Source organism: Bradyrhizobium sp. DN3, from assembly GCF_041357655.1.
In the GTDB taxonomy this organism is placed as follows: Bacteria; Pseudomonadota; Alphaproteobacteria; order Rhizobiales; family Xanthobacteraceae; genus Bradyrhizobium.
This window is the reverse complement of sequence record NZ_JAULLN010000002.1, coordinates 224,391-407,045: the sequence shown is the minus strand read 5'-3', so window position 1 is coordinate 407,045 and position 182,655 is coordinate 224,391. Positions and strand designations below refer to the sequence as shown.

General features: G+C 63.4%; 175 protein-coding genes, 2 tRNA genes and 4 pseudogenes. 71 read left to right on the top strand and 110 right to left on the bottom strand.

Annotated elements, in window-relative coordinates:
- Positions 1-425: 425 nt before the first annotated feature.
- The 4 genes from AAE027_RS05325 to mgtE all read right to left on the bottom strand — a co-directional run bounded on the left by AAE027_RS05325 (position 426) and on the right by mgtE (position 4,363).
- Positions 426-1,376, bottom strand: coding sequence for a hypothetical protein (locus AAE027_RS05325; RefSeq protein WP_370985807.1), 951 nt, complete (start codon positions 1,374-1,376; stop codon positions 426-428).
- Positions 1,377-1,424: 48 nt separating this feature from the next.
- Positions 1,425-2,243: an aldo/keto reductase gene (locus AAE027_RS05320; protein ID WP_128933273.1), complete on the bottom strand. Its 819-nt coding sequence runs from the start codon at positions 2,241-2,243 to the stop codon at positions 1,425-1,427.
- A 158-nt stretch (positions 2,244-2,401) separates the two neighbouring features.
- Positions 2,402-2,704, bottom strand: coding sequence for a helix-turn-helix domain-containing protein (locus tag AAE027_RS05315; RefSeq protein WP_091889582.1), 303 nt, complete (start codon positions 2,702-2,704; stop codon positions 2,402-2,404).
- A 237-nt stretch (positions 2,705-2,941) separates the two neighbouring features.
- A complete protein-coding gene (gene mgtE / locus AAE027_RS05310) occupies positions 2,942-4,363 on the bottom strand; it encodes a magnesium transporter (protein WP_091889584.1) in 1,422 nt (473 codons plus the stop codon).
- A 116-nt stretch (positions 4,364-4,479) separates the two neighbouring features.
- Here mgtE and AAE027_RS05305 point away from each other — a divergent pair, with 116 nt between their 5' ends.
- Positions 4,480-5,253, top strand: coding sequence for a polysaccharide deacetylase family protein (locus tag AAE027_RS05305; protein WP_370986050.1), 774 nt, complete (start codon positions 4,480-4,482; stop codon positions 5,251-5,253).
- A 182-nt stretch (positions 5,254-5,435) separates the two neighbouring features.
- A complete protein-coding gene (locus AAE027_RS05300) occupies positions 5,436-6,707 on the top strand; it encodes a polysaccharide deacetylase family protein (RefSeq protein WP_370985806.1) in 1,272 nt (423 codons plus the stop codon).
- A gap of 4 nt (positions 6,708-6,711) precedes the next feature.
- Here the strand turns inward: AAE027_RS05300 and AAE027_RS05295 are convergent, their stop codons facing one another.
- Positions 6,712-7,086: a hypothetical protein gene (locus AAE027_RS05295; RefSeq protein WP_091889588.1), complete on the bottom strand. Its 375-nt coding sequence runs from the start codon at positions 7,084-7,086 to the stop codon at positions 6,712-6,714.
- A gap of 287 nt (positions 7,087-7,373) precedes the next feature.
- Between AAE027_RS05295 and AAE027_RS05290 the strand changes: the two genes are divergently transcribed.
- Entirely contained in the window at positions 7,374-7,631 is a 258-nt protein-coding gene (locus AAE027_RS05290) for a hypothetical protein (RefSeq protein ID WP_212092892.1), read from the top strand.
- A gap of 20 nt (positions 7,632-7,651) precedes the next feature.
- Here AAE027_RS05290 and AAE027_RS05285 read toward each other — a convergent pair whose 3' ends face one another.
- The 6 genes from AAE027_RS05285 to AAE027_RS05260 form a co-directional block, all read right to left on the bottom strand.
- The gene (locus tag AAE027_RS05285) at positions 7,652-7,840 is read right to left on the bottom strand and encodes a hypothetical protein (RefSeq protein ID WP_091889590.1); all 189 of its coding nucleotides are present in this window, start codon (positions 7,838-7,840) and stop codon (positions 7,652-7,654) included.
- A 13-nt stretch (positions 7,841-7,853) separates the two neighbouring features.
- Positions 7,854-8,162 carry a four-helix bundle copper-binding protein gene (locus AAE027_RS05280; RefSeq protein WP_370985805.1) on the bottom strand — a complete coding sequence of 103 codons (309 nt, stop codon included), beginning with the start codon at positions 8,160-8,162 and terminating at the stop codon, positions 7,854-7,856.
- An 83-nt stretch (positions 8,163-8,245) separates the two neighbouring features.
- A complete protein-coding gene (locus tag AAE027_RS05275; protein ID WP_370985804.1) occupies positions 8,246-9,322 on the bottom strand; it encodes a flavodoxin family protein in 1,077 nt (358 codons plus the stop codon).
- A 65-nt stretch (positions 9,323-9,387) separates the two neighbouring features.
- A complete protein-coding gene (locus tag AAE027_RS05270) occupies positions 9,388-9,579 on the bottom strand; it encodes a hypothetical protein (RefSeq protein ID WP_370985803.1) in 192 nt (63 codons plus the stop codon).
- Between the two features lie 11 nt (positions 9,580-9,590).
- Positions 9,591-9,797 carry a hypothetical protein gene (locus tag AAE027_RS05265; protein WP_370985802.1) on the bottom strand — a complete coding sequence of 69 codons (207 nt, stop codon included), beginning with the start codon at positions 9,795-9,797 and terminating at the stop codon, positions 9,591-9,593.
- 215 nt (positions 9,798-10,012) lie between these two features.
- Positions 10,013-10,213: a hypothetical protein gene (locus AAE027_RS05260; RefSeq protein WP_370986049.1), complete on the bottom strand. Its 201-nt coding sequence runs from the start codon at positions 10,211-10,213 to the stop codon at positions 10,013-10,015.
- Between the two features lie 315 nt (positions 10,214-10,528).
- On the opposite strand from AAE027_RS05260, the gene AAE027_RS05255 reads away from it, so the two are divergent.
- Positions 10,529-10,732, top strand: coding sequence for a hypothetical protein (locus AAE027_RS05255; RefSeq protein WP_370985801.1), 204 nt, complete (start codon positions 10,529-10,531; stop codon positions 10,730-10,732).
- A 73-nt stretch (positions 10,733-10,805) separates the two neighbouring features.
- Here AAE027_RS05255 and AAE027_RS05250 read toward each other — a convergent pair whose 3' ends face one another.
- Together AAE027_RS05250 and AAE027_RS05245 are read right to left on the bottom strand one after the other, a co-directional pair.
- Complete coding sequence (locus AAE027_RS05250; RefSeq protein ID WP_370985800.1) at positions 10,806-11,552, bottom strand: Crp/Fnr family transcriptional regulator; 747 nt, start codon at positions 11,550-11,552, stop codon at positions 10,806-10,808.
- Positions 11,552-14,722, bottom strand: coding sequence for a CheR family methyltransferase (locus AAE027_RS05245; RefSeq protein WP_370985799.1), 3,171 nt, complete (start codon positions 14,720-14,722; stop codon positions 11,552-11,554). The genes AAE027_RS05250 and AAE027_RS05245 overlap by 1 nt, the downstream gene beginning before the upstream one ends.
- Positions 14,723-14,908: 186 nt before the next feature.
- Here AAE027_RS05245 and AAE027_RS05240 point away from each other — a divergent pair, with 186 nt between their 5' ends.
- Positions 14,909-15,118 carry a hypothetical protein gene (locus tag AAE027_RS05240; RefSeq protein WP_370985798.1) on the top strand — a complete coding sequence of 70 codons (210 nt, stop codon included), beginning with the start codon at positions 14,909-14,911 and terminating at the stop codon, positions 15,116-15,118.
- Here AAE027_RS05240 and AAE027_RS05235 read toward each other — a convergent pair.
- Positions 15,084-15,350, bottom strand: a complete 267-nt coding sequence (locus AAE027_RS05235) for a hypothetical protein (protein ID WP_370985797.1) — start codon at positions 15,348-15,350, stop codon at positions 15,084-15,086. The genes AAE027_RS05240 and AAE027_RS05235 overlap by 35 nt on opposite strands.
- Positions 15,351-15,360: 10 nt before the next feature.
- Entirely contained in the window at positions 15,361-16,368 is a 1,008-nt protein-coding gene (locus AAE027_RS05230) for a chemotaxis protein CheB (protein WP_370985796.1), read from the bottom strand.
- An 88-nt stretch (positions 16,369-16,456) separates the two neighbouring features.
- Between AAE027_RS05230 and AAE027_RS05225 the strand changes: the two genes are divergently transcribed.
- Together AAE027_RS05225 and AAE027_RS05220 are read left to right on the top strand one after the other, a co-directional pair.
- Entirely contained in the window at positions 16,457-16,861 is a 405-nt protein-coding gene (locus AAE027_RS05225; RefSeq protein ID WP_370985795.1) for a response regulator, read from the top strand.
- A gap of 54 nt (positions 16,862-16,915) precedes the next feature.
- On the top strand, positions 16,916-17,200 hold the full coding sequence (locus tag AAE027_RS05220; RefSeq protein WP_370985794.1) for a hypothetical protein: 285 nt from the start codon (positions 16,916-16,918) through the stop codon (positions 17,198-17,200).
- Positions 17,201-17,429: 229 nt separating this feature from the next.
- Here the strand turns inward: AAE027_RS05220 and AAE027_RS05215 are convergent, their stop codons facing one another.
- Entirely contained in the window at positions 17,430-18,038 is a 609-nt protein-coding gene (locus AAE027_RS05215) for a cysteine hydrolase family protein (protein ID WP_370985793.1), read from the bottom strand.
- Between the two features lie 462 nt (positions 18,039-18,500).
- Here AAE027_RS05215 and chrA (AAE027_RS05210) point away from each other — a divergent pair, with 462 nt between their 5' ends.
- Positions 18,501-19,724 carry a chromate efflux transporter gene (chrA, locus tag AAE027_RS05210; RefSeq protein WP_370986048.1) on the top strand — a complete coding sequence of 408 codons (1,224 nt, stop codon included), beginning with the start codon at positions 18,501-18,503 and terminating at the stop codon, positions 19,722-19,724.
- Positions 19,725-19,736: 12 nt separating this feature from the next.
- Here chrA (AAE027_RS05210) and AAE027_RS05205 read toward each other — a convergent pair whose 3' ends face one another.
- The 5 genes from AAE027_RS05205 to AAE027_RS05185 form a co-directional block, all read right to left on the bottom strand.
- A complete protein-coding gene (locus AAE027_RS05205; RefSeq protein WP_370985792.1) occupies positions 19,737-21,641 on the bottom strand; it encodes a sensor domain-containing diguanylate cyclase in 1,905 nt (634 codons plus the stop codon).
- A 212-nt stretch (positions 21,642-21,853) separates the two neighbouring features.
- Positions 21,854-23,962, bottom strand: coding sequence for a glycosyltransferase (locus AAE027_RS05200; RefSeq protein ID WP_370985791.1), 2,109 nt, complete (start codon positions 23,960-23,962; stop codon positions 21,854-21,856).
- 54 nt (positions 23,963-24,016) lie between these two features.
- On the bottom strand, positions 24,017-25,297 hold the full coding sequence (locus AAE027_RS05195) for an HlyD family secretion protein (RefSeq protein ID WP_370985790.1): 1,281 nt from the start codon (positions 25,295-25,297) through the stop codon (positions 24,017-24,019).
- 526 nt (positions 25,298-25,823) lie between these two features.
- Positions 25,824-27,191, bottom strand: coding sequence for a phenylacetate--CoA ligase family protein (locus tag AAE027_RS05190; protein WP_370985789.1), 1,368 nt, complete (start codon positions 27,189-27,191; stop codon positions 25,824-25,826).
- A gap of 811 nt (positions 27,192-28,002) precedes the next feature.
- Positions 28,003-29,103 carry a cytochrome-c peroxidase gene (locus AAE027_RS05185; protein WP_244551176.1) on the bottom strand — a complete coding sequence of 367 codons (1,101 nt, stop codon included), beginning with the start codon at positions 29,101-29,103 and terminating at the stop codon, positions 28,003-28,005.
- 279 nt (positions 29,104-29,382) lie between these two features.
- On the opposite strand from AAE027_RS05185, the gene AAE027_RS05180 reads away from it, so the two are divergent.
- Complete coding sequence (locus AAE027_RS05180; protein WP_370985787.1) at positions 29,383-30,450, top strand: glutamate-cysteine ligase family protein; 1,068 nt, start codon at positions 29,383-29,385, stop codon at positions 30,448-30,450.
- A 5-nt stretch (positions 30,451-30,455) separates the two neighbouring features.
- Here AAE027_RS05180 and AAE027_RS05175 read toward each other — a convergent pair whose 3' ends face one another.
- Positions 30,456-31,256 (bottom strand): ABC transporter permease, encoded by an 801-nt coding sequence (locus AAE027_RS05175; protein WP_370985786.1) that lies wholly within the window; start codon positions 31,254-31,256, stop codon positions 30,456-30,458.
- Complete coding sequence (locus AAE027_RS05170; RefSeq protein ID WP_370985785.1) at positions 31,253-31,849, bottom strand: ABC transporter ATP-binding protein; 597 nt, start codon at positions 31,847-31,849, stop codon at positions 31,253-31,255. The genes AAE027_RS05175 and AAE027_RS05170 overlap by 4 nt, the downstream gene beginning before the upstream one ends.
- 183 nt (positions 31,850-32,032) lie before the next feature.
- On the opposite strand from AAE027_RS05170, the gene AAE027_RS05165 reads away from it, so the two are divergent.
- Positions 32,033-33,169: a DUF3182 family protein gene (locus tag AAE027_RS05165; protein WP_479714204.1), complete on the top strand. Its 1,137-nt coding sequence runs from the start codon at positions 32,033-32,035 to the stop codon at positions 33,167-33,169.
- A 27-nt stretch (positions 33,170-33,196) separates the two neighbouring features.
- Here the strand turns inward: AAE027_RS05165 and AAE027_RS05160 are convergent, their stop codons facing one another.
- Entirely contained in the window at positions 33,197-34,474 is a 1,278-nt protein-coding gene (locus tag AAE027_RS05160; RefSeq protein WP_370985781.1) for an APC family permease, read from the bottom strand.
- Positions 34,475-34,894: 420 nt separating this feature from the next.
- Between AAE027_RS05160 and AAE027_RS05155 the strand changes: the two genes are divergently transcribed.
- Together AAE027_RS05155 and AAE027_RS05150 are read left to right on the top strand one after the other, a co-directional pair.
- Entirely contained in the window at positions 34,895-35,191 is a 297-nt protein-coding gene (locus AAE027_RS05155; RefSeq protein ID WP_370985780.1) for a copper-binding protein, read from the top strand.
- Positions 35,192-35,464: 273 nt separating this feature from the next.
- Entirely contained in the window at positions 35,465-36,367 is a 903-nt protein-coding gene (locus AAE027_RS05150; RefSeq protein WP_370985779.1) for a sulfite exporter TauE/SafE family protein, read from the top strand.
- Positions 36,368-36,712: 345 nt separating this feature from the next.
- On the opposite strand, the gene AAE027_RS05145 is transcribed toward AAE027_RS05150, so the two are convergent.
- From AAE027_RS05145 to AAE027_RS05125, 5 genes and pseudogenes are all read right to left on the bottom strand, one after another.
- Entirely contained in the window at positions 36,713-37,075 is a 363-nt protein-coding gene (locus AAE027_RS05145; protein ID WP_244551177.1) for a hypothetical protein, read from the bottom strand.
- A gap of 71 nt (positions 37,076-37,146) precedes the next feature.
- Positions 37,147-37,368 carry a hypothetical protein gene (locus AAE027_RS05140; RefSeq protein ID WP_370985778.1) on the bottom strand — a complete coding sequence of 74 codons (222 nt, stop codon included), beginning with the start codon at positions 37,366-37,368 and terminating at the stop codon, positions 37,147-37,149.
- 50 nt (positions 37,369-37,418) lie between these two features.
- Positions 37,419-38,594: a chromate efflux transporter gene (gene chrA, locus AAE027_RS05135; RefSeq protein ID WP_370985777.1), complete on the bottom strand. Its 1,176-nt coding sequence runs from the start codon at positions 38,592-38,594 to the stop codon at positions 37,419-37,421.
- Positions 38,595-38,656: 62 nt separating this feature from the next.
- Positions 38,657-39,901: pseudogene (locus AAE027_RS05130) on the bottom strand (cytochrome b); the annotation flags it as partial.
- A gap of 10 nt (positions 39,902-39,911) precedes the next feature.
- Positions 39,912-40,382, bottom strand: coding sequence for a hypothetical protein (locus tag AAE027_RS05125; RefSeq protein WP_370985776.1), 471 nt, complete (start codon positions 40,380-40,382; stop codon positions 39,912-39,914).
- 485 nt (positions 40,383-40,867) lie between these two features.
- Here AAE027_RS05125 and AAE027_RS05120 point away from each other — a divergent pair, with 485 nt between their 5' ends.
- On the top strand, positions 40,868-41,008 hold the full coding sequence (locus tag AAE027_RS05120; RefSeq protein WP_370985775.1) for a hypothetical protein: 141 nt from the start codon (positions 40,868-40,870) through the stop codon (positions 41,006-41,008).
- Positions 41,009-41,016: 8 nt separating this feature from the next.
- Here the strand turns inward: AAE027_RS05120 and AAE027_RS05115 are convergent, their stop codons facing one another.
- From AAE027_RS05115 to AAE027_RS05075, 9 genes and pseudogenes are all read right to left on the bottom strand, one after another.
- Entirely contained in the window at positions 41,017-41,607 is a 591-nt protein-coding gene (locus tag AAE027_RS05115) for a superoxide dismutase (protein ID WP_370985774.1), read from the bottom strand.
- Positions 41,608-41,964: 357 nt separating this feature from the next.
- Positions 41,965-42,261: a hypothetical protein gene (locus AAE027_RS05110; protein ID WP_370985773.1), complete on the bottom strand. Its 297-nt coding sequence runs from the start codon at positions 42,259-42,261 to the stop codon at positions 41,965-41,967.
- A 42-nt stretch (positions 42,262-42,303) separates the two neighbouring features.
- Positions 42,304-43,008 carry a LamG domain-containing protein gene (locus AAE027_RS05105; protein ID WP_370985772.1) on the bottom strand — a complete coding sequence of 235 codons (705 nt, stop codon included), beginning with the start codon at positions 43,006-43,008 and terminating at the stop codon, positions 42,304-42,306.
- Between the two features lie 20 nt (positions 43,009-43,028).
- The gene (locus AAE027_RS05100) at positions 43,029-44,405 is read right to left on the bottom strand and encodes an ABC transporter permease (RefSeq protein ID WP_479714203.1); all 1,377 of its coding nucleotides are present in this window, start codon (positions 44,403-44,405) and stop codon (positions 43,029-43,031) included.
- Entirely contained in the window at positions 44,392-45,138 is a 747-nt protein-coding gene (locus AAE027_RS05095; RefSeq protein WP_370985770.1) for an ABC transporter ATP-binding protein, read from the bottom strand. The genes AAE027_RS05100 and AAE027_RS05095 overlap by 14 nt, the downstream gene beginning before the upstream one ends.
- Before the next feature lie 240 nt (positions 45,139-45,378).
- Positions 45,379-45,596: pseudogene (locus AAE027_RS05090) on the bottom strand (MFS transporter); the annotation flags it as partial.
- Between the two features lie 51 nt (positions 45,597-45,647).
- Entirely contained in the window at positions 45,648-48,887 is a 3,240-nt protein-coding gene (locus AAE027_RS05085; RefSeq protein ID WP_370985769.1) for an efflux RND transporter permease subunit, read from the bottom strand.
- Between the two features lie 3 nt (positions 48,888-48,890).
- A complete protein-coding gene (locus AAE027_RS05080) occupies positions 48,891-50,099 on the bottom strand; it encodes an efflux RND transporter periplasmic adaptor subunit (RefSeq protein WP_370985767.1) in 1,209 nt (402 codons plus the stop codon).
- 36 nt (positions 50,100-50,135) lie between these two features.
- Positions 50,136-50,417 carry a metal-sensing transcriptional repressor gene (locus AAE027_RS05075; RefSeq protein WP_091889643.1) on the bottom strand — a complete coding sequence of 94 codons (282 nt, stop codon included), beginning with the start codon at positions 50,415-50,417 and terminating at the stop codon, positions 50,136-50,138.
- A gap of 190 nt (positions 50,418-50,607) precedes the next feature.
- Between AAE027_RS05075 and AAE027_RS05070 the strand changes: the two genes are divergently transcribed.
- The 3 genes from AAE027_RS05070 (at position 50,608) to AAE027_RS05060 (ending at position 55,461) form a co-directional block, all read left to right on the top strand.
- Positions 50,608-51,375 (top strand): sulfite exporter TauE/SafE family protein, encoded by a 768-nt coding sequence (locus AAE027_RS05070; RefSeq protein ID WP_370985765.1) that lies wholly within the window; start codon positions 50,608-50,610, stop codon positions 51,373-51,375.
- 78 nt (positions 51,376-51,453) lie between these two features.
- A complete protein-coding gene (locus AAE027_RS05065) occupies positions 51,454-52,491 on the top strand; it encodes a Cj0069 family protein (RefSeq protein ID WP_370985764.1) in 1,038 nt (345 codons plus the stop codon).
- Between the two features lie 567 nt (positions 52,492-53,058).
- On the top strand, positions 53,059-55,461 hold the full coding sequence (locus AAE027_RS05060) for a 3-keto-alpha-glucoside-1,2-lyase-like domain-containing protein (RefSeq protein WP_370985762.1): 2,403 nt from the start codon (positions 53,059-53,061) through the stop codon (positions 55,459-55,461).
- Between the two features lie 509 nt (positions 55,462-55,970).
- Here AAE027_RS05060 and AAE027_RS05055 read toward each other — a convergent pair.
- Positions 55,971-57,860, bottom strand: coding sequence for an FTR1 family protein (locus tag AAE027_RS05055; protein WP_370985760.1), 1,890 nt, complete (start codon positions 57,858-57,860; stop codon positions 55,971-55,973).
- A gap of 381 nt (positions 57,861-58,241) precedes the next feature.
- On the opposite strand from AAE027_RS05055, the gene AAE027_RS05050 reads away from it, so the two are divergent.
- The gene (locus AAE027_RS05050) at positions 58,242-58,724 is read left to right on the top strand and encodes a Vgb family protein (RefSeq protein WP_370985759.1); all 483 of its coding nucleotides are present in this window, start codon (positions 58,242-58,244) and stop codon (positions 58,722-58,724) included.
- On the opposite strand, the gene AAE027_RS05045 is transcribed toward AAE027_RS05050, so the two are convergent.
- The 7 genes from AAE027_RS05045 to AAE027_RS05015 form a co-directional block, all read right to left on the bottom strand.
- Positions 58,700-59,209: a copper chaperone PCu(A)C gene (locus tag AAE027_RS05045; RefSeq protein ID WP_370985758.1), complete on the bottom strand. Its 510-nt coding sequence runs from the start codon at positions 59,207-59,209 to the stop codon at positions 58,700-58,702. The two genes, AAE027_RS05050 and AAE027_RS05045, sit on opposite strands and share 25 nt — an antisense overlap.
- 8 nt (positions 59,210-59,217) lie before the next feature.
- Positions 59,218-59,838 carry an SCO family protein gene (locus tag AAE027_RS05040; RefSeq protein ID WP_370985757.1) on the bottom strand — a complete coding sequence of 207 codons (621 nt, stop codon included), beginning with the start codon at positions 59,836-59,838 and terminating at the stop codon, positions 59,218-59,220.
- 6 nt (positions 59,839-59,844) lie between these two features.
- Positions 59,845-60,114, bottom strand: coding sequence for a hypothetical protein (locus AAE027_RS05035; protein ID WP_370985755.1), 270 nt, complete (start codon positions 60,112-60,114; stop codon positions 59,845-59,847).
- A 395-nt stretch (positions 60,115-60,509) separates the two neighbouring features.
- Positions 60,510-61,214, bottom strand: coding sequence for a TlpA family protein disulfide reductase (locus tag AAE027_RS05030; protein ID WP_370985753.1), 705 nt, complete (start codon positions 61,212-61,214; stop codon positions 60,510-60,512).
- A 112-nt stretch (positions 61,215-61,326) separates the two neighbouring features.
- Complete coding sequence (locus tag AAE027_RS05025; protein WP_370985752.1) at positions 61,327-61,770, bottom strand: DUF411 domain-containing protein; 444 nt, start codon at positions 61,768-61,770, stop codon at positions 61,327-61,329.
- Positions 61,771-61,800: 30 nt separating this feature from the next.
- Positions 61,801-63,231 carry a multicopper oxidase family protein gene (locus AAE027_RS05020; RefSeq protein ID WP_370985750.1) on the bottom strand — a complete coding sequence of 477 codons (1,431 nt, stop codon included), beginning with the start codon at positions 63,229-63,231 and terminating at the stop codon, positions 61,801-61,803.
- 126 nt (positions 63,232-63,357) lie between these two features.
- Positions 63,358-63,681, bottom strand: a complete 324-nt coding sequence (locus AAE027_RS05015) for a hypothetical protein (RefSeq protein WP_130213043.1) — start codon at positions 63,679-63,681, stop codon at positions 63,358-63,360.
- A 469-nt stretch (positions 63,682-64,150) separates the two neighbouring features.
- On the opposite strand from AAE027_RS05015, the gene AAE027_RS05010 reads away from it, so the two are divergent.
- Both AAE027_RS05010 and AAE027_RS05005 read left to right on the top strand, forming a co-directional pair.
- Positions 64,151-64,807 (top strand): DoxX family protein, encoded by a 657-nt coding sequence (locus AAE027_RS05010; protein WP_370985749.1) that lies wholly within the window; start codon positions 64,151-64,153, stop codon positions 64,805-64,807.
- Between the two features lie 76 nt (positions 64,808-64,883).
- Positions 64,884-65,642 (top strand): class I SAM-dependent methyltransferase, encoded by a 759-nt coding sequence (locus tag AAE027_RS05005; RefSeq protein WP_370986047.1) that lies wholly within the window; start codon positions 64,884-64,886, stop codon positions 65,640-65,642.
- Here AAE027_RS05005 and AAE027_RS05000 read toward each other — a convergent pair whose 3' ends face one another.
- From AAE027_RS05000 to AAE027_RS04985, 4 genes are read right to left on the bottom strand one after another with little or no spacing between them, the layout of a single operon-like run.
- The gene (locus AAE027_RS05000) at positions 65,643-66,425 is read right to left on the bottom strand and encodes a glycosyltransferase family 2 protein (RefSeq protein ID WP_370985747.1); all 783 of its coding nucleotides are present in this window, start codon (positions 66,423-66,425) and stop codon (positions 65,643-65,645) included.
- Positions 66,389-67,468, bottom strand: a complete 1,080-nt coding sequence (locus AAE027_RS04995) for a radical SAM/SPASM domain-containing protein (protein WP_370985746.1) — start codon at positions 67,466-67,468, stop codon at positions 66,389-66,391. The genes AAE027_RS05000 and AAE027_RS04995 overlap by 37 nt, the downstream gene beginning before the upstream one ends.
- Complete coding sequence (locus AAE027_RS04990) at positions 67,465-68,838, bottom strand: MptA/MptB family glycosyltransferase (protein WP_370985745.1); 1,374 nt, start codon at positions 68,836-68,838, stop codon at positions 67,465-67,467. The genes AAE027_RS04995 and AAE027_RS04990 overlap by 4 nt, the downstream gene beginning before the upstream one ends.
- Complete coding sequence (locus AAE027_RS04985) at positions 68,835-69,590, bottom strand: TIGR04282 family arsenosugar biosynthesis glycosyltransferase (protein ID WP_370985743.1); 756 nt, start codon at positions 69,588-69,590, stop codon at positions 68,835-68,837. Before AAE027_RS04985 ends, AAE027_RS04990 begins: the two co-directional genes overlap by 4 nt.
- A 339-nt stretch (positions 69,591-69,929) precedes the next feature.
- Between AAE027_RS04985 and AAE027_RS04980 the strand changes: the two genes are divergently transcribed.
- Positions 69,930-71,075, top strand: a complete 1,146-nt coding sequence (locus AAE027_RS04980) for an acyl-CoA dehydrogenase family protein (RefSeq protein ID WP_370985742.1) — start codon at positions 69,930-69,932, stop codon at positions 71,073-71,075.
- 82 nt (positions 71,076-71,157) lie between these two features.
- Positions 71,158-72,003, top strand: a complete 846-nt coding sequence (locus tag AAE027_RS04975) for a phosphate/phosphite/phosphonate ABC transporter substrate-binding protein (protein WP_370985741.1) — start codon at positions 71,158-71,160, stop codon at positions 72,001-72,003.
- 21 nt (positions 72,004-72,024) lie between these two features.
- Here AAE027_RS04975 and AAE027_RS04970 read toward each other — a convergent pair whose 3' ends face one another.
- The 3 genes from AAE027_RS04970 to AAE027_RS04960 form a co-directional block, all read right to left on the bottom strand.
- A complete protein-coding gene (locus tag AAE027_RS04970) occupies positions 72,025-73,050 on the bottom strand; it encodes an Rv1681 family radical SAM protein (RefSeq protein ID WP_370985740.1) in 1,026 nt (341 codons plus the stop codon).
- A 564-nt stretch (positions 73,051-73,614) separates the two neighbouring features.
- Positions 73,615-73,842 carry a nitrate/nitrite transporter NrtS gene (gene nrtS / locus AAE027_RS04965; RefSeq protein WP_091889860.1) on the bottom strand — a complete coding sequence of 76 codons (228 nt, stop codon included), beginning with the start codon at positions 73,840-73,842 and terminating at the stop codon, positions 73,615-73,617.
- Positions 73,843-73,978: 136 nt separating this feature from the next.
- On the bottom strand, positions 73,979-74,197 hold the full coding sequence (locus tag AAE027_RS04960; RefSeq protein WP_091889683.1) for a hypothetical protein: 219 nt from the start codon (positions 74,195-74,197) through the stop codon (positions 73,979-73,981).
- A gap of 670 nt (positions 74,198-74,867) precedes the next feature.
- Between AAE027_RS04960 and AAE027_RS04955 the strand changes: the two genes are divergently transcribed.
- Complete coding sequence (locus tag AAE027_RS04955; protein ID WP_370985739.1) at positions 74,868-76,703, top strand: glycoside hydrolase family 15 protein; 1,836 nt, start codon at positions 74,868-74,870, stop codon at positions 76,701-76,703.
- Between the two features lie 14 nt (positions 76,704-76,717).
- Positions 76,718-77,194, top strand: coding sequence for a hypothetical protein (locus AAE027_RS04950; protein WP_370985738.1), 477 nt, complete (start codon positions 76,718-76,720; stop codon positions 77,192-77,194).
- Positions 77,195-77,986: 792 nt separating this feature from the next.
- On the opposite strand, the gene AAE027_RS04945 is transcribed toward AAE027_RS04950, so the two are convergent.
- Together AAE027_RS04945 and AAE027_RS04940 are read right to left on the bottom strand one after the other, a co-directional pair.
- Positions 77,987-78,071: transfer RNA gene (locus AAE027_RS04945), tRNA-Leu, on the bottom strand.
- Between the two features lie 164 nt (positions 78,072-78,235).
- The gene (locus AAE027_RS04940; protein WP_011088012.1) at positions 78,236-78,478 is read right to left on the bottom strand and encodes a FliM/FliN family flagellar motor switch protein; all 243 of its coding nucleotides are present in this window, start codon (positions 78,476-78,478) and stop codon (positions 78,236-78,238) included.
- An 83-nt stretch (positions 78,479-78,561) separates the two neighbouring features.
- Here AAE027_RS04940 and lipB point away from each other — a divergent pair, with 83 nt between their 5' ends.
- Together lipB and AAE027_RS04930 are read left to right on the top strand one after the other, a co-directional pair.
- The gene (gene lipB, locus AAE027_RS04935) at positions 78,562-79,311 is read left to right on the top strand and encodes a lipoyl(octanoyl) transferase LipB (protein ID WP_370985737.1); all 750 of its coding nucleotides are present in this window, start codon (positions 78,562-78,564) and stop codon (positions 79,309-79,311) included.
- Positions 79,312-79,509: 198 nt separating this feature from the next.
- The gene (locus AAE027_RS04930; RefSeq protein ID WP_370985736.1) at positions 79,510-80,223 is read left to right on the top strand and encodes a DNA helicase; all 714 of its coding nucleotides are present in this window, start codon (positions 79,510-79,512) and stop codon (positions 80,221-80,223) included.
- A gap of 42 nt (positions 80,224-80,265) precedes the next feature.
- On the opposite strand, the gene AAE027_RS04925 is transcribed toward AAE027_RS04930, so the two are convergent.
- Positions 80,266-80,688 carry a tautomerase family protein gene (locus AAE027_RS04925; RefSeq protein ID WP_370985735.1) on the bottom strand — a complete coding sequence of 141 codons (423 nt, stop codon included), beginning with the start codon at positions 80,686-80,688 and terminating at the stop codon, positions 80,266-80,268.
- 112 nt (positions 80,689-80,800) lie between these two features.
- On the opposite strand from AAE027_RS04925, the gene AAE027_RS04920 reads away from it, so the two are divergent.
- Both AAE027_RS04920 and AAE027_RS04915 read left to right on the top strand, forming a co-directional pair.
- Positions 80,801-81,652: a LysR family transcriptional regulator gene (locus AAE027_RS04920; RefSeq protein ID WP_370985734.1), complete on the top strand. Its 852-nt coding sequence runs from the start codon at positions 80,801-80,803 to the stop codon at positions 81,650-81,652.
- Between the two features lie 160 nt (positions 81,653-81,812).
- The gene (locus tag AAE027_RS04915; RefSeq protein WP_370985733.1) at positions 81,813-83,333 is read left to right on the top strand and encodes a PAS domain-containing sensor histidine kinase; all 1,521 of its coding nucleotides are present in this window, start codon (positions 81,813-81,815) and stop codon (positions 83,331-83,333) included.
- A gap of 141 nt (positions 83,334-83,474) precedes the next feature.
- Here AAE027_RS04915 and AAE027_RS04910 read toward each other — a convergent pair whose 3' ends face one another.
- From AAE027_RS04910 to AAE027_RS04895, 4 genes are all read right to left on the bottom strand, one after another.
- Entirely contained in the window at positions 83,475-83,774 is a 300-nt protein-coding gene (locus AAE027_RS04910; RefSeq protein ID WP_091889695.1) for an acylphosphatase, read from the bottom strand.
- The gene (locus AAE027_RS04905) at positions 83,771-84,637 is read right to left on the bottom strand and encodes an isocitrate lyase/PEP mutase family protein (RefSeq protein ID WP_370985731.1); all 867 of its coding nucleotides are present in this window, start codon (positions 84,635-84,637) and stop codon (positions 83,771-83,773) included. The genes AAE027_RS04910 and AAE027_RS04905 overlap by 4 nt, the downstream gene beginning before the upstream one ends.
- A gap of 193 nt (positions 84,638-84,830) precedes the next feature.
- Positions 84,831-86,846 (bottom strand): acetyl-CoA carboxylase biotin carboxylase subunit, encoded by a 2,016-nt coding sequence (locus tag AAE027_RS04900; RefSeq protein WP_370985730.1) that lies wholly within the window; start codon positions 86,844-86,846, stop codon positions 84,831-84,833.
- A 189-nt stretch (positions 86,847-87,035) separates the two neighbouring features.
- Positions 87,036-88,106 (bottom strand): zinc-binding metallopeptidase family protein, encoded by a 1,071-nt coding sequence (locus AAE027_RS04895; protein WP_370985728.1) that lies wholly within the window; start codon positions 88,104-88,106, stop codon positions 87,036-87,038.
- 207 nt (positions 88,107-88,313) lie between these two features.
- On the opposite strand from AAE027_RS04895, the gene AAE027_RS04890 reads away from it, so the two are divergent.
- The 8 genes from AAE027_RS04890 (at position 88,314) to AAE027_RS04855 (ending at position 98,276) form a co-directional block, all read left to right on the top strand.
- Entirely contained in the window at positions 88,314-90,791 is a 2,478-nt protein-coding gene (locus AAE027_RS04890; RefSeq protein WP_370985727.1) for a hybrid sensor histidine kinase/response regulator, read from the top strand.
- Positions 90,792-91,069: 278 nt separating this feature from the next.
- Positions 91,070-92,524, top strand: a complete 1,455-nt coding sequence (locus AAE027_RS04885; protein WP_370985726.1) for a sensor histidine kinase — start codon at positions 91,070-91,072, stop codon at positions 92,522-92,524.
- Positions 92,509-93,870 carry a sigma-54-dependent transcriptional regulator gene (locus AAE027_RS04880; RefSeq protein WP_370985725.1) on the top strand — a complete coding sequence of 454 codons (1,362 nt, stop codon included), beginning with the start codon at positions 92,509-92,511 and terminating at the stop codon, positions 93,868-93,870. Before AAE027_RS04885 ends, AAE027_RS04880 begins: the two co-directional genes overlap by 16 nt.
- Positions 93,871-93,979: 109 nt before the next feature.
- Positions 93,980-94,696 carry a hypothetical protein gene (locus tag AAE027_RS04875; RefSeq protein WP_370985724.1) on the top strand — a complete coding sequence of 239 codons (717 nt, stop codon included), beginning with the start codon at positions 93,980-93,982 and terminating at the stop codon, positions 94,694-94,696.
- 33 nt (positions 94,697-94,729) lie between these two features.
- On the top strand, positions 94,730-95,320 hold the full coding sequence (locus tag AAE027_RS04870) for a hypothetical protein (protein WP_370985723.1): 591 nt from the start codon (positions 94,730-94,732) through the stop codon (positions 95,318-95,320).
- Between the two features lie 46 nt (positions 95,321-95,366).
- Positions 95,367-96,644 (top strand): MFS transporter, encoded by a 1,278-nt coding sequence (locus AAE027_RS04865; RefSeq protein ID WP_370985722.1) that lies wholly within the window; start codon positions 95,367-95,369, stop codon positions 96,642-96,644.
- Between the two features lie 25 nt (positions 96,645-96,669).
- On the top strand, positions 96,670-97,920 hold the full coding sequence (locus AAE027_RS04860) for an arsenic transporter (RefSeq protein ID WP_370985720.1): 1,251 nt from the start codon (positions 96,670-96,672) through the stop codon (positions 97,918-97,920).
- A 131-nt stretch (positions 97,921-98,051) separates the two neighbouring features.
- Positions 98,052-98,276, top strand: a complete 225-nt coding sequence (locus tag AAE027_RS04855; protein WP_164939115.1) for a hypothetical protein — start codon at positions 98,052-98,054, stop codon at positions 98,274-98,276.
- Positions 98,277-98,345: 69 nt separating this feature from the next.
- Here AAE027_RS04855 and AAE027_RS04850 read toward each other — a convergent pair whose 3' ends face one another.
- On the bottom strand, positions 98,346-99,710 hold the full coding sequence (locus tag AAE027_RS04850; protein ID WP_370985719.1) for an MFS transporter: 1,365 nt from the start codon (positions 99,708-99,710) through the stop codon (positions 98,346-98,348).
- A 24-nt stretch (positions 99,711-99,734) separates the two neighbouring features.
- Positions 99,735-100,502: a GntR family transcriptional regulator gene (locus tag AAE027_RS04845; protein WP_128941237.1), complete on the bottom strand. Its 768-nt coding sequence runs from the start codon at positions 100,500-100,502 to the stop codon at positions 99,735-99,737.
- A 177-nt stretch (positions 100,503-100,679) separates the two neighbouring features.
- Here AAE027_RS04845 and AAE027_RS04840 point away from each other — a divergent pair, with 177 nt between their 5' ends.
- Genes AAE027_RS04840 through AAE027_RS04830 form a run of 3 tightly spaced genes read left to right on the top strand, consistent with a single transcriptional unit; the run spans position 100,680 to position 103,717 of the window.
- Positions 100,680-101,879, top strand: coding sequence for a mandelate racemase/muconate lactonizing enzyme family protein (locus tag AAE027_RS04840; RefSeq protein ID WP_370985718.1), 1,200 nt, complete (start codon positions 100,680-100,682; stop codon positions 101,877-101,879).
- An 11-nt stretch (positions 101,880-101,890) separates the two neighbouring features.
- Positions 101,891-102,658: an SDR family oxidoreductase gene (locus AAE027_RS04835; protein WP_370985717.1), complete on the top strand. Its 768-nt coding sequence runs from the start codon at positions 101,891-101,893 to the stop codon at positions 102,656-102,658.
- A gap of 27 nt (positions 102,659-102,685) precedes the next feature.
- Complete coding sequence (locus tag AAE027_RS04830; protein ID WP_370985716.1) at positions 102,686-103,717, top strand: L-idonate 5-dehydrogenase; 1,032 nt, start codon at positions 102,686-102,688, stop codon at positions 103,715-103,717.
- 238 nt (positions 103,718-103,955) lie between these two features.
- Here AAE027_RS04830 and AAE027_RS04825 read toward each other — a convergent pair whose 3' ends face one another.
- Positions 103,956-104,813, bottom strand: coding sequence for a DUF3280 domain-containing protein (locus AAE027_RS04825; RefSeq protein ID WP_370985715.1), 858 nt, complete (start codon positions 104,811-104,813; stop codon positions 103,956-103,958).
- Between the two features lie 194 nt (positions 104,814-105,007).
- Between AAE027_RS04825 and AAE027_RS04820 the strand changes: the two genes are divergently transcribed.
- Both AAE027_RS04820 and AAE027_RS04815 read left to right on the top strand, forming a co-directional pair.
- The gene (locus tag AAE027_RS04820; RefSeq protein ID WP_370985714.1) at positions 105,008-106,390 is read left to right on the top strand and encodes a sensor histidine kinase; all 1,383 of its coding nucleotides are present in this window, start codon (positions 105,008-105,010) and stop codon (positions 106,388-106,390) included.
- Complete coding sequence (locus AAE027_RS04815) at positions 106,387-107,049, top strand: response regulator (protein ID WP_091889722.1); 663 nt, start codon at positions 106,387-106,389, stop codon at positions 107,047-107,049. Before AAE027_RS04820 ends, AAE027_RS04815 begins: the two co-directional genes overlap by 4 nt.
- A gap of 12 nt (positions 107,050-107,061) precedes the next feature.
- On the opposite strand, the gene AAE027_RS04810 is transcribed toward AAE027_RS04815, so the two are convergent.
- On the bottom strand, positions 107,062-108,024 hold the full coding sequence (locus tag AAE027_RS04810; protein ID WP_370985713.1) for an MBL fold metallo-hydrolase: 963 nt from the start codon (positions 108,022-108,024) through the stop codon (positions 107,062-107,064).
- Positions 108,025-108,066: 42 nt separating this feature from the next.
- Positions 108,067-109,050 carry a VOC family protein gene (locus AAE027_RS04805; protein ID WP_370985712.1) on the bottom strand — a complete coding sequence of 328 codons (984 nt, stop codon included), beginning with the start codon at positions 109,048-109,050 and terminating at the stop codon, positions 108,067-108,069.
- Positions 109,051-109,197: 147 nt separating this feature from the next.
- Here AAE027_RS04805 and AAE027_RS04800 point away from each other — a divergent pair, with 147 nt between their 5' ends.
- Positions 109,198-109,989: a DNA-binding transcriptional regulator gene (locus AAE027_RS04800; RefSeq protein WP_370985710.1), complete on the top strand. Its 792-nt coding sequence runs from the start codon at positions 109,198-109,200 to the stop codon at positions 109,987-109,989.
- Between the two features lie 316 nt (positions 109,990-110,305).
- On the opposite strand, the gene AAE027_RS04795 is transcribed toward AAE027_RS04800, so the two are convergent.
- A complete protein-coding gene (locus AAE027_RS04795) occupies positions 110,306-110,968 on the bottom strand; it encodes a TetR/AcrR family transcriptional regulator (protein WP_370985709.1) in 663 nt (220 codons plus the stop codon).
- Positions 110,969-111,146: 178 nt separating this feature from the next.
- Between AAE027_RS04795 and mhpA the strand changes: the two genes are divergently transcribed.
- The 3 genes from mhpA to AAE027_RS04780 are packed head-to-tail and all read left to right on the top strand — an operon-like array spanning position 111,147 to position 114,787.
- Positions 111,147-112,655, top strand: a complete 1,509-nt coding sequence (gene mhpA, locus AAE027_RS04790) for a bifunctional 3-(3-hydroxy-phenyl)propionate/3-hydroxycinnamic acid hydroxylase MhpA (protein ID WP_370985707.1) — start codon at positions 111,147-111,149, stop codon at positions 112,653-112,655.
- Positions 112,656-112,677: 22 nt separating this feature from the next.
- Complete coding sequence (locus AAE027_RS04785; RefSeq protein ID WP_370985706.1) at positions 112,678-113,535, top strand: fumarylacetoacetate hydrolase family protein; 858 nt, start codon at positions 112,678-112,680, stop codon at positions 113,533-113,535.
- A gap of 40 nt (positions 113,536-113,575) precedes the next feature.
- Positions 113,576-114,787 (top strand): ABC transporter substrate-binding protein, encoded by a 1,212-nt coding sequence (locus tag AAE027_RS04780; protein WP_370985705.1) that lies wholly within the window; start codon positions 113,576-113,578, stop codon positions 114,785-114,787.
- A gap of 3 nt (positions 114,788-114,790) precedes the next feature.
- Here AAE027_RS04780 and AAE027_RS04775 read toward each other — a convergent pair whose 3' ends face one another.
- Complete coding sequence (locus tag AAE027_RS04775) at positions 114,791-115,633, bottom strand: hypothetical protein (RefSeq protein WP_165405791.1); 843 nt, start codon at positions 115,631-115,633, stop codon at positions 114,791-114,793.
- Between the two features lie 200 nt (positions 115,634-115,833).
- Here AAE027_RS04775 and AAE027_RS04770 point away from each other — a divergent pair, with 200 nt between their 5' ends.
- Both AAE027_RS04770 and AAE027_RS04765 read left to right on the top strand, forming a co-directional pair.
- Complete coding sequence (locus AAE027_RS04770; protein WP_370985704.1) at positions 115,834-116,715, top strand: IclR family transcriptional regulator; 882 nt, start codon at positions 115,834-115,836, stop codon at positions 116,713-116,715.
- Between the two features lie 36 nt (positions 116,716-116,751).
- Complete coding sequence (locus AAE027_RS04765; protein WP_370985702.1) at positions 116,752-117,726, top strand: Bug family tripartite tricarboxylate transporter substrate binding protein; 975 nt, start codon at positions 116,752-116,754, stop codon at positions 117,724-117,726.
- A 15-nt stretch (positions 117,727-117,741) separates the two neighbouring features.
- On the opposite strand, the gene AAE027_RS04760 is transcribed toward AAE027_RS04765, so the two are convergent.
- From AAE027_RS04760 to AAE027_RS04750, 3 genes are all read right to left on the bottom strand, one after another.
- Complete coding sequence (locus AAE027_RS04760; protein WP_370986046.1) at positions 117,742-118,008, bottom strand: hypothetical protein; 267 nt, start codon at positions 118,006-118,008, stop codon at positions 117,742-117,744.
- Positions 118,009-118,271: 263 nt separating this feature from the next.
- On the bottom strand, positions 118,272-118,763 hold the full coding sequence (locus tag AAE027_RS04755; RefSeq protein WP_164940578.1) for an SRPBCC family protein: 492 nt from the start codon (positions 118,761-118,763) through the stop codon (positions 118,272-118,274).
- Positions 118,763-119,152, bottom strand: coding sequence for an ArsR/SmtB family transcription factor (locus AAE027_RS04750; protein ID WP_370985701.1), 390 nt, complete (start codon positions 119,150-119,152; stop codon positions 118,763-118,765). The genes AAE027_RS04755 and AAE027_RS04750 overlap by 1 nt, the downstream gene beginning before the upstream one ends.
- A 282-nt stretch (positions 119,153-119,434) precedes the next feature.
- Between AAE027_RS04750 and AAE027_RS04745 the strand changes: the two genes are divergently transcribed.
- Positions 119,435-120,490 carry a serine hydrolase gene (locus AAE027_RS04745; RefSeq protein ID WP_370985700.1) on the top strand — a complete coding sequence of 352 codons (1,056 nt, stop codon included), beginning with the start codon at positions 119,435-119,437 and terminating at the stop codon, positions 120,488-120,490.
- 113 nt (positions 120,491-120,603) lie between these two features.
- On the opposite strand, the gene AAE027_RS04740 is transcribed toward AAE027_RS04745, so the two are convergent.
- Positions 120,604-121,305, bottom strand: a complete 702-nt coding sequence (locus AAE027_RS04740) for an SDR family oxidoreductase (RefSeq protein ID WP_370985699.1) — start codon at positions 121,303-121,305, stop codon at positions 120,604-120,606.
- Positions 121,306-121,413: 108 nt separating this feature from the next.
- Here AAE027_RS04740 and AAE027_RS04735 point away from each other — a divergent pair, with 108 nt between their 5' ends.
- A complete protein-coding gene (locus AAE027_RS04735; protein WP_370985698.1) occupies positions 121,414-122,256 on the top strand; it encodes a GNAT family N-acetyltransferase in 843 nt (280 codons plus the stop codon).
- 1 nt (position 122,257) lies between these two features.
- Here the strand turns inward: AAE027_RS04735 and AAE027_RS04730 are convergent, their stop codons facing one another.
- Positions 122,258-122,704: a hypothetical protein gene (locus tag AAE027_RS04730; protein ID WP_370985697.1), complete on the bottom strand. Its 447-nt coding sequence runs from the start codon at positions 122,702-122,704 to the stop codon at positions 122,258-122,260.
- Between the two features lie 283 nt (positions 122,705-122,987).
- On the opposite strand from AAE027_RS04730, the gene AAE027_RS04725 reads away from it, so the two are divergent.
- A complete protein-coding gene (locus AAE027_RS04725; RefSeq protein ID WP_370985695.1) occupies positions 122,988-123,266 on the top strand; it encodes a hypothetical protein in 279 nt (92 codons plus the stop codon).
- A 1,508-nt stretch (positions 123,267-124,774) separates the two neighbouring features.
- A complete protein-coding gene (locus AAE027_RS04720; RefSeq protein ID WP_370985694.1) occupies positions 124,775-126,628 on the top strand; it encodes an alkaline phosphatase family protein in 1,854 nt (617 codons plus the stop codon).
- Between the two features lie 40 nt (positions 126,629-126,668).
- On the opposite strand, the gene AAE027_RS04715 is transcribed toward AAE027_RS04720, so the two are convergent.
- Positions 126,669-127,241, bottom strand: a complete 573-nt coding sequence (locus AAE027_RS04715; protein WP_370985693.1) for a hypothetical protein — start codon at positions 127,239-127,241, stop codon at positions 126,669-126,671.
- Between the two features lie 381 nt (positions 127,242-127,622).
- Between AAE027_RS04715 and AAE027_RS04710 the strand changes: the two genes are divergently transcribed.
- Positions 127,623-128,282, top strand: coding sequence for a peroxiredoxin (locus tag AAE027_RS04710; RefSeq protein ID WP_130218030.1), 660 nt, complete (start codon positions 127,623-127,625; stop codon positions 128,280-128,282).
- Between the two features lie 114 nt (positions 128,283-128,396).
- Here AAE027_RS04710 and AAE027_RS04705 read toward each other — a convergent pair whose 3' ends face one another.
- Positions 128,397-130,127 (bottom strand): methyl-accepting chemotaxis protein, encoded by a 1,731-nt coding sequence (locus AAE027_RS04705; RefSeq protein WP_370985692.1) that lies wholly within the window; start codon positions 130,125-130,127, stop codon positions 128,397-128,399.
- A gap of 445 nt (positions 130,128-130,572) precedes the next feature.
- Here AAE027_RS04705 and AAE027_RS04700 point away from each other — a divergent pair, with 445 nt between their 5' ends.
- The gene (locus AAE027_RS04700) at positions 130,573-130,890 is read left to right on the top strand and encodes a histone (RefSeq protein WP_370985691.1); all 318 of its coding nucleotides are present in this window, start codon (positions 130,573-130,575) and stop codon (positions 130,888-130,890) included.
- A gap of 142 nt (positions 130,891-131,032) precedes the next feature.
- Here AAE027_RS04700 and AAE027_RS04695 read toward each other — a convergent pair whose 3' ends face one another.
- Entirely contained in the window at positions 131,033-131,905 is an 873-nt protein-coding gene (locus AAE027_RS04695) for a DMT family transporter (protein WP_370985690.1), read from the bottom strand.
- A 99-nt stretch (positions 131,906-132,004) separates the two neighbouring features.
- Positions 132,005-132,451, bottom strand: coding sequence for a hypothetical protein (locus tag AAE027_RS04690; RefSeq protein WP_091889766.1), 447 nt, complete (start codon positions 132,449-132,451; stop codon positions 132,005-132,007).
- Between the two features lie 294 nt (positions 132,452-132,745).
- Here AAE027_RS04690 and AAE027_RS04685 point away from each other — a divergent pair, with 294 nt between their 5' ends.
- Positions 132,746-133,009, top strand: coding sequence for a hypothetical protein (locus AAE027_RS04685; protein ID WP_370985689.1), 264 nt, complete (start codon positions 132,746-132,748; stop codon positions 133,007-133,009).
- A gap of 30 nt (positions 133,010-133,039) precedes the next feature.
- Here the strand turns inward: AAE027_RS04685 and AAE027_RS04680 are convergent, their stop codons facing one another.
- Positions 133,040-133,501 (bottom strand): host attachment protein, encoded by a 462-nt coding sequence (locus AAE027_RS04680; RefSeq protein WP_370985688.1) that lies wholly within the window; start codon positions 133,499-133,501, stop codon positions 133,040-133,042.
- A 307-nt stretch (positions 133,502-133,808) separates the two neighbouring features.
- On the opposite strand from AAE027_RS04680, the gene AAE027_RS04675 reads away from it, so the two are divergent.
- Positions 133,809-134,081, top strand: coding sequence for a hypothetical protein (locus AAE027_RS04675; protein WP_091889772.1), 273 nt, complete (start codon positions 133,809-133,811; stop codon positions 134,079-134,081).
- A 460-nt stretch (positions 134,082-134,541) separates the two neighbouring features.
- The gene (locus tag AAE027_RS04670) at positions 134,542-135,507 is read left to right on the top strand and encodes an AraC family transcriptional regulator (RefSeq protein WP_370985687.1); all 966 of its coding nucleotides are present in this window, start codon (positions 134,542-134,544) and stop codon (positions 135,505-135,507) included.
- Positions 135,508-135,577: 70 nt separating this feature from the next.
- On the opposite strand, the gene AAE027_RS04665 is transcribed toward AAE027_RS04670, so the two are convergent.
- From AAE027_RS04665 to AAE027_RS04655, 3 genes are all read right to left on the bottom strand, one after another.
- Positions 135,578-135,654: transfer RNA gene (locus AAE027_RS04665), tRNA-Arg, on the bottom strand.
- Between the two features lie 151 nt (positions 135,655-135,805).
- Positions 135,806-136,294, bottom strand: coding sequence for a hypothetical protein (locus tag AAE027_RS04660; RefSeq protein ID WP_370985685.1), 489 nt, complete (start codon positions 136,292-136,294; stop codon positions 135,806-135,808).
- 164 nt (positions 136,295-136,458) lie between these two features.
- Positions 136,459-137,031: a hypothetical protein gene (locus tag AAE027_RS04655; protein WP_370985683.1), complete on the bottom strand. Its 573-nt coding sequence runs from the start codon at positions 137,029-137,031 to the stop codon at positions 136,459-136,461.
- 183 nt (positions 137,032-137,214) lie between these two features.
- Between AAE027_RS04655 and AAE027_RS04650 the strand changes: the two genes are divergently transcribed.
- Entirely contained in the window at positions 137,215-137,598 is a 384-nt protein-coding gene (locus AAE027_RS04650; protein WP_370985682.1) for a VOC family protein, read from the top strand.
- Between the two features lie 56 nt (positions 137,599-137,654).
- On the opposite strand, the gene AAE027_RS04645 is transcribed toward AAE027_RS04650, so the two are convergent.
- Positions 137,655-138,152 carry a hypothetical protein gene (locus AAE027_RS04645; RefSeq protein WP_370985681.1) on the bottom strand — a complete coding sequence of 166 codons (498 nt, stop codon included), beginning with the start codon at positions 138,150-138,152 and terminating at the stop codon, positions 137,655-137,657.
- Between the two features lie 258 nt (positions 138,153-138,410).
- Between AAE027_RS04645 and AAE027_RS04640 the strand changes: the two genes are divergently transcribed.
- The 3 genes from AAE027_RS04640 (at position 138,411) to AAE027_RS04630 (ending at position 140,072) form a co-directional block, all read left to right on the top strand.
- Positions 138,411-138,764: a GrlR family regulatory protein gene (locus AAE027_RS04640; protein WP_176945705.1), complete on the top strand. Its 354-nt coding sequence runs from the start codon at positions 138,411-138,413 to the stop codon at positions 138,762-138,764.
- A gap of 88 nt (positions 138,765-138,852) precedes the next feature.
- On the top strand, positions 138,853-139,551 hold the full coding sequence (locus AAE027_RS04635; protein WP_479714202.1) for a helix-turn-helix domain-containing protein: 699 nt from the start codon (positions 138,853-138,855) through the stop codon (positions 139,549-139,551).
- An 80-nt stretch (positions 139,552-139,631) separates the two neighbouring features.
- Positions 139,632-140,072, top strand: coding sequence for a DMT family transporter (locus AAE027_RS04630; protein ID WP_370985678.1), 441 nt, complete (start codon positions 139,632-139,634; stop codon positions 140,070-140,072).
- Between the two features lie 41 nt (positions 140,073-140,113).
- Here the strand turns inward: AAE027_RS04630 and AAE027_RS04625 are convergent, their stop codons facing one another.
- The 9 genes from AAE027_RS04625 to AAE027_RS04585 all read right to left on the bottom strand — a co-directional run bounded on the left by AAE027_RS04625 (position 140,114) and on the right by AAE027_RS04585 (position 153,942).
- Entirely contained in the window at positions 140,114-142,801 is a 2,688-nt protein-coding gene (locus AAE027_RS04625) for a PAS domain S-box protein (RefSeq protein ID WP_128941205.1), read from the bottom strand.
- A gap of 122 nt (positions 142,802-142,923) precedes the next feature.
- Positions 142,924-143,838, bottom strand: coding sequence for a DMT family transporter (locus AAE027_RS04620; protein WP_370985677.1), 915 nt, complete (start codon positions 143,836-143,838; stop codon positions 142,924-142,926).
- Between the two features lie 81 nt (positions 143,839-143,919).
- On the bottom strand, positions 143,920-144,735 hold the full coding sequence (locus AAE027_RS04615; RefSeq protein ID WP_370985676.1) for an NUDIX hydrolase: 816 nt from the start codon (positions 144,733-144,735) through the stop codon (positions 143,920-143,922).
- 4 nt (positions 144,736-144,739) lie between these two features.
- Positions 144,740-145,693: a dihydrodipicolinate synthase family protein gene (locus tag AAE027_RS04610; protein ID WP_370985675.1), complete on the bottom strand. Its 954-nt coding sequence runs from the start codon at positions 145,691-145,693 to the stop codon at positions 144,740-144,742.
- 26 nt (positions 145,694-145,719) lie between these two features.
- Positions 145,720-146,598: an SDR family oxidoreductase gene (locus AAE027_RS04605; protein WP_370985674.1), complete on the bottom strand. Its 879-nt coding sequence runs from the start codon at positions 146,596-146,598 to the stop codon at positions 145,720-145,722.
- Positions 146,599-146,776: 178 nt separating this feature from the next.
- A complete protein-coding gene (locus tag AAE027_RS04600; RefSeq protein ID WP_370985673.1) occupies positions 146,777-147,637 on the bottom strand; it encodes a MaoC family dehydratase in 861 nt (286 codons plus the stop codon).
- Between the two features lie 214 nt (positions 147,638-147,851).
- Complete coding sequence (locus AAE027_RS04595; protein ID WP_370985672.1) at positions 147,852-148,241, bottom strand: Zn-ribbon domain-containing OB-fold protein; 390 nt, start codon at positions 148,239-148,241, stop codon at positions 147,852-147,854.
- Positions 148,241-149,398 (bottom strand): thiolase domain-containing protein, encoded by a 1,158-nt coding sequence (locus tag AAE027_RS04590; protein ID WP_370985670.1) that lies wholly within the window; start codon positions 149,396-149,398, stop codon positions 148,241-148,243. The genes AAE027_RS04595 and AAE027_RS04590 overlap by 1 nt, the downstream gene beginning before the upstream one ends.
- Before the next feature lie 1,052 nt (positions 149,399-150,450).
- Positions 150,451-153,942, bottom strand: coding sequence for an indolepyruvate ferredoxin oxidoreductase family protein (locus AAE027_RS04585; RefSeq protein ID WP_370985669.1), 3,492 nt, complete (start codon positions 153,940-153,942; stop codon positions 150,451-150,453).
- A gap of 279 nt (positions 153,943-154,221) precedes the next feature.
- On the opposite strand from AAE027_RS04585, the gene AAE027_RS04580 reads away from it, so the two are divergent.
- Positions 154,222-155,448 (top strand): c-type cytochrome, encoded by a 1,227-nt coding sequence (locus tag AAE027_RS04580; RefSeq protein WP_370985668.1) that lies wholly within the window; start codon positions 154,222-154,224, stop codon positions 155,446-155,448.
- 213 nt (positions 155,449-155,661) lie between these two features.
- On the opposite strand, the gene AAE027_RS04575 is transcribed toward AAE027_RS04580, so the two are convergent.
- A complete protein-coding gene (locus AAE027_RS04575; protein ID WP_370985667.1) occupies positions 155,662-156,306 on the bottom strand; it encodes a trimeric intracellular cation channel family protein in 645 nt (214 codons plus the stop codon).
- Positions 156,307-156,466: 160 nt separating this feature from the next.
- Between AAE027_RS04575 and AAE027_RS04570 the strand changes: the two genes are divergently transcribed.
- Entirely contained in the window at positions 156,467-156,856 is a 390-nt protein-coding gene (locus AAE027_RS04570) for a hypothetical protein (RefSeq protein ID WP_370985666.1), read from the top strand.
- Between the two features lie 190 nt (positions 156,857-157,046).
- Here the strand turns inward: AAE027_RS04570 and AAE027_RS04565 are convergent, their stop codons facing one another.
- From AAE027_RS04565 to AAE027_RS04555, 3 genes are all read right to left on the bottom strand, one after another.
- A complete protein-coding gene (locus tag AAE027_RS04565) occupies positions 157,047-157,856 on the bottom strand; it encodes an isocitrate lyase/PEP mutase family protein (RefSeq protein ID WP_091894690.1) in 810 nt (269 codons plus the stop codon).
- Positions 157,857-157,929: 73 nt separating this feature from the next.
- Entirely contained in the window at positions 157,930-158,280 is a 351-nt protein-coding gene (locus AAE027_RS04560; protein WP_091894692.1) for an antibiotic biosynthesis monooxygenase family protein, read from the bottom strand.
- 28 nt (positions 158,281-158,308) lie between these two features.
- A complete protein-coding gene (locus AAE027_RS04555; protein WP_128941192.1) occupies positions 158,309-158,617 on the bottom strand; it encodes an NIPSNAP family protein in 309 nt (102 codons plus the stop codon).
- A 161-nt stretch (positions 158,618-158,778) separates the two neighbouring features.
- Between AAE027_RS04555 and AAE027_RS04550 the strand changes: the two genes are divergently transcribed.
- From AAE027_RS04550 to AAE027_RS04540, 3 genes and pseudogenes are all read left to right on the top strand, one after another.
- Positions 158,779-159,477 (top strand): ArsR/SmtB family transcription factor, encoded by a 699-nt coding sequence (locus AAE027_RS04550; RefSeq protein ID WP_370985665.1) that lies wholly within the window; start codon positions 158,779-158,781, stop codon positions 159,475-159,477.
- A 166-nt stretch (positions 159,478-159,643) separates the two neighbouring features.
- Entirely contained in the window at positions 159,644-160,651 is a 1,008-nt protein-coding gene (locus AAE027_RS04545; RefSeq protein ID WP_370985664.1) for an alpha/beta fold hydrolase, read from the top strand.
- A gap of 251 nt (positions 160,652-160,902) precedes the next feature.
- A pseudogene (locus AAE027_RS04540) lies at positions 160,903-161,153 on the top strand (GCG_CRPN prefix-to-repeats domain-containing protein).
- A 161-nt stretch (positions 161,154-161,314) separates the two neighbouring features.
- Here the strand turns inward: AAE027_RS04540 and AAE027_RS04535 are convergent.
- Together AAE027_RS04535 and AAE027_RS04530 are read right to left on the bottom strand one after the other, a co-directional pair.
- The gene (locus tag AAE027_RS04535; protein ID WP_370985663.1) at positions 161,315-161,599 is read right to left on the bottom strand and encodes a twin-arginine translocation signal domain-containing protein; all 285 of its coding nucleotides are present in this window, start codon (positions 161,597-161,599) and stop codon (positions 161,315-161,317) included.
- A gap of 205 nt (positions 161,600-161,804) precedes the next feature.
- The gene (locus tag AAE027_RS04530) at positions 161,805-162,119 is read right to left on the bottom strand and encodes a hypothetical protein (protein ID WP_370985662.1); all 315 of its coding nucleotides are present in this window, start codon (positions 162,117-162,119) and stop codon (positions 161,805-161,807) included.
- 129 nt (positions 162,120-162,248) lie between these two features.
- On the opposite strand from AAE027_RS04530, the gene AAE027_RS04525 reads away from it, so the two are divergent.
- On the top strand, positions 162,249-162,905 hold the full coding sequence (locus AAE027_RS04525; RefSeq protein WP_370985661.1) for a glutathione S-transferase family protein: 657 nt from the start codon (positions 162,249-162,251) through the stop codon (positions 162,903-162,905).
- Between the two features lie 154 nt (positions 162,906-163,059).
- Here the strand turns inward: AAE027_RS04525 and AAE027_RS04520 are convergent, their stop codons facing one another.
- Both AAE027_RS04520 and AAE027_RS04515 read right to left on the bottom strand, forming a co-directional pair.
- The gene (locus tag AAE027_RS04520) at positions 163,060-163,407 is read right to left on the bottom strand and encodes a hypothetical protein (RefSeq protein ID WP_370985660.1); all 348 of its coding nucleotides are present in this window, start codon (positions 163,405-163,407) and stop codon (positions 163,060-163,062) included.
- A gap of 111 nt (positions 163,408-163,518) precedes the next feature.
- The gene (locus AAE027_RS04515) at positions 163,519-165,051 is read right to left on the bottom strand and encodes an acyl-CoA carboxylase subunit beta (protein WP_370985659.1); all 1,533 of its coding nucleotides are present in this window, start codon (positions 165,049-165,051) and stop codon (positions 163,519-163,521) included.
- 138 nt (positions 165,052-165,189) lie between these two features.
- Between AAE027_RS04515 and AAE027_RS04510 the strand changes: the two genes are divergently transcribed.
- The 3 genes from AAE027_RS04510 (at position 165,190) to AAE027_RS04500 (ending at position 167,422) form a co-directional block, all read left to right on the top strand.
- The gene (locus tag AAE027_RS04510) at positions 165,190-165,594 is read left to right on the top strand and encodes a DUF4260 domain-containing protein (protein WP_091894706.1); all 405 of its coding nucleotides are present in this window, start codon (positions 165,190-165,192) and stop codon (positions 165,592-165,594) included.
- A gap of 162 nt (positions 165,595-165,756) precedes the next feature.
- On the top strand, positions 165,757-166,353 hold the full coding sequence (locus AAE027_RS04505; protein WP_370985658.1) for a hypothetical protein: 597 nt from the start codon (positions 165,757-165,759) through the stop codon (positions 166,351-166,353).
- Between the two features lie 73 nt (positions 166,354-166,426).
- Positions 166,427-167,422, top strand: a complete 996-nt coding sequence (locus tag AAE027_RS04500) for a dienelactone hydrolase family protein (RefSeq protein ID WP_370985657.1) — start codon at positions 166,427-166,429, stop codon at positions 167,420-167,422.
- A 157-nt stretch (positions 167,423-167,579) separates the two neighbouring features.
- On the opposite strand, the gene AAE027_RS04495 is transcribed toward AAE027_RS04500, so the two are convergent.
- From AAE027_RS04495 to AAE027_RS04460, 8 genes are all read right to left on the bottom strand, one after another.
- On the bottom strand, positions 167,580-168,236 hold the full coding sequence (locus AAE027_RS04495; RefSeq protein WP_091894712.1) for a carboxymuconolactone decarboxylase family protein: 657 nt from the start codon (positions 168,234-168,236) through the stop codon (positions 167,580-167,582).
- Positions 168,237-168,299: 63 nt separating this feature from the next.
- Positions 168,300-169,118, bottom strand: coding sequence for a class D beta-lactamase (gene blaOXA, locus AAE027_RS04490; protein ID WP_370985656.1), 819 nt, complete (start codon positions 169,116-169,118; stop codon positions 168,300-168,302).
- Between the two features lie 74 nt (positions 169,119-169,192).
- A complete protein-coding gene (locus AAE027_RS04485; RefSeq protein WP_370985655.1) occupies positions 169,193-169,456 on the bottom strand; it encodes an EscU/YscU/HrcU family type III secretion system export apparatus switch protein in 264 nt (87 codons plus the stop codon).
- Entirely contained in the window at positions 169,453-171,075 is a 1,623-nt protein-coding gene (fliK, locus tag AAE027_RS04480; RefSeq protein ID WP_370985654.1) for a flagellar hook-length control protein FliK, read from the bottom strand. The genes AAE027_RS04485 and fliK overlap by 4 nt, the downstream gene beginning before the upstream one ends.
- A 56-nt stretch (positions 171,076-171,131) precedes the next feature.
- Positions 171,132-171,926, bottom strand: a complete 795-nt coding sequence (locus AAE027_RS04475) for an ATP12 family chaperone protein (protein WP_370985652.1) — start codon at positions 171,924-171,926, stop codon at positions 171,132-171,134.
- A 140-nt stretch (positions 171,927-172,066) separates the two neighbouring features.
- A complete protein-coding gene (locus tag AAE027_RS04470) occupies positions 172,067-173,293 on the bottom strand; it encodes an RluA family pseudouridine synthase (RefSeq protein ID WP_370985650.1) in 1,227 nt (408 codons plus the stop codon).
- 56 nt (positions 173,294-173,349) lie between these two features.
- On the bottom strand, positions 173,350-174,681 hold the full coding sequence (locus AAE027_RS04465) for a replication-associated recombination protein A (RefSeq protein ID WP_370985649.1): 1,332 nt from the start codon (positions 174,679-174,681) through the stop codon (positions 173,350-173,352).
- Positions 174,678-176,084, bottom strand: coding sequence for a DegQ family serine endoprotease (locus tag AAE027_RS04460; RefSeq protein WP_370985648.1), 1,407 nt, complete (start codon positions 176,082-176,084; stop codon positions 174,678-174,680). Before AAE027_RS04460 ends, AAE027_RS04465 begins: the two co-directional genes overlap by 4 nt.
- A gap of 312 nt (positions 176,085-176,396) precedes the next feature.
- On the opposite strand from AAE027_RS04460, the gene AAE027_RS04455 reads away from it, so the two are divergent.
- Positions 176,397-178,010 (top strand): OprO/OprP family phosphate-selective porin, encoded by a 1,614-nt coding sequence (locus tag AAE027_RS04455; protein ID WP_370985647.1) that lies wholly within the window; start codon positions 176,397-176,399, stop codon positions 178,008-178,010.
- Between the two features lie 192 nt (positions 178,011-178,202).
- On the opposite strand, the pseudogene AAE027_RS04450 reads toward AAE027_RS04455, so the two are convergent.
- Positions 178,203-178,572: pseudogene (locus AAE027_RS04450) on the bottom strand (winged helix-turn-helix transcriptional regulator).
- A gap of 123 nt (positions 178,573-178,695) precedes the next feature.
- On the opposite strand from AAE027_RS04450, the gene AAE027_RS04445 reads away from it, so the two are divergent.
- Positions 178,696-179,709, top strand: coding sequence for a zinc-binding alcohol dehydrogenase family protein (locus tag AAE027_RS04445; protein ID WP_370985646.1), 1,014 nt, complete (start codon positions 178,696-178,698; stop codon positions 179,707-179,709).
- A 138-nt stretch (positions 179,710-179,847) separates the two neighbouring features.
- Here the strand turns inward: AAE027_RS04445 and AAE027_RS04440 are convergent, their stop codons facing one another.
- Both AAE027_RS04440 and AAE027_RS04435 read right to left on the bottom strand, forming a co-directional pair.
- Positions 179,848-180,144 carry a DUF1330 domain-containing protein gene (locus AAE027_RS04440; RefSeq protein WP_370985645.1) on the bottom strand — a complete coding sequence of 99 codons (297 nt, stop codon included), beginning with the start codon at positions 180,142-180,144 and terminating at the stop codon, positions 179,848-179,850.
- Positions 180,145-180,152: 8 nt separating this feature from the next.
- Positions 180,153-180,941: an SDR family NAD(P)-dependent oxidoreductase gene (locus AAE027_RS04435; RefSeq protein WP_370985644.1), complete on the bottom strand. Its 789-nt coding sequence runs from the start codon at positions 180,939-180,941 to the stop codon at positions 180,153-180,155.
- A 196-nt stretch (positions 180,942-181,137) separates the two neighbouring features.
- Between AAE027_RS04435 and AAE027_RS04430 the strand changes: the two genes are divergently transcribed.
- Complete coding sequence (locus tag AAE027_RS04430; RefSeq protein WP_370985643.1) at positions 181,138-182,115, top strand: Bug family tripartite tricarboxylate transporter substrate binding protein; 978 nt, start codon at positions 181,138-181,140, stop codon at positions 182,113-182,115.
- Positions 182,116-182,196: 81 nt separating this feature from the next.
- Here the strand turns inward: AAE027_RS04430 and rplQ are convergent, their stop codons facing one another.
- Positions 182,197-182,613 carry a 50S ribosomal protein L17 gene (gene rplQ, locus AAE027_RS04425; protein ID WP_080137232.1) on the bottom strand — a complete coding sequence of 139 codons (417 nt, stop codon included), beginning with the start codon at positions 182,611-182,613 and terminating at the stop codon, positions 182,197-182,199.
- Between the last annotated feature and the right edge of the window lie 42 nt (positions 182,614-182,655).

The window sequence follows — 182,655 nt, the reverse complement described above, 5'->3', positions numbered from 1 at the left end:
GGTTTTGCCGTACGCGCGGTTCGCCTGCGCCACAGGGTTCGACGGCGTTGTGCACATTGCCATCGAAATGCTGGCACGACGAACCTGACAGCGCCGTCCGTCCGCGCGAAGCCTTAAGGGCTCACGGAGAGCAATCCGCCCTGCCCCTGGCTCTCGCGCCCGACGCTGCCGCGTCCACCGCAAGCCCGACTCTGCGATCATCACGACACATGATCGCCCCTCTCGGATGAGCCGGGATGGGGCGACACATACGCCAATTCCGAATTTCGGTAAAGTGGAATATTTTCGCGAGCTAGGATTGACAGAGGAGCGACACAGCAAAATTCCGTAGCCCGACTGGAGCGGAAGCGTATCCGGGAAAGTGTCGACGTCGAGCGATCACCCAAGATTACGCTGCGCTCCATCCAGGCTACAAAAACTACACACTACCCACCAAAATCCTTTGGGCTGAACGGCAAATCCAACACCTTCCATTCCCCGTACAAGGCGGCCGGCAGCATCTTGTAGGGCTGGCAGTTCTGGAGCGCGCTCATTGCGGACTTCACCAGGGCGACGCCCTTCGCGGATGGCGGGGCCGCCATCAGGATCGGCTCGCGCGCCAGCGTGCCGTCGGTGGCGAGCACCGTACGCAGCTTGATGTGGACGTTGTCGGTCGGCGCGACCCCGGCCGGCAGCTTGGCGCAGCTTTTCAGGTGACGGCGCAGCTCGGCGATGACCTCGGGTGGCAGCTTGGCGGCGATCGAATCCTTGGCGTCGCCGCCGTCGTCCTTGGGAGTGTCCTTGGGCAGCTCCGTCGGCAATGCAGGCGGCAGGCCCAGCATGACGCCGTATTTGACGGTGACGTCAGGCTCCGGCGCCTGGTAGGCCGGTGGCGGCGCGGCCTGGGGCTGCTGCATCGCCTGTGACGGCGGCGGCTGCATCGGCGGCTGCGGCATCGCCTGTGGCGGCGATTGCGGCATCGGTTGAGGCTGGGCTTGCGGCGGAGGCTGTTGCGGCTGTGCGTTGGCCTCGCGCGCCTTCGGTGACGGCGAAGGCTGCTGGTGCGGGGAACGTTGCGGCTCGGGCGAAGCCTGCGGTGATGGCGATGGCGCGGCCTGCTGCTTGGCCGCCGCATCCGACTTGTCGGTGAAATCCAGCTTCGGCAGTTTCAGGTCGGGCGTCGGCTCCGGCGGTTTCTCCTTTGCCGTCTCTTTCGTCTCCTGCTCCTTGATCTCTTCCTTGACCTGCTCCGGCGTGACGATGTCGACCGAAACAGTCTCGGGCGCCGCGGCGTGGAACGGATGGACCTCGCTGATCAGGATGATCAGCGCCACCAGCGTCAGATGCGCGATCGCCGACGCCGCGACGTCCGTCCGTATGATCTTCCGCAGTTCCATCGACTGACTTCGGGTTGCCGCGCTGGTCCTAGCATACCCTAGGCCCCCTCAATCCCATTTCGGCGCGAAGCCGAAATCGGTCAGGCGGCCCTTGGGGTGGGCCAGCGCGGCGATCCGGCTCATCTCGTCCTCCGACAGCTCGAAATCGAAGATCTCGATGTTTTCCGACAGGCGCTCGACGCGCGAGGTGCGCGGGATCGCAGCGACATTCTGCTGCACCAGCCAGCGCAGGCACACCTGTGCCGGCGTCTTGCGATGGGCGCGGCCGATCTCCGCGAGCGTCTGGTCGGTCTTGATGCGACCCTTGGCGATGGGACTGTAGGCGACGAGGGCAAGACCATGCTGGTCGCAAGCCGCCCTCACCTTCGCCTGGTCGAGATAAGGGTGATATTCGACCTGGTTGCAGGCGAGCGGCTCGGGCGATAACGCCACCGCCTGCTCGATCAGCGCCACCGTGAAATTGGAAACGCCGATGTGGCGGGTCAGGCCCATCGTCTTCGCATGCGAGAGCGCTCCAAGCGTCTCCGCCAGCGGCACGTGCGAATTCGGCCAGTGCAGCAGCAACAGGTCGACGGAGGGAAGCCGCAGGCGGGCGAGGCTCTCCTTGACCGAGCGTTCGAGATCGTGGGGCGCGAAATGGTTGGTCCAGACTTTCGTGGTGAGGAAGATGTCGTCGCGGCGCACGCCCGAGGACCGCAAGCCGTCGCCAACCTCGCGCTCGTTGTCATAGACCTGCGCGGTGTCGATGTGGCGATAGCCAAGCCGCAGCGCCTGCTCGACCACGCGCGCGGCCGGCCGGCCGTCCAATTCCCAGGTGCCGAGCCCGATCGCCGGAATCCTTGCACCATTGGCCTCGACGAACAGCATGAGGAATCCTCTCTGTTGCGGCAGCCCCAAATCATCCAGGCGTCATTATGGACCCGGCCCATGTCACTGCCAACGCAAGCCCGCGGCAGTTCGGCCGGATATTCAGGGCAATGCTAACGTGAGGTTCGCATCGAGCTCTTGGCGTCAGGCCTTGGTCATCAGACCTTGGCGAGCGCCTGGAACACCGTATCCGGTGCATGCGCGATCACGGCGAGCAGCGCGCGGGCCGGTCCCCGCGGGGCGCGCTTGCCCTGCTCCCAATTGCGGATGGTCTCGACGGGGACGCCGAGTTTTGCGGCGAACTCCATCTGGGTGAGACGGGCGCGGCGGCGCAAATCGCGCACCGCGAGCGGGCCGGTGTCGCCCGACGCGGCATTGGCCGCCGGCCGGACCGGAAATTCCTGCCCGTCCCGCAATTCGACGATCCGCCCGTCCGCCTTCAGCCGCAACCGCATGCTCATTCCCCCAAGCGCGGACGATGATGCGGCAGGTCGCTTAAGTTCGGATTAAAGATACCGAGGTCTCGTGCCCCGGACGCGGCGCGCCCGGGACAGGGAGTGAGGAGCCCCCCGTGCCCACCCCGTCATTGCGAGGAGCTCTTGCGACGAAGCAATCCAGACTGCCACCGCGGAGGGTTTCTGGATTGCTTCGCTGCGCTCGCAATGACGGGGAGAGAGCGCGGCGCCTCAAACTACCTCCTATTTCAACCCAAACCACAGCGTCGCAATGCCGAGGAAGGAGAAGAAGCCGACGACGTCGGTCACGGTGGTGACGAAGGTGCCCGACGCCACCGCCGGGTCTGCCCTGACACGGTCGAGCGCCATCGGGATCAGGATGCCGCCGAGCGCGCCGGCAACGAGGTTGCAGATGATGGCAAGCCCGATGACGATGCCAAGGCCGGGGATCTTGAACCAGGCCACGGCCGCGATCCCCGTGATCACGGCGAAGGCGAGACCGTTGACGAGGCCAACCAAGCTCTCGCGGATTACGACGCGCCAGGCGTTGAAGGAGCCGAGCTCGCGGGTCGCGAGCGCCCGCACCGCGACCGTCATGGTCTGGGTCGCGGCATTGCCGCCCTGGCTCGCCACAATCGGTGCCAGCACGGCGAGCGCGACCATCTTCTCGAGTTGTCCTTCGAACAGGCCGAGCACGGAGGACGCCAGGAACGCGGTGGCGAGGTTGACCAGCAGCCAGTTGAAGCGGCCGCGGGCGATGGTGAGAAACGTGTCCGACAGCTCTTCGTCGCTGGTGACGCCGCCGAGCGCCTTGAGGTCCTCGTCAGCCTCCTCCTCGATGACGTCGACGACGTCGTCGACGGTGATGACGCCGACCAGGCGGTCCTGGGTGTCGAGCACGGGCGCTGCGACGAGATTGTACTTGCCGAACATTCGCGCCACCTCCTCCTGGTCCTCCAGGACGGAGACGCGGCGGCGGTCCTCGTCGGTCAGCTCGGTGAGCGGCACCGGGCGGCGTGCGCGCAGCAGCACGTCGAGCGGCACCGCGCCCTGCCAGTGCTGGTCCTTGTCGACGACGTAGATCTCGTAGAAGCGGTCGGGCAGGTCCGGCGTCTCGCGCATGTAGTCGATGGCCTGGCCCACGGTGAAGTCCTGGGGCACCGCGATGAACTCGGTCTGCATCCGGCGGCCGGCAGAATTTTCCGGATACAGCAGGCTGCGCTCGAGCGCGACGCGCTCGCGCAGCGGCAGCTTCTCGAGAATTTCCTCCTGATCCTCGGCGTCGAGGGTCTCCAGCAGCTCAACCGCGTCGTCGGATTCGAGCTCGCGGACACCTTCTGCGACCGTCTCCGGCGGCAGTTCCTCGAGGATCTCCTCGCGCACGGCCTCGTCGACCTCGTTCAGCGCGGAGAAGTCGAAGTCGCGCCCGGTCAGCTCGACCAGGCGGACCCGGTCGTCGGGCTGCAATGCGCCGATCAGGTCGCCGAGGTCGGCCTCGTGCAGCTCGGCGACGATCGCGCGCAGCTGTGCGGAGTCTGCGGCCTCGATCGCATGCGCGATCTCCTCGACGAATTCGTGCCGAATTTCGCCGTCTTCATTGCGCATCGGCACGTGCTCGAGTACCGAATCCGCAGCGGGAGGGGCAACGTCCATTTGTTCATCCATGGCGCGCCTCGCCGTTTGACAGGTTGGATCAGATGGTCTGGGCTGACGGCTCAGGCAATACCCACAAGCGAACTGCGAGCGCAATGACAAAGATGCATCGGCCGGAATGGACCTCGATGGCGCTGGGAGCGGTGCTGGCCGGCCTCGTCGGCGCAACCTCGCTTAAAGCCGCCGAGTGCCCGCGCAAGGACGCGCTCGGCACCGCGCGCGTTCTGAGCGTCGACGCCAAGACCACCCCGCGCGTGGGCCTGAAGAGCTTTCCGCAGACGCTGCCGCTCGCCGACCGCGAGGTCGTGCTGACCTTCGATGACGGCCCAAATCCGCCGACCACCTCGAAGGTGCTGGCGGCGCTGGCGCAGGAATGCGTGCGTGCGACCTTCTTCCTGATCGGCCTGCACGCCTCCCAGCATCCAGACATGGTCAAGCGCATCGCGCGCGAGGGCCACACCATCGGCCATCACACCTTCTCGCACCCGTTCATGGCGCGGCTTCCACTCGACAGGGCGAAGAGCGAGATCGACCGCGGCATCGCGGCCGACGAGATGGCGCTGCACGGGGTGTCGACCACGACGCCCTCGACGCCGTTCTTCCGCTTCCCCTATTTCGAGGCAACGCCAGGACAGCTCGACCTGCTCCAGGCGCGCGGCATCGTCGTGTTCGGGGCTGACCTCTGGGCCAGCGACTGGAACGAGATGACGCCGGAGCAGGAATTGAAGCTCGTCACCGAGCGCCTTGCCGCCAGCGGCAAGGGCATCATCCTCTTCCACGACCCCAAGGCGCGCACTGCCGCGATCATGCCGGCCTTCCTGCGGTATCTGAGGGAGAACGGCTATCGGGTGGTTCACATCGCGCCGGCCGGCCCCGCGCAGAAGCATGCCGACGCGCATTGATGCCGGAATGTCACGCCGGCGCAAAATGGGGTGATTTAGGCCCTGTTAACACTCTGTTCATGCTAGCCCATGCAAATGGTCGGGGGACCTGTCATGGGAAAGGGTTCTTTGCGCCTGAACCGGTTTCCAGACGTCTCCGACCTATTAAGGCGGCCATCGCATATGGGGGCAGACGAAGGTTCATGATCGAAAGTAGCGTTGTTTCGCGGACGCGATCGTGGAGCGCCCTTGGCCTGTTGTTGGGATTGCTGACCACCGCTTCGCCGGCGGCGCTCGCGGCCGACTGTCCCGGCCATCCCGACGCGCTCGGGACCTCCCGCACCCTCGTGGTCGATCCGCGCGAGCATCCGCTGATCGGCACCATGCAATATCGCGAAACGCTGCCGCTGAAGGACCATGAGGTGGTCCTGACCTTCGACGACGGTCCGCTGCCGAAATATTCCAACCAGGTGCTCCAGATCCTCGCCGACGAGTGCATCAAGGCGACCTTCTTCATCATCGGCAACCAGGCCAAGGCCAATCCGGAAGGGGTGCGCAAGCTGGTGGCGGCGGGCCACACCGTCGGCACCCATAGCATGGACCATCCACTGACGTTCGACCGGATGCCGATCGAGAAGGCCGAGGCCGAGATCAACGGCGGCATCGCATGGACCTCGGCAGCGATGACCGATCCGTCCAAGCTCGCGCCATTCTTCCGCATTCCCGGCCTGATGCGCGCCGAAGGCGTCGAGAACCACCTGATCTCGCGCGGCATCCAGGTCTGGAGCGCCGATTTCCCGGCCGACGATTGGCGCCATGTCTCGTCCGACCGGGTCTATCAGCTCGCGATCCAGCGGCTGGAGGCCAAGGGCAAGGGCATCCTGCTGCTGCACGACATCCAGGCCCGCACGGTGGCGGCGCTGCCGAAGATCATCCGCGACCTCAAGGCGCGCGGCTATCGCATCGTCCATGTGGTGCCTGTGACCGCCGACCGGCCGGCCACACCGACGACGCCAGTGGAATGGCTGCTGCATCCGCCGACCGAGACGACGCCGATCGCGCGCTGGCCGCGCGTGCCGAATTTCGTGTTCGCGCAGGCCGGGACGCTGCCGGCGCCCGCTGTTGCCGATCTCAATGCGCAGGCCGAGCATCAGCCGCTGCTGCCGCGCCGGACCATGGCGCTGGCGAATGTCGCGGCCACCCTGCCCGTGCCGGACCGCGACCTGTTTGCAATTCCCGAGGGCTCGGTCGAGGTGCTGTTGTCGACGACCGCGTCACGGCGCGCCGCGACGCGGCTGGCCATGGCAGCCGAGAGGCCTCATCCGGCCAAGGGCAAGGCAGCCAAATCGCCGGGACGGCGGACGGCGCATGCCGCGCATGGCACACCGAAGCACGCTGCGCAGGCCAACACCACGGCGCCCAAGCCCGCCGCGCCGCGTCCGACCGGGGTCGCCAGCCTGAAGAAGCGCGCTTAAAGCCCTACTGCCGCATGATCGCGGCCACGCAGAGCAGCACGATCAGCGCCAGGAAGAACAGGTCCATATAGGACTTGAGCTCGCCGTCGCGCCGCAGCCGCGCAACGTCGGCGACGACCTGCTTGCGCGCCGAGGTTCCGCCCGAACCATCATTGATCGGCGCCTGAAGCCGCCGCGTCTCGGCCTCCAGCTTTTCGATCTTCTGGAAGAAATAGAACGCGCGCAGCGTCGAGGCTGCGCGCATGGCGGCATAGACCAGCACCAGGATCGCCAGGATCGCCCGGTTCGGGTACTTCTCCATGAAGTTCAGGCTGAAATAGACCACCGCCATGAACGCGAAATTGGTGATGAAGCGGTAGACGAAGCTAAGAAAAACCATGCTGGCTCGAGCCTTGAAGGGGTAGCGCAACCGGATCGTCGCGCCTACGGGATCAGGGGCCAGACCGGAGCAGCCGGCCTGGATGCCGTGCAGGCCCGTCTACGCCAAGTTTGTTTCAACAAAGATACTTTCGCCCCGCAACTCGCCGCCTTTTAGCCACACGCGGCCATATTGCAAGCCGGAGCACACCGTCGCCCATTCCCGCGCCGCTTGCCCGCAACGGCTCAATGGCGATTTGGCGAAAGTCGCGATAGACTATCGACCGCCGCCACATGTGGGGTCTGCCGATGCCGAAGAAGGGAATCACGGGCCACGACGATTGGGTTCTGACCGAGGCGCTTGCGACCGCGCTGGTCGCGCTGGAGCAGCTCGAGCCAAAGCACCGGCCGAACGCGCATATGGACGACATCCGCAAGATGCTCTCGAACGGCAAGGAGCCGGCGGCGGTGAGTTTGCACCTAGCCCAGGCCAAATGCCGCCTGTTTCCCGACCTCGATCCGCTGGAGATCTACCGGGAATACGGTATCGGCGAGGAATACGGCTAAACGGCCGGTCGACGACCGAGCTAAGGGCCGCCGGCCACTGATCCCGCGATCACCATGACCAGGGCGCCAAGGTCGACCTTGCCGTTGACGGTCAGCTCCTCCGAGCGTTTCACATCGTCCGAGCCTTGAACCTTGAGCGCTTGCGGCCGGTCGGCGGCTTGTCTTTGCAGCTCGCCGATGATGGCTTCCTTGAGTTTCTCTTCCAGCATGGGCTTTGTCCTTTCAGGCCGCCATCGCGCGGCAGGATTGGGCGCACGAGCGGCACATCGCGACGCATTCGTCCATGCCGCCGATCCGCTCGCAATCCTCGACGCATTCGCCGCAGGTGTGCTTGTGATGTGGCGTGTTGATCAGCATGAAATGCGCGGCCGTCCGGCACATCTCGGCGCAGGCCATCATCAGGCGGAAGTGCTTCGGCTCGACGTGCTTGCCGGCGGTCTCGAGGCAGTGGTTCATCGCGGTGCCGAGGCAAATCTGGTAGCAGCTCATGCAGAGCCCGATGCAGCGGGTCATGTCTTCGGACTGAGCCATCCGTTCTCTCCAATCGCGCGCCCCACTCCGCTCGACCAAAGCGGGGCAACGCGCTTCGTTCCAGGTTCCGGTCGCCGCGCTGGTCATTTGGGGTTTGGGTCCGCAAGACCGGCACCGGGCTCCTCGAGCCGCCCGCCCCGCGCCAGCCGGACCGCGTTGCCGAGCGCGCGCGCTGCATTCTGCACCTGCTGCTGGAATTCGTCGTCTTCGTCGAGCTCGCGGTGCGAGGTGGCGTATGGCTCCATGTAGCCGACATAGCCGTCGAGTTCGGCGAAGCGGCCCGCCGAGACCAGCTGCATGTCGGTCAGCCAGTCGGACAAGGCGCGGCGCACGCCCTCAGCGCCGACCGCATCGCCGTGAACCACGATGCCGAAATGACGGCCGGCGAGATGACGCGGATAAGACCAGCCCTTCAGCTCCATCGCCTTGGCTTCGGCGGCCTTCTTGCCGTGGGTCGAGGTCGGATCGGGATTGCCACCGTCGGCGCAGACCAAGCGGTCCATCATCGCCTTGAGGCCGGCCGGCACGTGATACCAGTTCACCGGCGCCACGATCAGGATGCCGTGCGCGGCAACCCACAGCGGGTAGATCTCGTTCATCCAATCGCCGGTCTGCCCCAGCGAATAGTTCGGATAGCAGCTGCACGGCCAGTGACAGAGCGGCATCGCGGTCGCAACGCAGGATTTGCAGGGATGGATATTCTTGCCGAATTCCGAGGCGAGCCGTGACAGATCGAGAATGTCGACGGCAAATCCCATCTCGATGAAGACCGGCTCGGCCAGCTTGACCAGGCGCCAGGTCTTGGACATCTCGCCGGGACAGGTGTGCTCGCTGCGGGCCGAGCCGTTGATAATCAGGATCCGCGGCGTCTCGGCGGCATCGTCATGCCGACGCTGCGCCGCAAGCACGGCGGCGCGCGCCTCCAGCCAATCGACGGCGATATCGTAATCGGGATCGGCGAAGCCCACGCCCGCCTTGCGCGTCAGCGGCGCCTTGCGCGAATGGCTGTAGGCGTCCCAGGCGGCAGCGACGATGGCATCGAGCTCGCGTTGCAGCAGGGCGAAGGCGGGATCGACGAACTGGCTCCGGTAACGCCGCTCGAACTCCTCGCGCGACAGCCTGACGGGCGGCATCCCCTTGCGAATGTCGGCGTCCATCATGCTGGCTCCTGGCGAAGTCGGTACCGTCCGACCAACCCGGGGCACTGCGTGCGGTTCCCATAACTCTACTGGCGCACCACCTCCTGGGGCAGATCGAAGCGCGCGATGCGCTGGTCGAGCCGCCACAGCTCGATGCGATGCAGCAGCACGAGCGCGGCGGCTTCGCGCTTGGCCTGCTCGTCATTGTCGCAGACGAGATTGACGCATCCGAACACACGCCCGTCCGGCTCGATCTGGAACGCGCGATAGTGCTTCATGCTTCCCATCTTCATTGTCCTCGTCGTGGGTAGACGGGTGCGCTCAGCCAGTCAGTCAAGTTCGAGGTCACTTCGTTCTGCTTGGCGAGGCGCAGCAACATGTCGCGCTCGTTGCCGGGCGGCAGGCTACGCGCGCGCTCGCGGGCGTTTTCGGCGAATGTCGTCAACCGCTGCTGGAGCGATTGGGTCTGTTTCCTGCGGTTGCGTTTGGCGGTCATCGTATTTTCACGAACAATTCGGATGGACGGAAATTGCCGGCTGAGGGCGGCCCAGCCCGCCAGATTGTAGATTCCGCCGCATCAGCCGGTTCCGGCATTTCAATAAGTTAAGTGCGTGATTTTACGCGCCGCCAGGATGCGCAGCGGGTCGCCAGCGCCCTTTCGATTGCGCCGGAACCGAAATGCTGATGCTGCACGCTCCAACCGCGGCTGCATTAGTCCGGTGGCTGCAAGCCCGGCGACCTCAGCCACTCACTCATCTGAGACCCTGTTTCCGCCTGCCGCGCCTTGCGCAACATCTCGTCGCGTGCAGCGCCGGGCGGAAGCGATTTGGCCTCTTCGCGCAGCCGCTCCGCCTCGGCCGCCAACCGGATTTCCAGAGGATCCGTATGCTTGAATCGATGCCGCATCGACATCAGGCGTTCTCCTTGTTTCTGGGCGGAGCGCGCCATTGCGTTCTCGTCACTGCTCTTCACTGCAGTGGGAGACCAACGTGCCCGATCGGGAGCGGTTGCGTCGCTGACATGGAAAGTTGACGCGTTTCCAGCCGCCCTCAACACAAGCGCACCGCCAGAGAGACGTGCCGGTCTTGGTCAGTACGACTTACATATGCCGTCGGTTCGCTCTGGTGGGAAGAGCTACGAGCTTTTCCCCCGGAGAGAAAACGAAGATTAAAACGAAGATTAACCTGGTTGGTGGTCGAAAGCGGAGGGATCGATCATGATCCAGAAATGACAGACACCCTGTTCGCACGCGCTCAACTGGCACTCGAAGAAAACGGCGAAATTCGAAAGCAGCGCCATCTTCTTCGGACGCAGTTCGACGATGTGCGCGAGAAGCTTCGACTGTCGATCTACGAAAGCGCAAGCGTCCGCTCCGAGATCAAGGCACGTCAGGACAATGAGGGGCGATGCTCGCCCCCGCGGACAACGTAGCGAGCTCTCGCCTCCCACCTCACCAGCGCCGCTGCCGCCGGCACCCGAAGCAGCACCTGACGCCAATCTCTGGTCATCCACGCCGATACAGGTGCAGATAGCTCGGCGAGAACAGGGCCGCGTCCTTGAGCGCGCCGAGATCGTTGATGGTGAGCGTCCGCTCGCGCAGCACGATCAGGCCGGACGCGCGCAGCTCCTGCACGGTTCGATTGAGATGAACCACGGACAGGCCGGTGGCATCGGCGAGATCCATCTGCGTCACCGGCATGATGCAGGAATTGCCCTCGATCATGCCGACAGGACGAAGCCGCTCGAAAATCTCGCAGAACAGATGCGCGACGCGCTCCAGCGCGACGCGGCGGCCGAGATTGATCGCCCATTCGCGCTGGATCGCGTTGTTGACGAGACTCTCGCACCAGAATGCTTCCGCAAGCGACCGGTCGCCTGCGATCAGGCTCTCGAAACGCGCGCGCTTGATTTCAGCGTAGACCACCGGCGTCAGCGTCGCGATGGAATGGTCCATGACCGCGAGCAGATACGCATGCGCGTCGCAGCTCTCGCCCGGGAAGATGAAGTTGACGATTTGGCGCCTTCCGTCCTCGAGCGTCTTGTAGCGGCAGAGCCAGCCCGACAGCACGACGCGGACGCTGTCGACGGGGTCCCCTTCCGAGATCAGGTCCTCGCCGGAGCCGGCGCGCTGCAACCCTTCGAGCATCGCATAGTCAAGCGCGGCGCGTGCCTCTGCCGACAACGGCCTCAACGCGTTCAGCCGGCGAGCGGCCGGCTCCAACAGGCTGCGATCGGCGATCGACAAGGACATCAGTCAGCCAATGACGGCGTGTGGAAAGTGCGCTTGCTCAAGGGAATGATGATCGTGCATTGCAGCCCCCCGGGATTGAATGCCATCGTGGTCTGGCCCTTGAACTCGAAGGCCAGCGTGCGCTCGAGAAGCTCGGTGCCAAAACCTTTTCGCGGCGGCGGCGCCACTTGCGGCCCACCCCGCTCCCGCCATTCGAACACCAGCCGCGTGGGTTCGGTGCTTTCATCGACGCGCCATGAGACCTCGATACGGCCTGTCGGCTGGCTCAACGCGCCATATTTCAGCGCATTCGTCGCAAGCTCGTGGAGCGCGAGCGCGAAAGTCTCCGCGGCCTTGGGCTGGAAGCGCACCTTGGGACCGGACACCCGCATCTGCTCGCCTTCCCGGGCGTTATAAGCGAGGAGCTCCTCCACCACGAGAAACTCGAGGTCGACGCCGCCCTCGGGATCGCGTGTCACCAGCCCCTGGGTGCGGGCGAAGGCGTTCAGCCGTCCGTCGAGATGGGAGGCATATTCTTCGACGGTCGTGCTGGTTTCGGCCGAGCGGCGGGCGATCGAGCGCACCACGCCGAGCGTGTTGCGAACGCGATGCTGAAGCTCGGCCAGCAGCAGGCGCTGCCGCTCCTCCGCTCGGGTGATCGCGGTGACATCGATGAAGGTGATGACGACGCCAGCGATGAAATTGTCGATGCTGCGATAGGGCAGGATGCGGACGATGTAGCGTGTGCTGCTGTCGGGCGCGCTCAGCTCGCGCTCGAGGCTCGCCAGCGTCCGCAGCACGCGGCGAATGTCGTCGTAGAGCTCTTCGATCGGGATGCGCGCCTTGATGTGGGCGATCGGGCGGCCCGTATCGGTCTCGACCAGATGCAGGACCTGCGTGATCGCCGGCGTGAAGTTCATCACGCGCAGATCGTTGTCGAGGAATACGGTCGCGATCTGCGTGCTCTCGAGGAAATTCTTGAGGTCGCTGGTGGCGCGCGTCAACTCCTGAACGCGATGCGCCAGCTCGCCATTGACGGTGGTCAGCTCCTCGTTGACCGACTGCAATTCCTCGCGCGAGGTTTCGAGCTCCTCGTTGGCGGACTGAAGCTCCTCGTTGAGCGACTGGTATTCCTCGTTGGAGGATTTCAGCTCCTCGTTGGTGCTTTCGAGCTCCTCGATGGTCGCCTGAAGGCGCTCACGCGTCGCGCGCAGCTCGCTTTCCAGACGCTCGACATGCTCGGTGCGTACCAGCGAATTGGGATTGTTCTGGTTGGTCTCGATCGCGCGGATGGGGCCGTCCTTGAACAGAACGACGAAATTACGGTGGCCGCCGGCGCCCTCCTGGATCGGCTCGACGGTGACGTCGACCAGAACGCGATGGCCGTTCACGCCGAGCGGCACTTGCTCGGCATGGGCAGGCTCGTTGGTCTCCGCCGCACGGCTCAGCGCGGTGCGGAGCTCCAGGCGGAGATCGCGGTGCACGAGCTGGAGCAGGTCGAGCGTGGCGGTGCCCGCCGTCGGATCGATGTAGCGGCCGGTTCGCCCGGAGAAGTGCAGGATCTGGAAATTGTCATCGGTGATGACATAGGCCGGCGCATACCGCTCCGCGATGCGCTGGGCGCGGCGCTCCAGGCCGACGTCGGGGCCGAAGGAGCGCACCGGCGGCAACTCGACCGGCGCCCTGCCCGCCGCGGTCGTGATCGGAAATTCCGGCGGCAGCCGCGTTCCGGTCTCCAGCTTCTTAAAGATGCGGGCGCGGCGATCGATCGGCGCAAACAGTTTCGGATGCCGCGTCACGTTCTCGGAATTGCCAAGGAACAGATAGCGGTCCGGCAGCAACGCGAAATGAAAGAGCGGGATCACGCGGTTCTGCAATTCGGCATTGAGATAGATCAGCAGATTGCGGCAGGAGACGAGGTCGAGCTTGGAGAACGGCGCGTCCTTGATGACGTTGTGCTGCGAGAAGATGCACATCTCGCGCAGCTCCTTGACCACGCAATAGGTGTCGCCCTCGCGCACGAACCAGCGCGCCAGGCGCTCGCTGGTCATGTCGGCCTCGATGCTGGTGCGATAACGGCCGACGCGCGCGGCCGCCAGCGCGCGGCCGTCGATGTCGGTGGCGAATATCTGCACCTGCGGCGCCGAGTCCATCCGCGCCATGTATTCGCGCAGGAGAATACCGATCGAGTAAGCCTCCTCGCCGGTGGCGCAGCCGAGCACCCAGACCCGAACCTGCTGACCCGCGCCCTTGCCCTCGAATATCTTCGGAATGATCTGGGTCTCCAGCACCTCGAATTCGCGCTTGTCGCGGAAGAACTCGGTGACGCCGATCAGGAGGTCGTTGAAGAGGTGCTGCGCCTCATCCTTGTCGTTGCGCAGCAAATCGACATAGGCCGGAATATCGTCGATCTGGACCACCTGCATGCGGCGCTGCACGCGGCGCAGGAAGGTGTTCTGCTTGTAACCGTGGAAATCATTGCCGGTCTTGTTGCGCAGGATGTCGGCGATGCGCGACAGCGAGGTCGCGGCCGCGGCCAGCACCTCGTCGAAGCCCTGCTTCTCATCCAGGCGCCTGAGATGACGGGCGTAGACCTGGATGTGCTCGGGGATCTCCTCCGGCGGCAGTACATAGTCGGCAATCGCGGCAGGCGTGTTGCCGTCGAGCAGGTGCTCGGCCGCGTCCGGGCCCGCGGCTTTCTCTGCGATGGCGAGACCACCGTGGTCCTTCAGCGTCGCGGCGCCGAGCGTGCCGTCTCCGCCGGTGCCGGCGAGAATGACGCCGATGGATTGCTCGGCGCGTTCTTCGGCCAGCGACACCAGGAAGCTGTCGATCGTGGCGCGCTCGCCGGGCGCCTGCTCGGCTTTGCGGATCGCGAACCGGTCGCCCTGAATCGTGGTGATCATCGCCAGCGGGCACAGATAGATCGTGCCGCCCTCGATCGCATGACCGTCACGGATGTCGGCGACCTTGGCGCCGTTGGATCCCTGCACGATCCGGCGCAGCCGTGGCTGGTCGAACGACTCGTGATGCTGAAGTGCCAGCACGATCGCCTGATCGGCACCGATGATCAGCTTGCCAAAGAAGCGCTCGATGCTGTCCAGGGCGCCGGGTGAGGCGCCGACGCCGATGATCAGCGGGGCCTTGATCTGGCGCTCTCCATCGACCGGCCGGTCGCCGACTTCCTTCATGGCTCTGGTAGCTCTCTTTCGCTGACCGGGACCAATGGGCGCCCGGCTCCTGCAAATAGCAGAAATCGATATTACCCCAACAGATCAAAGGCAAAAATGTCCCGAAGCCCCTTTTCGATTCCTGGCCCGATCGTTGTCAGCCCCGGCCGGAAGGTCCATACTTGGCGGGTAGCGCAGGAACGCGCGATGCAAATCTCCGAGGAACTCGCGACCCTGATCGGGCGCGCCGAGCGCGCCGCCGCGACCACACGCCGCCTGCTCGCCGAGAACGACCGCTGGCGCCGCCGCGTGGAGCGACAGCTCGACTACATGTTCGAGCTCAGCGCAGAATTCAGGAGGCCGGCAATCAGCCACCCGCCGGCTAACCCGCCTCGACCTGCTGCCGGAGGTAAGTGACGCGCTGCTCGATCAAGACGCGGTGGCGCTCCCATTCGACCAGGGTCTCCTTGAGCAGATCAACCAGCCGTTCTGCCTGCCGCGTGTCGTGGCCTTCCGCCGTCAGCTCACGCACGCGATCTTCCTGATCGCGGATGCGCTGCGAGCCCTGCTCGATATCCCGATCGGCCTTCACCAGCAGGCGCTGTTCGGTACGGAGCTGCTCGGTCCATTCGGCAAGGGAGGTGGCCATGGCAGAGCCCTCAAGCCTCCCGCTTATGAACCGGAGGTTCGAGCGACTTTAGCACGACGCGCCGGATCATGTCGGCATATTCGCGGTATTCGGCCGCCCTGGCTTCATACATCTCGGCGACCGCAGGCCGGCCGCTACGCCGGCCGTCGGCGGCCATGCGGTGCACCAGTTCCGCCCGTTCCTCGATGATGCGGAGCGCAACCCGCAAGGCTTCATCGACCCGCCCTTCCTGCTCCTTGGCGAGAACATCCGCGGTGAAGGCGTGACCAACCTGGCAGCGGAAACGCATTGGGCGACCTTCCTTGACCTCGGAAAGCACTCCCCCGCAGGCCGGGCATGTGAGGGCAACGGGATCGGCAACCGACACGAGATTGTCGCTGCCGATCCGCTCACCGGCCGCAATCTCGACCTCGAGCCTGATCTCGGGCGGGATCGGCAGCGGGACTCCGGCCTGCTCCTTGACCAACTCGGAGAGAACGTCGCCCATGGTTGCGCCGGGAACGCAGAGATCGATGGTGGTCGCCTCCATGGCGCGCCGCGGCATTTCATCGGAAATGGCGTCCATGGGGTCCTGCACCACCGTCATCCCGCCGCAGCGCTTGATGGCGTTGAGGCCGGCGGCGCCGTCCGACAAGAGGCCGCTCAGGAGCACGCCGATCACGCGCGGGCCGTGATAGAGGGCGGCGGAGCGGAACAGGGCATCGATCGCCGGCCGCACCAGGTTCTCGCGCGGCCCCCGCCCAAGGAAAATGTGATCCCCGGACAGCAGCAGGTGGTGGTCGGGCGCGGCGAGATAGATCTGGCCCGGTTCGATCTTCATGCCGTTTTCGGCCTGCCGCACCGGAAGCGGGCCGGCACTGCTGGCGACCGTGGATAGGATCCCGATGCCCTGCGCAGGAATGTGCAGGACGACAAAGATCGCGGCCGGCAAGTCTGCCGGCAGGCGGCCCAGAATCTGCTTCAAGGGCTGGGTGGCGCCGGCCGAGCCCCCGATGACGATGATGTCGCGGTTGCTCATGGAACCCGCCTCGGATTGCATCGTTTGGACCAAGGCGGTCCTCCGCCTTATGTTCCAATCGTATCGATGGGCTCCCGGGAGGGGATCAATGTCAGTTTCGCCCGCGTCGTCTCTCGCAGGTACGCCGCTGACGGGACGCCGCATTCTGGTGGTCGAGGACGAATATTTTCTCGCCGACGACATCGGCAATGCGCTGCGCATGCTCGGCGCAGAGATTGCCGGTCCGGTCGGTCACATCGAGGATGCAGTGGCGATGCTGCACAATGGCGGCGTTCTGGATGCCGCGGTGCTCGACGTCAACATCCGGACCCAGATGATCTTTCCGATCGCCAGGGAGCTCAGGGCGCGCGATGTGCCCTTCGTGTTCACGACGGGGTACGAGAAGATCAGCATCGAGCCGGAATTCCAGGACGTGCCGCTCTGGGAGAAGCCGATCGATATCGTGGCCATGGCACGGAATCTGGCTGGGCTCGTCGGCGACCGGCGGGCATGACGCGCAGCGCGGCGCGTCTTCCTAACCACTTCTCGCAACAGAGAGCGACGTTCAATGATCTATGCACCTGATCCCGCCGTCGACAAGCAACTCCTGAGCCATTCGCAGGAGCTGGTGCGCGAGGCCCTGGCACTGCTGCGCAGCAGCGATCATCTCGTGAGCGCTCAGCGCCTGCGCGATGAGCTGGAGCAAGAGCGCCGCAAGCCGCCCCGCCGGGACAGGCAGCATCCGGACAAGACCGCTGCCTCGGAAGATCGCAGCCGACAACGATCAGAACAAATGCGCGAAGGCGATCCAGGCGGTCACCGCCAGGCACAGGATAGCTCCGGCGTAAGGTAGCGCGACGCGCAAGACAGGACCCTTCCCGGCCGTTAGCCCATCATCATCCAGATGATCGCTCCCATCATCACCAGGAAACCCGTAATCGCGGTCGCGACAAAGGCTTGTTCAATGCGATCCATCGTCATCGCAGCCCCCTTTCCAGCCGGCATAGTCTGGCCGCTCCGGATGACCCGTGCATTAGGCTATGTGAATCGGCCGACGCGCTGCGTCGGAATGTCCAGCGAATCTACTCCCGCCAGAATTCCGCCAGCTCCTCCGCGGTGACGAGGTCGACCTGGCCGTGAAAGCGGGTGCGGTACATCGTCATGAGCGCATCGTGCCCGACGTCGGACGAGCTGCACAGCGCATCCTCGACAATGACAACCCTGAAGCCGAGATCGACGGCGCTCAGAACCGTCGACAGCACGCAGACATCCGTCTCGGCCCCGGTGATGACCACCGTGCCGACGTTCTTTCCGATCAGCAGGCTTGCAAGACCCGAATTGCTGAACGCGGAATAGGCAGGCTTGTCGATGACGGCAGCCGGCGGAACGAACCCGGCCAAGGCCGGCACGAGTTCGAGACCGGATGGCGGAAGATGTTTTCGGGTCGCCTGGTGCCAACGCTGGAAATAGCTCTGCCACTGGCCCGGACGGTCTTCCGGATCCTGCGGCGTGATGAAGCGCGTGAAGATCGTCCTGGCCGGATAGCGCGACGCAATCGAGGCGATCGTCGGCAGGACGCGCTCCATCCAGGGTGTCGCCCAGAGCCCGCCGGGGGCGAAAATGTTCTGCATGTCGATGCAGAGGTGAACGCCATCCCTGATCTCGGCAATCTCCGACGCACTGTCCCTCATCGTCCTCCACCGTCAGGCGCTCGGCCACACGCCGCCAGTCGGGCATTTCCGCGGCGAGTTCAGCGACGGCAATGCGAACGCAAAGGCTTTGGTTCCGCGACTATGCCGCCGTCGACTTTTGTAGGTGATAGCGCCGAATAGGCGACGCCTGGCGTCGTCACGAAAGACGACACGGCATATTGCAGGTTACCGCGGCGTGAATCGGTTCAGAGGTGGCGTGACCTTCTCATCCTTCTTTCCCGTGATCGCTTTCCTTCAGCTTCTCGCCGACGCCCTTCTCATTGGCGAAGGCTCGCTTGGCGAGACCGGCGGGCGCTGCAACGGCCGCCAACGTCCCTCCGAGCAGAAGCAAACGGCGCTTGCTTGGCATGACTGGTCCCATGATGCACACTGCCGATCAGCGCCATGCCTTCTCGTTCTTACAGTGTGCAGCCGGAATCGGATCAAACGTCCGTGACCAATCTGAATTCATCAACCGATACCTCTACCGGAGTCCGGTCCAGCGCCGGCTCGCCGCTGGAGGTCCTGCGGATCTTCCTGAAGCTCGGATTGACCTGCTTCGGCGGTCCGATTGCGCACATCGGCTACTTCCGCGACGAGTTCGTCGTGCGACGGAAGTGGATCGACGAGCACGCCTACGCCGATCTGGTCGGGCTGTGCCAATTCCTGCCGGGCCCGGCCAGCAGCCAAGTCGGCTTCTCGATCGGCCTGATGCGAGCCGGATATCTCGGGGCGCTCGCCGCCTGGACCGGCTTCACGCTGCCTTCCGCCGCGGCGCTCATCCTGTTCGCCTACGGCGCCGGCGTGTTGAGCGGACCGCTTGGCGGCGGCCTGCTGCACGGATTGAAGTTGACGGCCGTCGCCATCGTGGCGCAGGCGGTCTGGGGCATGGCGCGCAACCTCTGTCCCGACCGCGAGCGCGCCTCGATCGCGGTGGTGGCGGCGCTCATCATCCTCTTCAGCACGTCGTCGGTCGCGCAGATCGGAGCGATCGTCCTCGGCGGGCTGATCGGACTGTGGCTGTGCCGCAGCGAGGCGCCGGCCCCGTCCGGACATGTCGAGATGCCAGTGTCGCGGACCGTGGGCCTGATCACGCTCGGGATGTTCATCGTTCTGCTGGTGGGGCTTCCCGCGCTGCGCGGCCTGACGGGATCCTCGGGCATCGCCCTATTCGATGCCTTCTATCGTTCGGGCGCGCTCGTCTTCGGCGGCGGCCATGTCGTGCTCCCGCTGCTGCGCGAAGCATTCGTCGCACCGGGCTGGTTGAGCGACGACGCATTCCTCGCCGGCTATGGCGCCGCCCAGGCCGTCCCCGGCCCGCTCTTCACCTTCGCGGGCTATCTGGGCACGGTGGTTTCTGCAGAGCCGCAGGGGCTCGCGGGCGCGGCGCTCGGCCTCGTCGGCATCTTCCTGCCCGGGATGCTGGTGCTGCTCGGAGCCTTGCCGTTCTGGGATTCGTTCCGCAAGCGCGCCGGCGCCCAGGCCATGATGCGGGGTGTCAACGCCGCGGTCGTCGGCGTCTTGGGGGCAGCACTCTACGATCCGGTATGGACCGCGACCGTGCATTCGCCACGGGATTTCGGCATCGCGCTCGTTGGCTTCGTCCTGCTGGTCGCCTGGCGCGCTCCTCCGCTCATCGTCGTCGCGTTCAGCGCCGCTGCTGGTGCAGCGATGGCGCTGGTCTGATTGCTCTCCCCTTCAAGCCCGTATCGAGCTAGGCCACGCGATGATTTGCCCTGACATCACAAGGCCGTTGCGCCCACTCTCCTTGGCGGCATAGAGCGCCTTATCCGCAGCCGCTATCAATGACGCGCAATCCGCCTTGTCGGTCAGCGCCACATGCGTTGCGCCGCCAATACTGACAGTGACCTGCTTGGACGGCGGGTTGAACGCGTGCAGGATGCCGAGTTCCTGGATCGCTTGCCGAATTTGCTCGCCGACCTGCTTGCACCCTCCTGCATCAGTATTCGGTAACAGCAAGGCGAATTCCTCACCACCATACCGGGCCGCCACGTCTGCCGGGCGTCTGGCCTGCTCGGCCAGAACCCTGGCGATTGAGCGAAGACACGCGTCGCCGGCCTGATGCCCGTACTGATCGTTGAAGCTCTTGAAATGATCGACGTCGATCAGCAACAGCGATAAAGGCGCTCCTTCGCGTCTGGCCCGATCCCATTCCGCCGCCAGCCGCTCGTCGAAGTGCCTGCGGTTTGCCAATGACGTCAGGCCATCCGAAATCGCGAGAGCCGACAGCTTATCCTCGAGATCCTTATGTTCGGTCATGTCGCGCGAGATCGCCACCACGCCGTTGATGTCCCCGCTCTGCGCGCTCCTGGTGACGCGCAGCGCAGTTTCGATCCAGACCTCGATCTTTTCGCGATGACGGGTGCGATATGCAATTCTCGCCTCTTCGGCCTCGCCGTTCATCAACGCGGAGATCGTTTGCTCAACCCGTGCCAGGTCCGCGGGATTTATCCCGGCGAGAGCTGACGTATTCACCAACTCGTTCGGAGCCCAGCCAAGAACCTGGGCGCTGGACGGCGACGCATAGAGGATCTGCCTATCGATCGCGATGCGCATCACCATATCGCCCGACTGCTCTGCAAGGAGGCGAAAATCCGCCTCCTTGGCGACCAGAGCTGCGGCCATCTTTTGCCGCTGGTGCAGCTGATGCACCAGCAAGAGTCCCGCAACCGCCAGCCCTCCTGCCAGTCCCAGGACTGCAGCCATGCGCCCCAGAGCGGCTCTGCGCCAGGGGGCCAAGACGTCGTCTTCGGATTCGGTAGCAACCACGAGAACCGGATAGCGACTGCTCCGTTGATAAAAGCTCAGACGCCGAACCCCGTCGAGAGGCGACGTGAAGTAGTAGGCGCCCGCAACCGGCCGCTCGCGGAGATTTCTAAAAAGCGGGGCGCCAGACAGATCGCGACCTGTGTATCCGTTGTCCGGGCTACGTGCGAGGACAATGCCGTCTGCGGCCGCCAGCGCAACTGAACCATTCTGGCCAACGTCGAACCCGCTATAAAACTGCAGAAAGTAGTCAACGTTGATTGTCGTGAGGGCGACGCCGGCAAAACTGCCGTCAGGGTGATTGAAGCGTCTCGACGCGGTGATGATCCATTGCCCGCCCGATCGACTCCTCACCGGATGTCCAATGAAGGTTCCCAGGTCAGCCACGGCACGATGATGCTGAAAGTACTCGCGGTCGCTGTTGTTGAGGCCGGCGAACTCCACGGGCTCGCTGGTAGCGAGCCAGCGTCCGGTCTCGTCATAGATGAACACTGCCCGGATTCGATTCGCGGCCTTGCGCCGGGAAAGGAAGGTCTGAATCTTGGCAATTGCCGCAGGGCCAGTTCCCTCCAGCTCGAGCTGGCCAACCAGCACATTGAGAACGGTGTCCGTGAGCTCGAAGGTGTCGTCCGCGTGTTGCGTCAGCGATCGGGCCAGGTTGGCCATGTCCGTTTCGGAGCTCTTCAACGTCGCCTGCCGCGAGGACCACTCCCGCCAGCCGCTGACTGCGATGATCGCCACGCAGGCGACCGCCACAAATATGGATGCCCAGAACGTCAGACGCCCTTGGCGAAAATCGCTGCGATGATCGGACAAGAGATGTTTCCTCTACCCCTGAAACCCCAGGACGATTCGGGCTATGACAGGCTTGCCCATTTCCGGTTGAGGTTTGTGGCAGAACATGGAAGTTGACTGACTGCATCGAGAGCCGGCTTGTGTCGATCGACAGCTCGCGGACCGGTCGTCGAGCACAGAGATCGACACCATCAGCTCAGTCGATGGTCTGGAGCACCGAGCCCGGCGACCGGCTAAGGAAAGGTACTGGTGAAACTAGTCGGATGCAGGCTTCGAGCTCCGGCGAGATGTGCCAAATCGCCGATCCGCGGTTGAGGCCGGATGACCAGGCTCTCGGCCGGCAGATGCTCAGCCGGCGAAGGCGCTGCGGGTTTCGCGCCACTTGTCTCAACCTGAGGCAACGGCGCGGCCATTGACCAGATGCTCTTGAGCATCGTCCTGTTCACCGACCAGGCGACAACACTGTTCTCCTTCAGGCGGGCGACGGTAAAGAGCTTGCGGATCAGCAGGTCTCGTTCGAGCGACTGCGGCAATTTGAACTGCACCCCCACGAGCTGACCTCTTTGCTGCGCGATCATCGCGTCGACCCAGCCCACCTGCATGATGTGTACGCGCAGCGGTTCTCCGCTACGAGGACAGTCGATGCCGGAATCGAGCAGGACGCCGGCGCCGGAAAGAGAGATGTTGCTCATGCGCCCGGAAAGCAGCTCACCGGTCTCAGTATGGATCAAGACTGATTCGTCGACATCGAAGCGTTCCTCGGAACGCCCCATCCGCGCCTGTAGCGAGGTCATGCAGACGAAGAACAGCACGACGATGTTCACGACCGACCAGAAGGCGACCATCGGCAAAGCGGCCGGATGATCGATGATCCGCCATTCCGGGATGGTGTTCAGAACGAGGCCGACAACCGTCAACGCCATCATGGCCGCCGACGGCCAGAAGATCTCCGTGGCATAGCTTGCGCACCGCGCGGCGGCTCCCTTGGGCGTCACCCTGAACGCATGTCCCTTCGGCCTGACGAGAGTGCCGAGCACCGTCGGTAGAATCTTGAAGCTCTGGATGGTCGCCGACACCTGAGCAGCGAGTGGAAAATGCGCGTGCGGCGCGAACCAGGAGATACCGCCGTTGAGCGCCAGGATCGCCGGGAACAAGTAATAGAAGACCGACTCAGGGGTGACGTCGACCACAGGCGCGAGGCCGGTCCACATGAACACGATCGGAACCACCACGACCATGAGCGCGCGCAAGCCCAGTGAGAGCCAATGCGTCGGAAAGAACAGGAGCCGATGCATCAAGCTCAGCCCGGGGCCGAGCGGGCCGGCGGCGAGATACAGGGTCTGGATCGCACCACGCGCCCAGCGTTGCCGTTGCACAAAAAAGGCGCCAAGGCTTTCCGGTGCCAATCCAATTGCCAGCGGTTCGCAAAGATAACGGGTGACGTATCCTTTGCGCAGCAGGACCAGCGTCAGCAGGATGTCTTCCGTAATGGACTGGGTCGGCAAGGAATCGCCTACCGCGCGGAGTGCTGCACGACGCGTGACGGAGTTGGATCCACAACAAAACGCACCATCCCAGCCGTCGCGCGCGGGCATGATGGAATCGAAGAAGAACCGTTGTTCGTCCGGCAGTCCCCTGTGCAGGCCGAGATTCGCCTGCATCGGGTCCTCATTGTAGAAGGCGTGCGGGATCTGAACGATTCCGATCTTTGGATCGGCGAAGAAGCCCATTGTGCGCATCAGGAAATTGCGCTGCGGCACGAAGTCCGCGTCGAAGATCGCGAAGAACTCGCCATGCGTCATCGTCAGCGCATGATTGATATTGCCGGCTTTCGCATTCACATTGTCGGAACGAGTGAGATACCCGGCGCCCTTGCGCTCGCAGAGTTCCTTGAGCCAGGGCCTGCGACCATCATCCAGGACCCAGACCTGGAAGTTTGAATAATCCAGACATAGTGCGCCCGTGATCGTCTTTTCCAGCACCTCGAACGGCTCGTCATAGGTTGGAATGAAGACGTCGACCGAGGCCAGCTCATCATCCGGCAGGCCGCGAAGCCGACGTTCGTGCTGATCTGCCTCGCTGCGGCGATCGGTCCTGCGAAGGAAGGTCAGATAGAGAATGAACTGATCCGTGAAAGTCAGGAGCTCAACGAAGAGACAGAGCCAGATCCAGCCGACCTGATACCAGGTCCCGCTTGCCGGCAGCACCGTGGTGAAGATCCGCCATTCGAGATAGCGGGCAACGACAAGCCAAACCGCGACGAAAATCGCGACACGCGCCCAAAGGCGCGCGACTGCAAACGTCGGCGCCAACAGGTACATCGCCGCAAAGACGCCCAGCATTGGCGCGAACAGCTGAGCGAAAGACAGAGTCATGACCTGCACGGAATTTCTCGCTCACAGCGATGACTGGTCGAGGTCCAGCCGAGCGGTCAGCCATTTCAGCTTCGAGCTGACCAATCGAAGCAGGCCGTCGGAACTGCGCTCGAAGCGCACTTCGGCCAGCCGTCCGATGTCGCAGGAGCCGTTGTGGTCGGCCGCCGTCTCGTTAGGCGGCAACGAGATCTCAACAGTAATGTTGCCCGGATCAGGTCGCGGCACCCGAGCCGCGAGCAGTCGATCATCGGCGTACGCTGCCGAGCCGCGAACTTGCCGGATTTGGCCGGTCTTCCACTCTCGACTCCCGATCAGGCGGACAGTCGCGGCATCTCCGGGCTTGATCTTCTCGAAATCGCGCTCGGGCAGTTCAACAACGATGAATCGGCGTTCGCAATCTGCAAAGTCGAAGACCGATTGCCCTTCCGTGACCATCGAGCCCGGGCTGGCCGCGACCGACCAGACCACATGGGCTGCAGGCAACGACAGATCGTAGTGTTGAAGGCGATCAAGTCGAGCGCGCTCCTCTGCAATTTCCGCGGCCAGCTGCGCGGAACGTGAGCTGTTCTGCAACAGGTCCGTCTCGAGCTCCTGGCGACGGAGAACAAGCCGCTCGCGCTGTTGCTGAGAATAGGGCACGTCATTGGCATCGCCACGAAGATAAATGCCCTTCTCAGCCGCCGCCAACTCGGTCTTGAAGCGCTGCAGGCGTTCATCGGCCATCTGGCACCGCGTTGCGGTTGCCTCCTGGGAAGCCTGGGCTTCGGAAGAACGGATCTGTGAACTGATGCCGAGCTTGACGAGCTTCTCCATCCGGCCCGCGACATCGTTCCGCTGTCGCGCCTCGGCGAGACAGCCGCCTCTTTCAGCCTCCGTTTCTCCGATCTCGTGGCTCAGGCGCGCGACCGCTCCCAAACGATAGTCCTCACTGCGCTCGCGGAGCTTGCGATCGAGCTCGGCGATCTCCTCGAGTTGCCGACCTGCGAGCTCTGCGCGCTTGCTGGACACGGCAAGCTGCTGATCGAGGTCCATGAGGTGCCGGCGATCCGGCGAACGCGCCTCGACCAGCGACACCACCCGGTTGCGCTGGAAATATTCACCTTTGCGCGGAAGATCAGGCGCGAGCTGCCCCGCGATCGGTGCAGTGACGCGCATGAGCTCGGCGTTGACGAAGGCGGAGGGAGCGATTCTGTAGGTCACATACGGCAGCAGGGCCCATCCGCTCAGAGCGATGATGCCGAGCGCCAGGGATCGTCGGACAGTTCGGCTACGAATGAAGCGTTCGACATGCAAGCGGACCACGACTGGATCTCCAATGGGCTTTGGTCGCTGCGCCTGCCTCAGCAAAGGCAGGCCAATCGACGCGGCCCGCCCAGCATTGTCATGAAGTCTGCGTGTGAGGCACTGAGCATTCCGGCAGCATTGCTGCCAGCCGAAGTCAGCTTCATCGCAATCGCAGACTCGTCTTCGCAACCAAGAGAAGTGTATCTAGCTTTCACCACACCAGGTTAATTTGTGTCAAAACCGGAAGACTACGGCCCGAACAGAAATCAAGATGCCGCTTGAAGTCGGCGCGCCATTGGCGGCGAGCTCGTTCGCTTGAACGCGCGAAGCTGTCTTGCCTAGATGGGCAAAGATTAGGTGCAGTTCGGGGCCTATAGGTGCTTTTTAAGCCGGGTGCCAGCGCGCCGAAATTCCCGGTTCACGCCAGCCGGCCCTGACAAGGCCATCGCCAACCGTTCACCTACAGGGAGCAGTTCGTTGCTTTGCGTTGAATGGAGACGCGGGTGTACGCAGCAGCGCGATCCGCCCGAAGCTTTCACAATTTTCAAGCGCTCAGAACCAGTGGGATGACGGTGCGGTATTTTCCGGCGGAAGATGGCATTGGTGGTTCGGCGGCCAACTCAACAGACACCTGACTAAGCCCATAATCATTCAATAGCTTGGTCAATTCGGAATGCACCGCCCGCCAAACCCGGTTTGGGTCAGCGTCGGCTGCGGGATGGAGCCGAACGCGCAATTGTGCTGGCGCAGTCTGCACGATCTGAAGCAACTCCACGCCGGGTACATGATCGATCTCAAGCGCGAGCGATGGCACTGCGACTTTCTCGCCGCGTTCGGTTGGAAACGTGAGGATATCGGCAGCGCGGCCCCGCACGCGGATCGCCGGAAGCGGGTTGCCGCAAGGACAAGGATCAGGTCGTTGCAGGATGCGGTCGCCGAGATCGTAGCGGAGGATCGGCTGCACCCGATTGGCGAGGTTGCTCACGAGGACCGTATGCGACTCCTCGCCGGGCGGAACCGGCCGATAGCTCGCATCGACGGGTTCGAGGATCGCCCAATCGCTGTTGACGTGGTGCCAACCGTGTTCGCAGCCGATGGCCATGAACAGGCATTCCGTCGCGACGTAGATGGTCCGGACCTTGGCGTGGAATGCCCATGCGATCCGGTCGTATCCGTCCGGCGAAAGTCCTTCTGAAGTCGGAAGAACCAGCACCGGCCGAATATGCAGGCGACCGGCATCCTGCTCGGCGGCCAATAGTGCCATGACGCTGGCGTATCCGATGAGCAGAACCGGGCGGAGCCGATTGAGTTCTGCGACCAGATCGTGCAACGGGGCCTGTGCCGGGAGTGCCCGGAATCGTCGGGCCGGCCATTTTGTGCGGATCGCAGCGAAGCTGGTTGCGCCGATGTAATGGCCCCCCATCGCCAGCACCGACGCCGCGCCACCGCCGCGAACGAGGAGACGAAACATGTCGCTGGCGCCAAGCGCGCCGATCATCATGCGCAGCGAAAACGCGAGTGTGACCGTCCAATTGTGCTTGTCCAACAGGAATATTCCAGGTGTCCCGGTAGTGCCCGAGGTGGTTGCCACCGAATATTTGCCAAGGAGACGTTGCCCGATCAGCTCAGGGTTATCGACGAACGCTCGCACTGCCGCGAAACTAACCTCGCGGTCGGTGACCCAGTCGTCGAAATAACGCATCAGCTCTTGCTTATTGGTCACCGGCAGCACGGACGAACTCTCAATCCGCTCCGGTAGACCCTGATAGAGCTCGCGATAATAAGGCGAGTTGGCGCGAGCGAAGGCGACGGCCTCGCCGAGCCGCGCGCGTTGTCGCTGCGCGACGGCATTGAGACCTTGCCTTCTTGCGCGGTGCGCATCGAGCAATACCGATGAGATGCTTTCGCTCATAACGAGTGAACCCACAGCAGGCGAGCGCGTGGCGATAGTATTTCACTTCAAACAAACCGCGCCCGCCGTCGAGACATTGGCCTTTAGTGACCTCGCGCTGCTGGGTGCTCATGGCTGGCTATTACAGCGGCCTCTGCGATGTCAGGCAAATGCACCTACCAATGCGGACCCGAACGCGCGCTAGTCTAGCCCAACAGGTCGCCCCTGCGTAACTTGTATTCGATCACCACCAACCAGCGGCCATCATCGCGCCTTCCGCGTGATCAGCGGCCATGTCGGCTAACCCACCGGCGGTGCCGGGCGTGCTATCCGGCCCCAGGTTCATCCGAGACACAGACGCCGGGCGCGAGATTTCGCTGATGCGCTAGTGCATGCGGCCATCGCCACGCACAGGCGGCCGGTCCGGTGCGTGATGCGGACTTCACCTCTGGGCCTCACATGCCGCCAAACTTGGACGGATCATTGTAGCTAGGCATGTCGTCATCATGGATCGGAGGCCGAGGCGCTGCGTAGGCCCGGCCCGGAACCGCGGGACGTAAGGTCAAGCCTTGGCTGGGGCGAACGATAACATGTCGCGGCTTAGAGCGATGCACCGTTGCAGCGTCAGCAGAAACACACAGGGCGATCAATAGTCCCAAGGCCAAAACAGAACGCATCACTTTTGCTCCAATCGACCTGCCGCCGCTCCCATGTGATGTGCGGGCCGACACCGCTGCAATCTGTAGCGGCTTCCCTTCCTTCCCGGCCTGATCGGCGGGATCATGGGGCATGCATGCCTGCCCCCTGCGGCAAGACTCCTTGGCCGTCACGCTTACCGCCTCTCTCTAGTCGTTTGATCCGTTGCTGATTGAAAGGCGCTGGCAGGCAGCACAGGTACGTTGCGAAAGTCATCAGGCAATTCCCCCGTTAGACTTCCCAGGAAGGCTACGACGTCCGCAATCTCTTGATCGGCGAGATCCTTGCCCAACTGCAACTTGGCCATAATGCGCACGGCCTCGGGCAGCGTATTAACCGATCCGTCGTGGAAGTAAGGCGGCGTCATCTTCACATTGCGCAGAATTGGCACTTTGAAGATGTACATGTCCGCCTCATCATGGGTCACATCGAAGCGACCTTTGTCGATCTCGGCGCTTTTCGTCTCATTCCCATAGTCTTCGACAACTCCGAACTTCTGGAACGTGCCTCCTCCGACGCCAGGACCATTGTGGCAGGCCGCGCAGCCGATCTCGAGGAAGGTTCTCAATCCGCGCTGTTCCGCTGTTGAAAGCACCTGACTGTCGCCGGAAAGAAATTGATCGAAGCGGGAGGGTGTAACCAGGGTACGCTCATAGCTACCGATTGCCTTACCCCAGTTCTCCGGTGTCACAGGATCCTGTTCGCCGGGGAATGCTTTCTCGAACATCTCCGAATAGCCGGAGACCGTCTTCATTCTCTCCATTGCGGACGCATAGTCGGGATTGCCAAAGCTTGTTGGACTGATCAATGCCTGGGTCGCCTGATCCTCCACGTTCTTCCGATCACCACGCCAATGTGCATTGAACTGCAGGGCTGCGTTGAGAATGGTCGGCGCGTTGCGTGGATTGATCTTGTCGTGGGCGCCGTGAGGCTTCCTCAGGCCATCCGTTCCGTAAAGGGAAGGCAAATGACAGCGAGCGCAGCTCGTGGTGCCGTCCACTGAGACGCGGGGATCAAAGAACAACGTGCGACCGAGTTCAACACGCTCGGGCGTGATCGGGAACTCCGGTGTCGCCATATCCTTGGGCAGTGGCTGGAACACTTGCTGCGCTTGGGCCAACAAGTCGTCCGTGGCACCCCTTACGTCAAAGGTCGCAGCGACGAGGCCGCCCACCGCAACGGCTGCAATTAGCGCAGCCAGGCGGAAACGAGAGCACCACATTGAACTTGCTCCCATCGTACCTCTCCTACTCTGCCAGAACTCCAATGCGCCGTTCCGAAGGGCGGTTCCTCCGTAACCCAGGCCATGTAATTCCAAAGGCCTAATCGAATGACCCGGGGTAGTGCCGAAAATTCCCTCATGCAGGTGCGTGCATTCCGAGAGGGCCCTCACCCTTCACAACGAGTTGATCGCAGCATGCGGAAGGCCGGCCTGTAACGACCGTTATCGAACAGCAGTTTCCGCAGGAGTGGCTCCGGCATCGATGGTGCGTGATGGCTTCAGAGCCAAGAGCAAATGACCCGCCACCGTTCAGGTTTTCATTTTGGCTTGGAAACGGAGTTTCTTCTGGTCGATGCAGCATCATGCCGTCCCCTATGGCATCCCGCACTTCGGTTTGAAGAACTCAATGCAATTCTGGAGGCAATTGAGGTCCGAGACTTTGATCAAAAGGGACTTGATCTCATCCCCCTTCACCGCAAGAGAATGCCATTCGTTGTCGAGGGCTATCAGCTTCCTGGCCCGGATTTGAAGCCGACCGCATTGTTGCCGAAGGGGCTCGAGATTCGTACTCCGGTGTGCAACTCAATCGAAGAGTGCATCGACACATTCGTCACGCTTCACGGCCGGATGCAGCGGTCATTATCTGAGCATGGATACCGTGCGGCAATCCTCTCCTTCCATCCGATCGAGGACCATTTCGAAGGTCCGCAGAACAAGCGCCGTTACGACCATTGGCAATGGGCCATGGAGGCGATGACAACTTACGGCCCGGACATCAATGTCAGCGTTCCCCCTGACGTGGCGGCACAACTGGACCTGCACGAACTCCATGGCAAGGTGAATTATTACGCCCCTGCCCTCACCGCCCTCACGGTTGCCTCGCCGTTATATCGCGGGGATCTTTGGCGCATTCGCGGCTCCATTGGAAAATCCGTACGCACCTATCACCGCAGCACCATCGCGCCGGCGATTTCCATTCACCCGAAGGAACACCTGCGTCTCGAATTCAAGCCGCTCGAAATGACTCCGTACCTTGTCGACTATCAAGCCTATTTTCTGCTGTGGCTCGCACTGATCCTCGACGAGAGATTGTTGGGACGCGCGACCGAGCAAAGCCGGATCTACGACATGGGACAGGTTGTCCGATTTGGCCTCCATGCAGAAGGCGCCCGCGATCGCGCTCATGAAGTCCTGTCAAAGGCGCCGAGTGCGCTGAGCCATTGGGGTTTCGATTGCCAGCCGCTCGATCATTTTCGCGCAAGGCTGGAGACCGGTCGAGTCCCCGCCGATGACATCATCGATCTCTTCACGCGCGAGCAATCCATACCGAACGTGTTGCGTGATCTCCTCGATCTACGATGACTGCTTCACTGTTCGGAGGCGATCCGGTCCAGGCGCAATCGGTGTCGATGATCAGTTAGCAAACGTCCGCCGCCGATGACTGCCGCAAGCGTGCCCAAACCCGTTCCGCCTGCAATCAGAAACATGATCAGTAGCTGGTATTTGACGGCATCGACGGGCTCGACGCCCGCGAGGATCTGGCCGGTCATCATCCCTGGTAGAGAGACCAGGCCAATTGCAGCCATGCCGTTGATGGTCGGCATGAAGCCGCTTCGCAGTGCATCGCGGATCACCGGGAGGAGCGCCTGATAGCGGGTACCTCCCAGCGCGAGGCAGGATTCCACCGCAGCACGTTCGCGCACCACGCCATTGACGAGCACATCCAGACCCAGGCTCACTCCAGTCATGGTGTTGCCCAGGATCATTCCCAACAGCGGCAGAGCGTAGCGCGGATGATACCAGGGCTCGGGGCGGAGCTGCGAGAGCAGCGAAAACGTCGTGACGGTACCGGCGGCGAGCAAGGTGCAGCCTGCCCCCAAGCCGTAGGTCCAAAGACCTTCCAGCCGTCGCTTCTGACGGGCGACGATCTCTCGCGATGCGAACAAGACCATGATGAAGGCAGCGAGTGCCGTCCAGAACGGAGAGACCGCGGCAAACAGAAACGTCAGCACATATCCAACGAGTACGAGCTGGATCACCATTCGCATGCTCGCAAGGGCAAGCTGTCGTTCAAGCTTCAGGTGCAGCGCGAGCGAGAGCGCGCCATTCATGACAACAAGGAGCGCAGGCAATATGAGGTCGCTGTAAGCGAGCTGGATGTAACTCAAAGCGAGTGCTCCTCGAGGTGGCCGCCGCTCGCCATCACGAACAGACGAGATCCGACGCGACGAGCCTGGCCACTGTTGTGAGTGCTCCATAGGACGCTTGTTCCGGCCGAGACACGCGCGGCAACCAGGGCTTCCACGGATGCGGTCGATGCCGCGTCAAGCGCTGACGTGGGCTCGTCCAACAGAAGCACCCGCGAATGCAGCAACAGAGCCCGTACGAGGCCAAGGCGCTGCTTTTCGCCGGTAGAAAGTCTCCGGATCGGCCAGGTTCCGCAACTCGCTGGCAGCCCCAACTGATCCACCAACGGAGTGGCCAGATCCCAGTCGGTAAAATGCTCCTGCACCGTGTCAGCCCACCAGCCAGGTTCGGCAGCTACATAGGTCACCTGCCTGCGCCAAACAGGGGCCGACATCGTTTCCCGCGGCACCCCGTCCAGCTCGACGGAGCCCTCATTCGGATCGAGATCGGCAATGGCGCGGAGCAGCAAACTCTTGCCGACGCCCGACGGGCCCTGCAGCGCAATACATTCTCCATCCGCGAGTTCGAACGAGACCACGAGATGCAAGCGCTTCAGCGCGCTGACAGTGAGCATATTACCTTTTACCCTTGGCACATCTTGCAGTGATCTACGTTATCTGAATGGGGATGTGCAGTCTCCCCGTCAGACGGTTCCGTCCAAGCACTGACCAATGCTCGTTTGTCGAGGTGGTTGCGCATGGACCGACCCACATTCCCTCATCTGCTTCAGCATCGATCGCGCCAAACGCGGCCACCCGTGGCTCGTGAGTTCGCGCGCGAACCGCACGGGATCGACGCGGTCGCTTTCCATTTCTCCAGGCTAGGCGCTCCGATGTACACCCACGAGAAAATCACACTCTCGGTGGTGGCTGAGAGCATCGCCCGGCTAAAAGGCTGTCGATTTATAGGTGAATACGGCCCGAAGACGCATGTGGCCGCTGGTCTTTTCTTCGTTCCCAGCGACACGCTCATGCTCGACGAGGCGCGGGATCTCGGAATTCAGTCTCCGCATCAGCTCTACGGCGCCGTGGTGCCACATCCCTTCGTCAAGACGAAAGCCATCACGCATCCCCTTGTCGCCAAGCATGTGGCCCGGCCACGCGGCTGGTCATTTGCCTTCGGAGATGGCGTCCGTGATGCGGTTCTGCCGGGCTACACCGCGTTTGGCGCTGACGATGCTAGATTGGCAGCTAAGCGGCTATTGGCGCTGGGGCCGGTTCGCGTGAAGGAGCCGCTGGGCGACGGCGGTCATGGACAGACGGTCATCACGAACATTGATGAACTGGAAGCTTACTTGGAGAAATTCCCGACAGATAAACTGGCCTCTCACGGCCTGTCGCTCGAGGTCAACCTGCGTCAAGTCGTAACCCGAAGCGTCGGTTGCACGATGATCGGCGACCGGTCGATCGCCTATCACGGCACGCAACGGTCGGTTACCAACAATCATGGACTTCGGGTCTATGGCGGCTCGCATCTGATCTGCGCTCGGGGCGGCTGGTCGGCCCTCGACAGTCTTCCCATAGAGACAGAGGCGAGGCTGGCTGTAGATCAAGCTCGAATATACGATCGGAGCGCCACCAGATATCGGGGCTTCCTGGCCTCACGCCGAAATTATGATGTTGGACAAGGCATTGATGGAACCGGAAAATGGCGATCTGGAGTGTTCGAGGCGTCCTGGCGCTCCGGCGGCGCGAGCACTGCCGAACTCGCCGCTCTGACCGCGTTCGCAGAGGACTCCCGTTTACAAGTGGTCGAAACCGCTTCCGTGAAGCACTACGGAAAGCCACGCAAAATCCCGGCTGGCGCAGCGATTCATTTCCAAGGTGATGATCCGGAGGAAGGTCCGCTGCTCAGGTACACGACGGCCGCGCGAGCCCTGCGCCAACTGGCGTAAGCACCTTGCGTCCCAGCCGACGACGCGTCAGGCAGACCGCCATTGCGGGTGCATGCGATGCAGGACCAGACGGGCCAGCGTTAATATGGTCAGCGTTCCTACTGCAACGAGGACCGCGACGCGAGGCATTGCGATGGTCAATCCGATGCAACCCATGATCCCGTACCAGGAAAAGATCGCCGGATAGTGGCGCTTCCGGACCGGCAGATTCAGCGCAGCATAGTGCGTGATGAAATACCAGACGAGCATAAAGGAGCCACCAACTTCGATGAGTGGCCGAAGATCAAAGATGAGAGCGGCGCTTGCACTGAGCAGGCCAAGGCCGATGACTGCACGACGAGGCGTCCGTGATCGTTGATGAATTTTTCCCAACCAGCTGGGAAGCTCATGGGCCTCGGCCATCGGCAGAACGACACGCGAAGCACTCAGCATATCGCCCAGGATCTCCGCAAGCGCAGCGACGATCGCGCCTGCCAGGATGACCCATTTGCCCCACGGGCCGATTGCCTTCAAGGCGGCACCAAGCAGAGGGGTATCCTGCGCGCCGACCTCGTCTGCCCCGAGCACGCCGAGAGTGATCGCGGCCGCGCCGACAAACATGACTGCCGCGATTGTTACACCTCCAATGATGGCGATTGGAATGGTACGACGTGGTTCCTTGACCTCCCCGGCCATGATGGCCATCCGCATAAACCCATCCCAGGTCCAAAAAAAGATAGCCGCGCCACTGGCGACGCCCATAAGCCCATTAGCACCTAAGACTGGTACAAAATGGCCCTGCTCGATCGCGTGTAGCGAGAATGCCCCGTAGATCGAGAGCACAGCGATGACCAACAGCAGAAGGCTGATGAGCACCCGCGACGTCAGCTGGATTCCAAACAGGTTCAGAATGGTGATGGCCACCACCCCAGCAGCCGCGACGAAGTGAACAGGAATCCCCGGAATGACCTGTCCCAGGTAGGTGGCGAAGGCAAGCGCGATCACACTCATCGAGATGAGGTTCTTCCCGAGATACCCGCAGCCTGCGATGAAGCCAAGCGTAGGCTGGTGGACATCGCGCGCCCATGTAAAAGCGCCCCCTTCAGTCGGATTGTTCACACCCAATTGTGTGGCGCTGATACCGGTGGCAAGGGCAACGCTGCCACCGAGGAGTATGGCAATCGGGATGCCGCTCCCTGCGGCTGCCGTGGCAGCACCGATCGTGGCAAAGATACCGATGCCAACCATCATGCCGGCGGTGAAGAGGGTTGCCGTTATCGGCCCGAGCTCCCGTCTTAAGCTCTGTTGTTGTCCATTCTTCGCCATCCGAGCGCACTCACGGCTCAATGCGAGAGGTTGTCACCGGGTGCGAACGTAGCCTTCTGGACCCAGGTGCGGCCGCTTACCTCTACCATCCTCTATACTCGCCATTCGATTCTGTCGGTCAGCGTTAGACTGCATTGCGAAGATCAGCGGCCCATCTCACGCAGAATGTAAAGACAATGGATCTCGGTTAGTTCCGCCCCCATCCTAGCCGCAGGAACCTTTACAATCCGATCCAGTTGGCTCACGGGGACGCAGTCTCCCCATTAGACGGCCCTACCCGTCCAAGCTCTGCGGGCTCGCTCCACAGGCTATTGCGCATGGACGGAAAGCCCTCAACTCCTTCCACTCCCAACGCCAGCTGCTGGCATCTCGCCAGCGTGAGTTACGAGACGATTCATTTCTCTAGTCACGGAGACTACATTGAGAGCAGCACGGGTCACCTTGGCAGTCGCCACGCTCATCATCACAATCAGCTCCCAGGCCTTTGCCGACCGAACCGTTAGGGGCGTCGTCGTAAAGGTAGACGGGATAGCTGGCATTGTTTCAGTTCGCGAAATGCAAACAGGTGCAGCCGGGGCGATCTCTTACGGTGCGGCCGAAGAGTTCAAAGTGCAGGATCCACTCCTGTTTGATGCGGTGCGACTGGGAGATGAAGTCATCTTTTCCGCCTCTGATAGGAATGGAGCCATGACCATCACAAAGCTTAGTGAGCAGTGACGCGACTCGTCGAATTTCAGTTTCAGCTCCTCCCCAAGCTACGCTCTAGGCGGTGAGTGCAAATAATCGGAGGAATTCGTCTCTCTGACCGAAGTGGCCACCTTCTCACCGGCTTTGTCCAACCCACGCGCGGCGAACAATGTCCTGTTCAGCTTTAAGTCGAGAGCTGATCCAGCGTGCAACTCCACGCACGCTTCTTTTCTGCAACGCGATCTCTTGAGTTGCGCTATACTGGTACTCAAGTGCCCACCGCTTCCGCTTGGAACACCTAGAATGCCATCCTTCGACACCGCGATGATTGTTCTTGTCGGGATCGCTTTTTTTGCGGCCTTTGTAAATGGCGCGCTTGGCTATGGGTTTTCGTCACTTACGGTACCGCTCGCGCTCGTTTTCTACACGAACCGGATCCTGAACCCAGCGATCGTAGTGATCGAAGTCTTCGTCAACTTGTACGTTCTCTTCATCAACTTGAAAGGTGTTCCAGCTGTATGGAAGAGGGTGCTGCCGATTCTCATCGGGCTGCTACCCGGCATTGGAATCGGCGCCCTTGCTCTTGCCTCGCTCGAATCTGGCTGGATCAAACTCGCCACTTACGCGGTGATCTTGCCCCTCATCCTGGTCCAGGCAGCCGGTTGGCGCCGGCCGATACAGTCACGGTGGCTAGTCGGACTCCCCTTTGGGACGACCCTGGGTATCCTGTACTCGGTCACGACCATCTCTGGCCCTCCGCTGGCGATCCTGTTCAATAATCAAGGCCTGGTCAAAGACGAATTCCGGGCCGGTCTTGCATTGGTTCGCGTTGCGGAGTCGAGCGTGACCGCGCTCGTGTATTACAAGCTTGGTCTGTTTATCGCCGAAAGCGGAAGTCTTTTACTGGTGTTCGTTCCCTGTGCCCTTTTTGGCATACCGCTCGGCGCCTTCGCTATCCGTCGGCTCGACCCCGAGGCATTTCGCCGGATATGCATGAGTTTTGACGCATGGGTCGTCGGCTTTGGACTTTCCCGAGTATTGATCGAGTTGAAGCTGATGGACAGCCCGTGGGCCTACACCGTTATGGTGGTTACCATCCTGCTAGATGGCTATCTGTTGTACATCTTTTTCAGGGTGCGGAGAGCGAATTCAGGGAGATATCGACCCTTCTGGGGGTTACCAAGAACCGGTAGCGGGGCTGAGTGACCGCATGCCTTCCAGGAAAACAGAGCCTCCACAAGAGCCGCCCGAAGCCCTGAACCGGTGGCTAGGCTACGCTATTGGTATCCTCGCTGTTTTGATGCTGGTGCACACATTCTTCCCGGCGGCTCGCCTGTTTCCGTAATGTAAACAAGGATTGGCGGCTGGCCGCTGTACGCTCTTTTTAGAAGATTACCGACTGTAAGCGCCCTCGAAGCGAAGGGGCACAGCAAACGTCAGGCCGGTTCGTATCTCGTCGACGGAATGGCGGGTGGTGACCGCGTGGCGATACGCGAGGTCAAAGGAGAGCTTTTCGCTGACCTGCCAGATAAGTCCGACTGCACGGGGCCATCAGGCCCACGACTGCGCCAGACCGACGCGCCTCACTACCGGCGCCACTCGATGCGCCACGGCTAGCGCTGCAAGTTCATCCGTCTCCAAGGCAATCTTCTGAGCAAGCATGACGTCGCCCGGGACGAGATAACCCTCGGGAGCAAAGCACAAGATGGCTCCGGATTGCCCTTCGAAATCCATTTCCTGCACGTTGGCAATAGACCCGTATTGCACTCGGTACCGCCTTCGAGTCGCGCACCCGACGACATCGAAGTAACCCTGCTCCTCAAACTGCCTTCTCTGAACTGGCGTTAGCCACTGGCGCAGAAGCGTCCGTCCCTTCGCTTCAGGTGAATTTTCGCTGACATAGTTATGATACATCTGCCGCAGCGCACGAAGTCGCGAAATCTGAGGTCCACATCTGCTGATCAGAGACACGGCAACCGCCCTTCTTATCCACCCCTGAGCCGCCGGAAGAACAGCGTTTCTTTCGCGGTCGGGTCAAACGCAAAAACTCGGCACGACTCGCCTTCCGCGGTCCGCACCGCGGCTGTAAACCCTTCACCGATCAATGCCCGGAAACGCCTCTCCGCCTTGGCCAGCGCTTCAGCATCGCCGGCGTCGAATTCGTGGCGGGAGTGGCCGGTGTGATCCATTACAATTTGCATTGCCATAACATGCTCCTGGACTAAGCAACGGATCCCCTGCCTTTTCAGCTAAGCTGCTATTTCACCATTACCCATGCGGGCTGCAGTAGCGGATGAGCGATAAGCCCAACCACCGCGGTTGCCGCGATCAGCGTCGGATTGTTGACCTTCCAGCGGAACAACACGGCAAGAGATACGATGCCGATCGCCGCCGTCAGCCAATCGCCGATCGCAATCTTTCCGAGTAGGACACAAGCACCCAGGATCGTGCCGATCGCTGCAGCGTAAGCGCCCTTCACAAAGCCCTGGACATTGGCATTTCCACGATGCCGCGCCAGGATCGGTGCCACGATGAGCACCAACAGGAACGACGGCAGGAAGATGCCCACCGTGGACACCAGCGAGCCCCAAAATCCAGCTACCAGATAACCAACGAAGGTCGCCGTGATCACGACCGGTCCCGGACTGATCATGCCGATCGCGACCGCGATCAGGAATTGGCGTTCGTCGAGCCAGCCATATTGCTGCACAAGCCCTTGTTCTAGGAATGGCACGATGACGAGCCCACTGCCGAAGGTCAGGGAGCCGGCCTTCAAGAAGAACAGCATGAGCTTGCCGAGCGTCGAGCCTGTCGCAACTGGTGCCATCGGAGCGGCCGCCGGCACCACGACCACCGGCAACACAGCGGGCGTACGTTTGAACAGGCTGCCATAATAGACGATGCCGACACTACCTGCGCCGATGAACAACAGCGCGACCTCGGCCTGCAGAATGATCGTCACTACGAAACAGACAGCCGCGATCGCCCATTGCAGCCAGTCTTCCATGCCGAGTTTCGCCAGGCGGTAGCAGGAATGCAGGATGAGGGCGATCACGGCCGGGCTCACGCCGTAGAAGATGGCAGTGACCGGCTGAAGATCGCCGAGATGGACGTAGAGCGCTCCTAACGCCGCGACGATAACAAAATTGGGCAGGATGAAGCACCATCCGCCAAGCCAGGCTCCCCAGAAGCCGCAACGGAGCCAGGCGATGTAGACGCCGACCTGGATCGCCAGCGGACCCGGGAGCGATTGGCAGATGGCAATGGACTCGCGCATCTGCTCCTTGCTGAGCCACTTCTTGTCGTTGACCAGTTCGCGTTCCATCTGGCCCACGAGCGCAACCGGACCGCCGAAGCCGAGAAAGCCGAGACGCAAGAAGTAGAGTGCAAGCTCGGCCATACGGCTACGCTCGGGGATAGTGGTTGCTGTCATTTCAAAGTCCTTCGAAAGATTGGTTATCGGTGACAACGAAGAGTCTGTTAGGGCCTGTCTGAACCAGGCGCTGCTAACACTCCTTGGCTGATGCTGTTCGGGAGCGGATGTGGGCTTTCGATCCGCGCTACGAGAGGGAGAACGAGGAAGAAGTGCGCGAAATAGTACGCGGCTCCGATCCGGCTCATGATCAGCCATGTGCCCTCAGGCGGCTCCCCGCCGGCATAAGTGAGCAACACGCAATCGGCGACCAGAAACCAATAGAACACCTTGAACATGGGCCTGAATCGCCCTGAGCGAACCGGACTGGTGTCCAGCCATGGCAACGCGAACAGGACAAGGATCGATGTCAGCATGGCGATAACGCCGACGAGCTTGTTCGGGATCGATCGCAGAATTGCGTAGAACGGCAGCAGGTACCACTCGGGCACGATGTGCGGCGGTGTAACCCCAGGATTCGCAGGAATGTAGTTATCGGAGTTGAGAAGAGCATTCGGTTCGTAGAACGCGAACCACGCAAACACCAGGAAAAGGACCATGAGCCCGAGCAGATCCTTCACCGTATAATAGGGATGGAATGGGATTGTATCGCCCGGCTCCTTCGTATCGATCCCCGTCGGATTGTTCGAGCCGAATCGGTGCAGTGCGATAAGATGAAGTCCGGCAACTGCGACGATCACAAAAGGCAAGAGATAGTGCAGAGAGTAGAACCGGTTGAGCGTCGGATCTCCTACCGTGAAACCGCCCCACAACCAGGTGACGATACTGTCGCCAACCACGGGAATGGCTGAGAACAGATTCGTGATGACGGTCGCGCCCCAAAAGCTCATCTGCCCCCACGGCAAGGTGTACCCAAAGAACGCAGTTGCCATCATCAACAACAGGATGAGGACTCCTAGGCACCAAAGCAGCTCTCGTGGCTCCTTGTAGGATCCGTAGTAGAGCCCGCGAAAGATGTGGATGTAGACCACGGCAAAGAACATCGAAGCGCCGGTGGTGTGGATATATCGCAAGAGCCAGCCGTAGTTCACGTCACGCATAATGTGCTCGACGGACCGGAACGCGCCGCCTCCCGTCGGGACATAGTGCATCGCAAGCACAATGCCGGTCGCAATCATGATCAGGAGCGTGATGCCTGCCAGCGACCCAAAATTCCAGAGATAATTCAGGTTTCGTGGCGTTGGATACGAGTTCAGCTCGTGATCCAGGAACGTGAAAATCGGAAGCCGATAGTCGATCCAGCGAATGACGGGATTCGAGAACTCCGTCTTCGGTTGAGACACTCCTTCGATGATCTGCGATGACATCTTTGGCCTCCTACTTTGGATCGGAGATCGCCTGGACTATCCCGTCCGACGGCGAGCCAAGTCCTTTCGGCGTTAGGACGACGTTCTTTCCCGCCGCGGTCACCTCGAAACAGCCGCCGTCGGGTTCCGGCAGGTCGATGCACAGGTCATCCCCTTGAATGGTCCACTTGCCGCGCTTCTTGCTGCCCATCGAATAGCTTCGGAGGGTCCCGTCGTGTTCATAGACATCACGATAATGGACCTCGTCGGTCACTTCCTTGCCCGACAACTTTGCTCGTATTTGCGCGCCAGATAATTTCTTGAGATTTTCCGCGGCAACAAATCCAGCATCGAGAGCAACGAGGCTCCCGATGCCGGCAAGTACCGCGATGAAGCGCTTTATTCCTAGCTTGACCAACCTAACCTCTTTCACTTCTTGCAGGCTTTGAGACACATCTGGTACTCGGTTTTGCAGGCCGGTCCGGCGTAGTTCTTCATGCACGCCTTTTGCTGCTCCGCGCATATCTTGCAGGATGTTTGGGCCTGCGCCGTAGCATTCAGTGCAAAGAGACCAGTGAGTACAGACAACATAAGAGCCGCATTTCGCATTCGATCTTCCTTTCCTGAGGGCACGATCACGTGGGCCAACCGCCTGGCCGATGGGATCGATCAGTTCTGCGACTTCTTGGTGCTGGCCGACTTGTCCAAGGCAGCTCGAAGACCCTTGGCCAGCTTCAGAGCATCGCGAGTCCGCACTGTTCATTGTTTGGCTTGGTGCGCCATAACCCTTGCGTCGAATGTCTCCTCAGCCTTGTTGGCGCGCATCCTGATGTGCGTCCCTGACATCCAGACTTCATTGCACACAAGCGATGGGCTGCTTGGCGTCGTCATACACAGCTTGTCGTTCCGAATTTTCCAGTTCCCGGTCCAAGAGCTTCCCGATTCTGAACCGACGAGAGCGCCATCCAGCCGGAGATACATGAACCAATGGGCCCCATCCGTGATGTCCTGGCCGACAACGCGAGCGCGGATTTGCTTTCCGTCCAGCATCTTGAACTGATCTTCGGCGCGAGCGTCAGCTATGAAAGCCAGCGCGGCCGAACAGAGAATCCACCGAACGCATCGTAGGCCGTGCCTCATTTCTGTATCCCGTCAAAGGCACGTTGCACGGCCGGCCAATTAATCGCCGCCATGAACACGTCCACGTAGTTCGCAGCCTTGGCGCCGTAGTCGATGTGGTACGAGTGTTCGTACATATCGAGCGCGAGTATCGGCGTGCCACCAGCCAGCGTATGGCAGTGATCCGACGCCCACTGATTCACGAGCTTGCGATCGCGGGGTGACCAAGTCAGCAGCACCCACCCGGAGCCACCGCCAAGTGCCTTGCCCATGGCAATGAATTCGGCCCGCCACCGGTCATACGAACCAAAGTCGCGAGCAAGGTCTTCCTTCAGATTTGCGCCCGGTTCGCTCTCATCGCCAAGACCATCAAAGAACACTTCATGCAGGATCATCGAGTTGGTCGCGATAAGCTGCTCGCGCTTCAACCCATTGATCAGGAAGCCTGGCGCGTTCGCATAGTCGAGCTCGGCAAGCTTTTCGTCGATTAGATTCAGACGTTTGACCGCGCCGCCATAGTTGTTCTCGTAATGGCTGATAATCATCCGCTCCGACATCCCACGGATGCGGCTCGGGTCGCAGGACAACGGCTTCACGACATAGGTCATGGCAACCTCCCGACGCATGGCCTGGGTGGCATCCGGGCGCACAGAGTGCCAACAGGCGGCAGCGCGCTAGTAATATCTGGGAATTTGTTGGATGTGATTGGGATAACGGCAGACATGATGCGCCCTTGGTGAAATCGGACGCGATTCTTGGGCATGTCGCCTCATGGGGAGATCGCTTCCCCATACTCCAGAAATAGAGCCGGCTGCGACAACTTGTCAATGCCGATAAACATTCATTTCGAAGCAGCGGAATCGCTCGCAGGGGAGCTGCGGACGCAACGCCTCAACATCGCGCGGAGGGGTCGCACGCGAAACCAGCCCGCCCCGATTCCATTCATCCCGACGGGAGCTATCTACTCAATCCTCGTCGTCGTCATCGCCGGTACGTAGTCGGCCGTTCTGCGAATTGACGGCAACATTCGCGGTTTGGCCGTCTTTCGAGCCAATCGCCTCGAAGTACCATCCGTTGCGCACGATCTGGACATTCGACCAGCCGTCCGACTGCAGCTTTTGACGGATCTGATCCTCGCTGACCGGCTTGTCTCCCGCGATGAAGATCGCACCCCTGCCCTCCGGTTCGGCGGTAACAATGGCGACACCCACGAGGCCCAGCAACAGCGCGCCGCTGCCTGCCAGAACCCATTTCCTGTTCATCGTCCATCTCCTTTTCTGACGAATCTCCCCGTTGTCATCCTTTCAGTTGCCGCCGGCGGCTACTGTGTAGTCCGCGAAATACATGTGGCTATCGGCCTTCGACCAGAGCCCGATCCGGCCCGCGACCGGTTGGGTCAGCGTGTGCTCCAGATAGAGCTTGCCATCGAGATAGCCTTCCACCTTCGTGCCTTTGACGCGGACCTTGAGGTCATGCCACTGCCGTGTCGCGGTCGGCGTATTGCGAACCCATTTGACGGAAGAGCGCTTGCCGTTCTCGAACTTCCACAGCACGATGTTATTCTCCAGACAGTTCGCGCGGACTGTCAGGTAGTCCCCGTTTGGCTTGAGATTGAATAGGATGCCGGCGCCCTGGTCGATACGACCGGACAACCCTTCAAAGCGCACCGAAATCTCGCCATCGCTGAAATTTTCGATTTTTGGCGCGACCGCGTAGGGATAGTAGGCGTAGGCCTGCACGCGATCGAGAAACTCAGCGTAGCGTTCACCGTAGAGAGCCCGTGCCTTGTCGGCGATACCTGCCGACGATTGCCCCTCCTTCCACTGCCGGCCATCGACAGTGAGCACCTTCTTGCCGCCGTCCTGCTCGATCCTCCAGAAGCCCACCACTGGCACCAGCGACTTTGGTTCCCCACCGACGGTTTCATTCGAGAGGTCAATCTTGATTGGCTCCGCGGCTAAACAGGGCAATGCCGGCACCGCAAAGCCGATTGCCGCGAGGATGATCATTCCGAGTTTCTTGCAGGATCTCATGGCTTAACTCCTTGATGAACGAGAGAGCCTTTGTCTGGAGGGAGCCGGCGAATCCATCGCCACGCGAGCACGATCAGGAGCGGCAATCCGCCGAAGAACCACAGCAGCACCGCGTCTGCGCTGACGACCAGGGGATAACCGGGGTACTCTTCGCCGAGGCTAGGCGCCGGCGGCTGCGTGCCCGCGAGCGCATATAGTAGCGGCAGTATCTCCCGCGGACTGGTGGAACGGCTTACGTCGGTTCGATCACCGTAGACATATTCGATCTGGCCATAGGCGTCTGATCGATTGGGAACGTTCGACCGCTCGCTCGCGAGAACGACGGTGACATCAGGCAGGACGCGCTCGAGCTTCGCTAGAACGTTCCGCCGGAGATCGACGTAGCGGGGGTCTTCTGCCGCGAGATTGACCTTGATGAGTAAGGGACGCCGAAGCGATGCGAGCAAACGTTCATCTGCAGAAGTAAACGAGTTGCGACGATCTTCGCTGAGATCCCCGGATGCCCTGATCTGCGCCGCGACGGTGAGCGCAACGGCAATCACAAGCACACAAGACACAGAGCGAATGACTTTCGTCCGCACCGGTGTACCGGGAGGGAGCCAGACAACTGTCAGCGCAGCGAGCCCGCCAATGACGGCCGCTATGCCTAGCACGAGGCCGGCCGAAAGAAGCCCCTGCTCAAAGGGACGCAGCGTTTGGGTTAGCGACAATTGCAAAAGCCAGGCCGACGGACCAGAGCGGCCCGCGAGCGTGAAATCCAGCACCCATGATCCTATCGTGACGGCGAGCGCGATGATGGCTGCAGTAGCCGAATTGTCGGCGATAACCGCGGCGAGCAGCCCAATGACGCCGGCCAGAAGACCGTAGAGCAAATGACCCAACATAAGATTCAGGGTCTCGGGCGCAGCCAGATGGCCACCCAACATAGCCCACACGGCCAGCGCGGAAAGCGCAGGAATGCTCACCATGAACCAGGCTGCCAGCACGGCGCAGAATTTTGCAGCGATCAGCGTCGAGGGTCGGTACGGCAATTGGACCAGCAGGCGCAAAGCGCCACTTTCCTTCTCTTGGCCCAGCACGCGGATCGCCACGAAAGGAAACAATAGCGTGACCGCCACATAGAATGAGCCGAATGTCGGAACGAGGATCCCATCGAGGGGAGACAGGCTCCTGGCCAGGACTGGCGACTGGAGGGCCGCGGCGCTTGACTCGCTGTAGAGCGAGACTGCCTGGACGAAAGAGTATCCGACGAGCGGACAGACCAGCAGCAACATGGTCCAAAGTGCCCGCCCGGCCGTAACCTCGCGGAGCTCCTTTGCGAGCAGCGGAACGATCGGTGCGGTCGGCCGCAGGTATGCCTCACGTGAGTGCAAGGAAGATATCCTCCAGTGAGCCGTTCGGCAGTCCGGTCTGCGCACGCAATTCGGCAAGTCCTCCAGATCCGCGCACCTGCCCTGCCGAGAGTAGGATGAAACGGTCACAGACCCGTTCCGCGTCCGGCAATTGATGGATGGAGAGGATCAGCGTGCGTCCGCGCGCCGTCTGGTCACGCAATAGACCCATCACCTCGCGCGTTTGCCGCAGGTCAAATCCGTCAAATGGTTCGTCCATCAGTAACAGGTCATGCGGCGCAAGCAGCCCGATGGTCAGCATCAGGCGTCGGGCATAACCTTTTGACAGGGCGTGCACGCGCTTTCGAAGCACCGGCTGTAACCCGAGCGCTTCGATGGTCGACTTGATGTCTGCTTCTGACCGTCGAAAGACGCTGCCGACAAACCACACGACCTGCAGGGCCGATTGGTCCTGGTACGGACGGACGCCATCAGGCAGGTAGAACAGGACGTTCCGCCGGCGGCTTGCGTGCAACGGCTCTCCGCGCCAAAAGACGTCGCCCGAATTCACCGGGAGAAGTCCGGCAACGGCTTCCAGCAACGTCGTCTTGCCGGCGCCATTTGGACCGATGATGCCGAGGATTTCGCCCGCGACAGCAGAGAACGTCACACCGTCGATCGCGGTGCCATCGCTTCCATAGCGCTTGGTCAGGTTTCTCACGCCCAGCAAAGGCGCTGAACGGTCTGGCGAAAACCCGTCGTTGACGGTTGACATGCAGCGTCCTTCTCAGGAATCCGGACGCGATGCTTGGGCATGTCGCCTCATGGGGAGATCGCCGTCCCCATAGCGGCGACCTTGCCAAAGCGGAATTGCTTGTCAATTAGGAACCAGCGGAAGCGAGGCTCGCCAACTTGCCGGTTTGTTCACTTCAGCTTGATCGGGTTCCCGCTCACAGCTCTCTGTAGCGGCAACATGCGGCCAATCACGTTTCGCTCTCACAGCCTGATTTCAGCGCGCGCGCATAAGTTCCATCGCGATCAGGAACGGCCGGCGCGGCAGATGGCTTGCCAGGCTACCGGCGATTGGCGCGATGCCGACACATATGATCTTGATCGCAAGTGCAGTGCCAAGCACGGCCCCGCCTTGTCACCGGCGATCTTGAACGCCAGCAAGCCGAGCGAGACGGTCATCAAACCCGTGCCAATCAGGGCGATCACCTGAGCAGCAAACAGGTGGCGTTAGGTTCGGTTGGCAAGGACTGAAAGCACGATAGGCCCTCTGGTCTATTCGGCTGCGCGTCGCGAGAGGAACTGATCGGATCTCTTCAATCGCAATGACCGTCGCGCGAAATAGGCATAGAGCGCCGGCAGAACGATGAGCGTCAACAGCGTCGCCGTGAGCAATCCACCAATCACCACAGTGGCCAGCGGCCGCTGCACCTCGGCGCCCGTTCCCGTGGCGAGCGCCATGGGGACGAAGCCGAGCGAAGCGACCAAAGCAGTCATGATCACCGGTCGGAAGCGTATTAACGCCCCCTCTTCGATCGCTGACCGAAGTTCGGCACCGTCCTCGACCAGTTTGCGGATCTGGCTCAACATCACGAGCCCGTTCAGGACGGCGACACCCGACAACGCGATGAAGCCAACCGCAGCCGAGATCGAGAACGGCATGCCACGCAGCCATAGCGTGACAATACCGCCGGTCAGAGCGAGCGGAACGGCGCTGAAGACCAGAAGCGCATCGCGCGCGGAACCCAAGGCGCCGAACAGCAACAGGAAGATGAGAAGGAAGCAGCCGGGCACCACGACCATCAGCCGCTGCCGCGCGACGGAGAAGTTCTCGAACTGTCCTCCCCAGGCCAGATAAGTCCCAGGGGGAAGCTGGACCTGTTCTGCGACCTTGGCCTGTGCTTCGGCGACAAGCGAACCGATGTCCCGGCCGCGAACCTCAGCCGTCGTCACCACCCGGCGCTTGCCGTTTTCGCGGCTGATCTGGTTGGGCCCCTCGGTCTGCTCGAAAGATGCCAGTGTGCGCAGCGGAACGGATGCGGCAGGCGCATTCGGATCGGCGTGCGGCAACGGCACCGGAAGAGCCTCCAGAGCGGCAATGTCAGAACGCAGCTTGTCGTCGAGCCGAACCACGATCTGGAAGCGGCGGTCACCTTCGAAGACAAGCCCGGCCACCCGGCCTCCAACAGCCGTCTCGATCAAGTCCTGGATGGTCGCGAGGTTAAGGCCGCGGCGGGCGATCTCGGCCTTGTCGATGCGGATTTCAAGGAATGGAAGGCCGGTCGTTTCCTCGACCTTGACACTTTCGGCGCCCTCGATGCGACGCAGCACATTGGCGATCTCCTGCGCGGTCCGCTGCATTTCGCTGAAATCGTCGCCGAACACCTTGACGGCAAGATCTTCCCGGACACCCGCGATCAGCTCGTTGAACCGCATTTCGATGGGTTGGGAGAAGCCGACCTTGTTGCCCGGCAACTTGGTAGCTTCTGCCTCGATCTGCCTTATCAGGTCGTCCTTCGACAGTGACGGATCCGGCCATTCGCTCTGCGGCTTGACGATGATGTAGGTGTCGGAGGCGCTCGGGGGCATCGGATCGGCGGCGAGATCGGGCGTTCCTGTGCGCGAGAACACGAAGGAGACCTGCGGAAATTTGCTGATCGTCCGCTCGATCAGGAGCTGCATCGCTTGAGCCTGCGACAGCGCCGTGCTGGGCACGCGCTTGACCTCCATGACGATGTTCTTTTCGTCGAGCGTCGGTGTGAACTCTTGACCAAGTCGACCAAAGAGAATCACCGCACCGACGAAGAGAACCACCGCCGTGGCCATGATCGGCCGCGGCGACACCACTGCCCTCGCCAGGACTGGCGCATAGAGTTGCTTAAGCCAATGGACAATTGCGTTTTCCTGTTCGCGCACCGGCTTGGTCATCGCGATCGCAATCGCCGCAGGCACGAAGGTCAGTGACAGAACGAAGGCCGCAACAAGCGCGATCATCACAGTCAACGCCATCGGCTCGAACGTCTTGCCTTCGACGCCGGTGAAGGTCAGCAGCGGCACATAGACCAGGATGATGATGAGCTGGCCGTAGACCGTGGGTCTGATCATCTCGATCGCTGATACCGTCACGGTGTTGAGCCGCTCGGCAGGCCTAAGGGTCCGGCCGAGCTCGCGCTGGCGTTCTGCCAGATGGCGCAGGCTGTTCTCCGTGATGATGACGGCACCATCGACGATCAGGCCGAAGTCGAGCGCGCCAAGGCTCATCAGGTTCGCGCTGAGCTTGGTCCCCAGCATGCCAGTTACCGTCAACAGCATCGCGACTGGGATGACGCCAGCGGTAATCAGCGCCGCACGGAAATTGCCGAGCATCAGGAAGAGCACTGCGATCACCAGCAGCGCACCTTCGGCGAGGTTGGTTGCAACAGTCCGAATGGTGGCGTCAACCAACTGCGTGCGATTAAGCACGGTCCGCGCCTTGATGCCCGGCGGCAGCGTGCGGCTAATCTGCTTGATCTTGGCGTCGGCAGCGGCTGCCACCGTGCGGCTATTGCCGCCGATCAGCATAAGAGCGGTTCCGAGCACGACTTCTTGCCCATCGACGCTGGCACTGCCGGTCCGCAGCTCGCGCCCGATCTCGACATCGGCGACGTCCTGGATGCGCACGGGAATTCCTCCCCGCGTCGTCACGACAATCTGCCTGATGTCCTCGAGGTTCTCGACCCGACCGCTGGCGCGGACCACGACGCCCTCGCCGTTCTGCTCGATGAAGTTGGCGCCGCGGCTGACGTTGTTGGCCTCGATCGCGGCGATCATCTGGCTGAACGATAGCCCATAGGCGTTCAGCCTGAGCGGATCGGGGTGCACCTGAAACTGTTTAACGAACCCGCCGATCGCATCCGCTCCGGCCACGCCGGGCACTGTCTTCATTTGCGGGCGGATGGTCCAGTCCTGCACGGTACGGAGATAGACGGTACGCTGAAAGTCATCCGTCAACCGCTCGCCTTCGGGCGTGAGATAGCTGCCATCGCTCTGCCACCCGGGCTTGCCGTCCTCGGTCGGTCCCATCTCGCCCGGCTTGGCGTATTCGACAGCCCACCAATAGATCTCACCGAGGCCGGTGGAGATCGGCCCCATGCGAACGTCGACAGCGGGAGGAAGATTGCTTTTCGCTTCGTTCAGCCGTTCGGAAACCTGCTGACGCGCGAAGTAGATGTCGGTGCGATCAGCGAATACAGCCGTGATCTGCGCAAAGCCGTTACGCGAGAAGGATCGCGTCGATTCCAGGCCGGGCGTACCCGCCAGCGCCGTCTCCAGCGCGACTGTTACCTGCTTTTCGATTTCAGTTGGCGTCAACGCCGGGGCGGTCGCGTTGACCTGCACCTGTACGTTCGTGACGTCGGGAACGGCATCGATCGGTAGTTTCGTCATCGACCAAAAGCCGGCTCCAGCGGTAACCAGCGTCACCAGCACCACGAGCCAGCGCCGACGAACTGAGAAGTCGACGATCCAGGCAATCATTACTCAGTCCTCGTCGCGGGGCTTCGAGAGCTCTGCCTTCAGCGAGAACGTATTTGACGCGGCGATGGTCTCACCAGCAGCAAGACCAGAGGCGATCTCAATGACCTCACCGTCGCGCTCGCCGGGCATCACGCCGCGCACTTCGAACCCATCCTTGCTGCGAATGAAGACCACCCTCCGTCCATCCACGGTCTGAAGCGCGCCGATCGGCACCACGACATCTGCCCGGTGCTCATTCAGTGCAATCGCCGCAGTAACGAAGGACCCTGGCCGCCAGCGGCCGTCCGGATTGTCCATCGCTGCGACGACGCGCGCGCTGCGGGTCTCCTTTTCAAGCAGCGGCGACACGAACACGATTTTGCCAAAAGCGGTTTCCGGCATTCCCCGCCCCGTGATCCGGACAGTTTGGCCCTCTTTTATCAAAGGCAGGTCGCTGGACGAGACAGCCAATTCCACCCATACGCGGCTCAGATCGACGATGACAAAGAGCTCGGTTTCAAGATTGTCGCGGCCGACTGCCGTTCCGAGTTCGACTCTGCGTGCGGCAACCCGGCCCGAGATCGGCGCGCGAACGTTTTGGCTCCGCAGCGAGATCTCTGGCGCCTGCGGTAGACCGGCGATTTCATTTTCCTGCACGCCCAACGCCAGCAGCTTTTGGCGGGCGATGTCCAGGCGCATGGCGGTCTGCGCTGCCGCATTGCGGGAACGAATATATTGCAGCTCCGGCGCTGCGCGGCCTTCCCACAATAGCTTGTCTCGTCCTGCGAGATCTTGTTGCAGTTCGTTCGCAAGTCGAGCGGCCAGATATTCGCTCTTGGCGTCCGCAACTTCGCGGCTCTCAAGCGAAGCCAGGATTTCGCCCTGTGCGACGACATCGCCGATGTTCTTGCGAAGCTCGGCAACGGTGCCGGACAGCTTCACTGAGACGTGCGCAACCCGGTCCGCGTCTGGAGCAACGGTTCCGGGCACCAAAAGTCGCCTAGCGATGCTGCCCGGTCCAACCTGCACTTGCTCGATTTTGGCGAGACCAATTCGCTCGTCATCCATCCGAACGACCGGCGGACGTTGGGCCTCGGGTGTTTTGGCCTCCTGCCGCGGCTGCTCGGCGGCAACTCCCACGGCCTTCCGCAGGGCCGGCACGCCTGGTGCCCAAAGGGCAGATGCGACGCCCGCTGCGAACACCGCGACCAGGATAATCGGTCGGAAGGACATACGTTTCTCTTCAATATCGGCGCAGTGCGCCGCCGCTCAGAGGTAACGCGAGATCGCCTTGAATTCGGCGAGCACGGTCTTCGTGGATTTCGACGAGCCCCCGTTCGCTGCCGCGTCGAGGCAATTGTCCACGTGATCGTGGATGAGCGCCCTCTTCGCCTCGCCGATGGCCTTCTCGACCGCATGAAGCTGCTGAGCGAGATCGAGACAGCCGCGCCCCTCGCCGAACATCTCGATGACCCTGTGGAGGTGCCCCTCGGCGCGCTTCAGCCGCTTGACGATCTCCGGATGACTTTCGTGAACGTGTTCTTTCGCCATGCCGTATCCTATCCCCCCCGAAGGGATATGTCGAGACGTGAACTCTGGTGCTATCTTGTAGGTAGATCAAGCAATTGACCCTTCAGACAAAAAAGTCGCTCACCGCATACAACGTCAATTGAGCTTTCTCGGCGTTCGGACTAGTGTGTCTCTGGGGATGTAGCAGCCTCCCCGTCAAGTGGGTCATCCCATGCAAGAGCTGTTCGCTTTGTTTTGGAGCGAACACATGGATGGGATGTCTTTTGAACTTCCGCTTTTCATCGTTGCGACCTTCGCCGGTGCGCTCGTTGCCGGCATGTCCGGGTTTGCATTTGGCCTGATCGCCGCCTCGATCTGGCTCTACATCCTTACTCCCGTGCAAACCGCCAGCTTGATCATCGCCTTTGGGCTGATCGTGCAGGGGTACTCCGTATGGAAATTGCGTGGCGCTCTGGACTGGAGACGGCTCTGGCCGTTCATCTTTGGCGCGGCACTCGGCGTACCGGTTGGGGTAACAATGTTGACCTGGGGCGATCCTGGCCACGTCCGCGCGGGTGTCGGCGTGTTTCTCGTTCTCTATAGCCTTTATGCCCTGTTTCGTCCTGCGATCGAGCCCTTGAAATCACAGGGCACCGCAGTCGATGCCGTTGTCGGATTCCTCAACGGGGCGCTGGGCGGCATTACTGGGCTCGCCGGAATCCTCGTCACGATCTGGTGCGGACTGCGCGGGTGGCCCAAGGATGTGCAGCGTGCAGTGTTTCAACCCGTTGCGGTGGCGACGTTCCTGGTGAGTGCGCTTTGGATCGGCGCCAAAGGTGCGTTGAGCGCGGAGACGATCAAGCTCTTTCTGATCGGATTGCCGGCCCTGTTCGCCGGCACTTGGCTTGGTCTCAAGTTGTTCGGCCGTGTCAGCGAGGCCGCATTCCGCAAGATTGTATTGGTGCTGCTGTTGGCTTCGGGCGCGGTCCTGATCGTCTAGCGTTGCGCTGGCCTGGCCCTTGTTCTGTGCAGAACCAAAACACCATCATATGGATCAATGAATCAGGAGCCGCTTTCCATGCTTGAACCCACAGCTCGCCTCGGCCGCATCGCTATCCTGTGGCGCGGAGATGAAGCAGCGCGCCACAGCGCCTCACCAGAGACCAGCCGGTTCAGTGCCGTATTCGCGGCGCTCGCCGATGTCGGCGTTGATGCGGAACCGGTGGTCTATGAGGACGATGTCCTCGACGCCGTCCGAACGCAGCTCGCCACGTTCGATGGCGTGCTCGTCTGGGTCAATCCGATTCACGAGGGGCGCAACCGCGCCAATCTTGACGCGCTGCTGCGCGAGGTCGCGGCGCGCGGCGTCTGGGTGAGCGCCCATCCCGATGTGATCCTCAAAATGGGCACCAAAGAGGTGCTCCATCGCACCCGCATGATGAGCTGGGGCTGTGACACGGCCCTCTATCGAACGCTCGGGCAAATGAGTGCGGAATTGCCCTTGCGACTCGCCGCCGGTCCGCGCGTGATCAAGCGCAACCGCGGTAATGGCGGCCAGGGTGTCTGGAAAGTCGAGGCGCTGGCAAGCCCACCCGACGGGCTGATGGTACGCGTGCTTGATGCCACCAAGGAAGGATCGGAGGACATCGCATTGGACGAGTTTCTTAAGCGGTGCATCGAGTATTTCGAAGACGGTTCTGTGATCGATCAGCCGTTCCAGCCACGCCTGAGCGAAGGGGTGGTCCGCTGTTATATGGCAGGCGATCGCTGCGCCGGCTTCGGCTATCATAAGGTCAAGGCGCTGGTTGACGAACCGACCGCGCGCGCGAAAGCCGGACCGCGGCTCTATGCCAACAAGGCCGACCCGCGCTTCCAGGGCCTGCGCCGGTTGATGGAAGACGAGTGGACGCCGCAGCTGACTTCCTTGCTGGACATCCCGATGAGCGATCTCCCGATGATCTGGGATGCAGACTTCATGCTCGGCCCGCCTTGTTCCGACGGGAGCGACAGTTACGTGCTCGGCGAGATCAACGTCAGTTCAGTCTTCCCGATCCCGGATGACGCGCCGGCAGAGATCGCCCGCCGCGTCGCGGATAGACTGCAGGCGAAGCTCTGAAGAGCCGACTATTTATAGTTTGGGAAGCTGACCACATCACGCTGCTCGGCTCCGGCGTGCAGCCAGCGCAGGCGCTGAGTGTCTCTTTGTTCGCTCGCGCTGACGATGCGATCGAGCGGCAATGCATTTCGGTCTGGCTCTCGGTTGACCGGCGGCTCACTCACAAGGCCGCTATGCGCCCAAGCGGCCCTCCCGGCCAAGTCGCAGCTTCACCCGCAGACGACTGGCAGCATTTCTGTCGTTCTGGCGCTTAGGTCTGCTTCTGTGGAGCAGCTCACTGCAACCGCCGCGAAGTCTATCAGCCCTGCGAGATCACCCGCGGGGTCACGGAGCTGAAATCGCACTCATGTGTGAACCGGCTCACCAATCGTGTCGGCAATTTGTCGTATCATTTCTCCCCGATCGCGCTCCAAGCGTGTGGCAGGTCTTCGTCGCGTGTCTCGCTTGACCCCTGAGGCGCCTCCTCTGCCTTGCTGCGGAGGCGCGGCCTAACGATCGAAAGCGACACGGCCGGACCAAACCGTCTCGCGCACCGCGGCGATCTCAACGCTTCGAAAGGAACTCTCCATGCTCACCTTTCTGCGGCAAGACCCTTCCATTCCGGTCGATATCCAAGACACCGAGCTCACGCGGGATCTGCTCGGCCGATACGTGTGCAGCACCTATGACGAAGCAGCGAATAACGGCGGCAAGCCGTTTGATGTAGTTGTCATCGGCGCAGGCATGTTCGGCGCCTATGTCGCCGACAAGATCTATCGCGGCAGCGCCGACCAGAACCTCCGGGTGCTCCTGCTCGACGCGGGAGGCTATTTTGCTTCAACGCACGTGCAGAACATGCCGCATCTCGGGCTGAATGCGCCGGATACCGCGCTGGTCACACGTAACGATCAAGATCCGGGTGGGCGCAATGGCGTCTGGGGCATTCCTTGGCACAGCAACGAGCCGTTCACCGGGCTGGCCTACTGCCCGGGAGGCCGATCGCTGTTCTGGGGAGGCTGGTCGCCGCGGCTCACGCCGGCTGATCTGGCTGCGTGGCCCAAAGGCGCGCGCGACTTTCTGACAGCGAACTACCCGGACGTCGAGTTCGAAATTGGCGTTCAGGACAAGGCGGACTACCTCTCGGGTCCGCTCAATGCGGCGGTCAATGCAGCGCTCCAAAGCGTGGCGGGCGGCGCGAACATTCCCAATGTGACCGTCGATGTCGTCGAAGAGGCCCCGATCGCGGTGCAGGCAGGCTCACCGGGGCCCGGCCTCTTTTCCTTCGACAAATTCAGCAGCGGACCCATGCTGCTGGAGAGCATCCGCGACGATATCGCGAAACGTTGGACGTTGAACGATAATTCGCGGCGGCGATTCTTCCTCGTTCCGCGGTGCCACGTGATCCGGTTGCAGAACAGCGGGGGCAAGGTCACGGGCATCGATCTCACCTACAATGGTCAGTTTCGATCGCTCTCCGTTCCGACAAACCTCAGTCCCGATTGCCAGGTCATTCTGGCGGCGGGGACGATCGAGTCGACACGGCTGGCGATCGAGTCGTTCCCGATCAATCGTGGTGCGTACAACATGGGCGCCAACTTCATGGCGCATCTGCGCACGAATCTGACCGTGCGCGTCAAGCGCAGCGCGCTCGGGCTCGGAGCGGTCACCACACTTGAGCAGGGCGGAGCCATCGTGCGCGGCGAGATCACGAATCCGGACGGCAGCAAACGCCGCTATCATTTCCAGGTGCTCGCATCGGCCGAGAAAGGACAGAACCCGGAAGCAACGATGTGGACCATGGTGCCCGACATCGACCTGTTGCGGAACCTGCTTTCGAACGAGGACCCGGATTGGGTGGCGATCGTTTTTCGCGGTCTCGGTGAAATGGACGGCGACAAGAGCGCAGGCCCGGGCGGCGTCACGAGCTTCGTGAATCTCACCAATGCGGCCGATCCGCTTCAAAACGACGGCATGAGCGCGCGCGCGTGGGTCAATTTCACGCCGACGCCAAATGACTACGCGGCCTGGAGCAAACTCGCCAGCGCGGCGGTCAGCCTGGCCGGACGCCTCGGCAAGAACGCCGGCGACGTTCAGTACCTGTACAATGGCGGCTGGCAAAGCACCCCACCCGCCGATCCGTTTGGTGCCACCAAGGACAAGTTGGGCAATACGCATCACGAAGCGGGCACGTTGTGGATGGGCGAGGATCCGGCCACATCGATCACCGACTCCAACGGACGATTCCATCACATCTCCAACGCCTATGTTGCTGGCCCTGCTGTGTTCCCCACCGTCGGCTCGGCGAATCCGTCTTTGACCGGCCTTACGCTCGCGCGTCGGACGAGCGCGGCCGTCGTTGCGGCATCGACGCCGACGCCTTTGGCGCGTTTCAAGCCGCTCTACGCAGGAAGCTTGGCAGACTGGCAGATGTCGGGGTCCGGAAGCTTCCTGCAGGTGTTCGACATTCTCGAGTCCGTCGGCGGGCCCGGATTGCTCTGGTACACGCGCGAGAGCTTCTCCGACTTCGTGCTCGAGCTGGAATGGCAATACGCCAACCGCACGGACAACTCCGGCGTTTTCATCCGCGTGCCCAACCTGAACAGTTCGAATCCGAACGATTGGACGGCCGCAATCGACCAAAGCTACGAGATCCAAATCGATCCCCGTGGATACAACTCCGAAAAGAATATGGAGAACGATCCGCTGCGAAGCACGGGCGCCATTTACAACATCAGTGCCGCGACCCGCAGCGATGTTGCGAAAGGCCCGTGGCAATGGAACAGGTTCCTGATCGAGGCGGTCGGAAACCGCATCAAAGTGACGCTTAACGATGTGCTCGTGAACGACTTCACGGATCCCACGTCCCGGTCTCTTCGCGGCCACATCGCGCTACAAAACCATCACGATGGATCGAAGGTGCAATTCCGCAACATCCGCATCAAGACGGTGTTGCCGGGAGTCACCGAGCTGCCTGTCCCAAGGGTCGCCTAGTCTTCGCCGTTCTGCACAAGATGGGGCGCTCCGCTGGAGCGCCCTTGGCAGTTGCGCGATCTGCGTCGGAGGGCGGTCGCATTTGCTGTGATTTCAATGGCTTATCGAAATGGGCAAACGCGTAAGTGCATTTTCGGGCCTATAGGCGCTTTTCAGGCACAGCTCCAAAGCTCTGAACTAGGTCGGGGTTTCGGGATGCCACGCCTCGCCATCGACCCGCCGACACACCGCTGGACTCTGCCCGTTATTTGGACAGATGCCACGGCGAAGCCACGTGTTCACGCCACCCGCCACTGAGATTTCGGCCAATAACCGCCGTCAAACTGGCGGGGCTGGCACGGCGTTCTGTGGGCGTCTGCGGAGAAGCCGTATGATCGGAGCCTGCGGCTGCGCGGTCAGAGCTCCGTTCCCCGTCCCCGTGGCCGAGCAACTCTTTGCGTTCGCCGGTCAGTTGCTGCAGCGCTGACCGACTTTCGTCATCCTGGTCACTGCCACCGCCAGGCCTCATCCTATGCGACCTTTCGACGATTGAGGCCGAAGCCTATCGCCAGAGCCGCAATCATGAGTAGCTGGGCCGCGACCGTTTGCGTGGTTGGGAACAGACCAACCAACGAGATGCGTGGCACCAAGCGTAACGGCGCGATGCTAACGATGCCGGCCTCTTGCAGGGCTGCGATGCCCTTGCCAGCCAGCACGACCGTCAAAACCGCCATGAGCCATGAACTATAGGTGAAGAACTTGCCGATTGGCAGCCGGCGGCTATAGCGCAGCATCGCCCACGCGATAAGCGCCAGCGCCGCGCACGCGCTCAGCGCGCCCGCGAGTATCGTGCCGCCGTTTCCCTGGGTCCATAGCGCCGCATAGAAGAGGATCGTCTCGAATACCTCGCGGTAAACCACGATGAAAGCGAGCCCGAACAGAAACCAGGCCGAACCACCGGACAATGCCTTCGCCATCTTTTCGCGAATGTAGCGCTGCCATTGATCGGCGTGCGCCTTGCCGTGCATCCAGATGCCAACCGAGAGCAGGACAACGGCGGCGATCACCGACCCGAATCCCTCCGTCAGCTCCCGGCTCGCGCCGCTGATTCCGATCACCCAGGTCGCGATGACCCAGGTTGCGAAGCCGGCGACGAGCGCGCCCACCCAACCCGCATGGACGTAGGGCATGACCTCTATCCGCTCAGCCTTGCGGAGGAAGGCGATCATCGCAACGACGATCAGCAGCGCTTCCAGTCCTTCGCGCAGTAGGATCGTTGCCGCTCCGAGAAACGTTGAGAGGCCGCTTGCCGCATTGGGGGAAAGCGACGCCTCTGCATCGTCAAAAAGATCGTCGAGGACCTGTACGCGATCGGCGAGCGCATCGGCATTTTCTCCGCTCTGGATGGCGGCACGGTAGTCGCCCATCGCGCCCTCGATCCGCTCCAGAAGCGCACGATTGCGCGCCCCCAGCGCCGGTTCGACCGGCTCAAACCCATCGAGATAGGCAGACAAAGCCAGTTCGCCCGCATGCTGGCGGTCCCCCGCACGATAGGCGGCAAGGCTCGCGGTCAAGCGGCCGCGCACCAGCGACAGGGATCCGGTCTGCTGCTGCGTGACGGTTTCTGGATGGCGACGCAAATAAGCCATGAGAGCGTCGGCCTTGTCCTGTCCGATCTTGCTCGCGAGCGCTGCGGGCGTCGTCCCGACGAGCGTCTTCAGATCGGGAACGAGCCTATGAAGCGAGGCGTCCTGCTTCCACAGCCGCTCGCCTTCGGCCGCAGCGACATCGTGGAAGGCGAAATGACCGGCGTAGAGGGCCAAAGCCCAACGATCATCAGTCGGAAGACCCTCGAAGCTCGGCATCGCCGTACCATCAAGACCCTGGGTGATCACCTGGTAGAGCGCGAACACGCTGCGCTGGCGAGCGCGCTCGGCGTCCGTGAACGCGATGGGCGGCGTATCAAGCTTGACGGCATCTGGTCCATGGCCGTCGCCCGCGTCTCCATGGCAGGCGGCGCAGTTCTGACCGAACAACGCTGCGCCGCGTGCGAAGTCCGGAACCTTGTTCGGCGCCAGCGGCACGGGGTAGGCCGCCAGCAACGCAGCCGCCAGGCCATGCGCTATAGCTGCTACTTGCTCGGCGTCAGACTTGTCTGCGATGGCGCCCTGCAGGCGGGCAGCTTCCGTCGCAAGCGCTTGCCGTTCCGGCTTAGGTGGGAGTGCAGCGATCTTTGCGGCAACGGTCGCCGCGAACTCATTCTGCTCGGCATATTCGGAAGGGCTTAAGACCGAGCCATGTGATACGGCGCCGGCGTAATCCACCGCAATGTAATCCAGCAGTCGCCACGTGGTTTCGACATCGCTCGTCTCGGCCCTCGCTGCGCCGCAGAATACCAGAGCGACCAGCGTGGCAAGCACTGCGAGACGCGGCGGTAAAGATAGCATGCTCACCGGGATGCCAAATTGAAGGTTGGGTCCGAGGACGGTCGTACCGCCGGTTTCGGATCGGTGCAATTTGAGACGTTCTAATTCAGCTCCAGGTCAACTTCTTTTGAGGCATGTGCGCCGGCCTTCTCGCCGCGGTAAGCGCTCCGGCTAACCGCGCCGGGCGAGTAGCGGCGACGACAGCAAGCGTCGCCTTTGCGCCATCGGCTCCGCCCTTCTCCGGGGCGCCAGCAAGTAACGCGATACGGCGTCCGAAAGACTGCTAGACTTAAGTTTTGGAGTTCGTGAGATCGTGCTTCGGCGCAAGGCCCACCCTACGTGGAGAAGGCCATGAGATTTGCGGTCGCTTCATTGTTGCTGGCAATTGCGCTCGGATTGGGTGCGGCCGTGGGAATTATGCCTGCTGCTGCCCAGACCTTCACTGAATTCATGCTGCCTACCGCCAGCCGTCCGTCCGCAATCACCACTGGGCCAGACGGTGCGCTCTGGTTCACCGAGGCAGCGGGCAAGATCGGGCGAATGACCATCGATGGCAGCATCACCGAATTCCCGATCAAGGGCGGCGGCGTTTTGCATTCCATCACGACGGGGCCTGACGGCGCGCTGTGGCTCACCGAGTTCACGGCGAAGAAGATCGGGCGCATTCCGACGACCGCCACCGTCGAAAACCTAAAGCTGACCGAATTCGCAATCCCTGGATCGACGGGACCACTTGGCATCACGACCGGGCCAGATGGTGCCTTGTGGTTCACCGGGCGACAGATTGCCGGTTCGGCTGGAGGCCGCATCATCAGGCTCAAGCTCAACCAACCTCATTCCTTCATCGTGTCGTCGTGATGATGCATCATGGGAGCCATGTCACTGGGCCGCATGGCGCCGACCTTCGCAACCGGAACCGTGACGTCGACTTTGCCCGCCTTGGCAAACGTCAAACTTAGAGAGAAAGTCTGACCTTCTTTGAGCGGCTGCTTCAAGTCGACGAGCATAATGTGCATGCCGCCCGGATCGAATGTGGTCTTTGCATGAGGTACCAGATCGACGACGGGCATTTCGCGCATACGGGACATGCAATTCTCTTCTGTGGTGCTGTGAAATTGAATCTTGTCCGCGACGGGTGTTGTCGCCCCCAACAACTGGTCTGGAGATTCGCCGTTATTGATCAATGTAAGGTATGTTGCGCCGGTCTTGGCTCCACCGGGCGTCGCTCGCGCCCAAGGTCGCTCGACTACGATTGAGCTCGAACCTGACATTTGCGCGTTAACCTGAACGCTGGCTGCCAAAACGAGTGCGATGCTCAAGATCAGCTTGAATGGTCGTTTCATCAATCGTCCTATCCGTTCTTGTGGGTCATTTGCTTGCGCAGCCAAGCAGCAATCTCTTCGCCGCCTTCGCTGCTCTGGATCACATTCGCGAATCGCCCCTGTGGATCCATCAGATAGAGGTACGCGCTGTGCGAGACCGGATAATCGGCGTTATCCACTTCGGATTTCTGCGCTTCGGCGTACACGCGATATGCCCTCAGCACGCCGTCGATCTGCGCCTGGTTTCCAGTCAGGCCGACAATGCGAGAATCAAAGGACTTCAGGTAATCAGTCATGACGACAGGGGTGTCGCGCTGGGGGTCGACCGTGACAAAGAGCGGTTGGAGCTCGCTGGCATTTGGGCCAAGCTTTTCCAAGGCCGCGCTCATGTTGGTGAGCGCGGTCGGACACGCATCCGGGCAGAAGGTGTAGCCGAAGTAGATCAGAAGCCACTTGCCGCGGTAGGTCTCATCGCTCACTGTCTTGCCGTCGGTCGTTACCAGCGTGAACGGCCCGCCAATCGCTGCCGTGCCAGACGTGACGACCTTCGGATGCGGAGTCACCACAAACCATGCCTCTGCCAGAGCGATCGCACCGGCCGCCGCGAGCACAAGAGCGATAATGGTGAGGCGCCTGGTTCGTGTCTTCATCGGCAGCTACTTCCGGCCATCGGCATCTGGCGATCGAGGAGCGCGCCACTGGTCGTTGGGTCGGCCGCTGGCGCCGTCGCTGCGCATCATCGCGCCGCAATGGCCCATCATGTGCATCCGCTCCATCAATCCGCTCATATTCCCGCGACTCATCATTCCTACCATCGTGGAGCTGGACGGCAGGTAATCGTCGCCGGCAAAGAGAGCCGAAGCCGTGACCACAGGGGCGACCGAGAACACGGCGAATGCAAGCAGGATTCTAGTCGTTGATTGCATGTTCCGTCTCCCTTCCTGGCTTTGTGATTTGCGCGATCTCGTCTTGCGGCCTTTCGGTGGCGTCCCCAGGATTGCTGTCCGTGGGCCGAGCCTGAGCGACCTCGGCCATTGTCTGATCGAGGACCGGAAAACTTGTTGCCTGGGAGCTGGGATTCACTGCGTGTTGGGAGGACGTGCTTCCGCAAGAGCGGCCGATCAGGCGGTTCATGCACAGACCGAGCCCGCACATCACCAAGCATGGCAGTACGCTCAGCAGGACGGGCGCAATACCGGCAGCCACGAGCCAGTTCCATCCGAACGCGGTGCCGGCGATCACGGCGATAACCGCGAGGATAACCAGTGCGCGCCGCTGTCCAAGATAACGCCAGGGCCGCCACGCGCGTACAGCAGAGATATCATCTGCTCTTATTTTCGTCTGAGGAGTCATCAGCTGTTTCTCTATTGAGGATCACTTCGTTGATGGGCGACATCAGCCAATCGAACACACGCCGGAGCAGGCCGGGCGACGCTTGCAATCGATCGAGGTCTTGCCGCTGAGCGAAGCGATCACCAGTATTGGTCATGACGGCTCGGAGCGTGTCAGCGATTTCTGGAGAATCCCACTCGGCTGGGCCAAGCGCGCGCCCGACCTCCTGGCCCGCACGATCGATGATGAGCGTGGTCGGCAAGCCGATCGCGCCTACTGCACGCAAGGCCTGCCCGGAGGGGTCGGTGTAAACGGCAAGATTGCGAATGTTGATCTCGGAGTAGAACTTGCGGACGGTTTCGAGCCCGCCGCGATCGACCGAGAGGGGCACGACTTCGAGCTCGGCGCCGCCCAAGGCCGCTTGCAGCCGATCGAGCGCGGGCATTTCCTTTCGGCAGGGCACGCACCAGGTGGCCCAGATATTGAGGACCACGACCTTTCCTTTGAAGTCAGCCACACTTCGCGGTCGGCCTTCCTCATCAGCTAACTGAACAGCGGCGACAGGTTTTGGGCTGTTATGCAGGATCACCTTTTTCGTTGGGTCTTGAGCCACGGCGAATTGAGTGGCCGCCACGAGTGCGATTGCGGCAGCGATCGCGGTCTGGATCCGGCCGATACAGGGGACAAGCATCATTGCTGCTCACCTTTCTGATCAATGGCAGGATCGCATCCACAAGCCCTTGGTCAACGATGGCGGGCCAACGTGCTTGTGTGCGATGCGGGCCGACCCGCCCGCTAACGACTGGCTACACGGTGGCGTAGACGGTCGGTGCCTTGCCATCCTTGGTCACGGCGTAGATGACGAATTTCTGCGTCTTGGGGCCGGTCATGCCGGGGGAGCCGGTCGGCATGCCAGGAAGCGTGACCCCCGCGATCGGCGGGCGCTCGGACAGGAGTTTACGGACCACATCGACCGGGACATGCCCATCGACCACGTAGCCGCCAACGAACATCGTGTGACAGCCCTGATATTTCGTCGGCACGCCAGCGTCTTGGCTGATCTCGGCGAGGTCGTTAGTGGGCTTCACATCAACGGTAAAGCCGCTCTGCCGAAGATACGCGGCATAGTCCTCGCAGCAGCTGCATTGCGGATTCTTGTACAAGGTCGCCTGGGTCGGAGCGGCAAACACTGGCAGCGGCAGCACGAGCGTCGTTAGCGCAGTGCCAAGGCAGAATGTCCGTCTATTCATCTCGTTTCTCCTTTGCAAAGATCGGGTTGCTCATGCAACGCGTAGCACCGTCATCATTCCTGACACTTGGTGGTCGGTGACATGGCAATGCAGCATCCAGTCGCCGGGATTGTCGGCGACAAAAGCGATCTCGACCGTCTCTTTCGGCCGTACGAGAACGGTATCGGCCCACTGCCGGTGCGGCACCGGTGCGCCGTTGCGGCTCAGGACGCGGAAGCTATGGCCGTGGAGATGCATAGGATGCCACCAGGCGGTCTCGTTGCGCATCGACAGCACGCAGCTTCGTCCGCGCCGGAGCGTAAACAGCGGCGGCATCCCGGCGTGACCGTCGCCTGTCATGGAATGACCGTTGATGGCCCAGCTGGCTTGGTTGCCCATGCCCATCATTCCGCCCATCCCCATCATGCCGCCGCCACCCATCATGCCGCCCTGCAGCCGGAGTTCGCGCCGTTCGGCGGCGGTCAAGTCCGGCTCTGGCAAAGGATTGCGTGGCAAACACAGCGGTGAATCGAGAGGATGCGCGCGGAGCGGCGGCTCATCTTTGTAGGCGAGTTGAGTGAGCCAATAAGACAGGTTGTCGTAGAAGTCGTCCATCACGCGGTATCGCCGTCCCGGTTCACCCTGCATATCGAGGATGAGGTCGACGCGCATTGCGGGAGCAAGAAGCAGACGCCCATTGTCCGGCTCATGCGGTTCGCAGGGCTGGCCGTCGATCGCGACGATTGTCGGACGGTGGCCCTCGAACCGCAGGGACATGATGCGAGCGAGCGAGGTGTTGATGAGACGCAGGCGAATGCGCTCCCCTGCCCGTACTGACTCCTCTTCGGACACCACACCGTTCACCGTGACGGTGTTGCCGACGCGGCCGGACATGGCGGCTTCCATGCCGTTGCCGAATCCGGGCGCGATCTGCGCGTTGGATCTAAGCCGCCAGTCGCTCAACACCCAAACAAGGTCGCGGTCGACCGGAACGGGTTCCGGCTCTTCAATAATCAGAGCACCGGCCAGGCCACGGCCGAGTTGCTGCAGACTGTCGGCATGCGGATGGTACCAGAACGTGCCGGCGTCGGGCGGCGTGAATTCGTAGGTGAAGGCTTCGCCAGGCTTGATCGGCGGCTGCGTGAGGCCGGGAACGCCGTCCATGGCATTCGGCAGACGTATGCCGTGCCAGTGGACGGTCGTATCTTCCGGCAACTGGTTTCGCACGACCAACCGAACGGGCTCGCCTTGTCGGAGCCGGATGTCGGGACCAGGGATGCGATTCCCGTAACACCAGACATTTGTTTCCGTGTCAGGCGAGCCAACGAGGGACACGCGACCGGGCGCCGCGGAGAGCTCAATAACCTTGGGTTCTACCGGTACGGCTCGCGGTATTCCCGGGAACAGGGCGGAGGCCGCAACTGCGGTACCGCCTAGCAGCAGTGCGCGGCGACTGATCGTCGGACTCAAATCGGAATGCATGAAAGCCGATCCTGGACGTTGATCTGATGCCCGTGGCCAAGAGCCCACGTGCGTCATCACGATGCGCTGTCGATGCGGTGGGCATCGTTGCGCGCCAAAGGTCACATCGCGACCAGCGATGCGCCTTTAGTTCAGGACGGCAGGTCTGGGAGGATACGGGTCAGGCGGGATCGTATGCCCCGCAAGAATTGGGCTGAAGCAATCTCGCGCCGTCTCGACCGAGGACAGCTCAAACAGCGGTCCAAAGACGGGCAAGGCCACGAAACTTCCGCAAAAGGCGGAGCATGCCGCGGCCGTCATGGCCTTCTGATCGTCGCCGCAGCCGTGACATTTGCCTTTCATCGGCATGTCGGTCGCGGCAGCCATGACCATGCTCACGTCAGCATGCGCAGCACGTATGCCATGCGGAACCAGCCCCACGATGAATGTGAGGGCAAGCGCCAGTCTCATGACGCGGCCAAGCTTCTCCGACATGCAACTAAGATAACGACCAGCGCCGAGAATAGCTAGGCCATTGGCAGGAGCCGCAAGATCAACCGGCGCTGCGGTTCACGGGTTTGTGAGCCCGATATCCTGCCAGCAACAGGCTGGCTTTCAATCTCCATCTGCGCGCGATCCTTGGAGCAACAACGTCTCCCAGCGAAAGGTACAAACGCAGACGATAGCGTGAGGTGTCCGCTCAACGCGTCGCGCAGCGAATTCAGACCGTGTCTCCGCTCTCGCCATGCACCGCTGAGGCTGGAAGCTGACTACGCGGATCGCCACCTTGGTCTCGGCTTCGCGGATGAGGCGTTTCAGGCGCTGGCTACAGCCAGTTGCCCCGACAGACAGAGCGCAGCGAAGTGAACCCGCGCACGCCGATGGAGTTGCGGACGCGGATACTGTGGAGTTACTGTGCACTGCTCCGGAGCATGCGCCTATGCCCACAAATCCCTTCATCGATATCGGTCATTTCCTGAGTGCGATGACGGGCGACTATCTCAGTCTCGGAAACTGGCGCTATCTGATCCTGGCGCTGTTCTGGGCGCTGCTGTTCGCCAGCATTGCAGTGGCCTTGCGGAATTGGCAGGAGGATTCGGAGCAACGTACCGGCCGACATCTCGGAATCTGGCTGGTTCGGGTGCTGGTCGGCTGTATGTGGTTTCAGGGCATGTTATGGAAGCTGCCGCTACCTCTGTCGGGCGGTCTGCAATACTGGACCGAACAGGAATCGACCAACGCGGCGTTCGAGTTTCACCGCAGCTTCATGAAGGATGTCGTGCTCCCGAACATGTCCATCTTTGGGCCAATCGTCTTTGTTGCCGAGCTGGCATTCGCTGGGTCGATGATGCTCGGGCTTGCGGTGCGATTGCTGGGCGTGCTGGCCATCGCCTATGTGCTGCAGCTCTGGCTCGGCCTGTATGGCAATTCGTCCGAGTGGCCGTGGACGTACATGTTTTTGGCCATGCTGATGTTCCTGTTCACACTCGATGGCGCCGGCCGCAGTCTTGGCCTTGATGCCTGGTTGCGCCGCCAAATCCCTGCGGTTCGCGACGGGAAGGGATTAATCGGCGGGTTTTTCCACATGGCGGGCTAGTTGCGATCGTGTGAGTGAGAGAGTGACGACGTTGAGCCAACCTCGTGAACTCACAAGAGCCGAATGGCCGCACGAGATGCTTGGCGGGCATTTGATCGCTCTATTTCGCGCAGCCTCGCTTCTTGCGGTGCTGGGCCCAACTTGCGCGTACGCGGCCGATATCGGTTATCTGGCCCCATCAGGCGTCTCGGCATCGGAGTTCCCCTCGCCCCAGCGCCCGGTTGCGCCGATTGTCAGCCCAGGCCGCTCCGACGAGAGGCACCGTGACTCCCTGGATGAGACCGGCGAGATTGCTCGGCGTCTTGTGTTGAAGCCCGGCATGACGGTCGGTGATATCGGCGCCGGCCGTGGCTACCACACGGTTCGGCTCTCGCCCCTCCTCGCCTCCAAAGGCTCCGTCATTGCTGAGGACGTCACCCGAGATTACCTCATCGAGCTCGCCAAGCGCATCGAACGTCTTCGACTGACAAACGTCACATTAGCGCTGGGCGAACCGCACGACCCACGCCTGCCCGCCTCCTCGCTGGATGCCGCCATCCTCGTGCACATGTATCACGAGATCGCCCAACCCTACGCCTTTCTCTATAATCTCGCGCCTGCCTTGAAACCGGGCGCGCGGATCGGAATTGTCGACCTTGAGCGTCCGACCTCCGAACATGGCACGCCAATTGAGCAGTTGCGTTGCGAAGCGAGCGCCGTCGGTTATCGCGAGATCGCCACATATCAGCTCGCAGGCGATGGCGGATACCTCGCTGTCTTTTCCCCGCCGAATAAGGAAAATCGAAAGTCTCCCCGGGATATCGTTGCCTGTGAAGATCCTGCCGGCACGCGCTGACTAGCTCCTCTTGCCGTGGTCTCGCAGCTCGAACGCGAGACGAACAAACGTCGCCGAAATCGACCAGGCCGCCTTGATGCCGGCGATGAGATTGCCGGAGACCTTCGACACTCCGCCGATTCGGCGCCGCTGTCCGACAGCGATCTCAAGCATCGGTACACGCGCCGCGGCGACCCGCATCAACATCTCCAGATTCCAGCCAAATGTCTCTTCCTTCATATCGAGACGTATGAGCGCATCCCGCCGGATAGCGCGAAACGGCGACAGATCCGTGAAGTTTGCGCCATAGACGAAGCGCAGCAGAAGCCTGCCGACGTGGGCAGCGATGACCTGCTGTGGTGCCAGGCTGCCGGGCTCACGTGGGCCGCGAACACGCGAGCCGAGTACGAAGTCGGCTTGCCCAGCAATGATCGGCGACACCAGATCAGGAATGAATTCCGCAGGATCGCTGCCGTCGCCGTCGAGGAAAACCAGAATGTCGGCGTTATCACGCACAGCGGCGATGCCAGCCTGGATGGCGCGCCCGTAGCCGCGTCGCGGCTCGACAATTACGCGCGCTCCGGCGGCCTCAGCGCGCTCGACCGTACGATCTCGCGAGACCCCGTCGACCACGATGACCTCGCTTACATTCTGGCCGAGCACCGCCGTCACGACCCAGCCGATGGCCGCTTCCTCATCAATGCAGGGAATGATCGCCGAAACCACCGGCCGGCGCTCGCTCTGTTCGCTCTCCTTGATCACCTGGCTCACAGGCTCCAGCGCAGGCCGCAATTGGCGCAGCACTTGGGTGGCTCGTCTGACAAGAGCGCTGCCCGAAAGTTCTGGTAGGCGGGCCCATTCCAGATGTCCCGCAGGGCCTGCTGCCGGGCATGACCAAGGGTGTAGTTATCATAGCCATGCTGCGAAAACGGCGCGATACAGCATGGCAGCGCACGGCCATTGGCCGTAAAGTACATCAACGACCATGGCCGCCGGCAGAGCGACCATGGCGAAAGGTCTCCGCCACCCTTGAGGCTTAAGCTGGGCTCGCTCGTTGCGCCCGATGCGCTGAAGGTCATGCCAAGGGAGCGCGCGAGCTCCTCAGCCTGCTTCAGGTACGCCGCTTCCTCCTCCGTCAGGCGCTCGAACAGCGCCTGATCCGGCCGCGCCTTGCCAATGGCGGATTCATCGAAGAATACGAGCCGTTGCAGATAGACTTCCTTGACGCTGATCTCCGCCGCAATTTGCACAAAGGCCGGAAGCTGCTCGACAGTCTCTCTCAGACCGGTCAGCCAGAAGGATACCAGCGGCTTAGAGTGGCCCTCCCGCTCCTGCAGTTCGCGAAATGCTCGCACGTTGCGGATGATGCGGCCGAAATAATCTCTGCCGCGGATCGCCTTGAAGCTCTCGCGATTTGACGCGTCGAGAGAGACGCGCAGTTCATCAAGGCAGGCGTCGATCAGCGCACGGCCGTTGCGCTCACTGAGAACCGTTCCATTTGTGTTGAAGACGACATAAACGCCACGATCCTTCAGGTATCCGACCATGCGGGGCAGATCAGCGACCAGCATCGGCTCGCCGACGCCGTGCAGAACCGCCCGCGCAAGACCGGGGACCTGATCGACAATCGATACGAACAAGTCCCAGCTCATGTCCGCCGGCGGCTCGAGCTGCTCGTAGGTGCGCGGGCAAGTGGTGCACAAAAGATTGCAGCGGTTGGTGACCTCCAGATAAAGGCAGACTGGCGGGCGCTGGGCAACCTCGGTGCGCTCGCCCGCGACCGACTCGTGGTAGCGGCGCGGGTCGAACGGCGCGTGAGGGTTTTGCGCTTCGCGGGAAAGGCTCATTGCAACAGCCTTGCCTCTATGGTCCGCGGCATGCGGGTCCTCCAGACGACGAAGGCCCAAGCCAGCAAAAGACCTCCAAACAGGATTGATTTGCTTACCACCCTTGGAATGTAGAAGTCCCAGTCGAGTTGTTCGGACAGCAGCAGCGCTCCGATCGAAACGACCCAGGTGGGCGCGGAGCCGCACAAGGCGGCAAACGGCGCAACAATCAGAAAATACCAGGGGTAGTTCGGCGACCACAACAGGAAAGCAAGAAGCAACAGCATGTTAATGTCGGCAACACGCGACGCGATGCTGTGATCAGAGCTGCGGGCAACCGTGAGCCCCTTGAGCATGAGGACCAGCCCGGCCAGTGCCACGTAGACGGCAACGTCGTGCTCATGCTCGCCGAACACAAGCCGCCAGAGCGACAACAGCCAGATATCGTTGCCGGCAACGATCCCCTCTTGGTTGAAATAGCCCTTGGTCAGGAACCCGAGAACGCCCCAGCCGACCGACAGATAAGGAAGGTAACAAAGCGCGATGACGGCGATCACAACGAACGGCATTTTAGGGTCCCACGGCCGCCAGATCCCGGCGAGCACCGGCGCCGCATACGGTTTCACCAGCGTCGATAACGCGATCACGGCGGCCCCGCGCAGAGCGGAGCCGGTCAGGGCAATCCATAGGCCCAGCAGCACCAGCGCGACCATGAGCGCGTCGACGTGGCCGCTGTTGGCGATCTCCCACAGCGGCAGCGGATGCCAGAGATAGGCGATCACGCGCGTCACCGGGCGGTGCATGCGCCGCAGCAGCAGCATGATCATCGTGACGGTGACGGCCTCGCACCCCAACAGTGCGAGGCGCATCGTCGTCACGCTTTCACCAATCCGCGTGACAACGAGGAAGAAAAACTGCGCCACGGGAGGATAGATGGTGACGGCAGAGTCGGCCCGGTTGATGTGCGGCAAGATCGCCCCGTCGCGCAGAGATGCCAATGCCTCATGAGCCGGGAAATAGCGGTACGGATTGATACCTGCGGCCTGAACCCTGCCATCCCAGACATAGCGATAGATGTCATTGGACAGAAGGGGATCGAACGCCAGCACATAGGCTCTCAGAACGATCGCCAAGCCAAAAATGAGCCATAGCGCGCGATCGGGTGGAGCCTGTTCGGCCATACTTGTCGCTAAGATCGTCAGCAGACCTGCAAGAATGGTCAGAGCAATGAAGGCATTATCACCGGCTGCCTCGAAGGCAAAGGGGGTCACCAGAGTGAGACCAAGCAGGACAACGCCAATACCGGCCAGCCGATGAAGCGGAGGCATTGTGGTGACCGAGCGCGCCAGTCCGCCGAATTGACTCGCAATGGTTCCCGCAATCGGCTTCATGGGTCTATCCGCTGCGCAGCCTTGAGAAAAACTCGGCTCGCCCGCGCCAGACCACCGCCGAGAAAGCGCGCCGAATTGCCGGCCAATTCGTCCTTAAGCCAAGTTAGCCCTTCAATGTCGTCGATATCGTACCATTCCGGCAGCAGTATCGTGGCAAGTCCGATCTCGGCGGCGCGATCGCATGTGCTGCGAGCTACGGTCTCCGTCCCCCATGCGATGCGCGTGAATAGCTGCCGATGTGGGCGCTTTAACCCAATGAGGTAATAACCGCCATCGCTTGCTGGCCCGAGCACCATTCTGTCGCCGGGCTCGCGAAGAGCTTCGATAGCCCGGACCAGGAAACGGGCAGGAAGGGTTGGGCTGTCGCCATTGACGAGCAAAACGCAGTCGTGTCCGTCGAGGAGGTCGCGCGCGGCACCGAACAGCACATCTCCGAGATCGTCACCGACTTGCAGCAGAAGCCCGAACGTTGCGGGAAGCAGCTCCCGCATGATGTGCTCGACCCCCGCGGGCGCATAGACACCATAGCCGCGCCTGCCGAGGCTCTCCGGGACCGTCTCGATGGCGTCGGCGACGTCACGCAGAAAGCAGGCCGAGAGCTCCGAGGCGGCAACCGCGCCAATAGCCGTCGCAAGCCTGGTCTTTGCGCGGCCCGGCTGCGGCGCCTTACAGATGATCCCGATCGCCGCAACGCTCATAGCAGGAGCCGGAGCCGCGGGCGATCGGCCGCGATCGCGATCAATGGCCGCCACGCCAGGCAAACCTCCTTACGCAATCGCCGGTCGCTCGCAGCGCTTTTCGCGACAGCGGACCAGCGCCCGCCCCCCTGCTGCGATGATTGTCTCCGCCGGCCGCAGCCGGAACAAGCAAAAGGTGCGACCGACGTCTAAAAAAATATCCTCCGGGTGACGTAACCAGATCGCTTTGAGCGGCGTATTAATTTGGGGGTAGTTTGGCGTGGAGAAACCAACAGCGAGTATACGGAAGCGGTTGTGCCGCACGCTGGGCGTTCAGACCCGACAACATCCGCTGCAGTGCAATACAGCCGCCTGCACCTAGTTCAATTCGACCGAGCACGACGGAGGGCTGTTATGGACCACGAGACTGCAGTTTCGCAGGCCAGGGAGATCGCCGACCGCATACTGGCGCCGGCGGCACGGCAAAACGACAAGGATTCTCGATTTTCATCCGAGGCAGTCGCGGCGCTCGGCTCGGCCGGACTGCTGGGGATGATGCTGCCCACCGGAGTCGGCGGCTCGGCTCTCGGACCAAGGACCCTCGCTGCCATCATTGCGACGCTTGCGGAAGCGGACGCGTCGGCCGCGATGGTCTATTTGATGCACATGTGCGCCACCGCGACGATCGCCGCGGCCCGTCCCGTTGCAGCCGTCGTGCAGACGTTGAAAGATATTGCAGCCGGTCAGCACCTCACCACGCTGGCATTCAGCGAAGCCGGATCCCGCAGCCATTTCTGGGCGCCTGTGTCGCGAGCGATCCGTAGTGGCACCAATGTGCGCATCACGGCCAAGAAATCGTGGGTGACGAGCGCCGGTCACGCGCAAAGCTATGTTGTCTCGGCGCTGGCTCCTGAAGGGAAGAGTCCAACCGATTCAACCCTTTACCTTTTCGCCGCTGGTGCGCCTGGACTGTCGGTCGCCGGCCCTTGGGATGGTCTCGGGATGCGCGCCAACGCTTCCGCGCCGATGATCCTTGAGGACGCCGAGGTCGGATCGAGTCTTCAGCTGACCGACGACGGAGCGGGCTTCAAAGCCATGCTGGAAATCGTGCTTCCGCTGTTCAACCTCGGGACATCGGCGGTCGCGCTAGGCCTTTGCCGGGCCGCCGTGGCGGGGACCGCAGCTCACCTCAAGAGCGCTCGTTTCGAGCATCTGGGCCAGACCCTCGGCGAGAGCCTGCCGACGCTTCGCGCGCAACTTGCGACAATGCAAATCGACACTGATGGGCTCGCCGCGCGCGTCGACGATCTCGTCGATCACCTCGAGCGCCCCCGAGATACCACCATGCTGCGCGTGCTCGAGTGCAAAGCGTCGGCGGGTGATGTTGCTATCGCCGTCACTTCAGCGGCGATGCGGGTGTGCGGAGGTGCTGCGTTTTCCAAGCATCTGGCCATCGAGCGATTGTTCCGCGATGCCCATGCGGGCGCGGTCATGGCGCCGACGGGCGATGTTCTGCGTGAATTCATCGGCAAGGCTGTGTTGGGAATACCGCTGTTCTGAGCGCGGCAGGGTTGCCCTGCTGGCCGCGCTCGGATCGCGATTGATCGCATTTGAAATCAGGCGTGACAGGCGAGGAGTAATCATGAGCCAGACGATCTGGGTAGGTGCCGTCGCATACGATCCGAAGGTGGTCAGTATCTGGGAGGGCATGCGACGCTACTTTCACGAGGAGGCGCATCTCGCCGTCGAGGTCGTATTGTTTCAGAGCTACGAGGCCCAGGTCGCAGCGCTGCTGGCTTTGCCGGGCGAGCGGCTGCCGCGGATCGACATCGCATGGAACACGAACCTCGCCTATATCCAGGCCGATGCCTGGAGCGACAAGCGCTGCCGCCCGATCGCGATGCGCGACACCGACGTCGGCTGGATGACCAAGATCGTTGCGGTCACCGGTGGGCCGGTCGCTACGCTTGGCGATCTCAAGAACCGGACCCTGGCGCTCGGCAGCCGCGACAGCGGCCATGCGGCAATCCTCCCGGTTTATTTTCTAGAGCGCGAGGGACTGATTGAGGGGGAAGACTACCGAACGCTGCGCTTCAACACGGACCTCGGTAAGCACGGTGACACGGGGACGAGCGAGTCCGACGTCGTTCGCGCGGTGCTCGACGGCCGCGCCGATGCCGGCGCAATCGGCAGCCCATTCTGGAACGCGGTGCGAACGGAGCGTCTGGTGCCGGAAGGTGCGCTGACCGAAATCTGGACCTCGCCGCCATATAATCACTGCATGTTCACTGCCCGATCCGATCTGGACCCCGCGTTGGAGCAGCACTTTGCCAAAGCACTATTCGCCATGAGCTACGACAACCCGACGCATCGTGCTGTGCTCGAGGCCGAAGGGCTGCGCCAGTGGATAGCGCCGCAGCTTGCAGCCTACGCCGAATTGCGGGAAGCATCGGCGCAACAAGGCTTCTTAACGCGCCCCTCGGCTTAGCGATAGAGAGCTCCGCCCCTATCAGGCGCAATTGAAGATCATTGCCAACCGGCGCTGATGCTCATTTTCGCGATCAAAGGCACGGCGCACGGCTGCAAAGGATTCGGCGAGCGGAAAGATGTCGTGGCTGACCAGCAGGTCATTATCCTCTGCTCCGACCGGATGCCAAAACACGCCTTCGGCGGTAATCGTTACTTCCGGGACCAAATCCGCCCTAGCCAACGCAATGCCCTGTGTGGCGGAGCCTCGCAGGACAATTCGCCGGATCACCCGGTTCTCCTCGCTGACGTGACGAGCATCCAGGAAGCTGCGGAATTCCTCGGCTTCCGCGTCACTTGATACCGTCGCCGCCAATCGCACCCGGAATCCTTCGGCGCGCGCCAGCTCAACTCCTCTCCAGGCGCGTGCCCAGGTTCCCTTTCCACGGTGGCCGTCGTGGCGCTCCGGCGTCGGACTATCCAGGCTGATCTGAAATGTTACGCGCTCACGCGGCAATGAGCGCAGCGTTGCGAGCCGACGTCCGGCAAACAGCATGCCGTTGGTGAGGACCGTGGTCGGCGCCGCCGCTGCGCATGCGGCAAGGATCTCGCCGATATCTGGCAACATGAATGGCTCGCCGCCGGTCACAAAGATTTCCCCCACACTGAGCTCGGCCGCCTCGACAGCGATACGTCGCACGCGCTCGATACCAAGAGCCCGCCGTGGAGCTTTGGGTGAGGAGCGCACGCAGCAATAATCGCAGCTTAGGTTGCAGTCGAAGTTCGTATAAAGCCATAGACGAGAGCCGACTGGCCGATCTTCGACGCTTTCAGGAGCCTCTCCGTACCGAACTACCCAGCGGGTGCGACCTTGTTCGACCGCCACGTCAACCAAACTGTTACGGGTGAAGCGACACCATGCCTCAAGGTCGGGGCCGATGCTTGGATCGCCGCTGATCAAGGCCACCAGATCGCCCTTACGGCTGCGGCGCAGCGCGTCTATCAAATCAGCCAGGAGGCCCGAGGCAAATGTCTTGGTGCCGGCATCGAATTCGAGCTTAGCGGCCATTCTCATAAGGCGATACTATAGGTTTTGCCCCTTGAAAATCCAAGACGGTCTTGGGTGGTCCCCCCAGACGTTCGCGTCTACAGCGCTAATTTCGCACCAGAACCGATCTCATCAGAAGGCAAATGAACAGCCTCAATCTCCAACGAAAATCCAAGAGGATCAACGGAAGCCCCCGCTCATAACGGTCTGGTTGCAGGTCGAGCGCTTCTGGATCGACTAAATCAATCGTGTTTCGGCTCCGAACATTGACCCCACAGATGCGAGGTCCATCAAGCATTTAGGATGCCGATCGGCCCCGGACCCACGCCGATTCACAGTTGCTAGTCAACCTCTCGGCAAAGGAGTGCGATTCGTCCGATTTGTACGCCACAGCTACCCAGCAGCCATATCTGCGCTCTCGATTTCTCCGAAGGCAGAGATCACACGTTCGAATCGTGTCGGGCGCGCCATTTCAACTAGTACGAAATCCTTGCCGGATGCGCGCCCAAAAGCTCACCCGTCTAAGAAGACTGAAATCGCCGAGAGCGACCGCGTCTAGCAGCGTTAACGCCCACCAAAGCATCACTATTCTTGGCTCATCTTGCGAATTTGGAACGAGACCGCGCCATATGTGCAAACAGCATACGGCACGAAGTAAGTCAGAATTATCTTGATCCAATTGATTGGCGCTGCGCCAAAGAGGGCGTCCCCCTGATTGATGACGTTCAATACCGTTCCAACAACAAGGGCGACGAGAAATGAACGGCGAGGCACGCCATCAGAGAACGCACAACGACAGGCGAGCCTCAGCATCAACTTTCTATCTCCAAGGCTCTGGCCATGGTCCATCCTGGAGACGTACTAACGACTCACGGGACTTGCTGCCGGGGTTGAGGCCGGCAGCAAGAGATCTTACCCCACCATCTTCACCGATGCCCATGAGGCGGCGCTAGCGGTGCCTGAAGTGCCGCTTCGCGTAGCTCTTGCCGGGCGGCAGATATGCCAGTGCGCCCAGACTGTACGTCGGGCTGTGCACGCCTGCATTTGGATGCGTCGACGCGAATGCTGCCGGCTCCTGTTGGGCATATTGTGCAGATTGTGCGAACACCGGAATCGCCGCCATCGTCGAAAGAATGGCCGTCGCACCGAGAATTGTAAGTTTAGTCATGGCTTTCCTCCAGTGTATCGATCAATGACGAAGTTGACAAATCCTGAGAACAGCGCGCGCAAATTCGTCCGAGCGTCAATGATGCGCGGCCTTTTTTTGGCTGCGTGCCTCAACGCTCCCTGGCGAGAATGATTCGAAAATCGCCTGAAGCGCGTGATGCACTTCTAATGATAAGTTCGGGGAGACCTCTACGAAGGTTACGCTCTCACAGCGACGTGAAGCCGCCTGTACCATCTCTTGCCTCCACGATAGCCGCGGCCCAACCGGGCCCATGCAAAGCGTGGCTCCGTGTGGTGCGCCGCCGCCGGCCCTCGCTTTCGTCAGTCTGGTGTGGAATCTCTCAGGTGATCTGGTAACCTTTTCTATCTTGCGAGCGAACTGCTGCGGCGGGAGTGCCCAAGACGGTCTCGGCGGAACGCGTGCATCGCGCCGTCGGTTCGCGCCTCACGGAATGTGACGGCGAACATACTTTGCCCAGCGCGGGCGAGAGTCACGACGTCCATCGAGCCGGCTCGAGTCCGTTGCTGACATGACTTGCCGAGCGCCTACGCAATTGTCCCGTCAGGATGGGCCGCGGATTATATGCTGAGGGCGGCCAATTGGAGTTCTGAAACGGCTGATTGAGGTCTTTGGTTACACATCGTTTTAGGCAATAGGGCGTACCACAATCATGACCACTCATTGGCATGCAATTGGTGACTATGGCCTCATCGGCGACTGCCGAATTGCTGCGCTTGTCAACCGGAATGGCTCGATCGACTGGCTGTGTCTTCCGCACTACGCGGGCCCTGCCTTCTTCGCGGCGATTCTCGACCGGTCCAAAGGTGGACGTTTCAGTGTCAAGCCGGCTGTCCCATACCAGATTGAGCGTCATTACGTCGGCAACAGCAACGTCCTCCAGACCACATTCAAGGTTGATGGCGGTGAGCTGCGGCTGACGGACGCTATTTGCATCCCCGGCTTGCTGGAGGGACAACAACTTCAGCCACAGCGGGAGCTTCTCCGCGAGATCGAGGCGGTGGGTACTGGAATTCCTGTCGAGGTTGTCTATGAGCCGCGTCCCAATTACGGGCGCGCCAACGCCAATCTCATCACACTTGGCAAGCTCGGCTGGCGCTGTGCCTGGCGCGATCACTTGCTCCTCTTGCAAAGCGATCTTCCGCTCGGGCTTGCGACCGATGGTACGAGCATTGGCGCGGAGGTGCGCCTCAGTCCCGGCGAACGTCACTTCCTGTCGGCGACCTATGTGCGCAACGATATCGGCGTCATCCTGCCGCTGGGCAGCGCTGCGGCGGCCCGTATCGATGCAACCGCACGCTGGTGGCAACGCTGGCTCGGTCTCTGCACCTACGAGGGGCCCTATTCTGGCCCGGTACGGCGCAGCGCTCTTGTCTTGAAGTTGATGACGTTCAGTCTTTCGGGCGCGGTGATCGCGGCGCCGACTACGTCTTTGCCGGAGGTGATTGGGGGCGTTCGCAACTGGGATTATCGCTATTGCTGGCTGCGCGATGCGTCGCTAACACTGGAAGCCTTCAACGGGCTCGGCTTCGAATCGGAAGGCGCGGCCTTCCTAAACTGGCTGCTTCACGCCACCCGGCTTACGTGGCCGAGGCTGCAGGTCCTGTATGACGTCTATGGGGAAGCGCGAATAAACGAGGAGACGCTCGATCATTTGGAAGGCTACCACGGTTCCCGCCCCGTGCGCATTGGCAACGGCGCCTGGGATCAATTGCAACTTGACGTATACGGCTCCGTGATCATGGCCGCGGCAATGCACGTCAGTCGTGGCGGTCAGCTCGGCCGGGGCGAGCGTCGACTGCTGGTAGGACTCGGACGCCGCGTTTGTCAGGTTTGGCGCTACACCGACCACGGGATCTGGGAGATCAGAGGTGAGCGGCGCCAGCATACCTACTCCAAAGTGACCTGCTGGGCTGCGCTTGACTGCCTCATCGAGCTTGCGAAACAGGGTGTTCTGTCCGCGCCAGCAGACGATTTCCGGCGAGAGCGCGATGCGATTCGCGCAGCTATCGAAGAGCAGGGCTACAGTCGAGTTTGCAGCAGCTACACTGCCGCTTTCGATTCCGTCGAACCCGACGCCAGCCTGCTGCTTTTGCCCCGATATCGCTATTGCAAGGCAAACGATCCGCGGATGGTCAGCACCTTCGCGTTTGTCGATTCTGAGCTCGGTGTAGGCCCGCTCCTCTACCGCTACCGTGCAAACTGCGATGGCCTGGAAGGGAAGGAATCCACGTTTGCCGCGTGCAGCTTCTGGGCCGTCGACTATCTCGCTCGGGTCGGAAGAGTGGCCGAGGCGCGGGACCGATTCGAGCGGCTGCTCGATTATGCCAATGATTTGGGGCTTTACGGTGAGGAAATTGATGCCGAAACGGGCGCGGCCGTCGGAAATTTCCCACAGGCCTTTACACATATCGGCCTCATCAACGCAGCCTTGTCGCTGGCCGAAGCTGAAAGGCGCGACGACGGAAATCGAAGGTCATCGGCGTGAGGTGGATCGCCGACTTGCCGAACGTGCTCTCGCTGCTTCTGTGGGGCTTCGCGGCAACGGTCGTCATGACCACGATCATGTATGGCAGCCAGGTCGCGGGTCTATCACGGCTGAGCCTGCCCTTCCTTGTCGGGACTTGCCTGACGGCGAACCGCGACAGGGCGAATGTCCTCGGATTCGTAGTATATCTTATAGGCGGCTGGGTTTTTGCCGTCGTCTATGCGGCCCTCTTCGCAGCTCTTGGCGACGCTAACGGATGGGAAGGGGCGCTTATCGGCCTGATCCACGGCCTATTCCTACTGGTTGTGGTGCTCCCGGTCATGCCGCACTTTCATCCGCGCATGGCCTCCGAATACGAGGGGCCCGACGATGATAAGCGATTGGAACCACCGGGCTTCCTAGGCCTGAACTACGGCTACCGCACTCCGTTCACGACCTTGTTGGCGCAAACCGCATACGGATTCATTCTTGGTGCTTTTTTGCCGAGGTGAGCGGCTCGTCCGCCGTATGCGAAGACTGAAGGCCGCAGCAGTACGTTGATCTGGCGACTGGAGTGCCTGCACCGGGAGGAGTTAGCCATGTATCGCGTTCTTGCTGTTATCGCTTTGTCAATCGCAATGCTCACGGCGAACGCAGGCACGATCAACACTGTCCGTCGCGTGGTAAAGGATGTGCACGATGCTCATCGTGGTGACGCATCGTAGTCGGGCGAGTTCCCGGAGATGGGGCAGGAATTGGCCGCCAGCGCACCGGACTGATCGAGTCACTACTGCCCGAGAATGGCGAGAAGCCGGTGCTAATCGAGTTCGCCGAGAGCCTCAGGGCGGCTCGCGCGGCAAACATCGTCGGCGTTGAGGTACTCACCGGCAAACTGGTGCGCGGCCGGGTCCTACCGATGAACAAGAAGGCGTGGGCCGCTAAATTCAAGAAATATGCCGTCTTGGCCGGCATCAACGAGCCGAAGAAAAGCTGCCACGGCGTGCGCAAGGCCCGTGCAGAAGTGGCCGCCTACGCCGACTGCACCGAGAGCCAGATGATGGCCATGTTAGGCTGGACCAACCCAAAAATGCCCGCGCACTACATCGCGCAGGCGAATCGAGAAAGGCTCGGGATCCGCGGGATGGAGAAGATCGTCACGTTCGATCAGAGCCAATCACTCGAAGACTTTGTGCCGGCGGCAGAGGCGAACAACGCGCGAACACAGCGCAGGAACGGAGTGGTAATTATTCCCGGGCAACACCCGAAAAAAAAGTCTAGCGATTTCAATGCTAAACGTGGGTTTATGGTGCGCTCGGAGGGACTCGAACCCCCACGGTGTTACCCACTGCCACCTCAAGGCAGCGCGTCTACCAGTTCCGCCACGAGCGCTAGGAGATGCCGGCCTGAGGTCGTTAGGCTGGCCGGATCAGCGGCCGCCGATCTAACAAATCCATCAGGGGGATACAAGCCTGCAAGGGCCCCGAATTCCACAAGCTTGGCAGGAAAGTTTCCGGCCCCTTCCCCTGGGATCGGCCTATCGGGCGCCCAGGGCGCTACCGCGTCCCCGGCGTGCGCGGCAGCATCTGCTTGACCTCGACCGCGATCCGGTTGCGGTCGACCAGCACGACGCCGGAGGCGACCGGCAAATTGTTGGCCAAGACCTTGACCTCGTCGGCCTCGGTTGCGTCCAGCTCGATGATGGCGCCGCGCGAAAGGCGTAATACCTGATGAATCGGCATGGTAGTCGTGCCGAGGACGACCATGAGATCCACGGTGACTTTATCGAGTGTGGGCACTGTCAGGACCGCCGCAACTTGGGACTTCGAACCAAAGGACTTGGTATTTGCTCCCGTGATGATCACCACGTTATGGTTAGCCAATGGTTAATTCGCCTGAAAGCCCCCGCCAAAACCAGCGTCAAGAGCTGGATTTGACGTCATTTTCCGCCGCCAGCGGCGAGCCCGTCGCGTGGCTCATCTCGGACGCTCCGGTGCCCTATCCGGACGCGGTGGCCGCCATGGAGGCCCGCGTCGCGGCGATCGCCGCGGGCGAGGCTCCCGAGCTGGTCTGGCTGCTCGAACATCCCCCGCTCTACACCTCCGGCACCTCGGGCAAGGAATCCGACCTGCTCGATCCCCGATTCCCGACCTTTGCGACCGGACGCGGCGGCCAGCTCACCTACCACGGCCCCGGCCAGCGGGTGGCCTATGTCATGCTCGATCTCAAGCGCCGCCGACCGGACGTCCGGGCCTATGTCGCGAGCCTGGAGGAGCTGATTCTGCGCACGCTCGCCGCCTTCAACGTCCGCGGCGAGCGGCGCGAGGACCGGGTCGGCGTCTGGGTGAAGCGGCCCGACAAGGGGCCGGAGCACGAGGACAAGATTGCGGCGATCGGCGTCCGGCTGAAGCGCTGGGTGTCATTCCATGGCATTGCAATCAACGTCGAGCCGGAGCTGTCGCACTTCGACGGCATCGTGCCCTGCGGCGTCGCCGATCCCCGCTACGGTGTCACCTCGCTGGTCGATCTCGGCCAGCTCGTGACCATGGCCGATGTCGATATCGCGCTCCGGCAGGCGTTCGAGGAGCTGTTCGGGCCGACCCGCGCGCTGCTGCCGGAAGCGGCGGTCTAACATTTTTGTTCGAGGCCGATCGCGCGTGTTCTCCGCTCGCCGCGGAATCGGCTATGTTTATTTCCGGTGCCGCCCACGCCTCCCCCCTCCGCCGGGAAAGCAGACGTCATGCCGGGCGATTTGATCATCGGACCGACTGTTCGAGCGCCAGGCATAAGGAGGGATTGCGCTTTCTGCTCGCAATGGGAGGTTCTCTCGGTGAAGTTGTCTGCACCCATCTATCGTCTGAAGCGAAACGCAAGACGCCTGTCGCACGAGGAAGGCATTCCGCTCCACGCCGCGCTTGATCGCGTTGCTGCAGCGGAAGGCTTTTCCGCCTGGAGCATGCTGGCGGCGAAAGCTGCCGCGGTGACGCCGGCCAACAGGCTGTTTCCGCAATTCCGGCCGGGCGACCTCGTGCTGGTCGGCGCGCGCCCCGGGCAAGGTAAGACACTGATGAGCCTCGAGCTTGCCGTCGTAGCCATGCGGTCGGGCCATCGCGCTGCGTTCTTCTCGCTCGAATATACCGAGAAAGACGTTCTGGACCGCCTCCGCGCGATCGGCGTGGACCCCGTGCAGTTCGACAAACTGTTCGAAATCGATTGCTCGGACGCCATCAGCGCCGACTACGTCGTGAAGCAAATGGCCGCAGCTCCCCGCGGCACAGTCGTGGTGATCGACTATCTGCAACTGCTCGACCAGAGGCGGGACAACCCCGACCTCTCCGTTCAGGTGCGCGCGCTGAAATCGTTCGCACGCGACGGGGGATTGATCGTCGTCTTCATCGCACAGATCGATCGATCCTATGATCCCTCAGTCAAGCGCTGCCCCGATCTCAGCGATGTCAGGCTGCCGAATCCGCTGGACCTGAAACTGTTCGACAAGACGTGCTTCCTGAACAATTCAGAGGTTCAGTTCCGCGCCGCGAGCTGAAATTCAGGCCGCGGGTGAGATCATCACCCGCGGCTTCCTGTCTCACGCCGCCTTGAGCGAAACCGCGAGCTTGCCGGCGATGTAGCGCCGCTCCTGAGTCAGGCCGCCAAAGCCATAAGCATCGCCCTTGACCTCGTCGACGTGCAGATAGGTCTCGGGATGCAGCGGGCCCAAAAGCTCGGCCATGCGCTTGAACATGGCAGCGAGATAGGCCGCCTTCTCGTCCTTGGTGTTGGTGCCTTCGCTGACGTGGATGTCGATCCAGTAGCTCGCAAGCTTCTGCTCGGCGAGCGACTTGCCGCCGGCGAACCAGTCGCTTGCATCGACCGATTTCACGATGATGGCGGTCACCTCGGGATCTTTGTGCAGGATCTTTGCGGTGAGCTCGGACACGGCGTTCGCGATGTCGGCCTTCAGCGACGGCGACTGACGGGACGTGGTGTAGGATACGGTGATCAGAGGCATGATGGTTCTCCCCAAAATGTCGCGCGATTTGCGCGGCGTCGGTCCGGAAGCTAGACCTCCCCTCGTCATTTTGATGTCTTATCTCTATTGATACCAGTGATAAAGATTGATAATGGCATCCACACTCGACATCGCGACCGTCCAGGCCTTCCTGCTGGTTGCCGACCTCCAGAGCTTTACCCGTGCCGCCGAAGTGCTCGGCACGACCCAGGCTGCGGTCAGCCTCAAGCTGCAACGGCTGGAGACATTGCTGGCAAAACGTCTTGTCGAGCGTTCACCGCGCGCGGTCCGGCTCACCGCCGACGGCGCCGCGTTCCTCGATCGCGCCCGCGCGCTGATCGCAGCGCATGACCGCGCGCTCTCGGGCGAGGCATCGGTCGCGCAGTCGCTTTCGCTCGGCATCTCCGACCACGCAGCGGGCCCTGAGCTGGTGCCGCTGCTCGAACGGCTGCATGCGATGTCTGCTAATCTCACCCTCGCCGTCACCATCGGCTTCTCGCGCGAAATGCAGGATGCTTACGACGCGGGAGAACTCGATGCCGTGATCGTCCGCCAGGAAGGCAGCCGCCGCGGCGGCGAAAAGCTGACCGAGGACGAGTTCGGCTGGTTCGCCGCGCGCCGCCTCACGCTGCCGAAGGGCGAGCCGCTGCCGCTCGCAACGCTCTCCCCGCCCTGCGGCGTCCGCGCCATCGCCGTGCGTGCGCTGGACAAAGCCGGCATCGCCTGGCGCGAACGCTTTGTCGGCGGCGGCGTCACGGCGGTGGTCGCAGCTGCGCTTGCCAGACTTGCCATCGCGCCGCTGGCGCGGCGGATCGCACCTCCCGGATTGGTCGACATCGGGCCGGCGCACAAGCTGCCGAAACTCGGCAGCTCGAAGGTGATGCTGCATTCGAAGGTCAGCGATCCCGCCAAGCTGGCGGCGCTGCGCGCGGTGGCCGCGACCTTCCGGAGCGTACCGGCTTGAGACCGCGAGCGCTCACAGGATCGCCTCGAACGCGCTGCGCAGCGTCTCATGGGGGTGGCCGATCTGCATACGGCCCCCTGATGTTTGCCTAAAAATGTCCCAGATCCCAGGAACCAATCCGGCGCCCCCAGCGTTTGTCCCCGTCGAGGCGGGGTCCGGAATGGTAAAAAAGTCTAATCAACAGAGAGACTTGTTCGAGAGCGAACGCAGTTTCCGGCTGTTGGTCGAAGGCGTTGCGGACTACGCCCTCTATATGCTCGATCCCGCCGGGATCATCACGAGCTGGAACATCGGCGGCGAGCGCATCAAGGGCTACGCGCCCGAAGAGATCCTCGGCCAGCATTTTTCCCGCTTCTACACCGAGACCGACCGTGCCAACGGCAAGCCCGCGCGCGCTCTGGGCCTCGCGCGGGAAAAGGGTCGCTTCGAGGAGGAAGGCTGGCGCGTCCGCAAGGACGGCACGTTCTTCTGGGCCAGCGTCGTGATCGATCCGATCTACGAGGACGGCGAGCTGGTCGGCTTCGCCAAGATCACGCGCGACATCACCGAACGCCGCAATACGCAGATCAAGCTCGAGGCGATGCAGAAGCAGCTCGCCGAATCCCAGAAGTTCGATGCGCTCGGCCAGCTCACCGGCGGGGTCGCCCACGACTTCAACAATCTCCTGATGATCATCAGCGGCAGCCTCCATATGCTGAAGAGAGGGGCCAAGGACGAGGCAAAGCTTCAGCGCGCGATCTCGGCCATCGAGACCGCCGCCAAGCGCGGCGCGGCGCTGACCAACCAGCTGCTCACCTTCGCGCGGCGGCAGAGCGTCAATCCGCAGGCGATCGACTTCGCCGAGCGTATCGCCGCGATCCGCGAGGTGCTCGATGCCGGCGTCGGCAGCTCGGTGCGCCTCGCCTTCGACATCAGCCCCGATCTCTGGCCGATCAAGACCGACGTCTCCGAACTCGAGACCGCGCTGCTCAACCTCGTCATCAATGCCCGCGATGCGCTGCCCGACGGGGGCACGGTGACGATCGGTGCGCACAACGTCGTGCTGCATGAGGACCCCTTCGCCGGCAGGTTCGTCGCGATCAACGTCACCGATACCGGGCTTGGCATTCCCGATGACGTCCTCGACAAGATCTTCGAGCCGTTCTTCACGACCAAGCCGATCGGAAAAGGCACTGGCCTTGGCCTCTCCCAGGTGCACGGCTTTGCTCATCAGGCGGGGGGAACGATCAAAGTCGCAAGCGAGCTCGGCAAAGGGACCACCTTCACCATCCTCCTGCCGCGCGCAGACGACGCGCCATCGCGTCAGACGGCGGGAGCATCACCGTTCCGCGGCAGCGGCACGGTGCTGCTGGTCGAGGACAATCCCGAGGTCGCATCCGTCAGCGTCGGCCTGCTGGAACAGCTCGGCTACAGCGTGCGCAGGGTCGCGGATGCCGAAGCCGCGTTGCGCGAGATCGAGACGAACGGCGTCGACTTCGTCTTCTCGGACATCGTCATGCCCGGCAAGATGGACGGGCTCAGCCTCGCCCAGCATCTGCGCCAGATCCGCCCCGGCCTGCCGATCCTGCTCGCCACCGGCTATAGCGAGGTCGCCGCCGGCGTGCGCGGCGATTTCCCGATCCTGCGCAAGCCCTATGAGATCCACGAGCTGAGCGAGGCGATTGCCAAGCTGCCGCGGTGATTGTTCTGTTCGAGAGCTTGAGGCACCGAAGCCTCCTCGCCGTCATGGCCGGGCTTGTCCCGGCCATCCACGTCTAGCCCCGTCGCACGAAGAACGTGGATGCCCGGGACTAGCCCGGGCATGACGACCTGTTGCGAGCGTTCACACCGTCGGCAACACCGAAAACGCCTCCCCTGCCCGGCGCAGGTTTAGTTCATCCGCACCGGCGGTCTCGCTGGTGACACTGTCGACGCGTGAGGACGGCGGGCCGTGGCGGCACAGTGCCACCATGTCGGCGACGTGCTTGGGCGCGCCCGCGAACAGTGCCTCGACGCTGCCGTCGCGGCGGTTACGGACCCACCCTTCGAGACCGCTGGTGGTCGCCTGGTACTCGACCCAGGCGCGGTAGCCGACGCCCTGGACGCGACCGCGGATCATGACCTGGAGGATCGCCCTGCTCATTTTTTCAGCCCAAGAAAGTTGGCGCTGCGCGCCCTCACGTCGGCCTCGCGCATGACGCGGTTGGTCAGTTCCGCTGCGGGCAATCCCTTCAGCGCTTTCGGCGCTGTGCCGTCACGCAACGCTTTCTGAACCTCGTACACGGCCTGCGTTGCGGCCGCGATCGGGGCATGCCCCTGGAGGGCGATGCGCACGCGTTGGCTCTCGAGATAGTCGGTCGCGTTCAATTCCTCCGGCGCGCCGCCGAGCACGAGCGGCAGGTGCGTGGCGGATGCGATGGCCGCAAGCTCCGCGCGCGACTTGATCCCGGTGAAGAACAGCGCGTCCACACCGGCGGCCTCATAGGCCACGGCGCGCCGGATCGCATCTTCGATCGAAGTGATCGAGGCAGCTCCAGTGCGGCCCATGATCACGAGCGAGGGATCGCTGCGGCCATCGAGCGCCGCCTTCATCTTGCCGACGCCTTCCTCGAGCGGGATCAGCTGCGTCTTCGCCTCGGCGAACGCCGCCGGCAGCAGCGTGTCCTCGATGGTGAGCCCGGCAGCCCCCGCTGTCTCCACCTCCTGCACCGTTCGGCGCACGTTCAGAGCATTGCCATAGCCGTGATCGGCATCGACGAGGACGGGGAGCGCGGAGGCGCGCGACATCCGCCGTATCTGCTCGGCAAGCTCGGTGAGCGTGATCAGCGTGACGTCGGGATCGCCGAGCACGGCGAGCGCGGCCACCGAACCGCCGAACATGCCGAGCGGAAAGCCGAGGTCCTCGGCAATGCGGATCGAGATGGCGTCGTAGACCGAGCCGGGACGGACGCAAGTCCCGCCCGACAGGATCGATCGCAGTTTCTCGCGGCGGGAACGAAAGGCCATGGTGCTGTCTCGGTTGGATCACGGAGGCCGCAGCATACTCCGTCATTGCGAGCGAAGCGAAGCAATCCAGAATGGGCCCGCGGGGACAGACTGGATTGCTTCGTCGCTTCAGCGCAAAATTGCTTCGCAATTTTGTCGCCCGCTCCTCGCAATGACGGTGGTTGCGGCAGACCGCCCGCCTGACTCACACTCTTTACGCAAACTCCAAGATCAGCGCGTCCACCGCGAGCGTCGCGCCGGCGCTGGCGTGGATCTTCTTCACGGTGCCGTCCTGCTCGGCGCGCAGCACGTTCTGCATCTTCATGGCTTCGACCACCGCGAGCGTCTCGCCGGCCTTGACCTCCTGCCCTTCGTTCACGGCGATCGAGACCACGAGGCCCGGCATCGGACAGAGCAGCTTCTTGCCGGTATCGGAGGCCGTCGTCACCGGCATCAAGCGTGCCGAGGCCGCTTCCGCCTCGGTCCAGACATAGACCGGTACCTCGACGCCCTGATGCGCGAGGCGGATGCCATTGGCAATCGGCCGCGCCTGCACCGCGATGAACTGGCCGTCGATGGTGCCCTGCCAGACGGGATCGCCGGGCTTCCACGGTGACTGCAACAGATGCGCATTGCCGGCCTTGCCCTCGGCATCGATGAAGCGCACCGCGATCGCCTCGCTCTCGCGTCCGACCTCGAGCAGGATCTCCTGGTGATCGAGCCAGACCGCGCGACGACGCTCGCGCTGTACGATGCGGCCGCCTAACTGGCCCGAGATCTGCCGCTTGCGCTCGCCAAGTACATGATCGATGGCGGCGCCGACCGCAGCGATCCGCCGCGCGACCTCGCCTTCGGGCACGCGCACCGCAAAGCCCTTCGGGAATTCCTCAGCGATGAAGCCGGTCGAGAGCCGGCCTTCGCGCCAGCGCGGATGATGCATCAGCGCGGACAGGAACGGGATGTTGTGACGGATGCCGTCGACATAGAACGAGTCCAGCGCGGTGGCCTGCGCTTCGATCGCGGCGGCGCGCGAAGGCGCATGCGTGACCAGCTTCGCAATCATCGGATCATAATGGATCGAGATCTCGCCGCCCTCCTGCACGCCGGTGTCGTTCCGCACGGTGATGCCATCCTTGCTGGCTTCCGCCGGCGGACGGTATTTCACCAGGCGTCCGATCGAGGGGAGGAAGTTGCGGAACGGATCTTCGGCATAGAGGCGCGATTCCACCGCCCAGCCGGTGAGCGTGACGTCCCTCTGCGCGATCGCGAGCTTCTCGCCGGCGGCAACGCGGATCATCTGCTCGACGAGATCGATGCCGGTGACGAGCTCGGTGACGGGATGCTCGACCTGGAGACGCGTGTTCATCTCCAGGAAGTAGAAGCTCTTGTCTTGCCCCGCGACGAACTCGACGGTGCCGGCGGAATCGTAGTTCACGGCCTTGGCCAGCGCGACGGCCTGCTCGCCCATCTTGCGGCGGGTTTCCTCGTCGAGCAGCGGCGACGGCGCCTCCTCGATGACCTTCTGGTTGCGGCGCTGGATCGAGCATTCGCGCTCGCCGAGATGGATCACGTTGCCGTGCTTGTCGCCCAGCACCTGAATCTCGATGTGGCGGGGATCGACGATGAATTTTTCGACGAAGACGCGGTCGTCGCCGAACGAGGCCTTGGCCTCGGCCTTGGCGAGGTTGAAGCCTTCGGCGACCTCGGCCTTGGAGTGCGCGATGCGCATGCCCTTGCCGCCGCCGCCGGCGGAGGCCTTGATCATCACGGGGTAGCCGATCTCGTCGGCGATCCGCACCGCGTGCTTGTCGTCCTCGATGACGCCGAGATAGCCGGGCACGGTCGAGACCTTGGCCTTGGCGGCCGCCTTCTTGGATTCGATCTTGTCGCCCATCGCCGCGATCGCGCCCGGGTTCGGGCCAATGAAGACGAGGCCGGCCGCCTCCAGCGCGCGCGGAAACGCCTCGCGCTCGGACAGGAAGCCGTAGCCGGGATGCACGGCCTCGGCGCCGGTCTTGCGGCAGGCGTCCACGATCTTCTCGATCACCAGATAGCTCTCGGCCGCAGCCGGCGGGCCGATCAGCACGGCCTCGTCGGCCATCTCGACATGGAGGGCATCGCGGTCGGCCTCGGAATAGACCGCAACCGTCTGAACTCCCATCCGGCGGGCAGTCTTGATGACCCGGCAGGCGATTTCGCCGCGATTGGCGATCAGGATGCGTTTGAACATGCTTTTCTTGAGTCTCGACCTTGGGCGGGGACCCTTTCCTGGCCGTTGGGACCTGTGGGGAAATGGGCCGTGTGGCCCCGTGGTACATCAAAATGGGCCGGAGGCAACGGTCTAAATCCCTCCCCTCTGGCGTACCAGCGCAAGACCGGAACGGGCTTGCGGAGCGGGGCCGGCGGGCCCTGGCACCGCCTACGGCTTCCCGGCCTTGGCTACGTCCCGCACGAGGCTGTGAACAAAGCCCAGTTTGGCGATCACTGCGGGCGACAGGATGAAAGGATAGAGGTCGCGCAGGCCCATGGCGCGGTTGACGCTGTTCATGGCGAAGGTAAAGGGCAGCCATGCGCTGACCAGCGCCTCCACATCCCGGGCCTCGTAGGGGTTGAAACGAATGCGCGTCGTCAGCTCCCCGTCGCGGTCGACCTTGGGGCGTACCTCCATGCCGAACTCGGCGGCCATCTCCAGCGTGTCGACGATGTGGAGATAGTGCGCCCAGGTCTCGGCGAAGTCTTCCCACGGATGCGTCGTCGCGTAGGCCGAGACGTAGTTCTGCTGCCAGTCCGGCGGCGCGCCTTCGGCATAATGGCGCTGCAAGGCCTGGCCGTAATCGGCCGAATCGTCGCCGAACATGGCGCGGCATTGGTCGAGCTTGCCGCCGTCCCGCACCAGCACGTCCCAGAAATAGTGTCCGACCTCGTGGCGGAAATGCCCGAGCAGCGTCCGGTAGGGCTCGCCCATCTCGAGCCTGCGCCGCTCGCGCTCGATGTCGTCGGCCTCGGTGAGCGCGATCGTGATCAGGCCGTTGTCATGACCGGTCATGACCTTCTCCCCGCTGTGCGGATCGTCGGCAAGGAAATTGAAGATCAGCCCATGCTTAGGGTTGTCCTGCCGGGTCTGGAGCGGCAGCTTCCAACGGATCAGGGAATAAAACAGGCGGTGCTTTGCCACCTCCAGCCCGCGCCAGCCGGCGAGCTGCGCCGGATCGGACAGATCCGGTACGATGCCGTTGTGACGACAGGCGCGGCAATAGCCCGTGCCGTCGACCGTATCCGTCAGCCAGTTGCAGGAATCGTATTCGGCATTGCGGCACAGCATGCGGATTTCGCCCGTGTCAGCCAGCGTCTTCCAGGCCTCGCCGTCGGGCTCGACGGCCGACATTGTCTCCTTCTCCGGCAGGAAGGCCACGCGGTGACCGCAGCGTTCGCAGGCGCGGTTCTCGAAATAGAGGACGTTGCCGCAGGCCTGGCAGACAAAGAGCTTCAAGATTTGGCCTCTTCGCAAAGGGAGTCTTGTGGAATCAGAGTTGTCGCGCCTCGCAGATACGCGCGCAGAGGGCGCATCGTTCCAACGTCAGGAACAAATAGCCGGTGGAGGCATTCGTTCATACCCGCCGGAATCCGCGCCTTCCCTGCATATTCCCTTCTAAGCGATGGCCATCACGCTCCGTCTGTGTGAATATCGGTCCGGCACGTGCGCACCCGCATGACAACGGCCCATGCCTTGAACAAACCCTTGCCCGAGACAATCGCTGCCGAAAGGCTGCGCCAGCACCTCGAAGACGTCGCGCGCGAGCGTGACAACGCCTATCGCGCGCTTCAGGAGCGCGAGGCCGAGCTCGCGCGCATCCAGCGCATCGGCAAGGTCGGCGGCGTCGAGGTCGACTTCCGTGAGGGCTTCAAGAACCGTCGCTCGCCCGAATATCTGATGATCCATGGGTTGCCCCCGGAGGCCGCGGACGAGACGCACGAGGACTGGGTCAACCGCATCCATCCCGAGGATCGCGACGCGACCGTCAAACATTTCTTCGAGGCTCTCGCCGGAACGAGCGAAGACTACACCGCCGAATACCGCATTATCCGCCCCAATGACGGCGAGATCCGCTGGATTCGGGTCGTTGCCAAGATCGAGCGCGACAAGGACGGCCGCGCCATCCGCCTCGTCGGCGCCCACATCGACATCACCGCCCAGGCGCTCGCGCGCGAGACGCTGCGCGAGAGCGAGGAACGCTTCCGGCTGATCGCCGACAGCGCGCCCGTGCCGATCTGGGTGACCAAGCTCGACCGCAAGCGCTCCTTCGCCAACCAGGCCTATGTCGATTTCGTCGGCCTGCCCTACGATCAGGCCATCGACTTCGACTGGCGCAAGGTCTTGCATCCGGACGACCTGCCGCATGTGCTCCAGCAATCCGTCCAGGGCGAAGCGTCGCTAAAGCCGTTCGTGCTGGAAGCACGTTACAAGAATGCCAAGGGGGAATGGCGCTGGCTGCGCTCGGAGTCGCAGCCGCGCTGGGACCCGACCGGCAAGCATATCGGCTTCATCGGCGTCGCTCACGACATCACCGCGGCCAAGCAGGCCGAGATCGAGCTCCGACAGCTCAACGAGACGCTGGAAGAGCGCATCACCCAGCGCACCGCCGAACTCGAATCCAACGAGGCGCGGCTGCGTGCGATCCTGGAGACCAGCAACCAGTATCAGGGCCTCGTCAATCTCAGGGGCGAGCTGCTTTACGCCAACAAGACTGCGCTTGACGGCATCAAGGCGAACCCTTCGGACGTCATCGGAAAGCCGTTCTGGGAGACTCCCTGGTTCAGCGCAACGGAGGGCATGAGCGCGCTGGTGCGCGATGCCTTCGATGCCGTGCTCAAGGGCGAAGCCGTGCGGCTGGAGATGCGGCTGCGCCTTCCCATCGGCGAGCGCGATTTCGACTTCGGCATGCGCCCCGTGCTCGACCGCCACGGCAACATCACCGGCGCCGTGCCCGAGGCCGTCGACATCACCGAGCGCCGGCGCGGCGAGGAAGCGCTGCGACAGTCGCAGAAGATGGAGGCGATCGGCCAGCTCACCGGCGGCGTCGCGCACGACTTCAACAATCTCCTCACCATCATCCGTTCGGCGACCGACTTCCTGCGCCGCCGTGAGCTGCCGGAGGAGCGCCGCCGCCGCTATGTCGACGCCATCTCCGAGACGGTCGAGCGGGCCTCCAAGCTGACTGCACAGCTGCTGGCGTTCGCGCGGCGGCAGCCGCTCAAGCCGCAGATCTTCAATGTCGGCAGCCAGGTCGAGGGCGTCGCGCAACTGATCCGCCCGCTGGTCGGAGGCCGCATCGAGATCGCGGTCGAGATCGAGGATGCCGGCTGCTTCACCGTGGCCGACATCGCGCAGTTCGAAAGCGCGCTGATCAATCTCGCCGTCAACGCCCGTGACGCCATGAACGGCGAAGGCGGCCTCACCATCGCCGTCCGCAAGGTCTTTGGGATTCCGAGCCTGCGCGCACAATCGGCGCGCGGCGGCGACTATGTCGCCATCTCGGTCACCGACACCGGCTGCGGCATCGCGCAGGAGCATCTCGACCTGATCTTTGAGCCTTTCTTCACCACCAAGGAGGTCGGCAAGGGCACCGGGCTCGGCCTCAGCCAGGCCTTCGGCTTCGCAAAACAGTCCGAGGGCGACATTGCGGTGACGAGCAGGCAAGGCAAAGGCGCGACCTTCACCATCTATCTGCCGCGGGCGCAAAGCCCTGCGACGGACAAGGAAGCCGCGGCACTGACCCATGAGGCCGCGGCCACCGGGCGCGGCTACCGCGTGCTCGTGGTCGAGGACAATGACGAGGTCGGCCGCTTCTCCACCGAGCTGCTGGAGGATCTCGGCTATGTCGTCCGCCGCGTCGCCAGCGCCGATGCGGCGCTCGCGATCCTCGGCGAGAACGAATTCGCCGTCGATCTCGTCTTCTCCGACGTCATCATGCCCGGCATGAACGGCGTCGAGCTCGCCGGCATCATCCGCGAGCGCTATCCGGGCCTGCCCGTCGTGCTCACCTCTGGCTACAGCAACGTGCTCGCCGAGAATGCGCATCGCGGTTTCGAGCTGATCCAGAAGCCCTATTCGGTGGAATCGCTCTCGCGCATCCTGCGCAAGGCGATCACGGAGAAGCTGTCGGTGGTAAGGTGAACGTGATTGGGCGTTGTGAGCGTTCTGACAACAGGAATTTGCCACAAACTCCGTCATTGCGAGCGCAGCGAAGCAATCCAGACTGTCGCAGCGGAAAGATTCTGGATTGCTTCGTCGCTTCGCTCCTCGCAATGACGGCGCTACGCGCCGTCATAAAGCAACGGATATCGATGACATGAAATCCGCCTTCCTCTCCGCCTGGCAGACCTGGGCGACCCTCTCCGCCTGCTTTGCGGCGCTAACCGCCCACTTATTCCGGAGAGACGAGTCGTAAGTGCATGCGTTCGCTCCGTTCTCGATTGCTGGCCCTGTGGATCATGCTGGTCGTCTCCGGCGTCGCCACCGGCTATCTGCTGTTCGAGTCGTTTCGGCAGACGGCAAACGCCCGCCTGGCCCGGTCCGAAGAGCTGGTCGCGCGCGGCTGCCGTGATCTCGCGGACCGCTATCAGTTCTTCGTCGCGGGCCGGAGCGGCGGACCGATCGACGGTCAACTGAAGCAGCAGCTGACGGCAGTCACCCAGACGGCGCTGGCGACCGCGCCCGGCGTCGAAGGCGGCATCTGGTGGGCCGACGAAGGCTCGCTCGCCTATGCGTTCCCGACTTATGAAGGCACCGGACCGAAGACGGACCTTCCGGCCGCCGAGCTCAATACCATCCGCGAGGTCAATGCCGAGGCGCTGCGATCGGGGCGGCCTGCTTCGATCCGGCAACCCGGCCGGTCGCAGGTGCTCATCGTGCACGCCTGCCCGTTGCGCGGCCCGTTGCCGGGAGTGACCGGATGGACCATGATACGGGCCTTCACGGCGGAAGGCCCCGCCTACAATCAGCTTCTTGCCGGCCTCGTCGTGCTTGCACTGACGATTTTCGGTTCGGCAGCATGGCTCGCACGCGTGCTCTATGTCTGGTCTCGCAAGATCAATCAGATCGAGAAAGCCCTGGGCTACCGTCGCGAAGGCACGGTTGATCTGCCGAAGCTGTCGCAGACCGGAGCGCCGGAGCTCGATCGGCTGGTCGATGCCCTCAACAGCACCGGCGAACGTCTGTCGCTGGAGCGGCGTCGTGCCACTGCTGCCGAACGGCTGGCAGCACTCGGCCGCATGTCGGCGGGCCTTGCCCACGAAATCCGCAACCCCATCGCTGCAATGCGCCTGAAGGGCGAGAACGCACTGGCCGTTGCCGACGGCTCACGCCATGAAGCGGCCCTGCACGCGATCCTTCGTCAGGTCGATCGGCTCGACGTCCTGCTGCGCGATCTCCTGGAGATGACCCACGCCCGCGACCCGAAGCTCGTGCAGGTCGATCTGTCGGCTTTTCTCGCCCGGACCATCGAAAGCCATCGCGACCTGGCCTCTGCAAGAGGCGTGGTCCTGGTCGCGGGAACCGCGCCCACAGCTTCGCCGTTACCCCAGCTGGATCCCTCCCAGATGCAGCGGGCTCTGGACAATTTGATCATCAACGCCATTCAGAACACGCCGGCCGGCGGCACCATCACGGTCGACGCGGACCGGCGCGACGGCATGTTGCTGTTACGGGTGACGGATACCGGCCCGGGCGTCGCCGATGATATCCGCGAGCGCCTGTTCGAGCCGTTCGTCACGGGGCGTGCCGAAGGCACTGGTCTTGGGCTGGCCATCGTGCGTGAGATCGCGCGAAATCATCATGGCCATGTTCGCCTGATTCAGAATCCCGGAGGCGCCATTTTCGAGATCGAGGTGCCATGGCAACCGTCCTGATCGTCGATGACGATGCGGCTCTGCGTGAGGGTCTCGCCGAGGCACTGACTGATCTCGGGCACACGCCGCGCCTTGCCGCCTCCGGCCGCGAAGGTCTCGCCGCGCTGGATGGCGATGTCGATGTCGTGCTGCTCGACCTGCGCATGCCCGGCGGCATGGACGGCATCGAGGTGCTTCGCCGGATGCGGGCGAACGATGCAGCTCCACCGGTGGTCGTGCTGACGGCGTTCGCCAGCGCCGCGAACACTATCGAGGCGATGCGGCTCGGCGCGTTCGACCACCTCACCAAGCCGATCGGGCGCGAGGAGCTGAAAGCCCTGCTGCACCGCTTGCCCCAGCGCGCCTGCATCGCCACAAGCCCCAATGAGGATGCCGAGGACACGCTGATCGGCTCGAGTGAACCCATGCGCCACGTGCAGAAGGCGATCGGGCTTGCGGCCGACAGCGACGCCATCGTGCTGATCCTGGGTGAGACCGGGACCGGCAAGGAGCTGGTCGCTCGCGCGCTCCACGTCCACGGTAAGCGGAGCAAGGGCCCCTTCATCGCCGTGAATTGTGCGGCGATCCCCGAGGACCTGCTCGAGAGCGAACTGTTCGGCCACGTCAAGGGATCCTTCACCGGCGCGACCGGCGACCGCGCCGGCGCCTTTCGCGACGCCGCCGACGGCACGCTTTTCCTCGACGAGATCGGCGACATGCCGCTCGCCATGCAGGCGAAAATCCTGCGCGCCCTGCAAGAGCAAGTCGTCACGCCGGTCGGCGGCAAGCGGGTCCGCAGCAATGCCCGCGTCATCGCCGCGACCCATCGCGATCTCGCCAAGCTGGTCGCGGCGGGTGAATTCCGCGAGGACCTCTATTACCGCCTCAATGTGGTGCAGATCGCGATTCCGCCGTTGCGCGATCGTGTCGCCGACATCGTTCCGCTCGCCCGGCACTTCCTCGCGCGTGCCGCTGCGACAGGCGGCAGGGCCAAGCATCTCAACGAGGCCGGGATCGCCAAATTGCAGCGTCATCCCTGGCCGGGCAACGTCCGCGAGTTGCGCAATGCGATCGAGCGCGCCTGCGTCATGACGCGCGGGGAAATCATCGGATCCGACGACATCGATACCAGCGGGAACGAGACGCGGGCGCACGCAGCGCCGCCGGATCAAGACCTTCCTGCGGCCGTGGCGCGGCTGGAGGCGACGATGATCAAGCGTGCGCTGGAAGCCTGCGGCGGCAATCGCACCGAGGCCGCACGACGTCTCAACATCAACCGCCAGCTTCTCTATACCAAGATGCAGCGCTACGGCCTCGCCGAACCGTCGGAAAATCTGACGGCCCGTGTCGCGAAAGACGACGGCTGATCTCCGCACGGCAGATTAATCCCTTTCGAATCAACGATTCCGCGGCTGGCACATCGCTTGCTGAACCGGATGCAAGCGACGATGTCGCGAAATCGAAGGGAGTTATTCCATGGAGATCACACGCATGCGCGTGCTGTTCTGCGCGCTGCTCGCAACGACCACGATCGGCGGCAGTGCGGCGGCCTATTCCCAGGCGATGGGGACGATATGGGATTCATCGCAGCTTCCGGAATGGCGCGGCACGGTCAAGCAGTACACGCTGACGCCGCGCGGGGATGTCGATGGCATCATTCTCACCGACGGCATCGAAGTGAAGCTGCCGCCGCATCTGTCGGCACAGACCGTGTTCGCGATCCGCCCCGGCGACCAGGTTTCGGTGCGCGGCTTGCGCGCCAGGGCATTACCGTTGGTCGATGCGGCCTCCATCACCAACGTCGTGACCGGCAAAAGCATTATCGACAATGGGCCGTCGGACCCGCGGCGAACAGGCGATCAGGTCGTAAGCGGCAGAATCTCGGTGCAGCTGCACGGCAAGCGCGGCGAGGTCAATGGTGCGCTGCTCGATGACGGCACGACCCTTCGCCTTCCGCCGCCCGAAGCCGAGCGCCTTCAGGACTTGCTGCGCCCCGGACAAACCGTGTCGGTGCGGGGCGACGTGCTCGACACCGCGCTTGGCAGGATCGTCGACGTGCGCGCCATCGGCGCTTCACCGGAGCAGATGACAGAGCTTCGTGGCCCCCGTCCGCCGGGGCCGAAGGACGGCCCTGACCGCCGCGGTCCGCCGCCGCCTCCCGGCATTGCTCCGCCCCCGCCGCCACGCGGCTGATCCCCTGGTTGCAACAGACAATAGGACAACACCATGCACTGGATCGATCCCGACAGCCTGCCGGAAGTTGCCGGCATCATCGAGCGCTTCGTGCTCAATCCGCACGGCGAGGTCGACGGCTTCGTCATGAGGGACGGGCACAACGCCATTCTGGTTCACACGCCGCCGCAGATGGATGGCGAGCTGACCCGCCACCTCAAGCCGGGCGACAAGGTCGGCGTGCACGGCGTGCGCCCGCGGGGCGCGAAGCTGCTGGCCGCAATCTCGGTCAGCACAGCTGGTGGACGAGAGATTGTCGATCAAGGTCCGGACCACGACCGCAAGCATCCGAAGGTGACGCGCGCAGCGATGTCGGCCGACGGCGTCGTTGCACTTTCGTTGTTCGGCCCGAAGGGCGAGCTGCGGGGCGCCCTGCTCTCCGACGGCACCGTCCTGCGCGTCGGCCCGAAGGAGGCCAAGCACGTCGCAGCTCTGCTTGCGCCCGGCGCGAAGGTGGCCGCCCGCGGCGATGGCCTTGAAACCAGGCTCGGCCGCGTGATCCAGGTGCGCGAGATTGGCTCCGGTCCCGAAAGGCTGAAGGCCGTGAAAACGCCAAAGCCCAGGGAAGGCGCTCGCGCGGCCTGAGGCGCCGCAGGCGCGAAAGAAAGCAGCTCACGCCCGGAGGCCATTCATGTCTGACAAGGATGACAGGGTGCACGCCGGCCGCGCGCTGGATGCGGCCAACTTCTTCCTCGCAGATGTCCGCGATGGGCTGGGGCCCTATCTCGCGGTCTATCTGCTCACCGAGCAGCGCTGGGATGAGGCGCGCATCGGCCTCGTGATGTCGATCGCGACGATCGCCGGCATCGCGGCGCAGACGCCGGCCGGCGCGCTGGTCGACGCCACGCGGGCGAAGCGGCTCGCGATGGTGGTTGCCGCCATTTTGGTGACGCTTGCCTCGCTATCGCTGCCGTTGTTTCCGACCTTCGGGCCGGTCGCGATCTCGCAGGGGATCGCCCAGGCGGCCGCTGGCATCTTCCCGCCCGCAATCGCCGCCGTCTCGCTTGGCATCTTCGGTCATGCCGCCTTCACCCGGCGGATCGGACGCAACGAGACCTTCAACCATGCCGGCAACGCTGTCGCGGCGGGTCTGGCAGGCGTCTTCGCCTATTGGTTCGGCCCGACCGTCGTGTTCTACCTGCTCGGCGCCATGGCGATTGCGAGCCTCGCCAGCATTGTCGCGATCCCCGAACGGGCCATCGACCACGATCTCGCTCGCGGTCTGCACGACAGCGACGCCAGCACGGAGCTCGAACAGCCCACGGGCCTCAGCGTGCTCCTGACCTGCCGCCCCCTGCTCGTCTTCGCAATTTGCGTGATCCTGTTTCACCTCTCCAACGCGGCCATGCTGCCGCTGGTCGGGCAGAAGCTCGCGCTGCAGGACAAGAACATCGGCACCAGCCTGATGTCGGCCTGCATCGTCGCCGCGCAAGTCGTGATGGTGCCGTTCGCAATGCTGGTAGGCGCCAAGGCCGACCGCTGGGGCCACAAGCGCTTCTTCCTCGCCGCGCTGCTGATCCTTCCGATCCGCGGCGTCCTCTATACTCTCTCGGACAATCCGTTCTGGCTGGTCGGCGTGCAGCTTCTGGACGGCGTCGGCGCCGGCATTTTCGGCGCAATCTTTCCCGTCATCGTCGCCGACCTCATGCGCAATACCGGCCGCTTCAACGTCGCGCAGGGCGCGGTCATCACCGCCCAGAGCATCGGCGCGGCGCTATCGACGACGCTTGCCGGCCTGGTCGCGGTCGGCGTCGGTTACAGCGCAGCGTTCATCTCGCTCGGCATCGTGGCGGCGATCGGGGCCGTGGTCTGCTTCTTCGCTCTACCGGAGACGCGGCAAGGCGCAGATGGCGATCTGTGCCTGCGGGGGAAGACAGCGGCGTCCGCATCAGCTATCGCTGCCGAATAGATCTGGTTCACCTTGAGGACTGACCGTGCCGTCTGACGCCATCTGGGCCTGGAGCACCATCGCCGCCGCGACCGCAGGCGTCATCATCCGGCCCTTTCGCCTGCCGGAGGCGATCTGGGCCCTGATCGGCGCCGTTGCACTGGTGCTGCTCGGCTTCCTGCCTTGGCAGGATGCGCTCACCGGTATCGAGAAGGGTGTCGACGTCTATCTCTTCCTGATCGGCATGATGCTGATCGCCGAACTCGCCCGCCTCGAAGGCCTGTTCGACTATCTGGCCGCCTTTGCGGTCGAGCATGCGCGCGGCTCTCCGCAGCGGTTGTTCCTGCTGATCTACCTCGTCGGCACGCTGGTGACGGTGCTGCTCTCCAACGACGCCACCGCGATCGTGCTGACGCCCGCCGTCTACGCCGCCACCCGCGCGGCCGGCGCCAAGCCGCTGCCTTATCTGTTCGTCTGCGCCTTCATCGCCAATGCCGCGAGCTTCGTGCTGCCGATCTCCAATCCGGCCAATCTCGTGGTGTTCGGCAAGCACATGCCGCATCTCGGAACGTGGCTGCGTCAGTTCGCGCTGCCGTCACTTGCCTCGATCGGATTCACCTATGTCGCCTTGCGCCTTGCGCTGCACCGCGAGCTGAAGGACGAAACGATCGAAAAGAGTGTCCCTCACCCGAAACTCGGTCGCGGCGGCCGTTTGACTGCCTATGGCATCGGCGCCATCGGCATCGTGCTGATCTGGGCCTCTGCGCTCGATCTGCAATTGGGCTTGCCGACATTCGTCTGCGGGACCGCGACGGCGGCCGCCGTGCTGCTGATCAACCGTCAATCGCCTATGCCTGTGCTGCGCGGCGTGTCCTGGAGCGTGCTGCCGCTGGTCGGCGGGCTCTTTGTCATGGTGGAAGCGCTGGTGAAGACCGGCGTGATCGCGCAGCTCAGCGGGCTGCTGCACCAAGCGGTGGCACAATCCGTCCCGCAGGCCGCCTGGAGCGTCGGCATTGCTACCGCGCTCGCCGACAACATCGCCAACAACCTTCCGGTCGGCCTTGTCGCCGGCTCGGTCGCCGCCAGCGATCATCTGCCCGTGCCTGTTGTCAGCGCCATCCTGATCGGCGTCGACCTCGGCCCCAATCTGTCGGTGACCGGCTCGCTCGCCACCATCCTCTGGCTGGTCGCGCTCCGGCGCGAGAAGATCGAGGTCGGCGCCTGGCTGTTCCTCAAGCTCGGCCTGCTGGTGACGCCACCCGCACTGATCGCGGCGTTGGCGGCGGCAATCTGGTAAGGGATACCGAACCCAGCTTTCGAAATCGAGTGCGAGCTATTTGCGGTGTATCAATGCCGGCGGCGACGCCGTGGCTAGAATTCCATTGTCGCGCAGATCAGATGGATATGGCGCGGCAAGGAAGGTTCATCATGCAGATTCGATCGAAAGCATTGCCGCAGAGTTCCTCCCTGCGTCGCCCGATTCGCGGCGACGAGAGCCGGGCCGAGACGGCCCATCCGCTGCTGGTCTTCTCCGCAGTGGTGTTGTTTACCCTGTTCGCCATCGTGGAAATCGACCTCCACTCCGCCCAGCTTCAGGCGATCGGCCTGCTCGGCCATGGAGTCGGGATCGACCCGGTCTTCTTGAGCCCGTAGCCGCCGGCGCGCGACATCCCGAAATAGGCCCCGATCGCGGCGATGACGCCGCGACCAGGTCGCGCTTCGTCAGTCGTTCTCGTAGCCGTAGACCTCCGGCAGGATGACGGTTGCAGCGAGCAATCCGATCACCGGGAAGATCGCCACGAACAGGGTGGCGTTGGCTTGTCCGATCGCCGCGAACAGCGTCGGGAACAGGAAGATCGCCAGGAAGGACGGCAGCTTCACGAACATGTAGGCGAAGCCGCTGGCTGTGCCGCGGTATCGCGGCCGCGCGACCATCGTCGGGATGGTCATGCAGTTCGACGCGTCCCAATAATGGCCCCAGAGCATGCCAGCCGCGGCGAACGGCAGCAGCATCTTGTTGTCCGTGTATAGCGCAAACGCAGCGACCAGCAGTGACACCAGCACGATGGAGAAGCCCGCGATCGCGATGCCGCGATGGCCGATCTTCGGCGTCAGCAGTGGCCCGACCCACCCCGACAGGGCTGCGAAGGCAAACAGCGCCATCGTCACCAGATTGTTGCCGAGGATCGACGACACGCCGACCATTGCAAACAGCACCGGCAGGTAGAACGCAAAGGTCGAGAATTCGCTCGCCTGCGCGAAACATGCGATCCAGCCATACAGCGTGGCACGCCAGCGGATCGGATCCTTCTTGAGATCGGCGAGGAACGCGCGGGTCGAGACCTTCGGCATCTCGACGTCCCGGTCCGGCAGCATGTCGAGATTGTCGTTGAACATCTCGCGCGCGACCTGCTTGGCCTCGCGGTAGCGTCCCTTCTGCACCAGCCACACCGCCGTCTCTGGCACGTCGTGGCGCATGATCAGGATGATCAGCGCCGGCACCGCGCCGAGGCCGAGCGTCACGCGCCACAGCATCTCGTGGTTCATGTCGGTCAAGAGGAAGATCACGATGACGCCGATGGTCATGACCTCGCCGACCGCGAACATGAACTGCCAGCGGTTGCCCATGACCTCGCGCTTACCCTTGGCCATGGATTCCATGATGTAGGTGTAGCCGGTCGAGATGTCCGAGCCGAGCGGAATGCCGAGCAGGAAGCGGATCACCACGAGCCAGGTAACGTTGGGCACGAAGGCCTGCGCCAGCGCCAGCACGATGAACATCACCATCGTCACCAGGAACATGACGCGGCGGCCGATCTTGTCGGACAGCCAGCCGCCGAGCAGCGCGCCGATCAGGGCTCCTCCTTGCGTGCCGGCCGCGGCAAGGCCCAGCATCAGCGGATCGGGATTGTATTGCTCCTTGATGAAGATCAGCACGAAGGCGATCGAATAGAGATCCCAGGCTTCGACCAGGATCGAGGCCATCATCAGCCAGCCGACCTTGTTGCCTTTGGGACTGTAGTTCGTGATGAGGTAGCGGACCGCGGCTTCGCTCGCGGTCGGATGTGGCATCGCCATCGTTGACATGCTTGGTCCTCTCTTCAAAACTCTCTACGTGCCGAGCAGCGGCTCGATGCTGCAATCGAGCAGGCGCGGATCGATGCCCGCCTCCATGCCGGTGAATATCGCGTCCATGTAGTCGATCAGTGCATCGCTCGCCTTCACGGCATCCTCGACGCGGCGATTGGCGACCGCAGCGAGAATGGCGAGATGGCAATCGATCGTGCCCGACAGTTCGGTCTGTCCCGGCATGAAACGATGGTGGATGAAGCCGATGCGGCGATACAGGGTGTGCAGGGGCCGCAGCGTGTGGGCGAGGAAAGGCTCGCCGGCGGCTTCCAGCACCAGCGCGTCGATGCGGCGATCGATGCTGTTGAATTCGTCGAGGGTCAGGCTGGCGCGACGCTCGCGCAGCAGGCGCTCGATGTGCAGCGCCTGATTGCGATGCGACAGGCTGGCGCGATCGGCCGCAAGGCGGATCACGAAGCGCTCCATGTCGCGGCGCAAGCCCAGCAGCATGCGCTCACGCGCCAGATCAATCGGCGCGATGTGCAGGCCGTGCCGCGGGCGAATGATGATGAGCGTGTCGGCCGAGAGACGATTGACGGCATGATGCACCGGCGTGCGGCCGAAGCCGGTGATCTGCTGCAATTCCAGCATGGTCATGAACTGGCCGGGCTTGAGCTCGCAGTGAACGAGGAGTTCTTCGATCTTCTGATAGGCCAGCTCGAAGAAGTTGAGGCGATTGCGCCGGGAGGGCCTGCCCTCGCCGTCATCGTCATTTCTCACCACCTCGAGCGCGCGCTTGCGCCGTGCCATGTCGTCCTCCCGTCAGCCCGCGCCCGCGTTGCGAAGCGGCGCCTTGTTTGTGATATCCTTAAAACATGTTGTGATATATTACAAGCGAGAGTAAGACTGGCACCGGCCCGCCGGCAATGGTGGCGCAGAAATGACAAACAAAACGGGCGCTATGGGCCCGACGGGAGGATTGTTGCCGTGAAGATCACGTCGATCGAGACCCTGCGCACCGAGGAGTTCTCCAATGTCATCTGGGTGCGCATCCACACCGATACGGGCATGATCGGGCTCGGCGAGACCTTCTACGGCGCGGGCGCGGTCGAAGCACAGATCCACGATACCTTTGCCGGCCGGCTGCTCGGCCGCAATCCCCTGCACATCGAAGCCATCCACCGCGACATGCTGAACCTGCCGATGGCGCAGTCATCCACCGGCGTCGAATATCGCGCAGCCTCCGCGATCGACATCGCGCTGTGGGACCTGTTCGGCAAGGTCTGCGGCCAGCCGGTGCACCAGATGCTCGGCGGTCTCTGCCGCGACAAGCAGCGCATCTACAACACCTGCGCCGGCACGCAATATGTCCGCTCGACCAATATCAGCCCGGTCGCCAACTGGAATCTCGGCGCCTCCAAGGGGCCTTACGAGGATCTCGACGGCTTCATGCATCGCGCCGATGCGCTCGCCGAAAGCCTTCTGGAAAGCGGCATCTCCGCGATGAAGATCTGGCCGTTCGATCCAGCGGCCCAGGAAAACAAGGGTCTCTACATCACCGCCGCCCAGATGAAGCAGGCGATCGAACCGTTCGAGAAGATCCGCAAAGCGGTCGGCGACAAGATGGAGATCATGGTCGAGCTCCACTCGCTGTGGAATCTGCCGACAGCCAAGCAGATCGCGCGCGCGCTCGAACCTTACAAGCCGACCTGGTACGAAGACCCGATCCGCATGAACTCGCCGCAGGCGCTGGCCGAATATGCGCGCTCGACCGACGTCTGGGTCTGCGCCAGCGAGACGCTCGGCTCGCGCTTCCCCTACAAGGACATGCTCGACCGCGATGCCATGCACGTGGTGATGGCGGATTTGTGCTGGACCGGCGGCCTCACCGAAGGTCGCAAGATCGCCGCGATGGCCGAGACCTATCACCGGCCCTTTGCACCGCATGACTGCATCGGCCCGATCGGCTTCGTCGCCGCCATCCACATGTCGTTCAGCCAGCCCAACACGCTGATCCAGGAATCGGTGCGCGCCTTCTACAAGGGCTGGTACAATGAGCTCGTCACCACCATGCCCACGATCAAGGACGGTTTTGTCTATCCGATGGAAGGCCCCGGCCTCGGCGTCGATCTTCTGCCCGCCGTATTCGACCGCTCCGATCTGATCGTACGCCGCTCCAACGTCTAAGGATTCCTAAGATGAGCACCGCCCTCTTCGACCTTTCCGGCCGCACCGCGCTGGTGACCGGCTCCTCCCGCGGCCTCGGCCGCGCCATTGCCGAAGGCATGGCCAACGCCGGCGCCAAAATCATCGTCAACGGCGTCGATCCCAAGCGTGTCGAGCAGGCCGTCGCCGAGTTTCGCGCCGCCGGTCACCAGGCTGAAGGCGCGGCGTTCAACGTCACCGACGAGCCCGCGATCGTCGCCGCGTTCAACGACTTCGACAAAAAGGGCCTCGCCGTCGACATCGTCGTCAACAATGCCGGCATCCAGCACCGCAAGCCGCTGGTCGAATTCACCACCGACGAATGGCGCAAGGTGATCGAGACCAACCTCACCAGCGCCTTCGTGATCGGCCGCGAGGCGGCCAAGCGCATGATCCCGCGCAAGCACGGCAAGATCATCAATATCGGCTCGCTCGGCAGCGAGCTCGCGCGCCCGACCATCGCGCCCTACACCGCCGCCAAGGGCGGCATCAAGAATCTAACCCGCTCGATGGCGGTGGAATGGGCCCAGCACGGCATTCAGGCCAACGCGATCGGCCCCGGCTACATGCTGACCGACATGAACGAGGCGCTGGTCAACAACACCGATTTCAACACTTGGCTGATGGGCCGCATCCCGTCGAAACGTTGGGGCAAGCCGGATGAGCTGGTCGGCGCGGCGATCTTCCTGGCCTCCGACGCTTCGACTTACGTCAATGGCCAGATCATCTATGTCGACGGCGGCATGATCGCCGCGATGTGATCCGCGAACCGCCGAAGGAACAAGCCCATGCGCGCCGTCGTCATCCACGCCCCGAAAGACCTGCGGATCGATAGCTATCCGGATGCGGAGCCCGGCCCGGGCGAGGTCCGCATCAAGATCGCCAATGGCGGCATCTGCGGCTCCGATCTGCACTACTACCATCACGGTGGCTTCGGCGTGGTCCGCATCCAGCAGCCGATGGCGCTCGGGCATGAGATCGCCGGCCTGGTCGCGTCCGTCGGTGACGGCGTCACCAGCGTCAAGCCGGGCTCGCGCGTCGCGGTCAATCCGAGCAAGCCGTGCGGCCAGTGCCTGCATTGCCAAGAAGGCATGCGCAACCAGTGCCTCGACATGCGCTTCCTCGGCAGCGCGATGCGCTTTCCCCATGTGCAAGGCGGCTTTCGCGAATTCATCACGGTCGATGCCACGCAGGCCGTGCCGATCGCCGACAAGCTGTCGCTGGCGGAAGCTGCAGTGGCCGAACCGCTCGCGGTGTGCCTGCACGCCGGCAAGCAGGCCGGCCCCCTGCTCGGCAAGCGCGCGCTGATCACCGGCTGCGGCCCGATCGGCGCGCTGATGATCCTGGTCGCGCGCTTCGGCGGTGCCGCCGAGATCGTGGTGACCGATGTCGCGGACGCGCCGCTCGCGGTCGCAAAGAAGCTCGGCGCCACCCACGCCATCAATGTCGCGACCAACGCCACAGCGCTCGATCCGTGGCGCGCCGGCAAGGGCGTGTTCGATACGCTGTTCGAAGCCTCGGGCAACCAGGCTGCACTCCGCACCGCGCTCGACGTGCTGCGGCCAGGCGCAACGCTGGTGCAGCTCGGCCTCGGCGGTGAGATGACACTGCCGATCAACAGCATCGTGGCCAAGGAACTGCAGCTCCGCGGCACCTTCCGCTTCGATCCCGAGTTCGAGCTCGCGGTGCGGCTGATGGGTGAAGGCCTGATCGACGTCAAGCCGCTGATCACGGCCACCATGCCGTTCGAGAACGCGGTCGCCGCCTTCGAGCTCGCCAGCGACCGCGCACAGTCGATGAAGGTGCAGCTGACGTTCTGAAGCGCGATGAGGCTTAAGTGAATCAAGGCGGGCCCCAGAGCTCAGATCACCTCTCCCGTAGGGAGAGGTCGGATCGCATCGTCAGATGCGATCCGGGTGAGGGGTTACAACCTCACTGAACGCTGCGGCCCCTCACCCGGATTGCTCTGGACGATGCTTCGCATCGCCAGGCGCAATCCGACCTCTCCCCGTTGGGGAGAGGTGAAGCAAGCACCGCCGATCGACTACAACGAGCGCGCTAGTGGCTCTCGATCAGTTGGTCGCTGACCAGCCGCACGGCGCCGCGCTTCCAGGAATAGTCCGCGCCGAGGCGCAAGCCGCTGTCACCGCGCGCTAGCACCGCGCCGGTCCTGGCATCGCGAACCTGGAAGCCGAGCGTGTATTCGGTGCGGCTGACACGCCGCACCACGCCGATCAGAGACTGATCCGCGCCGAGCCCTTGGGCGATCGCCGCCTCGCAGCCGCCGCAGTCGCGCAAGGCGCGCGCCTTCGCCGCCTCGCCGCCGACATCGACGATGCGATAGCGACCGGATTGGCCGAGCGCCTCTCGCACACCGCCGGTGACCTCGGCGAGGTACGACGCGTCCGACGCAGCTGACGCGCCGACCGAGGCTGCGGTCGTGTCCTCGAGCTCGAACTCGAACACCGCCAGCGCGACCGGCGCAGGTGTTGCGAGCGCAGCCATGACCTCGCGGGACACGAAGATCTCGGCGCGCTGCCATGATTCATCATTGTCGCCGCGGAAGGTGTAGAGCTTGTCCATCACGAGCTTCTTGGCGCCGACATCGATCACGGCGACCTTGGCCCATTGCACCAGCGTGCTGGTCTTCTGGATGCCGCCGATGACCTTGAGCGCCGCATCATCCTGGGCGGACGGCACCAGCCGATAGCGCCGGTCCGCGCCGATATCCCGTCTGAGCGCGGCCATGAACGCCGATAGCCGCCGCTCGTGGGCGGCGGTCTGGTTGGCCGGCTCAGCCGACGTATCGGTATAGCTGAAATCGTCCATGGCAACGCCAATGGCGGGCTCGGCATCGGCCCGCGAAGAAAGGACGAAGAGGAGAAAAGCGGACAGAATCAACCGGGAGCGGTGCATGAACGGGCCTCGTGGGATGGAGCGGCCCCGCAAATCTGGACGGGTCGCCTGAGACCATGCAGCCGTGGCTGTCCCGACGAGCGCCGGGAAAATTTCACGACGTTGCACTGCGGCAGAGCGGGAACGCTTCCCGCCGCTTGCGTTCTGCCGTTTAATGCGGGGGCGACAAACCCGTTCGCACCAGGTACCCGCCGATGTGGAATCGCCCGAGGTTCGATCTCAAGGTCCGTCTGACGTTGCGCGTGGCCGCCGTATCGGCCGCCTGCTTCGCCGCGATCTCCGCCTATTTCCTTGTTACCGCCGACAGCGCCGCGCATGCACGCATCGACGGTATTGCCGCCATCGTGGCGAAGACATTGGAGCTGCAACAGGGCAAGATCCAGTGGGTGGCCAGTCCGCGCTCCGACTTTCCGAACCTTGACCCGGTTTCGGCCCATGTGATGACGCCCGGCCTGTGTCTTGGATTCCGCAGCGCGAGCGGCGACATGCTTCAGCGTTTCTGTAGTGGCGCGCCTGCTCCGGCGAGCCCGCCGCCGCAAGCCTTCGCCGCCTTCTATCGCAGCCTGTTTGACCCCGGCCGCGAGGCGGCGCGGCCCGTGATCGTGCGCGGAACGAAGCTTGGCGAGACCGTGGTTTCGGTCGACCCGGCCGTGCAGACGGCAGAGGCCTGGCACGAGGCCGGCCGCCTGATGATCGCGCTTGCGATCGCGCTGCCGCTGCTCTGCGCGTTGGTCTATGCCGCACTCGCCCGCGCCCTGCGTCCCACCCGCATGATCGGCAACGGCCTCGAGCGGATTGCCGCTGGCGACCTCACCACACGGCTGCCGCCGTTCGACCTCGCCGAGCTCTCCGCCATCCGCGACGTCTTCAACCATCTCGCCGAAAGCCTCGACATCGCGCTCGCCGAGCGCAGCGAGCTGACGCGGAAGCTGATCGCGCTCCAGGACGAGGAGCGGCGCCATCTCGCGCGCGAGCTGCATGACGAGTTCGGCCAGTCGCTCGCCGCAATCCGCGCGCTTGCCGCGTCCGCCCGCCAGACTGCGGCGCAGGACTGCCCCGATTTGCTGGGAGAGTGCGACAGCATCGCCCGCACCGCGACCGGCATGATGGAGACGCTGCGCGGCGCACTTTTCCGGTTGCGGCCGCCCGATGTCGACGAGCTCGGCCTTGTCGCGAGCCTCGAAGGCTTGGTGTCGGGGTGGAACGGCCGCAGCCGCGGCCAGACCCGCTTCGATATCCGGTTCGAGGGCACCTTCGAGAGCGTGCCCGCCTTCGTCAGTGCCAATCTCTATCGCATCGTGCAGGAGGCGCTCACCAACGCGGCCAAGCACGCCGGCGCAACGAAGGTCAGCCTGCATCTGACGATGGCCGAAGGTGAGATCGCGCTCGCGATCGAGGACGACGGCCGGCCGAACGAGGCGGCCGTCAAATCGGGCATGGGCCTGCTCGGAATGCGCGAGCGCGTCGCCGCGCTTCGCGGCCGGCTGAGCTTTGAGACCGGTCCCCATGGCTCGGCATTGCGCGTGTTCATTCCGCTCGCGGCCGCCGAGCGGCAGGCGCTGGGGCACGCGGCATGAGCGCGGCTGACGCGACCATCTTGCTGGTCGACGACCATTCCGTCGTCCGCGAGGGCTATCGCTCCGTGCTCCAGAAGCAGCCGGGCTTGCGCGTCGTCGCCGAGGCGGCCGACGGTGCGGAAGCCTACCGGCTGTACAAATCCGAGGCGCCCGACCTCGTCATCATGGACCTCAGCATGCCCGGCATCGGCGGCATCGAGGCCGTCAGGCGGATCAGGCAATGGGACAAGGGCGCACGGATCCTGGTCTTTACCATGCACGAGAATGCCGGCTTTGCCGTGCAGGCGATCCGCGCCGGTGCGAGGGGTTACGTCACCAAGACCAATCCGCCCGAGACGCTGGTGCGCGCGGTGAAGGACGTGCTCGCCGGCAAGATCGCGATCAGCCCCGACATCGACCACGAACTTGCTCTCAGCCGTATCAGCGGCGAGAGTTCGGCCGCCGATGTGCTCACACCGCGCGAATTCGAGGTGCTGCGGCTGCTGCTCGCCGAGAACACGACGGAGGAGATCGCCGAGACGCTGCATGTCAGCCCGAAGACGGTGGCGAACCTGCATTCGCTGATCAAGGACAAGCTCGGCGTCGGCTCCGACATCGAGCTGGTCCGGCTGGCACTCCGCCAGGGACTCTTGACGGAGGTCGATCTCGGCGAGGCCTGAGCGCCCTACCCGTTACGGATCGAGTTTCGCGCCATCCGGCCCATAGGCTTCGACGCTGTCGCCGATCCTGAACGACATCATGTCACGGCCGACGAGCAACGGCCCCTTGTAAGCCGTGCGGGTGCGCAGGATCAGCGTCTCCTCCGGAATATCGGGCACCGGCTTTACTGTGCCGAACACGATATGGGAGTAGACGGCAAGCTTCGGCTTGGCCGAGGCAAAGATGCGGCCGGCCTCTTCGGGCGAGGTGTGGTGCGCTTGGATGTCTTTATAGACGGGATTCTTGAACAGCACCTCCGGCTCAATCACCGCGACCTCGTGGATCAGGAGGTCGGCGCCATCGGCCGCCGTCGCGATGCGCTCGTCATATTTCGTATCGCCCGACAGCACGATCTTGTGGCCACCGTATTCGACGACATAGCCGAACGATGGCTTGATCTTCTCGCCGTGATTGACCTCGATCGCGGTGACCTTGACGCCGTTGTTGTCGTAGATGACTCCGGCCTCGATGTCCTTTGCGGCAAATGTGACCGCCACGGGATCGAGGTGCTCGTCATCGATGCGAATGCGGATGTCGTCGGCGAATGCCTTTGTCAGGTTCTCCGTCATCGCGACGGTGCCCTTGGGCCCGTAGAGCTTCATCGGTCCTTTGCGGGACGCCCAGGGCGTGGCGAGCCAGCCGGTCAACCACATGTCGGGAAGGCCGACGAGGTGGTCGGAATGCAGATGGGTGATGAAGTTCGCGGAGACCGCGCCGAGCGGAATCTTCAGCTTGTAGAGCTGCATGGTCGAGCCGCGGCCGAGATCGAACAGCAGTTTTTCGTTCCCTGCCTCCACCAGCGTCGACGCGCTGAAACTGGTCGGTCGCGGCGTCGGCACGCCGGTGCCGAGCAGCGTGACCTTCATCGGTTCGGCCGGGGCAGAAATGCTGAGCGCCAGCAGCACAAGGCCAGCCCTCACGAGGGTCTTGATCATAGTTTGGTTTCCTTGGGTGTTAGATTGCTGCGTGGCCGCGGATCATTCGCGTGCGATCACCGAATCCAGCCACACGCAGTTGAGCGGCGGCACGCGCGGGTCGGCGACGCGCACGCCGCGCGCCGCCGCATCGAGTCGCATGTCGCGCAGCCGCTTGCGCTGCTCTTCCGGCATATGGAGCCGCTCGTGACCCCACAGCGACGGGCCGTCAAAGGTCTCGTGCGGCTGCCAGGTCTCGGGATCGATCACGCGCCCGCCCCAGCCATATTCGATGAAGAAGCCGGACGGGGTGTTCACATAAAACGAGGTCATGTGGTCGTTGGTGTGCCGTCCCAGCGTATAGGCGATGCGGCCGTCGTCCATCTGCGCGAGGTCATAGCCTTGCCCGACATCGTCGAGACTGCCGAGCTCGACCATGAAATGGTGCAGCGCGTTGCGCCCGGAGCCGACCATCGCAAAGGAGTGGTGGCGGCCGTTGACGTGGAAGAAATAGAGCCCGTAGGGCTTGAGGCCGAAGTCCGAGACATGGAAGCCGAGCACGTCGCGATAGAACGGCAACAGCGGCTCGACGTCCTCGACATTGAGCACGACGTGTCCCATGCCGAGCGCGCCGGTGCGGAAACCCGAGATCGGTCGGCCCGGCCTGAACGGTTCGGTCGCAAGCTCCGGCTTGTAGAACGCCTCCAACCGGTTGCCGGCGGGATCGGCGAACGTGATCAGCTCGGTGACATGACGTTCGTCAGCCAGTGCGCGCGACCCGCGGACGACCTTGACGCCCTGTCCTTCAAGCCTGCCAGCGAGCTGGTCCAGTTCGGCGGCCGAGTGAACTTCCCAGCCCATCACCGCAAGTCCGGCATCGCTGCTGCCATCGACGATCAGGCGCTGCTTGCGGTCGTCCATGCGGAAGGCGCGCATCTTGCCGCCGCGGTCGACCTGCTGCATGCCGAGCAGCCTGGTCGCCATCCGGCTCCACGAGTCGAGTTGGGATGAATTGATCCCGATATAGCCGAGCGCGGTGATTTCCATCGACGTCCTCCCGAAGGCATCGCATGTGCCGCAGTGCGGCAAACTTGATACCGGCCGCGCGCGATCCTACGGTGGAGTCCCGCAATCGCTTCGCGTTCGCAACGACGATAATCGCGAGACCGTGCGCCACAAGGGAGGAAATACGAAGTGTCCAAGGAGCGGACGCGGAACGGCCAGCCCCGTCAGTCGGAAGGCGTTCGTGCCTTCAAGCGCGGACTGGACGTGCTGCAGGAGGTCAACCGCTCCGGCGGCATCCGCGCCGGCGACGTTGCGCGCGCGCTCGACCTGCCCCGCCCCACCGTCTATCGCCTGCTCGAAACGCTGGAGGAACTCGGCTACGTCGCGCGCAGCGCCAGCGACGACCGTTTTCGTGTGACCCGGCGGGCGCTGAGCCTCGGCGACGGCTATGATCCCGGCGTGGTGATCTGCCAGGCGGCAGCGCCTTATCTCGCCGAACTCAGCAAGACGCTGGTCTGGCCGGTCGATCTCTCCACCTACGAGAACGCCGCGATGGTGGTGCAGGAAACGACCCATTCGCGCAGTCCCCTCTCGATCGACCGCGGCATGATCGGTAAGCGCCTGCCGATGCTGCGCACCTCAGCCGGCCGCGCCTATCTCGCCGCCTGCGCGTCGCGCGAACGTGATCTGATCGTCAGTCATCTCCGCCGCATCGACGAAGCCGACGACCGCCCGTTCCTCGATGAGTGTCGCTTCACCCGCATGATCGCGGAGACTGCAAAGCGCGGCTATGCCGTTCGCAACGAGGGCGAGTTCAAACCCAAGACCGCCTCGATTGCGGTGCCGATCGTCCGCGGCGACATCGTGTTCGGCTGCATCTCGATCATCTGGATCCGGTCAGCGCTTTCACTCGACGAAGCCATCGCAAGATTTGTTGCGCCCCTTCGCGAAGCGGCGGCGGCCATTCCGGTCGAATCCTAGCGCGGCCGGGATCCGACGTGCCTTTGCGGAGCCGAAGCCTCAGCGGATGCATCAAAGACGGCGCGGCATTGCGGGCTGAGCTGACCTCGCTGAGCAGCCATGCAATCCCTGATCTGGGCGCGGTCGGGAACATAGGCGGCGCAAAGCCGAAGGGCGTCCCCCATGCAAGCTTGCCGCTGGACGGCCTCGCTCGGTCCGGACTGGGCAAGGGCCGGCGTGATCGTTGCACTCAGCAAAGCAAGAACAAGACGAAATTGCATGGGGGACTCTCACTCTCAGGTTGGACATTTGGCGAGGCTGGCGATGTCATCCAGCGTCATTGCGGAAGATGAAGAAACGTCGCGATGGTCGTCTCGATCAGCAGATCGCGAGAGGCTACCGGGTCGATCTCGGGCGCAATCCGATTGAGCAGCATCGGAAAAGCAGGCGGCTGGTTCAGCGCAGCATTGAGAAGAGCAAAAAACAACGCCGGATGACGACTGCGAATGATACCTGCTTCAATGCCGGCGGAAAAAAGCTCACGAACCGTCGCATAGGCCGGATGTAGAAGTCGATCCGACACCAGCATGGCCCGCTCCGGCACTTCTGTGGCATGCCGGACAACGAAATCCCTGACGTCTGGATGCGCCGCATAGAAGGCGGCGATCTCACGGATCACCCCGCAAAGCCGTTCACCCAGCGAGCGCGTGGAATCACAAGCAATCTCCCGAACCCCGGCCATGGCAGGCAGTCCGATCGCCACGACTTGATCAAGGCAAGCCTCCCAGAGCGCGGCCTTGTTGCCGAAGTGAACGCGAACCAGGTTGGCACTGACATTGGCAGCCGCAGCGACGCTGCGCAGATCGGCGCCATCGAAACCGTGACGGGCAAAGGCACGTGTGGCAGCGCCCAAGAGCGCTTGGCGGCCATCCGGCATATCCCTGCTCCGCCGCCCCCGCGGGCGGGACAGCGCAGCGGTCTTCTTCCTGGTCTTCGCCATGCCTCACCCTCATATATGTTCAAATGTACATATACGTGATTGCCGCCTGTTGCAAGGGCCTATCCGCGCGCGGTTCACCCCAGTCGTTATGTCGGGACCTGAACGCGTGTGTCCGCTGGATGGACACTCGGCGCGGGGACGTTGAAGCGGTCACCCGCCAGAGGACAAAGATCGCCCCATGCAAAATAACTCCGCCCCCGAAGAGTTTGACGTCGTCATCGTCGGTCGTGGTCCGGTCGGCGCCACGCTCGCCAACCTCCTCGGCCTGTGCGGCCTGCGCACGCTGGTGCTGGAGCGCGAGGCACGAACTTATCATTTGCCGCGCGCGGTACATTTCGACGACGAATGCATGCGCGTGTTCCAGACCATCGGCCTTGCCGAGGCCATCCTGCCGCAAACCATCCTCAGCCCCGGGATGCTCTTCCTCGACGCCGATGGCCGCATGCTGCTGGACTGGTCGCGGCCGCAGACGCTCACCCCAATGGGCTGGAATCTGAGCTATCGCTTCCATCAGCCCGATCTGGAGGACGCGCTGATCGGCGGCCTCGCGCGATGGCCGCACGTGACCTTGCGCAATCGTTGCGATGTATTCGCACTGGACCAGGATCAGCATGGCGTGCGCATCCGCTACGAGGACCTCTCCAACGGGAGGCTCAGCGAGGTCCGCGCCGGCTACGTGATCGGCTGCGACGGCGCCCGCTCCTTGGTGCGACGCTTCATCGGCTCGGGGATGGACGACCTCGGCTTCCACGAGCGCTGGCTGGTGATCGACGTCCTGCTCAAGCGCGAGCGCGACGACCTCGGCGACTACAGCCTCCAGCATTGCGATCCCCGTCGGCCCGCAACTTACGTGCGCGGCACCGGCACGCGGCGGCGCTGGGAGATCACAGTTCTTCCGAACGAGGATTCTCACGAGATCGCGCAACCAGCCAAGGTCTGGGAGCTGCTGTCGCGCTGGATCACGCCGGATGATGCCGCGATCGAGCGCGCCGCGGTCTACACGTTTCATTCCGTCATCGCGCAACGATGGCGCAGCGCTCGACTGCTGCTCGCCGGCGATTCCGCGCACCAGACCCCACCCTTCCTGGGCCAGGGCATGTGCGCCGGAATCCGCGATGCTGCAAACCTTGCCTGGAAGCTCAGCGCGATCATCCGCGGCGGCGCTGCAGCTGATCTCCTCGACACCTATAAGAGCGAACGCCAGCCGCATGTGCGCGAGTTCATCGAGCTCGCCATTCGCCTCGGCGGGGTCATCAACACCAAGGCGATCGAAGCCGGCCTTGCCGCAGGCAAAGCGCGCGAGAATGCGCCGGTCAGGCTGGAGGTGAAGAAGCCCCTGCTCGGCCCCGGCTTTGCGCTCGACGACCTGCCTCTCGCCGGACATCTCGCGCCGCAATTCACCTTGAGCGACGGTGGCCGCAGTGACGACCAGGTCGGCTACAGCCATGTGCTCCTCGTCGCGAGCGCGGCCACGTTGTCGTCATCTCTCAATCCTTCACAGGCGGGGATCAAAATCCTGTCCAGCGACGATGCCGAGGACATCGGACCATGGCTTCGCGAGCACGGCATCACGGCCGCGCTCGTTCGGCCCGACCGTTATGTGCGCGGCACCGCCCGCAACGATGCCGAGCTCAACCGACTTGTCGCCGCCATCACGCCTCCACCCCACGTGCCATCCGCGGCCTGACCGAACTCTTCAAGGACACCTCATGAAGCTGCTTTCATTCTTCGCCAACGGTTGCGCCTCCTTCGGCGCCGTCAAGGACGGCGGCGTCGTCGATCTCGGTGCGCGCATGGCCGGCGACGGCTGCACCACGCTGCGCCGGCTGCTGGAAAAGGGCCATCTCGCCGAGGCCGCGAATCTCGCCGGCTCCGCTACGCCGGATCATGCGCTCGATAAGATCAGCTTCGCACCCGTCATCCCCGATCCCGGCAAGATCATCTGCGTCGGCCTGAACTATCGTGACCACGTCGCCGAGACCGGCCGCACCGTCACCGAGAAGCCGGCACTATTCGTCCGATTTCCCTGCAGCCAGGTCGGCCATCTCCAGCCCATTGTGAAGCCGAAGGTCAGCGACGATTTCGACTATGAAGGTGAGCTCGCGCTCGTCATCGGCAAAAAAGGCCGCCACATCCGGGCGAGCAGCGCGCTCGACCATATCGCGGGCTATTCCTGCTACAACGAAGGCAGCGTGCGCGACTGGCAGCGCCACACCAGCCAGTTCCTTTCTGGCAAGACCTTTGCCGAGAGCGGCAGTTTTGGGCCTTGGCTGGTGACTGCGGACGAGATCCCCGATCCGTCAAAGCTCTCCTTGCAGACGCGGCTGAACGGTAATGTCGTGCAGGACACCACCACCGATCTTCTGATCACCGCCATCCCCGAGCTGATCGCCTACATCTCGACGATCTGCCCACTCGTGCCCGGCGACGTCATCGTCACGGGCACGCCCGGTGGCGTCGGCGCCAAGCGCACGCCGCCACTGTGGATGCGCCCCGGCGACACCGTCGAGGTCGAGATCTCCGGCATCGGAATCTTGCGCAACACGGTCATCGCCGAACCGGCCTGACCGCCAGCACCATCGATCAACGATAAAATCAGGAAACGCCATGACCACAATCCGCACGACGTCCACCGCCATCCTGCTGTCCGCGCTGGCGCTTGCAGGCGCCACCGCGCACGCCGAGATCAAAGGCGATGCGATCCGCATCGGCGTCCTCACCGACATGAACGGCGTCTTCGCAACCGCCATGGGTCCCGGCTCGGTCGAGGCGGCACGGATGGCCGCGGAGGAGTTCGGTGGCAAGATCAACGGCAAACCGATCGAGATCTTGCAGGCCGATCACCAGAACAAGCCGGACCTCGCCGCCTCTCTCGCGCGAAAGTGGTTCAGCGACGGCGTGCAGGCGATCGCCGACGGTGGCAGCTCCGGCGCCGCACTCGCAGTGCAGGAGCTGGTGCGCGGCAACGGCAAGATCTTTCTCGTCTCCGGCGCCGGCGCCAACCAGCTGACCGATGAAGCCTGCGCGCCGACCAGCGTGCAATGGACCCAGGACGCCTATTCCACGGCGACCGCGGTCGTCTCCGGTATCATGCAGACCAGCAAGGAGCCGTGGTTCTTCATCACCGGCGACTACGCTTTTGGCCATTCGATCGAGGCAACCGCGCGCGAGCGCATTGCTGCGCTTGGCGGCAAGGTCGCCGGCAGCGTCAAGGCGCAGCTCGGCACGCCCGACTACAGCTCGTTCCTGCTACAGGCGCAGTCGTCGGGCGCAAAGATTCTCGCGATCAACGTCGCCGGCGACAACGCCACCGCGATCAAGCAGGCCGAGGAATTCGGGCTCGCCAGCCAAGGCATGAAAATCGTGCCGATGTCGTTTCAGAACGTCGACATCGAGGCGGTCGGGCTGAAGGCCACACGCGGCGATCTCATCGTCACCTCCTTCTTCGAGGACGTCTCGCCCGCCGCCCGGAAGTTCTCCGATGCGTTCTATGCGCGCAGGAAAGCAATGCCCTCGCAGATCCAGGCCGGCGTCTATTCTGCCGTACGCCACTATCTGCAAGCCGTGAAAGATACCGGCTCGGACCACAGCGCCGCCGTGATGGCCAAGATGAAGGCGACGCCGGTGTCGGATGCCTACACCCCCAACGGCCGTATCCGCGAGGACCAGCGCATGGTGCACGATCTCTATCTGGTGCAGGTCAAGACGCCGGAGGAATCCAGGGGTCCCTGGGATTTCGTCAAGGTGGTGGCAACGATCCCGCCAGACCAGGCCTTCCGTCCGCTCGACCGCAGCAAGTGCGGCCTGGTCGGCAAGTAACCGTCAGGCGAGATAGCGCGTGAGATAGCCTTCCATGGCGTAGAGCGCGCAAAGCGCGAGGCTCGACCACACCGCGGCGCTGAAATACAGGAACATCCAGGTCAGCTCGCCCTTCCAGTGCGCGATGTCGTGGGTCACGACCCAGCGCGTCGCGACGTCGTGCAGGCCTTCGAGGAAGCCCAAGAACCTGCCGCCCTCGGCGTGCCCTGCCCGCCAGCGGCTGAGATACATCGGCACGTCGACGGTGACGAGGAAGGCGAGGAAGCAGGCGATGCCGACGATTCCCGCGATCAGCGCCCAGCGCACCGGCCCCTGGAATTCCGGCATCAGCCGGCACAGCGCAATGCCGGCGAGGAAGAAGGTCACCGCCCACAGCGAGTTCTCGATCGCATTGTAGAGGAAGTTGGTGGTCACCACTGCGTACCAGGAGAAGCACTCCGCGATGATGATGATCGGCACGATCACGAGCGCGATGTTCACCGCGGTCTCCGCACCGGTCATGTTCCCGAGCTGGTGCAGGATGATCGCCCATTGCGCGGCAAAGCAGACTTCGGCCACGGTCGCGACCGTACGGCCGACGAACACGCTCGACAGCCAGGTATCGAACAGGCAGATGCGCTGCACATCGGCGCGCGGCAGCACCGAGCGGAAGGCGCAGCCGAACACATAGGCCGCGCACAGCAGGAACATCAGGCCGATATCCGAGCCGCCACTGACGCTGCCCGCAACGGTCGGATAGAACTCGCGGTACAGCATGAACCAGACGAGGATGTTGGCAGCGCTGACCAGCGTCAGGGACCCCCACCACCACGCGAGGGGATTTGACCGTGCCTGCCACTGCAACATGAATCGCTCCGCTGTAATCGACCTGACATGTGTTCGTAATAATCTTGTCACGAGACACCAGGGAATCACGACAAAAATCTGTGTGCGGGGTCGCTTTCCGCGCATCTTCGGCCTGGGTCAGGGCGTCCGCATAGTGGACGATACCCGCACATTCTCTAAATTTATTGGACAACAGGCCTCTTCGGGTTCATGAAACCCGAATGGCCCGAGCCGTCTCCAAACCGTCCCTCGCCTCCTCGACCGCCGCCGCGGTGCTGGCTTCGAGCACCGATGACGCCGCGTTCGCGACGACACTCGCGAAAGGCCTCGTGGTGCTCGAGGCCTTCAAGGCCGGGACGACGCTGCTCGGCAACATGGAGCTGTCGACGCTGACCGGGATTCCGCGGCCGACGGTGGCGCGGTTGACGCACACGCTGGCCGAACTCGGCTATCTCCGCTACGACGCCGAGCGCGCGAAATATCGCGTCGGTGCGCGGGCGCTGCGCATGGTGCATCCGCTGCTCGCCGACATGCAATTTCGCCAGGTGGCGCGGCCCATGATGCAGGAGCTCGCGCAGAGTGTCCGCGGCACGGTGTCGATCGGCCTGCTCGATGCGACCTCGATGATCTATGTCGAGACCGCGCGCTCCGGCGACGTCGGCCCGCACGTCCCCGACATCGGCATGCCCATTCCCGTCGTGATGACCGCGATGGGCCGCGCCGCGGCGGCAACCTTGCCGCCGGCGGATGCGGACCGGCTCGAACGGCAGATCGCAGCCGAAGACGCCGCGCTGTGGTCCGCCTTCCGCGACAAATACCGGGCCGGAATCGCGCAATGCGCAAGCCGCGGCTTCTGCACCTGCTGGGGCGAGTACATCGCCTCGATCCACGCGGTCGCCGCGCCGCTGTTTCACGCGCGCGAAGCGAAGCAGTCGTTCTCGATCAATTGCGGCATCCCCGCGTTCCGGCTCCAACCGGGCCAGCTGGAGGGCGAGATCGGACCACGCATCACCGCGCTCGCCGACAGCATCCGCGCCATCGTCAAGGCGGCGGAGCCGGCAACCGAGACACGCAAGCAAAACAAGAAGGGCGCCAGGACATGAACAAGCAAGCTGGCGCCCCACGTCCGGGAGGCCATCATGACCATCACACGCCGAACATTGCTGGGCGCCCTTGCCGCATCCCTGTCGAGCCCGCCATTTTGCGCACGCGCTGAGGAGGCCTGGCCGTCACGCCTGGTGCGGCTGATCTCACCCTATGGACCCGGCGGCTCTAACGACATCTCGCTGCGTCTCCTGGCGGAGGAGTTCGGCCGCAGCCTGCATCAGCAGTTCGTCGTCGAGAACAAGCCGGGCGCCGGCACGCGCATCGCCAACGATATGGTCGCGCATGCGCCGGGCGACGGCTACACACTGCTCTATGTCGCAGCCCCCTATGCCACCGCCGAAGCGCTGTTCGGCAAGCTGACCTACGAGCGAAAGGATCTGCAACCCGTGGCGATGGCGGTGATCGCGCCGCTGTTCTTGATCATCAGCGCGGACGCGCCGTTCAAGACGCTCCCCGAAATGATCGCCTATGGCAAATCGAAGCCCGATGGCCTCACCTTCGCTTCGCCCGGCGCCGGCTCGCAGCCCCACCTTGCCGGCGAGCTCCTGTTCCGGGATGCTGGCGTCGAGGGCCTCAACATCCCGTTCCGCGGTGACGCTGCATCCTACACCGAGCTGCTCGCCGGCCGCGTCGACGGCACGCTCACAGCGCTACCGACGGCCCTGCCCTACGTCCAGAGCGGCAAGTTCATCGTGCTCGGCGTCGCTTCGCCCGAGCGCAGCGCGCTCTACCCGCAGGCGCCGACCTTGCGCGAGCAAGGTTGTCCGAACGTGGCCGCCGCCGGCTGGTACGGCTTCATGGCGCCATCGCCGACACCACGCATGATTGTCGACAAGCTCCAGGCCGAGGTGCTGCGCGCACTCGCCGAACCCGCAATCAAGGACAAGCTGACCGCGCAGGGCCTCGAAGTGCGGCCCGGCACCGCGGCCGAGTTTGGCCAATTCATCGACAACGAAACGCAGAAATGGACCAAGCTGATCCGCGACGCCGGCCTCAAGGGCGAATGACGATCGATGCGGCGCTCAGCGCCCTCCGGCACGGCGGCCGCCGCTGCGGATGAAATCGTCGCGCTCGTTGACGTGATGTTGATATTCGGAGATCGCGCGATTGGCCATGCGGATCCGGTTCGTCTGCCCCTCCTCCACCATCACGGCAATGCGCTGCGCCAGGAACACGCAGGCCTCGAATTCGTCGCGGATGGTGTCCGTGCGCGCGAGAAAGTCCCAGGCAATGTCGTAGGCTTGCTCGGCGGCAGGGTTGCGGTAGTCGCTGAAGATAATGTACGTCATCATCGGCAAAGCCGGAGGGCCATTATCGTTCCTACCGGGCGGGCGCACGACCTGCTCCGGGGCCGGTGTTCCGATTTGCGGACCGGGCGATTCGACGAGATCGCCGCGCCTTCACATCCACGAGCGTAGGAACGGTTGGCGACGCGCATGAGTGCGACCTCGGCGCGTCCTCTGCGCCGGAGCCGCACTCGTTTTTTCAAACGGCTGAGGGATGAACTTAGAACGCGTTCAAGTGGCCGCGAGACATCTTTGCGAACGCGATCTCACCGCTTCATCCCCGCCACATACGCCGCCAGCTTGTCCAGCGTCTGGTAACCGTATTCGACGGCGCCGAATCCGATCATGCCATCGCGCTGCTCGGTGCTCGAGGCCAGTTGCCGCATCATCAACACGGTCTTGCCGTTGCTCTGCTCGGCAAAAGTGACGGTGAAGCGGAACATACCGGGATCCTCGTCCTGGTCGACGCCGTGATCCATTTCCATCAGAGACGGCCGCTCGATGCGGCGGAAGCGCATGCGGTTCGGATAGACCGTGCCGTCGGGGCCGATCATGTTGAAGCGCCAGACGCCGCCGACGCGAACGTCGATCTCGAAGGTCTCGATCTTGAACCCTTTCGGCCCGAACCATTGCGGCAGATGCTTCGGGTCGGACCAGGCCTCGAACACCAGATCGCGCGGCGCGTCGATCACGCGCGACATCACGATCTCGCGGTCGAGGGACCATTGTGACAAGGCAGCATTGGCAGAATTCGTCATCACTCGGAACCTTTCCGTTTGGTTGTTCGGGACGGACGCTTGGCGGCCGCCCTCTCCTTCTCTTTCTTGAGCTTCATCACGTAGGCTTCGAACCGATCGAGCCGCGCCTCCCAGATCGCACGCTGCTGCTGGAACCAGTCTTCCGCGCTGAGAAGCGCATTCGGGCTGAGACGGCAGGTGCGCACGCGGCCGGATTTCTCCGACAGCACGAGCCCGCTCGTCTCCAGCACATGGATGTGTTTCATGAAGCTCGGCAGCGCCATGTCGAAGGGACCGGCGAGATCGCCGACCGACGCCTCGCCCGCGCAAAGCCGCATCACGATCGCCCGCCGCGTGGGATCGGCGAGCGCGGAAAAAACCTGGTCGAGCCGGGACAATTGGTTAGCCATGAAGCTAACTATAGGGCTGCCACCACCCGGCGTCAATCATTGTTAGCTCATAGGCTAAGTGATTTTGTCGCGAGCCCCACACGGGGGAACCCACAACGCGCAATCGTGAATTGGGGCGCGCGCTCGTTCACGTTAAGAGGGGCTCGGGGGCACATCACATCTTGCGTCAGAGCCGTGCCGTCTGTTGTCAACTCATCGCACCTCACCCGGCGAGCGGTTTGCCGGGCAGCGCTCGTTCCGCTCGCACTTGCCTGGCCCCGCCGCGCCTTGGCGGATTCCGACATGATCGCGCAGATGCGCGACATCGTCGCGAACGAGCTGGCGCCGACCGCGACGACGGACTATTCGGGCGGGCTTGCCGCCGCCCTTTATGCCGGCCGCCATGTCGAGTTCTTCACTTACGGTCTTGCCGATGACGCCGCCAAACGGCCGGTGACGCCGGACACGCTGTTCAATCTCGCCTCCTTGCGCAAACCCTTCGAGGCGACCCTCGTGGCGCTCGGCGCGCTACGCGGCGAGCTGCGGCTCGACGACCATTTGCCGAAATACCTGCCGGAGCTGAGCGGCGACTACATCCGCGGCGTCACCGTCGGTGAGCTCGCCACGCACACCTCCGGGCTATTGCTGCCGACCGATCATCCGCCCTGGCCGGACGAGCAGTTTACGCGCGACCAGTTCATCGCCATGCTAAACACCTTCGCGCCGCCGCCCGGCGTCGCACCCGGCCGGCAGCGCATCTACACCCATGCCGGCTACGTGCTGCTTCAGCTCGTGCTCGAGCGCCGCTACGGCGCTCCGATCGCGACCCTGTTCGAACAGCGCATCCTTGCGTCGCTCGGCATGGCCGCCACCTGCGTCCCCGAGCGCGGCGAAGACAACCGCGCCGTCATGGACGAGGCCTGGATGCGGCGCGTGGTCCAGGGCTATTCGGATCAGGGCATGGCGATCGGCCCGATTGGCAGCGAGCAGAGCTATTTTGACTTTTCCGGCACGGGCCAGATGTTCTCCTCGGTGCGGGATCTCGCGAGCTTCGTTGCTGCCTGCGTCGACGGCCGCTCGATCGATCCGCATTTGCGCGAGGCGTTGCGGATGACGCAGCATGAGGCCTTCCGCGTCGATGAGAAGTTCGGACAGGGCATGGCCTGGGAGAGCGTGCATCTTCCCGGAGTCACCGTCGTGGACAAGCCGGGCGGCCTCAACAACGCCTCCGGCTATATCGGCCTCGTGCCGGCGCGGCGGCTCGGCATCGTCCTGCTCGCCAATCGCGGCGAATATCCGCACGAGATCGCGCGCTACAAGATCCTGCCGGAACTGGCGCGGCTCGTCGCCTCACATTGAGGCGCCGCCTTTAGAGCGTTTTCGAGCGAAGTGGATACCGGTTCGCGTGAAGAAAACGCGTCAAAACAAGAATCTAGAGCTTCGGTTCTGATCCAATCAGAACCGATCATGCTCTAGACCGAGCGCGTCAGCCCGCCGTCGACGCGGATGTTCTGGCCGGTGATGTAGGCAGCGCCGTCGGAGGCCAGGAACGAGACCGTCGCGGCGATTTCCTCGACCTTGCCATAGCGCTTCATCGGCACGTTGTCGCGGCGCGCGTCTAGCTGCGGCAGGCTGTCGATCCAGCCCGGCAGCACGTTGTTCATGCGGACATTGTCCGCAGCGTAGGTGTCGGTGAAGATTTTCGTGAAGGCGGCAAGGCCCGCCCGGAACACCGCCGAGGTCGGAAACATCGCGCTCGGCTCGAACGCCCAGGCGGTCGAGATGTTGATGATGGCGCCACCCTTCTGCGCCTGCATCACCGGCGTCACCAGCCGGGTGGGACGGATCACGTTGAGCAGATACGTATCGAGGCCGGCATGCCATTGCTCGTCGGTGATCTCGATGATCGGCGCGCGCGGCCCGTGGCCGGCGCTGTTGACGAGCACGTCGATGCGTCCCCACTTGGCCAGCGCACCGTCGACGAGACGCTTCAGATCGTCATTGGATTTGTTCGAACCGGTGACGCCGAAGCCGCCGAGCTCGGCAGCCAGAGCCTCGCCTTTGCCGGAGGACGACAGGATCGCGACGCGAAACCCGTCCGCTGCCAGCCGCCGCGCGGCCCCTGCCCCCATGCCGCTGCCGCCCGCAGTGACGAGTGCAACCTTCTCCGCCATGAGCGATTCATCCTCTGTGATATCGTTGAGGCGAGCCACAGGCCCAGCCTATCATGAGGCCTTCTACCGCCGGACCCGCTGTCAGGTCCACCGTCGAGAGCATCCGTCATGAGCGATTTGCAGATCCGCAATTTGCGGCCCGAGGAGATCGCCGTCGCCATCGACTGGGCCGCGGCGGAGGGTTGGAATCCGGGCCTGGCCGATGCTGCCTGCTTCGCGATCCCTGACGCGCAAGGTTTCTTAGTCGGCGAGATCGACGGCGAGCCGGTCGCGACCGTCTCCTGCGTGAATTACGATGACCGCTTCGCCTTCCTGGGCTTCTACATCGTGCGCACAGACTTTCGCGGCAGCGGCCACGGCCTGCGCATCTGGAACGCGGCGATCGCGCATGCGGGCGCCCGCGTGATCGGGCTCGATGGCGTGGTCGCACAGCAGGACAATTACAGGAAATCGGGCTTCCAGCTCGCCTACGCCAATATCCGCTATGGCGGCATCGTGACCGCACCACCGAAACCACCTGCCGAAGTCGTCGCCCTCGATAAGATCCCGTTTGCGCGTGTCGAAGCCGATGACGCCACCGTCTTCCCTGCCCCGCGCAGCGCCTTCCTGCGCGCCTGGATCAACGCATCGGGCCATGTCGGCCGCGCGCTGCTGCGCGACGACAAGCTCGCCGCCTGGGGCGTGATCCGGCCGTGCCGGACGGGCCACAAGATCGGCCCGCTCGTCGCCGACGATCGCGCCGCGGCGGAAGCAATCGTGCAAGCTTTGCTGGCGAGCGCAGACGGCGGCGAAGTCTTTCTCGATGTCCCCGCCGTCAATCGCGAGGCCATCGCGCTCGCGGGCGAGCTCGGGCTCAAGCCGGTATTCGAGACGGCGCGGATGTACACCGGGCCGATCCCGCCGCTGCGCATCGATCGCGTCTTCGGCGTGACCAGCTTCGAACTGGGTTAGTTCAGTAACAGCGCATGATGTTGACGGTGTGCTCGCCGCCGCCGCGCCCGGGCACCGTCACCTGCTCGGTCGGGCAGCTCGGCACATAGGGCCGGTCGGAGGGCACGACGTTCGGCGGGAAGCGATGCACCCAATCCCAGGGAACGTCATACGTATAGGTGTAGCGCACGTCACTGGAGAGCGGCTGCGCCGCCTCGCCGAAAGGCTGGCTGTACGTCGCGCCGTCGTAGAAGAATCCGCCCCCGCCTGGCCAGTAGACCCAGGGATTGCTGCGCCGGTGGAACCGGGCTCCCGGCCCGATCGGCGCACGCGCCATTGCGCCTGACGGAGCGGCGGTGACACCATGCGGCGCGGCGCCGCCGGGTCTGGCAAAACTGTCGCTGGGGCTAAGGAGCAGCGCGGCTGCGCTGAGCGAGGCGAATAGCGCCCCTTGTGATCTCGACATCATGATACGCACCAACTCGTTTGGCTTCGCAGGTAGCGGCTCCCCACCGCAGGCTAGGCCGGGCTCTCGCCCGCCCGCAAACCTATAATTAATTATTGGTTAAGACACGGGATTAACGGGGAACATGGTGCGGCAGAACGCCCGGATTCCCGTCCCGTTTGAGCGACTTCGTTCCGCAACACGCGATTCATAACCAGTTGATCGGAGTTGATCGCTCCTGGCCAATACGTCCGGAACGCTCCCGCATTGCAACCGTTGGCCCCCGACACAAGCAAGGAGCACTCGAATGCAGAACAAGTCAAAACTCCTCTGCCTGGTCACGGCATCGCTCGTCGCAGGCGCTACAGCCGCGTCGGCGCAGGGCTACTACGATTGGAACGGACCGCGCGTGGGTTGGGACACGCCCGCCTACGAACCGGTTCAGCCGGGCGCGTACTATCCTGACGTCGCCGGACCGTATGGCGCATACTACCGCACTCGCCATCCGACCCCGAGCTCGACGCAGGGCGATGTCGGCCCCGACGGCAACAACAACGGCACGCTGACCGGCGGCTATCGCTGGTAGCGACCGGGCTTCATTTGCACGACCCGCCGCCTTCATCGAGCGGCGGGTTGTTCTTTTGCGACCTACGTATTGTGAGCTGAATAAGCGCCGTTGCCGCCGGCTGCGCGATAATGGCCGTAGCCCGGATGGAGCGCAGCGCAATCCGGGACCGCTGTGCCCGCACTGATGGAATCCCGGATTACGCTGCGCTCCATCCGGGCTACAAGATGTCGCGTTGCCTGTCGGGCAACACACGCGAGCCATGGGTCAACGCGCGCCATCCAAAATATTCCACTTTACCGAAATTCGGAAATGGCGTATGTGTCGCGCAACCCGGCCCAAGGAAGAGGGGCGTATCGCGATCGTCACGAACGCGGGTCGGGCGGCGGTGGACGTGGACCACACCGGCGCGAAAGGCTTCGCAGGGCGGGGAACCGTGAGCGAAAGCGTCACGCCAACGACAGGTGCGGTTCGCGTACGGCGAAATCGTGTGGTCCTGGCGCCCGGGGTCTGAGCGCCAAGTCTTGCGGTGATGTGAGCGGCCCGACCGGGTCCGCAGCATCAGCGGTCCGCAAGGCGACGGGGGCAATAGTGCATCGCTCCCCGGGGAGAGCACGACATAAGCCGTTCCAACCACTGCGCAGGGAAGGCCGGGATGTCTCCGGTTGCCCTGTTTCCCCGCTATGCATCGAAGCACACGCAATCTGCTCTCGGCATGGCGGTCCATAGGAGCCAACCGGCTCCCGGTCTTCCCTGCGCCCTCTTTCATTGAGGGCAAGGCACCGAAGCAAAGCTCGGGCGAGCAAGCCGCGAGGATGAGAAGGCGCGTCTGCGATTGAAATGGGATTGATGAGCGACCATGCCGCCTCAAACTCCGTCATTGCGAGGAGCTCTTGCGACGAAGCAATCCAGACTGCCTCCGCCGAGGGATTCTGGATTGCTTCGCTGCGCTCGCAATGACGGTGTTGAGGCAGCTGCGCGACAAACTCCGCTCTCGTGCCCCGGACGCAGCGCAGCGCTTCTTCAGCGAAGCACTGCAGAGCCAGGGGCCAAGCAACAGCGAAACGCGCCGTCTTCCTGGGTCCCGGCTCGGCGCCGCAACGCAGATGCGTTGCAGCGCATCCGGGACACGGGAGAGTCGCTCGCCATCGCCACACACTCCGTCATTGCGAGGAGCTCTTGCGACGAAGCAATCCAGGACTGCCTTCGCGGTGGCAGTCTGGATTGCTTCGCTCCGCTCGCAATGACGACGTTGATGCAGCTGTGCGCGCCAAGCCTCGCTTCTCGTGCCCCGGACGCAGCGCAACGCTTCTTCAGCGGTGCGTTGCAGAGCCGGGGCCGCGCAACGGCGAAATGCACCGCCTGGGTCCCGGCTCAGCGCCGCAACGCCAAAGGCGTTGCAGCGCGTCCGGGACACGCCGTTCTTTCCACGCTTCTCCGCTCTTGTAACAAAACGGTCATGCAGCGAAACTAAACGAATCCGGGGCCGCGGCCAGCGGCCGAGCCGCCTCACCGCAGGGAGAGATTCGATGCGCCGTTCACTGGTGTTGCTGTCCGCCGGGCTGACAGTCCTGTCCACCGGACTTGCCTCCGCCCAGAACAACACGCCCCGCAACCTGATCCTGTTCATTCCGGACGGTCTTCGCGCGCTGAAGGTCACACCGGAGACGGCGCCGGCGATGGCCGAGGTCCGCGACAAGGGCGTCAACTTCAAGAACCCGCATTCGCTCTTCCCGACCTTCACCATGGCCAACGGCTCGGCGATGTCGACAGGCCACTATCTCGGCGATACCGGCGTGTTCTCCAACACGATCTGGACCAACTACACCTCCGTCCCCGCCGGCGACACGGTGGTCCCCTTCATCGAGAACGACGCCGTGCTCGGCGACATCGACGAGCATTTCAAGGGCAACTATCTGAACGAAGAGACCATCCTGAAGATGGCCCGCGCCAAGGGCCTCAGCACGGCGGCGATCGGCAAGGTCGGCCCGACCTACCAGTTCGATCACACCGACAAGCCCGAGAAGGCCGGTCTGCATTCGATCGTGTTCGACGACGCCACCGGCGGCAAGAACGGCGTGGCGCTCTCGGACGAGGTGAAGGACGCGCTGACCAAGGCCGGCTTGCCCACCGCCACGCCGCCGCGCGGTGACAATTCCAAGGCGGGCGATGCCAAGACGCCGGGCACCACGGTCGCCAACGTCGCGCAGCAGGCCTATTTCGCCGATGTCGCCACCAAGGTGGTGCTGCCGATGTTCAAGGCACGCAACAAGCCATTCGTGCTCGTGTTCTGGTCGCGCGACCCCGACGGCAGCCAGCACAATACCGGCGACAGCCTCAACCAGATCAAGCCCGGCATCAACGGCCCCACCTCGATGGCCGGCATCAAGAACGCCGACACCAACCTCGCCCAGCTCCGCAAGGCGCTCGACGAGCTCGGGCTTGCCGCCTCGACCAACATCATCGTTTCCGCCGACCACGGCTTCTCGACCATCTCCAAGGAGAGCAAGACCAGCCCCTCGGCCAAGGTCAGCTATGACGACACGCCGAAGGACTTTTTGCCGATGGGCTTCCTGGCGCTCGACCTTGCGAAAGCGCTCGACCTGCCCCTGTTCGACCCCAACGACAAGAATGCGAAGGTCGAGGGCAACAAGCATCCCAAGGCCGGCAACGGCGTGCTCGGCAAGGATCCGACCAAGCCCGATCTCGTGGTCGCCACCAATGGCGGCTCCGACCTGATCTATCTGCCGAGCAAGGACAAGAAGCTGGCGGCGAAGACGATCAAGGCGCTGCTCGAGCAGGACTACGTCTCGGGCCTGTTCGTCGAGGACTCGCTCGGCCGCTTCCCCGGCACCCTGCCGCTGTCGAGCATCAATCTGCGCGGCAAGTCGGCGACCCCGACGCCTTCGATCGTCGTCAACTTCCGCTCCTATGCCAGCGATTGCGGCGAGGCGCCGACCAACTGCTCGGTCCAGATCGCCGATACCGTGCTGCGCCAGGGCCAGGGCATGCATGGCAGCTTCAGCCGCGGCGACACCATGAACTTCATGGCCGCCATCGGTCCGGACTTCAAAGCCGGCTATGTCGACGAGATCCCGGTCAGCAATGCCGACGTCGGCATGACCGCTGCCCGGCTCATGGACCTGCGCGGCGCGCAGAATGGCGATCTCGTCGGCCGCGTGATGTCGGAGGCCATGCCCAACGGCATGGTGCCGAAGGCCTATGCCGGCACGCTGAAGTCCAAACCGGCCGAAGGTGGCCTGATGACCGTGCTGAACTTCCAGCGCGTCGGCAGCCAGCGCTATTTCGATGCAGCCGGCTTCTCCGGCCGCACGCTCGGGCTCGAGGTAGAGGGTGGCAAACAAAAAACGGCGGGGAAATAACCCCGCCGTTCAAATGCGTCCCGGTGAGAGGCGCAGAATCTTACACTCCAATGTCGAACACGTTCGGCAATTGGCCCGCCAGAGGCAGCGCGGTGGCGCCCAGGAAGGTCGCCACCATCGCCATCAGGCGACGGTTGTTCTGGCGCTTGCCGCGCATCTGCCCGGCGATCCACTCCAGCATCTCGCTGTTGACCTTGGCGGCATAAGACGGCGCCCAGCTCTCGATCTCGGTATCGGCCGACAGCGCGACGCTGCGCGGCGGCACCTTCAGACCCGAGGCGCTGGCGGCATAATGGGCGACCGCCTTGGCGAGCAGGTCATCGAACCGGCCACCGTCGGTGCGCTCGGTCGCGGCCTCGTTGATCTCGAACAGCACTTCGGCCTCGGTGCGGCTGATCGGCTGGTCGTTGACGGCGGTGGCGGTCAGGATGCGCACGCACCAGGCGGTGTCATCGGCATCGAGCGAACGGGAGAAATGCACCCTTCCCTTGGTGGTCGGGCCTTCCCCCGTGATCACGCCGTCGCGCACGATGCTCAGTGCATGGGCCGCGGTATCGCGGCAGGACGGTTCGAGGGACGACGACTCGGTAGGCTTAGGCGCAGCGGCAGACATAGTTCACTTCCAGATTCTTCTGATCGGCCAGCATTTTCATGCCGACGTAAAGGGGTGGTTAACGATTCGATACGGGGATCGCGACTTTTCTAGATGGTTGCCAATTGGTCGCTGTTAGGACCATTCTGGTTCTAGGAAGCGCCGGGCGAGCGTGATGAAAGTCATAAAAGGCATTATCGGGGCAATCGCGACCGTGTGACCCCGGATGGAGATGTTTCGCCGCAGGCGCCGCTGTAACAGAAAGGTGCTAGGAAATCGGCTCTTCAAAGAAGGAATTCACATTTTACTTGAGCCGGTTCACTTGACCTCTCCGGCATTCTATACTGAAGACGACGGCAAAAGATGAATTCTAAAGTAAATTCAACGAGATGAGGTAGAACCATGACACTTCCGATCGGCGCCACCGCGCCCGACTTCGAAGCCGAGACCACCGAAGGGAAGATCAAGTTCCACGACTGGATCGGCAACAGCTGGGCCCTGCTGTTCTCGCACCCGAAGGACTTCACGCCGGTTTGTACGACCGAGCTCGGCGCTCTCGCCAAGTTGAAGCCGGAGTTCGACAAGCGCGGCGTCAAGCTGATGGGCCTCTCGGTCGATCCGGTCGACCGCCATTCCAAATGGTCGGAGGACATCAAGGAGACGCAAGGCGCTGCGCCGAACTATCCGATGATCGGCGACACCGATTTCAACGTCTCCAAGCTCTACGAGATGCTGCCGGCCTCGACCTCGGGCGATCCCCTCACCCGCACGCCGGCCGACAATCAGACCGTCCGCAACGTCTTCGTCATCGGGCCGGACAAGAAGATCAAGCTGGTGCTGGTCTATCCGATGACCACGGGGCGGAACTTCCAGGAGATCCTGCGCGCCATCGACTCGCTCCAGCTCACCGCCAAGCATCGCGTCGCGACGCCGGCCGATTGGACCCAGGGCGAGGACGTCATCATCGCGGGCTCGGTCTCCAATGACGAGGCCAAGACGATCTACCCGCAGGGCTGGAAGGAGCCGAAGCCCTACATCCGCATCGTGCCGCAGCCGAAGTGACTTTTGGCAGTCGCCGATAGCGACTGCAAAATGGTCCGAAGGACCAGACCTCAGGTGCGCAATTGCGCACCGGGGTTCGGTGCTAGCGCACCGCCCCGGAACGGCTGCGTTGGATCACGCCGCGTGGACGCGGTCGAGGAAGCCGTCGACCTCGGCCTTCAGATGCAGGCTCTCGCCCGACAGCGCCTGGGCGGAGGCAAACATCCGGCTCGAGGTCTCGCCGGTCTCGCTCGCACCCTTGGCGGCGTGACGGACATTGACGGCGACATCGGCCGTGCCCGATACCGCCGCGCGAACGCTGGCCACGATGTTGTGGGTCGCGCTTTTCTGCTGCTCGACCGCAGCCGAGATCGAGCCGGCGATGCCGCTGATGCGCTCGATGGTCTGGCTGATCGCCTTGATGGCGGCTACCGATTCCTCGGTCGCAAGCTGCATGCTTTCGATCTGGTTCGAGATCTCGTCGGTCGCCTTGGCGGTCTGGCCAGCGAGCGTCTTAACCTCCTGAGCCACCACCGCGAAGCCGCGGCCGGCATCGCCCGCGCGCGCAGCCTCGATGGTGGCGTTCAGTGCCAACAGGTTGGTCTGCTCGGCGATCGAGGTGATCAGCTTGACGACGTCGCCGATGCGCGCGCCGGCTTCCGAGAGCTGCGCGATGCGCTGATCGGTCGCCTCGGCCTGCCGCACCGCCTCGGCGGAGATCTCGTTGGATTCCTGCACCCGGCGCGTGATCTCGGAGATCGATTGAGACAGCTCGTCGGAGGCTGACGCAGCCGAACGCACGTGCTCAGAGGCGTTCTCGGAGGCTCCGGCGGACCGCGCCGACAGATCGGCGGTGGAGCGCGCGACATCGGTAAGCTGCCGCGCCACGCGCTCGAACTCGCCCGACGATGTCAGCACCTTGTCGAGGATACCGCCGACGCTGCCGCGGAACTCCTCGACGAAGTTGCGCAGGTCGGATTTGCGCTGCTCGGCAGCCGCAGCTGTGGCCGCCGCCTGCTCGCTGCGCAGGCGCGCCCGCTCCAGCGAATTGCTCTTGAACACCGCGACCGTGCGGGCGATTTCGCCGATCTCGTCGGCGCGGTCCTCACACTCGATCGCAACGTCGCTCTGGCCGTTGGCAAGCGCCGTGAGCGAATGCGTGACCGAGGTGAGCGGTTTCGTGACCCGGCGGACGATCACCAAGGTGAGGATCAGGACCAGGAGCGCGGCGAGACCCGCGGCGGCGGTCATGCTCTCGATCGCCTGGGACAGCATGCTCTCGAACTGGGCCATCGGAATGCCGACATAGAGGATGCCGGCGACCTTGCCGGTCGCGTCCAGAATTGGGAAATAGGCGGTCATGAACGTCTTGCCGAACAGCGTGGCCGGTCCCTTATAGGCCTCGCCACGACGCAGCGGCGCCTGCCCCGGATGATCGGCGGCAAGCTGGGTGCCGACGGCGCGGTCGCCATTTTCCTTCTTCACGTTGGTCGAGCGTCGCACGAATTGCCCGCTCGCCTCGTCGAACACGAACAGGGTCGCATTGCCGCCGACATAGGACACCGCGCGATCGACGATGGCGTGATCCCTGAGGTCGGGCATCTTGGGAATCTCGGCGCGCTGGACGGCGCCATCCCACATCGTGATCTTGACGTCTGGAACGGTCTCGGCAAAAGCCAAAGCCAGCGTGCGCAGATTGACCTCGATGTCGCGCAGCGCACGATCATTGAAGGCGGACGTCAGCGACCAATAGCCGGCGCCGACCACGAGCGCCGTATTCATGGCGATCAGCAGTACCGCGCACAGGACGGCCTTGGTGCCGAGTTTGAACTGCGGCAGGAACTTCGCCGTGAGAAGGTTCGACATGGATGGAATGACCCCCGCAATTCCTGCATATTCGTGCAATCGGCTTACGGTCCCATTAACGACCGTTCGCACCGCGGCCCGCGCCATACTTTCCAAATCGTAAACGAAGACACCTCTGACCAGCGGCCCGTGCTGGCGCCTGGCGCCCCCTGCTCGCATGGAAGGAGCTGCGTCCTCCGCCAAAGATCGCCAAGCGATGCCATCGAAAGCCGAGCGCTGGGTGCCGGAGCCGAAAGGCCTCCCGGCGAAGCTGATCTACCCGCCGTAGCAGGCAACGCCGATCGAGCTTGCGAGCGCGGGCATCATGCCCGCAGCTGATCGTCGATCATGCCAAGGGATGCGAGCGCTCGCCGCCTACGCAAAGATCCGCAAAGGTTGAGCGTTGCTTTGACACAATTTTGAAACCCGCTATCGTCATCGCTTCGTTCAAACAATGGGGGACGACATGGACGACGAGAAGCCGATCACAGAGCAGGCGATGGGCACGATCACCACCGCCGTGGAAGCGACCAGGGACGCCGCAGTCACCGCCGTCAAGCAGGTGAAGAAAGCCGCCAAGAAGGTCGCGAAGAAGGTAGCGCCGAAGAAGGCTGCGAAGAAGAAAGCCAAGAAGGCTGCGAAGAAGACGCCGAAGAAGGCCGCAAAGAAATCGTCCAAGAAAGCCGCGAAAAAAGCCGCCAGGACGTCTGCGAAGAAGGCCGCCAAGAAAGCCTCCAAGAAAGCCGCCAAGGCGAAGAAGAAGGCCAAGAAGGCCAAGCGCTGATCGCACTCAGAGCAGATCTCCGGGTGCGGGCGCGCCCGGAGACAGCTCCAGCGCCAGCCTACCCTCGCCGTTTGGCTGCGCGCCGCCCCACCCTAGCACGAAAACGGTCAACACACGTCAGGGCTGTGCGCGCTGGAATCCGCTAAGAGCGTCGATTGACCACAAAGACCGCTGCGGCGCAGAGCGCCATGCCGGCAATGGCAACTGCGTCCAGCTTTTCTCCGAACAGCAGATAGGCCATCAGCGCCGTCACGGCCGGCACCAGATAGAACAGGCTCGCGACCGAGGTTGCCGCGGCGTGGCGGATCAGCCAGTACAACAGCCCGATCGATCCGATCGAGAGCGCCACGGCCAGCCAAGCGAGCGCGAGCACGAATTCCCGCGTCCAGTGCACCACACGGTCTTCGAACAGGAAAGCTCCGATCGCGAAGAAAATGGTGACGGACACGTATTGCACGAGATTGCCGGCGCGCCAGTCGATGTGATTGCAGTAGCGGCGCTGATAGAGCGTGCCGAGCGTGATGCTGATCAGCGAGACCACCGAGGCGAGCCAGCCGAGCCCGGCTTCGCCGGTCATCGGGCGGTTGTGCAGGATCAGCACGACCCCGCCGAGGCCGAGCACGAGGCCGGCCCATTGCAGCTGCGTCACCTTTTCGCCGAGCCAGCGATTGGCGATGGTCGATGTCAGGATCGGCTGCAGGCCCGGAATCAGCGCGGAAAGGCCGGCCGGAATCGAATGCGCGATCGCGATCGCGGTGCCGCCGAGATAGAAACCGTGGACCAGAATGCCAGCGACCGCGCTGTGCGCAATGCCGGTGCCATCAGGCCATTTCGGCCGCGCAATCGCCGCGATGATCGCCATCAGGCCGACCACGATCGCCATGCGGATGGCGAGATAGGTCAAGGGATCGGCATTGTTGACGACGTATTTCGTGCCGATGAATCCGGTGCTCCAGAGCAGGACGAACAGGATCGGCGCCGCGCGGGCGGTCAGGGCTTCCGAATGATGGTTCATTGCCGCCCTCCTTGCCCGATGGGGCCCCATGCGGCAATACGAATTTCCGGACGAGCGATGCTGCGCTGCGACGGGCAGCGGAAGCCGCGGCTCAGCCGCTCACCATTCTTCCGGACAAGGATCGATGATTTTCCAGAGCTCGACCCCGTTCTTGATCTTCTTCATGTCGGTGGTGAGCCCGCCATTGCGGCGGATCCAGTCCTTCACCTTGTCGGGGTAGTAGGACATCAGATCGGAGGTGCCCTCGGCGCTGGTGACCTTGATGCCGAAGGTGAAGGCCTTGTCGTAGTAGGCCTGGTGGAAGCCGAGGCTGGCGCGCGGCGTCACGCAGATCTTGTTCATCGGCACGATGCCGAGCACGAGCGTGCAGGCCGAATTGCAGATGCCGTCGATGATGACGCGCTCGCCCTTCTCGCGCACGCGCTTGTACTTGGCCTTGTACTCCTCGACATAGCCGCCGTGGTCGCGGGTGATGTGCAGCTCGGCGCGCGCCGGCGTAGCGGCGGCGAGGCAGAGCGACAGCAGGCTCAAAAGCGGGATGCGCATGGCGACGTGACGGCGAAAGCCTTCAGGAATGGACCGGCCTCGAAGGAGCCCCCCCAAAGGCCGACGACAGGATTCTTAATCGAATAGTCTTTGGTCATACTTGTGTGGGGAATTCGTTAAGCATCCCGAAAAGGCCAAAAATGGGCAGCTTTCGACCGCATGTCCGGCAATTCTGTCACACCCACCCGGAAATCTGCCGGTTTGGGCGTGATTCCGCGCCTCCGGACCGATGTCCTGGCCACCCGGAATTGCTATAAATGGCCGACCTATTCGCGCAGGTTCCGGAGAATCGAGATGAGCAAGTTGAAGCTTGTAGCCGCAGTTGCTGCCCTGTCGGCTGCAATCCTAGCCCCTGGCCTCGCGGACGCACGGGGACATCACCGGTACCACCGCTCATACGCCAACCCGCTGCCCTATCCGATCAGCTATCTGCACAATTACGGGCCTGGCATCACCCCCGGCACCTTCGCCTATTACGACGGCCCGTCGACCAACCACTGCTACCGGGGCGCGGCCGCCTATATCGGCCAGAACGGCCGCCGGCACCCCTGCTACTGAGGCGCCGCGCGTCCTTCCCCGCGGGCGCCCCTATCTCGCGGCGCCCGACCGCAGCAATTGCTTCTCGATCTCGTAGACCGGCAGCTTGACGAGGTCCTTGCCGACCTCGCCCTGAAGCGCCTTGCGCACGACATCGGAATAATCAGCGCGGATCATGCCCAGCGCACGCGGTGAGGCCACCATAGTCAGTGCCGAGGTCTCTCCCGCACTGACGGCGGCATCGAGACGGCCGGCCAGACCCCGCAGGAAGGTGCGCTCGGCCTCATCGTGCCAATCGGTTTGTTCGACGGAGCTGCGCGCCCCGCCGGCCGCCCCATGCAATCGGCCCGGCGCATCGGTCCCTTGCGCGCCGGTCGAAGGGTTGGGCTGCTCATGCACTTCCCTGGTGTGAAGGTTCGGAAACATCTCGTCGCCGAGATTTTCCAGAATGAGCGCCTTGCGCCCGTCGCACACAACCAGCCAGTCACCCTTGTCCAGTCTCATCTTGTCCATTGCACAGCTCCAAGCAACCCATGGGCCTGCCCTTCGAATTCCTCGAAGGGCTGGCCGTGCGGCAAGACTAGGGATGAAGCCGCGCCGGCGAATTGCGCAGGATCAAGGATGGCGGCATGTCGTGCGGCACCTACCGGCGCCAGCGCAACATTGGTCAGACGCTCGAACCTGGAATAGTCTGGCGCATTAAGGTCACGCCTGCGGCGGGCTCGCTGAAGATTTGTTCATCAGCATTACATTTCGGTTCCGCCACAATTTGATCAGAACATCATCGATATCCTGCATCGCGTCAGCGGAGGAAGACATCATGAAGCTCAAGATTGGCCTCGTCGCCGCATCCCTGTTCGGTGCCCTCGCGGTATCGCCGGCGGCGTCCGCCATGCCCATCGCGCCCGCACCTGCAACGCCAGAGGTCTCCGGCGTCGAGCAGGTCCGCATGGTCTGCAACGCCTGGGGACGTTGCTGGTGGCGTCCGAACTATTATGGGTATTACGGACCGCGGCCGTACTACGGCCCCCGGTATTATGCGCCGCGCTACTACGGCCCACGCTATTATGGCTACGGCTATCGCCGCTGGTGATATCGAAGGGACCCTTGGGGCCCCTTCGCTTTTGCGAGACCGTAGAGCGCCTACCCTGACCATCTGTGCGGCCAGCCTGGAGCAATTCCAAAACTGATCTAGATCAAAGATGAAATCCGTCACTTCGTCATTGTACGGAGATGGCCGATTTGATCGTTTTCCGATGCCCCCAGACGGGCATGAATGTCCAGACGCATTTGGAGAAGGGACAAAGACAGGAGGGTCGGAGCTTTGCATCCTTTGCCTGTCCCGCGTGCACGCGCCTGCATTTCATCGACCTCGCCTCCGGCCAACCGATAAGCAGAGAAGGTTGACGGCGACATTGATCTGCCGTGCCTCATGGCATGAGGTCCGCAATACTACGGCACGAAATCCGATTTACTGAAGCATGATGTTTCGCCATTGATGGCGATGCACCGACATCCATTTGCGTGTCACATTGCAGCAGCCGCCCAGACGCATGTTGTTCGACGCCCTCGTCCCGTCCTCCGCGCTCCAACTGATCGGCTTTGCCGACGTCGATGCGTTTCGGCCGATCGAGTCGATGGAGGACGCGAGGAGCATTCCGCTCGACGTTGCGAACTTCGCGGCGGCCCGCGCCGTCGTCTCCCTGCCGGCATGCCGCATCGTCGTGATGAGGTCGTTCGCGCGCATCCTCGACACCGCCTATCGGATGCCGGGCGGGATGGTGATCCTGGCGATGACCGACGACCTTCAGGCCAACTTCAGGGGTGTGGATCTCGACGCCCGCTTCTTCGTTGCACTGCGCGGTAACGATGAATGTCACTACGTCGAGCCCCAGACCAATCATCACGCGATGATCATACTCTCGCCTATCTTGCGAGACCGGGGCTGGTTCGATCGTGCCGACGATTTGCGGGCCCATGTCGCGAACTGGCCGGCCCTGCTCCACGCACGTCAGCTCCTGCTCGACATTCTGCGAACCGCATCGGTGCAGCCGCGCCTGTTCGAGACCACCGAGGTCGCCGCCCATCTCCAGGAAGGCCTGCTGCTCGCGCTCGATGATCTATTTCGGATCGATCCCCTGTCAGATCGGAGCACCTCCGTTCGCAGCGAGCGGTCGATCAAACTCGTGCAGCAGATCGACGATTACGTCGCAGCCTATCCGACCGCTCCGATCTATACGGCCGATCTCGCCAGCGAGTTTGGCGTCTCGATCCGGACGCTCGGCGGCGCGGTCAGCAAGGTGCGCGGCATGAGCCTGCACCAGTACATTCGCCTCAAAAGACTGTGGGCGACCCGCGCTCGCCTGCTCAAGGGCGGCGGCGCCACCGTCGCTACATGCGCGCGCGCCCAGGGTTTCCATCATCTCGGTGAGTTCGCCGCAGCATACCGCGCGACCTTCCAAGAGGCGCCCTCGGACACGCTGGCTCGTGGCCGGCAAATCCGAGTGTCGGCAGGCTGACGCCGCAAGCCCACGCGATGGTGGCCGGCATCAGTGCTGATACAGAACAGATCTAGAACGCAGGGAGGCGTGGCGCGCTCGGAAGGATTCGAACCTCCGACCCTCGGAATCGAAATCCGATGCTCTATCCAGCTGAGCTACGAGCGCCCTGGCCCAGCATTGGGCCGAAACCGAGACGCGCTTGTACACTGCTGGCGAGCCCGCGCAGCGAACGGCGTTCGGATGGGTTCGAATTAGCAGAGAGGCCGACCAATAAAAAGCCCCACCCGCCTCCGTTCGAGACGAGTCAAAGGTGCTCTCACCAGGTCGTGTTGAAAAGGCCGAAATGCGGCTGCTGGGCCACCATCATCGGCGGTCCCTGTTGCGGCGCCCGATGCGTCCTGACGACCTTGCGCTTGGGTTGAGCCTGGGCCGGAGAAGCCGCAGCAGCCCGGGCTGCGGCGGCGGTATCGGCCTTCGGGCCGGGCGTGAATTGGGCGAACGTCTCGCGGACCCGCAGCTTGGCCGACATCTCGGCCAATGCGGGCGACATGCCAGCCTGCACTGGCGGCTGAGGCGCAACGACGGCGGCGGTCTTCATCGCAGGCGCGGCGATCGTCGGCTGGCTGGTGTCGAGCACGACACGTTCAGGCAAATGGCGATCGGACCGGATTCGGATCAGCGGCTGGTCGTTGCTCGCGGTCGCAACAGCTTGCGCCACGGGTGCTGCCGGCAGCATGAAATCCGCCGCAAACAACAGTGTGAGCAAAGCTCCACCGACAAAGATGAAATACCGAAAGATGGGCATTGGCCGTGCTCCGCCCCCCGCATCCCCGCGTGGGCTCTTCGCCTTAACAGGCGATTCTCTAGTTGGTTCCTGGCCCTGCCCCTTTGGTTCAAATGGCAACGCCAAGTATTTTGGCCAAGACCTGCGGATGGTAACTTTTGCGCTATCCGGAAAAATGCCGCCCTTTAGGCGCGGCGTGCTGCAACCAGCGAACACTTCGCCTGGTCGGCATTTACATTGACGAAGCCGACGGGAATATGCGCATAGGTCTTGCGGCTCTTCATGCTGACAGGGTCCGCCAGCACACGACTGCGATCAGTGAGATGACTGCCGTCGCGCCGCGCGAACACGCAGACGATCTCGACGTCCTTTACGGCATAGTCGTTGTCGTTTCGTAGCGTGAACGTCACCAGCGCCTTCGAGCCGAGGCCGCCGCGGCGCCAGGTCTGCGATGAAATCCTGAGACGACCGAGTTCTGCCATTGCCGGCGCCTGTGCTTCGGACGCTGGCGAGCCCGCGGCTGCCGCATCGCCTGAAGGAGCCGTCTCGACGGCTGCCAGGCCGGTCGTCACCGGTTGCGCGCTATTGCCTTTGGAGAGAGGCAGTAGCATCCAGATTCCGCAGCCGACAATGATCGCTGCCAGCAGCCATAGCAGGCTTCGGCCAAACGAGACGCTCGCAACCGTCACGGCCCGCGCCAATCGCTCGCCACTCCCGGCGAAGCGCCCCAACCCGAACCGGTCAAGCCTAACGTCCATGGTTTTCATCACCGACAGCGGCTGAAGCACGTCCTACGACGGACTAGGCCACCGTTTCACTTAATCGGGAACACGAACTAAGGTTCCCGGCCCGTTGCGAATCAGCAAAGACAGTGGCGATCGCCGGCTGGGGCCGTTACACATGCGGCACAACATCGAAAGACCGCGTTGGGAGAAAATGAAATGCCAGTCGTCACTTGGGATCACGTCCATCTGCGCAGCCCCGATCCGGAGGCTACGGCAGCCTGGCTGCGGGATATCCTCGGTGGCGAGATCGTGCGCGCGCCCGGACGGATCGACGTGAACCTTGGCGGCGCCAGGATCTTCATCGCGCCGCTCGAGGGCGACGCCGCCGTCAGCCCGCCGCCCCCGCATCCGCATCAGGGCCTCGATCATTTTGGTCTGACGGTAAAAGACATCGACGCCGTCGCCGCCGAGATCAAGGCCAAGGGCGTCACCTTTACGCGCGAGCCGTCGACGATCAGGCCCGGCGTACGCATCTGCTTCATCCGCGGCCCCGAAGGCATCTCCATCGAGCTGCTCGAGCGCGACAAGAAGTATACCTGACGCGACGCGAGCGGCATCAGGCATCGGCCTTCCGAGCGAAGCGCTGCCCGGTGTGTCTACGTCATGCTGCCGGGCATAAAGCAGCGGATGGTGACGCCCATGTAGCCGTAGATCGGCCAGACCATGGTCCGTCCGACCCGGTTCGGCTCCGAGATCACGGCTTCCTCCGGCACGTCCACCCAGACGAGTTCCTGCGGCTGGCCGTCGATGGCGGAGCCATAGCGCGGGACGCGGACACGATAGTGCCCGTCCTTGCTGTCCCAGTCGGAGTCCGAGAGCGCCGAGCCGTCGGCGTCGGAGCAGCACGGCCCCTTGCCGCTACGCAGACCGTCGAACCAGGCCTTCAAATCCGCATTGGTGTTGACGAACTGGCCACGGTCACGCGCGTGCCCGAAGGGAGCCGCGAGCGCAATCAGGCCCAAGGCGCACGCCAGCCTTGTCACGCCTCGCCAGCGTGTCGCGCTGCCGATCCGCCGTCGTTCGCTTTTGCAATTCGTGGGACGCGCACCGTACAGACGCAGCTCATCGCCGCCGGAATCGATCCAGTTGCTCACGTTCGTCTTGCTCCAGCACTCCGCGGCCAGTGCAACAATGGTTATGCATTTCGCGGGCCAACTCCGATTCGCAACGTTCGGCCTCGCCTCATCATCAGACCGTCATGACGGCGTCACGCACAAGCCGGGACAACTACGGCTCGCGACGGCAGCTCCCGCCAACCGGCAAAAGTGACGCGTTGCGCCGGCGGACGCGCTTTGGCATAAATGCTCTACCGGTTACGCCATTGGGCGATGGCGGCCGACCTGCGGGACGTTATGAAGAACGGCCTCTATTCGATTCACGTGACCTTGCTCGACGGTCGAGTCGGCAAGGGCAGTGGCGTCATTCTCTTCCGCGACGGCAAGATTCTTGGCGGCGACGCCTACCTTTATTACACCGGCAGCTACACGGTGAAGGACAACAACACCTTCAAAGGTGAGGTCCTGGTGCAGCGCCACACCTCGCCGCGCGGCAACGACAATCCGCTGTTCGGCGGCCCCGCCCCGGTCGGCATCGGCGTCAGCGGCACCTTCACGGAGACGCGCGGGGAGATGACTGGCACGGCGCTGGTCGGCAAGGCGAGCCAGATCTTCGGCGCGACGCTGCACAGGCTCGCCGACGTCGATTAGGGCGTGCCGCCATAAGTCACGACGTGCGGCCCAAGCTCATCCGCAGCAGCCCCCTGACATCCTGAGCAATAGATCGTATGCAGTAGGGATGCCTGGATCGTGGACATATCGCCCATGGGCACGTGACGCGGCGATCGAGCTCGGCCACCTCGCGGCGGCACAGTCAGTCGCGCTCGCCTGTCACGTACATCCGGATGTCCAGGTTGCCGCCGTCAGCGAAGGATGGCGCATGTACGTGACCACGGTCGGAGAGTTCCGCGCCATCGCGGGCGATATCGTCGTCATCCCGGTGGGCGTACCGCACGCCTCGCACGGCGGCGCCTGCTCGATCGTCAGCCATCTCTATCTACCGAGCGATCATGCGGCGGTGAAAGGGATATCTGGCCCGTTCTGCATCCGCAACTCGCGGGCAACCTTGCCGGCCGAGATGCTCGACGCGATCGGCTCGCACGATCCGTGCCCGAGACGTCTCACGCGGCCGGCCCGATGTGCCGCGCTGACGGAGATGGTTTCGTGCGACGATCTCGCCATCCGCACGATCGCGGCACGGCAGGGTCGATCGACAGATGGCTTCATTCGGCTGTTCAAGCGAGAGGTTGGAATGACCCCTGCCGCCTATCGTCTTGCGCTGCGACTGGCATCGGCACGCTCGCGTTTGAAGCGCGGCGACACCGTCGCCGACGTGGCTTATGCCGGCTCGTTCTGCGACCAGAGCCACCTGGGTCGCCTGTTTCGACGCGCTTACGGCGCAACGCCGGCCGCCTACCGTTCAGCGTTCGCGGATTGAGACGGTCGATTTCGTTCCAGACGTGAATTGGCCTCGGGCGCTAAGCTGGCTCCACCTCTCCATGCCACTGCGAGCCGCGCATGAACCTCCTGGCACCTTTCGTGGTCCTGTCCGCAGGCCTGAGCCTCGCCTTTCAGCAGGTGCTGAATGCCAGTCTTGGCAATGCCATGCAATCCGCGCGGTGGGCGGCGTTCGTGAGTTATCTTGGCGGCACAATCGCGTTGCTGCTGGTTCTGGTCGCCGTGCGCGAGCCGATACCCGCTGCCGCCCTGGCCGGACGAGCTCCTTTGATCGCATGGACCGGGGGAATCTTCGGCGCGATCTTCATCGCGACCAGCATCCTCATGGTGCCGCGCCTCGGCGTGGCTACGGTATTGACGTTGATCGTCGTGGGTCAGTTGCTCGGTTCGTTGGCGTTCGACCACATCGGGATGTTCAGCCTGCCGCACCATCCGATCACGTTGACACGCATTTTGGGCGCCGGGTGTCTCATCCTGGGCGCGACTCTCGTTCGCGGGTAACGATCGCCGAAGCGCCGCGCGCTAATGAGTCCGCGACCTGGTTATTCCGCCGCCTGTTCGAGCGGCGCTATGCGTGGCAGGATCATCTGGATGCGCGTGCCGCCGCCCGGCTCGGAATCGAGATCGAGCCGGCCGCCGAGCCGGTTAGTAACGATGCTGTAGACGATGTGCAGGCCGAGGCCGGTGCCGCCCTGGTCGCGCCGCGTCGTGAAGAACGGATCGAAGGCACGGCGGCGGACGTCGAGCGACATGCCGCAGCCATTGTCGGAGAAGATGATCTCGACATTGTCCTTGCCGGACTCGCGCACCTGGATGTCGATGGTCCCCGGCCGGCCGTCCGGGAACGCGTGCGCCACCGAATTGAGAAACAGGTTGGTCAGCACCTGGCCGTAAGGGCCGGGGTAGCTGTTCATGGTGAGCTCCGGCTGACACTCGACGTTGAGCGTCAGATTGTGCTTGCGCAGGCCGGGTCGCAGGCTCATCACCACCTGCTCGGTGAGGTCGCCGAGGTCAAAGCTGCGCTGGTCCGAATAGTTGCGGTCGGCCGCGACCTGCTTGAACGACTGGATCAGCTCGGCAGCGCGGTTGAGGTTGGAGACCAGCTGCGAGGAAGCATCGCGGCTGGTGTTGAGGAAGTCGTTGAGCGTGGAGCGGCGGAGCTCGCCGCGCTCGACCTCAGCCGTGAACATCGCGGTCTTGCGCTCCAGCGCGGAAGCGACCGTGAGGCTGATACCGACCGGATTGTTGACCTCGTGCGCGACGCCGGCGACCAGGCGCCCGAGCGCGGCGAGCTTCTCCGCCTCGATCAGCGAGGCCTGGGTCTCGCGCAGATTGCGCAGCGCGGTCTCGGCGGCTTCCTTGGCTTTCCGCATCTCCTGCTCGCCGCGCTTGCGCTCGCCGATGTCGAGCGCGACGGTGACGATGCGCTCGATCTCGCCTTCGGCGTCGAGCAGCGGCAGCTTGTTGACCAGCCATTGCCGCATGTTGCCGGAGGCGTCCTTGTACTCCTCCTCATAGAAGCCGAGTCCCTTGCGGAACTTGAGCACGCGCTTGTCGCTCTCGTCGGACTTGGCCGCGCCGTAGCGCGACATCAGGTCGGCCGTGGTGCGGCCGAGTGCGTCGCCCGGCTCGATGCCGAAGATGCCGGCCATGTAGCGGTTCATCAGCACGTAGCGCAGGTCGCGGTCCTTGACATTGATCACCGCGGGCACGGTGTCGATGACCTGCTGGAGCAGGCGCCGGCCTTCGGCGATGGCATCTTCCGCCCGCTTCTGGTCGGTGATATCGCGCAGCGTGCCCTCGTAGCGGACGATGTTGCCCTGCTCGTCCCGCACGCCGGTGGCGCTGTCGGAGAGCCACAGGATGTTGCCGCTGCGCTGGCGCACCTGATATTCGAACTCGCGCACCATGCCGTCGCGCGCCATCAGCCGCTGGTATTCGGCGCGCGCCTCGGGATGGACGTAGATCGTATGGGCGATGTCGTTGATGCTGTCGATGAGGTGCTGCGGGCTGTCATAGCCCATCATCCGCGCCAGTGCCGGATTGGCGTTGAGGAGATCGCCGGCCGGTGTCGTCACGTAGATGCCATCGACCGAGCCTTCGAATAGTTTGCGATAGCTCTCCTCGGCGAGGCGCTGCTCGGTGAGCGCGCGCACCGCCGCTTCGCGCGCGGTGTCGGCCTCCTCGAGCGCGCGGCGGAACACCTCGGCCGCCCGTGCGATGTCACCGATCTCGTTGTCGACGTCGGCGGACGGGATCGACGTGTCTTTCTGGCCCGCCGCAAGCGCGCGAATGGAGCGCGCGATCTGGGCGAGCGGACGGACCGTCCTGCGCACCACGAACAGCGCGGCGCCGATGCCGATCAGCACGCCGACCGTGCCGAGCACGATGCTCTGCCACCGCGCCTCGGTCAGCGTGCGGGCGAAATCGCGCGACAGCACGTGCCCGCGCCGAGCGCTGACCTCGCGCAGCAATTCGGTGACGCGGCCGATCAGCCGGCCCTCGGTGCCCAGCACCTCGCGGTCGATGTCGGCGATCTGCCGCTCGCGGACGGCGACCGCCATGATCGCCTCGGCGTAATCGTTGACGGCCGACCTCAGCTTGCCATCGGCGATGTCCATCGCCCGCATTCCCTCCGCGGCCTGCTCGGCCGCGGACGGGTTGCGCGCCAGCAGTCCGAGCGCGATGCGGCTCTGCGCCTCGGACAGGCGAGAGGCCAGCTCGCGGTCCGCAGTGCCGGCGACGGCCGCGTCGAACCGGTCGCGCAGCGGCGGCAGGCCGGCAAGCAATTGGGCGCGGCGGTCGATCAGGGTCGAGATCCGCTCCAGCCCGGTCCGGTAGGTCGCCAGCCGCTCGGTGACCCCGTCGATCATGTCCTGCTGCTCGGGCGCGAGCTCGATGCGAGTCTTCTTCAGGATATCGCTTAAGGCGGAGGCCGCCTCGCCGACCTGCTGGAACTGGATGCCGGCGCCGGGATCGGTGACGAAGTCGCGCGCGGCAAGGCGCAATTCGTTCATGCGGCGGTCGATGTCCTCGGCGAGGTCCCCGACGCTCTGGAGCCGTTGCAGCTCGGCGAAGGTGGTGTCGATATGCCGGATCGCGATCACGCTCGCGGTCGAGGTAACGATGATCACCGCCAGCACCAACAGGAAGCTGCCGAAGGTGAGCTGGCCGATGGAGAGCGAAAAAGTTCGCTTTTTCTCAGGGGTCGGCGTCAATTCGGCGGACATTGGTGTTTGGGGGACCGGGCTAATGGAGGTCCAATATACGACGTATTGCGCCCCCGGGGGAACATGCCTCTGGCCGCCGAATATCCTTAATATCGGGCCTGCCGCCCCTCCTCCGTTTCGGACTATGAGCTTTTGAGGCTTGTCCGCCGCCGGGCCGGGATCGTCATGGCGGCAACGCCGAGGACGACGCAGGCCAGCCCGATCCAGGCGGTCCGGCTCAAGGTCTCGCCCAGGAAGGCGACGCTGATGGCAACCCCGATCGGGACGCGCAAATAGGCCTGCGCGGTGGTCCCGACCGAGCCTAGGGTCTGGATCAAGCGGAAGTAGATCGCAAACGCTGCTGCGGTTGAAAACACCGCGAGCGCCAGCAGCGCCAACACGGACGCCAGCGAGGGCGACAGCGTCCAGGGTTGCTCGATGACGAGCGAGGCCGGGATCAGCACCGCTGCGCCCGCCAGCAGCGAGCCGGCGGCGGGCGCCATGGGATCGAGCCCCTTGAAACTGCGGCCGAAGATCGCGGCGCAGGCATAGCAAATCGTCGCGGCCACAATCGCCGCCTCCGCCAGCAAGCCGCTGCCGATGCCATGGAAGGCATCGACGCCGACGATCAGCAGGATGCCGGCCATGCCGGCGATCACGCCGAACAGCTTTCGCGGCGGCGTCGCCTCGTGGCGGGTGATCAGCGCCGTGAGCACGAAGGTGAAGATCGGCCCGGCCGAGTTGAGGATGGTCGCAAGCGCGGCATCGACATGGCGCTCGCCCCAGGCGATCAGCGTCCAGGGGATCACGCTGTTGAGCACCGCCTGAAACGCGAAACGCTGCCAGGTCGCGGCGTCCGTCGGCATCCCGATGCCGCGCGCCCGCATGACGATGAGCAGCAGCAGGCCGGCAATGGTGGTGCGCGCCGCGATCAGCGTGATCGGCGGGATGGTGGCGACGCCGAGCTTGATGAAGGTGTAGGAGCCGCCCCAGAGCGTTGCGAGCGCGACCAGCAGCGCCAGCTCGACGGCGATGTTGGTACCCTGCCGGTCGTCCATGCGTTGCGTCCCGCCCATTCGCGATGAACGGAACCCTAGCGCGTCCGCAGCCACTGATACTTCGTTTGGTGTCGAACTATCCTAGCCGACCGCGCCGACCTCGAACACCTCGCCGTCGTAGCCGGCCTCGCGGGGAATGCGGAGCTGGCGGCCGGTTTCGGTCTTGGTCATCACAGGCATGACCGTGACGATCGACATCTCGCGGGCGTGCTCCAGTGCGGCACTCACGTTTGGCTGCTTGGCGAGCCGGATCAGATTGCGCGTGGTCGGGAACGGCAGCTTGAAGCGGCCGCTCTCCCCGCCCTCCACCGCCTCGCGCGGCGAGACCCAGATCGAATCCGTGGACTCGCGACCATCATGGGCGCCGAGCTGATCGGGCGGCGCTGCCGCAAGAAAGAACCAAGTGTCGAAGCGCTTCGGCATGCCCTCCGGCGTGATCCAGTGCGCATACGGCACGAGCGTGTCGAGCGCGAGCTGGAGGCCGTTATCGGCCAAAATGCTCATGAAGCTGACCTTGTGCTCGTTGAGCGCGACGCGATGCGCGTCGGCGATCTCGCCAGCACGCTTGGCATCGACCGGCGCGCCCGTCTCCTTCGATCGCGCCAGCAGGATGCCGCTCTCCTCAAAAGTCTCGCGGATCGCGGCGATCCGAAAACCGCGGTCCGCTTCGCTGAGGCCCTCGCCGCCCGAGTAAAGGTTGGAGCGGGCGACGATCTCCTTGTCGCCGGCATCGACGCTGCCGCCGGGAAACACCAGCGCGCCCGAGTTGAACTCGATCTGATGATGGCGGACCATCATGAAGACTTCGATCTCGTCGCGGCTCTTGCCGTCGACAGCCGCGCCGTCGCGCAGCAGGAGAATGGTCGAGGCAGGGCGTGATGCGGCAGCTTCAGCCATGCGACTAACCTGCGGCGCTGGATTGCGGGCCGAAATTGGCGCGCTTGTCGACCCGGGCGACGCGCGAGAGGAGATAATCGACCTCCGCCTTCGCCGTCGGGGTGATGGTCGCGCCGGGCTTGCGCTGCGCGCTGGAGGCGATGATGCCGCGCTTCTGCAGCACATATTTGCGCACGGCAAGGCCGGCGCCCGGCTGCTGCTCGTAGCGGATCAGCGGCAGATGCGCGTCGAACAGATCATGCGCGGCATCGCGCTTGCCGGCCTTGGAGAGGTTCACGACGTCGATCAGAAGTTCCGGGAAGGCGTAACCGGTCATGGCGCCGTCGGCGCCGCGCTCCATCTCGAAGTCGAGGAACGTGCCGCCATTGCCGCAGAGGATCGAGAGCGGACGGAGCGAGCCATCCTTCTGGAAGCCGCGCAGGGTCGAGATCTTCTCCAGGCCCGGCCAGTCCTCGTGCTTGAGCATCACGCAATTCGCATTGTCCGTGACGATCTTGCGGATCACGGCGGGGGTGAACACCACCGAGAGGGTCAGCGGATAGTCCTGGAGCACCCAGGGCACATCCGGCCCGATCGCCTCGGCGGCCTGCTTGAAATAGCCGACGATCTGGTCGTCGGTGCGCAGCGAGGGCGGCGGCGCAATCATGACGCCGGCGGCGCCCGCATCCATCGAGGCCTTCGCCAGCGAGCGCATGGTGGCAAAACCCGGCGCGGAGACGCCGACGATCACCTGCATCTTCTTGGCGCGCTTGACGAAGCGCACCGCGACCTGCTCGGCCTCGGCGGCATCGAGCTTCGGCGCCTCACCGAGGATGCCCAGCACCGTAACGCCGTCGCAGCCGACCTCCTCGTAGAAATCGGTCAGGCGGTCGATCGAGCGCTCGTCGATGCGGCCGTCGTCGTGGAACGGCGTCGGCGCGATTGCGAAGGTGCCCTTGGCGTCGGCGGTGAGTTTCATCGTCTTCCTTGTTTCTCTCTCGATGGCTAAAACCGCCGCGCGCCCATCTTGATCTGCTCCTCGGAGAAGAAGATCTCCTTGGCGTGATCGACGATGTCCTGGGCCTTCCAGCCCGTGTGCGGCGGTTTCCAGCCTTCCATTTCCATCATCCGCATTTCGCGCACGCCGCGGGGCCCGGACACGCCCAGCACTTTGCCGGTCTGGTCGCCCGACAAATCGCTGACCATGTATAGCACAGCCGGCGCGATGCCGTCCGGCCCCAGCGCCGCCGAGGGGTTCTCCTTATAGCGGGGCAGGTCTGCGGTCATGCGGGTCAGCGCGCCCGGGGCCAGCGTCCAGATCCGGATGTTGTACTTGCGGCCCTCGATCGCCAGCACGTTGGACAGGCCCCAGATGCCGCCCTTGGCCGCGCCGTAATTGGTCTGGCCGAAATTGCCGATCAGGCCCGAGGTCGAGGAGGTGTTGACGATGACGCCGCCGCCGTTTTCCCGCATCCAGCGAAACACCGGCATGGTGCAACAGAAAGTGCCCTTCAGATGCACCTTGATGACCTTGTCCCAGTCGGCTTCAGACGCCTTGTGAAAGGTCTGGTCGCGCAGGATGCCGGCGTTGTTGACGAGGATGTCGGCGCGGCCAAAGTGCTTGATGGCGTCGTCGAACACCGACTGACCGCCCTCCATGGTGGAGATGTCGGCGCCGTTGGCGACCGCCTTGCCGCCTTCCGCCTTGATCGCGTCCACCACTTGCTGCGCCATGGACTTGTCGGCCCCGGAGCCGTCGCGGCGGCCGCCGAGGTCGTTGACGACGACCGAAGCCCCTTCCCGCGCGAACAGCTTTGCATAGGCCTCACCGAGCCCCCCGCCCGCGCCGGTGATCAGCGCAACCTTGCCGTCGAGTAGTCCCATGGTGGCGTCTCCCTGTTTGTTTTTTCTTCCACCCGCTTGCGGGGAGAGGTCGGATCGCCCTTGCGATCCGGGTGAGGGGGTACAGGTCCCAATACCGTCCCTTCTCGTGGTGAGAGCCCCTCACCCCGCCCTCTCCCCGCAAGAGCGGGGCGAGGGAGACGGCGGCCGTACCGTGTTGCTAGCCCAGCACCGTCTTGCCGTTCTTGATCACGGTGACGCCGCGCGACCTCACCTTGGCTTCGAACGAGATCACATTGCCATCCTTCCAGAGGTCCATGGTCACGGTCTCGCCGGGATAGACCGGCGAAGAGAACCGCGCGACGTGCTGGCGGAAGGCGGAAGCGTCGTAATCGGCATAGGTCTGCAGCACGCCGCGGCAGGTGATGCCGTAGGTGCACATGCCGTGCAGGATCGGGCGCGGGAAGCCGGCCTTTTTGGCGAACTCGGGATCCGAGTGCAGCGGGTTACGGTCGCCGCAGAGACGATACACCAGCGCCTGGTCGGGACGCGTCGTGATGTCGATGGTCTTGTCGGGGCTGCGCGACGGAATCCTGTGCGGATCGGGCTGGGTCAGGTTCGGCCCGCCAAAGCCGCCATCGCCGCGGGCAAAGCGCGAGGCGACCAACGTTGCCAGCTTCTCGCCCTTCTCGTTCTTCAGCACGGTCTGGTGGCTGATCACCACGCCCTTGTCCTTGCCCTTGTCGTAGACCTCGAGCACGGAGGAATCGGCCGTGATGTTCGCGGCGACCGGCAGCGGCTGGTGGAAGGTGATGTCGCGCTCGCCGTCGACCACCATCACGCGGTTGAGGTTCATTTCGCCGGGACCTGAGCCCCATGCTGCGACGGACGCGAAAGTCGGCACCACCTTCAGCGGCCGCGGCGTCAGCGTGCCCTCGTTGACGAAGGCGAGCTCCTTCTCGTCCATGGGATCGGCGCCGAGGCCGATGCCGTAGGCGTAGAGCATGACCTCGCGATCGGTGTAGGCGTATTTCTGGTCGAGATTTTTCAGGCCTTTAAGCTCTTCGTATCTGGCGGACATTAGTTTCCCCTCCGAGTTTCTTATCCGCAGGCGGCGATGCCCGTTAATGTGCCCTCTCCCCTTGTGGGAGAGGGCCGCACCGCTCTTGCAACAAACTCACTCGGGTGAGGGGTTGGCCCTGCAGTAACACTTCTCGTGTGGAGAGACCCCTCACCCGGCAGCCTTCGGCTGCCACCCTCTCCCACAAGGGGAGAGGGTTACATCTCGCTTCGCATCAGGCCGGCGTGAAGAACGGCAGCGGTGCGCCGTCGGTTGGCTTGAACACCACCTTCACCTTCTGGCCGATCTTCAGCGTCCCGAGATCGCAGTCGACGAAATTGGTCTGCACCGACGGCCCCTCCTTCAGCGTGACGTAGCCAATCGCGTAAGGACCGGTCGGCGACTTCCGCATCAGGCTGTAGGTGTAGATCGTACCCTCGCCCGAAGCCTCCTCCCACACGGTCTTGTCGGAGTAGCAGAACGGGCAGATCGCGCGCGGAAAGTAATGCGCTTCGCCGCAAGCGGTGCAGCGCTTGATCATGAACTTGCCTTCCTTGGCTGCGTTCCAGAACGCCGCGGTCTCGGGGTTCGTGACCGGTGCCGGATACTTTTTCGCTTCGCTCATCACACGCGCTCCAGAATGGCGGTCGAGGCGGCGTGGCGAACACCCAAAAGGCCGCCGGTGCCGTGGGCGATGGCGAGATCGCAATTCTTGACCTGCACCTTCGGATGCGCCTCGCCGCGCAACTGCCTGACGGCCTCGATGATCTTGGTCATGCCGCCGCGGTTGACGGGATGATTGCTGCACAGGCCGCCGCCGTCGGTGTTGAACGGCAGCTTGCCGACGCCCGAGATCAGGTTGCCGTCGGCAACGAACTTGCCGCCCTCGCCCTTCTTGCAGAAGCCGAGGTCTTCGAGCTGCATCAAGACGGTGATAGTGAAGCTGTCGTAGATCGAAGCGTATTTGATGTCCTTCGGCGTGATGCCGGCCTCCGCGAACGCGCGCGGACCGGACCAGATCCCCGCGGAGTAAGTGAGGTCGAGATCCTTGCCGCCACGCGGGCCCTTCATGGCTTCGCCATGGCCGATCAGGCGCACAAGCGGCTTCTTCAGGCTCTTCGCAATCTCCGGCGTCGTCACGATCAGCGCGCCGCCGCCGTCGGAGACGACGCAGCAATCCATGCGGTGCAGGGGATCGGAGATCATCGGCGAATTCAAGACGTCCTCGACGGTGACGACATCCTTGAGCATCGCATGCGGATTGTATTGCGCGTGGTGCGAGGCCGCGACCTTGATCCAGGCCAGCTGCTCGCTCGTGGTGCCATAGTCGTGCATATGGCGCATGGCACACATGCCATAGGCATTGTGCGTGGTCGCGCCGTAAGCGGACTCGAAATCGACCTCGGCTCCGGCCGCACGCGGCGGCATCACGCCGGTGCGCGGCTTGCCGGCGAGCGTGATCAGCGCGATCGAGCACTTGCCCGCGGCGATCGCCTCAGCCGCATGGCCGAGATGGATGATGTAGGAACAGCCGCCGGTCTCGGTGGAATCGACGTGACGAAGCTTCTTGGTGTTGAGGCCGAGATAATCGACCATCGGCCAGGCGCCGCCGGGCGCATCGCCCGCGCAGAAATAGCCGTCGACATCGTCCTTGCTGATCCCGGCATCCTCGATCGCGCCCTTGGCGACCTCGGCATGGAGCTGGGCGGTGGATTTGTCCGGCGCATGCCGGGTCGGGTGTTCAAAAATCCCGGCAATGTAGGCTTTGCCCTTGATGGTCAAACTTCAGGTCTCCGCTCGCGTTTCTTCTTGGCTCTTTTTTCTGAACCGCGGATGCCTTGTTGGCAAGCGCGGAAATATTCCGTCGGGCGAGAGGGCAGCGGGTGGGCGCAAGTGCTTTACTCGATCCGTCATCCTGAGGCGCGAGACAAGCGGCGCAGCGCGCCGCTTGGGGAGCCTCGAAGGACGCACGGCCGAGCTGTCTCGACGACTGGGCCGCGACAGTCGCGCCGTCGTCCTTCGAGGCTCGCCGAAGAGGCTCGCACCTCAGGATGACGGTCATGCATCGCTCGCTCGCTGCCTCCCCGTCGTCATTGCGAGCCATCGGGCCGCGCTTCGCGCGGACCCGGTGGCTCGCAATGACGGAGTTCGTGGGCACTGACAGCGCTCTTCAACTCAAAACGCGTTCCCAGACACACGTCCGCATCCTCGCGGCGCGCTTCGCCCGAGCTTTGCTCCCGTCTTACTCCCTCCTTGAACAGAGGGGGCAGGGAAGACCGGGTGCCGGCTGGGCACCCACGGTCCGCTGTGCGCGAAATGCGCGAAGAACAGATGCACAGCGGCATACAGGTGAAGCCAAACATCCGGCCTTCCCTGCGCAGTGGCTTTACGGCTTATGTCGCGCTCTCCCCGGGGAGCGATGCACTATTGCCCCCGTCGCCTTGCGAGTGACCGCAAGACTTGACGCACAGACCCCGGGCGTCAGGACCACACGATTTTGCCGTACGCGAGACCGCGCCCGTCGTGCACGCGAGACAATCCCCCGTGCGACGCAGCCCGCGTCCACCGCCACTCACCCCGCGTTTCGTGACGATCGCGATACGCCCCTCTGACTGGGATGAGGTGAGCGATAGCTACGACAATTCCGAATTTCGGTAAAGTGGAATATTTTCCCGCCAGCGGATTGACCCATGGCATGAGTGTTTTGCCCGACGGGCAACGCAAGGGGTGGTGCTGTAGGGTGGGCAAAGGCGCAACGCGCCGTGCCCACCATCTCGCCGAGATCAATCCTGAAGACGTGGGCACGCTTCGCTTTGCCCACCCTACAGGACTGCCTACTCTGCTGCGATCTGCCGTGGCGCGGGCGGCGGGTTGGCGAGGTCGGCGGCGAGCTGGGCATAGCGGGCCTTGGCGTCGTTCACCGCCTTCTCCTTCACCGGGCCATAGCCGCGGATGCGGTCGGGCAGTGACAACAGCTCGACGGCGGTGTCGTGCGTGACCGGCGACAGCAGGCCGAGCACGGTTGAGACGTCCTTCTCGTAGCCGGCGATCAAATCGCGCTCGAGCTTGCGGTCGGCGCTGCGGCCGAAGATGTCGAAAGGGGTGCCGCGCAGGAGTTTGAATTTTGCCAGCACGCGGAAGACGTTCAGCATCCACGGACCGAAGGCGCGCTTCTTCGGGCGGCCCAGCGCGTCGACGCCGCTGCTGAGGATCGGCGGTGCCAGATTGAAGGTGAACTTGAAGTCGCCCTCGAACTGGTCGCGGAGCTGCTGCTCGAAGGCGCCATCGGTATAAAGGCGTGCGACCTCGTATTCGTCCTTGTAGGCCAGGAGCTTGGCGTAGTTCACCGCGACCGCGCGCGGCAGTGCATCGCCATAGCCGCCCTGCTTGGCGGCATCGCGAACCTGGTCGACCAGCTTGCGATAACGCTTGGCGAGACGGTTGTTCTGGTAGGCGGTGAGATGCTTGGCGCGATGCTCGATGACCTCGTCCAGCGTCATCGCCTCCAGGGTCTTGGGCGCTGCGACCTCGTTCGTCCCCTTCAGCATGTCGGCAAGGCGCTTGGGGTCGGCGACCGCGAGACGTCCAAGGCGGAAGGCCTCCTTGTTCATCTTGATCGAGACGCCGTTGACTTCGATGGCCTGCTCGATCGACTCCGCCGACAGCGGGAACAGCCCCTTCTGATAGGCATAGCCCATCATCATCATGTTGGTGGCGATGGCATCGCCGAGGAGCTGCTCGGCCGGTCTGGTGAAATCGAAGAATACGGAGTCCTTGTGCAAGGCCGTCTCCAGCACCGCGTTCAGCTTGCGGGTCTGGAAGTTGAAATCGCGGTTGAGGATGAAGTCGGCGGTGGGGATGACGTGGCTGTTGATGATGCCGTGCGTGCGGCTGGAGTCACAGAGTGAGATCGTATCCTTGGCAACCGCGACCACCTCGTCGGCCGCGAGCACGAGATCGGCCGTTCCGGTGACGATGCGCGAGCAAGTCACCTCGGCCGGATGATCCGACAGGCGGACGTGGCTGAGCACCGCCCCACCCTTCTGCGCCAGACCCGACATGTCGAGGATCATCGAGGCCTTGCCCTCGATATGAGCGGCCATGCCGAGCAGCGCGCCGATGGTGAGCACACCGGTGCCGCCGACGCCGCCGACCGCGATATTGTAAGGCTTATCCAGCGTGGGACGCGACACAGGCTCCGGCAGTTCTCCGATGTCGGCAAGCTCCGCCGGCGCGCGGTGGCGCGGCGCACCGCCGTCGATCGTGACGAAAGACGGGCAGAAGCCCTTCAGGCAGGAATAGTCCTTGTTGCAGGACGACTGGTTGATGGCCCGTTTGCGGCCGAACTCGGTCTCCAGCGGCTCGACCGAGATGCAGTTCGACTGCACCGAGCAGTCGCCGCAGCCTTCGCAGACCGCCGGGTTGATCATCACCCGGCGCGCCGGATCTTCCATCAAGCCGCGCTTGCGGCGGCGACGCTTCTCGGCCGCGCAGGTCTGCACAAACACGATCGCAGACGTGCCCTTGTATTCGCGGCACATCTTCATGACGTTGTCGAGCTCGTCGCGGTGATACTTCTTCACGCCGGGCGCGATAGTGTTGGCGGGATAAGCGTCGGGATTCTCGGAGACGAGGTAAATCTCGCTGATGCCCTCGGCATAAAGCTGCGCCATGATCTTCTGCGGCGAGAGATCGCCGTCATGGCGCTGACCGCCGGTCATGGCGACGGCGTCGTTGTAGAGGATCTTGTAGGTGATGTTGGCCTTGGAGGCGATCGCCTGGCGGATGGCGAGAATGCCCGAATGGAAATAGGTGCCGTCACCAAGATTCGCGAAGATGTGGTTCTCGTTGGTGAAAGGCGCGATGCCGACCCACGGCACGCCCTCGCCGCCCATATGCGTGAACGTCTCGGTCGAACGGTCCATCCACAGCGCCATGAAGTGACAGCCGATGCCGGCGAGCGCACGGCTGCCTTCGGGCACCTTGGTCGAGGTGTTGTGGGGACAGCCCGAGCAGAAATAGGGGGTGCGGGAAACAGGCGCGACCGCCTGCATCTGCGTGGCCTGGCGGCCGTTGAACCAGTCGGCCTTGACGCGGAGCATTTCCGCAATTTCAGGGTTGAGATTAAGTCGAAGCAGCCGCTCGGTCAGCGAGGTCGCAAGCGAGGCGACGCTGAGCTCGGCGGCGAACGTCAAAAAGCGCTTGTCGTGCTCGTCCATCTTGCCGACGATGCGCGGGCGAACATCGTCCCGCCAGTTGAACAGCTCCTGCTTGACCTGGTTCTCGACGATCTCGCGCCGTTCCTCGACGATGAAGATCTCTTCGAGCCCGATGGCGAACTGCCGCACGCCTTCCGGCTCCAGCGGCCAGGGCATGCCGATCTTGTAGAGGCGAAGGCCGATCTTGGCGGCGACCTCCTCGGTGATCCCAAGCTCGCGCAGCGCCTGCCGGACGTCCTCATAGCTCTTGCCCGATGCCATGATGCCGAAGCGGGCGTTCGGCGAATCCATGGTGATGCGGTTGACCCTGTTGGCGCGCGCAAAGGCGATCGCGGCAAAGCCCTTGTAGTCCTGCAGGCGCCGGTCCTGCTCGAAGCGGTCGTCGGGCCAGCGCAGATTGAGCCCGCCGGGCGGCAGCTCGAAATCGGAGGGGATGATGAAGGGCTTCATCTCGTCGGTGAGGTCGATCTCGGCGGTGGTCTCCACCGTCTCTGTGATCACCTTCATGCCGACCCAGCAGCCCGAGTAGCGCGACATCGCGATGCCGAGCAGACCCATCTCGATCATTTCGTGAATGCTCGAGGGGTAGAGATACGGCATCAGCGCCGAGATGAAGGCATGGTCGGACTGATGCGGGACGGTGGAGGATTTTGCGCCGTGGTCGTCGCCGGCAAGACACAAGACGCCGCCGTTCTTGGCCGAGCCGGCAGCATTGCCGTGGCGGAACACGTCACCGCAGCGGTCGACGCCGGGGCCCTTGCCGTACCAGATGCCGACGACGCCATCATATTTGGCGCCGGGCGAGAGGTTGAGCTGCTGCGAGCCCCACACGGCAGTCGCCGCGAGGTCCTCGTTCACGCCGGGCTGGAACTTGACGTTGTACTGTTCGAGGTGTTTTCGCGCCGCGAAGAGCTGCTGGTCATAACCGCCGAGCGGCGAGCCGCGATAGCCGGAGATGAAGCCCGCGGTGTTGAGGCCATTGGCGCGATCGCGCCGGATCTGGGCCATGGGAAGGCGCACCAGCGCCTGGATGCCGGTGGTGAAGACGTGTCCAGTTTGCTGGGTATATTTCTGATCGAGACTAATCGGACCCTGGTTGATGCCCATGCTGTCCTCTTCCACCCTTCTTGGCGTTTGGCCACTTAAGCCGTTGCCTGCCCGTCGTTTTTAGCTAGGGCGCGCCGACCACCTGCGCCACTCTATGTCGGAAATTTCACGCTCCGCATCACAAATCTGGACCAAAGGCAGCGCCGGGTAAAAATCGCAATTTCGTGGCCTGAAACACGCTGGGCATTTTCAATTTGTGTCACCATACCCCCGCCGTCGCGAAATGAATTGATGCCCCGTCTGCCGGATGCGGGCGATTGGTCGCAGGAGAGACTTTCGATGCGGACGATTCTGGTTGGCTCGGCTCTCGTGGGGTTGGCGTTGTGCAGTGCAGTTGGAAGCGTGGCCCGCGCCGCCGAGCCCTCGCCGGAGCTGATCGCTTACGGCAAGACGCTGGTCGAGGCCGGTGGCTGCGCGGGCTGCCACACCGCCGATCCGGCCAAGCCGTTCGCGGGCGGAAAGCGCATCGACACGCCCTTCGGTGCGATCTATGCGCCGAACCTGACACCTGACCGCGACACCGGGATCGGCGCCTGGACCGATGCCGATTTCACGCGCGCCGTGCGCTATGGCGTCGCGCCTGATGGTTCGAACTACTATCCGGCGTTTCCCTATCCCTATTTCACGCGGATGACGAAGGACGACACGCTGGCGATCCGGGCCTATCTGGGAACGCTGGCGCCCGTAGCCAACCGCAACAAGCCGGCGGAGCTGCGCTGGCCGTTCGGCTATCGCGGCCTGATGCGGGTCTGGAACTATCTGTACTTCAAGCCCGGCCTGTTCGAGCCGGACCAGAGCCAGAGTGCCGCTTGGAACAGAGGCGGCTATCTCGTCACCGGTCTCGGTCATTGCGGCGCCTGCCATACGCCGAAGAACTATTTTGGCGTGGACAAGCAGGCGCAGGCGCTGTCCGGCAGCGAGATCGGCGGCTGGTATGCACCAAGGCTCGACGGCGCCGCGCGCACCGGGCTGAAGTCGTGGAGCGCCGACGATATCACCGAATATCTGCAAAGCGGCCGCAATGCCAAAAGCCATGCCGGCGGGCCGATGGCGGAGGTCGTCGTCAACTCGACCTCGAAGATGAGCGATGCCGATGTGCAAGCAATCGCGGTCTATCTGAAGAGCCTGCCGCCGGCGCGGCGCGAGACCATCGTGACGCCGCCCGATGATGCCGAGATGAAGGCCGGTCAGGCGGTCTACGCAAAGCTCTGCGTCGCCTGCCATGAGGCCGACGGCACGGGCAGCCCGCGGATCTATCCGCCGCTGCCCGGCAACGCGCTGCTGCAATCGATCAATCCGTCCTCCACCTTGCGCATCATCCTCGACGGCGCCCACACCGTGACGACGCCGCGCGCACCGAACACCGGCGAGATGCCGGCCTATGCCAAGCAATTGTCCGACGATGAGATCGCTGCGGTCACGAACTACATGCGCAATTCTTGGGGCAATGCGGGCCCGCTGGTGACGCCGTCGCAGGTGGCGAAGGCGAGGAAAGAGGAGGAGTAGGTCACCGTCACCGTCGCCTCCTCACCGTCATTGCGAGGAGCTCTTGCGACGAAGCAATCCAGTCTGCCACCGCCGAGGTATTCTGGATTGCTTCGCTGCGCTCGCAATGACTGTGCGTATGCCGACCAGCTCGACCCGCGGAGACTCCCCCTCACCCGCCGCGCTTCGCGCGTCGGCCTCTCCCCGCAAGCGGGGCGAGGCGAAGAAAGCGCGCTATTTCTTTTCGTCTCCCGTGAACACGAATTTCGGCATCTCCCATCGGTAGCGGACCGCGAGCAGACGGAAGCTGAGGCCGAGCACGAAGGTCAAGATCGTCCAGAGCTCGACATTGAGATTGAGACCGAAGGCGGTGGCGTAGAACAGCCCGGTCACGACCGAGACGCTGGCGTAGAGCTCGGATCGGAACAGGAGCGGCACATCGTTGCAGAGCACGTCGCGCAACACGCCGCCGGCGCAGCCTGTCACCATGCCCGAGACGATCACGATCGGCAGCGAGGCATCCATCTGCCAGCCGACGTTGCAGCCGATCATGGTGAAGACGACGAGGCCGATGGCATCGAGCACGATGAAAGCGAGATGCAGCCGATGCACTAGCCGCGCGATCAGGATCGTCAGCAGCGCTGCCCCGCCCGGCAGCGCGAGGTAGATCGGGTTGGCGACCCACACCAGCGGATAATGACCGAGAAACAGGTCGCGCAGCGTGCCGCCGCCAAGCGCGGTCACGCAGGCGAGAAGACAAACGCCGACATAGTCCATGCTGCGCCGACCGGCGGCCAGTGCGGCCGTCATGCCCTCCGCCGTCAAGGCGACGAACGCCAGAAGATGCAGCACGCTATCGGTCGGCGGCAGGCTCCACATGGATTTGTTCCCCGGTCCACCATGGAACTTAGTCCACGGTTCCCTGGACAGGTTCCTGATTCCCGAGGCGGGAGCAACATGCGACGAAAGCATAAAGCGCCGGGAACAGAATCTCGCATCCACGGGTTGTCCCGCGGCAATAACCCGAGGAGACCTATCGATGGCTGACGACCGTTTTCCCAACGATCCGTACCGCCCGAACCTCGCCGACGATGAGTATCTTCGCGCGGCGCGCCGGGACGCCGACCTTCAGGCCGATCCCGAGCTTGGCGAAGGCCCCGCCTCCAGCGGCAAAGTTGCGCTGTTCGCCGTTGCGATTGCGCTGGTGCTGGGTGCCGTGTTCTACGGTCTGAACAATACCAGCACGACCAACCAGGCCAGCAACACACCGGCCTCGCAGACCGCGCAGACGCAGCCGACCAATCCGGCCTCGCCTCCCGGTATGCGCGACGTAACGCCGCGCAACAACACCGGGCCGGGCGTGACCACGGGTGCGGCACCAAGCAAGCCGGCCCCGGATACGCAGACGCCGTCTGATGGCGCGAAGTAGAGTAACACGATAGCTGCCGTCGCCCGGCTCGACCGGGCGACCCAGTACTCCGAGACAGTCGTGGCTGAATCGAGAAGCCGCGGCGTAATGGATACCCTGCCCCCGTGCGCAATTGCGTACCAGGCGGGCATGACACCAAGAGGATGCGAGAGCGGCGGGACCTGAGATCCCGCCGCTTTTCGTTAATGGGTCAGCTGAACATCTTGTTGAGCTCGCCGCCGGAATAGCCGTTGCCGAGCTCGGTGAAGGTTCCCTGCTCCGCCATTTCCTTCGCCGCGCGCATGAAACCGCCCCAGGCGGCGCGGGCGAGCGAGCCGCCGACGCTGATGCGGCGCACGCCGAGATCGGCAGCCTCCTGCAACGACAGGCCGGCGCCGCCGATCAGGAGGTTGAACGGTTTTGGATGCACCGCCTTCACCACCGCCGCAATGTCCTCGCGGCTCTTCAAACCCGGCGCATAGAGGCAATCGGCGCCGGCGTCCGCGTAGGCGGTGAGCCGGTCGATGACCAGCTTGAGGTCGGTCACGCCCCACAAATACGCCTCGCAGCGGCCGACCAGCAACGTGCCGCTGTCGCCGATCGCCTTGCGCGAGGCCTTGATCCGCTCGACCGCAAGCGCGCGGTCGTAGAGCGGCTTAGCCTTGTCGCCGGTGGAATCCTCGATCGACAGGCCGGCAACGCCGGTGCGCACGCAGCGCTCGACATTGTCGGCGACCTTGTCCGGCTCGACGGCAAAGCCGCCCTCGAAATCCGCGTTCACGGGGATGTCGACGGCGGAGCTCAATGCTGCCAGATGCTGACAGACGTCCTCGACGCTGACGTGATTATCGGCCTTGCCGATGGTCCAGGCAAACCCCGCGCTCGATGACGCAATCGCCTTGAAGCCGAGATGCTGCAATGCCTTGGCGCTGCCGACATCGACCGGATTGGGCAGGATGAAGCAGCCGCTCTCGTGCATCTTCTTGAAGGTCGCGCGCTTGTCAGCGGTTGTCACGTGCATGTTTCTCTCCCTTATTGGCCGCGAAGACATAGGCGCGCATTCAGGGCAGCGCTAGTAGCGCGCCCGAGCAGCGCTAGTGCGCGTCGTGCACCGCGCGGCTGTCCTTCGGCGCCTGCTCCCGATCGTTCATGCCATAGTCACGGATGACGCTGGCGATGCGCAAATGATAGTCGGCGAATATCTTCGCCCTGCCCTTGGCCTGGGTGCGGCGATGCTCCATCGTGTTGCGCCAGGCCTCGACGGCCGCCTCATCCCGCCAGAACGACACCGACAGGATCTTGCCCTTCTCGGTCAGGCTCTCGAAACGCTCGACCGAGATGAAGCCGTCGATGGTTTGCAGGATCGGCTTCAGGTCGGCAGCGAGGTCGAAATAGTCCTGACGGTGTTCCGGCTTCGGCCAGACTTCGAAGATCACGGCGATCATGGGCGTCTCCTGCTAACGATGTTGTGGCCTACAATACCACTTTGCGTAGGAAGGTGCGCTCTTCCGCGAGGATGAACTTGTTCTCCTCGGCGAAATGGAAGTTCGCCATGCCTTCGGCGTCCTGCCGCAGCCGCGCACGATAGGCTTCATAGGCGGCCAGGCTCTCGAAGGTGATCAACGCGAAGGCGATGTTGTTGGTGCCCTCATGCGGCATGAAATAGCCGATCAGCTCGCCGCCGCATTTCGGGATGATGGTGAGCCAGCGTTTCGAGTATTCCTCGAACTGCGCGCGCTTGAACGGATCGAGCTGGTAGCGGATGAAGACGGTGACGGACATGATGGGCTCTCCTGTTTCCACATCGTCATTGCGAGCGCAGCGAAGCAATCCAGGAATCCCTCCGCGGAAACATCTCTGGATTGCTTCGCTGCGCTCGCAATGACGATGCCGTGAGAGACTACGCCCTTGCCCGACGGCGATGCTTCGGCTACCATCGAAGCATGAAATCAGGTCCTGACATCGCCATGGTCGCTTCGCTGGTCGGCGATCCCGCTCGCGCCAACATGCTGACCGCGCTGATGAACGGCCGCGCGCTGACCGCGAGCGAATTGGCGCAGGAGGCCGGCATCACGCCGCAGACCGCGAGCTCGCACCTGTCGAAGCTCGAGGCCGGCGGCCTCGTCGAGCCGGAGAAGCAGGGCCGCCACCGCTACTACCGCCTCACCGACGACGACGTCGCCGGCGTGCTCGAGGGCCTCGCGGGGCTTGCCGCGCGGACCGGCCACATGCGCGTGCGCACCGGACCAAAGGATCCGGCGTTGCGGCGTGCGCGGATCTGCTATGATCATCTCGCCGGTGATCTCGGCGTGCAGATGCTCGACACCATGCGCGCGCGACATCTGGTCAGGCAGAGGAAGCACGAGATCGAGCTGACGGCCGAGGGCGAGCGCTTCCTCGCCAAGCATTTGCAGATCTCGCCCGACATGCTCACCCATCCGCGCCGCCCGGTGTGCAAGGCCTGTCTCGACTGGAGCGAGCGGCGGCATCATCTCGCCGGCACGCTGGGGGCCGCCATGATGCAGCGCTTCGCCGAACTCAAATGGGCCGCACGCGACGCCACGCCCGGCAGCCGCGTCGTGAATTTCACCCGCACCGGCGAGAAGCAGTTCGCCGCGCTGTTCGGGAATGGGAAGGACTGATCACGCAAGCTGCGTGACGGCACACATTCCCGTGTGAACTCCCCCTCTCGTCATGGCCGGGCTTGACCCGGCAAGCCACGTCTTTATTGCGGCTGGCACGTGGATGCCCGGGACAAGGTCGCGAAGACGCGCTTCGCGCTTTTGCCCGGGCACACCGGAGACCTCAATGAACCGCATCTTCTCGGCCGCACTCGCTGCCGCCCTCTTCAGCATCCCGCTTGCATCCCGCGCCGCCGACACCGCGCCGCGCGAGCCCTATGGCATCGCGCTCGAAGGCTTTGCCTATCCCTATCCCGTGCACCTCTTGCCACTCGTCAATGACGGCGAGCAGCTCAGCATGGCCTATATGGACGTGGCGCCCGCACAGCCGAACGGCCGCACCGTGGTGCTGCTGCACGGGCGCAATTTCCCGTCGAGCTACTGGGCCCCCGTGATCACGATGCTGAGCGAGGCCGGCTTTCGCGTCGTGGTGCCGGACCAGATCGGCTTCGGCAAATCCTCCAAGCCGGCCGGCGAGCTTCACTTCGACACGCTGGCGCGCAACACGATTGCGCTGCTCGATCACCTCAAGATCGACAAGGCCGACATCGTCGCCCACTCCCTCGGCGGTATGCTCGGTGTACGCATCGCCCGCGCCTATCCGGACCGTATCGCCCATCTGGTGCCGACCGCGCCGATCGGGCTCGAGGACTATCGCCTCTACGTGCCGCCGACGCCAACCGAGAAGATGATCGAGACCGAGGACAAGCTCACGGCGGACGGCTATCGCAAGCAGCTGCAGACCAATTATGCGATCAAGCTGCCGCCGGAGGCGATCACGCCGTTCATCGATGCCCGTTTCAACATCAAGGGCAGCCCCGACTATCCGCGCTGGCTGCGCGCCTTCGTCAGCTCCGGCCAGATGATCTATCGCGAGCCGGTGGCGCACGAGATTCCGCTTATCACGCTGCCCACGCTGTTCGTGATGGGTGCCGACGATCACAATGCTCCGGGACGGCCGAACGCGCCGGAGGCGCTGCGCGCGAAGATGGGACAGAACGCCGAACTCGCCAAAGCGCTCGCCGCGAAGATGCCGAATGCGCGGGCCGAGGTGATCCCGGACACCGGTCACCTCGTCTTCCTGGAGGCGCCGGAGAAGTATCGGGAGCTGGTGCTGGGCTTTCTTGGCCGCTAGAGCATTTTCGAGCGAAGTGGACACCGGCTCGCGTAAAGAAAACGTGTCAAACAAAGAGTCTAGCGCCATCGCTGTCGCCTGAAACCGTATGCGGAGGAGCGTTCATGCCGCATTCAGGTCATGATCGGCAGGTTTGGATCGCGACGTGTCGGCACGCATAGGTTTAGCGTGTCGAATCGTGTCTTTTGATTCATTGTGCGCCGCAAGCGCCATCCCCCTAAGCCTGCCCCAAGGACCAGAAGGAAGATCAAATGAAATATCTGCTCGCCGCCGTCATGCTCGCCAGCGCAGTCGTCGGTTTCAGCGAGGCGGCCAGCGCCGCCGGCGGCTGCGGCCCCGGCTGGTATCGCGGCCCTATGGCGGCTGCCGTCCGATGCGCGGCCCGGTCGTGGTGCGTCCCGGCCCCGTCGTAGTCGCGCCGGCGCCGGTCGTCGTGGTGCCCCGCGCGCGCGTGTGCCCCTACGGCTTCCGCTGGTACGCCGGCCGCTGCCGTCCATTCTGATCCTTTCGTATTGCAAAATGGCCGCGCGGGATCAGCCTGCGCGGCCATTTTCGTTTGGGCACCGCTGCCGACTTGCGTCCGCCGTGGAATCGGAGCGGCTCCAGAATCGAAACGGGGACCGCCGGCGGCGATCCCCGTCCAAGTCGCGAATTGTCGCGAGCTTACCAGTAATGACGGCGATGCCAGCGCCGGCGACGCCAACCCCAGTGTCGGCGGCGCCAGCCCCAATGCCGGCCGCGCCCACGCCAGTGCACCTGCTCAGGCTTCGCCTGCGCGGCTTCCTCGCTGGTGGTGACTGCGGGATGAGCATCGGAACTGCCCTGCGGCATGCGGGTGGGATCAGCGACCGGCTGCGGTGACAGCGGCGCGGCCTGCGCGGTCGCAGCGAAGGCGGCGGCTCCCGCCGTCACCCCCAATGCAAATTTCAAAAAGTTCCGGCGCTCCATGGCTTCTTCCTCTTGGATCATCGTGCCTGTGATGCAGAAGAAGTGTCGCGGTCACGACATGAACCAAAGCTGAATCAAGTGTTCAGATTCGGTGCGAAGCGGACAATGTCGCCTGTAGCCCGGATGGAGCGCAGCGCAATCCGGGATTTGTGCTTCGGGTGAAGACCCCGGATTACGCTTGCGCTCCATCCGGGCTACGTCGACCCTACGTCGCGAACTCCTGCGCCAGCAGCAGCGTCTCGCGCGTGCGCGTCACGTCGGGCCAGTCGCGGTTGAAGTCGGCCGTCAGGCGCTTGAGCGCATCACCCTTCAGCATCGCGGCGAGCCTCGCCTCGTCATCGAACTGATACATAGCCTGGTGCAGCGAGGGATCGTCCAGGCTCCAGAACCGCCAGGCTCTGCTGACGCCAAACGCCTTCACCGCGTCGGGCAGATGTTCCGTCTCGTACCATCTGTCGAAGGCGGCGCGCTTGCTGCCGTCGGAGACGGTGGCACGGACGACGAAGAAGGCTGATGGCATCGGGTTTCCTCCCATTGTTTGGGGCGAGACTAGCCGCTTCATCGGCCGGCGACAAAACAGTTGGTACCGGTGTCGGAACGCGTGCCCTTCGCTCGTCCTTTGCTTCAAACCAGGACACGGAGACACCAAATGGCCGATCTCACGCTGACTACCTTCGATTGGGTTCCCGAGATGCCGAGAGGTTTCGTGCGCGACCTCCGTGTGCGCTGGGCGCTCGAAGAAGCCGCCTTGCCCTATCGCGTCGCGAGTGTGCCATTCGACGACCGCGGCCCCACGCATCTCGCACACCAGCCCTTCGGCCAGGTGCCGTGGCTGACCGACGGCGACCTCTCGATCTTCGAGAGCGGCGCGATCCTGCTGCATCTCGGCGAACGCAGCGACAAGTTGATGCCGTCAGATCCGCGCGGCCGCGTCGAGGCGACGAAATGGGTGTTCGCCGCGCTCAATTCGGTGGAGATGGCGAGCCTGCCCTGGGCGATGCTAAAGTTCATGGGCAGCGCGGACGACACGCCGGCATGGAAATTCCTGGACGGGTTCCTTGGGGTCCGCCTCAAGCATCTCGAAATGGTGCTGGCCCACCGCGAATGGTTGGCGGGGTCCTTCTCCGTCGCCGACATCCTGATGTCGGACGTGCTGCGCCCCGTCGACCGCTTCGAGGGACTTGCGAACCACCCGGCCTGTCGCGCTTACCTCGCCCGGGCCACGGCCCGCCCAGCCTTTGCGAAGGCCCGTGCGGACCAGATGGCGCATTTTGCTTCGGCGGATAAGGCGCGCGGGATCTCGTAGGGTGGGTTAGCCTTGCGGCTGCGCGAAGCGCAGTCCGCTGGGCGTAACCCACCAATTCTGTCGCCGCGGAGAGAAAAGAGGTGGGTTACGCCGCGCAGATGCGCTTTGCGCATCTGCAGGGCTAACCCACCCTACGCACCGTAGACGCGGCGCGTCACACCAGCTTCATCGGCGCATCCGCGACGACGCGAAGGTCGATACTTCCGATCAGCGCCGAACGTCGCGCCTCCGCAGCACTGATGGCCTCGTCCGTCTGCCGCAACGTGCTGATGTTCGAGCCGAGCGACACGATCCCACCCAGCACCAGCGCGATCGACCCGAGTGCAGCGGTCTGACCTGTCCCGAACAGGCCGAGGATCGTGATCAAGAGCAGCGTCGCACCGCCGCCGATCGCGATCTTGGAGGCCAGGATGTACTTCCGGCAGCGCTCGGCGATCTCGGCCAGCGCTTCGATCCGGTCCTCGATGTCTGAGATTTCGTCGGTCGGATCGTCTTCGGTCATTGGATCAAGGATACCAAATCAGAAGAAACCAGTAGCCCGCATGAGCGAAGCGACATGCGGGACCTGAGGAAGAACCCGGATGTCGCTACGCTCATCCGGGCTACATCTTTCTCACAACGGCAAATTGTCGTGCTTCTTCGCCGGCATTTCCGTCTTCTTGTCCTTCAGCATCGCCAGTGCGCGGGCGATGCGCTTCCTTGTCGAGTGCGGCATGATGACGTCGTCGATGTAGCCGCGCTCGGCGGCGATGAAGGGCGACAGGAATCGGTCTTCGTATTCCTTCGTTCGCGCCGCGATCTTGTCGGGGTCGCCGATGTCGGAGCGGAAGATGATCTCGACCGCGCCCTTGGCGCCCATCACCGCGATCTGGGCGGTCGGCCAGGCGTAGTTCATGTCGGCGCCAATCTCCTTGGAGGCCATGACGTCGAAGGCGCCGCCATAGGCCTTGCGGGTGATGATGGTCACCAGCGGCACCGTGCATTGCGAGTACGCGAACAAGAGCTTCGCGCCATGCTTGATCAGGCCGCCGTATTCCTGCGCGGTTCCCGGCAGGAAGCCCGGCACGTCGACGAAGGTGACGATCGGGATGTTGAAGGCATCACAAAAACGAACGAAGCGCGCCGCCTTGCGCGATGCATCGCTGTCGAGCACGCCGGCCAGCACCATTGGCTGGTTGGCGACGAAGCCGACGGTGCGGCCGGCGATGCGGCCAAAGCCCGTGACGATGTTCTTGGCAAAGGCTTCCGCGATCTCGAAGAAATCGCCCTCGTCCACGACCTTCAGGATCAATTCCTTCATGTCGTAGGGCTTGTTCGGATTGTCGGGGACCAGCGTGTCCAACGACATGTCGACGCGGGCGATGTCATCGAAGCTCGGCCATTCCGGCACGCCGTCGGTGTTATTGGACGGCAGGAAGTCGATCAGACGGCGCATCTGCAGCAGCGTCTCGACGTCGTTCTCGAAGGCGCCATCGGCGATCGAGGAGCGCGTGGCGTGCACCGAGGCACCGCCGAGCTCTTCGGCGGTGACGACCTCGTTGGTGACGGTCTTCACCACGTCGGGGCCGGTGACGAACATGTAACTGGTGTTCTTCACCATGAAAATGAAGTCGGTCATCGCCGGCGAATAGACGTCGCCGCCGGCGCAGGGGCCCATGATGACGGAGATCTGCGGGATCACGCCCGAGGCGAGCACGTTACGGCGGAACACGTAGGAATAGCCGGCGAGCGCCGCGACGCCCTCCTGGATGCGGGCGCCGCCGGCATCATAGAGACCGATGATGGGCGCCCGCGCCTTCATCGCCATGTCCTGGAGCTTCGTGATTTTCAGCGCGTGCGTTTCCGAGAGAGAACCGCCGAACACCGTAAAATCCTTGGCGAAGACGAAGGTCTTGCGGCCGTTGACGGTGCCCCAACCGGTGACGACGCCATCGCCCGGCACCTTGGTCTTCTCCATGCCGAACTCGGTGGAGCGATGCTCGACGAACATGTCGAATTCCTCGAACGATCCCTTGTCGAGCAGAAGCTCGATGCGCTCGCGCGCCGTCAGCTTGCCGCGGGCGTGCTGCGCCTCGATGCGCTTCTCCCCGCCGCCGAGCTTGGCACCGGCACGACGATCTTCAAGGGCGTCCAGGATGTGTTTCATTTGCTCCCGCCAGTTCTTAAGTGATGCGGGGTTCTAACACGGCATTTTGCGGGCCGGAAAGCGCCTTTCGACCTCGCAGGGCTGCCCTGTCCGGGCTGAAAGCGTGAGGGATTACAAAGTTTTGCCTGGGAGGCGAGCATGGACGAAGGAACGGCCGAGACTGGTGCGGCGACGGGCGGTGTCAACATCCTGCTGCGGCTGGAGGGCCTCACCCTGTTCGCTGGCATGGTGATGCTCTACTGGGCGTGGGACGGCTCCTGGCTAGTGTTTGCCCTGCTCTTCCTCGTCCCCGACCTGAGCTTCCTGGCATACCTCTCCGACGCAAAACTCGGCGCACTGGTCTACAATGCCGCCCACAGCTACATGGCGCCGGTGTCGCTGCTGACACTTGGCTTCGGCCTCGCCTCGCCTTTGACCCTGTCCATCGCCTTGATCTGGCTCGCCCATATCGGCATCGACCGGGCGCTCGGCTATGGCCTGAAATATTCCGCGGGGTTCGGCTTCACCCATCTGGGGCGGATCGGCCGGCAGAAGGACGCCTGACCCGCGCGCGGCCTGCAAATTTGGTGGTCCGGCCCAGTTGACCAGGCCAGCCGATTCAGGCTTGCTTCAAGCTCACGATCAGGCGCCGAATGTTGCGTGAGCCCAGTCGGTACGGCGGCGGTCATTACGCCTCGGCTCAAGCATTACGCAAGCATCACTGAGATGTCCGCGACGGTCGTCCCCCTGCCGCCGAACTCATCGTCGGAAATCATCGACTTCCTGCGGCGCATGGCCAGCATGGTGTCGGGACGGAACGGCGAGATGCTGCTGCGCGCAGCAAGCCTGATCGTATCGCTGGCACAGCGGGCGATGTCGGCCGAGCGGCTCTATCACGAACAGCAGGTCGAGAGCACGCGCAACACCGAGCTGCGCGAGGCCGCCGAGCTTGCTCGCGATGCCATGGTGAGCCAGATCGCAGCGCTGCGGACGCAGCTTGCCGAGGTCACCGCAGCGACCGCGGCCGAGCGAGCCGCATTCGATGCCGAGCGCGGCAAGCTGCTTGGCCTGATGCAGCATGCCGAGAGTCATATCGGCAAGCTCAGCACGGAGCTCGACACGCTGCGCGCCTCTGTCGACAGTTTCAACGAGACCGTGGTCTCCGTGCCGATCGAGGTGCTGCGGCTGGCGCGGACACAGTTCGATTATCTCTCGAACGGCTTTGCCAGACGCGGCGACGTGATCTCGCAGGCGATGAGCGAGATCGGCGGCTTTGCGATCGACCAGGCGCTGACGGCGAAGAAAACCGCCGATCCCGCCTGAGAGCTGCCGCACGCCAAATTGACAGCGCGCGAGCCTGTTGTTCTACTCGATCAAAATCACAAGGGGGGACCCGATGCCGACGGCATTCCGCGTCGCTATGGCGCTTTGCATTTCAACTCTGTTCGTCGGCATTGGCGCCAACGCACAATCCCTCCCCAAGGAACTCGCCACGCGCGCCGAGATCTATCCGATCTCCTCGCTCACCCTCTCCGACCAACAATTCCTCAGCGGCGATGCGGCGGCCGGCAAGCCGGTGACGGTCGCGGGTGAATTCCGCGTGGCCCAGGGCGCCGGCAAGCTTCCCGTGGTGGTGCTGATGCACGGCTCCAGCGGCGTCGGCGCCACTACGGAAGCCTGGGTGCACACCTTCAATGCCATGGGCATCTCCACCTTCGTGATCGACGGTTTTACGGGGCGCGGCCTCACGGTGGTCGGGCCGAACCAGGCCTTGCTCGGTCGGCTCAACCTGATCATCGATATCTACCGCTCGCTGGAGATCCTGGCAAAGCATCCCCGCGTCGATCCTGATCGCATCGTGCTGATGGGCTTTTCACGCGGCGGACAGGCGATGCTGTATGCGAGCCTCGAGCGCTTCCACAAGCTCTGGAACAAGTCAGGTATCCAGTTCGCGGCTTACATCCCGTTCTATCCGGACTGTTCGACGACGTATCAGAGCGATGCCGAGGTCGCCGCGCGCCCGATCCGCATCTTCCACGGCGCACCCGACGACTACAATCCCGTGAAGAGCTGCAAGGCCTTTGTCGAACGGCTCAAAGCGGCCGGGCGCGACGTGTCGCTGACCGAATATCCCGATAGCGCGCACGGATTTGACAGCGGCCTGCTCGGCCTCAACACCGTCGCCGTGTCCGCGAACGCGCAAACCGTGCGCAACTGCCGCATCAAGGAAGGTGACGGCGGCGTGCTGATGAACGGCGATACCAACGCGCCCTTCTCCTACAAGGACGCCTGTGTCGAGCTCAACCCGCATGTCGGCGGCAATCCGAAGACAGCCGCTGAAGCGCGCAAGGCCGTGGAGGAGTTCTTGCAGGTGCTGTTCAAATTGGGGTGAGACTGTTTGCTCCGCCCCAGCTCTCGTAGGGTGGGCAAAGCGGAGCGTGCCCACCAATCACAGATCATGACACGGAGAGAAGGTGGGCACGGCGCTGCGCGCCTTTGCCCACCCTACGGTACCGCAGTTTGTCGCCGGCTCCTTGCAATAACGAGTCCTACGGCTCACCCGGCCTAAACGGTTCCTGCTTGTCCGGCGGCACGGTCTCCTCCGACATGGCAAGCAGCATCGCGACCATCACGTAATTGCCGGCGACTGCGGTGAGGTCGACGATCTGCTGGTCGTTGAACACCTTCTTCGCGCGCGCGTAAGTCTCGTCGGTGACCTTCTTGGTGGTGGTGAGCTCGGTGACGAAATCGTAGACCACCGCCTCGTCATCGGCCATCTTCGAGGGCCGCTTGTTGGCCTTCAGCTCTGCGATGATGTCGGCCGACAGGCCCGCCTTCGCCGCCAGCGGCGCGTGTGCGTACCATTCCACCTGCGAGCGCCACTGCCGCCCGATGATCAGGATCGCGAACTCGTTGAGCTTGACCGGGACCGAGGTCTCCCAGCGCAGATAGTGGAACAGGTCGAACAGGCGCTGGCCGAGCACGGGACTGCGGATCATCGGATTGTAGGGCCCGCCGATGCCGACGCTCGACACCTTCATGATCTGTTCGCCGAGCGGCTTTTGCCTGGCGTCCAGCTGATCCATGGTGAGCTGCGGAAAGCGTGGCTCCTTGCTGGTGGCGGGGCCGGCGAACATCGTGGCGCCGAGCCAGCCGGCAGCTGCCGCAAGCGTGAGCGACGACAGCCAGAGCGGCGTTGAGTTCATTGTTATCCTCCCGGTTTTTCCTTGGCGGGAGGATGCTAGTTGAGCGGCGCCAGCGCGGTAGCGCTAGATCGCGCCAATCTCGGCAAGGCAGGCTTGCGTCAGCGGCATGCGCTCACTGATGAGACGCGGCTCGCGGCAGTCCATGTTGAGTGCGAACACGGTGTGGGCCCCGCCCTTCTCGGCCCAGCCGACCATCCAGCCGAGTGAGGGCTCGCCGCGTTCGGCGCCCAAGAGGCCCGACTTGGCGCGGATCATGCTATCGCCGACCTTGGTCACCGGCAGGATGTCGCAGACGAGATCCTGGCTGCGCTTGCTGATCGGCAGCGCACGGCGGCGCAGCCGGTCGACGAAGTCGACCTGCTCGACCGGATCGATGCGCAAATTCCCGGTGAGCCAGAATTGGTCGATGCCGCCGCCGATGTCGCGGTTGCCGTAGTCGAACTCGTCGACATATTTCTGCATGCGCTCCTGGCCGATGCGGCGCGCGATCTCCTGATAGACCGGCACCGCGCTGACCGCGATCGCACTGCGTAGTGTGTGATCCTTGTTCCAAGCCTCGATCGGCCGCTTCACGCCGTCCCAGGGAAATACGTCCTTGTCGGGGTCAGCGACAACGCCGGTCTCGAGCGCAATCAACGAGTTTGGAATCTTGAAGGTCGAGGCCGGCAGCTTCCCCTCGCCCGAGCGCTCCTTGTCGCTGGCGACGATCAGATAGTCCTCGACCTTGTAGCCGACGAAGGTGCCTGATGTGCCGAGATCGGTGAAGCGTTTGGCCAAGCTGTCGCGGATTTCGTTGCGCGGCGGGGCGACATGAGCGAGTGCGCGTGACGGCAGGGTGACGGCTGCGGCAAGCAGGCCAAGGGTGGAACGACGGGTCAGCAAGATTGGTATCCGATGATGATGAGAGTGGCCGCGACAATGCCGCCAATATCTGGTGAAACGATGACAGGTAGTGTTTACCGCCCCCGGCCGGACAGCCGCAGCACGAACACCAGCACTTCGGCGACGGCCTTGTAGAGATCCGGCGGGATCTCCTCGCCGAGCTCGACCTTGGAGAGTGCGCCGGCCAAAACCTCGTTCTCCTCGATCGGAATGTCATGGGCCTTGGCGATCTCGACGATCTTTTCACCGATCGTGCCCTTGCCCTTGGCGATGACGACCGGGGCGTTGGTGCCCTTCTCGTAATGCAGGGCAATCGCGAGCTTGGATGGATCGCTCATGTGGCGCGATCCAGGAAATGGCCGGCGCGAGCCTGTGTGGCCTGCGGCGGGGTGCCGTCGCGCACCACGATATCACCGGGCTTGAGCTCAGCTCTGGACAATGCCTGGCTGAGCTCACCGACGCCGGCGCGGAGCTGCTGCGCGGTCGCCGGCCGCTCCGCCCACATCCGCACGAAGGTCTTGTCGCCGCTCAGCGTGACCAGCGCATGCACCGGGCCGGCCGGCTCGACATTCAGCGTGAAGCGCGCGCGCCAGGCGCGCGTGGCGGGATCGGCGGATTCGTTGCCGCCATCGCGCGAGATCTCGAACTGCGCCATCGCGGTGCCCTGTGGGGTTGCGAAGGGAATCTCGAAATTCCATTGCGGCACGGCCGGGTCGATGCGGTGGCCGCTGGCACCAGCGCGATCGGGGAGCGAGGCGACCTGGAGCAAGGTCTGCCGCGCGATCGCGGCATCGGTGTCGTCGAGCAGGCGGTGCACGGTGGCGGCCAGCGGCGTATCGGGCGCGAGCGATGGCGAAGCGATGGATTGGGGCGCCGGCAATGCGCCACGGAATGGCGGCGGTGTGGTCGCGTGGGTGGCCGCCTCGAAGATGTGGCCATCGGGCACGGCCTTGTTGGAGCCGGGCACGTTGCCGATGATCCGCGGCAGGTTTTGCGTCATCTCCTGCAAGAGGCTGGCGGCAAGGCCGGCGGTCATGGTCCGCGGCATCGCCATTTGTGGCGCGCCGGCAGCCATGTCGGCGAGCACCGCGGCCGAGAAATTGGCATTGCGCGGCTGTTGCGCCGGTTGGGCGATGTCGGGGGCCATTGACGACAATGCGGCCTGCGCGGCCTCGGCTGCTGGCCGAGCCAACGCAGCGGCCAGCTGCGGCGCGCCCGCGACGCTGGCAGGCATGGCGGCGCCTTGCGTCTGGGGCGCGGTGGTTTCGAGCGTGGCCAGCGTCTGGCGCAGCACGAGCAGCGCCGCCTTCAGATCGGGCATTGCGCCGGACGACGGCATCGCGCCGGCAGCCAGCGAGGCCTCGAGGAACAGGCCGGACTTTTGGAAGGCAGTCTCGATATCGCCACCATCGAGCCGGGCGGTGAGCGGCGTCTGCTGCGCCAGCACGTCCAGCACGGCCTGCTTCAGTCCCGCTGGCAAATCGCTGCCGGTGACGACCGCGGCGAGATTGGCGAACAGCGGCGCCTGGCTGCCCTGCCTGGTCACGGCCTCGGCGGACGCCACGGTGACGGCGACTTGCTCCAGCGGAGTCAGCGTATTGCGCGCCGCGCTCGCGGACGGCGCGAGCGGCGGGCTCTCCACCAGCGAGGCCGCAGCCGGCGTCAGCGTAATCTGATCGGACGCCGCCCCGCCTGCCCCGCCCACGACAGCGAGGCGGATGGTGCCGTCGTTCTGCGACACCGCGAGTTGGAGATGTTGCCCGGGCGACAGCGCCACGTCCGACATCACGTCGAGGGACAGGTTCGCGATCGCGATCCGCACCAGATTGTCGGCGAGCACGCTGACCACTTTGGCGTCGACGACGCTGCCGGCCTGGAGCACGAGATCGGGCGTCGTCGCATCAGCCACAGGGCTGGCAGCAATGACGGGAGGGATCGAGCTTATCGGCGTCGGCATCTCGGAGGGCCCAGGGAATGCTAGCGCCACCCTAAGGCGCCGTCGTAAACCTCTCGTTAAGGACCTTTGGCCGCTTGCGGCTTTACCGCCGCCAAAACCGTCACGGCGGCCTCGAAATCCCGGAGGCGCGTGGCCCGACGGCTAGCTGCTTCCTCGTCCACGCCCCATTGGTCGATGTTCCAGTCCTCATCGACATGGGCGGCGGCCCAGACCTGGCCAGCGTCGCGCACGCCATGGGCCAGCGCTAGGGCCAGCAGCGCCGAGCCGGTCAGGGTGGTCACCACATGGAGCGCGGCGACCGACCAGGCATCTCCAGGGAGGGCGGCGCGCGCGGCCCTGACCGCCTCGTCCGGCTGCTTCACATGCATGATGCCCTCGGACAGGATGAAATGCGCGCCAAGCCTCTCCGCGGCCCAGAACAGCACGGGGTCCCAATGCGCGGCCTCGCGGGCAACCAGCCCTTCGGGGTGGCCGGCACGATAGAACAACAGGTCGGTCTCGAGGAATTTTGCGAGATCGTCGCTGACGAGTTCGACGCGGTCGACGACGCCCTCGACCACGCTGTTGGCGATCCGCGTCAGCGGCATGGTCACGGGATCGATCGTCTCGCCCTGCGCCGCCCATTCGGCAGCCACCGCATCGGCGAGATCGCGCGAGGGGATCACCACCTGGCGGCCGGAGGGCGTGCGGATCGGCTTGCCGTCAAGGGTGATGGCGAAGCCGCCCTCGGCCTCACCTGCGCCGGCCTCCTTGTAGAAGCGCTTGCGCGGGGGCGTGCGCGTGGAGGCGCGCGCCGATTCCCGCGGATCCGGCGGGGGTTGCCCCGCAGCTTCTTCGAACAATTCGCGCATGTTGAGTCTTCGGTCCCGGTCGCTGAATGCTAAGCTTTCAAGATAAGAGCGGCGGCCGATAAAGCGAGCGGCTGGCATAAGGGAACTTGCGGGCGTTGCGGCCCTGTTCGCCGGGCTTTGGCTGGCCGCGGCGCCGAGCCCTACTCTTCCGGCGCGTTCTCGATCGGATCAAATCGGCTTGCATCGAGCCCGAGCAGATTCCACGATTGCTGCATATGCGGCGGCAGCGGTGCGGTGGCGTCGATCACGCCGCCGCGCGGATGCGGGATGACGATCCGGCGCGCGAGCAGATGCAGCCGGTTTTGCAGGCCGCCCGGCAGCTCCCAGTTCTCGATGTTGAAATATTTGGGATCGCCGATGATGGGATGGCCGATATGGGCCATGTGGGCGCGCAGCTGATGGGTGCGGCCCGTCACGGGCTTCAGCGACACCCAGGTCAGCTTGTTGCCGGCGGTCTCGACCATCGCATAGTACGTCACCGCGTGGCTGGCGCCCTCGTCGCCATGCTGGGCGATGCGCATGATGGTGTCGTCCTCGCCCTCCTCCTTCGCGAGGAAGGTCGAGATGCGGCCCTGCTTCGGTTTCGGCAGGCCCGGCACCAATGCCCAGTAGACCTTTCGCGCCGAGCGCGAGCGGAACGCGCCGGTCAAATGCGAGGCGGCAAAGCGGGTCTTGGCGATCAGGAGACAGCCCGACGTCTCCCGGTCGATACGGTGCACGAGGCGCGGCTTCTGGCCCTTGGAATCGCGCATCACCTCCAGCATCTGGTCGATGTGGCGCGTCATGCCCGAGCCGCCCTGCACGGCAAGGCCGGCGGGCTTGTTGAGGACGAGGACGTCGTCGTCTTCCCAGATGGTCATCTCCTTCAGCGCGGCAAGCGTCTTCTGCGCGGCTTCCGAGAGCGGGCCGGCCGTCTTCGGCGTGTCGAGCTTCAGCGGCGGAATGCGGACGCTCTGGCCCTCCTCCAGGCGGTCCTTGCTGTCGACGCGCTTGCCGTCGACGCGCAGCTCGCCTTTGCGCACGACGCGCTGGATGTGGGAGAATGAGAGGCCAGGAAAGCGCGCTTCGAGGAAGCGATCGACGCGCATGTTGTTCTCGTCCGCCGTCACGGTGACGGTCTGCACCTTGGTCGGCAGCAATGCCTCAACGGGCTTTTCCCGCGCAGGCTTTTCCATTGCGGCCTTGGGCGCACGCCGCTCGGCGCGCTCGCCCGCGAAGCGCGGCGGCTTGCTGCCTGCCTTGCTACCTGGCTTGCCGCCCGGCCGCGGCCCCGCCTTCTGCGCGCTGCGCGCCTTGAATGGACGCGCGTCATCGCGCTCGTCGCGCGAACGGGGCTTTGGGTTCATTCTCTTGATGCGGCGGCTCATGGCTGCCTGCCTAGCCCAAAAGTGCCGTTTCGTCACGACGAAATGGCGATTTGGCCTCAGCCGCCCCGCTCCTTGCGCAGCTTGGCCCAGTAATCCAGCCGCTTCCTGATCTCGCGCTCGAAACCGCGCTCGGGCGGGTCGTAAAAGGTCTGGCGGCCGAGGGCTTCCGGGAAATAGTCCTGGCCTGAAAAGGCATCCGGCGCGTCGTGGTCGTATTCGTAGCCGGAGCCGTAGCCTTCGGACTTCATCAGCTTGGTCGGGGAATTGAGGATGTGCTTGGGCGGCAGCAGCGAGCCGGCCTGTTTTGCCACCTGCATCGCCGTGCCGAAGGCGGTATAGACCGAGTTCGATTTCGGCGCGGTGGCGAGATAGACCACGGCCTGCGCGATCGCGAGCTCGCCCTCTGGGTGCCCCAGAAAGTCGAAAGCATCCTTGGCGGCGTTGGCGATGACGAGCGCCTGCGGATCGGCAAGACCGATGTCCTCCACCGCCATGCGCACGACGCGGCGGGCCAGGAACAACGGATCCTCGCCGGCATCGAGCATGCGCGCGAGGTAATACAGCGCGGCATCGGGATCGGAGCCGCGCACCGACTTATGCAGCGCCGAGATCAGGTTGTAATGGCCGTCGGCCGACTTGTCGTAGATCGGGGCACGGCGTTGCAAAATCTCCTGCAACTGCGCGGCGTTGAAGATCTCGTCCTTGCGCGCGGCGCGCCAGACTTCCTCGGCGAGCGTCAGCGAGGCGCGGCCGTCGCCATCGGCCATGCGCACCAGCACCGCGCGTGCCTCGGCATCGAGCGGCAGCTTGCGGCCCTCGACCTCCTCGGCATGCGCGAACAGCTTTTCGATCGCGGCCGCGTCGAGCGAGCGAAACACCAGCACACGCGCGCGCGACAGAAGCGCCGCGTTGAGCTCGAACGACGGATTCTCGGTGGTGGCGCCGACCATGACCACCGTGCCGTCTTCCATCACGGGCAGAAACGAATCCTGCTGGGCGCGATTGAAGCGATGCACCTCATCGACGAACAGCAGCGTGCCCTTACCCATCTCGCGGCGGGCCCGCGCGGCATCGAACGCCTTCTTCAAATCGGCGACGCCGGAGAACACCGCGGAAATCTGCTCGAAATGCAGATCGGTCGCATCCGCCAACAGCCGCGCCACCGTGGTCTTGCCGGTGCCGGGCGGCCCCCAGAAGATGAGTGAGCCGAGCGTGCGCGTTTCCAGCATGCGCGTCAGCGCACCGTCGGGACCGAGGATGTGGTCCTGGCCTACGACCTCCGACAATGCGCGCGGACGCAGCCGATCCGGCAGCGGATGCGGAGCGTCATGATCGAGCCCCGCCGCGGCGAAGAGGGTTGGCGTCTCCTGTGGTCGCTTCGGACTCATCCGCCCAGCGTGACGTTGATCTGCTGGCCGCCGCGCACCAGCGTGATGCGCCAGATCCGCGGCCGTTCACCCGCCGCCTTCTCGAGGTCGCCGGTCTTGCTGATCTTCTGATTGTTGACGGCCAGGATGATGTCGCCTTTTTGGAAACCGACACTTGCGGCCGCGGTATCGCCGCCGATATCGGTGATCACGACGCCGTCGGTGTCGGCATCCAGATGCAGCTCGTCGGCGACCGCCGGCGTGATGGTCGAGACCTTCGCGCCCTGGAACGGCGAGCGCGCGGTGACGACGAGCTCGTTGCGGCCGGTATCGGGCGCGGTCTCCAGTGCCACCGTCAGCTTGACCGGCTTGCTGCCGCGCTGCACGTCGATCTGCGCGGTGCCGCCGAGCGGACGGGTCGCGAAGCGGTAGTCGAAGGCGTTGGGGTCATCCACGGTCTGGCCGTCGATCCCGGTGATGAGGTCGGAGGATTTCAGGCCGGCCTTCGCCGCGGGGCCGTTCGGCACCACGCTTGCGACCAGCGCACCGGTCGGCGAGCGCAGGCCGAGGCTTTCGGCGATCTCGGGCGTCACTCCCTGCAACCTGGCCCCTAGCCACGGCCGCTTCACCGCCTTGCCGCCGCTCCTGGCGGAAGCGACGACGACGCGCACCATGTTGGCGGGAATGGCAAAGCCGATGCCTTGCGAGCCGCCGGAGCGCGAATAGATCGCGGTGTTGATGCCGGCGAGCCTGCCGCTCATGTCGACCAAGGCGCCGCCGGAATTGCCGGGATTGATCGCCGCATCGGTCTGGATGAAGAACTGGTAGTCGGTGATGCCGACCTGCGTCCGCGCGAGCGCCGAGATGATGCCGTGGGTCACGGTCTGGCCGACGCCGAAGGGATTGCCGATGGCGAGCACGACGTCACCGACCAGCAATTCGTCGGAATTGGTGAAGTCGAGGGTCGGGAATTTCTCCTTGGTGTCCTTCAGGCGGAGCACGGCGAGATCGGTGCGGGAATCCTTCAGCAGGATCTCGGCCTCGAACTCGCGCTTGTCCGACAACGACACTTTCACCTGGTCCGCGCCCTCGATGACATGGACGTTGGTGACGACGAGGCCGGAGGCATCGACGATGACGCCGGAGCCGAGCGAACGCTGCATCTGCTCCGGCTGCTGGCCCGGCACGCCGAAGAAGCGACGGAAGATCGGGTCGTCGAGCAGTGGATTGCGGTTCTGCACCACCTTGGCGGCATAGACGTTGACGACGGCCGGCTGCACCCGCTGCACGATCGGTGCATAGGACAGCCGCAACTCGGCCGGCGACGACGGGACCCGGCGGTCCTGCGCAGCAGTCGGATTGAAGTGGGCTGAAAACGCTATGCACAAGGCCGTGGCAACGGCGGTCCAGGTCGATCGAAACATTCCTACCTCTTGGAAAAGACGCCGGAATATAGGCGCGTTCGCCCGCCAATAGAAGGGCGCCAGGCGGCAATATTCAGCCCCTTTCCAGTGTGTCCGAGATGCAAGCACAGCGTGCGAATCGGCAATTTGCCGGAGCGGTGGATTGGCATGATGCGCGTCATCCAGCATTGTGGTGTCGAGCGGATTCGGTTGCGGCGAATTGGCATCAGTGGGAACCGCGCAACCGGGCGCAGCGTCGCGGGGCAGTCATCGATCACACCTAGGCTCTCCCGTTGCGACTTGGGGAAGTTCGTCAAACGATGGAGGCATGACGTGAGCAGGACAAGAATTGCAGCCACGGCGATTGGACTCGCCGGTGCGCTGGCGGCCTCGCAGGCCCAGGCCCAATCGGCAAGCAGCAGCGAGCAGGAGATCGCGCTGCTGAAACAGCAATTGAAGATGCTGGAGCAGAAGCTCGACAAGCTCCAGAGCCAAACCGCGGCGAATACGGCGGCCACGGCGAAAGCCAGAGCCGAAGCGAAAGCTGAAGCCAAGGCCGAGGCGCGCTCGGAGGCAAAGGCCGCAGTTGCCAACGCCAATGCGGCGATCCCCGTCAAGGGACCGGCGCCGGCCTCCGGCGTCGTCGTGACGATGCCGAACAACCGGCCAACCATCTGCACCGCTGACCAGGCGAACTGCGTCGCCATCACCAGCCGTCTGCATTGGGATGTCGGCGGCTATGACTATCGTCCCGACACCGCGGCGACCGTACCGCAGAAGCTCGACAGCGGCCAGAACGTTCGCCGCGCGCGCATCGGCGTCACCGGCAAGTTCTTCAACGACTGGAACTTCGCGCTGGTCTACGACTTCGGCGGCTCATCCGACGGATTTGGCGGCACGGCGCCGGGATCCCTTCCGGGCGGTGGCGTCTCCGGCGTCGAGAATGCCTATCTCAGCTATACCGGCTTAAAACCGTTCGGCGGACGGATGGCGATCGAGGCCGGCATCATGGACCTGCCCTACACCATGGACGAAGCCACGAGCTCCAACGACATCATGTTCATGGAGCGCGCCTCGCCCGGCGTGATCGCAACCAACATCGCCGCCGGTGACTTCCGCTCGGCAGCCGGTGCGCGCTGGTTCAACGACCAGCTCTGGATCGGCGGCTATGTCACGGGACCGTCGACCGGAGCGATCCACTCCGCCTCGAGTGCGGCGCCCGCCGGCACCAGCGAGCAATATGGCGCCGTGGCGCGCGTGGCAGGCAATCCGATCAGCGGCAAGGACTATTCGGTGCATATCGGCGCCGACGCGCAGTGGCTGATCCAGCCGCCACGCAACCTGATCGCCAACACGCAGACGGTCACGCTCAGCGATCGCCCGGAATTGCGTCTCGACCCGACCACGCTGATCGCCACCGGCGCCATCGCCAATGCCTCGGGCGCGCAGGTCTACAGTGTCGAGGCGGCGGCGACCTACGGACCCTTCATCGTCCAGGGCGAGTACTTCTGGTACAATGTCGATCGCACGGCCAACACCGGCGTGCCGCTGGTCGGCGCACCGAGCCTGAAATTCCAGGGCGGCTACGCCCAGGCCGGCTACGTGCTGACGGGCGAAGGCCGGACCTACAATGCGGCGAACGCCGCCTATAGCGGCGTCAAGCCGGCGCATCCGTTCTCGCTGGACGGTGGCGGCTGGGGCGCATGGGAGATCGCGGGACGCTTCTCGACGATCGACCTCAACAATCAGTTGGGAGCAGCGACCGGCGTCGCCGGCGGTCGGCAGACCGTCTACACGCTCGCACTGAACTGGTACGTCAACGGCAACGTCCGCTTCATGCTCGACTATCTGCACGGAACGGTATCGCGGCAGGCCTCGCCGATCTCGACCGCCGATGTCGGCTCGAAGTTCGATGCGGTGGCGATGCGCACGCAGTTTGCATTCTGAGACTCTACACCTCTCCCATTGGGAGAGGTCGCGCCCAACGGGTCGCGCCAAAGGCGCGCCCGATGACAGGCTCCGGCGCGGGTGAGGGGCTAGGCTCTATCGGGGATGACGGCGCCCCCTCACCCGAATTGCTTCGCAATTCGACCTCTCCCCGCTGGGGAGAGGTGAAGAACTACGGCGGCCTTCAATCAGTTACGCCGCCCGTTTCGGTTTCTTAGCGGCGCGGGCGCGCAGGACAGCCGCTGTTGATGGCTCTCGCCCCAGGCCTTCAGGATATCGATCACGGGCTTGAGACTCTCGCCGAGCTCGGAGAGGCAATACTCCACGCGCGGCGGCACCTCGGCATAGACCTTGCGGATGACGAGCTTGTCCTCCTCCAGCGCGCGAAGCTGTTTGGTCAGCATGCGCTGGGTGATGCCCGGCATCCGGCGGCGCAGTTCGCCGAAGCGCTGAGTGCCGCTCTGAAGGTGATAGAGATCACGCCCTTCCATTTACCGTCGATCAGGTCCAGCGTCGCCTCGACCGAGCAGCCCGGGCGCCGGGCAAAATTGCGCCGTTTCATGCGTGTTTTTTCCAATAGTATCCAAACAGGGACTATATCCCCGAATTTACAGTACTTGCCAAATCGGGGCCAGAGCGACAGTTAGGGCGGCGGGCGAACAAAGCCATCTGATGGAGACAAGCCATGAAGGCCGTCGGCTACAAGAAATCGCTTCCGATCGAGGACGCGGATTCACTGATCGATTTCGAGACCGCAAAGCCCGAGCCCGGAGGGCGCGACATCCGCGTCGCCGTGAAAGCGATCTCGGCCAATCCGGTCGATTACAAGGTGCGCAAGCGCGCCGCCCCGCCCGAGGGGGAGATGAAGATCCTCGGCTATGACGCGGCCGGCTTGGTCGATGCCGTCGGCCCCGACGTCACGCTGTTCAAGCCGGGTGATGAAGTGTTTTACGCAGGTTCCATCCTGCGCCAGGGCACCAACTCGGAATACCACCTGGTCGACGAGCGCATCGTCGGCAACAAGCCGAAGAGCCTGACGTTCGCGCAAGCGGCCGCCCTTCCCCTCACCTCCATCACCGCCTGGGAGCTGCTGTTCGATCGCCTCGGCGCGGTACCCGGCAAGAGCGTCGATCCGCGCACGCTGCTGATCATCGGCGGCGCCGGCGGCGTCGGCTCGATCCTGATCCAGCTCGCGCGTCGTCTCACCGGGCTGACGGTGCTCGCGACCGCAACGCGGCCGGAATCGAAAAAATGGTGCCTCGATCTCGGCGCGCATGCGGTGATCGACCATGGCCAGCCGATGAAGGAGCAGATCGAGAAGCTCAAGTTGCCCCCGGTCGCGCTGGTCGCGAGCCTCACCTTCACCGACCAGCACTACAAGGCGATCGCGGAGTTCATGGCACCGCAGGGCAAGTTCGGCCTGATCGACGATCCGCCGGAATTCGCCATGAGCACATTCAAGGGCAAGGCGATCTCGGTGCACTGGGAATCGATGTTCACGCGCTCGTCGTTCCAGACGCCTGACATGATCGCGCAGCACCGCCTGCTCAATGACGTCGCCGACCTCATCGACAAGGGCGTGTTGCGCACCACGCTCGACCAGACCTTTGGCACGATCAACGCGGTCAACCTCAAGCGCGCCCACGCGCTGCTCGAGAGCGGCAAGTCGCGCGGCAAGATCGTGCTGGAGGGGTGGTAGCAGCTACAATGTCGGTGCGTAGGGTGGGTTAGCCCTGCGACTGCGCGAAGCGCGGTTCGCAGGGCGTAACCCACCTCTTCTATCTCTGCGGAAACACACAGCGGTGTGTTACGCCTTCGGCTAACCCACCCTACGTTTCTACGCTTCGGCCGCACCCTCCACGAACATCAACCGCCGCTCCAGCGCCGTCTGCCGCAGCTTCAGTGCTTCGGCATATTCCGGCGAGGCGTACCATTCCTTCAGCCTCGCCATCGAGGCGAATTCGACGATGACGATAGCCTTCGGCGGAAGATTGCCTTCGGCAAGCTCGGCCTTGCCGCCGCGGACGAGATAGCGCCCGCCATACTGCGTGATCGTCTTCGCTGCGAGCGTGCGATAGGCTTCAAATCCATCGGGATCGCGCATCTCGACTTCGGAAATCACATAGGCTGTCATGCACGGCCTCAAGCGATCGTATTGACGATGCCGCCTTCCGCGCGCAGCGCCGCGCCGTTGGTCGCGGACGCCTCTTTCGACGCGACGTAAACCACCATGTTGGCGATCTCGTCCACGCTGGCGAAGCGCTGGATCAGCGAGCTCGGACGATGCTGCTTGACGAAATTGGCAGCGGCTTCGTCCACCGATTGGCCGTTCTGCTTCGCCAGATCCTTCACGAACGTCTCGACGCCCTCCGACATGGTCGGGCCCGGCAGCACGGAATTGACGGTGACGCCGGTGCCGCGGGTGAGCTGCGCGAGCCCGCGCGCAACCGAGAGCTGGGCCGTCTTGGTCATGCCGTAGTGAATCATCTCGACGGGAATGTTCAGCCCGGACTCCGATGAGATGAAGACGATGCGGCCCCAGTTGCGCTTGAGCATGCCCTTCAAGTACGCGCGCGACAGCCGCACGCCGCTCATGACGTTGACCTCGAAGAAGCGCGTCCAGTCCTCGTCGGGAATCTCGAAAAACTCCTTCGGTTCGAAGATGCCGGCATTGTTGACGAGGATGTCGATTTCGGGAAGCGCCGCCACGAGCGCCTTGCAGCCTTCCGCCGTCGAGACGTCGGCGGCGATGCCGCGGACCTTGGCGCCGGTCCCTTCCAGCTTGCGGACGGCCGCATCGACCTTGTCCCGGCCGCGACCGTTGATCACGACGCTGGCGCCCGAAGCGGCGAGGCCCTTGGCGATGGCGTGGCCGATGCCAGCGGTCGAGCCGGTCACCAGTGCAGTTTTTCCCGAAAGGTCGATGTTCATGTAGTATCTCCATCAGAACGATGACGGGGATATCGGACGTGGCGGATTGGCCCGCAATTGGCGCTCACCAATCAGTGACGATCACGAGCTGTTCCGGCAGCGACATGGCGCCTCGTATGCCCCTGTCGCGGCTGGAACGAATATTGCTAAGCCTGACCGAGCTCTTTTGCTCATGTGAACACGGAAGGACCTTGCGATGAAAAGAACGGCCCTCACTGTTGCGCTCGGGTTGCTGGCTCTGATCAGCGGCAATTCGCTCGCGCAGGCCCAAGCGGTCTATCCGGAAAAACCATTGCAATTGATCGTCCCCTTCCCGCCCGGCGGCGCCTCCGACGTGGTCGCGCGCATCATCGGCGGCGAACTGGAGACGCGTCTCGGCAAGCCCGTGATCATCATGAACCGTCCCGGTGGCGGCACCACGATCGCGGCCAAGGAAGTCGCGCGCTCGGCGCCCGACGGATACACCCTGTTCTTCAGCTCGAATTCGAGCTTCACGCTGCCGGCGGCCGTCAAAGAAAGCGTGCCTTACGACGCGGCCAAGGATTTCGAGCCGCTCGGTCAGGTCGGCAAGATCACGCTGGCGCTGGTCACTTACAAGGACAACCCGATCAAGGACGTGGCTGCGCTCGTCACTGAGGCGAAGGCCAATCCCGACAAGCTGTCGCTGGCGTCGTTCGGCGTTGCGACCGTCTCGCATTTCGCCGGCGAGCTGTTCAAATCGGCCGCCGGAATCAAGATGGTCCACCTGCCCTACAAGGGCAGTGCGCCGGCGATGAACGACCTTATCGGCAAGCACATTCAGTACCACGTCGACACAGTGATCGCCGTGAAGCCGCAGATCGAGGCCGGCACCGTCAAAGTGTTCGCCGTGTTCTCGGCCAAGCGGACGCCGTTCCTGCCTGACGTGCCGACGCTCGCCGAGCTCGGCTATGGCAACATCGACTTCGCCTCATGGGGCGCGGTGGTCGCGCCCAAGGGGCTGCCGCCGGCCGTTCGTGACAAGCTGACGGCAACGCTGGAGGATACGATCAACAGCCCATCCGTGGCCGAACGCTTCGCCAAGGTCGGGTTCGAGCCCGGCTTTGCGCGCTACAGCGATTGGGCGGGAGCCATCGGCAAGGAGACCGCTGAAATGAAGGACATCGCGCAAAAGGCGGGGATCAAGGAGGAATAGTCCTTCCGACGCGCCCTATTCCTCGAAACAAAAACGGCGCCCAGAAGGGCGCCGTTTTCAATCCATATCTGCCGATCCGTCTTACGCCGCCTCGGCTTCCTTCTCCTGCACCGGACCCGAATCCTGGCCCTTGGCGTCGACGTCGCGATCAACGAACTCGATCACGGCCATCGCGGCGTTGTCGCCGTAGCGGAAGCCGGCCTTGATGATGCGGGTGTAGCCGCCCTGGCGGTCCTTGTAGCGGGTCGCGAGCGTGTCGAAGAGCTTCTTGACCATGTCGACGTCGCGCAGCTCCGCGATAGCCTGGCGGCGCAGCGACAGGCCGCCCTTCTTGCCGAGGGTGACGAGCTTCTCGACGATCGGGCGAAGCTCCTTGGCCTTGGGCAGCGTGGTGACGATCTGCTCGTGCTTGATCAGCGCGGCCGCCATGTTGGCGAACATCGCCTTGCGATGCTCGGCCGTGCGGTTGAGCTTCCGATGAACCTTGCCGTGACGCATGTGTTTATTCCTTACGTATGAACTGCCGCGACGGTTCGTCGG

Coding starts and splice junctions, on each gene's coding strand:
- AAE027_RS05325 (WP_370985807.1), bottom strand. CDS start 1,376: ATGGAACTGCGGAAGATCATACGGACGGACGTCGCGGCGTCGGCGATC.
- AAE027_RS05320 (WP_128933273.1), bottom strand. CDS start 2,243: ATGCTGTTCGTCGAGGCCAATGGTGCAAGGATTCCGGCGATCGGGCTC.
- AAE027_RS05315 (WP_091889582.1), bottom strand. CDS start 2,704: ATGAGCATGCGGTTGCGGCTGAAGGCGGACGGGCGGATCGTCGAATTG.
- mgtE (WP_091889584.1), bottom strand. CDS start 4,363: ATGGATGAACAAATGGACGTTGCCCCTCCCGCTGCGGATTCGGTACTC.
- AAE027_RS05305 (WP_370986050.1), top strand. CDS start 4,480: ATGGCGCTGGGAGCGGTGCTGGCCGGCCTCGTCGGCGCAACCTCGCTT.
- AAE027_RS05300 (WP_370985806.1), top strand. CDS start 5,436: ATGATCGAAAGTAGCGTTGTTTCGCGGACGCGATCGTGGAGCGCCCTT.
- AAE027_RS05295 (WP_091889588.1), bottom strand. CDS start 7,086: ATGGTTTTTCTTAGCTTCGTCTACCGCTTCATCACCAATTTCGCGTTC.
- AAE027_RS05290 (WP_212092892.1), top strand. CDS start 7,374: ATGCCGAAGAAGGGAATCACGGGCCACGACGATTGGGTTCTGACCGAG.
- AAE027_RS05285 (WP_091889590.1), bottom strand. CDS start 7,840: ATGCTGGAAGAGAAACTCAAGGAAGCCATCATCGGCGAGCTGCAAAGA.
- AAE027_RS05280 (WP_370985805.1), bottom strand. CDS start 8,162: ATGGCTCAGTCCGAAGACATGACCCGCTGCATCGGGCTCTGCATGAGC.
- AAE027_RS05275 (WP_370985804.1), bottom strand. CDS start 9,322: ATGATGGACGCCGACATTCGCAAGGGGATGCCGCCCGTCAGGCTGTCG.
- AAE027_RS05270 (WP_370985803.1), bottom strand. CDS start 9,579: ATGAAGCACTATCGCGCGTTCCAGATCGAGCCGGACGGGCGTGTGTTC.
- AAE027_RS05265 (WP_370985802.1), bottom strand. CDS start 9,797: ATGACCGCCAAACGCAACCGCAGGAAACAGACCCAATCGCTCCAGCAG.
- AAE027_RS05260 (WP_370986049.1), bottom strand. CDS start 10,213: ATGTCGATGCGGCATCGATTCAAGCATACGGATCCTCTGGAAATCCGG.
- AAE027_RS05255 (WP_370985801.1), top strand. CDS start 10,529: ATGACAGACACCCTGTTCGCACGCGCTCAACTGGCACTCGAAGAAAAC.
- AAE027_RS05250 (WP_370985800.1), bottom strand. CDS start 11,552: ATGTCCTTGTCGATCGCCGATCGCAGCCTGTTGGAGCCGGCCGCTCGC.
- AAE027_RS05245 (WP_370985799.1), bottom strand. CDS start 14,722: ATGAAGGAAGTCGGCGACCGGCCGGTCGATGGAGAGCGCCAGATCAAG.
- AAE027_RS05240 (WP_370985798.1), top strand. CDS start 14,909: ATGCAAATCTCCGAGGAACTCGCGACCCTGATCGGGCGCGCCGAGCGC.
- AAE027_RS05235 (WP_370985797.1), bottom strand. CDS start 15,350: ATGGCCACCTCCCTTGCCGAATGGACCGAGCAGCTCCGTACCGAACAG.
- AAE027_RS05230 (WP_370985796.1), bottom strand. CDS start 16,368: ATGAGCAACCGCGACATCATCGTCATCGGGGGCTCGGCCGGCGCCACC.
- AAE027_RS05225 (WP_370985795.1), top strand. CDS start 16,457: ATGTCAGTTTCGCCCGCGTCGTCTCTCGCAGGTACGCCGCTGACGGGA.
- AAE027_RS05220 (WP_370985794.1), top strand. CDS start 16,916: ATGATCTATGCACCTGATCCCGCCGTCGACAAGCAACTCCTGAGCCAT.
- AAE027_RS05215 (WP_370985793.1), bottom strand. CDS start 18,038: ATGAGGGACAGTGCGTCGGAGATTGCCGAGATCAGGGATGGCGTTCAC.
- AAE027_RS05200 (WP_370985791.1), bottom strand. CDS start 23,962: ATGCTGGGCGTCTTTGCGGCGATGTACCTGTTGGCGCCGACGTTTGCA.
- AAE027_RS05190 (WP_370985789.1), bottom strand. CDS start 27,191: ATGAGCGAAAGCATCTCATCGGTATTGCTCGATGCGCACCGCGCAAGA.
- AAE027_RS05185 (WP_244551176.1), bottom strand. CDS start 29,103: ATGGGAGCAAGTTCAATGTGGTGCTCTCGTTTCCGCCTGGCTGCGCTA.
- AAE027_RS05180 (WP_370985787.1), top strand. CDS start 29,383: ATGACCCGCCACCGTTCAGGTTTTCATTTTGGCTTGGAAACGGAGTTT.
- AAE027_RS05170 (WP_370985785.1), bottom strand. CDS start 31,849: ATGCTCACTGTCAGCGCGCTGAAGCGCTTGCATCTCGTGGTCTCGTTC.
- AAE027_RS05160 (WP_370985781.1), bottom strand. CDS start 34,474: ATGGCGAAGAATGGACAACAACAGAGCTTAAGACGGGAGCTCGGGCCG.
- AAE027_RS05150 (WP_370985779.1), top strand. CDS start 35,465: ATGCCATCCTTCGACACCGCGATGATTGTTCTTGTCGGGATCGCTTTT.
- AAE027_RS05145 (WP_244551177.1), bottom strand. CDS start 37,075: ATGTATCATAACTATGTCAGCGAAAATTCACCTGAAGCGAAGGGACGG.
- AAE027_RS05140 (WP_370985778.1), bottom strand. CDS start 37,368: ATGGCAATGCAAATTGTAATGGATCACACCGGCCACTCCCGCCACGAA.
- chrA (WP_370985777.1), bottom strand. CDS start 38,594: ATGACAGCAACCACTATCCCCGAGCGTAGCCGTATGGCCGAGCTTGCA.
- AAE027_RS05120 (WP_370985775.1), top strand. CDS start 40,868: ATGGGCCCCATCCGTGATGTCCTGGCCGACAACGCGAGCGCGGATTTG.
- AAE027_RS05115 (WP_370985774.1), bottom strand. CDS start 41,607: ATGACCTATGTCGTGAAGCCGTTGTCCTGCGACCCGAGCCGCATCCGT.
- AAE027_RS05110 (WP_370985773.1), bottom strand. CDS start 42,261: ATGAACAGGAAATGGGTTCTGGCAGGCAGCGGCGCGCTGTTGCTGGGC.
- AAE027_RS05105 (WP_370985772.1), bottom strand. CDS start 43,008: ATGATCATCCTCGCGGCAATCGGCTTTGCGGTGCCGGCATTGCCCTGT.
- AAE027_RS05095 (WP_370985770.1), bottom strand. CDS start 45,138: ATGTCAACCGTCAACGACGGGTTTTCGCCAGACCGTTCAGCGCCTTTG.
- AAE027_RS05085 (WP_370985769.1), bottom strand. CDS start 48,887: ATGATTGCCTGGATCGTCGACTTCTCAGTTCGTCGGCGCTGGCTCGTG.
- AAE027_RS05080 (WP_370985767.1), bottom strand. CDS start 50,099: ATGTCCTTCCGACCGATTATCCTGGTCGCGGTGTTCGCAGCGGGCGTC.
- AAE027_RS05075 (WP_091889643.1), bottom strand. CDS start 50,417: ATGGCGAAAGAACACGTTCACGAAAGTCATCCGGAGATCGTCAAGCGG.
- AAE027_RS05070 (WP_370985765.1), top strand. CDS start 50,608: ATGCAAGAGCTGTTCGCTTTGTTTTGGAGCGAACACATGGATGGGATG.
- AAE027_RS05065 (WP_370985764.1), top strand. CDS start 51,454: ATGCTTGAACCCACAGCTCGCCTCGGCCGCATCGCTATCCTGTGGCGC.
- AAE027_RS05060 (WP_370985762.1), top strand. CDS start 53,059: ATGCTCACCTTTCTGCGGCAAGACCCTTCCATTCCGGTCGATATCCAA.
- AAE027_RS05045 (WP_370985758.1), bottom strand. CDS start 59,209: ATGAAACGACCATTCAAGCTGATCTTGAGCATCGCACTCGTTTTGGCA.
- AAE027_RS05040 (WP_370985757.1), bottom strand. CDS start 59,838: ATGAAGACACGAACCAGGCGCCTCACCATTATCGCTCTTGTGCTCGCG.
- AAE027_RS05035 (WP_370985755.1), bottom strand. CDS start 60,114: ATGCAATCAACGACTAGAATCCTGCTTGCATTCGCCGTGTTCTCGGTC.
- AAE027_RS05030 (WP_370985753.1), bottom strand. CDS start 61,214: ATGATGCTTGTCCCCTGTATCGGCCGGATCCAGACCGCGATCGCTGCC.
- AAE027_RS05025 (WP_370985752.1), bottom strand. CDS start 61,770: ATGAATAGACGGACATTCTGCCTTGGCACTGCGCTAACGACGCTCGTG.
- AAE027_RS05020 (WP_370985750.1), bottom strand. CDS start 63,231: ATGCATTCCGATTTGAGTCCGACGATCAGTCGCCGCGCACTGCTGCTA.
- AAE027_RS05015 (WP_130213043.1), bottom strand. CDS start 63,681: ATGAGACTGGCGCTTGCCCTCACATTCATCGTGGGGCTGGTTCCGCAT.
- AAE027_RS05010 (WP_370985749.1), top strand. CDS start 64,151: ATGCCCACAAATCCCTTCATCGATATCGGTCATTTCCTGAGTGCGATG.
- AAE027_RS05005 (WP_370986047.1), top strand. CDS start 64,884: ATGCTTGGCGGGCATTTGATCGCTCTATTTCGCGCAGCCTCGCTTCTT.
- AAE027_RS04995 (WP_370985746.1), bottom strand. CDS start 67,468: ATGAGCCTTTCCCGCGAAGCGCAAAACCCTCACGCGCCGTTCGACCCG.
- AAE027_RS04990 (WP_370985745.1), bottom strand. CDS start 68,838: ATGAAGCCGATTGCGGGAACCATTGCGAGTCAATTCGGCGGACTGGCG.
- AAE027_RS04980 (WP_370985742.1), top strand. CDS start 69,930: ATGGACCACGAGACTGCAGTTTCGCAGGCCAGGGAGATCGCCGACCGC.
- AAE027_RS04975 (WP_370985741.1), top strand. CDS start 71,158: ATGAGCCAGACGATCTGGGTAGGTGCCGTCGCATACGATCCGAAGGTG.
- AAE027_RS04970 (WP_370985740.1), bottom strand. CDS start 73,050: ATGGCCGCTAAGCTCGAATTCGATGCCGGCACCAAGACATTTGCCTCG.
- nrtS (WP_091889860.1), bottom strand. CDS start 73,842: ATGCTGAGGCTCGCCTGTCGTTGTGCGTTCTCTGATGGCGTGCCTCGC.
- AAE027_RS04960 (WP_091889683.1), bottom strand. CDS start 74,197: ATGACTAAACTTACAATTCTCGGTGCGACGGCCATTCTTTCGACGATG.
- AAE027_RS04955 (WP_370985739.1), top strand. CDS start 74,868: ATGACCACTCATTGGCATGCAATTGGTGACTATGGCCTCATCGGCGAC.
- lipB (WP_370985737.1), top strand. CDS start 78,562: ATGGTTAATTCGCCTGAAAGCCCCCGCCAAAACCAGCGTCAAGAGCTG.
- AAE027_RS04925 (WP_370985735.1), bottom strand. CDS start 80,688: ATGCCTCTGATCACCGTATCCTACACCACGTCCCGTCAGTCGCCGTCG.
- AAE027_RS04920 (WP_370985734.1), top strand. CDS start 80,801: ATGGCATCCACACTCGACATCGCGACCGTCCAGGCCTTCCTGCTGGTT.
- AAE027_RS04915 (WP_370985733.1), top strand. CDS start 81,813: ATGGTAAAAAAGTCTAATCAACAGAGAGACTTGTTCGAGAGCGAACGC.
- AAE027_RS04910 (WP_091889695.1), bottom strand. CDS start 83,774: ATGAGCAGGGCGATCCTCCAGGTCATGATCCGCGGTCGCGTCCAGGGC.
- AAE027_RS04905 (WP_370985731.1), bottom strand. CDS start 84,637: ATGGCCTTTCGTTCCCGCCGCGAGAAACTGCGATCGATCCTGTCGGGC.
- AAE027_RS04900 (WP_370985730.1), bottom strand. CDS start 86,846: ATGTTCAAACGCATCCTGATCGCCAATCGCGGCGAAATCGCCTGCCGG.
- AAE027_RS04885 (WP_370985726.1), top strand. CDS start 91,070: ATGCGTTCGCTCCGTTCTCGATTGCTGGCCCTGTGGATCATGCTGGTC.
- AAE027_RS04880 (WP_370985725.1), top strand. CDS start 92,509: ATGGCAACCGTCCTGATCGTCGATGACGATGCGGCTCTGCGTGAGGGT.
- AAE027_RS04875 (WP_370985724.1), top strand. CDS start 93,980: ATGGAGATCACACGCATGCGCGTGCTGTTCTGCGCGCTGCTCGCAACG.
- AAE027_RS04870 (WP_370985723.1), top strand. CDS start 94,730: ATGCACTGGATCGATCCCGACAGCCTGCCGGAAGTTGCCGGCATCATC.
- AAE027_RS04865 (WP_370985722.1), top strand. CDS start 95,367: ATGTCTGACAAGGATGACAGGGTGCACGCCGGCCGCGCGCTGGATGCG.
- AAE027_RS04855 (WP_164939115.1), top strand. CDS start 98,052: ATGCAGATTCGATCGAAAGCATTGCCGCAGAGTTCCTCCCTGCGTCGC.
- AAE027_RS04850 (WP_370985719.1), bottom strand. CDS start 99,710: ATGTCAACGATGGCGATGCCACATCCGACCGCGAGCGAAGCCGCGGTC.
- AAE027_RS04845 (WP_128941237.1), bottom strand. CDS start 100,502: ATGGCACGGCGCAAGCGCGCGCTCGAGGTGGTGAGAAATGACGATGAC.
- AAE027_RS04835 (WP_370985717.1), top strand. CDS start 101,891: ATGAGCACCGCCCTCTTCGACCTTTCCGGCCGCACCGCGCTGGTGACC.
- AAE027_RS04830 (WP_370985716.1), top strand. CDS start 102,686: ATGCGCGCCGTCGTCATCCACGCCCCGAAAGACCTGCGGATCGATAGC.
- AAE027_RS04825 (WP_370985715.1), bottom strand. CDS start 104,813: ATGCACCGCTCCCGGTTGATTCTGTCCGCTTTTCTCCTCTTCGTCCTT.
- AAE027_RS04820 (WP_370985714.1), top strand. CDS start 105,008: ATGTGGAATCGCCCGAGGTTCGATCTCAAGGTCCGTCTGACGTTGCGC.
- AAE027_RS04815 (WP_091889722.1), top strand. CDS start 106,387: ATGAGCGCGGCTGACGCGACCATCTTGCTGGTCGACGACCATTCCGTC.
- AAE027_RS04810 (WP_370985713.1), bottom strand. CDS start 108,024: ATGATCAAGACCCTCGTGAGGGCTGGCCTTGTGCTGCTGGCGCTCAGC.
- AAE027_RS04805 (WP_370985712.1), bottom strand. CDS start 109,050: ATGGAAATCACCGCGCTCGGCTATATCGGGATCAATTCATCCCAACTC.
- AAE027_RS04795 (WP_370985709.1), bottom strand. CDS start 110,968: ATGGCGAAGACCAGGAAGAAGACCGCTGCGCTGTCCCGCCCGCGGGGG.
- mhpA (WP_370985707.1), top strand. CDS start 111,147: ATGCAAAATAACTCCGCCCCCGAAGAGTTTGACGTCGTCATCGTCGGT.
- AAE027_RS04785 (WP_370985706.1), top strand. CDS start 112,678: ATGAAGCTGCTTTCATTCTTCGCCAACGGTTGCGCCTCCTTCGGCGCC.
- AAE027_RS04780 (WP_370985705.1), top strand. CDS start 113,576: ATGACCACAATCCGCACGACGTCCACCGCCATCCTGCTGTCCGCGCTG.
- AAE027_RS04775 (WP_165405791.1), bottom strand. CDS start 115,633: ATGTTGCAGTGGCAGGCACGGTCAAATCCCCTCGCGTGGTGGTGGGGG.
- AAE027_RS04770 (WP_370985704.1), top strand. CDS start 115,834: ATGGCCCGAGCCGTCTCCAAACCGTCCCTCGCCTCCTCGACCGCCGCC.
- AAE027_RS04765 (WP_370985702.1), top strand. CDS start 116,752: ATGACCATCACACGCCGAACATTGCTGGGCGCCCTTGCCGCATCCCTG.
- AAE027_RS04760 (WP_370986046.1), bottom strand. CDS start 118,008: ATGACGTACATTATCTTCAGCGACTACCGCAACCCTGCCGCCGAGCAA.
- AAE027_RS04755 (WP_164940578.1), bottom strand. CDS start 118,763: ATGACGAATTCTGCCAATGCTGCCTTGTCACAATGGTCCCTCGACCGC.
- AAE027_RS04750 (WP_370985701.1), bottom strand. CDS start 119,152: ATGGCTAACCAATTGTCCCGGCTCGACCAGGTTTTTTCCGCGCTCGCC.
- AAE027_RS04745 (WP_370985700.1), top strand. CDS start 119,435: ATGATCGCGCAGATGCGCGACATCGTCGCGAACGAGCTGGCGCCGACC.
- AAE027_RS04740 (WP_370985699.1), bottom strand. CDS start 121,305: ATGGCGGAGAAGGTTGCACTCGTCACTGCGGGCGGCAGCGGCATGGGG.
- AAE027_RS04735 (WP_370985698.1), top strand. CDS start 121,414: ATGAGCGATTTGCAGATCCGCAATTTGCGGCCCGAGGAGATCGCCGTC.
- AAE027_RS04730 (WP_370985697.1), bottom strand. CDS start 122,704: ATGATGTCGAGATCACAAGGGGCGCTATTCGCCTCGCTCAGCGCAGCC.
- AAE027_RS04725 (WP_370985695.1), top strand. CDS start 122,988: ATGCAGAACAAGTCAAAACTCCTCTGCCTGGTCACGGCATCGCTCGTC.
- AAE027_RS04720 (WP_370985694.1), top strand. CDS start 124,775: ATGCGCCGTTCACTGGTGTTGCTGTCCGCCGGGCTGACAGTCCTGTCC.
- AAE027_RS04715 (WP_370985693.1), bottom strand. CDS start 127,241: ATGTCTGCCGCTGCGCCTAAGCCTACCGAGTCGTCGTCCCTCGAACCG.
- AAE027_RS04710 (WP_130218030.1), top strand. CDS start 127,623: ATGACACTTCCGATCGGCGCCACCGCGCCCGACTTCGAAGCCGAGACC.
- AAE027_RS04705 (WP_370985692.1), bottom strand. CDS start 130,127: ATGTCGAACCTTCTCACGGCGAAGTTCCTGCCGCAGTTCAAACTCGGC.
- AAE027_RS04700 (WP_370985691.1), top strand. CDS start 130,573: ATGGACGACGAGAAGCCGATCACAGAGCAGGCGATGGGCACGATCACC.
- AAE027_RS04695 (WP_370985690.1), bottom strand. CDS start 131,905: ATGAACCATCATTCGGAAGCCCTGACCGCCCGCGCGGCGCCGATCCTG.
- AAE027_RS04690 (WP_091889766.1), bottom strand. CDS start 132,451: ATGCGCATCCCGCTTTTGAGCCTGCTGTCGCTCTGCCTCGCCGCCGCT.
- AAE027_RS04685 (WP_370985689.1), top strand. CDS start 132,746: ATGAGCAAGTTGAAGCTTGTAGCCGCAGTTGCTGCCCTGTCGGCTGCA.
- AAE027_RS04680 (WP_370985688.1), bottom strand. CDS start 133,501: ATGGACAAGATGAGACTGGACAAGGGTGACTGGCTGGTTGTGTGCGAC.
- AAE027_RS04675 (WP_091889772.1), top strand. CDS start 133,809: ATGAAGCTCAAGATTGGCCTCGTCGCCGCATCCCTGTTCGGTGCCCTC.
- AAE027_RS04670 (WP_370985687.1), top strand. CDS start 134,542: ATGTTGTTCGACGCCCTCGTCCCGTCCTCCGCGCTCCAACTGATCGGC.
- AAE027_RS04660 (WP_370985685.1), bottom strand. CDS start 136,294: ATGCCCATCTTTCGGTATTTCATCTTTGTCGGTGGAGCTTTGCTCACA.
- AAE027_RS04655 (WP_370985683.1), bottom strand. CDS start 137,031: ATGGACGTTAGGCTTGACCGGTTCGGGTTGGGGCGCTTCGCCGGGAGT.
- AAE027_RS04650 (WP_370985682.1), top strand. CDS start 137,215: ATGCCAGTCGTCACTTGGGATCACGTCCATCTGCGCAGCCCCGATCCG.
- AAE027_RS04640 (WP_176945705.1), top strand. CDS start 138,411: ATGAAGAACGGCCTCTATTCGATTCACGTGACCTTGCTCGACGGTCGA.
- AAE027_RS04635 (WP_479714202.1), top strand. CDS start 138,853: ATGCCTGGATCGTGGACATATCGCCCATGGGCACGTGACGCGGCGATC.
- AAE027_RS04630 (WP_370985678.1), top strand. CDS start 139,632: ATGAACCTCCTGGCACCTTTCGTGGTCCTGTCCGCAGGCCTGAGCCTC.
- AAE027_RS04625 (WP_128941205.1), bottom strand. CDS start 142,801: ATGTCCGCCGAATTGACGCCGACCCCTGAGAAAAAGCGAACTTTTTCG.
- AAE027_RS04620 (WP_370985677.1), bottom strand. CDS start 143,838: ATGGACGACCGGCAGGGTACCAACATCGCCGTCGAGCTGGCGCTGCTG.
- AAE027_RS04615 (WP_370985676.1), bottom strand. CDS start 144,735: ATGGCTGAAGCTGCCGCATCACGCCCTGCCTCGACCATTCTCCTGCTG.
- AAE027_RS04610 (WP_370985675.1), bottom strand. CDS start 145,693: ATGAAACTCACCGCCGACGCCAAGGGCACCTTCGCAATCGCGCCGACG.
- AAE027_RS04605 (WP_370985674.1), bottom strand. CDS start 146,598: ATGGGACTACTCGACGGCAAGGTTGCGCTGATCACCGGCGCGGGCGGG.
- AAE027_RS04600 (WP_370985673.1), bottom strand. CDS start 147,637: ATGTCCGCCAGATACGAAGAGCTTAAAGGCCTGAAAAATCTCGACCAG.
- AAE027_RS04595 (WP_370985672.1), bottom strand. CDS start 148,241: ATGAGCGAAGCGAAAAAGTATCCGGCACCGGTCACGAACCCCGAGACC.
- AAE027_RS04585 (WP_370985669.1), bottom strand. CDS start 153,942: ATGGGCATCAACCAGGGTCCGATTAGTCTCGATCAGAAATATACCCAG.
- AAE027_RS04580 (WP_370985668.1), top strand. CDS start 154,222: ATGCGGACGATTCTGGTTGGCTCGGCTCTCGTGGGGTTGGCGTTGTGC.
- AAE027_RS04575 (WP_370985667.1), bottom strand. CDS start 156,306: ATGTGGAGCCTGCCGCCGACCGATAGCGTGCTGCATCTTCTGGCGTTC.
- AAE027_RS04570 (WP_370985666.1), top strand. CDS start 156,467: ATGGCTGACGACCGTTTTCCCAACGATCCGTACCGCCCGAACCTCGCC.
- AAE027_RS04565 (WP_091894690.1), bottom strand. CDS start 157,856: ATGCACGTGACAACCGCTGACAAGCGCGCGACCTTCAAGAAGATGCAC.
- AAE027_RS04560 (WP_091894692.1), bottom strand. CDS start 158,280: ATGATCGCCGTGATCTTCGAAGTCTGGCCGAAGCCGGAACACCGTCAG.
- AAE027_RS04555 (WP_128941192.1), bottom strand. CDS start 158,617: ATGTCCGTCACCGTCTTCATCCGCTACCAGCTCGATCCGTTCAAGCGC.
- AAE027_RS04550 (WP_370985665.1), top strand. CDS start 158,779: ATGAAATCAGGTCCTGACATCGCCATGGTCGCTTCGCTGGTCGGCGAT.
- AAE027_RS04545 (WP_370985664.1), top strand. CDS start 159,644: ATGAACCGCATCTTCTCGGCCGCACTCGCTGCCGCCCTCTTCAGCATC.
- AAE027_RS04535 (WP_370985663.1), bottom strand. CDS start 161,599: ATGGAGCGCCGGAACTTTTTGAAATTTGCATTGGGGGTGACGGCGGGA.
- AAE027_RS04530 (WP_370985662.1), bottom strand. CDS start 162,119: ATGCCATCAGCCTTCTTCGTCGTCCGTGCCACCGTCTCCGACGGCAGC.
- AAE027_RS04525 (WP_370985661.1), top strand. CDS start 162,249: ATGGCCGATCTCACGCTGACTACCTTCGATTGGGTTCCCGAGATGCCG.
- AAE027_RS04520 (WP_370985660.1), bottom strand. CDS start 163,407: ATGACCGAAGACGATCCGACCGACGAAATCTCAGACATCGAGGACCGG.
- AAE027_RS04515 (WP_370985659.1), bottom strand. CDS start 165,051: ATGAAACACATCCTGGACGCCCTTGAAGATCGTCGTGCCGGTGCCAAG.
- AAE027_RS04510 (WP_091894706.1), top strand. CDS start 165,190: ATGGACGAAGGAACGGCCGAGACTGGTGCGGCGACGGGCGGTGTCAAC.
- AAE027_RS04505 (WP_370985658.1), top strand. CDS start 165,757: ATGTCCGCGACGGTCGTCCCCCTGCCGCCGAACTCATCGTCGGAAATC.
- AAE027_RS04500 (WP_370985657.1), top strand. CDS start 166,427: ATGCCGACGGCATTCCGCGTCGCTATGGCGCTTTGCATTTCAACTCTG.
- AAE027_RS04495 (WP_091894712.1), bottom strand. CDS start 168,236: ATGAACTCAACGCCGCTCTGGCTGTCGTCGCTCACGCTTGCGGCAGCT.
- AAE027_RS04485 (WP_370985655.1), bottom strand. CDS start 169,456: ATGAGCGATCCATCCAAGCTCGCGATTGCCCTGCATTACGAGAAGGGC.
- fliK (WP_370985654.1), bottom strand. CDS start 171,075: ATGCCGACGCCGATAAGCTCGATCCCTCCCGTCATTGCTGCCAGCCCT.
- AAE027_RS04475 (WP_370985652.1), bottom strand. CDS start 171,926: ATGCGCGAATTGTTCGAAGAAGCTGCGGGGCAACCCCCGCCGGATCCG.
- AAE027_RS04470 (WP_370985650.1), bottom strand. CDS start 173,293: ATGAGCCGCCGCATCAAGAGAATGAACCCAAAGCCCCGTTCGCGCGAC.
- AAE027_RS04465 (WP_370985649.1), bottom strand. CDS start 174,681: ATGAGTCCGAAGCGACCACAGGAGACGCCAACCCTCTTCGCCGCGGCG.
- AAE027_RS04460 (WP_370985648.1), bottom strand. CDS start 176,084: ATGTTTCGATCGACCTGGACCGCCGTTGCCACGGCCTTGTGCATAGCG.
- AAE027_RS04445 (WP_370985646.1), top strand. CDS start 178,696: ATGAAGGCCGTCGGCTACAAGAAATCGCTTCCGATCGAGGACGCGGAT.
- AAE027_RS04440 (WP_370985645.1), bottom strand. CDS start 180,144: ATGACAGCCTATGTGATTTCCGAAGTCGAGATGCGCGATCCCGATGGA.
- AAE027_RS04435 (WP_370985644.1), bottom strand. CDS start 180,941: ATGAACATCGACCTTTCGGGAAAAACTGCACTGGTGACCGGCTCGACC.
- AAE027_RS04430 (WP_370985643.1), top strand. CDS start 181,138: ATGAAAAGAACGGCCCTCACTGTTGCGCTCGGGTTGCTGGCTCTGATC.
- rplQ (WP_080137232.1), bottom strand. CDS start 182,613: ATGCGTCACGGCAAGGTTCATCGGAAGCTCAACCGCACGGCCGAGCAT.